This window comes from Kribbella sp. NPDC056345 (assembly GCF_042262745.1).
Taxonomy (GTDB): domain Bacteria; phylum Actinomycetota; class Actinomycetes; order Propionibacteriales; family Kribbellaceae; genus Kribbella.
Genome location: NZ_JBHJQQ010000003.1, coordinates 458784 through 689469, shown reverse-complemented (window position 1 = coordinate 689469; position 230686 = coordinate 458784). Strand labels below are relative to the sequence as shown.

Annotated in this window: 190 protein-coding genes and 1 riboswitch (2 of these 191 only partly in view); of the genes, 92 read left to right on the top strand and 98 right to left on the bottom strand. The window is 68.0% G+C overall.

Annotated features, from left to right (window positions below; all coding sequences use genetic code 11):
* Positions 1–516 carry the beginning of a S8 family serine peptidase gene (locus ACFCV3_RS13945; protein ID WP_376030073.1) on the bottom strand. The gene continues 2349 nt to the left of window position 1, outside the view, so the window shows 516 of its 2865 coding nt (coding positions 1–516); its start codon is at positions 514–516; its stop codon lies off the left edge, out of view.
* Positions 517–903: 387 nt separating this feature from the next.
* Positions 904–2586, bottom strand: coding sequence for a glycoside hydrolase domain-containing protein (locus ACFCV3_RS13940; RefSeq protein WP_376030071.1), 1683 nt, complete (start codon positions 2584–2586; stop codon positions 904–906).
* 107 nt (positions 2587–2693) lie between these two features.
* Here ACFCV3_RS13940 and ACFCV3_RS13935 point away from each other — a divergent pair, with 107 nt between their 5' ends.
* Positions 2694–3488 (top strand): dienelactone hydrolase family protein, encoded by a 795-nt coding sequence (locus ACFCV3_RS13935; RefSeq protein ID WP_376030069.1) that lies wholly within the window; start codon positions 2694–2696, stop codon positions 3486–3488.
* A gap of 307 nt (positions 3489–3795) precedes the next feature.
* Positions 3796–4476, top strand: a complete 681-nt coding sequence (locus tag ACFCV3_RS13930) for a hypothetical protein (protein ID WP_376030067.1) — start codon at positions 3796–3798, stop codon at positions 4474–4476.
* Here ACFCV3_RS13930 and ACFCV3_RS13925 read toward each other — a convergent pair.
* A complete protein-coding gene (locus tag ACFCV3_RS13925; RefSeq protein ID WP_376030066.1) occupies positions 4473–5978 on the bottom strand; it encodes a glycoside hydrolase family 71/99-like protein in 1506 nt (501 codons plus the stop codon). The two genes, ACFCV3_RS13930 and ACFCV3_RS13925, sit on opposite strands and share 4 nt — an antisense overlap.
* 164 nt (positions 5979–6142) lie before the next feature.
* Here ACFCV3_RS13925 and ACFCV3_RS13920 point away from each other — a divergent pair, with 164 nt between their 5' ends.
* The 8 genes from ACFCV3_RS13920 (at position 6143) to ACFCV3_RS13885 (ending at position 20136) form a co-directional block, all read left to right on the top strand.
* On the top strand, positions 6143–7414 hold the full coding sequence (locus ACFCV3_RS13920) for an ROK family protein (RefSeq protein WP_376030065.1): 1272 nt from the start codon (positions 6143–6145) through the stop codon (positions 7412–7414).
* Positions 7411–8970, top strand: a complete 1560-nt coding sequence (locus tag ACFCV3_RS13915; protein WP_376030063.1) for a sugar ABC transporter ATP-binding protein — start codon at positions 7411–7413, stop codon at positions 8968–8970. The genes ACFCV3_RS13920 and ACFCV3_RS13915 overlap by 4 nt, the downstream gene beginning before the upstream one ends.
* Positions 8967–10001, top strand: a complete 1035-nt coding sequence (locus tag ACFCV3_RS13910; RefSeq protein ID WP_376030062.1) for an ABC transporter permease — start codon at positions 8967–8969, stop codon at positions 9999–10001. Before ACFCV3_RS13915 ends, ACFCV3_RS13910 begins: the two co-directional genes overlap by 4 nt.
* 14 nt (positions 10002–10015) lie before the next feature.
* Complete coding sequence (locus ACFCV3_RS13905; RefSeq protein WP_376030060.1) at positions 10016–11053, top strand: substrate-binding domain-containing protein; 1038 nt, start codon at positions 10016–10018, stop codon at positions 11051–11053.
* Between the two features lie 31 nt (positions 11054–11084).
* Positions 11085–12248 (top strand): Gfo/Idh/MocA family protein, encoded by a 1164-nt coding sequence (locus ACFCV3_RS13900; protein ID WP_376030058.1) that lies wholly within the window; start codon positions 11085–11087, stop codon positions 12246–12248.
* A complete protein-coding gene (xylA, locus tag ACFCV3_RS13895; RefSeq protein ID WP_376030056.1) occupies positions 12245–13405 on the top strand; it encodes a xylose isomerase in 1161 nt (386 codons plus the stop codon). Before ACFCV3_RS13900 ends, xylA begins: the two co-directional genes overlap by 4 nt.
* Before the next feature lie 94 nt (positions 13406–13499).
* Positions 13500–18881, top strand: a complete 5382-nt coding sequence (locus ACFCV3_RS13890; RefSeq protein WP_376030055.1) for a ThuA domain-containing protein — start codon at positions 13500–13502, stop codon at positions 18879–18881.
* A 253-nt stretch (positions 18882–19134) separates the two neighbouring features.
* On the top strand, positions 19135–20136 hold the full coding sequence (locus ACFCV3_RS13885) for a sugar phosphate isomerase/epimerase family protein (protein ID WP_376030053.1): 1002 nt from the start codon (positions 19135–19137) through the stop codon (positions 20134–20136).
* A gap of 60 nt (positions 20137–20196) precedes the next feature.
* On the opposite strand, the gene ACFCV3_RS13880 is transcribed toward ACFCV3_RS13885, so the two are convergent.
* The 3 genes from ACFCV3_RS13880 to ACFCV3_RS13870 form a co-directional block, all read right to left on the bottom strand.
* Entirely contained in the window at positions 20197–21414 is a 1218-nt protein-coding gene (locus ACFCV3_RS13880; protein WP_376030052.1) for an N-acetylmuramoyl-L-alanine amidase, read from the bottom strand.
* Positions 21414–21596: a hypothetical protein gene (locus ACFCV3_RS13875; protein WP_376030050.1), complete on the bottom strand. Its 183-nt coding sequence runs from the start codon at positions 21594–21596 to the stop codon at positions 21414–21416. The genes ACFCV3_RS13880 and ACFCV3_RS13875 overlap by 1 nt, the downstream gene beginning before the upstream one ends.
* Before the next feature lie 92 nt (positions 21597–21688).
* Complete coding sequence (locus tag ACFCV3_RS13870; protein WP_376030048.1) at positions 21689–22759, bottom strand: epoxide hydrolase family protein; 1071 nt, start codon at positions 22757–22759, stop codon at positions 21689–21691.
* A gap of 61 nt (positions 22760–22820) precedes the next feature.
* Between ACFCV3_RS13870 and ACFCV3_RS13865 the strand changes: the two genes are divergently transcribed.
* A complete protein-coding gene (locus ACFCV3_RS13865) occupies positions 22821–23573 on the top strand; it encodes a YqjF family protein (RefSeq protein WP_376030045.1) in 753 nt (250 codons plus the stop codon).
* Here ACFCV3_RS13865 and ACFCV3_RS13860 read toward each other — a convergent pair.
* A complete protein-coding gene (locus ACFCV3_RS13860) occupies positions 23539–24309 on the bottom strand; it encodes a hypothetical protein (RefSeq protein WP_376030042.1) in 771 nt (256 codons plus the stop codon). The genes ACFCV3_RS13865 and ACFCV3_RS13860 overlap by 35 nt on opposite strands.
* Positions 24310–24405: 96 nt before the next feature.
* Here ACFCV3_RS13860 and ACFCV3_RS13855 point away from each other — a divergent pair, with 96 nt between their 5' ends.
* Both ACFCV3_RS13855 and ACFCV3_RS13850 read left to right on the top strand, forming a co-directional pair.
* The gene (locus tag ACFCV3_RS13855) at positions 24406–24903 is read left to right on the top strand and encodes a MarR family winged helix-turn-helix transcriptional regulator (RefSeq protein ID WP_376030040.1); all 498 of its coding nucleotides are present in this window, start codon (positions 24406–24408) and stop codon (positions 24901–24903) included.
* 89 nt (positions 24904–24992) lie between these two features.
* Entirely contained in the window at positions 24993–26957 is a 1965-nt protein-coding gene (locus tag ACFCV3_RS13850; protein WP_376030038.1) for a prolyl oligopeptidase family serine peptidase, read from the top strand.
* 2 nt (positions 26958–26959) lie between these two features.
* Here the strand turns inward: ACFCV3_RS13850 and ACFCV3_RS13845 are convergent, their stop codons facing one another.
* Positions 26960–27433: a GNAT family N-acetyltransferase gene (locus tag ACFCV3_RS13845; protein WP_376030035.1), complete on the bottom strand. Its 474-nt coding sequence runs from the start codon at positions 27431–27433 to the stop codon at positions 26960–26962.
* 55 nt (positions 27434–27488) lie between these two features.
* Positions 27489–28286, bottom strand: a complete 798-nt coding sequence (locus ACFCV3_RS13840; RefSeq protein ID WP_376030033.1) for an SGNH/GDSL hydrolase family protein — start codon at positions 28284–28286, stop codon at positions 27489–27491.
* 155 nt (positions 28287–28441) lie between these two features.
* On the opposite strand from ACFCV3_RS13840, the gene ACFCV3_RS13835 reads away from it, so the two are divergent.
* Both ACFCV3_RS13835 and ACFCV3_RS13830 read left to right on the top strand, forming a co-directional pair.
* Complete coding sequence (locus tag ACFCV3_RS13835; protein ID WP_376030030.1) at positions 28442–28882, top strand: cupin domain-containing protein; 441 nt, start codon at positions 28442–28444, stop codon at positions 28880–28882.
* 85 nt (positions 28883–28967) lie between these two features.
* Entirely contained in the window at positions 28968–31946 is a 2979-nt protein-coding gene (locus tag ACFCV3_RS13830; RefSeq protein WP_376030027.1) for a sacsin N-terminal ATP-binding-like domain-containing protein, read from the top strand.
* A gap of 825 nt (positions 31947–32771) precedes the next feature.
* On the opposite strand, the gene ACFCV3_RS13825 is transcribed toward ACFCV3_RS13830, so the two are convergent.
* A complete protein-coding gene (locus tag ACFCV3_RS13825) occupies positions 32772–34535 on the bottom strand; it encodes a DUF222 domain-containing protein (RefSeq protein WP_376030024.1) in 1764 nt (587 codons plus the stop codon).
* A 506-nt stretch (positions 34536–35041) separates the two neighbouring features.
* Between ACFCV3_RS13825 and ACFCV3_RS13820 the strand changes: the two genes are divergently transcribed.
* Genes ACFCV3_RS13820 through ACFCV3_RS13800 form a run of 5 tightly spaced genes read left to right on the top strand, consistent with a single transcriptional unit; the run spans position 35042 to position 40622 of the window.
* Entirely contained in the window at positions 35042–36910 is a 1869-nt protein-coding gene (locus ACFCV3_RS13820; protein ID WP_376030022.1) for an ABC transporter substrate-binding protein, read from the top strand.
* On the top strand, positions 36907–38004 hold the full coding sequence (locus ACFCV3_RS13815; RefSeq protein ID WP_376030019.1) for an ABC transporter permease: 1098 nt from the start codon (positions 36907–36909) through the stop codon (positions 38002–38004). The genes ACFCV3_RS13820 and ACFCV3_RS13815 overlap by 4 nt, the downstream gene beginning before the upstream one ends.
* 5 nt (positions 38005–38009) lie before the next feature.
* The gene (locus ACFCV3_RS13810; RefSeq protein WP_376030016.1) at positions 38010–38885 is read left to right on the top strand and encodes an ABC transporter permease; all 876 of its coding nucleotides are present in this window, start codon (positions 38010–38012) and stop codon (positions 38883–38885) included.
* Positions 38878–39738, top strand: a complete 861-nt coding sequence (locus ACFCV3_RS13805) for an ABC transporter ATP-binding protein (RefSeq protein WP_376030014.1) — start codon at positions 38878–38880, stop codon at positions 39736–39738. The genes ACFCV3_RS13810 and ACFCV3_RS13805 overlap by 8 nt, the downstream gene beginning before the upstream one ends.
* Positions 39735–40622 (top strand): ABC transporter ATP-binding protein, encoded by an 888-nt coding sequence (locus tag ACFCV3_RS13800; RefSeq protein WP_376030011.1) that lies wholly within the window; start codon positions 39735–39737, stop codon positions 40620–40622. Before ACFCV3_RS13805 ends, ACFCV3_RS13800 begins: the two co-directional genes overlap by 4 nt.
* 10 nt (positions 40623–40632) lie before the next feature.
* On the opposite strand, the gene ACFCV3_RS13795 is transcribed toward ACFCV3_RS13800, so the two are convergent.
* Positions 40633–42669 carry a phosphocholine-specific phospholipase C gene (locus ACFCV3_RS13795; protein WP_376030009.1) on the bottom strand — a complete coding sequence of 679 codons (2037 nt, stop codon included), beginning with the start codon at positions 42667–42669 and terminating at the stop codon, positions 40633–40635.
* A gap of 137 nt (positions 42670–42806) precedes the next feature.
* Positions 42807–44903 (bottom strand): M6 family metalloprotease domain-containing protein, encoded by a 2097-nt coding sequence (locus ACFCV3_RS13790; protein WP_376030007.1) that lies wholly within the window; start codon positions 44901–44903, stop codon positions 42807–42809.
* Between the two features lie 153 nt (positions 44904–45056).
* Here ACFCV3_RS13790 and ACFCV3_RS13785 point away from each other — a divergent pair, with 153 nt between their 5' ends.
* The 3 genes from ACFCV3_RS13785 to ACFCV3_RS13775 all read left to right on the top strand — a co-directional run bounded on the left by ACFCV3_RS13785 (position 45057) and on the right by ACFCV3_RS13775 (position 48817).
* Complete coding sequence (locus ACFCV3_RS13785; RefSeq protein ID WP_376030005.1) at positions 45057–46415, top strand: NAD-dependent succinate-semialdehyde dehydrogenase; 1359 nt, start codon at positions 45057–45059, stop codon at positions 46413–46415.
* 56 nt (positions 46416–46471) lie between these two features.
* On the top strand, positions 46472–47830 hold the full coding sequence (locus tag ACFCV3_RS13780) for a hypothetical protein (protein WP_376030003.1): 1359 nt from the start codon (positions 46472–46474) through the stop codon (positions 47828–47830).
* 183 nt (positions 47831–48013) lie between these two features.
* Positions 48014–48817 carry a trypsin-like serine peptidase gene (locus ACFCV3_RS13775; RefSeq protein WP_376030000.1) on the top strand — a complete coding sequence of 268 codons (804 nt, stop codon included), beginning with the start codon at positions 48014–48016 and terminating at the stop codon, positions 48815–48817.
* Here the strand turns inward: ACFCV3_RS13775 and ACFCV3_RS13770 are convergent.
* The gene (locus ACFCV3_RS13770; RefSeq protein WP_376029998.1) at positions 48805–49284 is read right to left on the bottom strand and encodes a winged helix-turn-helix transcriptional regulator; all 480 of its coding nucleotides are present in this window, start codon (positions 49282–49284) and stop codon (positions 48805–48807) included. The genes ACFCV3_RS13775 and ACFCV3_RS13770 overlap by 13 nt on opposite strands.
* Before the next feature lie 65 nt (positions 49285–49349).
* Here ACFCV3_RS13770 and ACFCV3_RS13765 point away from each other — a divergent pair, with 65 nt between their 5' ends.
* A complete protein-coding gene (locus tag ACFCV3_RS13765) occupies positions 49350–49859 on the top strand; it encodes a PaaI family thioesterase (protein WP_376029996.1) in 510 nt (169 codons plus the stop codon).
* On the opposite strand, the gene ACFCV3_RS13760 is transcribed toward ACFCV3_RS13765, so the two are convergent.
* On the bottom strand, positions 49848–51101 hold the full coding sequence (locus ACFCV3_RS13760; protein ID WP_376029993.1) for an aminotransferase class I/II-fold pyridoxal phosphate-dependent enzyme: 1254 nt from the start codon (positions 51099–51101) through the stop codon (positions 49848–49850). The genes ACFCV3_RS13765 and ACFCV3_RS13760 overlap by 12 nt on opposite strands.
* 83 nt (positions 51102–51184) lie before the next feature.
* Entirely contained in the window at positions 51185–53596 is a 2412-nt protein-coding gene (locus ACFCV3_RS13755; protein WP_376029991.1) for a penicillin-binding protein, read from the bottom strand.
* Positions 53597–53792: 196 nt separating this feature from the next.
* On the opposite strand from ACFCV3_RS13755, the gene ACFCV3_RS13750 reads away from it, so the two are divergent.
* Positions 53793–54413 (top strand): hypothetical protein, encoded by a 621-nt coding sequence (locus ACFCV3_RS13750; protein WP_376029989.1) that lies wholly within the window; start codon positions 53793–53795, stop codon positions 54411–54413.
* 4 nt (positions 54414–54417) lie between these two features.
* Here the strand turns inward: ACFCV3_RS13750 and ACFCV3_RS13745 are convergent, their stop codons facing one another.
* Both ACFCV3_RS13745 and ACFCV3_RS13740 read right to left on the bottom strand, forming a co-directional pair.
* Positions 54418–56679, bottom strand: a complete 2262-nt coding sequence (locus tag ACFCV3_RS13745) for a HelD family protein (protein ID WP_376029987.1) — start codon at positions 56677–56679, stop codon at positions 54418–54420.
* 513 nt (positions 56680–57192) lie between these two features.
* On the bottom strand, positions 57193–58221 hold the full coding sequence (locus tag ACFCV3_RS13740; RefSeq protein WP_376029985.1) for a LacI family DNA-binding transcriptional regulator: 1029 nt from the start codon (positions 58219–58221) through the stop codon (positions 57193–57195).
* A gap of 219 nt (positions 58222–58440) precedes the next feature.
* Between ACFCV3_RS13740 and ACFCV3_RS13735 the strand changes: the two genes are divergently transcribed.
* The 3 genes from ACFCV3_RS13735 to ACFCV3_RS13725 are packed head-to-tail and all read left to right on the top strand — an operon-like array spanning position 58441 to position 61506.
* Entirely contained in the window at positions 58441–59781 is a 1341-nt protein-coding gene (locus ACFCV3_RS13735) for an extracellular solute-binding protein (RefSeq protein WP_376029983.1), read from the top strand.
* Positions 59778–60671 (top strand): carbohydrate ABC transporter permease, encoded by an 894-nt coding sequence (locus ACFCV3_RS13730; protein WP_376029982.1) that lies wholly within the window; start codon positions 59778–59780, stop codon positions 60669–60671. The genes ACFCV3_RS13735 and ACFCV3_RS13730 overlap by 4 nt, the downstream gene beginning before the upstream one ends.
* A 1-nt stretch (position 60672) precedes the next feature.
* Positions 60673–61506, top strand: coding sequence for a carbohydrate ABC transporter permease (locus ACFCV3_RS13725; protein WP_376029980.1), 834 nt, complete (start codon positions 60673–60675; stop codon positions 61504–61506).
* A 1-nt stretch (position 61507) separates the two neighbouring features.
* On the opposite strand, the gene ACFCV3_RS13720 is transcribed toward ACFCV3_RS13725, so the two are convergent.
* The 4 genes from ACFCV3_RS13720 to ACFCV3_RS13705 all read right to left on the bottom strand — a co-directional run bounded on the left by ACFCV3_RS13720 (position 61508) and on the right by ACFCV3_RS13705 (position 65102).
* Complete coding sequence (locus ACFCV3_RS13720) at positions 61508–62167, bottom strand: hypothetical protein (protein WP_376029979.1); 660 nt, start codon at positions 62165–62167, stop codon at positions 61508–61510.
* Positions 62164–63048 (bottom strand): ABC transporter ATP-binding protein, encoded by an 885-nt coding sequence (locus ACFCV3_RS13715; RefSeq protein WP_376029976.1) that lies wholly within the window; start codon positions 63046–63048, stop codon positions 62164–62166. Before ACFCV3_RS13715 ends, ACFCV3_RS13720 begins: the two co-directional genes overlap by 4 nt.
* Before the next feature lie 32 nt (positions 63049–63080).
* Positions 63081–63818 (bottom strand): MerR family transcriptional regulator, encoded by a 738-nt coding sequence (locus ACFCV3_RS13710; protein ID WP_376029973.1) that lies wholly within the window; start codon positions 63816–63818, stop codon positions 63081–63083.
* Between the two features lie 72 nt (positions 63819–63890).
* A complete protein-coding gene (locus ACFCV3_RS13705) occupies positions 63891–65102 on the bottom strand; it encodes a hypothetical protein (RefSeq protein ID WP_376029970.1) in 1212 nt (403 codons plus the stop codon).
* Between the two features lie 60 nt (positions 65103–65162).
* Here ACFCV3_RS13705 and ACFCV3_RS13700 point away from each other — a divergent pair, with 60 nt between their 5' ends.
* From ACFCV3_RS13700 to ACFCV3_RS13680, 5 genes are all read left to right on the top strand, one after another.
* Complete coding sequence (locus tag ACFCV3_RS13700; RefSeq protein WP_376029967.1) at positions 65163–66134, top strand: helix-turn-helix domain-containing protein; 972 nt, start codon at positions 65163–65165, stop codon at positions 66132–66134.
* A gap of 44 nt (positions 66135–66178) precedes the next feature.
* The gene (locus ACFCV3_RS13695) at positions 66179–67123 is read left to right on the top strand and encodes a GNAT family N-acetyltransferase (RefSeq protein ID WP_376029964.1); all 945 of its coding nucleotides are present in this window, start codon (positions 66179–66181) and stop codon (positions 67121–67123) included.
* A gap of 61 nt (positions 67124–67184) precedes the next feature.
* Positions 67185–68027: a CPBP family intramembrane glutamic endopeptidase gene (locus ACFCV3_RS13690; RefSeq protein WP_376029962.1), complete on the top strand. Its 843-nt coding sequence runs from the start codon at positions 67185–67187 to the stop codon at positions 68025–68027.
* Between the two features lie 31 nt (positions 68028–68058).
* The gene (locus ACFCV3_RS13685; protein WP_376029959.1) at positions 68059–68352 is read left to right on the top strand and encodes a hypothetical protein; all 294 of its coding nucleotides are present in this window, start codon (positions 68059–68061) and stop codon (positions 68350–68352) included.
* Between the two features lie 14 nt (positions 68353–68366).
* Positions 68367–68900: a GNAT family N-acetyltransferase gene (locus tag ACFCV3_RS13680; protein ID WP_376029956.1), complete on the top strand. Its 534-nt coding sequence runs from the start codon at positions 68367–68369 to the stop codon at positions 68898–68900.
* Positions 68901–69285: 385 nt separating this feature from the next.
* Here the strand turns inward: ACFCV3_RS13680 and ACFCV3_RS13675 are convergent, their stop codons facing one another.
* The 4 genes from ACFCV3_RS13675 to ACFCV3_RS13660 are packed head-to-tail and all read right to left on the bottom strand — an operon-like array spanning position 69286 to position 73207.
* A complete protein-coding gene (locus tag ACFCV3_RS13675) occupies positions 69286–70011 on the bottom strand; it encodes an amidohydrolase family protein (RefSeq protein WP_376029954.1) in 726 nt (241 codons plus the stop codon).
* A complete protein-coding gene (locus ACFCV3_RS13670) occupies positions 70011–70727 on the bottom strand; it encodes a hypothetical protein (protein WP_376029952.1) in 717 nt (238 codons plus the stop codon). The genes ACFCV3_RS13675 and ACFCV3_RS13670 overlap by 1 nt, the downstream gene beginning before the upstream one ends.
* Positions 70727–71935 (bottom strand): DegT/DnrJ/EryC1/StrS family aminotransferase, encoded by a 1209-nt coding sequence (locus ACFCV3_RS13665; RefSeq protein WP_376029949.1) that lies wholly within the window; start codon positions 71933–71935, stop codon positions 70727–70729. Before ACFCV3_RS13665 ends, ACFCV3_RS13670 begins: the two co-directional genes overlap by 1 nt.
* A gap of 57 nt (positions 71936–71992) precedes the next feature.
* Positions 71993–73207, bottom strand: a complete 1215-nt coding sequence (locus ACFCV3_RS13660) for a helix-turn-helix domain-containing protein (RefSeq protein ID WP_376029947.1) — start codon at positions 73205–73207, stop codon at positions 71993–71995.
* A gap of 77 nt (positions 73208–73284) precedes the next feature.
* Here ACFCV3_RS13660 and ACFCV3_RS13655 point away from each other — a divergent pair, with 77 nt between their 5' ends.
* On the top strand, positions 73285–73875 hold the full coding sequence (locus ACFCV3_RS13655; RefSeq protein WP_376029944.1) for a TetR/AcrR family transcriptional regulator: 591 nt from the start codon (positions 73285–73287) through the stop codon (positions 73873–73875).
* On the opposite strand, the gene ACFCV3_RS13650 is transcribed toward ACFCV3_RS13655, so the two are convergent.
* Positions 73862–74944 (bottom strand): aldo/keto reductase, encoded by a 1083-nt coding sequence (locus tag ACFCV3_RS13650; RefSeq protein ID WP_376029942.1) that lies wholly within the window; start codon positions 74942–74944, stop codon positions 73862–73864. The genes ACFCV3_RS13655 and ACFCV3_RS13650 overlap by 14 nt on opposite strands.
* A gap of 58 nt (positions 74945–75002) precedes the next feature.
* On the opposite strand from ACFCV3_RS13650, the gene ACFCV3_RS13645 reads away from it, so the two are divergent.
* On the top strand, positions 75003–77096 hold the full coding sequence (locus tag ACFCV3_RS13645; protein WP_376029940.1) for a GMC oxidoreductase: 2094 nt from the start codon (positions 75003–75005) through the stop codon (positions 77094–77096).
* A gap of 15 nt (positions 77097–77111) precedes the next feature.
* Here the strand turns inward: ACFCV3_RS13645 and ACFCV3_RS13640 are convergent, their stop codons facing one another.
* From ACFCV3_RS13640 to ACFCV3_RS13610, 7 genes are all read right to left on the bottom strand, one after another.
* On the bottom strand, positions 77112–77765 hold the full coding sequence (locus ACFCV3_RS13640; protein WP_376029937.1) for a hypothetical protein: 654 nt from the start codon (positions 77763–77765) through the stop codon (positions 77112–77114).
* An 11-nt stretch (positions 77766–77776) separates the two neighbouring features.
* A complete protein-coding gene (locus tag ACFCV3_RS13635; RefSeq protein WP_376029935.1) occupies positions 77777–79816 on the bottom strand; it encodes a hypothetical protein in 2040 nt (679 codons plus the stop codon).
* Positions 79806–80045, bottom strand: a complete 240-nt coding sequence (locus ACFCV3_RS13630) for a hypothetical protein (RefSeq protein ID WP_376029933.1) — start codon at positions 80043–80045, stop codon at positions 79806–79808. Before ACFCV3_RS13630 ends, ACFCV3_RS13635 begins: the two co-directional genes overlap by 11 nt.
* A gap of 88 nt (positions 80046–80133) precedes the next feature.
* Positions 80134–81057 (bottom strand): hypothetical protein, encoded by a 924-nt coding sequence (locus ACFCV3_RS13625; RefSeq protein ID WP_376029930.1) that lies wholly within the window; start codon positions 81055–81057, stop codon positions 80134–80136.
* Positions 81054–81614, bottom strand: a complete 561-nt coding sequence (locus ACFCV3_RS13620) for a hypothetical protein (RefSeq protein WP_376029927.1) — start codon at positions 81612–81614, stop codon at positions 81054–81056. Before ACFCV3_RS13620 ends, ACFCV3_RS13625 begins: the two co-directional genes overlap by 4 nt.
* 94 nt (positions 81615–81708) lie before the next feature.
* Positions 81709–82215, bottom strand: coding sequence for a VOC family protein (locus ACFCV3_RS13615; RefSeq protein WP_376029926.1), 507 nt, complete (start codon positions 82213–82215; stop codon positions 81709–81711).
* A 57-nt stretch (positions 82216–82272) separates the two neighbouring features.
* Positions 82273–82989, bottom strand: coding sequence for a LysR substrate-binding domain-containing protein (locus tag ACFCV3_RS13610; protein ID WP_376029923.1), 717 nt, complete (start codon positions 82987–82989; stop codon positions 82273–82275).
* Positions 82990–83020: 31 nt separating this feature from the next.
* Here ACFCV3_RS13610 and ACFCV3_RS13605 point away from each other — a divergent pair, with 31 nt between their 5' ends.
* Entirely contained in the window at positions 83021–83398 is a 378-nt protein-coding gene (locus tag ACFCV3_RS13605; RefSeq protein ID WP_376029922.1) for a DUF5997 family protein, read from the top strand.
* 13 nt (positions 83399–83411) lie between these two features.
* Here ACFCV3_RS13605 and ACFCV3_RS13600 read toward each other — a convergent pair whose 3' ends face one another.
* Positions 83412–84776 (bottom strand): FAD-binding oxidoreductase, encoded by a 1365-nt coding sequence (locus tag ACFCV3_RS13600; RefSeq protein WP_376029919.1) that lies wholly within the window; start codon positions 84774–84776, stop codon positions 83412–83414.
* A gap of 122 nt (positions 84777–84898) precedes the next feature.
* On the opposite strand from ACFCV3_RS13600, the gene ACFCV3_RS13595 reads away from it, so the two are divergent.
* The 4 genes from ACFCV3_RS13595 to ACFCV3_RS13580 all read left to right on the top strand — a co-directional run bounded on the left by ACFCV3_RS13595 (position 84899) and on the right by ACFCV3_RS13580 (position 103033).
* Positions 84899–91120 carry an RHS repeat-associated core domain-containing protein gene (locus ACFCV3_RS13595; protein WP_376029917.1) on the top strand — a complete coding sequence of 2074 codons (6222 nt, stop codon included), beginning with the start codon at positions 84899–84901 and terminating at the stop codon, positions 91118–91120.
* The gene (locus tag ACFCV3_RS13590; protein ID WP_376029915.1) at positions 91098–95075 is read left to right on the top strand and encodes an RICIN domain-containing protein; all 3978 of its coding nucleotides are present in this window, start codon (positions 91098–91100) and stop codon (positions 95073–95075) included. The genes ACFCV3_RS13595 and ACFCV3_RS13590 overlap by 23 nt, the downstream gene beginning before the upstream one ends.
* Before the next feature lie 148 nt (positions 95076–95223).
* Positions 95224–100743, top strand: coding sequence for a carboxyl transferase domain-containing protein (locus ACFCV3_RS13585; protein ID WP_376029914.1), 5520 nt, complete (start codon positions 95224–95226; stop codon positions 100741–100743).
* 10 nt (positions 100744–100753) lie between these two features.
* Complete coding sequence (locus tag ACFCV3_RS13580; protein WP_376029911.1) at positions 100754–103033, top strand: penicillin-binding protein; 2280 nt, start codon at positions 100754–100756, stop codon at positions 103031–103033.
* A 346-nt stretch (positions 103034–103379) separates the two neighbouring features.
* Here ACFCV3_RS13580 and ACFCV3_RS13575 read toward each other — a convergent pair whose 3' ends face one another.
* From ACFCV3_RS13575 to ACFCV3_RS13550, 6 genes are all read right to left on the bottom strand, one after another.
* Positions 103380–104042 carry a trypsin-like serine protease gene (locus ACFCV3_RS13575; RefSeq protein ID WP_376029909.1) on the bottom strand — a complete coding sequence of 221 codons (663 nt, stop codon included), beginning with the start codon at positions 104040–104042 and terminating at the stop codon, positions 103380–103382.
* A 143-nt stretch (positions 104043–104185) separates the two neighbouring features.
* The gene (locus ACFCV3_RS13570; RefSeq protein ID WP_376029907.1) at positions 104186–104641 is read right to left on the bottom strand and encodes a hypothetical protein; all 456 of its coding nucleotides are present in this window, start codon (positions 104639–104641) and stop codon (positions 104186–104188) included.
* 115 nt (positions 104642–104756) lie between these two features.
* Entirely contained in the window at positions 104757–106022 is a 1266-nt protein-coding gene (locus tag ACFCV3_RS13565; protein ID WP_376029905.1) for a hypothetical protein, read from the bottom strand.
* 252 nt (positions 106023–106274) lie between these two features.
* Complete coding sequence (locus ACFCV3_RS13560) at positions 106275–106631, bottom strand: hypothetical protein (RefSeq protein WP_376029902.1); 357 nt, start codon at positions 106629–106631, stop codon at positions 106275–106277.
* A 73-nt stretch (positions 106632–106704) separates the two neighbouring features.
* Positions 106705–106929 (bottom strand): translation initiation factor IF-1, encoded by a 225-nt coding sequence (gene infA / locus ACFCV3_RS13555; protein ID WP_376029901.1) that lies wholly within the window; start codon positions 106927–106929, stop codon positions 106705–106707.
* A 2-nt stretch (positions 106930–106931) separates the two neighbouring features.
* Positions 106932–107672 (bottom strand): GNAT family N-acetyltransferase, encoded by a 741-nt coding sequence (locus ACFCV3_RS13550; protein WP_376029898.1) that lies wholly within the window; start codon positions 107670–107672, stop codon positions 106932–106934.
* Between the two features lie 310 nt (positions 107673–107982).
* Between ACFCV3_RS13550 and ACFCV3_RS13545 the strand changes: the two genes are divergently transcribed.
* The gene (locus ACFCV3_RS13545; protein ID WP_376029896.1) at positions 107983–108453 is read left to right on the top strand and encodes a hemerythrin domain-containing protein; all 471 of its coding nucleotides are present in this window, start codon (positions 107983–107985) and stop codon (positions 108451–108453) included.
* On the opposite strand, the gene ACFCV3_RS13540 is transcribed toward ACFCV3_RS13545, so the two are convergent.
* The 3 genes from ACFCV3_RS13540 to ACFCV3_RS13530 are packed head-to-tail and all read right to left on the bottom strand — an operon-like array spanning position 108450 to position 110644.
* Complete coding sequence (locus ACFCV3_RS13540; RefSeq protein WP_376029893.1) at positions 108450–109652, bottom strand: cytochrome P450; 1203 nt, start codon at positions 109650–109652, stop codon at positions 108450–108452. The genes ACFCV3_RS13545 and ACFCV3_RS13540 overlap by 4 nt on opposite strands.
* A complete protein-coding gene (locus tag ACFCV3_RS13535) occupies positions 109649–110215 on the bottom strand; it encodes a TetR/AcrR family transcriptional regulator (RefSeq protein ID WP_376029891.1) in 567 nt (188 codons plus the stop codon). The genes ACFCV3_RS13540 and ACFCV3_RS13535 overlap by 4 nt, the downstream gene beginning before the upstream one ends.
* A gap of 39 nt (positions 110216–110254) precedes the next feature.
* Positions 110255–110644 (bottom strand): nuclear transport factor 2 family protein, encoded by a 390-nt coding sequence (locus tag ACFCV3_RS13530; protein WP_376029889.1) that lies wholly within the window; start codon positions 110642–110644, stop codon positions 110255–110257.
* 36 nt (positions 110645–110680) lie between these two features.
* On the opposite strand from ACFCV3_RS13530, the gene ACFCV3_RS13525 reads away from it, so the two are divergent.
* The gene (locus ACFCV3_RS13525; RefSeq protein WP_376029886.1) at positions 110681–111244 is read left to right on the top strand and encodes a TetR/AcrR family transcriptional regulator; all 564 of its coding nucleotides are present in this window, start codon (positions 110681–110683) and stop codon (positions 111242–111244) included.
* Positions 111245–111296: 52 nt separating this feature from the next.
* A complete protein-coding gene (locus ACFCV3_RS13520; RefSeq protein ID WP_376029884.1) occupies positions 111297–114725 on the top strand; it encodes an error-prone DNA polymerase in 3429 nt (1142 codons plus the stop codon).
* Here ACFCV3_RS13520 and ACFCV3_RS13515 read toward each other — a convergent pair whose 3' ends face one another.
* Together ACFCV3_RS13515 and ACFCV3_RS13510 are read right to left on the bottom strand one after the other, a co-directional pair.
* Positions 114726–115592 (bottom strand): hypothetical protein, encoded by an 867-nt coding sequence (locus tag ACFCV3_RS13515; RefSeq protein ID WP_376029882.1) that lies wholly within the window; start codon positions 115590–115592, stop codon positions 114726–114728.
* A 116-nt stretch (positions 115593–115708) separates the two neighbouring features.
* On the bottom strand, positions 115709–116404 hold the full coding sequence (locus tag ACFCV3_RS13510; protein WP_376029879.1) for an Imm52 family immunity protein: 696 nt from the start codon (positions 116402–116404) through the stop codon (positions 115709–115711).
* 107 nt (positions 116405–116511) lie between these two features.
* Here ACFCV3_RS13510 and ACFCV3_RS13505 point away from each other — a divergent pair, with 107 nt between their 5' ends.
* On the top strand, positions 116512–117108 hold the full coding sequence (locus ACFCV3_RS13505) for an acyltransferase (RefSeq protein WP_376029876.1): 597 nt from the start codon (positions 116512–116514) through the stop codon (positions 117106–117108).
* Here ACFCV3_RS13505 and ACFCV3_RS13500 read toward each other — a convergent pair whose 3' ends face one another.
* Positions 117109–117687, bottom strand: coding sequence for a hypothetical protein (locus ACFCV3_RS13500; RefSeq protein ID WP_376029873.1), 579 nt, complete (start codon positions 117685–117687; stop codon positions 117109–117111).
* A 243-nt stretch (positions 117688–117930) separates the two neighbouring features.
* On the opposite strand from ACFCV3_RS13500, the gene ACFCV3_RS13495 reads away from it, so the two are divergent.
* A complete protein-coding gene (locus tag ACFCV3_RS13495; RefSeq protein ID WP_376029872.1) occupies positions 117931–118260 on the top strand; it encodes a hypothetical protein in 330 nt (109 codons plus the stop codon).
* 287 nt (positions 118261–118547) lie between these two features.
* On the opposite strand, the gene ACFCV3_RS13490 is transcribed toward ACFCV3_RS13495, so the two are convergent.
* Positions 118548–119792: a S8 family serine peptidase gene (locus ACFCV3_RS13490; protein ID WP_376029870.1), complete on the bottom strand. Its 1245-nt coding sequence runs from the start codon at positions 119790–119792 to the stop codon at positions 118548–118550.
* Positions 119793–119877: 85 nt separating this feature from the next.
* On the opposite strand from ACFCV3_RS13490, the gene ACFCV3_RS13485 reads away from it, so the two are divergent.
* The 3 genes from ACFCV3_RS13485 to ACFCV3_RS13475 all read left to right on the top strand — a co-directional run bounded on the left by ACFCV3_RS13485 (position 119878) and on the right by ACFCV3_RS13475 (position 123579).
* Positions 119878–122466: a CHAT domain-containing protein gene (locus ACFCV3_RS13485; RefSeq protein ID WP_376029868.1), complete on the top strand. Its 2589-nt coding sequence runs from the start codon at positions 119878–119880 to the stop codon at positions 122464–122466.
* A 67-nt stretch (positions 122467–122533) separates the two neighbouring features.
* Positions 122534–123109, top strand: coding sequence for an RNA polymerase sigma factor (locus ACFCV3_RS13480; protein ID WP_376029865.1), 576 nt, complete (start codon positions 122534–122536; stop codon positions 123107–123109).
* A 5-nt stretch (positions 123110–123114) separates the two neighbouring features.
* Entirely contained in the window at positions 123115–123579 is a 465-nt protein-coding gene (locus ACFCV3_RS13475; protein WP_376029863.1) for a hypothetical protein, read from the top strand.
* 24 nt (positions 123580–123603) lie between these two features.
* Here ACFCV3_RS13475 and ACFCV3_RS13470 read toward each other — a convergent pair whose 3' ends face one another.
* Positions 123604–125049 (bottom strand): alkaline phosphatase PhoX, encoded by a 1446-nt coding sequence (locus tag ACFCV3_RS13470; protein WP_376029862.1) that lies wholly within the window; start codon positions 125047–125049, stop codon positions 123604–123606.
* 232 nt (positions 125050–125281) lie between these two features.
* On the opposite strand from ACFCV3_RS13470, the gene ACFCV3_RS13465 reads away from it, so the two are divergent.
* A complete protein-coding gene (locus tag ACFCV3_RS13465; protein WP_376029859.1) occupies positions 125282–128047 on the top strand; it encodes a BTAD domain-containing putative transcriptional regulator in 2766 nt (921 codons plus the stop codon).
* Here ACFCV3_RS13465 and ACFCV3_RS13460 read toward each other — a convergent pair.
* The 3 genes from ACFCV3_RS13460 to ACFCV3_RS13450 all read right to left on the bottom strand — a co-directional run bounded on the left by ACFCV3_RS13460 (position 128034) and on the right by ACFCV3_RS13450 (position 132463).
* Complete coding sequence (locus tag ACFCV3_RS13460) at positions 128034–129473, bottom strand: DUF4832 domain-containing protein (protein ID WP_376029857.1); 1440 nt, start codon at positions 129471–129473, stop codon at positions 128034–128036. The two genes, ACFCV3_RS13465 and ACFCV3_RS13460, sit on opposite strands and share 14 nt — an antisense overlap.
* A 12-nt stretch (positions 129474–129485) precedes the next feature.
* Positions 129486–131222, bottom strand: a complete 1737-nt coding sequence (locus tag ACFCV3_RS13455) for a DUF4832 domain-containing protein (RefSeq protein ID WP_376029855.1) — start codon at positions 131220–131222, stop codon at positions 129486–129488.
* 98 nt (positions 131223–131320) lie between these two features.
* Positions 131321–132463, bottom strand: a complete 1143-nt coding sequence (locus ACFCV3_RS13450; protein WP_376029853.1) for an ROK family protein — start codon at positions 132461–132463, stop codon at positions 131321–131323.
* A 164-nt stretch (positions 132464–132627) separates the two neighbouring features.
* On the opposite strand from ACFCV3_RS13450, the gene ACFCV3_RS13445 reads away from it, so the two are divergent.
* The 3 genes from ACFCV3_RS13445 to ACFCV3_RS13435 all read left to right on the top strand — a co-directional run bounded on the left by ACFCV3_RS13445 (position 132628) and on the right by ACFCV3_RS13435 (position 135873).
* On the top strand, positions 132628–133605 hold the full coding sequence (locus ACFCV3_RS13445; RefSeq protein ID WP_376029851.1) for a Gfo/Idh/MocA family protein: 978 nt from the start codon (positions 132628–132630) through the stop codon (positions 133603–133605).
* Positions 133606–133616: 11 nt separating this feature from the next.
* Positions 133617–134612, top strand: coding sequence for a Gfo/Idh/MocA family protein (locus ACFCV3_RS13440; RefSeq protein WP_376029849.1), 996 nt, complete (start codon positions 133617–133619; stop codon positions 134610–134612).
* A gap of 115 nt (positions 134613–134727) precedes the next feature.
* Positions 134728–135873, top strand: a complete 1146-nt coding sequence (locus tag ACFCV3_RS13435) for an acyltransferase family protein (RefSeq protein ID WP_376029848.1) — start codon at positions 134728–134730, stop codon at positions 135871–135873.
* Here the strand turns inward: ACFCV3_RS13435 and ACFCV3_RS13430 are convergent.
* Genes ACFCV3_RS13430 through ACFCV3_RS13420 form a run of 3 tightly spaced genes read right to left on the bottom strand, consistent with a single transcriptional unit; the run spans position 135864 to position 137355 of the window.
* Positions 135864–136235 carry a hypothetical protein gene (locus ACFCV3_RS13430; RefSeq protein WP_376029845.1) on the bottom strand — a complete coding sequence of 124 codons (372 nt, stop codon included), beginning with the start codon at positions 136233–136235 and terminating at the stop codon, positions 135864–135866. The genes ACFCV3_RS13435 and ACFCV3_RS13430 overlap by 10 nt on opposite strands.
* Positions 136232–136810 carry an Asp23/Gls24 family envelope stress response protein gene (locus ACFCV3_RS13425; protein ID WP_376029843.1) on the bottom strand — a complete coding sequence of 193 codons (579 nt, stop codon included), beginning with the start codon at positions 136808–136810 and terminating at the stop codon, positions 136232–136234. Before ACFCV3_RS13425 ends, ACFCV3_RS13430 begins: the two co-directional genes overlap by 4 nt.
* A complete protein-coding gene (locus ACFCV3_RS13420) occupies positions 136801–137355 on the bottom strand; it encodes an RNA polymerase sigma factor (RefSeq protein WP_376029842.1) in 555 nt (184 codons plus the stop codon). Before ACFCV3_RS13420 ends, ACFCV3_RS13425 begins: the two co-directional genes overlap by 10 nt.
* 191 nt (positions 137356–137546) lie before the next feature.
* Between ACFCV3_RS13420 and ACFCV3_RS13415 the strand changes: the two genes are divergently transcribed.
* Genes ACFCV3_RS13415 through ACFCV3_RS13400 form a run of 4 tightly spaced genes read left to right on the top strand, consistent with a single transcriptional unit; the run spans position 137547 to position 139795 of the window.
* Positions 137547–138029 carry an Asp23/Gls24 family envelope stress response protein gene (locus ACFCV3_RS13415; RefSeq protein WP_376029839.1) on the top strand — a complete coding sequence of 161 codons (483 nt, stop codon included), beginning with the start codon at positions 137547–137549 and terminating at the stop codon, positions 138027–138029.
* 27 nt (positions 138030–138056) lie between these two features.
* Positions 138057–138242: a hypothetical protein gene (locus ACFCV3_RS13410; protein ID WP_376029837.1), complete on the top strand. Its 186-nt coding sequence runs from the start codon at positions 138057–138059 to the stop codon at positions 138240–138242.
* Positions 138235–139230 carry a DUF6286 domain-containing Asp23/Gls24 family envelope stress response protein gene (locus ACFCV3_RS13405; protein ID WP_376029835.1) on the top strand — a complete coding sequence of 332 codons (996 nt, stop codon included), beginning with the start codon at positions 138235–138237 and terminating at the stop codon, positions 139228–139230. Before ACFCV3_RS13410 ends, ACFCV3_RS13405 begins: the two co-directional genes overlap by 8 nt.
* Before the next feature lies 1 nt (position 139231).
* Positions 139232–139795 (top strand): hypothetical protein, encoded by a 564-nt coding sequence (locus ACFCV3_RS13400; RefSeq protein ID WP_376029832.1) that lies wholly within the window; start codon positions 139232–139234, stop codon positions 139793–139795.
* On the opposite strand, the gene ACFCV3_RS13395 is transcribed toward ACFCV3_RS13400, so the two are convergent.
* A complete protein-coding gene (locus tag ACFCV3_RS13395) occupies positions 139796–141529 on the bottom strand; it encodes an L-aspartate oxidase (RefSeq protein WP_376029830.1) in 1734 nt (577 codons plus the stop codon).
* Positions 141530–141694: 165 nt separating this feature from the next.
* Here ACFCV3_RS13395 and ACFCV3_RS13390 point away from each other — a divergent pair, with 165 nt between their 5' ends.
* The gene (locus ACFCV3_RS13390; RefSeq protein ID WP_376029827.1) at positions 141695–142999 is read left to right on the top strand and encodes an NAD(P)/FAD-dependent oxidoreductase; all 1305 of its coding nucleotides are present in this window, start codon (positions 141695–141697) and stop codon (positions 142997–142999) included.
* Between the two features lies 1 nt (position 143000).
* Here ACFCV3_RS13390 and ACFCV3_RS13385 read toward each other — a convergent pair whose 3' ends face one another.
* Positions 143001–144212, bottom strand: a complete 1212-nt coding sequence (locus ACFCV3_RS13385; RefSeq protein ID WP_376029824.1) for an ROK family protein — start codon at positions 144210–144212, stop codon at positions 143001–143003.
* A gap of 436 nt (positions 144213–144648) precedes the next feature.
* Here ACFCV3_RS13385 and ACFCV3_RS13380 point away from each other — a divergent pair, with 436 nt between their 5' ends.
* From ACFCV3_RS13380 to ACFCV3_RS13360, 5 genes are all read left to right on the top strand, one after another.
* Positions 144649–145071 carry a hypothetical protein gene (locus tag ACFCV3_RS13380; RefSeq protein WP_376029821.1) on the top strand — a complete coding sequence of 141 codons (423 nt, stop codon included), beginning with the start codon at positions 144649–144651 and terminating at the stop codon, positions 145069–145071.
* Positions 145072–145104: 33 nt separating this feature from the next.
* A complete protein-coding gene (locus ACFCV3_RS13375; protein WP_376029819.1) occupies positions 145105–146898 on the top strand; it encodes an ABC transporter ATP-binding protein in 1794 nt (597 codons plus the stop codon).
* A complete protein-coding gene (locus tag ACFCV3_RS13370; protein WP_376029817.1) occupies positions 146891–148672 on the top strand; it encodes an ABC transporter ATP-binding protein in 1782 nt (593 codons plus the stop codon). The genes ACFCV3_RS13375 and ACFCV3_RS13370 overlap by 8 nt, the downstream gene beginning before the upstream one ends.
* A gap of 37 nt (positions 148673–148709) precedes the next feature.
* Complete coding sequence (locus ACFCV3_RS13365; RefSeq protein ID WP_376029814.1) at positions 148710–151496, top strand: AAA family ATPase; 2787 nt, start codon at positions 148710–148712, stop codon at positions 151494–151496.
* A gap of 182 nt (positions 151497–151678) precedes the next feature.
* The gene (locus tag ACFCV3_RS13360; protein WP_376029811.1) at positions 151679–153718 is read left to right on the top strand and encodes a HelD family protein; all 2040 of its coding nucleotides are present in this window, start codon (positions 151679–151681) and stop codon (positions 153716–153718) included.
* Here the strand turns inward: ACFCV3_RS13360 and ACFCV3_RS13355 are convergent.
* A complete protein-coding gene (locus tag ACFCV3_RS13355) occupies positions 153695–154573 on the bottom strand; it encodes a DUF2797 domain-containing protein (protein ID WP_376029808.1) in 879 nt (292 codons plus the stop codon). The genes ACFCV3_RS13360 and ACFCV3_RS13355 overlap by 24 nt on opposite strands.
* A 31-nt stretch (positions 154574–154604) precedes the next feature.
* Positions 154605–154775 (bottom strand): hypothetical protein, encoded by a 171-nt coding sequence (locus ACFCV3_RS13350; RefSeq protein WP_376029807.1) that lies wholly within the window; start codon positions 154773–154775, stop codon positions 154605–154607.
* A gap of 156 nt (positions 154776–154931) precedes the next feature.
* Here ACFCV3_RS13350 and ACFCV3_RS13345 point away from each other — a divergent pair, with 156 nt between their 5' ends.
* A complete protein-coding gene (locus ACFCV3_RS13345) occupies positions 154932–155255 on the top strand; it encodes a plasmid stabilization protein (RefSeq protein WP_376029805.1) in 324 nt (107 codons plus the stop codon).
* A gap of 22 nt (positions 155256–155277) precedes the next feature.
* Here the strand turns inward: ACFCV3_RS13345 and ACFCV3_RS13340 are convergent, their stop codons facing one another.
* From ACFCV3_RS13340 to gcvT, 4 genes are all read right to left on the bottom strand, one after another.
* Positions 155278–157206, bottom strand: a complete 1929-nt coding sequence (locus ACFCV3_RS13340) for a heparinase II/III family protein (RefSeq protein ID WP_376029803.1) — start codon at positions 157204–157206, stop codon at positions 155278–155280.
* 137 nt (positions 157207–157343) lie between these two features.
* The gene (gene glyA, locus ACFCV3_RS13335; protein WP_376029801.1) at positions 157344–158606 is read right to left on the bottom strand and encodes a serine hydroxymethyltransferase; all 1263 of its coding nucleotides are present in this window, start codon (positions 158604–158606) and stop codon (positions 157344–157346) included.
* A 1-nt stretch (position 158607) separates the two neighbouring features.
* Complete coding sequence (gene gcvH, locus ACFCV3_RS13330; RefSeq protein WP_376029798.1) at positions 158608–158973, bottom strand: glycine cleavage system protein GcvH; 366 nt, start codon at positions 158971–158973, stop codon at positions 158608–158610.
* Positions 158973–160082 (bottom strand): glycine cleavage system aminomethyltransferase GcvT, encoded by a 1110-nt coding sequence (gene gcvT / locus ACFCV3_RS13325; RefSeq protein WP_376029795.1) that lies wholly within the window; start codon positions 160080–160082, stop codon positions 158973–158975. Before gcvT ends, gcvH begins: the two co-directional genes overlap by 1 nt.
* Positions 160083–160248: 166 nt before the next feature.
* A riboswitch (glycine riboswitch) is annotated at positions 160249–160343 on the bottom strand.
* A gap of 74 nt (positions 160344–160417) precedes the next feature.
* On the opposite strand from gcvT, the gene ACFCV3_RS13320 reads away from it, so the two are divergent.
* Both ACFCV3_RS13320 and ACFCV3_RS13315 read left to right on the top strand, forming a co-directional pair.
* Positions 160418–161137 carry a hypothetical protein gene (locus ACFCV3_RS13320; protein WP_376029792.1) on the top strand — a complete coding sequence of 240 codons (720 nt, stop codon included), beginning with the start codon at positions 160418–160420 and terminating at the stop codon, positions 161135–161137.
* Between the two features lie 5 nt (positions 161138–161142).
* Positions 161143–162387, top strand: coding sequence for a hypothetical protein (locus ACFCV3_RS13315; protein WP_376029790.1), 1245 nt, complete (start codon positions 161143–161145; stop codon positions 162385–162387).
* Here ACFCV3_RS13315 and ACFCV3_RS13310 read toward each other — a convergent pair.
* The 3 genes from ACFCV3_RS13310 to ACFCV3_RS13300 all read right to left on the bottom strand — a co-directional run bounded on the left by ACFCV3_RS13310 (position 162384) and on the right by ACFCV3_RS13300 (position 164862).
* Positions 162384–162587 (bottom strand): MbtH family protein, encoded by a 204-nt coding sequence (locus ACFCV3_RS13310; RefSeq protein WP_376029788.1) that lies wholly within the window; start codon positions 162585–162587, stop codon positions 162384–162386. The genes ACFCV3_RS13315 and ACFCV3_RS13310 overlap by 4 nt on opposite strands.
* Positions 162588–162598: 11 nt before the next feature.
* The gene (locus ACFCV3_RS13305) at positions 162599–163912 is read right to left on the bottom strand and encodes a lysine N(6)-hydroxylase/L-ornithine N(5)-oxygenase family protein (protein WP_376029786.1); all 1314 of its coding nucleotides are present in this window, start codon (positions 163910–163912) and stop codon (positions 162599–162601) included.
* 92 nt (positions 163913–164004) lie between these two features.
* Positions 164005–164862: a MurR/RpiR family transcriptional regulator gene (locus tag ACFCV3_RS13300; RefSeq protein ID WP_376029783.1), complete on the bottom strand. Its 858-nt coding sequence runs from the start codon at positions 164860–164862 to the stop codon at positions 164005–164007.
* Positions 164863–164947: 85 nt separating this feature from the next.
* On the opposite strand from ACFCV3_RS13300, the gene ACFCV3_RS13295 reads away from it, so the two are divergent.
* Genes ACFCV3_RS13295 through ACFCV3_RS13285 form a run of 3 tightly spaced genes read left to right on the top strand, consistent with a single transcriptional unit; the run spans position 164948 to position 168349 of the window.
* Positions 164948–167008, top strand: coding sequence for a glycoside hydrolase domain-containing protein (locus tag ACFCV3_RS13295; RefSeq protein WP_376029781.1), 2061 nt, complete (start codon positions 164948–164950; stop codon positions 167006–167008).
* A gap of 34 nt (positions 167009–167042) precedes the next feature.
* A complete protein-coding gene (locus ACFCV3_RS13290; protein ID WP_376029779.1) occupies positions 167043–167588 on the top strand; it encodes an RNA polymerase sigma factor in 546 nt (181 codons plus the stop codon).
* A complete protein-coding gene (locus ACFCV3_RS13285; RefSeq protein WP_376029776.1) occupies positions 167585–168349 on the top strand; it encodes a hypothetical protein in 765 nt (254 codons plus the stop codon). Before ACFCV3_RS13290 ends, ACFCV3_RS13285 begins: the two co-directional genes overlap by 4 nt.
* On the opposite strand, the gene ACFCV3_RS13280 is transcribed toward ACFCV3_RS13285, so the two are convergent.
* The 3 genes from ACFCV3_RS13280 to ACFCV3_RS13270 are packed head-to-tail and all read right to left on the bottom strand — an operon-like array spanning position 168336 to position 172953.
* Positions 168336–168821 carry a nitroreductase/quinone reductase family protein gene (locus ACFCV3_RS13280; RefSeq protein ID WP_376029773.1) on the bottom strand — a complete coding sequence of 162 codons (486 nt, stop codon included), beginning with the start codon at positions 168819–168821 and terminating at the stop codon, positions 168336–168338. The genes ACFCV3_RS13285 and ACFCV3_RS13280 overlap by 14 nt on opposite strands.
* Positions 168822–168831: 10 nt before the next feature.
* Entirely contained in the window at positions 168832–170046 is a 1215-nt protein-coding gene (locus tag ACFCV3_RS13275) for a flavin monoamine oxidase family protein (protein WP_376029770.1), read from the bottom strand.
* 33 nt (positions 170047–170079) lie between these two features.
* Entirely contained in the window at positions 170080–172953 is a 2874-nt protein-coding gene (locus tag ACFCV3_RS13270; protein ID WP_376029768.1) for a helix-turn-helix transcriptional regulator, read from the bottom strand.
* 105 nt (positions 172954–173058) lie between these two features.
* On the opposite strand from ACFCV3_RS13270, the gene ACFCV3_RS13265 reads away from it, so the two are divergent.
* From ACFCV3_RS13265 to ACFCV3_RS13255, 3 genes are all read left to right on the top strand, one after another.
* A complete protein-coding gene (locus ACFCV3_RS13265) occupies positions 173059–174249 on the top strand; it encodes an epoxide hydrolase family protein (RefSeq protein WP_376029765.1) in 1191 nt (396 codons plus the stop codon).
* A gap of 126 nt (positions 174250–174375) precedes the next feature.
* Positions 174376–175023 (top strand): MBL fold metallo-hydrolase, encoded by a 648-nt coding sequence (locus tag ACFCV3_RS13260; protein ID WP_376029764.1) that lies wholly within the window; start codon positions 174376–174378, stop codon positions 175021–175023.
* A 5-nt stretch (positions 175024–175028) separates the two neighbouring features.
* Positions 175029–177833 (top strand): AAA family ATPase, encoded by a 2805-nt coding sequence (locus ACFCV3_RS13255; RefSeq protein WP_376029761.1) that lies wholly within the window; start codon positions 175029–175031, stop codon positions 177831–177833.
* A 54-nt stretch (positions 177834–177887) separates the two neighbouring features.
* On the opposite strand, the gene ACFCV3_RS13250 is transcribed toward ACFCV3_RS13255, so the two are convergent.
* A complete protein-coding gene (locus ACFCV3_RS13250) occupies positions 177888–178811 on the bottom strand; it encodes a hypothetical protein (RefSeq protein ID WP_376029758.1) in 924 nt (307 codons plus the stop codon).
* Positions 178812–178933: 122 nt separating this feature from the next.
* Positions 178934–180001, bottom strand: coding sequence for a fatty acid desaturase family protein (locus ACFCV3_RS13245; RefSeq protein ID WP_376029756.1), 1068 nt, complete (start codon positions 179999–180001; stop codon positions 178934–178936).
* 587 nt (positions 180002–180588) lie between these two features.
* Between ACFCV3_RS13245 and ACFCV3_RS13240 the strand changes: the two genes are divergently transcribed.
* The gene (locus tag ACFCV3_RS13240; protein WP_376029753.1) at positions 180589–181254 is read left to right on the top strand and encodes a TetR/AcrR family transcriptional regulator; all 666 of its coding nucleotides are present in this window, start codon (positions 180589–180591) and stop codon (positions 181252–181254) included.
* Here the strand turns inward: ACFCV3_RS13240 and ACFCV3_RS13235 are convergent.
* The 3 genes from ACFCV3_RS13235 to ACFCV3_RS13225 all read right to left on the bottom strand — a co-directional run bounded on the left by ACFCV3_RS13235 (position 181251) and on the right by ACFCV3_RS13225 (position 183646).
* A complete protein-coding gene (locus ACFCV3_RS13235; protein ID WP_376029750.1) occupies positions 181251–181745 on the bottom strand; it encodes a flavin reductase family protein in 495 nt (164 codons plus the stop codon). The genes ACFCV3_RS13240 and ACFCV3_RS13235 overlap by 4 nt on opposite strands.
* A gap of 1 nt (position 181746) precedes the next feature.
* Positions 181747–182523: a BTAD domain-containing putative transcriptional regulator gene (locus ACFCV3_RS13230; RefSeq protein WP_376029747.1), complete on the bottom strand. Its 777-nt coding sequence runs from the start codon at positions 182521–182523 to the stop codon at positions 181747–181749.
* A 103-nt stretch (positions 182524–182626) separates the two neighbouring features.
* Entirely contained in the window at positions 182627–183646 is a 1020-nt protein-coding gene (locus tag ACFCV3_RS13225) for an LLM class flavin-dependent oxidoreductase (RefSeq protein ID WP_376029745.1), read from the bottom strand.
* Between the two features lie 217 nt (positions 183647–183863).
* Between ACFCV3_RS13225 and ACFCV3_RS13220 the strand changes: the two genes are divergently transcribed.
* The 8 genes from ACFCV3_RS13220 to ACFCV3_RS13185 all read left to right on the top strand — a co-directional run bounded on the left by ACFCV3_RS13220 (position 183864) and on the right by ACFCV3_RS13185 (position 190049).
* Complete coding sequence (locus ACFCV3_RS13220; protein ID WP_376029743.1) at positions 183864–183980, top strand: lasso RiPP family leader peptide-containing protein; 117 nt, start codon at positions 183864–183866, stop codon at positions 183978–183980.
* A gap of 174 nt (positions 183981–184154) precedes the next feature.
* Positions 184155–185996, top strand: coding sequence for an asparagine synthase-related protein (locus tag ACFCV3_RS13215; RefSeq protein ID WP_376029740.1), 1842 nt, complete (start codon positions 184155–184157; stop codon positions 185994–185996).
* Positions 185993–186250, top strand: a complete 258-nt coding sequence (locus tag ACFCV3_RS13210; RefSeq protein ID WP_376029737.1) for a lasso peptide biosynthesis PqqD family chaperone — start codon at positions 185993–185995, stop codon at positions 186248–186250. Before ACFCV3_RS13215 ends, ACFCV3_RS13210 begins: the two co-directional genes overlap by 4 nt.
* Positions 186247–186675, top strand: coding sequence for a lasso peptide biosynthesis B2 protein (locus ACFCV3_RS13205; protein ID WP_376029735.1), 429 nt, complete (start codon positions 186247–186249; stop codon positions 186673–186675). The genes ACFCV3_RS13210 and ACFCV3_RS13205 overlap by 4 nt, the downstream gene beginning before the upstream one ends.
* Positions 186668–187207 (top strand): MauE/DoxX family redox-associated membrane protein, encoded by a 540-nt coding sequence (locus tag ACFCV3_RS13200; protein ID WP_376029732.1) that lies wholly within the window; start codon positions 186668–186670, stop codon positions 187205–187207. The genes ACFCV3_RS13205 and ACFCV3_RS13200 overlap by 8 nt, the downstream gene beginning before the upstream one ends.
* A 6-nt stretch (positions 187208–187213) precedes the next feature.
* Positions 187214–188134 carry an ATP-binding cassette domain-containing protein gene (locus tag ACFCV3_RS13195; protein WP_376029729.1) on the top strand — a complete coding sequence of 307 codons (921 nt, stop codon included), beginning with the start codon at positions 187214–187216 and terminating at the stop codon, positions 188132–188134.
* The gene (locus ACFCV3_RS13190) at positions 188131–188964 is read left to right on the top strand and encodes an ABC transporter permease (protein ID WP_376029727.1); all 834 of its coding nucleotides are present in this window, start codon (positions 188131–188133) and stop codon (positions 188962–188964) included. The genes ACFCV3_RS13195 and ACFCV3_RS13190 overlap by 4 nt, the downstream gene beginning before the upstream one ends.
* Positions 188965–189023: 59 nt before the next feature.
* Positions 189024–190049 carry an enoyl-CoA hydratase/isomerase family protein gene (locus tag ACFCV3_RS13185; protein ID WP_376029724.1) on the top strand — a complete coding sequence of 342 codons (1026 nt, stop codon included), beginning with the start codon at positions 189024–189026 and terminating at the stop codon, positions 190047–190049.
* Here ACFCV3_RS13185 and ACFCV3_RS13180 read toward each other — a convergent pair.
* Complete coding sequence (locus tag ACFCV3_RS13180) at positions 190046–190954, bottom strand: LysR family transcriptional regulator (protein WP_376029721.1); 909 nt, start codon at positions 190952–190954, stop codon at positions 190046–190048. The genes ACFCV3_RS13185 and ACFCV3_RS13180 overlap by 4 nt on opposite strands.
* A 70-nt stretch (positions 190955–191024) precedes the next feature.
* On the opposite strand from ACFCV3_RS13180, the gene ACFCV3_RS13175 reads away from it, so the two are divergent.
* The 3 genes from ACFCV3_RS13175 (at position 191025) to ACFCV3_RS13165 (ending at position 193577) form a co-directional block, all read left to right on the top strand.
* Positions 191025–191954 (top strand): SDR family NAD(P)-dependent oxidoreductase, encoded by a 930-nt coding sequence (locus ACFCV3_RS13175; protein WP_376029718.1) that lies wholly within the window; start codon positions 191025–191027, stop codon positions 191952–191954.
* The gene (locus ACFCV3_RS13170; RefSeq protein ID WP_376029715.1) at positions 191951–192775 is read left to right on the top strand and encodes an SDR family NAD(P)-dependent oxidoreductase; all 825 of its coding nucleotides are present in this window, start codon (positions 191951–191953) and stop codon (positions 192773–192775) included. The genes ACFCV3_RS13175 and ACFCV3_RS13170 overlap by 4 nt, the downstream gene beginning before the upstream one ends.
* A 364-nt stretch (positions 192776–193139) precedes the next feature.
* Entirely contained in the window at positions 193140–193577 is a 438-nt protein-coding gene (locus tag ACFCV3_RS13165; protein WP_376029713.1) for a hypothetical protein, read from the top strand.
* A 2-nt stretch (positions 193578–193579) separates the two neighbouring features.
* Here the strand turns inward: ACFCV3_RS13165 and ACFCV3_RS13160 are convergent, their stop codons facing one another.
* The 7 genes from ACFCV3_RS13160 to ACFCV3_RS13130 form a co-directional block, all read right to left on the bottom strand.
* Positions 193580–194836, bottom strand: coding sequence for a hypothetical protein (locus ACFCV3_RS13160; RefSeq protein WP_376029710.1), 1257 nt, complete (start codon positions 194834–194836; stop codon positions 193580–193582).
* Between the two features lie 568 nt (positions 194837–195404).
* On the bottom strand, positions 195405–196235 hold the full coding sequence (locus tag ACFCV3_RS13155) for a carbohydrate ABC transporter permease (RefSeq protein ID WP_376029707.1): 831 nt from the start codon (positions 196233–196235) through the stop codon (positions 195405–195407).
* Positions 196236–196237: 2 nt separating this feature from the next.
* A complete protein-coding gene (locus tag ACFCV3_RS13150) occupies positions 196238–197149 on the bottom strand; it encodes a carbohydrate ABC transporter permease (RefSeq protein ID WP_376029705.1) in 912 nt (303 codons plus the stop codon).
* Positions 197146–198639, bottom strand: a complete 1494-nt coding sequence (locus tag ACFCV3_RS13145; protein ID WP_376029702.1) for an ABC transporter substrate-binding protein — start codon at positions 198637–198639, stop codon at positions 197146–197148. The genes ACFCV3_RS13150 and ACFCV3_RS13145 overlap by 4 nt, the downstream gene beginning before the upstream one ends.
* Positions 198639–199655, bottom strand: coding sequence for a Gfo/Idh/MocA family protein (locus ACFCV3_RS13140; RefSeq protein ID WP_376029699.1), 1017 nt, complete (start codon positions 199653–199655; stop codon positions 198639–198641). Before ACFCV3_RS13140 ends, ACFCV3_RS13145 begins: the two co-directional genes overlap by 1 nt.
* A 53-nt stretch (positions 199656–199708) precedes the next feature.
* Positions 199709–200140, bottom strand: a complete 432-nt coding sequence (locus ACFCV3_RS13135; RefSeq protein ID WP_376029697.1) for an RpiB/LacA/LacB family sugar-phosphate isomerase — start codon at positions 200138–200140, stop codon at positions 199709–199711.
* A 9-nt stretch (positions 200141–200149) separates the two neighbouring features.
* Positions 200150–200764 carry a GNAT family N-acetyltransferase gene (locus tag ACFCV3_RS13130; RefSeq protein ID WP_376029694.1) on the bottom strand — a complete coding sequence of 205 codons (615 nt, stop codon included), beginning with the start codon at positions 200762–200764 and terminating at the stop codon, positions 200150–200152.
* A 116-nt stretch (positions 200765–200880) separates the two neighbouring features.
* On the opposite strand from ACFCV3_RS13130, the gene ACFCV3_RS13125 reads away from it, so the two are divergent.
* A complete protein-coding gene (locus tag ACFCV3_RS13125) occupies positions 200881–203103 on the top strand; it encodes an RICIN domain-containing protein (protein ID WP_376029692.1) in 2223 nt (740 codons plus the stop codon).
* A 43-nt stretch (positions 203104–203146) separates the two neighbouring features.
* Here the strand turns inward: ACFCV3_RS13125 and ACFCV3_RS13120 are convergent, their stop codons facing one another.
* Entirely contained in the window at positions 203147–204070 is a 924-nt protein-coding gene (locus ACFCV3_RS13120) for a S8 family serine peptidase (protein ID WP_376029690.1), read from the bottom strand.
* Between the two features lie 181 nt (positions 204071–204251).
* Here ACFCV3_RS13120 and ACFCV3_RS13115 point away from each other — a divergent pair, with 181 nt between their 5' ends.
* Genes ACFCV3_RS13115 through ACFCV3_RS13105 form a run of 3 tightly spaced genes read left to right on the top strand, consistent with a single transcriptional unit; the run spans position 204252 to position 206370 of the window.
* Positions 204252–204908: a HEAT repeat domain-containing protein gene (locus ACFCV3_RS13115; protein ID WP_376029688.1), complete on the top strand. Its 657-nt coding sequence runs from the start codon at positions 204252–204254 to the stop codon at positions 204906–204908.
* Positions 204902–205873 (top strand): HEAT repeat domain-containing protein, encoded by a 972-nt coding sequence (locus tag ACFCV3_RS13110; protein ID WP_376029685.1) that lies wholly within the window; start codon positions 204902–204904, stop codon positions 205871–205873. The genes ACFCV3_RS13115 and ACFCV3_RS13110 overlap by 7 nt, the downstream gene beginning before the upstream one ends.
* 2 nt (positions 205874–205875) lie before the next feature.
* Positions 205876–206370 carry an AAA family ATPase gene (locus ACFCV3_RS13105; protein ID WP_376029682.1) on the top strand — a complete coding sequence of 165 codons (495 nt, stop codon included), beginning with the start codon at positions 205876–205878 and terminating at the stop codon, positions 206368–206370.
* On the opposite strand, the gene ACFCV3_RS13100 is transcribed toward ACFCV3_RS13105, so the two are convergent.
* From ACFCV3_RS13100 to ACFCV3_RS13065, 8 genes are all read right to left on the bottom strand, one after another.
* Positions 206333–207562 carry a diguanylate cyclase gene (locus tag ACFCV3_RS13100; protein ID WP_376029680.1) on the bottom strand — a complete coding sequence of 410 codons (1230 nt, stop codon included), beginning with the start codon at positions 207560–207562 and terminating at the stop codon, positions 206333–206335. The genes ACFCV3_RS13105 and ACFCV3_RS13100 overlap by 38 nt on opposite strands.
* Positions 207563–207812: 250 nt before the next feature.
* Complete coding sequence (locus tag ACFCV3_RS13095) at positions 207813–209030, bottom strand: MFS transporter (RefSeq protein ID WP_376029677.1); 1218 nt, start codon at positions 209028–209030, stop codon at positions 207813–207815.
* Between the two features lie 77 nt (positions 209031–209107).
* Positions 209108–210610: a nucleotidyl transferase AbiEii/AbiGii toxin family protein gene (locus ACFCV3_RS13090; protein WP_376029674.1), complete on the bottom strand. Its 1503-nt coding sequence runs from the start codon at positions 210608–210610 to the stop codon at positions 209108–209110.
* A gap of 48 nt (positions 210611–210658) precedes the next feature.
* Entirely contained in the window at positions 210659–211810 is a 1152-nt protein-coding gene (locus ACFCV3_RS13085) for a Gfo/Idh/MocA family protein (RefSeq protein WP_376029671.1), read from the bottom strand.
* Positions 211807–212856, bottom strand: a complete 1050-nt coding sequence (locus ACFCV3_RS13080; protein WP_376029669.1) for a Gfo/Idh/MocA family protein — start codon at positions 212854–212856, stop codon at positions 211807–211809. The genes ACFCV3_RS13085 and ACFCV3_RS13080 overlap by 4 nt, the downstream gene beginning before the upstream one ends.
* A gap of 21 nt (positions 212857–212877) precedes the next feature.
* Complete coding sequence (locus ACFCV3_RS13075; protein WP_376029667.1) at positions 212878–214488, bottom strand: extracellular solute-binding protein; 1611 nt, start codon at positions 214486–214488, stop codon at positions 212878–212880.
* A 2-nt stretch (positions 214489–214490) separates the two neighbouring features.
* Positions 214491–215390, bottom strand: a complete 900-nt coding sequence (locus ACFCV3_RS13070) for a carbohydrate ABC transporter permease (RefSeq protein WP_376029664.1) — start codon at positions 215388–215390, stop codon at positions 214491–214493.
* Entirely contained in the window at positions 215387–216190 is an 804-nt protein-coding gene (locus ACFCV3_RS13065) for an ABC transporter permease (RefSeq protein ID WP_376029661.1), read from the bottom strand. Before ACFCV3_RS13065 ends, ACFCV3_RS13070 begins: the two co-directional genes overlap by 4 nt.
* Positions 216191–216410: 220 nt before the next feature.
* Here ACFCV3_RS13065 and ACFCV3_RS13060 point away from each other — a divergent pair, with 220 nt between their 5' ends.
* The 4 genes from ACFCV3_RS13060 to ACFCV3_RS13045 all read left to right on the top strand — a co-directional run bounded on the left by ACFCV3_RS13060 (position 216411) and on the right by ACFCV3_RS13045 (position 220551).
* Positions 216411–217442 carry a LacI family DNA-binding transcriptional regulator gene (locus ACFCV3_RS13060; protein ID WP_376029658.1) on the top strand — a complete coding sequence of 344 codons (1032 nt, stop codon included), beginning with the start codon at positions 216411–216413 and terminating at the stop codon, positions 217440–217442.
* Positions 217439–218029 (top strand): HAD family hydrolase, encoded by a 591-nt coding sequence (locus tag ACFCV3_RS13055; protein WP_376029656.1) that lies wholly within the window; start codon positions 217439–217441, stop codon positions 218027–218029. The genes ACFCV3_RS13060 and ACFCV3_RS13055 overlap by 4 nt, the downstream gene beginning before the upstream one ends.
* Before the next feature lie 103 nt (positions 218030–218132).
* Positions 218133–219752, top strand: a complete 1620-nt coding sequence (locus ACFCV3_RS13050; RefSeq protein WP_376029654.1) for an RICIN domain-containing protein — start codon at positions 218133–218135, stop codon at positions 219750–219752.
* A gap of 19 nt (positions 219753–219771) precedes the next feature.
* Complete coding sequence (locus ACFCV3_RS13045; RefSeq protein ID WP_376029651.1) at positions 219772–220551, top strand: aldo/keto reductase; 780 nt, start codon at positions 219772–219774, stop codon at positions 220549–220551.
* A 1-nt stretch (position 220552) separates the two neighbouring features.
* Here ACFCV3_RS13045 and ACFCV3_RS13040 read toward each other — a convergent pair whose 3' ends face one another.
* The 7 genes from ACFCV3_RS13040 to ACFCV3_RS13010 form a co-directional block, all read right to left on the bottom strand.
* Positions 220553–221338 carry a hypothetical protein gene (locus tag ACFCV3_RS13040; protein WP_376029648.1) on the bottom strand — a complete coding sequence of 262 codons (786 nt, stop codon included), beginning with the start codon at positions 221336–221338 and terminating at the stop codon, positions 220553–220555.
* A 54-nt stretch (positions 221339–221392) separates the two neighbouring features.
* Positions 221393–222670 (bottom strand): epoxide hydrolase family protein, encoded by a 1278-nt coding sequence (locus tag ACFCV3_RS13035; RefSeq protein ID WP_376029645.1) that lies wholly within the window; start codon positions 222668–222670, stop codon positions 221393–221395.
* Positions 222671–222770: 100 nt separating this feature from the next.
* Positions 222771–225416 (bottom strand): AAA family ATPase, encoded by a 2646-nt coding sequence (locus ACFCV3_RS13030; RefSeq protein ID WP_376029643.1) that lies wholly within the window; start codon positions 225414–225416, stop codon positions 222771–222773.
* 31 nt (positions 225417–225447) lie between these two features.
* Complete coding sequence (locus ACFCV3_RS13025) at positions 225448–226095, bottom strand: response regulator (protein ID WP_376029642.1); 648 nt, start codon at positions 226093–226095, stop codon at positions 225448–225450.
* A complete protein-coding gene (locus ACFCV3_RS13020) occupies positions 226092–227219 on the bottom strand; it encodes a sensor histidine kinase (protein ID WP_376029641.1) in 1128 nt (375 codons plus the stop codon). The genes ACFCV3_RS13025 and ACFCV3_RS13020 overlap by 4 nt, the downstream gene beginning before the upstream one ends.
* The gene (locus tag ACFCV3_RS13015) at positions 227216–228706 is read right to left on the bottom strand and encodes an alpha/beta hydrolase (RefSeq protein ID WP_376029638.1); all 1491 of its coding nucleotides are present in this window, start codon (positions 228704–228706) and stop codon (positions 227216–227218) included. Before ACFCV3_RS13015 ends, ACFCV3_RS13020 begins: the two co-directional genes overlap by 4 nt.
* 106 nt (positions 228707–228812) lie before the next feature.
* Positions 228813–229385, bottom strand: coding sequence for a TetR/AcrR family transcriptional regulator (locus tag ACFCV3_RS13010; RefSeq protein WP_376029637.1), 573 nt, complete (start codon positions 229383–229385; stop codon positions 228813–228815).
* 50 nt (positions 229386–229435) lie between these two features.
* Between ACFCV3_RS13010 and ACFCV3_RS13005 the strand changes: the two genes are divergently transcribed.
* Positions 229436–230281 carry an SDR family NAD(P)-dependent oxidoreductase gene (locus ACFCV3_RS13005; protein WP_376029634.1) on the top strand — a complete coding sequence of 282 codons (846 nt, stop codon included), beginning with the start codon at positions 229436–229438 and terminating at the stop codon, positions 230279–230281.
* Here the strand turns inward: ACFCV3_RS13005 and ACFCV3_RS13000 are convergent.
* Positions 230259–230686: the 3' portion of a class I SAM-dependent methyltransferase gene (locus tag ACFCV3_RS13000; RefSeq protein WP_376029632.1), read on the bottom strand. Its footprint extends 259 nt past the window's final position; 428 of the gene's 687 nt are visible here — the last part of the coding sequence; its start codon lies beyond the right edge, outside the window; it ends in the stop codon at positions 230259–230261. The two genes, ACFCV3_RS13005 and ACFCV3_RS13000, sit on opposite strands and share 23 nt — an antisense overlap.

Below are 230686 nucleotides of genomic sequence, written 5' to 3'. Positions count from 1 at the left end.
CGGGTGACCGGCGTCGACGCCGGTGTCCAGCACCGCGACGACCTGGTTGCCGGTCGACTTCGACAGGTCCCAGGCCTGAGGCATCCGGATCGTGTTGAGGTAGACCCTCTGGTCCTCGTTGTAGTACGAGTCGTTCGGGATGGCGTCGATGCGTCGGATGTAGTTCAGCGAGGCCAGTTCGACGGTGGGGTCGGCCTTGACCTTCTTGAGCAACTCGGGTGCCGAGGCGGAGCCGGTCACCTTCACGATGTTCGGCGTCAGCGACGCCTCACCGGTCGCCCGGAACCGCGACAGCGCGGCCGTCCGCGCCTTGCTCGTGGCACCCGACTTGAACTTGACGATGACCTCGTTCGGCTGGAACTCGGTCTTGGCAGTCTGCTGGCGGGCCGGGAACGGCGGCCGGTACGGGCCGGGCTCGGCCGCTTGACCGGACGAACCCGTCAGCACGACCACCGAGCCGGCAACCAGCGCTGCAGGGACAGCCAGGCGCAGCAAATGGGCAGGGCGGGACTTCAAGGGGACCCCCCCAAGGGTCTCAGAGTGACAGTGACCGGAGTATCGCAGGATTTCGGTCCACTCCGCTTTATGATTCCCATGACAAAACGTGCAATTTGACCGCCGGGCAGGTGTGAGACCCACCAGACCGGGGAAACGTCGTTCCCCGCCCTGCAACTTCCTGCAGAATCCGTAACGTCTGCACTGCCCTGCGCGATGTACGCACCGAGAACGACGCGGCCCGCAAGCCCTCGGCCATGTGGCTCGAGATCACGCTGATCATCGCTGTGCTGGCTGTACTGAGGTTCACAGTCCGAGCTGTCGATGGCGCTTTGTGCGAAGGACAAGAGCGCACGGTGAGGTGAGTGCCGTGATCCCGGGGGATGCCCGGGATCGCAGCAGAGGTGGTTAGACGGCGGTGAAGTACCAGCGTTGGCAGGAGCCGCCGTGGAAGGGCCAGATGATGACGTCGGCGCCTCGGGCGGCGGAGCAGCCGGCTACGTCGAGGGACTTGCCGGAGCCGGTGCCGATGATCTGGTAGGCGCCGCCGATGATGGGTTCGATGGTCCAGGTCTGGCAGTCGGCGCCGATGTCGTCGGAGAGGTCGACGGGGGCGGTGTCGGCGGTGGAGCAGCCGGCTACCTGGAGGGGTTTGCCGGTGTTGCCGTCGAGGATCTTGAAGGTGTTGCCGGTGGTGCGGACGATGTGCCATTGCTGGCAGGGGCTGGTCAGGATGCGGTCCCACATCCGGATGTTGGCGCCGTTGTGGGACTGGCAGTCCTGGACGTCTAGGTCGAAGCCGCCGACCTCGGCCTTGATCCGGTAGACGCCGTCGGTCATGGGCGGCGGGGGATTGCCGGCGACATCGAGGAAGTTGCTGTCGATGTTGATGGTGACGCCACCCCAGGTCTCGTTGTGGTCGCCGCGGTACTGGTGCAGACGCTGGTGGTTGGACCACAGGCCGTCCGGGATGTACTGACCGCCTTTGGTGTCGGCGGCGCCGTTCCACCAGGCGAACCAGAGGTGGTCGGGCATCAGCCAGCGGCTGTCACCGGCGGAGTTGGCCAGGTCGCGGCCGCCGGAACCGGCGCTGCTGTAGACGCCGCTGAGGTAGCCGCGGGCGTGCAGGGTCTCGGTCCAGCCGGAGATGTAGGACATGATCGCGTCGCGGCAGGCGATGGTGCTGTCGTACGCCTCGATGTCGGAGTAGAGAGCGCTCCCCGGGCCGATGCCGAGCGCGGCGGCCGCGTTGGCCGAGACGTTCGCCGAGCTCGAGCCCTGCGAGCGCGCGGTGGCCAGGTTGAAGGACATCTTCGGGTTCCGGCTGCCACACGGCGCCTGGTAGCCGACGTCGATCGGGATGAACGACCAGCCGTTGGCGGCGTTCGACGCGACCCAGGACGCGGTCAGGTTGGCCTGGGTGCAGGACCGGGACGAGCCGCTGATGTAGATGCCGACGGCCTTGAACGGCGAGGCTTTCCAGGCGTTCATGGCACCCAGCGACGGTGCCGTGCACTGGTCGAACGCCTGCTGGTTGATCATGGTGCCTGGGGCAACAATCGACGCGGCAGGTGCCATCGGCGCCGCCTTCGGGCGGACCAGTTGCGCCGCGTCGGCCTTGGAGGTGACGCGGCCCCGGCCGAGGATCTGCCGGACGGATGCTTCCTCCGCAGCGGAGGCGCCGTGGATCGCGGTCACCAGTACGCCGGCATCCTCGACCCCGACCTGGATCTGGTGGTCGGCCGACGGTGCCGCAGCGGCCGTCGTACCGGCTGAGGCTGCGACTGCGGCGGCGCGGGGAGCGGCACCGGCGAGTGGTTCCAGGATCAGGCCCGCGGTACGGCCGGCCAGGTGGGCGGGGCAGTTCTGCTGGTCGGCGGGACGGCCGAGATAGACCGACGGGCGGTCGAAGCGCACACAGGCCGACGGGTCCTTGGACAGGTCGACGACCTGCCACGACTTCGGTACGGCGACCTGGTACCCGTGGTAACTGATGGACCGTTCGTCTGGGGCGGCCTGTGCCGGTCCGACGACCGTGGCTGCGGTGAGTACCAGCGCGACGCCGGTCAGTAAGGTGAGCGGACGGTACATGAGCACTTCCTCGGGGGCGGAGGGCTGAGTAGTCCCAGTGGACTGCCTCACCGGCACCGAGCTCAAGCCTTTCGACCCAGGTGTTACATCGATGCAGAGGAGCGGGTATGGCGACAAGTCCGGAAGCGGCCGGCTGGCGGCGGGCGCCGTTCACGGGAGCCGGGCAGACCTACGACTGCTTCGAGAAGGGCGAGGGCCCGGGGATCGTCGTCATTCCCGAGATTCCCGGTCTCACCCCGGAGGTCCTCGGGTACGCCGAACATCTCGTGAGCGAAGGTTTCACGGTCGTCATCGCCTCACCGTTCGGTACGCCGGGACGCTCAGAGAGCGCTCTCTACGTGCTCGGCACGCTTTCTCGGCTGTGTGTCTCGAAGGAGTTCCGGGCGTTCGCGAGCAACGCGGAACGCCCGATCACGCAGTTCCTGAGAGCGGTTGCGGCTGATCTCGCGGCCCGGACGCCTGGCCGGGGAGTCGGTGTGGTCGGGATGTGCTTCACCGGCGGATTCGGGCTCGCGACCGCGGTCGACGACGTCGTACTGGCCCCGGTGCTGAGCCAGCCCTCGGTTCCCCTGCCGCTGACGGCCAAGCTGCGCCGCGACCCCGGGCTGTCGCGCCAGGAGCTCGACGTGGTCAAGGAGCGCACCCGGACGGACGGGTTGTGTGTGCTCGGCCTGCGCTTCAGCAAGGACCCGATGGCACCGGCCGATCGATTCACCACCCTGCGGGCCGAGCTGGGAGACGCCTTCGAGGTCATCGAGCTGGACTCCGGTCCCGGCAACTCCGACGGCTACGGCAGGTCCGCGCACTCCGTCCTCACCCGTGAGATCAAGGAGAACCCGCCGAACTCGGCCTTCCGCGCCCGCGCCCGGACGGTCGAGTTCTTCCGCGAACGCCTGAGCTGACACGCGCCGTCACCGAACTGACAGGTCTCCATAACGCTGCGTTCGGAAATGTTAAAGCAGCGTTGAGGAATCCCTTGGCTGTGATTGCGCACGCCGTCGAGGGGGAACAAAAAGTGGCCTGGGGCCACCGTATTTCGTTGCGGTGTGCAAAGGCGGGAGAGCGGTGGGTGACGCCCACCGATTTCCTCTGGTTGAAGCGACGATGACGTGGGACGATCGGCCCCGGTGCCCATCACGGGTCACTGCGGTGAGGGCAATACCAGGGGGCGGGCATGGCGCGAGCCAGGCACTTGATGAGTGAGGCTGCATGAACGGGCGGGTAGCACAGGAAAGTCGCGTTCCGGCGGACGAAACCGACGGCAGGACGGACCAGGCCACCGGTAAGAACGGCAAGGACACCAACGGTCACGCGGCGAACGGCAAAGCGGGCGCGGCGAAGGCCGACGTACCGGTTGCCGAGGCGCACTGGTCGGAGCGGCCGATCGGGCGGGTGGATGTTCCGCCGCTGGGGGAGTTCACCACGCCGGTCCGGGTCGACGAGATCGCGGTCGCCGCGATGGCGCTGTCCGAGAACCTCGACGCCGCCACCCGTGGAATGCCGGAATCCGTTGCCCTGCGTGAGTTTCGCCGCGAGCTCGATCAGGCGGCCAGCACGTTCCGCACCCTGGCCGGCCGGCTCGAAGCGACCGCCGGAAGCCTCGTCAGACTCGCCGCGAACGACGGTGAGTCGTGCGGTGTCGGCTGGGGAGTCTGCCCCGATCACGGCCTCACCCTGATGAATGTCGGCGAGACCGTCAGCTGCCACATTCTCGGCTGCAACCAGCCGAACGAGGGCGCGGTCGAGCGCTGTGAGCATCCGGTCGCCTACCGTGTGGTCGACGCCGCGGGCCCGGCGCTGCTCACCTGCGCCGGGCACGCGATCGCCTGCCGCCTCTACCTGGAGAATCCGGTCATCACCGCGGCCGGCGACAGTCTCGAACTGTTCTAAGTGATCCGGACCGACGTCAACTGGTCGTTGGCGTTCGGGGACAGGGTCGTGAAGTTCGGCGTATCGGCGGTCCGGACCCAGGTCTGGCCGCCGAAGTTGTCCTCGGCATAGATCGTGACCGTCCAGCCCGCAGGGACGCGAACCGACGACGCCCAGTTGTCCTGCACCCCGGCGGCCACCAGTTGCGCCCGGGTGTAGTTGCCCTTAGCAAGGACTGCGCCGGCCGTGCCGAGATAGTCCACGTGTTCGTAGAAGATCACGCCGCTGCCGCCCTGGGCCGGCCACGGTACTGTCGGCCGGGTCGGCGTCAACGGTGCCTGACCTTTGAACATCCGCCCGCCGTCTCCTGTCAACCGCAGGTAGTAGTCCGACGTGCACGCCGTACCGTCCTCGTCGAGTGCCCGGATCCCGGACCCGGCCGGAACCCAGGCCGCGCTCTCCGCGGTCTTCGCGATCTGGTTGCCCTCGTTGTACTCGTCGAACATCGAGATGTAGAGACCCTGGACGCCGACCCGCTTGAGGTTGTAGAACTGCCGCCACATCAGATCGCCGTGCCGCCGGTGACCCGACGAGAGATCGCCCGGGATCACACACGGCTGATAGTCGATCCCGTGCGCGTTGCAGTCGGCCTGATCCTGCTGATTCACGTTGTTGTAGTAGTGATCCGCGCCCGCGACGTCCTGGATCCGGCCGACCATCCACGGCGACAGCATGTTGAACGCGTGGTACACGTCGAGGTACCCGGCCCGCGAGTCCTCGACCCCGCGCCGCCAGTGCGTCGGTACGCCGCCGATCACGTAGCAGCCCTGGCCCTTGAACCAGTTCACGACATCGAGGCAGACCGAGGCCGGCCAGGCCTTGTTGGCCTCGTTGAACCCGAAGCCCCAGATGCACACGACCGGCTTGCCGTTCTGGAAGGCGTAGGCCGGCGACGCCGTGTAGGCACGCATCTTGTTGATCCAGTCGGTCTTCATCTCCGACTGCATGTTCGCCCAGTCGGTCGCGTCGTACATGATGTAGAACTTGCGCCCGTACTGTTCCGCGGCCTGACGGACCTTCACCGCCATCGCGTCCCGGGTCGGTCCTTCACCACCGGTCGGGTTGAACCGCTGCAGCGCGGCCGTGTCGCAGCCGTTCTGCTGCATCCACAGGAAGTGCGTGTTCACGGTCTGCTGGTCGTACGACGAGAACAGCCGCGCGGGCTGTCCGTTGCCGAGATTCGAGTACGCCGTCTGGTACGTCGCGCTGTAGTCGCGCATGTCCGGCCAGCTCACGATGGCGGTGTTGCTGGGGGAGGGCGGCTGGCCCCAGTTCCGGCTCCAGTGCCACCAGCCGTTGATCGGTGCACCGTCACCGGGACAGGCGAACCAGCCCTGGTAGCCGACGGTCACCTTCCCGACGACATCACCGGGTGGACTGGCCGCATAACTCAGCTGTGGAAGGGTTCCGGCCGCAGTGGCTGCGGCGGCGGAAGTGAGCAGGGTACGACGAGAAAGCTTCATGGGCGGTCTCCTGGGAGGAGGAGCGTGCAAATTGTGAACAGGGTGTTGTAAGAAATCGATCGTGACAACCCCTTGACGCGAAACTGTCCGAAACTTAGTTTGTTGGCTCAACAGACAAAGTCTGTGATCGGGCTCACAGGGTAGAGGGTTGGGGGTGGGGCGGCATGACATTGACCGATGGGCGCCGTCCCGGTGATCGCGCGGTTGCCGCCGATCACGTCTCGCTGCGCCGCAACAACCTCTCGGTCGTCCTGCGTCACGTCCGTGAATCAGGCCCGAAGTCCCGAGCCCGGATCGCCGCCGACACCGGCCTGAACAAGGCGACCGTGAGCAGCCTGGTCGCCGAGCTCGTCGAGCGCGGCCTGCTCCGCGAAGGCTCTGCCGACTCCACCCGCGCTCTCGGTCGCCCCGGCCAGCTGGTCGAGCTCGACGGCAGTGGCGTCTGCGGCGTCGGCGCCGAGATCAATGTCGACTATCTCGCGATCACTGCTCTCGATCTCTCCGGAGAAACCGTTCTCGAGCGTCGCGTTCCCGTGGACGCCGCTCACCTGGACCCCGGTACGACGCTCGACCGGCTGGCCGAGCTGATCCAGGATGCCCTGGTCGCGGTGGAAGCACGCTCCGGCCAGCTCGCCGGTGTCACGCTGGCCGTCCCCGGTCTGGTCCGCAGCGACACTGGCGCTCTCAGCCTCGCTCCGAACCTGGGGTGGGGTGAGCTGGAGGTGGCCGCCGAAATGCGTGAGCGCCTCGGCGGCCGGTCGTATCCGCTGCTGATCGACAACGAGGCGAATCTCGCAGCCCTCGCGGCGTACTCGGAGTTGCGCAAGGATGGACCGGTGCGGGATCTCGTGCTCCTGACCGGTGCGGTCGGCGTCGGTGGCGGAGTCGTGTCCAACGGGCACCTCCTGCGCGGTGGCCGCGGCTACAGCGGTGAGGTCGGGCACATGCCGGTCGCCCCGCCGGGCCGGCTCTGCGGCTGCGGCCGGACCGGCTGCTGGGAGACCGTGGTCGGCCTCAGCGCTTTGTTGCACAAGGCAACAGATCCCGACGATCCGGTCCGGAACCCGACACTCGATGTCGAGCAGCGGCTGGCCGGAATCACTCAGCGCGCCGAGGACGGCGACCCGCGCACGCTGGCGGCGCTGAAGGACGTCGGCGACTGGCTGGGTATCGGGGGAGCGGTCCTGGTGAACATCCTGAACCCGGACGTCCTCGTGCTCGGCGGATACTTCGCGGCCCTCGGCCCCTGGCTGAAGGAACCGCTCGAACAAGCTCTCCGCGATCGGGTGATCGCGCCGGACGGCGGCGGTTGCCGCGTGGTCCGCTCCGAGCTCGGTTTCGCCGCCGCCGTCCGCGGTGGCGCGCAGATCGCACTCGACCAGGTCTTCGTCGACCCCACCACGATCGGCCGCACAGAACAGGGAGTCGCCACATGAGCTCGTCCACTCCACCGACCCCGGCCGGTGCGGAGCGCGGAGGTGTGCGCACCGAGAGCGCTCTCCTCACCATGACGGGGATCGTCAAGGAGTTCCCGGGCGTCCGGGCCCTGGACGGGGTTGATCTGGATGTCCGCGCGGGAGAGGTGCACTGCCTGCTCGGCCAGAACGGCGCGGGCAAGTCGACGCTGATCCGGGTGCTGACCGGGGCGCACCAGCCCGATGCCGGCACGATCCGGATCAACGGCGACGAGGTTCAGCTGAACACCCCGACGGACGCGATCCAGCGCGGGATCGCCGCGATCTACCAGGAGCTCGATCTCGTGCCCGGTCTCTCCGTGGCCGAGAACATCTTTCTCGGCCACGAGCCGGCCCGCTTCGGGTTCAGCCGCCGGCACGAGGCAGCGGCCCGCGCTCGCGAGATCCTGCAGGGTCTCGGGCACGGCGAGATCCCGGTACGGCGTGAGGTCGGCGCTCTCCCGGCCGCGGGTCAGCAGGTCGTGAGCATGGCGAGAGCGCTCTCTCGGGACGCCCGCCTGATCGTGATGGACGAGCCCTCCGCCGTACTGGATCCCGAAGAGGTCGCGAACCTGTTCCGCGTGATCCGCGGTCTCACGGCCCAGGGCGTGGCCGTCGTCTACATCTCGCACCGGCTCGAGGAGATCCGTGAGATCGGTGATCGGGTCACCGTTCTCAAGGACGGCGCGACCGTCGCCACCGGCCTGGACGCGCGCGAGACACCGACCAAGGAGCTGATCCGGCTGATGACCGGACGCTCCATCGAATACGTATTCCCGCCCCGGGCCGAGATCCTGAGCACCGCGCCGGTCGTTCTCGAGGTCACCGATCTCTCCCGCCCGGGAGAGTTCGCCGGGATCAGCTTCAGCGTCCGCGCCGGTGAGATCCTCGGTTTCGCGGGCCTCGTCGGCTCCGGCCGTTCCGAAGTCCTCGAGACCGTGTACGGCGCGCGCCGGCCCGCGACCGGATCGGTCCGCGTCGACGGCACGGCCTTGCGCCCCGGCTGGGTGCAGTCCGCAGTGAAGGCTGGTGTCGGACTGGCACCGGAGGAGCGCAAGAGTCAGGCGCTGCTCCTCGACGAGGCCGTCTACAAGAACATCACCGTCTCGACCATGCAGCGCTTCGCCAGCGGCGGGTTCCTGAACAACCACGCCGAGCGAGCCGCCGCCACCCAGCTCGCCGAGTCGCTCGACGTCCGTCCGCCGGGCGTCGACCAGCCGGTGCGCAACCTGTCCGGCGGCAACCAGCAGAAGGTTGTGCTGGCTCGTTGGCTGCTGCGGGAGTGCCGGGTGCTGCTGCTCGACGAACCCACCCGCGGCGTCGATGTCGGCGCCCGGTCCGAGATCTACGCCCTGGTCCGCAAGCTGGCCGCCAGTGGCGTCGCGATCGTGCTGGTCTCCAGCGAGGTCGAAGAAGTGCTCGGTCTGGCCGACCGGGTCGTCGTACTGCGGGAGGGGCAGGCCGTCCACACGGGGCCCGCGCAAGAGATTGACGAACACCAGGTCCTCGATTTGGTGATGGAGGGAAGTTCAGTGTGAGTGAGGCACCTTCGGACACAACAGCTTCGACTCAGGCGACGGTCGCCCCGCCGACAGCGCAAAGAGCCAGCGGTCTCCTGAGCACCGGAATCGGCCGGAACCTCGGCCTGGTGGTAGCGCTGGTCGTGCTCTGCATCGTCGGCGTGGCGACCTCCGGTGACACCTTCGCGACCGGGCCCAACGTGCTGACGATCCTGCGGCTCGCCGCCGTGATCGGGGTGGTCAGCATCGGCATGACGTTCGTCATCACCGGTGGCGGTATCGACTTGTCGGTCGGTGCCTTGGTGGCTTTGTCGTCGGTGTGGGCGACCACGCTGGCAACCCAGCAGCTGGCGACGGACTACCACTGGATCTTCATGGTCTCCACGGCACTCCTGGTAGGTGCCGCCTGTGGACTCGTGAACGGTCTACTGGTTGCCTACGGCAAGATCGTGCCGTTCATCGCGACGCTGGCGATGCTGGCGGCGGCGCGTGGTCTGGCCGAGATCATCTCCGACCGGCGGACGCAGATCATCTCCGACAACTCGTTCGTGAACTTCTTCGGTGGTTCGCTGATCGGCGTACCGGTCCTGGTCTGGATCTTCCTGCTGGTCGCCGCGGCGGGGTGGGTGGTGCTCAACCGCACCACGTTCGGCCGCCGTACCTTCGCCGTCGGTGGCAACGCCGAGGCGGCCAGGCTGGCCGGTATCAAGGTCCAGCGGCACACCGTGGCGCTCTACGTGCTGGCCGGTCTGTGCTGCGGGATCGCCGCGGTGATGCTGATGGCCCGCACGAACACGGGGAGCTCGACCCACGGTCAGTTGTACGAACTCGACGCGATCGCGGCGGTGGTGATCGGCGGCACGCTGCTGTCCGGCGGCCGCGGCACGATCGTCGGCACGGTGTTCGGCGTACTGATCTTCACCACCCTCAACAACGTCTTCACCCTCAACAACCTGAGCACCTCCGCGCAGTCGGTGGCGAAGGGCGTGATCATCGTGATCGCGGTTCTTCTCCAGCAGCGCCTCGCCAGACGTACCACCAGTTCATAGCCAAGGAGACAAAGATGTCCCGTTCCGCCCGAACGATCGCCATTGCCGGACTCGGCGTCCTCGCCTTGGCGGCGTGTACCAGCAACACCCCGCAGGCCGAGAACAACAACAACGCGGCGCCGCAGGGCGTCTCGGCCGGTAAGAACGACGAGCCCGGCAAGAAGGTCAAGATCGGTTTCTCCGCGCCCGCGTCCGACCACGGCTGGATGGGTGCGATCACCAAGGCCACCCAGGCCGAGGCGAAGAAGTACTCCGACGTCGAGCTGCTCGTTGCCGAGGGCACCAACGACCCGAACCAGCAGATCAGCCAGGTCGAGACCTTCATCAACCAGAAGGTCGACGCGATCGTGCTGCTGCCCTTCGACGGGGCGGCGCTGACCGCGGTCGCGACCAAGGCCATGGAGGCCGGGATCACGGTCGTGAACGTCGACCGCGAGTTCAACAACCCGGCCGCGGCCCGGACCACGATTCTCGGCGACAACTACGGCATGGGGGTGTCGGCCGGCGCCTACGTCTGCTCCCAGCTGAAGGACAAGAAGGACTCGATCGTCGCCGAGATCGCCGGGATCGACTCGCTGCCGCTGACCCAGGACCGGAGCAAGGGCTTCAAGGAGGCGCTCGCCGACTGCGGCCTGAAGGTGAGCAACCGGGTCGCGGCCGAGTTCACCGTCGAGTCGGGTGAGAAGGCGGCGGCCAACCTGCTGCAGGCGGCCCCGAAGATCGACGCGATCTGGAACCACGACGACGACCAGGGCGTCGGCGTGATGGCCGCGATCAAGAACTCCAACCGCAAGGACTTCTTCCTGGTCGGCGGTGCCGGTTCGGCGAACGTGATGCGCGACATCAAGTCCGGTACGTCGCTGGTGAAGGCCACCGTCATCTACCCGTCGACGCAGGGCGCCGACGGTATCCGGCTGGCCCGGCTGCTGGTCCAGAAGAAGGCCCTCGGCGACCTGGTGGAGGTCGAGGTCCCGCGCGAGATCCAGCTGTACGCGCCGGTCGTCACCAAGGACAACGTCGACCAGTACCTGCCGACCGCCTTCGAAAGCTGAACGACACAGCGAAAGCTGACAAGGAGTACGTATGACCAACCTCGGCATCGGCCTGATCGGCTACGCGTTCATGGGCGCGGCCCACTCGCAGGCCTGGCGGAGCGCACCGCGCTTCTTCGACCTGCCGCTGGACCCGGCGATGACGGTGCTGTGCGGCCGCAACGCCGACGCGGTCCAGGCCGCCGCGGCCAAACTCGGCTGGCAGGAGACCGAGACCGACTGGCGCAAGCTGCTCACCCGCGACGACGTACAGGTCATCGACGTCTGTACGCCGGGTGACAGCCACGCCGAGATCGCGATCGCGGCCCTGGAGGCCGGGAAGCATGTGTTGTGCGAGAAGCCGCTGGCCAACACGGTCGCCGAGGCCGAGGCGATGACCGCCGCGGCCGAGGCGGCCCGGGCCAAGGGCGTCCGGTCGATGGTCGGGTTCACCTATCGCCGGGTCCCGGCGATCGCGCTGGCCCGGCAGCTGGTTGCCGAGGGCAAGCTCGGTACCGTCCGGCACGTCCGCGCGCAGTACCTGCAGGACTGGATCGCCGACCCCGAGGCGCCGCTGTCGTGGCGCCTCGACAAGGAGAAGGCCGGCTCCGGTGCGCTCGGTGACATCGGCGCGCACATCATCGACCTGACGCAGTTCATCACCGGCGACAACATCGCCGAGGTGAGCGGTCAGCTCGAGACGTTCGTCAAAGAGCGCCCGATCGCGTCCGACCATGCCGGACTGTCCGGTACGGCGGGGACGGAGCGCGGGCCGGTCACGGTCGACGACGCGGCCGTGTTCCTGGCCAAGTTCGCTTCGGGGGCCCTCGGTGTCTTCGAGGCGACCCGGTTCGCGACCGGCCGCAAGAACGCGATCCGGATCGAGATCAACGGCAGTGCGGGCAGTCTCGCCTTCGACTTCGAGGACATGAACGTCCTGCACTACTACGACGCGGCCGAAGACTCCCGGACGGCCGGCTTCCGCCGCATCCTCGCGACCGAGCCCACACACCCGTACGTCGAGGCGTGGTGGCCGCCCGGCCACCTGCTCGGCTACGAGCACGGATTCACACATCAAGTCGTCGATCTGGTCACTGCGATTGCCGAGGGCACCGATCCGGCGCCGTCGTTCGCGGACGGGCTGCGGGTCCAGCGGGTGCTGGCCGCGGTCGAGGCCAGCTCGACGTCCCGACAATGGCAGGAGATTCCCGCATGACCTCATATACACCTAGTAGGGACGACAAGTTCTCGTTCGGTCTCTGGACGGTGGGCTGGGAAGGCGTCGACGTCTTCGGTACGGCGGTCCGTCCCGCGATGGACCCGGTCCACGCGGTGGAGAAACTCGCCGAGCTCGGCGCCGCCGCCATCTCGTTCCACGACGACGACCTGGTGCCGGACGACAGCACCCGGACGCAGACCCTGGAACGCTTCACCAAGGCGCTGGCCGAGACCGGCATCGTCGTGGAGATGGCGACCACGAACCTGTTCAGCCACCCGGTCTTCAAGGACGGCGGCCTGACCGCCAACGACCGGCAGGTCCGGCGGTACGCGCTGGCCAAGGTGCTGCGCAACGTCGACCTGGCCGCCGAGCTGGGCGCGTCGACGTACGTGCTGTGGGGCGGTCGCGAAGGTGCGGAGTCCGGCGGTTCGAAGGACGTCCGGGCCGCGCTCGACCGGTACAAGGAGTCGATGGACATCCTGTGTGCGTACGTGCGCGAGCAGGGCTACAACATCCGCTTCGCCCTCGAGCCGAAGCCGAACGAGCCGCGCGGTGACATCCTGCTGCCGTCGATCGGCCATGCGATTGCCTTCATCAACGATCTCGCGGACCCGGAGCTGGTCGGGATCAACCCCGAGGTCGGGCACGAGCAGATGGCCGGCCTGAACTACGCGCACGGGATCGCCCAGGCGCTGTGGCACGGGAAGCTCTACCACATCGACCTCAACGGGCAGCACGGTCCGCGGTTCGACCAGGACCTGCGGTTCGGGGCCGGGAACCTCCGCGAGGCGTTCTGGACGGTCGACGTACTGAATGGTTCGGAAGGCCGGCCCGGCTACGACGGGTACGTGCACTTCGACTACAAGCCGCCGCGTACCGAGGACGAGGAAGGCGTCTGGGAAACCGCGCGGGGCTGTATGCGCAACTACCTGATTCTGCGGGAGAAGGTGGCGGCGTTCCGGGCCGACCCCGAAGTGACCGAAGCGCTGGCCGCGGCCCGCGTCGCGGAGTTGTCCGAACCCACCCTGGCCGAGGGTGAGAGTCTGGCCGACCTCCGTGCCCAGTCCTACGACCCGAACGCGCTGGCCGAGCGCGGACTCGGGTTCGAGAAGCTGGACCAGCTGGCGATGGAGCACCTGCTCGGCGTTCGCTGATCCCTCTTGCTGTAACGAAACACCACGTCCCGCGCAGGGCAGAGCACGGGAATAGATGGAGCGCGCACCTTATCCGACCCATGAGGAGCTCCGCATGATCCAGCTACGCAGGCACGGCACAGCCATGTGCGCTCTCGTGCTCGCCCTGATCGCGGCCTTACTGGCCCCGCTACCCGCCCGGGCCCATCCGGGCCACGGCGACGAAACCTTCAACGCCCTGATCTTCAGCAAGACCGCCGGGTTCCGGCACGACTCGATCCCGGCCGGGATCCAGGCGATCAAGGACCTTGCTGCAGGCAACAACTTCACGGTCACCGCGACCGAGGACGCCTCGATGTTCAACGACACCGAGCTGGCCAAGTACGAGGTGGTCATCTGGCTGTCCACGACCGGTGACGTACTGAACGCCGATCAGCAGGCGTCGTTCGAGCGCTACATCAAGGGCGGTGGCGGGTACGCCGGTATTCATGCGGCGTCGGACACGGAGTACGACTGGCCGTGGTACGGCAAGCTGGTCGGGAGCTACTTCGACAGCCACCCGCCCGGTACGCCGACCGCGACGGTGAAGACCGAGGATCACGCGCACCCGTCGACCGCCGAGGCGCCGACCAGCTGGCAGCGTACGGACGAGTGGTACAACTACAAGACCAACCCGCGCGGAACCGTGCACGTGCTGGAGTTGCTGGACGAATCGACGTACACCGGCGGGAACATGGGCGTCGAGCACCCGATCACGTGGTGCCAGGACTACGACGGCGGCCGCGCCTGGTACACCGGCATGGGTCACACGATCGCCTCGTTCGCCGAGCCGGAGTTCCGGAACGTCATCCTGGGCGGTATCAAGACCGCGGCGGGCGTGCTGCCGGCCGACTGTGGTGCCTCGCTGAGCGAGAGCTACCAGAAGGTGACGCTCGACGACAACACGTCGAACCCGATGGAACTCACGATCGCGAAGGACGGCCGCGTCTTCTACATCGACCGCAACGGTGCGGTGAAGATCGTGAAGACCGACGGCACCGTGGTGACCGCAGGGACCCTGAACGTCTACACGGGTCAGGAGTTCGGTCTGCTCGGGATCGCGCTCGACCCGGCCTTCGACACCAATGGCTTCCTCTACCTGTACTACTCGCCGGCCGGAGCCGATCCACACGACCGCGTCTCCCGGTTCAAGGTGACTGGTGACACCTTGGAACTGGCCAGCGAGAAGCAGGTGCTGCGGGTCGACACCCAGCGCGACCAGTGCTGTCACGCGGGTGGAGCGCTGGAGTTCGATGGCGACGGCAACCTTTTCGTTGCCACCGGCGACAACCGGAACCCGTTCGACTCCGACGGCTACTCGCCGATCGACGAGCGCGCGGGCCGCTCTGCTTGGGACTCCCAGGGCAGCTCCGCGAACAGCAACGTGCTGAACGGCAAGATCCTGCGGATCCATCCCGAGGCGGACGGGACGTACACGATCCCGGACGGCAACATGTTCGCGCCGGGTACGGCGAAGACGCGGCCGGAGATCTACGCGATGGGCTTCCGGAACCCGTTCCGGATCGGCATCGACCCGACCACCAACCACCTGTTCGTCGCCGACTACGGTCCCGATGCCGGCCAGGTGTCCCCGACCCGCGGCCCGGACGGGCGGGTCGAATGGGACGTCATCGACAAGCCTGGGTTCTACGGCTGGCCGTACTGCGTCGGCGCGAACACGCCGTACAACGATCATGACTTCGCGACCGGTACGTCGGGAGCAACCTTCAACTGCAACGCCCCGGTCAACAACTCGCCGAACAACACCGGTATCAACCAGTTGCCGGCGGCAATCCCTGCCTCGCTGTGGATGGGCAAGTCGACCACGGGTGTTCCGGAGATCGGTGGCAGCGGTGCGCCGATGACGAGCGGCGCGTACAAGTTCGACGCCGCCAGTACGTCGGATCGCAAGTGGCCGGCGTACTTCGACGGTAAGGCCGTGTTCGCCGACTGGAACGACAGCCGGCTGTTCTCGGTCCAGCTGAACGACGCCCGCACCGGTGTCAACGACGTGTCGCGGATGCTGCAGAAGCTGAACTTCATCCGTCCGCACGCGTTGCAGTTCGGGCAGGACGGCGCTCTCTACGTGATCGAGTGGGGGAGTGGTTTCGGCGGCAACAACGCCGACTCCGGCATCTACCGGATCGATTACGTCCAAGGGAATCGGGCGCCGATCGCTCAGTTCTCGACCGACAAGACGTCCGGGCCGACTCCGCTGATCGTCGCCTTCGACTCGACCGGGTCGCGGGATCCGGACGGGCAGCCGATCACGCTCGCCTGGGACTTCGACGGTAACGGGACGACGGACAGTACCGAGGCCAAACCGTCGTACACCTACACGACGCCAGGTGTGTTCACGGCGCGGTTGACCGTGACGGATGCGGACGGCCGGACTGCGGTCTCGAACCAGACGATCACGGCCGGCAACACTGCGCCGACGATCACCGTCGAGGCTCCGCCGGACGGCGGGTTCTTCGACTTCGGGGACACCGTTCGTTACAAGGTGACCGTCACCGATCCTGAGGACGGGACGGTCGACTGCAACGACGTCGTCACCAAGCCGGCGCTCGGGCATGACGAGCACGCGCACGACTACGAGGAATACCGCGGTTGCGGGGCAGTCATTCCGGTGAACGGCGACCAGGGTCACGTCGGGGCGAACATCTTCGGCCTGATCAAGGTGAAGTATACCGACAAGGGTGCACCGGGGACCGGGCGGATCACCACCGAGAAGATCGTTCAGCTGCAACCGAAGCTGCGTGAGGCGGAGTACTTCAGCGAGACCGGCGGTCCGGGTGCAACGCCCGGCGTACAGACCGAGAACACCGGTGACACTGCCGGCGGTGGCAAGAACATCGGCTGGATCGAGGACGGCGACTGGTGGGGCTGGAAGCCCACCAACCTGACCAACATCGGACAGCTTCAACTGCGGGCGGCCTCTCCGGAGCTCGGGGCGACTGTGCAGGTCCGGCAGGGCTCACCGACCGATGGGCCGGTGATCGCGACCATTCAGGTGACGCCGACCGGTGGCTGGCAGACGTACGGGAACTTCACCGCGCCGGTGAATGGTGCGTCGCTGGCGAGCGGTCCGTTGTATTTCGTGAAGACGACGGGGCAGCTCAACGTCAACTGGGTGAAGTTCATCGGCAAGGGTGTCACGGAGAACGAGCGCCCGGCCGTGACGGTCGAGGCTTCGACCACGCAGGGCAAGGCGCCGCTGAAGGTCGACTTCACGGCGGCTGCGACCGACCCGGAAGGCGACCTGCCGCTCACGTACGCGTGGAGTTTCGGTGATGGTGGGACGGCGACCGGAGCGTCGGTCAGTCACACGTACACCACGGCCGGGACGCACACCGCGGTCGTGACCGTGACGGACGCCCGAGGTGCAGCCGGTACGGCGAAGGTCGTGGTGACGGTGGATTCGCCGTCGCTGCCGACCTGTCTGACCGGACGCTCCGACGGGTTCGACGGGACTGCTCTGAACACGGGTCGCTGGTCATCGGTTGTCCGAGGCAACCAGGAGATGTCGGTTGCTGATGGCAAGTTGTCGCTGCCGCTGACCGCGACGGACATCTACGGCACGGGAAACACGGGTACGCCGAACCTCGTGCTGCAGCCGCTGCCTGCCGGTGCCTGGCAGGCGACCACGAAGCTGACGATGCCGGCCCGGCTGGCGTATCAGCAGGCCGGGTTGCTCCTGTACGGCGATGACGACAACTACGCGAAGATGGTGATCCAGGGCCGGTCGACCGGTGCGCCGTCGGCGAACGACCGGATCTTCCAGTTCATCCGCGAGGAGAACGGCGTACCGAACGAGGTCACCGGATCGAACACGGCCAACCTGGGTGCGGCGTACCCGGACACCGTGTGGGTGCGGTTCACCTCCGATGGTGCGAACCTCAAGGCGGCCTACTCCGCCGACGGTGCGACCTTCACCGAGATGCCGGAGACCAAGCAGCTGGCCGGGATCTCGAACCCGCGGATCGGAATGTTCGGACTCGCGAACCGGACCGAGGCACTCCCGATCACGGCGGCGTTCGACTACTTCCAGCTGACGCCGGACGACACCGCCGAGCAGCCGGCACCGGATGACGAGTTCACCGGTACGACGCTCGACGCGTGCCGCTGGTCGGAGATTGTCCGGCCGGATCCCGCGGCGTACCGGGTCACCGGTGACGGCCTCGAGATCGACACCAGCAAGGGCGACATCTACCAGGGGACGGCGACGAACCCGCGGAACCTGATGTTGCAGCCGGCACCTGACGGCGACTGGACGATCGAGACGAAGGTGGACGGTTCCTCGTTCGACGAGGCGTTCCAGCAGGCCGGGCTGATGGTCTACAAGGACGACGCGAACTACGTGAAGCTGGACTACCTGACCACGAACCCGTCCGGGTCTCCGGTTGCTCGGGGCTTGGAGTTGCGGAGCGAGGTCGGCGACGTACTGCAGCAGCCGCAGCCTGGCGCTGGGGCGACGCAGGGCGTCTGGTGGTTCCGGCTGGCCAAGAAGGGGCCGAACTTCACTGGTTCCTACAGCTCGGACGGGTTGACCTGGACGGCTCTCCCGTCGGTGCCGAACACTGCGCTGGCGACTGGGGCGAAGTTCGGGGTCTATGCGTTTGGTGTGGACCAGGTGGCTTCGAAGACGGCTCGGTTCGAGTACTTCAAGCTGGTCCGGGACACGACGGCGCCGACGGTGTCGCTCTCGCTGAACCCAGCCACGCCAAGCGGTGCGGCCGGTTGGTGGATCGACGAGGTCACGGCAACTGCTCTCGGGACGGACGACCAAGGCGGTCAGACGTATCTCGAGCAGAAGGTTGGCGACGGCAACTGGTCCGAGTACACGGCTCCGGTGAAGTTCACGGCCGACGGCACCCACACCTTGCAGGTGCGGGCGTCCGATACCGCGGGCAACGTGTCGGAGCCGTCGACGGTGACGGTGAAGATCGACCGTACGGCACCGACCGCGACCGTGAGTGGTCTCGCGGCCGGTGCGTCGCTCGGGGTTGCTTCGACGGCGACGGTCACTGCCAAGGGTGCGGACGCGGGATCGGGGCCGGCCGGGGTGACCCTGGCGGTCGACGGGAAGCCGGTGCCGGCCGGCGGGAAGCTTGACGGTGCCGTGCTCGGGCTCGGTGCTCACCAGCTGACCGCTACCGCGCTCGATGTCGCAGGCAACAAGTCGGTGACGACGGTGCCGTTCACCGTCGTCACGTCGTACCCGGAGGCGGTGAAGCTCGTCGAGCGCTTCCGTGCCGCCGGGAAGATCCCAACCGGAACAGCCACGGCGATGAAGGTGCAGCTCGGGCTGGCGGAACGTGCCGTCGCCCGTCAGCAGCCGCTGGTCGCCCGTGTCGCCATCGACTTGTTCCTCCACCAGGCCAGGGCGGTCAAGGACGTGCCCACGCGCACGTTGCTGATCGCGGTCGGCCAGGACCTGAGGAGCAAGATCCGCTAGCGATCCCGTGAACGCGGGATCTCCAGAACGCTGCCGCTGGAGAACGCTCCGGCCCCGGGTGGTTCGGCCCCACCCGGGAACGGAAGAGAGCGCTCTCCGACGGTCGGCGGGGGACCATCCGGTCCTCGTCCCCGGCGCCACCTCGCGCTCCGGTGTCGCCGGGGACACCCTGCATCTCCAGAAACGCTGCATCTCCAGAAACGCTGCATCCCGTGAACGCTGCATCCCCTGAAACGAGAAATGAGGAGAGGGCATGGCACGACCGATCACCCTGTTCACCGGCCAGTGGGCCGACCTGCCGTTCGAGGAGGTGGCCCGGCTGGCGGCCTCCTGGGGGTACGACGGCCTGGAGATCGCCTGCTGGGGCGACCACCTCGACGTACGGCGTGCCGCCGAGGACCCGGCGTACGCGCGAGACCGGCTGGACATCCTGGAGAAGCACAACCTCAAGGTCTGGACGATCTCGAACCACCTCCTCGGCCAGGCGATCTGCGACGACCCGATCGACCAGCGGCACCAGGCGATCCTGCCGGCCCACATCTGGGGCGACGGCGATCCCGAAGGCGTTCGGCAGCGCGCTGCCGAGGAGATGGCGACGACCGCCCGCGCCGCCCGGGCCCTGGGGGTCGACGTCGTCGTCGGCTTCACCGGCTCGTCGATCTGGAAGACCGTCGCGATGTTCCCACCGGTCCCGCCGGCCATGATCGAGGCCGGCTACCGCGACTTCGCGGACCGCTGGAACCCGATCCTGGACGTCTTCGACGAGGTCGGCGTCCGGTTCGCTCACGAGGTGCACCCGTCCGAGATCGCCTACGACTACTGGTCCACCACCGCCACCCTGGAAGCGATCGGCCACCGCGAGGCCTTCGGCCTGAACTGGGACCCGTCGCACTTCGTCTGGCAGGACCTCGACCCGGTCGGCTTCCTCTGGGACTTCAAGGACCGCATCTACCACGTCGACTGCAAGGACGCGAAGCGCCAGGTAGGCAACGGCCGCAACGGCCGCATGGGCTCACACCTCGCCTGGGGCGACCCCCGCCGCGGCTGGGACTTCGTCTCCACCGGCCACGGCGACGTCCCCTGGGAAGCCTGCTTCCGGATGCTCAACACGATCGGCTACACCGGCCCGATCTCGGTCGAATGGGAAGACGCCGGCATGGACCGCCTGGTCGGCGCCGCCGAAGCCCTCACCTTCGTCCGCACCCTCGCCTTCGACCCACCCACCGCCTCCTTCGACGCAGCCTTCTCCTCTTAATACGAACGAGTACGGACAGGCTGGGCCGGGGCTTGCGAGCTCCCCGGCCCAGCTGCTGCTCTAGCCGACGCCCCAGGCGATGTGCCGGACCGAGCCGTCCGGCATCCGCAGATGGAACCGGCTCTCGCGGCGGCGGTAGATGCCGACGTCGTCGATACCGTCGCCGCTCCAGTCACCGATCACCGGAACATCACCGACATCGCCCCACGGAATATGCCGGACCTGACCGTCCGGCATCCGCAGATGGAACCGGCTCTCCCGGGGCCGGTAGATGCCGACGTCATCGACCCCGTCGCCGCTCCAGTCACCGGCCACCGGGATGTCGCCGGTGTCGCCCCAGGGGACGTGCCGGACCGAGCCGTTGGGCAGGCGGAGGTGGAACCTGCTCTCGCGGGGCCGGTAGATCCCGACATCGTCGATGCCGTCGCCATCCCAATCGCCGGTGACTGGGACGTCGCCGGTGTCGCCCCAGGGGACGTGCCGGACCGAGCCGTTGGGTAGCCGGAGATGGAACCGGCTCTCGCGAGGCCGGAATATTCCAACGTCGTCGGGCCCGGCCCCGTCCCAGTTGCCGATCACCGGTACGTCGCCGGTATCGCCCCACGGAACATGACGGGTCGAGCCGTCCGGGAGCCGGAGGTGATAGCGGCTCTCGCTGGGCCGGAATATTCCGACATCGTCAGGCCCGGCACCATCCCAGTTGCCGATCACTGGGGTGTCGCCGCCCCGCATCCGGTTGGCCACGTCCGCGCGCATCTGGTCGAGATTCACGAACGCCGGGTCGATCTTGTTCTCAGTACTCGTCTCGATATGCCCGCGGGCATGGTTCGCGTCGCGGCCGAGCTGTTTCAGCACAGCCGCGGTTGCCGCCACCGAAGCGTTGTACTGCGCCGCGGTCATCTGCTGACTCACGCCGTTGTAGTCGATCTCCCAACCGACCAGCATCGTGTTGCCGTCGCCCACCGGAATCGGGCCGCTGCCTCTACTCGCTCCAGCGTGGTTCGCGCGATTCGCGGAGATCAGGTGGAAGACGCCGTGGTAGTCCACCAACGCATGGCAGAGCGGACCCTGAAGAGGCCTGTCGCCCCCGCGGCCGTTGATGCAGACGTTCAGCGAAGGAGCCGGATTCGTGGCGGTCGACGTCACGCCAGCCGTGTGATGCCACAGCACGCCGATCGGGTTGAACGAACCGCTCACTCCGCGCGCCTGCCAGTTCCCTTCTTCCACGACCTGCACGCCTGCGCCGCGCAGCACGTCGATGAGCCACGGAATCGGCATCAGAACACCCCGAGATCGGCCAGGCACTCCGGGCGGGGCGCTTCGGCCTGAGCCAGTGCGGGCGGCGCTACGATCAGCGGCGCCGCTCCGGCGACGGCGGCTGCGGTGAGGAGCAGTCGCCGCGATGGCCGAAAGGCCGACGACTCGGTTGAGGCGGCCGTCGATGGGCTGGATTCGTTCATTGTTTCTCCCTGGGCGGTGGGGAACATGTCCGCCCAGGATGTGGGAACCGAAGGCAGAGAGCGCTCTCTGACCTGAACCTGCCAGAGCTGTTCTAGCTCTGGAAGAACGCCCGGAGATCCGCGGCCACGAGGTCGGGGACCTCGAGGGCGCCGAAGTGGCCGCCGCGGTCGAACTCCTGGTAGTGCACGACGTTGAACTCGCGTTCGGCGAGCCGGCGGACAGTGGGGTCGCCGGGGAACACGGCGAGACCGGTCGGCACCGGGCAGAACGGGACGTCGGCGGCCCAGGTGTTGGCGGCTTCGCGATAGATGCGGCCGGACGATCCCGCCGTACCGGTGAACCAGGTCAGGGTGACCGCGTCCAGGATCAGGTCGTTGCTGATGGCACCTACTCGGTGGCCGTAGTCGTCGTACCACTCGAGGAACCAGGCGAGCTGGCCGACGGGGGAGTCGTCGAGGGCGTAGCTGAGGGTTTGTGGCCGGGTGCCCTGGATCGCGGCGTAGCCGGAGCGCTCGGCCTGCCAGCGGTCGAGTCCGTCGAGACGCCCGCGCTCGGCCTCGGTCAGTTCCTCGTCCTCCTGCGGGAAGGTGAGCTGGCTGTCGAGGTGCAGGCCGAGCAAGCGGTCCGGCGCGGATCGGGCGATGACGGGAGCGATCTGCGCACCCCAGTCGTAGCCGTGGACGCCGTACCGGTCGTAGCCGAGGTTCTCCATCAACGTGATGCAGGCCTGGGCGATCCGCTCGGCGCCCCAGCCGGTGGTTGCCGTCGGCCCTGATAGCCCGAAGCCTGGCAGGGTCGGGACCACGAAGGCGAAGTCGGCCGCCAATTGCTCGATGACGCTCAGGTAGTCGGCGCCGGAGCCCGGCCAGCCGTGCAGCAGGAGCAGGACCGGTTTGCCCGGGTTGGGCAGGTGCAGGAAGTGCAGGCGCTGGCCGTCGATCTCGGTCGTGTACTGCGGGATCGCGTTGAGCCGGTCCTCGAACCGCCGCCAGTCGTACGACGTTCGCCAGTACTCGGTCAATTCCCGCAGCCGGCCGAGCTCGACGCCGTACGACCACTCGACGTCGGCCAGCTGATTCGGCCAGCGAGCCGTCTCCAGTCTCCGTCGCAATTCATCCAGTTCACTTTGTGGGATCTCGACCCGGAATGCGTTCGCTGTCATGTGCACGACCCTAGGGACAGTAGCGGCCACTTGTTGTCCGCTACCGGATACGCTCGGCGCCATGAGTGATCGTGTCGGCTGGCCGGTTGCGCCGGAGCTGCGGCGCCCGCGGATCCTGCGGCAGCAGTGGCTCGACCTCACGTTTCTGCACTGGGCTGTGGATCCCGCTGACGTTGCGCGCTTCTTCCCGCCCGGCACTCGTCCTGATGTCTTCGAGGGACGCACCTATATCGGACTGGTCCCGTTCCGGATGGTCGGTACCGGTCTCCCGCACGGGCCGGCTGTCCCGTACTTCGGCACCTTCCTCGAAACGAACATCCGGCTCTACTCGATCGACGACGCGGGCCGCCGTGGTGTCGTCTTTCTCAGCCTCGATGCGAACCGTCTCGCGGTGGTGTCGATCGCCCGCGCCGTCTTCGCCCTCCCGTATCGCTGGGCCGAGATGACCCACAGCAGTTCGGGGAGTAGGCAGACCTACATGTCGAGATTGCGCCGGCCCGGTGTGTCCGTGGCCGCCCTGATCACGGTCGACACCGGGCCGGTAGTCCGCGCTGATCCGTTATCCGATTTCCTCACGGCCCGCTGGGGCTTGCATGCCCGTCGGGCCGGCTGCACCTGGTACCTGCCGAACCAGCACCCGGCGTGGGAGCTTCACTCCGCCACGGTCACCAAGCTGCACATGCCGGGTCTGTTCCCGTCAGTCGGTCTGCCCGAACCAGCGGGGCTTCCCGACCACGTGCTGTACAGCCCGGGCGTACCGGCGGAGTTCGGACTGCCAGTCAAACCATCATTTCGGCGGTCTGCTGCTCGATGAACGGGATGCCGGCCTGGCCGGCCCATCGGTGCACCTCTGTTGCCAGCGCCCGTGATCCCGCCTCGTCGCCCTCGGCCTTGAGCAACACGCACAGCAGGACCTGCTGAGCGAGCGTTCCCAAGAGATGCCCGATCTTCTGACGCAGCTCGGTCGAGCGTTCCCACTGCGCCCGGGCCAGCTGCAGATCACCGGCCGTGTGCGCGTGATCCCCGAGATGCCGCAGCGCCAGTGAGATCACGAGATCATCCTGAGCGTTCTCGCCCAGCTTCAGCGCCTCGGTGTAGTGCAGGAATGCGGTGTCCGAGTCGCTCAGCAGGTTGTCCGCGATCGCCCCGGCGTAGAACGCGGCCATTCCGGCCCGCCGGTCGTCCGGCGCGATGTCCCGCAGCACCACGGCTTGGGCCACCAGAGACTCACCGCGTTCGGTCGCGCCGCTGAACAACGCCTGGGAATATCCCGACCGCAGCTCCAGCAACGCGGCATCCCAGCGAACCGTTGCGTCCGGCAACAGCTCGAGAGCACGCCCGAGCGCTGCCAGAGAGCGCTCTCCGGTCTGCGTCCGCCGCGCGAAGTCCTCATCCACCGACACCTCGGCGAGCGCCAGTGCAACCGTCCGAACCTCCTCCGGCTCGGTTGCGCGCGTCGCTTCCAGCAGCGCGCGAGCAACTCCCCATTGCCCTGCCAGTGTCAGCTGTCCCGCCGCGGCCACCACTGCCGACATCTCGACCTGCACCATCTGACGTCTCCTCACCGATCCCGAACTGGTGCAACGAAAGTACTTCGACGTCGAAATGTTTGACAACTAAGCTTCAGTCGGTGAAAAATCGGGCCGGTGAAGGAAGACTTCGTGAACTGGCACGTCGACCAGTGGGAACGCGAGATCCCCGGCTTCGACCGCCGCGTCGAGGGGATCGCGGTGCGTCTGCAATCACTCGGCCAGTACCTCGACCGCAGTCGCGACGCCGTTCTGGCGAAGTACGAGATGCAGTGGTGGGAGTTCAAGACCCTGCACCTGCTGCGCCGCAACGGTTCGCCGTACCAGGCAACCCCCGGCGAGCTCGCCAAACACCTCTCCATGTCGCCCGCCGCGCTCACCAACCGCCTCGACGCTCTGGAACGCCGCGGCTTCGTCGAGCGTCATCACGACCGCGACGACCGCCGCAAGGTCCTCGCCCGCCTCACCCCGGCCGGCCTCGATATCTGGCAGCGCGGCATCGGCGACATCCAGGACGTCGAGCAGTCCCTCGTACGCACGCTCCCCGAAGCCGACCAGGACCACCTCGAAGCGCTGCTCCGGACCCTCCTCCAAGCCACCGAAGAGCGGGGATGATTGCGGCCCTCGGGAATGGGCGAATCAGGTGGGACGGCGAGCGGCAAGTCGTGAAAGAGTCGTCCTGTGACTGACGATCAGAGGACCGGATGACGCGGCCGCAGGAGGACCTGCCTCGCCAGTACGCGCGGACGCGACGTTTCACGGCCGGATCCGTTACAGGACTCGCGATCGACAGCACCGGGCGGTACGCGATGTTCAACCGCGACCACTCGCTCTGGGCCGTTGACGCGGGACGCGGTCGCGCGCAGCGCATCGGCCCGGCCGACGGCTACAGTACGGCGCTCGCACGCGTGTGCCTGCAGACCGCGGAAGGTGTTTCGGTCACCAACCTGGAGACCGGTGAACGGATCGACCTCCCGATCGGTGCGGTCGACGCCGCCCGGATCGATCCGACCGCGACGCTGATCGCCTTCGCGCAGCGCGGAGCGCTCGAAATAGTCGGCATCGACGGCAGCGAGCGCCGTACCGTCGCAAAACCCGACGGCGAGGCAGTGAGCTGGGGTGTTCCCGAGTTGGCGGCGTCGCTGTCGATGGGGCGAGAGAGCGCGATCTGGTGGTCGCCGGGTGGAGACCAGCTCCTGGTTGCCCGTGTCGACGAGAGCCGGGTCGAGCTGCGCTACCTTGCCGATCCGGCACATCCGGATGCCGCACCGAAGGGAATCCGCTATCCCCGGGCCGGCACCGCCAACGCGCAGGTGACCCTCAGTCTGATCGCTCTGGACGGCCGCCACCTGGAGGTCGAGTGGGACAACGCCGAGTTCGAGTACCTGGTGCAGGCCACCTGGACGACGGATAAGCCACTGTTCGCGGTGCAGAGTCGCGACCAGCGCCGCGTCCAGCTCCTCGAGGCGGATCCGGCGACGGGGGAGACAACCGTCGTCCGCGAGATCACCGACGAGCAGTGGGTCGACATCCGGCCTGGTACGCCGACGCGCACCCCTGACGGGCGGCTGGTGTGGATCGAGCGGGACCTCAGCTGCGACACCAACCGGCTCGTCGTCGGCACAGACTTCGTTACGCCTCCGGGCCTGCAGGTTGCCGAGGTCCGGTCCGTCTCGCCGGCCGGGATCGCTCTCCTCACGCAGACCGAACCGACCGAGACGCAGCTCTACCTCTACGACGACGAACTGCGTCCGCTCACCACGGAACCGGGCGTCAACGACGGATTCGTTGCCGAAGGCACCTTGCTGCTCGACCGCCGCGCCATGACCGGACGCCGGATCACGATCAACGGACACGGCATCGAATCCCGTCCGGAGCGACCACATCTTGAGCTCGACGTCGAGCTGATCAAGGCCGGCCCCGACGAACTGCGCACCGCTGTCTTCCGGCCGTCCTGGCATCGCCCCGGCATGCCGGACCTGCCGGTTCTCCTGAACCCGTACGCCGGTCCCGGTTTCCAGCTCGTGATGGCGTATCCGGCGCCGTACTATGCGGTCTCGCGGTGGTTCGCCGAGCAAGGGTTCGTCGTGATCAGCGCCGACGGGCGAGGTACGCCGGGCCGCGGACCGGCGTACGAGCGTGCTGTCCACGGCGACGTGAAGAATCCCGCGCTCGACGACCAGATCGCTGCCCTGCATCATGTTGCCGAGCGGTACGGCGATCTGGATCTGGAGCGCGTCGCCCTGCGGGGGTGGAGCTACAGCGGTTTCTTGGCGGCCGCCGCGGTGATCCATCGCCCGGACGTCTTCCGGGCTGGGATCGCCGGCGCGCCGGTCACCGACCAGCGCCAGTACGACAGCTACTGGAAAGAACGCTTCCTTGGACACCCCGACAAGGATCCCGAGGCCTATCGCCGTGGATCATTGTTGTCCTACGCAACCGAACTCACCAGGCCGCTGCTGATCGTTCAAGGTCTCGCGGACACCAACGTCTGGAGTTCGCACACGCTCCGCCTCAGTGGAGCCCTGTCCGCGGCGGGTAAGCACCACGAACTGATCGTCCTCCCTGGCGAAGGGCACAGCATCTCCGACGAGGACACGATCGCCAACCTGTTGTACCGCGAGCTCGACTTCCTGCAGCGATCTCTCGGAGTACCGGCTCCCGACTAGCGTCAGCCGAGACGGAGGATGGTCTCTTCGATCTCGGCCTGACGTGCGTTGGCGTAGCCGACGTCGGTGCCGATGGCGGCGAACCCGGCTCTCTCCAGCACCCTGAGCGAACCCGCGTTGTCACTCGCCGCGCGTGCGTGGAGCGGCCGGACGGTGATGCGCTCGAGCAGGAGTGCGAGAGCCTGCCCGGCCACACCCTGTCCCCACACGGACCGATCGATCCAGTAGGTGACCTCGGTGTCGCCCTCCATCTCGAAGCTGCCGATGGTCCCGACCAGCTCGCCGTCCCGGGTGATCGCCAGGAAGGTCAGCTCGGGATCCGATCTCAACCGCGCGGTGTGTGCGTCGAAGGCGGCGCGGTCGTCGGGATCCCGGGCGGTGAAGGCCGCCATCCGGACAGACTCCGGATCCCGCATCTGCTCGAACAGCGCGTCGAGATCGCCGTCCTCGACTTCCCGCAGTGCCACCTCAGCCATGATTCGCCCTCTCTGCGATCCTGCAGCGCCAACGTAGCAACGGCCGCCGACAGTTTCAGGCGCGGAGACGATCGACGACGAGATCGGCGACCGCACGCATGCCGGCGGCGTTCGGGTGGTACGGCACGAAGCCACCGAGGAAGCCGGGCGGGCGCAGGGTGAAGCCGGTCGTCCACGGTTCGGGGGAGCCGATGGCGTGATCGCGACTGGCCGCGGAGGCGGCGATCAGATCCGCGCCGGTGGCAGCCGCGGCCTTGGCGAACGCGGTCGCCAGGCCGTCGGCCATCATCGCGACGCTCGGCAGTTGCTCTTCGTTCAGCGGTACGTCGAGACGCGGGCGAGTGCTCGGGCCGACGAGGGTCAGATAGTCGACGAGCAGGATACGAGCGGCCGGAGAGCGCTCTCTGACCTTCTCGACGACGGTCGTCAGTGAGTCGGCGGCAGCTTGGTAGTCGGCGTCGTCCTTGAGGTAGCTGACACGCGCGCGGATCCGGTTCGCGACCCGGCGGCCGAGGAGGGTCGCCGGTTTGGCGAGGGTGTTCAGCGCACTCCCGCGCAGGAAGGTGCCGACGTACTCGAGATCGTTGCCCCCGGCATTGATCGTGACGAGGGCGGTATCGGGGCCGACGGCATCGAGTTGGGGTGGTGCATCGTCCTGGCGGGTGTCGAGCAGGTGGGCGGTGGTCGCGCCGGAGTAGGTGACGTCAGTGAGCTCGAGACCGAGCTCCGCGGCCACGAGCTGCGCGTAGTTGCGGCCCGATCGGCCTGCCGGCTTGTGCACGATCGGGTCGATTCCGGGACCTGCTGCGAACGAACTTCCGAGGGCGACGTACCGGCTGCCGGGTGGGATCACCGCCCAACCATAACCGCGACCTGGCACCATGATTCTCCGGAATGTGCTGACCGGAATGTGGATGGCTGTGTCACAACGCAGACAGCTCTCCGGTCTTCACCTGACGGAAGCACCAATTCTCTGAAGGACCAACACCTCTCTGAAGGGAAGTACTCATGCGCGGAGTCACGCGGGGAGCGCTCACGGCGTTCTCGATCACCGGCCTGGCGGCGGCGACGCTCGTCGGCGTACCGGTCACCGCGAACGCGACACCGCCGTCCGGCGTCACCGGCGAGATCCTGTGGCAGAAGACGGTGGGTGACACGGACGTCGTCTACCGCAAGATCACCATTCAGCCGGGTGGGACGACCGGCTGGCACTTCCACGACGGCAACCTGATCGCCAAGGTGGCCGAAGGCACGCTCGACCACTTCGGCAGCGACTGCAAGTCCGACGGTCACTACACCAAGGGCGCTGTCTTCCACGAGCCCGACCACCAGGTCCACATCGGGCGCAACCTGACCGACAAGCCGATCGTGCTGCTGGTCTACTACTTCAACCCGAAGGGCGCGCCGCTGTCCGAGGACGCGGCGAACCCGGGCTGTTCGTTCCAGTGATCCAGGGCCCGCCGGGGCAGATCACCGCGCCCCGGCGGGCACCCTCGCCGTACCGGTCGGCCCACGCCCCGGCATACTGCACCGCGTGAGCGACGATGTGTTCGGAACGGCCGGGATCCGCGAACGCGTCCTGGCAGGCTGGTCCGCAGCGCCCGTGCGGTTCCGGGAGGATGCGAACGCGGAGGAAGATCTTGCTCTCGGCGGGTACGTCGACCGCCTGGTCGTCGAGCTCGCCCAGAACGCCGCCGATGCAGCACTTCGGGCCGGTGTCCCGGGCCGGGTGCTGTTCGAGTTCCGTGGGAACACGCTCGTGGTCGCCAACACCGGTACGCCGTTGTCGGCGGAAGGTGTCGAGTCCCTGGCAACGCTGCGGGCCTCGGCCAAGCGCGACTCCGACGAGTCTGCCGTTGGACGGTTCGGGGTCGGATTCGCTGCCGTTCTCGCGGTGAGCGATGAGCCGGTGATCTTGTCGCGGACCGGTGGGGTCAGGTTCTCCAAGGCCGATACCGCTGCAGCGATCGCAGCACTCGGTGAGGCCGGGCTCGACACCGAGGTACGGCGGCGTGACGGCAAGGTACCGGTCTTGCGACTGCCGTTCGAGGCCGAGGGCGAACCGCCGACCGGCTACGACACCGCGGTGATCCTGCCCCTGCGCGACGAGGCCGTGGCTGCTCTCGTGAGTCGTCTGCTGGCCGAGGCCGGAGATCCGCTGTTGCTCGCGCTCCCTGGTCTCGAGAGCATCGTTCTCGAGAACGCGGAGGAGACGCGCGTTCTTGAGAACGCGGGATCTCGCTGGTGGATCCACCGGATCGCGGGAACGTTCGACGCCGGAGAACGCGAACAGCTCCTTGCTGATCGGCCCATCGAAGAGCGCTCTCGGCCGTACTATTCCGTGCTCTGGGCGCTCCCGCGCGATCCCGCGACCGTTCTCCCGAACGTCGTCCAGGCGCCGACCCCGACCGAGGAAGCGCTCTCTCTGCCCGCGTTGCTGCTGGCAAGCTTCCCGCTGGACCCGACCCGCCGCCACGTCGCAAAGGGACCGCTGACAGACCGCCTGGTCCGCGAGGCTGCCACGGCCTACGCCGAACTCGTCCGCCAACGCGCTGAGCGCCCCGACCAGAACGTATTGCCGCTGGTACCCACGGGGCTGGCGGCCGGCGTACTGGACCAGGCGTTGCGGGAGGCGATTCTCGCGGTTCTGCCGGGAACGCCGATCTTGCGTGCGGTGGACGACGGGTCTCTGTTGCGACCTCGGGATGCGGTGGTGGTCGAAGGTGCTGATGAGGCGTTCAACCGGGTGCTGGCACCGATCGTCCCGGGGCTCATCGGCGCGGCTCGGCAGGATCGGCTCGCGCTGGATGCACTTGGAGTGCGCCGGCTGGAACTGGCCGAGGTAGTCGATCAGCTCGGGACCGCCGCGGCTGACGAGTCGCCGGAGTGGTGGAGCGCTCTCTACGGCTCGCTCTCCGGCATGGTGACGGACGCACTCCTGCGCGAATCCCTTGGTACGTTGCCGGTTCCACTCGCCGACGGCCGTCTCGTCCGCGGTGCGCGCGCCCTGTTGCTGCCCGGTCCGGAGCTTCCTGTTGATGTCCTCGCTGAGTTCGGCGAGTACGGCGTTCGCGTCGTCCACCCTGCCGCCGTGAACCCGGCGCTCGAGCGACTGGGCGCGATCCCGGCATCACCACGCTCGTTGCTGGAAGACAGCGCCGTCCGGACCGTCGTCGAGCACTCCGCGGAGGCAGACGACCCGGATGCGGTCGCGCACGCCGTACTGAGTCTGGTGGCGACCGACCCGGCGCAGGCCGAGGGCCTTTGGTGGCTGTCCGATCTCGTACTGCGTGATGTCGATGGCGAGCTGGTCCCAGCAAACGCTCTCGTGGTCCCCGGGTCCGACGCCGAGGCGGTGCTTGACGAGGAGGAGGTCGCGCCGATCGATCCCGCGGTCGTCGAGAGGTACGGACTGCCCGCGCTGGCGGCGGTCGGCGTACTCGCGACTCTCGGGACCATCACGTCCTCAGACGTCGCTCTGGACCGGTTGCCGGAGGCTCTCAAGGATCTGGATGCGATCGAGGACTGGGCGTACGACGTGGCGCCGGACGGTTCGCGGTACGGCGCAACCGTCGGCGAACTCACCGCGATCCGCGATCTCGACTGGGTCAAGGACGACGCCTGGCCGCGCGTTCTCGCGATCTTGGGAACCGTTCCCGAGCTACGCCGTGCTCTCGTGACTCAGGTCCGCGTGGTCGGCCCGGACGACCGGCCGCTCGGCGTACCGTCGTATTCCGCGTGGTGGATCAGAGAACGCGTTCTCCTGAACGACGGTGAACCGCTGGCCGGCCGGGCTGATCCCGAGGCGGATCATGTTCTCGCGGCGTTTCTGGACGAGGCGCCCGAGTGGACCCGTGATCTCGATCCTGAGATCCGTTCAGCGGTAGGCCTGGTGCGTGAGGTGGGCGATCTCGACGCCGACGGGATCAGCCTGGTGCTGGAGCGTCTGGCCGATCCGGATCAGGAGATCTCAGAGAGCGCTCTCTTGCGTTTCTGGCGGCAGCTGGGGACGTTGCCTTTGTTTCCCGGTGAAGCTCCAGAGCATGTTCGCGTGCTGGGCGAGGACGGCTGGACCGAGGTGGTCGAGGCTGATGCAGCAGTCGTCGCGGACAGCCCGATGTGGCTGCAGCGCGCTGATCTCGGTGGATTCGTGGTTGCTTCCGGAGCCGCGGCCGACGGCTTGAGCGATCTGCTCGACGTACCGCTCGCCCAAGAAGTTGCCGAAGGCAAGATCGACAGCACCGGCACACCGGCCGACGTACCGGAGCTCGTCCGCGAACTCGTCCCCGAGGTCCCCGACCTGTGGTGGGAGCACGAGGAACTCACCGTCGACGGCGTCGAGGTCTCCTGGTGGGTCGACGCCGACGGCGCCCCACACGCCGCCACCTTCGACGGCCTGGCCAAAGCCCTGGCCTGGGCCAGCACTCGCTGGGACCGCCGCCACGTCATCCGCGCCGTCCTCAACGAACCCGACCGAGCCTCCGAACTCCTCACCGACGCCTCCTACGACTAGCCCCAACCACTGCGGACCAAACACATCCATCACCCGCCTAACCAACCTGCGTGGACAGCAAACCGACAACGTCCACACTGGTCGACCGCCGCTACGGCCGCCCAAGACAGCGTGGCTGGGTAATGCGATGGCTGACAGGCATGGTTGCTGCAGGCGACCGCCCCCCTCGTCGCCTGGGGCCGACGGGCTGCGGTTGGCGCCCGGGCTCACACGGCTTGCGGCTGATCCGTTGCTGCGGTTGCCGCGCTTGGGTTCAGGCGGCCTTGCCGATGGGCCCGTTGGTGCTGTTGCTGCTGCTGGGCTCAGGCCGGGGGTGTCGACTCGGCTGGTGGCGTCCATGGTGGTTGGTCGCTGCCGCGGCCGGCCAGAGGGCGGAGGGCTGGGCGATGCGATGGTTGAGGGGCGTGGTTGCTGCGGGCGACCGGTCTCCGGTCGCTTGGGGCTGACGGGCTGTGGTTGCTGCGCCGGGATCATGCGGCCTATGGATGACTCGTTGCTCTGGTTGACGCCTTGGGATGTTCGGGGTGCGGCTGGCTCGTCGCTGGGGTTGCGGCTGATCTGTTGGTGTCTGCTGGTGGTCTGAGGCTGCTGCGTCCCGTGGTGGCTGGGACTTCTCCAAGCTGGCGGGGGAGCCATGTCGTCGGGTTCGGGTGATGCGGATCATTGGGAAGGGCTCGCCGGGCAGGTTGGGGTGTGGGTTATGGGTGTGGGGGTCATGGTTTTGATAGTCCGGGTTGTGGTGGCGGTGGTTGGGCATGGGTAGGTCCGCGGGCCGGCCTGGGGCCGGCTGCCGCGGTGGTGTTGGTGGACGGTGGGTGGTGGGGTTTATGGTCCGGCGGTTGGGGTGGTGTTGGTGGACCAGAGGTCGGTGTAGTTGGGGGCTAGGGAGGTTAGGTGGGTTCGGAGGGCTTCGCGGGTGGCGGCTAGTGCGGGGTTGGGGAGGGTGCTGGCGGCGGGGAGGCGGTCCGGCTGCTCGTGAGTCGGGTTGCTGCTGACACCGGACCAAATGGCATCGACATCATTGAGGCTGGCCCGACTCGCACCCGAGCTGATGGCATCTGCCCGGATCGCACCGGCCTTGGTCGCGACGGGGCTGCTGGCGTTGGCCGTGCGTGTATCCCAGCAGTCGGCGCTCGCGCTGCTCGCATTAGAGATGGTGGGGGTGGCATCGGTGTTGGCACCGACGCTGCTGGGGCTGTCGCCGCTTGGGCTGGGATTGGCGTTTCCGTTGCCGCTGGCACCGGCACTTGTGCCGGTGTCACTGGGAGCATCGGTGGGGGCAGGGGTCACCCAGTCGATGAGGGCGGCGAGGATGGCGGGGTCGGGGTCGGGTGGCGGGTCGGCCCAGGACGGGCGGGTGACCTGAACGCCGGTCGCGGTGATCGAGATCGCCCACTGGCCGTTGTGGACCGCGCGGTGGTGAGCCGCACACAGCAACGCGAGATTTTGCAGGCTGGTCGGACCGCCCTCGGCCCAGTGGATGACGTGGTGGGCGTGACACATCCACGGCGGTGCCTGACACACCACACAGCCCTTGTCCCGCTTGTTCAACGCCCGGCGGATGTAGCGGTTGACGAAGCGTTGTTCGGTGCCGACATCCAAAGGCTGGGAATCGCCGCCCAAGACGATGGGCAGGACGGCGGCGTCGCAGGCGAGGAGCCGGACGGCGCCGGCGGACAGGTTGTCACCGAACACCAGCTCACCCACCGCACCCGACCGGCCAACCCCGCCCTCCGGACCCTCCGAACCCGCAGCCGGGTCTGCGAGGTCTGTCGGGTTGCCGCCGAAGGCGGCCGGGGCAGCGGCGAGGGATGCTTTGAGGTCGTTGAAGTCGATCGTGACGGTCAGGTGGGGGACGCCGGGGTAGTCGGGGTTGCCGGCGGCGGCGTCCATGGTGACCTTCAGCGCGTCGGCTTGCCGCTGTTCGAGGGATCGTGGGTCTCGTTCGCCGTCGATGGTTTTGTGGGGTTTGGACAGTTGGTGGATCTGGGTCTGGAATTGTTCGCCGCTGGCACCGGCCAGGAACCCGGAGAACTTGACGCCGCCTTCGGTCTGCCGTAGCCGTAGTGATTCTTTCGCGGCGGCTTGGTCTTCGGCGGGTTCGGGGCCGTCGGTGTCGAGTCTGGTGAGGACTGTGTGGGCGAATGCGGTGAGTTGGCGGGGGTTGGAGATGCGGGCGGCGTTGATCAGTTGTTCTTCGGCGACCGCGAGAGTCTCGACCGGAACATTCGAGGGCGCCTTCTCCAAGGTGGTCACGATGATCTTGGCCAGCTCGAGAGACACGACCGCCGGGCGAGATGGATCAGTCGGGTCGGGCAGCGCGGCGGCCACGAGCGGGTACTTGCGTAAGCGGTCGGCGAACGCGAGGTCTTTGCGGACTTCGGCGCGGTCGAGGCGGTAGCGCTCCGAGACCAGCTCGACCGTGTCACGCGCACCCAGCTCGGCCGCGGTGCCCATCTCGTCCAGCCGGCCCAGCACCTGCAACTCGTAAGTCTTCAACAGAGCTTTGGCGGCCTGCAGGGTGTCCAGAGCGGTCAGCAGTTCGCTGCCGCTCTGGGTGTACACCGGGGGCATCGCCAAGATCTCCATGCCTCAAAGCCTAGACATGGCCACCGACAGTTTCCGAGCTCAGAACCCCTTATATACAAGGGATGTGTGGGCTGTTTGTGGGCTGGTTGCTCACTCAACTTGCCCACATGCATCTTCCTAGCGGCGAGGGTGCTGAGTGGCTCGTTGCGTCGGGCGATTCCACGATTCGCCGGCGCATGATCGCGCTGGCTGACTGCGAGAACGGCGCGCGCGAACGAGGAGGACTGCGACCTGGCGGAGTGACGTGGCGTAGTCGGGGCAGGCCTTGAGCTCTTCGGATTGGCCGGTTTCGGTCACCGTCACGCGGGATCCCTCTGTCGCCATCGTCACGGACAGCGAAACATCGTTGTCAGAGGTTGGTATATCGACTGATCTGCGGGTTTGGCGTCAATTTTGCAACGTGGCAATGAACTCTTGCCAACGTTGTCAACGCTACTTATAGTCCGTGGCACCTCTCGGTCGGTGATGCCGTGGTCAACGCAACGGAAACTGAGGTGACTTTCGTCATGAACACAGTCCCTGACAGGAACACCGCGCCCACCAGCAACGAAGGGCCGCGCCCGCAGTTCGAAGACGTCGCCGAGGTCGTCCGCTACCAGCTCAGCCGCCGCAGTCTGGTCGGCGGAGGTGCCGCGGCGGCTGTGACCGGTCTGCTGGCCGCGTGTTCCGGTGGTGGTTCGTACTCGGACAAGCCTGCCAACGACAAGCCTGTCGCGACCAAGTCGGTCCAGATCGGCAAGGCCAACATCCCGACGCCGCGGGACCAGACGCTGATCGTCGGGCAGGTCGAGTTCACCGTCTTCGACAGCTTCAACAACCTGATCCCGAACGGCGCGCCGGGTAGCGGTGGCTACGAGATGTGCCGCGAAGCGATGTTCTACCTGAGTTTCGCGACCGGTGAGCTGACGCCCTGGCTGGCCACCGGGTACAAGTACAACGCCGGCAACACCGAGCTGACGATCACCTTCGATCCGGCGGCGAAGTGGAGTGACGGGAAGCCGCTCACCGCGAACGATTTCAAGTTCACCGTGATGCTGCTGCGGGACCGGCCGGAGCTGTTCGGTGGCGGTGGTGAGCTGAAGGAGTTCGTCAAGGACGTCGAGGTTCCGGACGCGCAGACCGCGGTGATCAAGCTGACCAAGGCGACGCCCCGGTTCCACTACAACTTCATCTCCGCGATCTATGCCGGGTTCGACATCATGCCCGAGCACATCTGGAAGTCGCAGGACCCGACGAAGTTCAAGAACAACCCGCCGGTCAAGAGTGGTCCGTACAAGCTGAAGCAGGCGATCCGGAACCAGAAGATGTTCGTCTGGGAGAAGGATCCGAACTACTGGAACAAGGCCAAACTCGACGTCGGCCCCCAGTACGTCGTCTACCAGAGCACGTCGAAACAGGCCGACCAGGCCGCGCTCGCCTTCGAGCGGGCCGAGTTCGACGTCGGCTCGATCGACGAGCAGCATGCCAAGCAGCTGCGCAACACCGGTTACCCGAACCTGGTCACCACGCAGTTCAACGACCCGAACCCGCGGGTGCTGTGGCTGAACTGCGACCCGTCGCGCGGTGTCATCTCGGAGCCGAAGATGCGGTGGGCGATCAACTACTGCCTGGATCGGGAGAAGATCGGCAAGTCGATCTGGCCGGTCGAGGTGCCGCCGGCGATCTACCCCTGGGCGGACTACCCGACCAACGAGAAGTGGAAGAACGACGAGATCGCGAACAAGTACAAGTTCGAGTTCAACCCGCAGAAGGCGACCGAGCTGCTCGACGAGATCTGCCCGAAGAACGCTGCCGGGAAGCGGGCGTACAAGGGCAAGGAGGTCAATCTCGAGATCATCACCGCCTCCCCGGTCGACGGTGGTGAGTACGCGATCGCCAACGTGCTCAAGACCGAGCTGGCGAAGGTCGGCGTACCGGCGACGCTGCGCAGTCTGTCCGGCAGTGTGCACGGGGAGAAGTTCGAGCGCGGTGAGTACGACATCGACGCCAACTGGGCCGGGATCTCCTTCGACCCTGCGCAGCTGTACGCCGACTGGGAGAGTACTCGGGCGCAGCCGATCGGCAAGAACGCCGCGGGCAAGAACAAGATGCGCTACCGGAACCCGAAGTTCGACGAGCTGTCGCGCAAGCTCGCGGCGATGGACCCGACCGCGCCGGACGCGAAGCCGCTGCTCGAGCAGGCCCTGGAGATCTACTTCCAGGATCTCCCGCTGCTGCCGGTGATCCAGACTGGCTACCCGTCGTACTTCAACACCGCCTTCTGGACCGGCTGGCCGACCGACGAGGACCTGTACGAGGTGCCGCTGAACTGGTGGCAGCACTTCATGTTCATCATGGCCAAGGTCAAGCCCACCGGGCAGAAGGGGCCGGCGTGACGGCGGAGGCCCCGCCGGCGGTTGCTACAGGCAACAGCCAGGAATCCGCATCCCCGGCGTCGGGGGTGCGGGCCTGGATGTCGCGGCACCCGTTGGCGGCGTACGCCGTTCGCCGGTTCGGGCTGTACCTCGTGGAGCTGTGGGGCGCGCTCACCATCGCGTTCTTCTTCTTCCGCCTGATGCCCGGTGACCCGATCCAGACGCTGATCCAGAGCCTGCAGCAGAACTACATCTACAACCAGCAGGCGTCGGCCGAGATCATCTCCCGGTACCGGGCCGAGTTCGGCCTGGACGGGAACCTGCTCTCGCAGTACCTGGTGTACATGAAGAAACTGATCCTGCATGGTGATCTCGGGCCGTCGCTGATCAGCTACCCGACCCCGGCCCAGGACGTGATCCTGCGATCGTTGCCCTGGACAATCGGTCTGCTCGGGATCGCCGCCGTACTGTCCTGGATCTTCGGGCTGGCGCTCGGCGCGGTCGCGGGCTGGCGGCGCGGCAAGCTCGGGTCGCGGATCATGACGAACCTGTCGATCGCGCTCTCGCACGTCCCGTTCTTCTTCGTGGCGCTGATCCTGGTCTACATCTTCGCGTACTCACTGGGCTGGCTACCGGCCCGCTCGGCGTACGACTCCAACATCAATCCTGGCTTCAGCTTCGCCTTCATCGGCAGCCTGCTCAAGTACGGGTTGCTACCAGGGTTGTCGATCGTGCTGATCGGGACCTTCGGCTGGATCCTGTCGACGCGGATGCTGATGGTGCCCGTTCTCGGCGAGGACTATCTCGTGTACGCCGAAGCCAAGGGGCTCAAGCCGTGGCGGATCCTGACCCGGTATGCGTTGCGCAACTGCTACCTGCCGCAGGTCACCGCGTTCGGCATCTCGCTCGGCTTCATCTTCAACGGCAACGTCCTGGTCGAGCAGCTGTTCAACTATCCGGGTCTCGGGACGACGCTGGTGACCGCGATCCAGCAACTCGATTTCAACACCATCCTCGGCGTCACGGATATCGCGATCTTCTCCGTCCTGACCGCCGTCCTCCTGCTCGATCTCCTCCTCCCGTTGCTTGACCCGCGCGTCAAGTACTGGAAGTGATGCTCATGAGAATCCTGACAGCTGTACTGCGGACGATCCGGAACAGCCCGCGGCTGGCGATCGGGCTGGCGATCCTGCTGGTGATGGTGCTGATCGCGGTGTTCAGTCCGCTGATCGTGAAGGGGATCGGCGGATCGACGGATCCGCTGGAACTGGCGGCGTACGAGCGGTGGCTGGTTCCCGGGCCCGATCATCTGCTCGGGACCGACCAGTTCGGGCGTGACGTGCTGGCGATGGTGGTGAGCGCGCTCTCGGTGTCGCTGCAGATCGGGGCGATCGCCGGGGTGATCTCGACCGTGGTCGGCGTGATCGTGGCGTTCGTGGCCGGCTACAAGGGCGGCTGGATCGACGGGATCCTGTCCACGTTCACCGGGATCTTGCTGGTGATCCCGACGTTCCCGCTGCTGATCGCGCTCTCTGCGTACGCCAAGAACGTGAGTCTCTTCCAGGTCGGCGTGATGATCTCGATCTTCTCCTGGCCGTTCGCGGCCAAGACGATCCGCGCGCAGGTGCTGAGTCTGCGCTCTCGCCCGTACGTCGATCTGGCCCGGGTCAGCAAGGCCCGTGATCTCGAGATCATCACGACCGAGTTGCTCCCGAACCTGCTCCCGTTCATCGGCGTCGGGTTCGCGTCGTCGGCGCTGGGCGCGATCTTCGGGCTGGTCGGGCTCGAGGTGATCGGGCTCGGTCCCGGGGGCGTGATCGATCTCGGGCAGATCATCTTCAACGCGATCAACACCGGGGCGCTGACGCTGGGCGCCTGGCCGATGTTCGTGGTCCCGATCGTGCTGCTGACCTTGCTGTTCGCTGCGCTGAACATGGTGAACATCGGGCTCGAAGAGGTCTACAACCCACGGCTGAGGGGAGTGGCCGGTGAGTGAATCGGTGAAGGAGTCCGCCAAGCACAAGGGGACCGCGAGCGACTCCGGTTCGGTGCTGGAGATCAAGGGTCTCGACGTCACCTACTCGACCAGCCGTGGCGATGTCCAGGCTGTGCGTGGGCTGGATCTCGCCGTCCGCCGGGGCGAGATCCTGGGGATCGCGGGGGAGTCGGGCAGCGGGAAGAGCACGCTCGCCGTGGCGCTGCTGCGGCTGCTGAAACCGCCGGGGAAGGTGACGGGCGGGTCGGTGATGTTCCACCCGGCCGGGCGATCGCCGGTGGATCTGCTCAAGGTGAACGGCGAGGAGCTCCGGGTACTGCGGTGGAGCGCTCTCTCGTATCTTCCGCAGGGATCGATGAGTTCGCTGAATCCCGTGATGCGCGTTCAGGACCAGTTCAAGGATGTGATCCTGGAACACGCTCCGGCGCGCAAGGACTCACTCGGTGAGCTGATCCCGCGTCTCCTGAGTCAGGTGGGTCTCGAGCCGCGCGTTGCTCGGATGTACCCGCATGAGCTTTCCGGTGGGATGAAGCAACGGGTGCTGATGGCGATCGCTGTAGCTCTGGAACCTGATCTCGTGATCGCGGACGAGCCGACCACCGCTCTGGACGTGACGATCCAGCGGGTGATCCTGCAGTCGCTGGCCGATCTGCGCACCGACTTCGGGGTGACGCTGATGGTGATCTCGCACGACATGGGCGTGCACGCGCAGCTGGCCGACCGGGTCGCGGTCATGTACGAAGGCCGGTTGGTCGAGGTCGGCGACGTACGGCAGGTGTTCAAGGATCCACAGGACCCCTACACCCGGCAGCTGATCGAGTCGATTCCGCAGGTCGGAAGGAGAACATCGTGAAGTCGGAACTCGAGCTTCGCAATGTCCAGCAACGGTTTCACGCCCGTGGGGTCGCCGCCGGCTACATCACCGCGGTCGACGACGTGAGCTTCACGCTCGCGGCCCAGCCGCCGCAGGTCGTCAGCCTGGTGGGCCAGAGCGGCAGTGGCAAGAGCACGATCGCCCGGAACGTGCTGGGTCTCCAGAAACCGACCTCGGGAACGGTTCTCTACGGCGGCAAGGACATCTTCAAGCTCAGCCGCGCCGAGTACGACGCCTATCGGCGCGACGTACAACCGGTGTTCCAGGATCCCTACGCGATCTTCAACCCGTTCTACCGCGTTGATCGCGTGCTCTGGAAAGCCGTGAACAAGTTCGGCCTGACCAAGAGCCGTTCCAAGGGCCTGGAGCTGATCGAGGAGTCCCTGAGAGCGGTGCGTCTCGAGCCCGAGAACGTTCTCGGGCGTTACCCGCATCAGCTCTCCGGTGGTCAGCGGCAGCGGATCATGCTGGCCCGGGTCCACATGCTGCGGCCGTCGTTCATCATCGCCGACGAACCGGTCTCGATGCTGGATGCCCAGGTCCGCAAGCACTTCCTGGACATCCTGCTCGACTTCCAGCGCGAGCACGGCATGACCACGCTCTTCATCACCCACGACCTGTCCACCGTCTACTACCTCGGTGGCGAGGTCATGGTGATCACCAAGGGCGAGATCGTCGAACGCGGTCCCGTGTCCACGGTGATGCACGAGCCGTCCCACCCGTACACCAAGCTCCTCCTCGACTCGATCCCGCAACCCGACCCCGACCGGCGCTGGACGAACCGCATCACCGTGGACGAACTCGAGGAACAGGAGCGTGCCGACGCCAAGGCCGCCCCGGCGCCGGAGGCTCCAATCATCTGACTCGGACGGTTCAGACCGTGCGGATGGCCGGGTCGCTCAGGCCCGGTACGCCGGTCTCGACGTGGCCGGCGAAGCGGCGTTGGTACGACGTGTCGGTCGGAGTCGTGACCGTGACGTCGTACCAGCGGCGGGTGGTGGTGATCAGGTGAGTGGTCTGACCGGGCTTGAGGTTGAGGGTCTTGGGCGTGCCGCCGTAGGCGTTGGTGATGGTGACCTTGCGGGCGACGTCGGTGCTGAAGGTGAGCTTGACGTCACCGGTGCGGGTGTCGCGGGCGGTGATCTCCAGAGCCGTGGCGGGCTTGCCCTTGAAGGCACGGAGGAAGCCGTTCGCGCTGTGCACGGTCAGGTCGTAGACGCCGCCGTACGCCGTTGCGTTCCAGCTGTCAGAAAGCGTCTTGCCGGCCGAGGTCGTGTAGGTCCACGGGCCGTCGGTGCGGTTGTACGCGGTGACGAGGAACTGCGCACCGGCCCTGGCACCGGACGAGAACGTCAGCGTGTAGCGGCCGCCGGCCGCGGCGCCGTCGACGATGGATGCGTAGGGCAACGGCCTGGTACGGCGGGAGCCGCGTTCCTGCGCCGGGAGTTCGCCGAGCGGGGGCGACGTCGGCACGTAGGTCGGGTGCCGCTCGTTGTCCGGCGGCTCGTAGTCCGAGGTGTCGGGGAGCGGGACCGGCCGGCTGTTCGCCGTACCGAAATCGAAGGCGGAGGTGAGGTCGCCGCAGATCGCCCGGCGCCACGGCGAGATGTTCGGCTCCTCGACGCCGAACCGCTTCTCCATGAAGCGGATGACCGAGGTGTGGTCGAAGACCTCGGAACACGTGTAGCCACCGGTGCTCCACGGCGAGACCACGATCATCGGTACCCGGGGCCCGAGACCGTACGAGCCGGCGCCGTACCGCTTGTCACCGGGGAAGTTGTCGGGGCCGACGTCGACCGTGGACAGACCCTGGTTCGCGTCGGCCGGCGGGAACGGCGGGACCACGTGGTCGAAGAAGCCGTCGTTCTCGTCGTAGGTGATGAAGAGCGCGGTCTTGCTCCACACCTCAGGGTTCGAGGTGAGGGCGTCCAGGACGCGGGAGATGTACCAGGCGCCGTAGTTGGTCGGCCAGTTGGAGTGCTCGCTGAACGCCTCGGGCGCCGCGATCCAGGAGATCTTCGGGAGCCGGTTCGCCTTGACGTCGGCGCGCAGTTGGCCGAAGTAGTCCTCACCGGCCTTGGCGTTCGTCCCCGTGCGGGCCTTCTCGAAGAGCGGGTCCCCGGGCTTGGCGTTGCGATAACTATTGAAGTAAAGCAACGAGTTGTCACCGTAGTTGCCGCGGTAGGCGTCCTCGATCCAGCCCCAACTGCCGGCCGCGTCCAGCCCGTCGCCGATGTCCTGGTACACCTTCCAGGAGACACCGGCCTGCTCAAGCCGCTCCGGGTACGTCGTCCAGCCGTAGCCGAGCTCGTCGTTGCCGAGAACCGGACCGCCGCCGGTGCCGTCGTTACCCGTGTAACCGCTCAACAGGTAGTACCGGTTCGGATCGGTCGCGCCGATGAACGAGCAGTGGTACGCGTCGCAGAGCGTGAACTTGTCCGCGAGCGCGTAGTGGAACGGCATGTCCTCGCGGGTCAGGTACGCCATCGTGGCGACGTGGCCCTTGCCCGGAATCCAGTTGTCGTAGTTGCCGCGATTGATCGCCGCGTGCCCGTCCGGCCAGCTGTGCGGCAGGCCGGTCAGGAACTGCAGCCCGAGGTCGTCCGCGTCCGGGTGGAACGGCGGGACCTCCTTACCGGCCTTGTCGCGCTGGTAGAACACCGGCCGGCCGCTCGGCATCACCACCGGCCGCGGATCACCGAAGCCGCGAACACCCTTCATCGTGCCGAAGTAGTGGTCGAACGACCGGTTCTCCTGCATCAGTACGACGATGTGCTCGACGTCGTTGATATCGCCGTACCGGTGCTGCGCCGGGATCGCGGCGGCCTGCTCGATGCTGTTGGCCATCGCGGCGAAACCGGCCGAGGCGCCGGCCAGTTGCAGGAACCTGCGGCGATTGATGTCTGGCATGCGTGTCTCCTGTCGGACGGGTGGGGCGGATGGAGTGTCAAACACCAGCACTGCATCGCCCGCACCCTAACCTGAACGATTAACCGACGGAAGATGAACTTTACTGTCTCTATATACGCAGTTTCACGCCATTATGATCAGCGCTTGATGGCGACGCAGGTGGCGGTGGCGGTCTTGGACGGATCGCTCTCCGACTTCGCCGTCAGGGTGACCTTGGCGACCGGGGCACTGCCGGCCTTGGTGTGGACGGGGACGGTGACGTGGCGGCCGGCGTCGGCCGTGGTGAGGGCGTTGGGGAGGGAGACTGCCCAGTCCTTGCCGTTCACCTTGGCGGACAGGCGGTAGACATCACCCTTCAGGTACGCCGAGACGTCCTCGGGGTGCTGTGATGCAGCGCCGGCCTTGCCGGTGTTGGTGAGCTTGAAGTTGCAGGTCTGCACACCGGAACGACCCGGTACGGCGACGGTCGGCTGCACGCGGACACCGCGCTTCTGCGCTCCGGAACCGTCGAGTGAGCGGATCGCGACCGTGTACGAGAGCACGCCGGCCCGGTCCCGCCGTACGTTGGTGATGTAGAAGTGCAGGCGGTTGGCGGCGTCGGTGTACTCGTACTCGCTGCCCGAGTTCGTGCCCGCGTGGAAGAGGGCGTCCGACAGCTGGCGGTAGTCGCCGATCGTGATCGGGACCTTGGTGCCGTCCGGCAGCACGTAGTCGGTCATGTTGATGTCCTGCGGGTTGGCGTCGATGACCCACTCGAACGGCGCCGCGTCCTGGTTCTTGGTCTTCGCCAGCAGTACGCCGGAGTCGGGAGTGAACGAGTCCGTGCCCATCCGGTCGACGACCTCGACCGTGTAGTTGTTGTACCCGCGGCCGTCGCAGAACGGATCCTTCGACGTGTCGCAAGCAGGTGCGAGGTCACCGGCACCACCGAGCTGGATGTTGACGCCCGACAGGCCCTTCGCACCCGGGTCGACCGCCCGCGCGGTGACGTCCGCGATCACGACGCCCGAGCCGGCGAGCGCCTCCCGGGACAGCCGCAGGACGTTCTGCTCGTCGACCATCTCGAGCTTGATCTTGTTGCGCAGCATGTGTTGTGCGCCCATCGAGGCGCCACCGGTCGCCGGGATCATCCACCGGCTGTGCGGACCACCGGGCCCGTTGAACGTGCCCCGGCTGAGCATCTCCCACGGGCCGCTGTAGTCACGCCGCGCCGGGATGCCGAACGGGTTGTTGTAGTTGTCGCCGATCCCCAGGATGTGGCTGAACTCGTGCGCGTACACGCCCATCCCGGAACTCTCCGCCTGCGTCGACGAACCACCGCCGGCGTTCGGCCAGATGGTCGAACCAGCGGCCCAGGACGTCCACTCGACGTACCGGGTGTTGGACCAGTTCGGGAGCGCGGGGTCCGGCGGGCCGAACTCGTCGGTGACGTCCTCCTTGGTCGGGAACTTCATCGACCCGAACTCCTGCCAGGTCGACGACTCGTCCTGACCGGCGCTGAGGAAGAACACGAAGTCGAACCCGGCCGGTACCTCCGGGCCCTGGTCCGCGACCCACGCGGCGCGGCCGTCGGTGCGGATGTTCTTGTTGCAGCTGTCCCCGGCCGGGCAGTCGCTCGGCTTCTGCATCTCCATGGCGTACTCGTGCGACTTCCCCGGCATCCGGTACGGCCCGAACCCGGTCAGGTCGACGCCGTACCGGCCGCCGGAGTCTTCCATCCAGTACTCGTGCAGCGTGCGCCCGCGGTTCAGCTCACCGGGCGTGTTGAGGAAGTTCTGGTAGAACTTCGCGACCTGGTCCCGCGGTACGCCGTTCGCCTCCGCGCTCGGGTTGCCGAACACCGTCGAGCCCTTGGGCTTGGTGACGACGAAGTCCTGGTTCGGGTAGTCGAGCAGCACCAGCGCACCCTTGAACGTGCGCTTCGACCCCTTGACGTTCGGGTCGGCCCAGTTCGTCCCCGGAGGCTTCTTGTAGTCGGACCACGTCATGTGGTCCGGGTTCTCCCAGTTCTGCGGATCGATCGGCCCCGGCAACCCCTCCGGCGCCGCATTAGCGACCCGCTGCGCCGGCCCCGACTCCTGCCAGGGCTGTTGCTGCGGCCAATGCGGGTACTGCCAAGCGTTCGCGGGGTCCGGGGGAGCGCTCGGTGACGCAAGCGCCAGGCTCGGCGCCGAAATGGCGGCCAGCAGGGCGATCACACGCAGGGCGATTCGGTATTTCCGTGGTTCAGACACGGGCGGGCATCCGATCGACGAAGAGACATGACAACGTGCGGCCACGAGCATGCCCTGACAACACTCCTGACCACAACAGATGAGATGACTGTATACAGTATGTCGTTCAGTGGTTAGTCTGGCCGGGCATTGGCGGCGTGGGATGGAGGAGCTATGTACACGGTCACCGACCCGGCGACGGGTGTGCTGGTTGAGGAAGTGGCGAACTCGACGGCGGAGGAGGTTCGCGACGCGATCGGGCGGGTGCATGCGGCGTACCCGGACTGGCGGGACCGGCCGGTGGCCGAGCGGGCGGGGATCGTGGGGCGGGCGGCGGACCTCTTCGAACAGCGGGCCGCGGAGCTCGCCGCGATCATGACGCAGGAGATGGGGAAGCGGGTCAACGAAGGGCTGGGCGAGGTCGGCATCGTCGTCGACATCTTCCGGTACTACGCGGAGCACGGGCCGGCGTTGCTCGCGGACGAACCGCTGGAGGTGAAGGGCGGCCGGGCGGTGATCACCAAGGGGCCGATCGGGGCGCTGCTCGGGATCATGCCGTGGAACTTCCCGTGCTACCAGGTCGCGCGGTTCGTGGCACCGAATCTGGTGCTGGGGAACACGATCCTGCTCAAGCACGCGTCGATCTGCCCGCGGTCGGCGCAGGCGATCGAGGACATCCTGCACGAGGCCGGCGTACCACGAGATGTGTATGTGAACACGTACGCGTCGAGCCGGCAGATCCCGGCGATCCTGGCCGACGACCGGATCATGGGCGTCTCGCTGACCGGGAGTGAGCAGGCCGGGATCTCGGTCGCGGCCGAGGCCGGGAAGAACCTGAAGAAGACCGTGCTCGAGCTCGGTGGTTCGGATCCCCTGATCATCCTCGACACCGCGGACATGGACGAGACGGTCAACGCCACCGCGACCGCGCGGATGCGGAACTGCGGTCAGTCGTGCAACGCGCCCAAGCGGATCATCGTGCTCGCCGACCTGTACGACGAGTACGTCGACCGCCTGACCAAGCGCGTCGCCGAGTACTACGTGCCCGGCGACCCGTCCGACCCCGAGACCAAACTGCCGCCGCTCGCCTCGATCGCGGCCGCCGACGAGGTCGCGGGGCAGGTGGCACGAGCGGTCGAGCAAGGCGCAACGCTCCGAGCAGGCGGTCGCCGCATCGGCCCCGGCGCCTACCTGGAGGCGACCGTCCTCACGGATGTCGCACCCGGCACGGACGCTTACTACGAAGAGATCTTCGGCCCGGTCGCGATCGTCTTCAAGGCCGAGGACGACGACGATGCGGTCCGGATCGCCAACGACACGCCGTTCGGCCTCGGCGCCAGCGTCTGGGGTACCGACCCGGACCGGTTGCGTCGCGTCGCGGACCGCATCGACGCCGGAATGGTCTACTTCAACCGCGCCGGCGGTTCCCAGGCCGACCTCCCCTTCGGTGGTATCAAACGCTCCGGCATCGGCCGCGAACTCGGCCCTGCCGGCATCGAGGAGTTCATGAACCACAAGTCGATCCGGCTCTGATGGCAGCTTGACGCCACGGCGCGTCACGACAGCTCACCGGCGGCCAGAATTTCCGTATGAGGGATGATCGGTTGGCCGCTGCCGTCGGGAACGCGTCGCTGCTGGGTATCGGGTACCTGTTGTTGCGGCGTTGGCGATTGGCGATCGCTGCGCAGCTGATGGCGGTTGCCCTGGTGGCGTTGTTGCTGGTGGAGAAGGCGCTGTGGTGCGAGATCGCGCTGGCGGTGTGGTGGGTCGCGGTCGTGGTGCACGGCTGGACTGCGGCAGGGAAGCCCGGGACCCGATCCGTACGCGAGCAGCGGCTGATCGCCTTGGGTGTCACGATCCCGGTCTTGCTGACGGGCGTCTTCTTCCGGGTCGAGGCGGCCGGCATCCAGCGCGAGGTCGCCGAGGCGCGGGCCGCCGGAGACTGCGCGGGCATCACCGCTGCGCAGCAGAAGGTCCGGTACGGCGATCGGATCGCGGATGCCGCGGGTATCGATCGGCTCGACGTCGACGTCGACGCGTGTGCCCAGCTGCAGGAGATCGCGCGCATGCTGCAAGGCACCTTGCCCGGCCACACGAACCTCCTGGCCGAGCAGTTCGAGAAGCTCACCGCGGTGCTCGCGAAACCGGGGCATGACAAGACCGTGGAGAAGGTGCTCGACGAGTACCTCGGCAGCCTGTCCAAGCAGAGCTCGTGTGACACCGTCAAGCTCGCCACCTGGCTGCGGGATCGTCAGAAGACCCAGAACGTGCTGGACAAGGCGGGTCCCGTCGGCGACGGCCTCGTGCCCGGCAGCCAGTTCGCGTGCGCGCAGTCCGAAGCCAAAGCGGCGCAGTGGCGCGCGGCGTCGTACCGGTATCGGGAGCTGATCGCCCGGTACCCCAAGGCTTCCGTCACGTCGAAGGCGAGGGCCGCGCTGGTCGTGGCCACGCTGCAGGTGCAACTGCTCGACATCCGCAACCTGATCGACGCCGGCGAGTACTGCGACAAGCCGGCCGCGTACGGCGGTGCGCCGAGGTACCGCCGTGGGGTGAACCGCGCGCTCTTCCTCGGCGAGACGAACCCTCACATCGCCCGGTTGCCGAGGCAGTGGATGACCGACGTACCGACCAACGCCTCGGTGGTGATCTGTACCGGCGCGCTGGAGGACGGGCCGGCGATCAGGACGTGTCCGTACACCCGTGAGGGCCAGACCTACACGTTCTACCGCACGTTCCGGAAGGTCGTCGTACCGGTGAAGATCTATGCGATGCGCACCGGCCGGCTCGTGAAGAACGCCAAGGTGGCGATCGACGGCGAGGCCTGCCCGCTGGTCTACACCGACACCTCCGGCCTGCTCCCGTTGGTCGGCTCGACCATCTCGACGCCGGTCGAGCCCAGCGACGCGAATGTGCGAGCTGCGTTTCAGCCGTTGCTGGTCCGGCCCTGAAGGCTTATCGTTTCGCGCACCTAATGTGACCGCCCAATCACTGTGAGGTGCACGATGCGATTCCGCCCTGTTTTTCCCGCCCTACTGGCGATTACTTGCCTGACGGCAGGTGCCACGACCGCTACTGCGGCCGGCCCGTCAACGACACATGAAGCAGCGACCACCAAGGCCCAGCAGTCCGCGGTGACGAATTTCTGGACCCCCGAGCGGATGCGATCCGCCGTACCGATCGACCAGCTTCTGACGCCCAAGCAGCGGATCAGTGCTCCGGTTGCTGCAGGTAAGGCATCCACCGTCTCACCGACTGCGTTCCCGAGCGGAGGAGGCGCGTGGACCGGTGGCGGCAAGATTGTTGCCACCGAGGGCCGGGTGTTCTTCACCTACACCGGCCGTACGGCGTCCTGCAGTGGGACCGCGGTGACGAGTGGTAACGAGAGCACGGTTGTCACGGCCGGGCACTGCGTGAAGCTCGACGGTGCCTTCCACACCAACTGGGTGTTCGTCCCGGCGTACAACAACGGCGCGACGCCGTACGGGACGTGGACCGCGAAGAAGACCTATGCCACCCCGCAGTGGGTGGCCAGTGAGGACATCAACTACGACATCGGTGCCGCGGTGGTGAACCCGCTGAACGGCGCCAACCTGACCGATGTGGTCGGCGGGCAGGGCATCGCGTTCAACCAGGCGCGCGGCCAGAACATGTACGCCTTCGGCTACCCAGCAGCGGCGCCGTACGACGGCTCCAAGCTCATCTACTGCAGTGGCAAGGTGTTCAACGCGTTCATCTCGGACGGCCTCGGCATGACGTGTGACATGACCGGCGGCTCGAGTGGAGGCGGCTGGTTCCTCCAGTTCAGCGAGTCGACCGGCGCCGGCATCGTCAACTCGGTGAACAGCTACAAGATCAACTTCATCCCGACCTGGATGTTCGGCCCGTACTTCGGCACCGACGCCCAGAACCTCTACAACACCGCTCAGGCAGGCTGATCCCTGCGGTGCGCACCGGGTCCGGGACGCGCTGCGGCGTCGCGTGGTGAAGCCACGTGATGACCGGCCGCGCACCGGACCTCGGTGTGCACGAGCGCACCGCACTCGCGGTGCGTGACCTCGACCGGTGAACCCTCCTCGCCGACCAGGTACTTGTCACCCCAGTCGCGGATCGCGATCAGGATCGGGTACAGGTCGCGCCCCTTGCCGGTCAGCCGGTACTCGAACCGCTGCCGCGCGCCAGGCTCCTGGTACGGCGTTCGCTGCAGGATCCCGTGGTCGACCAGCGTCGCGAGCCGGTTCGACAGCACCTGCCGCGGCACGCCCGTCCGGGTCCGCATGTCGTCGAAGCGGCGGACGCCGTTGAACACCTCGCGCAGGACGACGACCGTCCACCGCTCGCCGATGATCTCCATCGTCCGGCCGACCGGGCAGTTGTCCGCCGACCAATCCAGCGCGTTGTACATGGGGAGCATCCTAATGAGCCCTAAGTCTCGTTGACAGACCCAGCAAGGACTGTGAGGCTCGGCCCATGACGGAAATCCAGGACGGCACCCGCACCCGCACCTTCAGCTGGCCGGACCCGGCGGAGATCGCGGCCCGGGTCGGCAGCACGTCCGGACTCGAGATGCTGCAGGCGCTGCGCGACGGCGAGATCCCCGCGCCGCCGATCCTGCAGCTGGTCGGGGCGACCGGGATCGAGGTCGAGGAAGGCCAGGTGACGGTCTTCATGCCGGCCCAGGAGTACCACTACAACCCGCTCGGTACGGTGCACGGCGGTGTGATCGCGACGCTGCTCGACACCGCCGCGGGCTGCACGGTCCACTCGACGCTGCCCGCCGGAGTCGGCTACACGTCACTCGACCTGAACACGCGCTTCATCAAGCCGGTCACCGTGAAGTCCGGCGAACTGCGCTGCACCGGTTCGATCATCAGCCGCGGCCGCCGTACTGCGGTCGCCGAAGCGAGGCTGGTGGACGAGCGCGGGACGCTACTTGCCCACGCGACGTCCACCTGCCTGATCTTCGATCTAGCTCAGTAGCTTCTCAACAGCCGACAACCGCACGCAGACCGTCAGACCGGCGACCGCGGTCTCGAGCTCGTCGAGCTCCGGGTACGTCGGCGCGATCCGGATGATGCTGTCCGACGGGTCGTCGCCGTACGGGTGGGTGGCGCCGGCCGGGGTGAGCGCGATCCCGGCCGCCTTCGCCTTCGCGACGACGTCCGCTGCGCAGCCCTCGGGCACCCGCAGCGTGATGAAGTAGCCGCCGGTCGGAGCGTTCCAGGACGCGAACCCGGTGTCGCCGAGCTCAGCGGTGAGGATCTTGTCGACCGCCTCGAACTTCGGCCGGATCAGCCCGGCCAGCTGCCGCATGTGCTCATGCAGCCCGTCGGCGTCGCGAAGGAACTGCACGTGCCGGAGCTGGTTGATCTTGTCCGGGCCGATGCTGCGCTTGACCGTGTGGCTCGCCCACCACTTCAGGTTCGCCGGCGAGGAACCGAAGAACGCGACCCCGGCCCCGGCGAAGGTGATCTTCGAGCTCGACCCGAACACGAAGACGCGATCCGCGTTCCCGTGCTCGGCAGCCAGCGCCAGTACGTCGGCCAGCTCCGCGTGCTCGTCGGTCAGGTGGTGCACGGCGTACGCGTTGTCCCAGAAGATCCGGAAGTCCGGCGCAGCCGTCGGCATCGCGGCGAGCCGCCGTACCGTCTCGGCCGAGTACGTCGTCCCGTCCGGGTTGCTGTACTTCGGCACGCACCAGATGCCCTTGATCGAGGCGTCACCGGCGACCAGCCGCTCGACCTCGTCCATGTCCGGGCCGTCCGGGGTCAGTGCGACCGGGACCATCTTGATCCCGTAGCGCTCGCAGATCCCGAAGTGCCGGTCGTAGCCGGGGACCGGGCACAGGAAGGTGATCTCGTCCTCGTCGGCCCAGCGGCGCTCGGCGCCCGGCACCTGACCGAGCAGCGCGAACACGATCGCGTCGTGCATCAGCTCGAGGCTGGAGTTGCCCGCGGCGAGCAGCTGGTCGGCCGGCACCTGCAGGTCCGCGGCGAAGATCGCCCGCAGCTCGGGCAGCCCGTTCAGCCCGCCGTAGTTGCGCAGGTCGGTCCCGTCGGCAGCCACCGGCCGCTCGACCGCACCGAGGATCGCATCGGCGAGATCGAGCTGTCGCGGCGACGGTTTACCGCGGGTCAGATCGAGCTTCAGCCCCTTCGCGGCCAGCGCGTCGTACTCCGCCTGGGCGCGGTCCCGCTGCGCCGTCAACTCTTCCACCGTCAAGGCCGAACCACCCACGACATTTCCCTTCGCTGCAAATCGTCACGCACAGCTTAGTGCGATCCGACAGCGCGCTATACCACGGGTCAGCGACGCTTGCAGTTGGGGAACTTCGGGTCCCACGGCGGGCAGTCCGGACCACCCGGCGGTTTGGTCGTGGGTGGCGGGACCGGGATCGTCGGCATGCCCGGCGTCACCGGGGGAGTGGTGGGCGGCAACGGCACCTTGCTGCCGTTGGACAGCCACAGCGTGACCATGGCACCCGGCAGGGCGCCGTCCTCGGTCCGCGGGCTGGTGTAGGCGACCGTGCCGGAGACCGCGTCGGAGTCGACGAGGGTGTCGGAGACCGAGACCTTGAAGCCGAGCGCCACGAGCGCGGCGGTGGCCTGCTCCGGCGTCATCCCCTTCACCATCGGCAGGTCCTTGACGTTGCCGCGGATGGTCTTCTCGTCCGGCTGGACGAACTTCGACGACGGCAGCCCGGCCAGGACTCCGCGCATCGCGGTCTCCCAGATCGGGCCCGCCGTACCGGAACCGGAGGCGTCGCGCAGTTTCTTGCCGTTGAAGATCTGGCCGATCAGGTTCTTGGCCGGCGGCGCCGCGTCGGCGACCACGGAGGCGGCCGCGTACTTCGACGAGTAGCCCGCGAACCACACGGCCTTGTTCTCGTTGACCGTTCCGGTCTTGCCGGCCAGGTCGCTGCGGCCGAACTTCAGCTTGCTACCGGTGCCCTTGCCCTCCATCACCTGCTTCAGCACGTAGTTGACGCCGTCCGCGACCTGCGGGGTCATCACCGGCTTGCAGCTGCGGCCCGGCGTCGCGATCGACTTGCCGCGGACGCTGGCCACGGCGGTCACCACCTGCGGGTTGCAGAACACGCCCCGGGCGGCGAACGTCGCGTACGCGCTGGACAGCATCATCGGCGTGATCAGACCGGCCGAGCCCAGTGTCATCGACGGAACCTGCAGCAGCGGCTGCTCGGTCTGTGCGTCGCGCATCCCCATCTTGGCCGACAGGGTGGCGATCGGGCACAGGCCGACCTGCTCGGACAGCTGCAGGAAGTAGGTGTTGGTCGAGGCCTGCGCCGCCTCGATCATCGACGGGTCCGGGACCGTGCGGGTCGAGTTCGTCGGCTTGTAGTTCTCGTCGGAGGCGACACCCTTGCAGGTCTTGAACTCGCGGCCGCTCAGGTCGAGCATCTGCGGGGAGTTGATCCGGTAGTTGAGCGGGACGCCCTTCTGGATCGCGGCGGCGATGGTGAACGCCTTCATCGTCGACCCGTTCTGGAACCCGCCGAACCCACCGGGGTAGGACTTCTCGACGTTGTAGTTGTACGCCGTCTGGTTCTTCTTGAACCCGTACGGCTTGCTCTGCGCCATCGCCTTCACCAGACCGGTGTTCGGCTCGACCACGGTGATCGCGGCCACCGCCTGGTCGGTCGGCTTGGAGTGCTTGTTGATGGAGTTCTGAGCAGCGGCCTGCAGCTTCGGGTCGAGCGAGGTCCGGATCGTCAGACCGGCGGTCTGGATGTAGTTCTCCCGGTCCTCCTTGGTCCGGCCGAAGACCGGGTTCTCCTTCAGCTTGGCCACGACGTAGTCACAGAAGAACGGGTACTTCGAGTTCGCGCAGCCGTTCGGCACGACCTGGACCTTGCGCGGGTCGACGACGGCCGTCTTCATCGCGGCCCGGGCCTGCTTGGCGGTGATGATGCCGAGGTCACGCATCCGCGCCAGCACGGTGTCGCGGCGGTCCTTGGCCCGCTTCGGGTGGTCGGTCGGGTCGTACCCGACCGGGTTCTTCACCAGACCGGCCAGGAGGGCCGCCTGCGGCAGGTTGAGCTTCGACGCGGGCACCCCGAAGTAGTGCCGGGCCGCGGCCTCGACGCCGTACGAGCGGCCGCCGAAGAAGGCGAGGTTCAGGTAGCGGTGCAGGATCTCGTCCTTGGAGACCTTCCGCTCGACCGCGATGGCGTAGCGCAGCTCGGCGAACTTCCGCTCGTAGGTGTCGGCGGTCGCCGCCGCGCGCTCCTCGGGACTCTTCGCCTTCGCGATCAGGCTGAGCTTGACGTACTGCTGGGTGATGCTGGAGCCACCCTGGGACACCCCGCCGGCGGTCTGGTTGCGGAGCAGCGCGCGCAGCGTGCCCTTGGCGTCCAGCGCACCGTGCTCGTAGAAGCGGTCGTCCTCGATCGCCACGATCGCCTTCAGCATGATCGGGTTGATCGCCTTCAGCGGGACGTCGGTCCGGTTCTCCTTGTAGAGGGTCGCGATCAGCGAGCCGTCCGCCGCCTGGATGACCGTCTTCTGCTGGGTCGCCTGGATGTCCAGGTCCTGCGGGAGGAACTGGACGGTGTTGTGTGCCGTCTGTGTGGTCACGCCGGCCAGGCCGGCCAGCGGGAGCGCCAGACCGGCAACGAGAGCGCCGGACAGAGCGCTCACCAGGAGAAAGAGGAGCACCGACCGGAAGACACCGGGGCGGGCCGGCTCACTTCTGTGCATGACCCGGCACAGTACGGCAGGTCCGGGGGCTTCGGCAGGCCATACGTTACGGAATTAACACATTTGACCCGCAATCTCACCCTAAGTGGTCACGCTCTCACTTCCCCGTGACGAAACGGACATGCCACTCCGTGACCAAACCGGCCGAACGTGACCCGCGTCTCACTGCTTAAGAGAGCGAACAAAGGGGAGAAGCATGAAGCGATTGATCACCACATCGCGTCGCTCGTTGATCGGCCTGGCCGCACTGGGGACCGCCGGGCTGATGCTCGCGGGGGTGGTGCCGGCCCAGGCAGCGGCGCCGGCCCGGGTAGTTGCTGCCAGCAACAGTCAGGCCCTGGCCTTCGGCACCAGGACCTTCGGCTGTCACCCGGAGTACGGGTGTCACGCCTCGGCGGTGCTGCCGAAGTCCTGGAGGTACACCAGGCTGGGTAACGGCGAGGGCCGTTTCTCCGATCGCGCCGTACCGCGAATGATCCGGATCGATACCGAGCTGGCCACGCACCCGGGTACCGCGACCGCCGCGCTGCGCAAGCAGCAGGCGCTGAAAGGTACCCGGGGGCTGAAGATCCTCGGCCTGCAGAACGGCACGATGAAGTCGACGACAGGGCAGGGACCGCTGCGGGTGTCCACGCTCGTCTACACCTACCGGAGCGGCTCGACCACCCGCTGGGTCGCGACCCGCTACGTCGGTTTCTCCGGCAACAAGACCGCTGACGCCGAGATCACCGTCGGCGGACGTCTGCAGGACCGGGTCCTGCTCGGCACCGTCCTGACCAAGGCCACCCAGTCCCTGGCCAAGTGGTGCGGGTGCTGATCGGTCAGCGCCGCAACACCTCCGGTACGTCGCCGTCGGCCAGCACACCAAGGCGTTTGGTGGCACGGGTGATGGCGACGTACAGGTCGGAGAGGCCCCGGGGGGACTCGGCGACGATGCCGGCCGGATCGGCAATCAGGACCGAGTCGAACTCGAGGCCCTTGGACTGGGTGACCTCGAGCAGAGCGACCGGCGCGTCGAGTACGGCCGGGTCGTTGCTGTGGGCAACGTCGTCCAGTACGGCGGCCAGTTCGTCGTACCGGGGTCCCGGGACGAGCACCGCGAGCCGGCCGTCGCCGATCGCCTCCCGTTCGGTCTTGATCGCGTCTCGGAGGGCATCGACGAACTCCGCACCGGGCACGGCGCGGATCCACGGCTCGTCATCGCCCTCGCGCACTGACACAGGGGGCCGCAGGGCCGGATCGATCGCGGCGAGAACGTTCGCCGCCACCGTCATGATCTCGGTCGGCGTACGGTAGTTGACGGTCAGCTCGGCGCTACGCCACCGGCGCGGCGCGTACCGCTCGAGCAGCTCGGACCACGACTTCACACCGGCGTCCGTCCCGGTCTGCGCGATGTCACCGACCAGCGTCATCGAACGGCGTGGGCAGCGGCGCATCAGGAGCCGCCAGTCCATGGCCGACAACTCCTGCGCCTCGTCCACGATGACGTGCCCGAAGACCCAGCTGCGGTCGGCGGACGCGCGCTCGGACACCGTTCCAGGGTTCCGGATCAGCTCGGTCCGGCGAGCGACGAGGTTCTCGAACTGCTCGATCTCCCACGGCATCACCACGATGTTGGTCGCCTCCATCTGAACCTGGACGACCTCCTTGGCATACCTCCAGTTCTCCTCGGCCTCCGCAGCTGCCGCGGCCGCCTGGTGTTTCCGGGCGGACACGGTGGAGTCGAGTTCACCGATCAACTCGGCCGCCTCGTCGAGCAGCGGTACGTCGGATGCCGTCCATGGGGCGTCGATCGGCCGGAGGATCGCGGCCTGATCGTCCGCACTCAGCTGAGGCGCCGCCGCGGCGAGGCGCTCGGCCGATGACAGCAGCACGCTGACCAGGAGCTGCGGGGTCAGCTCCGGCCAGAGATGGTCCAGAACGCTGTGCACCCGGTCGTCCTCGGCCAGCTCTTTGCGGATGTCCTCGATGTCGTCCTGACCGACGTACTGCCGGCCGATCTTGTCGACGACCTGATTGGTGAGGACGGTCAGGATGCGGCGCACGAAGATCCGCCGCGCCGGGTTGTGCGGCTCGTCGGACTCGAGCGCCCGCTCCTTCGCCTTCCGCACCGCGTCCGGCCGCAGCACGAGCTCGTGCTGATCGACCTTCAGGTTGAGCGGTGCGTCCGGGACCCGCTGGAAGTTGGCGACCGCCTGGGCGAGGACGTCGACCATCGCCAGGTCGCCCTTCACCCGCGCGGCCGTCGCGCTCTCGGCCGCATTCGCCTCAACTCCCGGATACAGCTCACCGACCGTCGCCAGTACGACGTCGGTCTCGCCCAGCGACGGCAGCACCTGATCGATGTAGCGCAGGAACGTCGTGTTGGGCCCCACGACCAGTACGCCGTTCTGCGAGAGCTGCTCGCGATGCGTGTAGAGCAGGTACGCCGCTCGGTGCAGCGCGACCACGGTCTTGCCGGTACCGGGCCCACCCTGCACGACCAGTACGCCGGGGAGCCCGGAGCGGATGATCTCGTCCTGCTCGGTCTGGATGGTCGCGACGATCTCGTTCATCCGGCCGGTCCGGTTCGCGCCGAGTGACGACAGCAACGCCGCCTCGCCGATCAGCGTGCTGCGGTCGCTGTCCTGCAGCGCGTCGAGATCGAGTACGTCGTCGTCCACGCCGATGACCGTGCGGCCGCTGAGGCGGATGTGCCGGCGCCGGGTGACCCCGAGCGGCGCGGCCGGGGTGGCGCGGTAGAAGGACTGGGCGAGCGGTGTCCGCCAGTCGATCAGCAGCGGGTCGTACTCCTCGTCGAACAAACCGATCCGGCCGATGTGGAACCGTTCGCCGCCGGTCTCGTCGATCCGGCCGAAACACAAACCGCGTTCCACCGACGACAGTTGTGCGAATCGGCCGGAGAACAGAGTGGTGAATGATTCGCGTTCGCTGTACCCCTGCAGATTGTCGACGGTGTTCTCACCCTGAACGCGTTCCAGCTCACCGCGTGCCCTTTCGCGCAACACGTCGAGCCGTTCGTACATGATCGCCACATGCCCTTGTTCTTCTGCCACTTGCTGTGCCAGCAGCTCGTCGGCCACAGTGCCCCCGATCGTTCTTGAAATACCTTTGGTTGTCTGATAATCTGTCCTTAGTTGCCCCTGAGAGGGCAACTTTTTTGTTTCAGACACAAACACCCAACGGTATCTATTTCCGGGGTTACTCGCAAGCAATAGCAGTTCGTAAAGCCATATCAAGTGGCCCGCACGCGCCCGACTGCCTGGGCTCCGGCCACCACTGGCGGTCGGAGACACCGACTAATGGCCGGAGACCGGGTCTTCAGGTCTCCGGCCCCGCCTTCCTCTCTCCGGCCGCTCCGGCACGTCCCCTCGACGCGGTGCCCGGATCCGCCCCAAACCGGTTCGGGGAGGATCCGCGCCGGCGCCGAGCTGCTCCGGGGAGGATCCCGGACCGATTCGGGGGGTGAATCCTCCCCAGATCGCCTTCGCGGCGGTGAGGCGACCAGTTGCCGAGGGCTTGAACAGGAACTGCTGGGCGTGAACAAGTTATGACCTGTTCACGCCCACTACCGAGGGGTCACACCCCAGTTGGTGTCAGGTGGGCGTGATCTGTGCGGCGGAGCCGCGGATGATGAGGGTGGTGGCGAGCTCGACGTGGTGGGAGTCGATGGTTTCGCCGGCGGCCAGGCGCAGGGCGGTGCGCAGGGCGACGGCGCCCATCTCGCGGAGCGGTTGCTTGACCGTGGTGAGTGGCGGTGAGGCGAGTCGCGCGACTTGGGTGTCGTCGAAGCCGACCACGCTGAGGTCCTCCGGAATCCGCAGGCCGCGGGCCCGGGCTGCCTCCATCACGCCGAGCGCGACCTCGTCGCTGCCGGCGAAGATCGCGGTCGGCCGGTCCGGCAGGTCGAGCAGGACAGCGCCGCCGGCCACGCCGTCGTCGTACAGGAAGTCGCGTTGCCAGATGTAGTGCTTCGGCACCGATGCGCCTGCGGCCTCCATCGCGCTGCGGAAGCCGCTCAGCCGTGCCTGGTTGCAGCCCGAGGTGGGCGGGCCGCCGAGGTAAGCGATCCGCCGGTGCCCGAGACCCAGCAGGTGCTGGGTTGCGGCCATGCCGCCGGCGAAGTTGGTCGAGCCGACACTCGTGACGTCCGGCTCCGGAATGTTGGCCGGATCGATGACCACCAAGGGGAGCCGGGCGCGCGACAGTGCCGCGAGATCCGCATCGGTGAGCTCGCTGGTGATACCGATCGCGGCCCGGCGGCCGCCGGTGATCAGCTCGCGGATCCACCGGCTCGCTCGGTCCGTCGTACTGGACTCGTGCCGCGGATGCGCATTCAGTACGACGTCGATACCGGCGGCCTGGCCGGCCACGACCACGCCCTGGATGATCTCGACCGAGTAGTTGTTCACGGCCCCTTGGTAGAAGAGCTCGACCGAGTCCCGGACGACGGTCTCCGGGCGGCGGCCGACGTACCCGTGCTGGGCGAGCAGGTCCTGCACCCGGGCGCGGGTCGCCGAGGAGACGTCGCTGCGGCCGTTCAGCACCTTGGAGACGGTGGCGATCGAGACCCCGGCGTTGGTCGCGACGGTGGCGAGCGTCACCGCACCTTTCGGACGTGGCATCGCTGAGTCCTTCCCGGGGCGATCGATGTGATCTGCCGATTATCGAAACTTTTCGAAGATACTGGCAAATCGGCACGCCGTCAGTGCTGCGCGGAATCCCCTGGTGAGCAAGGGGATACGTGACCTCACTGTGACCCTGGGAAGGTGGTTGTTCAAGTCTTGACAGTCACATCTCCGAAATCTACGTTACGAAACAACTTCCTGGAGACGGAGATCACAGTGGACCCCCTGAAGACATCGCGCCGGACCTTTCTCAGCCTGGCCGCGGTCAGTGCGCTCGCGGCCTGCGGTACCTCCGGCCCGAAGACCACCCCCGGATCGACCGGTGCCGCGGCCGGCAGCGGAGCGACGTACTGGTTCCTCACCGGTCAGCCGGGGCAGACCATCCGGGAAGCGCAGGTCAAGCGGTTCAACGACGCGAACCCGAGCACCCAGCTGAAGACGAACTCGTTCCAGAACGACGCCTTCAAGCAGAAGATCAAGACCGCCATCGGCGCCGGGCAGGGCCCGACCCTGATCTGGGGCTGGGGCGGCGGTGGCCTGAAGAGCTACGTGCAGGCCGGGCAGGTCGAGGACCTCACCGGCTTCTTCGAGCAGAACGCCGCGCTCAAGGAGTCGATCTTCCCGTCCTCGTTCCCGGCCGCCACGGTCGACGGCAAGCTCTACGCGATGCCGGTCGAGACCACGACGCCGATCGTGCTGTTCTACGACAAGCGCGCGTTCGACAAGATCGGTGCGCAGCCGCCGCAGTCCTGGGGCGACATCATGGATCTGGTGCCGAAGTTCAACGGTGCCGGGATCGCGCCGTTCTCGCTCGGCGGTCAGTCGCGCTGGACCAGCATGATGTGGCTGGAGTTCCTGTTCGACCGGATCGGCGGCGCCGAGCTCTTCCAGGGCATCTTCGACGGCAAGGCCAACGGGTGGTCGGATCCGTCCGCGCTGAAGGCGCTGGACGAGATGCAGAAGCTGATCAAGGCAGGAGGTTTCATCAAGGGCTTCTCCTCCATCACCGCGGACTCCAACGCCGACCAGGCGCTGCTGTTCACCGGCAGGGCCGCGATGATGCTGCACGGCGCCTGGACCTACGGGAACATGAAGGCGTCCGGTAAGGACTTCGTCACCGGCGGGCACCTGGGCTACATGAACTTCCCCGGTGTCGACGGCGGCAAGGGCGACCCGAGCGACACCGTCGGCAACCCCGGCGCCTACCTGTCGATCTCGTCGAAGGCCAGCGACGCCGACAAGGAGATCGCGAAGAAGTTCCTGGCCAACAACACCCTGGACGACGCCTCTGTCGACGAGTGGGTGAAGTCGGGCAACATCGCGGTGGCCAAGCGGGCCAAGGACCGGCTGTCCTCGATCACCGACAAGAACGACGCCGAGTGGCTGAAGTTCATCTACGACACCTCGGCCAACGCCAAGGTCTTCGCCCAGTCCTGGGACCAGGCGCTCAGCCCGACCCAGGCCGAGACGCTGCTCGACAACATCGCGAAACTCTTCCAGCTCTCGATCTCGCCGCAGCAGTTCGCGGACAACATGAACGCGGTGATCGGCAAGTGACGTCACCCCGTACCGGTGCGTCGCACGGGACGGGTGCGGTCAAGTGGATGGTGTTGCCGGCGCTGCTGATGTTCGTGATGTTCGGCGTGGTGCCGCTGGTGGGTGTACTGGTGCTGAGCTTCACGCAGTGGGACGGGCTCGGGACGATCCATCCGGCCGGAACGTCGAACTGGCGGTCCGTGCTGTCCGATCCCGGACTGCCGCACGCGATCTGGGTGACGTTCGAGATCATGATCCTGTCCTGGGCGGTGCAGACGCCGCTCAGCCTGCTGATCGGGACGTTCCTGGCCGGCCGGCAGCGGTACCGCGGCTGGCTCGCGGTGCTGTTCTTCGTGCCGCTGCTGCTCAGCTCGGCCGCGATCGCGATCACCTACAAGGCCTTGCTGGACCCGAACTTCGGGCTCGGTCCCGGCCTCAAGATCGGCTTCCTCACCCAGGACTGGCTCGGCCGCAGTGGTCTCGCGCTCGGCGTGGTGATCTTCGTGGTGTCGTGGCAGTTCATCCCGTTCCACTCGCTGATCTACCAGGGCGGCGTCCGGCAGATCCCGACCTCGATGTACGAGGCGGCCGAGATCGACGGCGCCGGCCGGATCCGGCAGTTCTTCAGCATCACGGTGCCGCAGCTCAAGTACACGATCATCACGTCGTCGACGCTGATGGTGGTCGGCTCGCTGACGTTCTTCGACCTGATCTTCGTGCTCACCGCGGGCGGTCCCGGCGACGCCACCCGGGTGCTGGCACTCGACATGTACAAGCGCGGGTTCCAGGCGAACCTGATGGGCCCCGCCAGCGTGATCGCCGTCCTGCTGGTGCTGATCGGTCTCGCGCTGGCCCTGCTGCTCCGCCGGCTCGGCGGCAGTACGACGGCCAGTCAGCAGGAGGGAGCCTGAGATGGGCGCACGCAAACTTACCCGGCTGAACTGGTTCGGTGGGTCGGCCGCGTGGCTGTGGCTGGTGATCGTGATGGTGCCGCTGTACTGGATCGTGGTGACCAGCTTCAAGGACGAGTCGGCGTACTTCAGCCAGAACCCGTTCGCGTTGCCGAGCGCACCGACGCTGGCGAACTACCGGATGGTGATCGAGGCGGACTTCCCGCGGTACTTCGTGAACAGCGTGATCGTCACGGCGGGCACGATCATCCCCGCCGTCGGCATCTCGTTCCTGGCGGCGTACGCGATCGTCCGCGGGGCCGGCAGCCGGTTCCTCGCCGGGGTGAACGGGTTGTTCCTGATGGGGCTGGCGATTCCGCTGCAGGCGACGATCATCCCGGTCTACCTGCTGATCATCAAGATGCGCCTGTACGACAGCCTGCTCGCGATCGTGCTGCCGTCGATCGCGTTCGCGATCCCGCTGTCCGTGCTGGTACTGACGAACTTCATCCGCGACGTCCCGAAGGAACTGTTCGAGTCGATGCGGGTCGACGGCGCGACCGAGTGGGGGATGCTGCGCACCCTTGCGTTTCCCTTGACCCGGCCGGCGCTGGTGACGGTCGCGATCTACAACGGGCTCGGAGTGTGGAACGGGTTCCTGCTGCCGCTGATCCTGACCCAGAGCCCGGAGCAGCGAACGCTGCCGCTCGCGCTCTGGACCTTTCAGGGGCAGTACAGCGTGAACGTCCCGGCGGTGCTGGCGTCCGTCGTTCTCACCACCCTGCCCATCGCGATCCTGTACGCCGTCGGCCGGCGGCAGCTCCTGAGCGGTCTGACCGCAGGCTTCAGCCGCTGACTTATTCCTTACGGTCGGACAGGGCTCGAGTGGTGAAGAGCGCGGCGGTGAGGATCGCCGCGCTCAGCACCGCCAGCAGTGTGAGCGGTACGGCGCTCTCGGCCGGAGAGCGCTCTCTGTCCGAGAGCACGCTCATGAGAGCGCGGATCGGTGAGATCCAGCGGATCAGGAGAACGGCGAGAATCGCGGCGGCCGCGGTCAGCATGGCGACGCCGATCCGGGGGATCACGAGCCGCGAACAGAGCAGCCCGATCGCGATCCCGACCAGGGCCGCGGTGAGGTGCGCGACCACGCCGATCGTGAGGATGCCGGCGGTCACCACGTGTTTGCCGGTGACGAGCGGGTAGCAGATCCCGATCACGATCAGCGGGACACACCAGGTCAGGATCACCGCCACCGTGATCGCGAGCACTTTGGCCGAGCTCCCGATCATCACGAGCGTGATCCGGCGTTGCGTCGGGTCCTCGTGATTCACGATCGAGACGGTCAGCCACGTCGTACACACCAGCATCGCCAAGACGCAGAATGCGTAGGCCGACTGCAGTGGTCCGTTGTCCGACGTCGTGCCGACCGCGAGCGCAGCCAGGAAGATCAGGGTCGGCGGCAGATACCGCTGCGACAGCAGAACGCTGGTCAGCAGAAACCGGTAGAGAGCGCTCACCGCGCGTTCACCTGCCGAACCGAACAGCCGTGCGAGAGCGCGTTCAGCAGAACCGCGTCATGCTGACCAGTCACCACCAGCAACGTGGTTCCACTACTGCTGCGCCGAACCTCAACCACCTCAGGCCGCCCGGACCAGTCGACCTCAGGCCCAGGCGCCAACACAATCTCAGTGAGCGCTCTCTCGTGAAACGCGTTCTCGGGAAACGCGTTCTCGGGAAACGCGTTCTGGGGAGGCGTGTTCTCGAGAGACGTGTTCTTGGGGACGGGTCTCTCGTGGAGCGCTCTCTCGTGGAGTTCGTAGGTTCTGGTGGCGGTGGAGCGGACGGTCTCGGTGGAGTGTTCGGTGAAGGCCACGGCGGCGCCGGCCTGGGCGGTCTCGGTGAGCAGCTCGCGGAGGGTTTCGTGGGCGGTGGCATCGAGCCCGGCCCAGGGTTCGTCGAGCACCAGCAGCTCCGGCGGAGTCAGCAGCGCCTGGGCAAGAGCAACCTTCTGCGCATTGCCCTTCGACAGCTTCCGCATCGGCGTATCCGCGCCCCCGGTCAGCGCCAGCCGCTCGAGCAACACCGAAGAGCGCTCTCTCGCTGCTCGCGCACTGAGTCCCCGGATCCGCCCCAGGTGCCGGAGATACGCCGACGCGGACAACCGGTCGTGCGACGTGAACACGTCCGGAACGTAACTCACCACCCGCGCAGTACGCCGTACCGTCCCTGACGTCGGTCGCGACAATCCGACCATCAGCTTCAGAACCGTCGACTTGCCCGAGCCGTTCGCCCCGACCAGCGCCAGCAGCTCCCCGGCCCCGACCCGCAGATCAACCCCACGGAGAATCTCCCGCCGTCCAAACCGCTTGGAGACCTCCACCAGCCGCACAACCTCCATCCCCTGACCCTATCCGCGCATCAGCCGGATCCTCAGGCCTGGTAGAGCCAGATCCAGTTGTTGCTCGGGTCCTTCACCGCCGAACAGCGCGGCATTCCTTCGGCGTCGCGTGGAGCGACCACCTCGGTCGCGCCGGCCGTCAGGACGCGAGCGTGATCGGCATCGAGATCGTCCATGAGCAGGCCGAACGTGGTCGGCCCAGGCCGATCGGTGTCGTCCGGATCGTCCAGCAGGTGCAGCATGAAGAATCCGTCGTCCCCGTAGGTTCCGAACATGAACGACGAGTAGTCTCCGTCCTGGGTGCGCCGGGTGACGTCGTACTGGAAGCCGAACGCCTTCTCGTAGAAGGCGATCGCCGTGGTCAGGTCGTGCACCGCGATCTTGAGTTGCACTGGACGGGCGCCAGTCCGGGTAGTAGGCATGCTGAGTCCTTTCGTGGTGAAGCGGTCAAGGTCGCCGAGCTGGTTCGTCAGCAGGTCACGCCGTCGTTCGAGGCGAGACCGATGCTGTTCGAGCACGTCGCGGACGCCGTCCTCGTCGGTCGTGGCGAGAACGCTGCGGAGCTCCTCGACCGGCAGGTCCACCCAGCGCAGGGCACGGATCAACCGGGCCAGGCGAACCTGGTCCCGGCGGTAGCGCCGGTACCCCGACACCGGGTCCACGTCGGCGGGTGTCAGCAGGCCGACGTCGTCGTAGTGCCGCAACGCGTGAATCGACAGGCCACTGAGCCGTGCGAAGTGACCGATCGGAACCAGTTCGTCGTTTCTCACACAACTACTGTCCGGTCTCGGGTCACCCGAGAGTCAACTGCCACGCAGGTGTCAGTGCGGCGGCGTCTGCGCTCATCGGCTGGTTGACGGAGCCATGACGCGGGCTAGGGGGCGGGTGAGGACCAGGGAGGCGACGAGGGACAGGGCGGCGAAGGTGGCGATGGCGGGGGCTGGGGCCGTGAGGTCGGCGAGGGTGCCGGCGAGGATTGCGCAGATGCCGAAGGTGGTCATGCGGAGGGCGGACTCGGTGCCTAGGACTTGGCCGCGGAGGTCTGGGGGAGTGAGGTCGACGAGGACCTCTTGCTGGGCGAGGGAGGTGGCGTAGCCGCAGCTGCCCAGGGCTACGACTGCGGCCAGGAGGGGCAGCGGGAGGTCGAAGGCGAAGGCCAGGAACGGGACTGCCAGGACGAAGCGGAGCCAGCGGGCGGCTGCGCGGCGTTGGGGGCGGTTGAGGAAGCGGCCGACGACCAGGTCGCCGGACAGCATGCCGGCTGCTCCGGCGGCGAGTAGCCAGCCGGCGTCCGCACCGGCGTACGGGACGAAGAGGGCTTCGCAGCCGACGACGAGGCCGTTCGGGATGGTGAGGGCCAGTAACAATGGGCGGGTGCGGCGCTCGCCGAGCAGGCGGCGGTTGCCGCGCCAGGTCTCGGCGAGGCTGGTGCGGGCGCCGCGTCGTGGGGCGCGGTTGCGGAGGCCGAAGCGGATGACCGGGATGGTGAGCGCGGAACAGGCGGTGGCCAGCCAGAGCACGGTCTGCGGGCTCATTGCCTGGAGCAACAATCCGGCCAGGCCGAAGCCGGCGATCTGCATGGCGCCGACGGACAGATTCATCGCCGAGCGGCCGAGGACGAACTGGTCGGCGGCGACGACGTCGTTCAGCAGACCCCAGCGGACGCCGGAGCCGATCGACAGGCCGTAGGCGACCAGGAGAGCGAGGACCAGGCGGGCCGCGGCCGGGAGTTCGACGGCGGCCTGGATGCCGACGGCAACGGTCGACAGGGTCGCGAGCAGGATCAGGAGGCGACGCGGCCGGGCGGTGTCGGCGGCCGACATCAGGGTCGAGACGCCGAGGACCTGCGCGAGCGACGGCCCGAACATGACCAGCGCGGCCAGCAGCGCCGAACCGGTCGCCGCGTTCACGAGCAACGCGAGCGTCAGGCTGGTCATGGTCGAAGACGCGTTCCCGAGAGCGCTCCCGATCCACAGCCCGCGGAACTCGGCGTTCGCGAAGATCTGCCGGTAGCTGGGCGGTCCGGCGGTGGGCGGTGCGGTGCTGAGACTCATGTCCCGAAGCTTCGGTGGTGACACAGTGACGGCCTACAGTTTCGGGTGGAGGCGAAACCATTGTCCGAATTCCTCGTCGACGCCGACACCTTGGCGAACGCGCGCTTCGCCACGTCGGAGCTCACCGAGACCGTGTCGGCACTGAAGTTGCTGGTGCGCCCGGTCGAGCCGTGGTTCCGCGCCTGGAAGGACACCCACCGGCCCGCGTTCGAGGCCCGGCTCGCCGCAGAACCGGTCTGGGCCGCGTTGCTGGAGAGCGCCTTCGGCCGGAGCTGGTCGGCGGACTTCCTGACCAGCCTCCCGCTGGACCCGGACGCGAAGATCGCCGATGAGCTCGACTTGATGATGCGCTTGGACGACGACGAGGTCCGCGCAGATCTGCGCGTCGTGCGGGAGCGCCTGCCCGCGATCCTGGAGTCAGAGAGCGCTCTCGCCGCGACCGCTGCGGACCTGCTCCTGTGGGTGTGGACCCACACGGTCGAGCCGGACTGGCCGCGCCGCCGCCGTCTGCTCCAGGCCGACATCGTGTCGCGGACCGCGCGACTCAGCGAGCAGGGGTGGTCCGGCGTACTGCGTGGGCTCGGTCCCGACGTGCAGTGGCTCGGCGACGGGCGGATCCAGGTGAATCGCTGGGACTATCCGGTGACCGACGTCCGCGGGCGTTCGCTCATGTTCATTGCAACGCACACGCAACGCGTCAGCGTCAGTTGGCGGCTCCCGGACCGGTTCGCGCTGACCTACCCCGTGACCGGCATCTTCGCCGGGACCGCCGTCCTGGCCGAGCCACTGGTCGAACTCCTCGGCCGCAACCGTGCACGCATCCTCACCACAGCCATCGACCCGATCAGTACGACGGCGCTCGTCGCCACCACCGGACTGTCGCTGGCCACCGTCTCCGACCACCTCCGCGTGCTGACCGCGGCAGGCCTCCTCGAACGCCGTCGTTCCGGCCGCTCGGTTCTCTACTGGCAGTCTGACACCGGCCACCGCGTTACCCAGGCCCCACCAGAAAATCCGCAGCAACTGACCTAGCAATCCGGAAGCAGGATGTCCGGAAGCGGTTCTAGCATCGGCTCATGGAGCGGGAGTTCGCAGGCGAGGTCATCGAGTGGCGCGGCCCAGCGCCGTACTACTTCGTCCCCGTCCCGGAGCCTGACGGCCTCGCACTGCGAGCGGCCGGCTCGGATGCCGGCTATCGGGAGTGGGGGATGCTCCCGGTTCGGGTCCGGATGGGGAGTACCGAGTGGAAGACGTCGCTGTGGTCGAGGGATGGCGGCTATCTCCTTCCGCTGAAGGACGCCGTACGCAAGCCTGCCGGGCTTGATGCGGGCGATGCGGTGGAGGTTCGGGTCGAGTTCGCTGCGGTACGGCGTGCGCAGCGGAAGCAGAAGCAGCAGCGGGTGAGCGTTCCCCGGCCGCGGGGTTCGCGGGAGCCGGTCCGGGCCGAGCAGCTCACGATCGTCCCGGCGAACCAGGCGGCGTGGGAGGACCTGCGCGCAGTCTTCGGGGCAAGCGGCGACACGAGTCAGTGCTGGTGTCAGCGGTTCCGGATGCTGCCGAAGGAGAGTTGGGCGTCGGAGGGGCCGGAAGAACTCTCCGCCCGGCTGCGTGACCAGACTGCCTGCGACGACCGGAAGGCGCCGGCCACGAGCGGGCTGGTGGCGTACCTCGATGGCGACCCTGTCGGGTGGTGTGCGGTTGCACCGCGCGCGGATCACCCGCGGCTGTTGCGCGACAACCGGGTCCCCTGGGAGGGCCGCACCGAGGACAAGGCGGACGCCGGCGTCTGGGCGGTGACTTGCTTCGTGACGCGCGTTGGTTACCGGCGTCGAGGTATCGCCGGTGCACTCGCTCAGGCCGTCCCGGAGTTCGCCCGCGAACGTGGTGCCCGCGCTGTGGAGGGCTACCCGGACTTCGTGGACGGTGGATCGGTCGGCACGCTCGCGATGTTCACCGATGCAGGGTTCACCGAGGTCAGTCGGCCGGGCCGCCGCCGCGCCGTACTGCGCATCGACTTCTGAGTCCGCACGTCCTGGTCGTGTTGCGGGGTGGGGGTCTGGAGTCGGCGGGGATAGTGGACGCATGACGAGTTCGGTGGGCGAGCCGGGGGCGGCGGAGTCCGGTGTGACGGCCGGTCAAGTGGGAGACGCGGGCGGTACGGCAGGGAGCCTTCCCTCGCGGCGGGTTCTGGGGCGTGAAGTGTGGTTGGTGCTGGCCTTGTCGCTGGGGGCTTCGGGGGTGGCGGCGCTCATCTCGTTCACCGGGATCTTGACGTCGTCGAAGCCGATCAGCGGGCAGACAGCGGTGATTGTGGGATCACGGGCGCCGGGGCGGCCCTGGCTGGATCTGGCGTGGCAGATTTTCGCGGTCGTGACGGCGTTGGTACCGGTAGCGCTGGTCGGGCATTTCCTGCTGCGGGGCGGGGAATCGCTGCGGACGATCGGGTTCGATCTGCGGGAGCGGGCGCGGGACCTCGGGCGGGGGACTGCGGTCGCGGCGGTGATCGGTGGGGCCGGGCTGGGGTTCTATCTGCTGGCTTACGCGTCAGGGGCCAATTTGAGCGTGGACCCGGCGCAATTGCCGGATCACTGGTGGCGGATCCCGATTCTGATCGCGGTGGCCGCGCAGAACGCCGTACTCGAGGAAGTCATCGTCCTCGGGTACCTGAACCGGCGGCTGGATCAGCTGGGGTGGTCGGTCGGGCGGAGTACGGCGGCGAGCGCCCTGCTGCGGGGGTCGTACCACCTGTATCAGGGGGCCGGCGGGTTCGCGGGGAACGTGATCATGGGGGTGATCTTCTGCTACCTGTACCGCCGGTGGGGGCGGGTGATGCCGCTGGTGGTGGCGCATACGGTGATCGACACCGTGGCGCTGGTCGGGGCGACATACCTGATCGGGAAGGTGAGCTGGCTACCCGGTTCGTAACCGATCGATGCTTCGTCAGGTTGTGAAGGGCGTGACAGTCAACGGGGCCCAACTCAATCAACACAGCATTGACGAGACCGCTACCACGGACCCACCCGCGATCGATGCCGGCCTGGCGGCTGCGGCTCTGGCCGTGTTCGCCCATCGGCACGAGGTCGTCCACCTGCTGTACGCAGCCTCCGACGAACCGGATGCGCTGACCCGGATCGCCGATCTGCTGAAGGTGGACGAGTCGACGATCGGGCGGGTGCTCGACCAGCCGCTGCGCTGGATGCTGCCGCAGTTCCGCGCCGAGCTGGAGACGATCTCCACGACACCGGGCTGAGCTAGCGTGTTCCGGTGCAGACCTACCAGGCGGACCTTCTCGAGATCGCGGACGAACTGACCGAGGCGTACGTCGAGGTGTTCACGGCACCGCCGTTCGAGCGCCGGGACCCGGCGGAGACCCGCGCCGCCTTCCGGCAACGGCTGGAAGGTGACGTACGGCGCCCCGGGTTCCAGGCGTGGATCGAGCGGTCGGCCGACGGGCGGATCGCCGGATTCGTCACCGGGTGGACGACGCCTGCGCCGTTCCGGACCGATCGGGCGTACGGGAGTGTGCTGAAGCGGCTCGGGGCCGAGCAGGTCGACGAGTTGCTGGTCGGTGCGTTCGAGATCGACGAGCTGGGTGTGCTGGCGCACGCGCGGGGGACCGGTCTCGGCCGCCGCCTGCTGGAGGCGGCGACCGCGGAGCATCCCCGCGCCTGGCTCCTGGCCTGGAACCAGAACTTCGACACCCTCGCCTTCTACCGCCGCGTCGGCTGGACCGAGCCCCCGGTCCGAGGCCCCGAAACCGACATCATCGTCTTCCTCGCCCCGCCCCCCACCCACTGACCGCCCAGTTGGCCGGCCACAAGGCGGGGGCGTGAACAAGAACCGGTGGCCGGAGACAAGGCATTACCTGTTCAAAGCCCCCACGAGGTGTGCTCGCCCCCGGCAACTGGCGGGAGGCCGCTCGGCGCTCGGCGTTTGGTGGGTGGACCCACGGGGTGGTGGGTTCCTGAGGCGCATGCGGTGGGGGAACCCACAAGCTGATGGGTGGACCCACCAGATGGTCGGGGCGCGGGGGCGAGCTGGTACGGCGCGGACCCCCAGGCCATCACAATTGGCCGGATCGCGGTCCGCCAAGCGTGGGTTCGGCGTAGGCGCGCAGTTGTGATGGCGTGGGTGTCCGGGCCCGAGCAGCTCGTGGCCGGATTCGGGGTGGCTGGCGGGGCGGTCAGAGGGCGAAGAGGGCTGCCGCGTTCTGGTGGTGGATGGCGTCGGCTTCGGTGGGGGTCAGGGCGGCGGCGGTGAGGGCGCCCAGGGCTACTGAGGGGTCGATGAGGGTGGCGTCGGTGCCGAACATCAGGCGGGTGGGGCCGATGCGGTCGAGGATCCAGCGGATGCGGTCGGCGTCGGGGGCGGACCAGCAGGGTTCGAACCACAGGTTGTCCGCGCGGCGGGCGGCTTCGGGGACCTGGCGCCAGGCGCCGGCGCCCATGTGGCCGGCGATCAGGCGGGAGCCGGGGACCCGGGCCGCGAGGTCGGCGAGGTCGAGGACGGTGTCGCCCCAGGTGTGGACGAGGGTGGGGAGGCCGAACTCGGTGGTGAGCTCGATGGCGGCCTGCATGGCGGGGGTGGCGATCGGGGTGCGGCTGTACTCGGTGTGGATCTTGGCGCCGACCCAGCGGTCGTTGCCGGCGACGAGGTCGCGGAGGTCGGCGCGGGCCTCGTCGAGGCGGCGGGGATCGATCACGAGCATGCCGCGGAGGCGGTCGTCGGCGGGGAGCTGCCCGGCGAGCGCGCGGTTGCCGGCCGGGGCGTCGTACACGATGCCTTCGATCGAGGAGACCAGTTGCAGGTCGATGCCGAAGCGGTCCATCAGCTCGAGGTTGACCGAGATCGGGCCGACCTCCATCGAGAAGAACCACGGGCCCCAGTGGGCGTGGACGTCGATCAGCATCACGGCTCCAGCAGCTTGGTCAGGGACTGACTGCCCGCCTGGGCGATCTCGGCCGGGGTCAGCTTCGAGCTGAGCAGGCGGCCGAGCACCGAGTAGGTCTCGTGGAACGGCGTCCGGGTACCGAAGACGAGGCGGCCGGCGCCGACCTCGGCAGCTACGATCTCCAGCGAATCCGGGCCAGTCAGCATCCGGGTCGAGGTGTGGAACCCGGGCTCCGCGCGAGCCAGCAGCACGAAGTCGCCCAGGTAGTAGAAGTGCGTGTCCAGGAACACGACCCGCGCCCCGAGATCCCGCAGCGCCGGACCGACCACCCGTACGTCGCCCTCCACGAACAACGGGAGCCCAGCCGCCACGACGAGTCGCGCCACATGCCCGAACGACGGGTACGACGGCTCGACCGCCTGAGCCGTCGGCGCCAACCGGATCCCGGCCGGCCGCTGCGAGGACAGCAACCGATCCAGCTCACGCTCAGCACCCAGCGGATCCCGCAGGTCGAGCACCGGGCAGCTCGTCCACCCGTTGCCCTCAGCCACTACCTGGGCCTCGTCGTTCCCCGACGGTACGTCGAAGTGGACCGCCCGCAACGAGGACACCAGCCCACCGGAGATCCCGGTCCCGGCGAACACCTCCCGCACCCGTTCGGGCCGGCTCCAGCGCCCGGTCGTCACGTCGTGCCCGACCAGGATGTCGCAGTCGAGCAGCAAGGGTTCGTTCATCAAGACTCCAGGGCGGTGTGGACCTTGCGGATCGCGGTGACGATATCGTCCACGTCGGCGCCGCTGTAGTTCTCGTTCCAGGGCAGCACCACGAGCCGGTCGTTGATCAGGATCTCGGCGTTCGGGCACAACCCGGGCGGGTACTCGACGTCCTGCAGCGGGAAGCCGGAGTCGCCGTACGTGACCTTCGAGCGGATCGCCGGCGCCGCATACAGCGGTTCGGTCAGGTAGCCCGGCGTACACGGGACGCCTTCGGCGGTGAGGGCGGCCGCCCACGGATGGATGTTGCCGTCGAGCAGCAGCGGGTACTGCCAGTACACGTGATCGTCATCGTCTCGCGGCGGCAGCAGACCGACGAGATCGCTGACCCCGGCGGTCAACTTCGCGGCGCTGGTACGCCGGTCGTCGACCACCTGGGACAGTCGGGTCAACTGAACCCGCGTGACGGCCGCGGTCAGCTCGGTCATCCGGTAGTTCAGGGCGAGGAACAGGTACGTGCGTTCGTCGGTGTCCCGCGGCCAGCCCTTGTCGGTGAACAGCCGCATCCGCCGCGCCAGCGCCGCATCATCGGTGATCACGAGCCCACCGTCACCCGCGCTGATGTGTTTCGACTGCTGGAGACTGAAGCACCCGATGTCGCCGATCCGGCCGGCATAGACATTGCCGACCGGCGCCAGATACGCCTGCGCGCAGTCCTCGATCAGCAGCAGACCGTGCTTGTCGCACAGCGCCCGCAGCTCACGGATCGGAGCCGGCTTGCCGAACAGGTGGACCGCCAGTACCGCCTTCGTCCGCGGTGTGATCGCCGCCTCGACGGCGGCCGGATCCAGGTTCCCGGTGGTCAGATCCACATCCGCGAACACCGGTACGGCGTTCTGCATGATGATCGGGAAGACCGTCCCCATGTCGCTGATCGGGGTCGTGATGATCTCGTCGCCCGGCTCCGGGTTCACCGCGGCCACGGCCAGATGGAGCGCCGCCGTACCGGAGCTACAGGCAACCGAATGGCCCGCGCCCAGCAACGACGCGAACTCGCGCTCCAGCGCGCGCACCTCGGTGCCCCAGGTGGCCGACAGCATGCCGCTGCGCAACACCCGCTCGGCCGCCGCGACCTCCTCGTCGCCGAAGCGCCGCCCGGCGGCGTTGAAAACCGACGGCAGGGGAGTGGAACGAACCGGAGTCCCGCCATTTACAGCAAGCTCGGACACAAGGCCTCCGCGGTGGTAATTACGGTCATGGCTGTAATTACCACCGACCCTACTGGATCAGAGGTGGACGCGGTAGACGACCAGTGGCCGTCCGCTCCCGGTACCGATCTGGGTCCCGGTCGCGTCGGCGAGGCCGGCGCGCTCCAGCCGGTTCAGCACGCGCCGCGCGGTCCGCGGCTGGATCCCCAGATGGTCGGCCACCGAACGCGTGGTCACTCCGTCCTCGGGCTCCGAATGCACGAGCTCCTGCAGCCGCTCGAGCGTTGCCTTCGACAACCCGGCCCGCTGCGCGAGCAGCTGCAGCTTCGACCGTTGCTGCGCTCGTGGTGTCGCGCCGCCGACCAGGATCAGATCGATGTCGTTGCGCAGCGACACGACCGCCGCGGTCCGCCCGGCCGTCTTCGCGCGGCCGAGTGCCCGCCGCGCCAGCGCCTCGGTCTCGATCCCGGAACCGCCGATCCCGAACCCGATCCGCACCGGCCCGAACTGCTCCTTCAACCGGGTCAGCATCCCGAGCTCGGTGAACGACGCCGTCGCCTGCTCCAGCGGTCCGCGGGTGGCAACCACGAGATACCGCTTGTCGTCGTACGGGATCACGCTGCCGCCGAGTGAACCGGCCTCGCGCCGGAGAGCGCTCTCTCCGGCGGCGGCGATCTCGACCAGCCCGAGCGCGATCTGGGCGTCGTCACTGCGCAACGCGTCGTGCACGAGCAGCAGACCGTTCAGTGCACTGCGCACCGAGTGGATCGACGGCGCGAGCCGGATGGTCGGCCGCTCGGACCGCAGTTTGTCGTACGCCGACCGCAGGCAGGTGATCGCCACCGTCGCCTTGGCGGACCGGTGGAACTCCAGTACGTCGTCCGAGCTCAGCCCCGGGTGGTACGGCAGGACCTTGACACCGCGGGTCGGCAGGCCGGCCTCGGCCAGCGTCTCGTGCACCTGGGCCTCGTCCAGGACGTCGATGCTCATCGACTTGATGTCCTGGCCGTCACCGAGCAGCTCGACCAGCGCCCGCAACAGCGTGGCGCCGGTGTACTCGACGTGGGTCGCCGGGCGGTCGAGCAGGTCGTTCGCCGCGGCGATCTGGTACGGGACGACACCGGTGAACAGCCATGCGTCCACACTCGGCGGCGCCTCGGCCAGCACCTTCGGAGTATCGGTCTCCCGGCGATATTTCAGAGGCAGAACCTCGATACCGCGCTGGGATCCGATGATCTTGCACGTGGAGGTGACCAGGTCCGAGGGCCCGACCACCCCGATCGTCGTCACCATCGCCGGTCAGCCTTCACCGGCTCAGTCTCACCAGATCACCGTGCCCTCGCAACAACCCGCGCCGTACAGTCGGCTGCGTGTTGACTGCAAAAGGGGCCGCGACCAGGGACCGGATCGTGGCCGCGGCCGCCGTGGAGATCCGTGAACGCGGGATCGCCGCGGTGACGCTGGACGACATCGGGCAGCGGAGCCGGACCGGGAAAAGCCAGCTGTTCCACTACTTTCCCGACGGCAAGGAGCAGCTGCTGCTCGCCGTGGCGGAGCGCGAGGCCGAGCGTGTGATCGAGGATCAGGAGCCGCAGCTCGGCCAGCTGACCAGCTGGGATGCCTGGCAGGACTGGCGTGACGTGCTGGTCGAGAAGTACCGGCGGCAGGGCGTGCACTGCCCGCTCGGCGTACTGATCACCGAGATCGGGCGGCACACGCCCGCGGCGCAGGCGGTCACCGGCAAGCTGCTCACCCAATGGCAGCACCGCCTGCAGGCAGGGATCGAGGAGATGCAGGCCGCCGGTGAGATCCGCTTGGATGTTGACGCCACTCGTGCCGCGGCGGCGTTGATGGCCGCGATCCAGGGCGGGGTCGCGATCCTGATGTCGTCCGGCTCGGCCCAGCATCTCGAGGACGCCCTCGATCTCTGCCTGGACTATCTGCGCGTCAAGACCAGTTGACGACCGGCGGTTGGTAACCAGCAGGCTTGTCGGCAACCTTCGTCCCTGCACTGACCAGCCAGCCTTGGTACTCCGGCGTGAACATCCGGTACACGGACTCGGCCGGTACGGCGCTCGCCGTGTCGAGGTCGGCCCTTAGGGCGGCCGGGATGTCGAAGTCGAGCGCAGCCATCGTCGAGGTGAGCTGCTCCGGCGAGCTCGCTCCGACGATCGCGGACGCGACACCGGGCTGGGTCGCGACCCAGTTCACCGCCACCTGCGCCATCGTCACGCCGAGCTCGTCGGCCACTGTTTCGAGGGTCTTGAGCAGGTCCCAGTGCCGATCGCTCCAGGATCGCGAGGGAGCGCTCTCTCCGGTCAGACGTCCTTCGCCGGCCATCCCTTCGAGTTCGTCGCGGCGGTACTTTCCGGTCAGGAATCCACTGGCCAGCGGGCTCCAAGCAGTGATGCCGAGGCCGAGGGTCTGGGCCATCGCGACGTGTTCGGTCTCGATGGTTCGCTCCGCCAGCGAGTACGGGAGTTGCAGGCTGACCATCGGGACCGTGTCGTTCTGCGCGCGAGCGGCGTACCAGGCCGGTACGTCGGACAGTCCGGCGTACCGGATCTTCCCGGCGCGGGTGAGGTCGTCGAACGTGCGCAGGACCTCGTCGATCGGGGTGACCCGGTCCCAGGTGTGCAGAAGGAACAGGTCGAGGTAGTCGGTCTGCAGCCGGCGCAGCGAGTCCTCGACCGCGCGGATCATGTGCTTGCGGCCGTTGCCGCCGGCGTTCGGGTTGCCGGGGTCGACGCTGTTGGTGAACTTGCTCGTGAGAACGACGCGATCTCGGAGAGCGCTCTCTGAGATCAGGTTTCCCAGGAGTTGCTCGCTCTCACCCGCGGTGTAGAAGTCGGCGGTGTCGATGAAGTTGCCGCCGGCATCGATATAGGTGTGGAAGAGCGCACCGGCCTGGTCGGCGGTGCGGCCGTAGGGGGCGTGGAAACCGCCGGTGCCGAAGTTCATCGTGCCGAGGGCGAGCCGGCTGACGCGGAGGCCCGAGCGGCCGAGCAGGTAATAGTTGTCGAGTGCCATGGCTCCAGCGTTCCTCGGAGAAAATGGACCGGCAAGTACAAACTGTGGAGGGCTGGACGTGCTGACCGAAACACAGCGGCAGGTGCTCGAGCGGCTGGCCGAACTCGCCGTACCGGCTGATGACTACCCATCGGCCGCGGAGGCCGGCGCGGTGGGGTTCATCGAGCGAGTGCTGACGGTGGACCGGCCGGACTGGCGCCCCCGGGTGGATCGCGCGCTGGCGGTTGCTGGGGACGTAGTGATGCAAGAAGCTGAGGCGGCGCTCGAGGCGGTGCTCGCGGACGGGGACGGGGCGTGGCTGGTCCGGCTCATCGCGCAGGGCTACTACGCGGGGGAGACGCGTGGAGAGAGCGGGGGCTCGCGCGCGGGAGAGGGTGGGGCCTACGCGGAGACGACGCGTGGGGAGGTGCGGGGAGGCGGCGGGCCTGGGGCTTGGCGGATGGTGGGCTGGCGGAGCGATGCGGCAGGGCCTTGGGACGCGGTGTCTACTGAGCTGACGCTTACGCCGCGGAGTGCGTTGGCGGATCGGTATGACGTGGTGGTGATCGGGTCGGGGGCCGGCGGTGGTACGGCGGCGCAGGTGCTGGCCGAGTCCGGCCGGACGGTGCTCGTGGTCGAGGCCGGGCGGTATCCGACGACCGAGTCGCTCGCACACGACCACCTGCGGAATCCACGGTCGGTGGCTGGCCTCCCCGCGGTGACCGATCCGGATCCGCAGGGCCGGCCACGGGTTGCAGTCGTCGACGGAGTGACGTCGTACCCGCTGCCGCCGGACGGGGACTGGGGCAACAATGCGTTCACCGTTGGCGGTGGGACCCGGGTGTACGGCGCGCAGGCGTGGCGGTTCGTGCCGCACGACTTCCGGATGGCCAGCACGTACGGTGTACCGGAGGGGAGCGGGCTTGCGGACTGGCCGATCTCGTACGACGACCTGGCGCCGTACTACACGTTGGCCGAGCAGCGGTTCGGGGTCAGCGGTGGCGGCGTCGACCCGTGGCACGAGCCACGCGAGCTCCCGATGCCGCCACTGCCTCGCACCGGGCCGGCCCACCGCCTCGCAGCTGCTGCGGAAACGCTCGGCTGGGGCACTCTCGACGTACCGCTGCTGATCAACTCCGTCGACTACCAAGGCCGCGCGGCCTGCGTCCGCTGCGGTCAGTGCGTCGGATTCGCGTGTCCTGTCGAGGCAAAGTCAGGCACCCACAACACGGCACTCCCGGCCGCCCTCGCGACCGGCAACTGCACGCTGCTCACCGAGACCACGGCCGAGCGGCTGGTCGTCCGCAACGGTCGAGTCGTCGGGGTCGCGCTGGTTGACGGACAGCTCTGGCGACGCACGATCGAGTGCGCCGAAGTCGTCATCGCCGCGGGTGCCTCCGAAACCCCACGCCTCCTGCTCAACAGCGCGCACCCCGCCGAGCCGAACGGCCTCGGAAACAACCACGATCAGGTCGGCCGCTACCTGCAGGCCCATGTGTACGCCGGTGCCGTCGGACTGTTCGACGACGAGCTGACCGATCTGATCGGTCCTGGGGTCTCGATCGCGACCTGCGACTTCCGGCACGGCAACGACGGCATCATCGGCGGCGGCATGCTGGCCAACGAATTCGTGCCGACTCCGGCAGCGACGTACGACTACCTGACCGGAGCCGGCCTGATCCCGCGCGCCGGCCTGGCCGGCAAACAAGCAATGCGCCACGAAGCCCGCCGGATGCTACGAGTCGTCGGCCCCATCCAGGAGGTGACCTCACCCGACTCCCGGATCCGCATCGACCCCCGAACCCGCGACCGCTTCGGCAACCCGGTCGCCAAGATCAGCGGCTCGATCCACCCCGAAGACGTCCGCGCCCAGACATTCATGAGCGCCAAAGCCCGCGAGTGGCTCGTCACCGCGGGCGCCGTCCGAACCGCCACCAGCACCCTCGGCACAACGGCCCGCGCCAGCACCGGCCAGCACCAAGCAGGCACCTGCCGCATGGGCAACGACCCAGCCCACTCCGTCACCGACCCCCACGGCCGTCTCTGGGCCCACCCCAACGTCCGAATCACCGACGCCTCCGTCCACGTAACGAACGGCGGCGTAAACCCAGTCCTCACCGTCCTAGCCAACGCCCTACGAATCACCAACCACCAGGTCCACGAATCCACGTAGGACCGGTTGCCACGCTCAGGGTGTCGCGGTGATGGGGGTGCGCGGTGTCGGCGTCAGGGGTGGTTTCGCTGCGAGGCTGGCGCAGGTTCCGTCGTCGGCGAGCGCGCCTCCGCCTGCGATGAGCCAGCGTGGGGTCTTGGAGGTGCTGCCGTCCTCGGCAGCCTCAGTCGTGTATTCGAGTCGAATATTGCCCTCAAGGATTCCGCCGCGCAACTTGTCGCCCGCGGGACCCTTGATGTCGATCTCTCCATTACGGCCGAGATAGCGAACCGCGCGGTCGTCGGTGCAGGTTTCGACCCGGGCTTTGGTTGCGCCGGTCAACTGAACGGAACGAACCTCGACAAGAACCGACCCGATCCGGCCGATCGTATCGGTAGCCAGAGGTGCGAACGGCGATCCCGGCTTCACGATGCGGGCATACACAGGATCGACAAACCATGGGTGAGAATAAAACCGGTACTCAGCCGCGATGTACTCCTCGTAAACGGCGAGAACTTCTCGCTGCGGAGCAGTCAGCGAACCAGCAGGCGGTTTTACGGTCACATCAGTGTTGGTCGGAACTAGTACTGTCGGCGCTGCGGTCGGTTTGGTCGACATGCTGGGAGACGGCTGTTTGCGACCAGCGGTGGAATCACAACCAGCCGCAGCGACCAGCAGGAGCGCGAACACAGCAAACCTTTTCATCGAGGCGTACTCGTTTCTACGAAGTTCTTGATCGGGCCGGAGCCGTCGTTCACCTTCGAACCTTCCGAGTAGTAGTTCCGGAAACCCTCGCTGTAGGTGCCCAGGTATAGCGTGCCCGCGTTGCGGTCCGCCCAGACTCTGAGCACCGCACGCTGATTCTGGTCCATCTCACTGAGGTCCTTGAGCTGAAGGCGACCGTGCGAGTCGGGTTTGAACATGTTCGGCGGGAACTTCAGTTTGTTCTGGCCGCCGTCGGCTCGGAGGCGCGCGTCGGCCAGGTCGTGAGCGGCCTTCACCTCAGGGACGTGGGCGCCGGTCGCATCCTTGTCGGTCGAGATCTGTCCCGGTTGCACCGGATCTGGCTCGGGGAGCGTCATTCCCTTGTTCAGCAATGCGGAAAGAGCGTCCTTGGCGAAGCCGATCGCGGTGCCACCGGGGACCAAACCTGCTGCGGTGTCGTAGAACTTGCGGAGAATGGAGTCCACGGCCGCGTCGTCGGCAGCCGCGGCAGCAAGGGCTTTGGTCTTGCGGTCGGCGTCGTCGGTCTCACGGTAGTAGATCGCGTTGTGACCACCGGCGGTGATGATTCCGTCGACCGCTGCGATGCGTCGTGCCGCCTCGATCTCCGGGTAGGAGCCGAGGGTCTCGATCGTGTAGGTCCTGGCGGCGATGCGCATGATGGCGCGGCCCTGCGGATCCATCCCGCCGAGCATCGCCAGCCGTTGCCGCTGGTCGGTGGGGATCGCCAGGTCGCCGTTCGTGCTGGTCGCCCTTGTCGATTGCGGATCGTCCTCGCCGAAGTCGGCGATGTTGGCGGCGACGACTCTGCTGAAGGCGCGGGCGATCTCCGGGTTGTTCTTGGCGCCGTTCACCGCGATCTGGAACAGCTTCTGGTCGTCGTCGTTGGTCGTCACTGTGTTGATCAGTCGTGCGGATGCTTCCTTGGCCAGCTTGTGTTCGGGGTCCAGCGGGTTGACGGCGGCTCTGGCGGCCCAGTCGGTCAGACCGGCGACCACCTTTCCGTTGTCGTCCCAGCGCTGGCCGAGGATCTGTCCCATGAATTCGGGTTCGCCCACCAGTTGGGTGGCCGCGTCGTGGTTGCGCGAGACCAGACCGAGCATCTGCTGAGCCTGGCTCAGGTCCAGATATACGTTGTTCTTCATCTGGTCCGGCATTGCGACGTTGCCGTACTCATCCGCGAGCCATTGCTTCAGACGGAATTCGTCGCCCACCGACCGGGCAATCGCCATCGCCAGTTCCTTGCCTGGGCCGAGATTGTTGCCGGCGTCCTGGTTCTGCAGGAACGCGACCAGGTCGTGAAAGCCCTGGCCCGGCGGTGACGTCCGAACCTTGTCTCCGGGGAGGTTCCAGTAGGTCCAAGCGTTGTCACGCGCGTCGTGGCGGATTTCGGCCGGCAGCTTGTCGAACCCGCCGCCGGTCTTGCTGTTCGACAACATGAGGAGCCCTTCGACGAAAGCCGACTTCGCCTTCTTGTCGTCTCCGAGCTGCCCGGGGAGCCGGTACACCTGGCGGCCGAGACTGCCGTACAGGGCCTGCAGGAAGGCGATGTCGTCCGGGCTCAGCTTCCCTTTTCGTCCGGTGAGCTGCTGCAACGTCTTGGCGGCAGCGGTCAGGCCGTCCTTGCCCGGTGGCCTGCCATCGAGTGCGTCGCGCAGTCTTGCCGCGAGCAGCTCACCGGCCCGCTTGGTCGCGCCTGTCGGATCCTCTGTCATGGAGAGCATTGGGGTGCCGGGGACGGAGGGCATGCCTTGGGATGCGAGTAGTACGGCGGCGGCGTGGCGGCGGCGGAGCATGGGGAGCTCGTTGTGAAGCCAGTTCGCGACGTTGGTGAGGTCGGTGAGGGGCTGGGTGGAGACGCCGACCTTGGCGAACTCGGCCTTCAGGCCCTTGAGCTCGGCTCCGATTGCTGACTCCATGGTGGCGAGGTCGTTGATGACGCCGCCCAGGACTACGGGGTCGATCATGCAGAGGCCGTCGGCCTGTGCGCCGTGGCCGCCCTCGTCCTTATACGCCACGAGGACCGCCCAGTTTGGCGCGCCAGCGGGCGGCTTCTTCTTCGGTGCAGGTGGTGGGGGTGCGGCGCAGGAGTTGCTCCAGGTCGTCGTTGAGTGCGCGGACGGCACCGACGTACTTCGCGGCCTGGGGGATGAACTCACCGGCCCACCGGGTGGCGGCTGGACTCACCCAGGCTGTGCCGTCCGAGATCGCCGCAGTTGGCTTCTGCTGCTTGTTCGTCAGCCTCATCTGCGCCACTCCGACGCGCCTCAGTAGTTGCGTCAGATGCGCGTGCAGCGGGTGCGGAACGGCGCCGGCTCCGGTGGGTTCTGGCACGTCAGCGGGTCACCGTTTGGATCTCGGTGACGGTGACTTCCTGCGTGGCGGTGTTCGTCGGGCCGGGGATGGGGTCCTGGCTTTCGCCGGCGAGCCACCAGCGAACGGTCCAGCCGACGTCGGCGGTCAGGGTGTAGCGGCCTGCCTTGTTGTAGGTCACTGTGCAGGCGGATGATTGGTCGGCGTCCTCGGACCACGGCACGCCGGCTCCGTCGCATGTCTGCGGTTCTCCGACGCCTGGTGACAGCGTTACCTGCGGGACGATCTGCCACTTCAACTGGTAGCCCTCGGTCGTCCCGAGCTCCTTGGTCTGTACGGCGTACCGTTTCGGATCGAACCGGCCGTTCTCGCCGGTGAGCCAGACCCAGGTCGGCAGACCGATAACCTGCTTGGCCGGTGTCGGGTTCACCGCGAGGAACGTCTTCGGGAAATCTATCCGGCCGTAGATTTCCAGCATGGCTTGCTCAGGGGTACGGCGAGGCGCCGGCGGCGTGGTCGTGAAGAATCGGACTTCGAGGCCGGCTCGCTGCAGCATGTTCGTCTGCTGGGTGTCCATGGCGTCGAGGCCGGCGATCGCTCGCTGGAAGTCGGCGAGTGTCTGGTAGTCGCCGAAGCTGCAGAACTTCTGGTACCAGTGACCGCCCTTGCCTTCCACTGGCTGCCCGGCCCCGGCCTGGTAGTCAGGCTTCGGCACCCAGACACAGGCGGGCTTCGTAACCTTCCCCGCGGTCTGGGTCTTACCGGGGACCTTGGGGTGGTTCTTCGGTGGTACACCGGGGCAGCGGAGGTTGCTGTTCGCGGAGTCCTGTGAAACCTGCACCGACGCGGTCGGAGTACCGCACGTCGGAGCTGCCGATGCCGGCACGACTGTCATGAGGGCGCCGAGCATGCCGACGGTGGCCGCGGCGACCACGAGCCTGGTCATGCGCAGCCTTCCTGGCTCTTGTCGAGGCCCTTGGTCTCGCTCGCTTTCCAGCGACCATCGACGAGCACCATCTGGTCCTCACGGGAGAGCTTGTCCTGGAGCGAGGTGACTTTGCCACGCTTGCTGGTTGACTTGAGGCCGTCGAAGATGCAGGCCCGCACGGTCGCTGTGGCGGGCTTGGCCTTGAGGTTCAGGGCCGATACCTCGCCCTTCAGGAACCGCGCTGAGCCGCTGTACTTCAGGCCCGCCATCTGAGCGCCGGCCATCACCGACTTGGCCGCCGCCAGTGCATTCCCGGTCATGACCTGCTCGTACGGGAACGTCGGGCTGTTGCTGACGAAGCCACGGGATTGTGTGTCGATGAAGAGCTTGTAATCGGCCAGGACTTTTGCCTTCGCCGCGACGGTGGGGTCGACGGGGGTCGGCTTCGGGGTGGTGGGGGCTACCCGCGGCTGTTCGGCCGGTGGTTGGGTCTTGGTGTCACTGCCGCAGGCAGTTGTGCCCAGTAGTAGACCTAGTGCCAGCGTTGTGCTGCAGACCGTTTGACGGATCTTCATGCCGTCCTTCCCCGTAGCCTCACCTGTCAGTCAGGGTCACCCTATGTTGCTGCGGGGTGACGCTGACGGGCAATGCGGTTGCAGGAAGTGGCAATTAGCGGGAGATGCCGGTGCCGCTGCGGGTGTCGGGGCCGTATTTGGCCAGTTCGGCGTCCAGGTCGAGGCGGGTGACGCCGGCGTGGTCGCGGTCGGCGGGGGTGAGGAGGTCGGCGGGGATGATCCAGACGATCTCGAACTCGAGGCCGTCGGGGTCCTTGCCGTACAGGGACTTCGTGGTGCCGTGGTTGGACGAGCCGACCAGGGCGCCGGCTGCCTGGAGTTTGGCGGAGAGAGCGGTCAGGTCGCCGAGGGTGTCGACCTCCCAGGCCAGGTGGTAGAGGCCGACGGTGGTCTTGCCTGCGCCGGAGGGGCCGGCTTCGGGGCCGATCTGGAAGAGGCCTAGGTCGTGGTCGTTGGTCGAGTCGGGTGCGCGCAGGAAGGCCGCGGCCCCGTGATCGCCGCCCTCGGTGTAGTCGAAGCCGAGGACGTCGCGGTAGAACGCGACGCTGGTGGCCACGTCGCGCACGTACAGGACCGCGTGATTGAGCCGGAAGATCGCCATCGCATACCCCCATCTGGTGACTGACGGGGAAAGTATAGTTGAAGGCTCAACTGAAATCTAGCGGCGCCGATATTTGCGCTTGGGGGTCGGGCCCTTCGGGGCGGCGCTCTTCTTCTGCTGTGGCCGGTTCTGCTGCTTCTTGGGCTCGGCCTTCTTCGGCTCGGGCTCCGGGCGGCTGCCGCGGGTGCTGTTCGCGGTGCGGCCGCGGACGATGCCGACGAACTCCTCCACCAGGCCGGACTCCGCACCTTCCGGCCAGGCCAGCGCGACCTGGGACGACGGCGCTTCGAGGAGCGGGCGGAAGGTGAGGTCCTTGCGATGGTGCAGCCGCGCCAGCGACATCGGCACCACGAGCAAGCCGGTGCCCATGGCAACCAACTCGATCGCCGCCGCGGTGGTGGCCGGGCGTTCGTCGATCACCCGGCCTGGTAACGGCTGCTCCCACTCCAGTACGTCGTCCTGTGCGTGCAGGATCAGTTCGTCGGCGAGGTCGTCGAGCGCGACCTCCTCGACCGCCGTGACCACGTGATCCTTCGGAACCACGACGACCGTCTGTTCGACGTACAGGGGAATCGCGTGCAGGCCGGTCCGGTCGATCGGCAGCCGCACCAGCGCGGCGTCGGCGCCGGCGTCGTGGACCAGTGTGACCGCGTCGGCGGCTGCGACCTGGATCAGCTCGATCGGTGTCCGGGGCAACCGCTCGGCCCAGATCCGCGCCCACTTGGCCGGTGTCACGCCCGGCACGTACCCGAGGCGGAAGGAGGAATCGGTCACCGGGCCAGGTTACTGCGGATACCCTTGACCCATGACCGCACGTAAGACCTCTCAGGACATGAAGCCCGCGACCGCGGCGAAGAAGCTGGACATCTACCTTCCGGCGGCTCCGGCCGAGTTCCAGGACGGATTCATCTCCCGCGAGGAGCTGACGGAGCTGCAGAACAACCCGCCCGAGTGGCTGCAGGAGCTTCGGCAGCACGGGCCGCACCCGCGCTCGGTGGTGGCCGCGCGGCTCGGGGTTTCGATCAGCGGGCTGGCCCGCGCCGGGGTCACCGACGCGCTGACCACCGAAGACATCGACGCGATCCGGGAGGAGAACCCGGACTGGCTCGAGCTCGAGCGGGGCATTCAGGCGGACGTCCGGGCCGAGGCCGCCCGCCTGAAGGACGAGAAACTCCGCCCCTGAGTTTGGCCCGGGACTAGCTCGGCCCGTAGGGGAAGCGCCGCTGCGGGTCGTACGTCGCGCGGACCTCGTCCAGCCGGGCCCGGGTCTCGGCCGGCCAGCAGGCGTCGTACGAACCGGGGATGGCGAAGCCGTCGGCGAGGTTGATGGCGTTCTCGGCCGAGGTCCACTTCTGCACGCTGCCGAGGATCTGCCCTGCCACCGCCGGCAGGACGGTCTCGAACAGGCTCGGATCCGGCGCCCCGACCATGAAGAACGAGTAGGCGCCGTTCCGCCCGCTGACCGCGCTGCCCTCCGGTACGTCGCGACTCACCGCGCCACCGAGATGCCGGAGCTCGACCGCGACCAGCGGCACCTGCTGGTCCGGGCCGACCGCACCGAGGAAGGTGTCCGCGAACCCGGCGTCCAGCTCGTTGAGCAGGATCCCGCGGTCCCAGGCCTGCGTCGGATCGGTCGGGTCGTTGTGGATCTGCGCGATGTTCGCGGCCGGCATCTCGCCGAGCAGGTCGATCAGGACCGCGCCCGCCGCGCGGATCGGGGCGAACAGCTTCTCGCCTTCCGCGGCATCGCCGACGTACGCGAACCGGACACTGACGACCGTCTTGCCGCGCAGGGGTTCGGGAATGAACGGCAGCGGCGGCAGTCGCAGGATGACCGCCGACGTGGTCGCTGCCTCGGGCAACGTCTTGGTCCAGTCGATCCAGGTACGGATGACGCTGTCGATCTCGGGCGCGTCGAAGAAGACCGAGCCGCCGTACAGGGTGCTCAGCTCGACCAGCTCGACATCGACCGACGTGACGACGCCGAAGCCGCCCTTGCCGCCGCGCAAGGCCCAGAACAGATCCGGGTGCTCGGTCGCGTTCGCGGTCACCACGTCGCCGGCGCCGGTGACGAGCTCGAAGCCACGCACCCAGTCGGAGGCGACGCCGTACGTGCGGGCCAGCGGGCCGAACCCGCCGCCGAGCAGCATCCCGACACAGCCGACCGTCGCGGAGGCGCCGGTGATCGGGGCGAGCCCGTGCTCGGCCGCTGCCGCGACGACCTCGCCCCAGCGGCAGCCCGCCTCGATGTGGGCGGTCTTCGCGGCCGGGTCGATGCTGATGCCCTTGAGCCGTGAAGTCGTGATCACGACACCCTCGGTCACTTGGAGTGGCCCGTGACCCGTGGCCAGGACGTGGATCGGCGTACCGGCCACAGCAGCCGCGGCGACCACGGCCGCCGCATCGCTCGTCGAGGTGATCCCGACGACCACCTCCGGACTGTGGGCGGCATTGAGCCGGAAGCCGGCGAGCTCGGCGGCGAAGCCGTCATCGTCCGGCGTCAGTACCGGCCCAGTGACGTTCTGCCGGAGCTGTTCGATCAGTGCGGTTCCGTTCGACATGCCGTTTTCCCCTCTTGTCGTCACCGTCGGTGACGAGACTTTTCCAGGTCAATCAAAACCGTCGCACGCCGACGGTCCAGCCTGCACGCTTGCCTCACGCCCGTGAGCGAGGAGAAGCCGCAATGCAGGATCAGCCCGCCCCACGCATCGGACGTCGAGTCCGCCCACTGATTCGTACCTTACTGACCGGAGTTCTCGGCCTGTCCTTGGTCGTCGGCAGTCAGCAGCAAGGGATGACCGCGGCCGCCGCCGCGCCTGAGCCGGACAAGCCCGTTGCCCTCCGGCAGGACAAGCCGGTCAAGGGGGTGACCGCAAAGCCCGTCCCACGCCCGGCGGATCCGGCGATGGTTGATGCCACCCGCAAGAAGGAGCTCCGGACGAGCTGGCCGGCCGCGGGTTCGGCCGAAGCCGCGGTCCCCACGCCGGGCGGCAGTACGGCGCTGGGCCGGTGGAACGCCGTACTGTCGGGGCAGCCGGCGGTACCCCAGCAACGGGCCGGAAGTCTTCCCGTCTGGGTGAGTGCGGGTGCTGCGGCCACCAAGGCCTGGATGGCCAACGGTGTCGCCAGTGGCCCGGCGAAGGTGCAGGTCGCGATCAGTGGCCGGCGCGGCGACCGGATGCAGGTCGACGTGCGCCGCGCTGATGGCAGCAAGGCCGCTGGGACTGTCCGGCTGACCGTGAACTACGCAGAGTTCGCTGACACCTACGGTGGTGGCTGGTCGAACCGCCTCCGCTTGTACGACGCCAAGACCGGCAAGTCCTACGCCAGTAGCAACAAGGGCGACGGGACGGTGCAGGCCGACGTACCGGCATCGTCGACATTGATGCTGGCAGCAGCTGAGTCCGGTGGTGGCGGTGACTACGCCCGCGGCGACCTGAGCGGTGGCGCTGCGAAGTGGAGTATCGGCGGACCGTCCGGCGCGTTCGAGTGGTCGATGCCGATGGAGGCGCCGCCGGGGATCGGTGGCCCGCAGCCGTCGGTCGCGCTGCAGTACTCGTCCGCCTCGCTGGACGGGCTCACTTCGGCCACGAACAACCAGGTGTCCGCGGCTGGGCAGGGTTTCGACATCAGTGGCGGTGGTGCGATCGAGCGCCGATTCAAGTCGTGTTCGAAGGACGCGGGCAACAACGGGACCCGGTCGACCGGTGACATGTGCTTCGCGACCGAGAACGCCAGCATCGCCATGACCGGCAAGTCCGGCGACATGCTGTTGGTGTCGAAGACCGACACGTCGGAGACCTGGCGGCTGATGGGCGACGACGGCACGGTGATCGAGAAGTTCTGGGGCGCGGCCAACGGTGACGAAGGGCTGGTCACGCACGAGAAGGGCGAGTACTGGCGGGTCACCACCAAGGACGGCTCAAGGTTCTACTTCGGTCTGAACCGCCTGCCGGGCTGGACCTCCGGACAGCCCGAGACCCGGTCCGCCCTGACCATGCCGGTGTTCGGCAACCACGCCGGTGAGCAGTGCAACCGGACCGCCTTCGCGGACTCGTGGTGTCAGCAGGCGTACCGCTGGCAGCTGGACTACGTGGTGGACCGGCACGGCAACACGATGAGCCTGTTCTACGACACCGAGACCAACAACTACGCCCGCAACATGACGGCGTCGGCGGTCAGCCCGTATGCGCGCAACAGCATCCTGAGGTCCATCGAGTACGGCCAGCGGGACGGGCAGGTCTACAGCCAGAAGGCGCTCGGCCGGGTGCTGTTCACTCCGGCGGAGCGCTGCGAAGGCACGAACTGCGGTCCGGGCCAGCCGGCGACGTACCCGGACACTCCCTGGGACCTGAACTGCGCCAGCACCACCAACTGCGACAACCACTTCACACCGTCGTTCTGGACGCAGAAGCGGCTCAGCCGGGTCACTACGCAGGTGTGGCGCGGCAATGCGTTCACCGACGTACAGACCTGGGACCTGCGGCACGAGTACACGACTGGCGCGGGTAGCGGCCGGGCGCTGTGGCTCGAAGGTGTCACCCAGACGGGCCGCGTCGGTGGCGACGTGCAGATGCCGGAGACGAACTTCGACGGCGTTGGCATGGACAACCGGGTGAACCCGGCCGACCCGAACCTGCCCAGTCTGATCTGGTACCGGATCGACAAGGTCCACTACGGCACCGGTGGCGACCTCGCGGTCGGCTATTCGCCGAAGGACTGTACGCCGACCTCCCTCCCGGACCCGGCCAGCAACGGCCGGCTGTGCCGTCCGCAGAAGTGGACGCCGCCGAACCAGGGTGAGCGGCAGGACTGGTTCCACAAGTACGTCGTGACCGAGACGAACGAGGTCGACCGCAGCGCGGCCACCACGGTGCCGGCAGCCCCGATTCCCGTCACGACGAAGGTCCAGTACGTCGGTGCGCCCGCCTGGCACTTCGATGAGCAGGACGGACTGTCCGAAACCACCACGAAGACGTGGAACGAGTGGCGGGGCTACGAGAAGGTCAAGGTGATCAAGGGCGCCGTGGGCGAGACCCAGTCCACGGAAGAGACGCAGTACTTCCGAGGGATGAACGGCGACAAGGATGCCAACGGTGGAGTCCGGACGGTGAAGATCACCGACTCCACCGGCACCTCGGTAGAGGACACCCCGGAGTTCGCGGGCCAGGTGCGGGAGCAGATCACCTATTCCGGTGCGACTGTGGTCAACAAGTCGATCAACGACTACTGGCGTTCGCCGGAACCGACCGCCACCGAGACGAAGCCGTGGGGCACGCGCCACGCGTATGTGACGGCTCAGAAGGGTTCTACGCAGTACCAGGCAGTCGACGGCGGCACACTGAACGTTGCCAACCGCCACGAGTACGACGCCAAGGGCCGCCTGCTCGCGAAACACCTGGCCAACGACGCGACCACCCCGAACGACGACACCTGCACGCGGTACGAGTACCTGGACAACCCGGCCAGCGGCCTCCAGGAACTGCTCAGTCGCGAGCAGACGGTCTCGGTCGGCTGTGACAAGCCGTGGAACTCCACTCACGTGCTCAGCGACGAGCGGGTGTTCTACGACGACCACACCGCGCTGGCGGCCACCCCGACCCGTGGTGTACCCACCAGGGGCGAGCGGCTGTCCGGGCATGACAGCAACGGCAACCCGACGTACGAGACCGTGTTCACTGCGACGTACGACGAGTTCGGCCGCCGGACGAGTGTCACCGACGCGTTGAGCCAGACGACGCGGACGGCGTTCGAGCCGGCGTACGGGCCGACGACGAAGGTCGTTCAGACCGCCCCGAACGGGATGAAGGCGACGGAGGAGTACGAGCCGGCGTGGGGCGAGCAGATCGCCGAGGTGTCGCCGGACGGGCGGCGGGCGGAGATCGCTCTGGACCCGGTCGGCCGGACGTCGAAGATCTGGCACCCGGGTCATCCCAAGGCCACGACACCGGCGGACGTCGAGAAGGAGTACCTGCTGCGTGGTGAGGGTTCGTCCGCGGTGATTACGCGGTCGCGGCTCGCTGACAACCGCTACGACACGACGTACGAGCTGTTCGACGGGCTGCAGCGCATCCGGCAGACGCAGGAAGGCACACCGGCCGGCGAGCGCCTGGTGACCGACTACCGCTACGACAGCCGCGGCAAGCGCACCATCGTGTCCGGCGCCTACCTCGCGTCCGGCGGTCCGGGCACGGACATCCTGTACGTCGGCGACACCGTCATACCGAAACTGGACGTGACCCAGTACGACGGTGCGAATCGGCCGGTGGCGCAGATCTTCCTGTCCGAGGGCCAGGAGAAGTACCGCACCAAACACGAGACGACGGCGACCCGGCAGAGTATCGACCCGCCCCAGGGACAGGCGCCGACCACACGCCTCACCGATGCTCGGGGCCGGTTGGTCGAGCAGCGTCAGTACACCGGCGACACCTGGACCGGCGCGTACGACAGCACGAAGTACACCTACACCGCACTCGGCCAGCTGAAGTCGATCACCGACCCTGCGGGCAACCTGTGGAGCTACGAGTACGACATCCGCGGCCGGCGGATCTCCGAGACCGACCCCGACCGCGGTACGACGACCTTCACCTTCAACGCGGGTGACCAGATCACGTCCAGTACAGATGCTCGCGGTGTCGTCACTGCGTTCACGTACGACGAGCTGGGGCGCAAGACCACCCAGCGCAGCGGATCGGTGACCGGGCCGATCCAGATCGAGTGGAAGTACGACTCACTCTCGCTGGGCAAGCCGACCTCGACCACCCGCTACGTCGACGGCAAGGCCTACACGTCCGCTGTCACCGGCTACGACGGCGCCGGCCGGCCGACAGGGCAGTCAGTGACGCTGCCGGCCTCGGAAGGCGCACTGGCCGGGACGTACAACATCAACCAGACCTACACGACCGATGGGAAGCTCGAGAGTCGCTCGCTGCCCGCTGTGGGTGACTTGGCGGCGGAGAAGCTGTCGCTGACGTACAACGACCAGAGTCTGCCGACAGCAATGAGCAGTGAGCTGGGCACCTATGTGCGGAACAGCAGCTACACCGCTCTGGAGGAGACCCAGACACTGACACTCGGTGCGGCCAACGGTCGCTGGGTGCAGCAGAAGTTCGAGTACGAGTACGGCACCCGGCGGGTGACCCGCGTCATCACCGACCGAGAGACCTCGCCCAGGCGGATCTCTGACACGCAGTACGCCTACGACCCGGCCGGGAACATCACGAAGGCAGTCGACGGCTCGGCGTCCGCGACGGCTGAGGCCACCGACACGCAGTGCTTCACGTACGACCACCAGCGGCGACTGACCGAGGCCTGGACACCGGAGTCGGGCGACTGCACGGCTGCCCCGACTGCGGCCGGCCTGGGTGGCCCAGCGGCGTACTGGCAGAGCTGGACCTTCGACAAGGTCGGCAACCGGCTGAGCGAGAAGAGCATCACGCCGACCGGTGCGACCACCAACAGTTCCTACACGTACGGCGGTACGGGGCTGTCCCCGAATGCCCTCAAGAGCGTCACGACAACTGGGCCCAGCGGGACGGCATCCACCGACTACGGCTACGACAAGACCGGCAACATGACCACTCGCAGCAAGGGTGGCAGCACCGAGACACTGAAGTGGACCGACGAGGGCAAGCTGGAAAGCTCCAGCAAGGGCTCGTCGTTCGTGTACGACGGTGAAGGCAACCGGATGCTGCGCCGGGACGCCAGCGGTACCACGCTGTACCTCGGTGAGACCGAGATCCTGCTGGGTACCGACGGCAAACTGCACGGCACCCGGTACTACACCTTCGGCGATGATGTGGTCGCTGTCCGGACCAACGGCAAGCTGAGCTGGCTGCTGACGGACCTGCACGGGACACCGAACATCGCGGTCGACGCCGGCAATCAGTCCGTGCAGCGGCGCCGGACCACGCCGTACGGGCAGACGCGGGGGACCGCGCCGGCCGAGTGGCCGGGACAGCGTGGCTTCCACAAGGGCACGGAGGATCCGGGCACCGGACTCGTCCATCTCGGCGCCCGGGAGTACGACCCGACGATCGGGCGGTTCATCTCCGTCGACCCGGAGATCGATCCGGAGGAGCCGGGCCAGATGAACGCCTACTCCTACGCCAACAACAACCCGGTCGTCTTCGACGACTCCGACGGCCGGGCCGCGGTGCTGGCGATCGCGGTGATCATCCCGGTGCTGGAGATGGCGGTCATCATCGTCTTCGCCCTGATCCTGGTCGTGCTGGTCGTGATGATCCTGGTCAAGGTGATCGAGCTGGTCGTCGAATGGATCCGGAACTTCTTCAGCTGGCTGTGGGAGAAGATCACCAAACGGGTGGAGCGCTGGGTCGAGCGGGCCCGCACGGTGTACAAGTTCATCGAGCAACGGATCCAGACGTTCGTGGTCCGGATCGTGAACAAGATCAAGTGGATCTACAAGAAGATCGCGGACAAGATCAAGAAGCCGGTGCGCAAACCGGACGTGGTCAAACCCAAACCGGACAAGCCCAAACCGCAGCCCAAACCCGAGACGGGCAAACCGCCGAACAAGCCGAACACCCCGAACCGGCCGGGCAACAAACCGGAGAAGCCGACCCGCGGCAACGCCAGCGAGCGGATCAAGCAGGAACGCGAGCGCAAGTCGCAGGAGAAGGCCGAGCAGAAACGCCGGATGGACGAGATCCAGCAGCGGCTGAACGAGCAGCTCGGCAACCCGAACCGGAAGGACTGGATCGCCGAGACGGCCAAGGAAGTCGATCCCGATCCGATCCGCTACCCCGACGGGTCCCCGAAGTGGCAGAAGCCGTACGACAGCAAGGACTTCGGATCGATGTCAGGGACCGGCAAGGGCTGGAAGGGAGTGTTGGTCGGTGACGTACTCCGGAGGATCGTGGATGCGATCAAGTGGTTCGGCTAAGCGGGCAGGCCTGGCGGCGGCAGTCGCACTGCTGCTCGCCGTCCCTGCAGTCGCAGCACCGCAGGTCGAGGCCGGGGCACCCGCCCCGGCCCCGGCCGCTGCGCCACTGCGACAGCGCGCCGAGCTGACGCACCTGCGCACCGAGAACACCGAGACGTACGTCGAACCGGACGGAAAGCACACGTTGGTCGCGCACCCCGCGCCGGTGCGGACCCGGCGCGGTGACGACTGGACACCGATCAACACCAACCTGCGGCGTACCAAGGACGGCACCGTCCGTCCTGGCGCGACCGTGACCGACCTGGTGCTGTCCGGTGGTGGTGACCGGGCGATGGTCGGTGTCGGTGTCGGTAAGAACCGGCTTCGGCTCACCTGGCCGACGGTGCTGCCGAAGCCCGTGCTCGACGGTGACACAGCGACGTACCCGGAGGTGTATCCGGGCGTCGACCTGAAGTTGCGGGCCGAGGTCGACGGGGTCGCACAGGTCCTGGTCGTCAAGAACCGGGCCGCTGCCGAACGGCTGCGCACGATCGACGTCGGTCTGACTGCTACCGGACTGACGGTCCGGGTTCGGCCCGACGGTTCGACTGTTGCCGTTGACAACAAGAATCGCACGGTCCTGTCCGGTGACCGGGCAGTCATGTGGGACAGCAACGGAGCGCCGGCTGCGGTCCGGAGCAGTGGGGCCCAGGAGTCCCGGCGGGCCGTCATGTCCACGGTCCGGACCGAGTCCGGCCTGCGCGTCGTACCGGACCGGAAGCTGCTGACCGCGGCGACCACGAAGTACCCGGTCTACATCGACCCGCCGTGGTCGACGGGCCACCAGTTCTGGTCGCACGTCAACCAGATGGCCGACGACCAGTCCTACTGGAACTACGACCGTGCTGAAGGTGCCAAAGTCGGCTACTCGTGGGACTACGCCGTCCGCTACCGCTCGTTCTTCCAGTTCGACACCACGAAACTTGCCGGGTCGAGGATCGTGGCCGCCGGTGTCCGGATCGTGCTGGACCACTCGCCGTCCGGCACCGCGACACCGGCCGACCTGTGGGCGACCCGTGCGATCGACCCGAGTGTGCCGCTGAAGTGGAACAACTCCGAAGGACACTGGCTGCACACGGTCGCCCAGGCCAGCGGCAACGCCTGGACCGGCCATCAACCTGATCAGGAGATGGTCTTCACCAGCCCACAGGTGAAGTCGATGGTGCAGAACATCGCCACCGGCCGAGGGGCAACGGCGACCTTCGGGCTGCGGGCGCCGGACGAGGGCAACCGCTACCAGTGGAAGAAGTTCCACCCTGGCACCGCCGAGCTGCGCGTCACCTACAACAACGCGCCGCGGCCACCGGTCAAGCTGAACTTCACGCGACCGCGTCCGTGCGGAACGGTGCAGACTCCGACCGTGGTGACCGGTCTGGTGCCGCCGACGTTCAGTGCGGTCGCCAGCGACCCGGACAACGACAACGTCACCACCAAGCTGTCCATCCGCCGGGCCGACAACGACTCCACGGTCTACGAATCGACATCGAGTCTGACGACCTCCGGTGCAGCGTTCGCGTGGCCGCAGCTGCCGAACACCGCGCTGGCTGCCTCGGTGCCGTACTACTACGTTGCCAGTAGCAACGATGGCATCCCGGACGACGACATCGAGTTCGGTGCCGAGACCACGCGCTGCTACTTCGTCCTGGACTCCACGGCCCCGAAGACCGCGCAGTTGTCGTCCAGCGACTTCCCCAACAACGGAGAGGACGGGATCCCGGCCAAGACCACCGGTATCGTGACACTGCGTCCTGGCTCGGGTGACACCGACGTTGCCGAGTTTGTCTACGGCTTCCAGCAGGACGCGATCCTCTCCCGGATCAAGATCGGCACCGACGGTACGGCGAGACTTCCGGTGACCGTCTGGCCGAACCCGGACACGGGGATCCCGGAGTCGACGCTGTTCGTCCGGGCGGTCGACCGGGCCGGCAACCTCAGCCCGGTCGGGCTCGGCTACGACCTGCTTGCCGCGAGCAACTCGAACCCGATCCCGCGGGTGCGCGGTGACATCAACGGTGACGGCCGCGCCGACGTCAGTGCGGTGCTCGACCACGGCTGGGGCCGGACAGGGGTCTGGAACGTACTGTCCAAGCCAGGTGGGCTGCAGACCGGCACGTTTGCCTGGGACAGCGGCGAGAACGGCGGCTACGCGCTCTACAAGACCCGTCCGGTCCAAGGCGACTTCGACAAGGACGGCAGGGCCGACATCGTGCTGTTCCGGGAGGAGGCAGGCCGAAGGATCGGTGCGTACCTGCTGAAGTCCGACGGCAACCGGTACGTCTCCCAGTCGAGCCCGGTCTGGCACTCCGGTTCTGCGGGCTGGCCGCTCAGCACGGCCCGGATCATCTCCGGCGACGTCAACGGGGACAACGCCGACGACATCGCCGTCCAACTCGACAACGGCAACGGCACTTGGCGAGTGCTGCTGTTCCTGGGTGGCACCACCATCAGTGCGCCGGTGCAGTGGGTCACGGGGTCCGGTGACTGGTCCCGCAGTGCACCTCTGCTCGCGGACATCGACGGTGACAACAAGGACGACCTGGTCGACATGTCCAACCTCGGCAACTGCCGCACCCAGGTGACAGTTCGCAAGTCCTCCGGTACGGCGTTCGCCGCGACCCCGGTCACCTTGTACGACGGATCGGCGTACTGCTGGGAGAAGAGCAAACCGGTCGTTGCCGACGTCAACGGTGACGGGGCGGACGACATCGTGGCGATGTACGAGCACGGTCAGAACGACCTGGCCCTGCGCGTGTTCGTCTCGAGCCGCACCGCACTGACGGAGTCGCAGTGGTACCGGGGAGCGCTCGACCCGGCCAAGGCAGCCCTGAGCGCCGGTGACTACACCGGTGACGGCAAGGACGACGCTGCGCTGACCTATGCGCTCGACGATGGCGGCCGTGAGGTCTCCACGCTGACGTCAACCGGTACGGCGTTCGGCGCGCCGGTCAGCGGGTGGAAGGAAACCACCGTCGCGGCGACGACCGGACCGAAGTTCGACATCGATCTGCGGGCCTACGAACTGGTGGCGCGGCACAGCAGCAAGTGTCTCGACATCCCAGGGGCCCGGCAGGACGACGCTGCGCCGGTCCATCAGTACCAGTGCAACGGCAACATCCAGCAGCGGTTCCGGGTGATCCCGATTGCCGGCACCGACCAGTTCGAGGTCCACACCGTGCACAACAACGGTTTGGTGAACGACGGCAAGCCACGCTGTTTCGACGTCAACGACATGGGTCAGCAGGACGGTGCGACGCTGCTGCAGTGGCCGTGCGCCGGGACGGCCAACCAGCAGATGACAGTGGAGTATCTGGAGGGCAGTAGCTACGACACTGTCGTCCGGCTGCGGTTCGCACACAGTGGGAAGTGCGCTGCGGTGCCAGGAGGTTCGCTGGAGAACGCGGTGACAGTGGTGCAAGAGACCTGTACGGCGGTAGCCAGCCAGCAGTGGATCCTGCGGCCGGTCTTCACCGGACAGTCGCTGAGCGGCCGTTACCAGATGGCGGCGGTGAAGGGCGGCAAGGTCCTGGACATCCAGGACTGCGGCACCAACCCGGCCAGCACCGAGATCCGGATGTGGAACTGGGTTCCCAACAGCCCGTGCCAGCGCTGGCAGATCGTGCCGAAGGGTGACGACATCTACCAGATCTACGATCCGAACTCGCGCAAGAACGTCGACGTCCAAGGGTGTCCGGGCGGGAACGCGTCACCCGTCGTACCGATCACACCCAGTGACAGTGCCGAATGTCAGGGCTGGCGGATCGAACCGGCGATCGACGGGTCGTGGAGCATCCTGCAGAACAAGTCCGGCCGGTCCCTGGATGTGGCCGGCTGCAGCGACCTGGCCGGCGCGGATGTGATCACCTGGCCCTACTGGAACGGGCCGTGTCAACGCTGGAACCTGACCTCGATGAACTAGGGCCTGAAGGCGGCGACGCACCGAAAACGCACCCCGACTCGACGGTAATAGGCCTTCCCTGAAAGTCTGTGCGAGCGGCCCGGCCAAATCTTGTGTTTCACAAGGGCCGGGCCGTTAACACGTGCGTGGTGCGACAGGGAGGCGGTCGATGTTCAAGCGTATCGCAGTAGTGAACCGGGGCGAGGCCGCGATGCGGCTCATCAACGCGGTCCGGGAGGTCAACGCCGAGGGTGGCGAGCCGATCGAGACCGTGGCCTTGTTCACCGACGGCGAGCGTACGGCGACCTTCGTGCGCGAGGCGGATCTGACGTACCCGCTGGGCCCGGCGTCGGCGCGTCCGTACCTGGACCTGGCCGTGCTGGAGCGCGCACTGCGCGAGAGCGGTGCGGATGCCGCCTGGGTCGGCTGGGGATTCGTCGCCGAGGACCCGGCGTTCGCCGAGCTGTGCGAGCGGATCGGGGTCACCTTCATCGGCCCGTCGCCCGAGGCGATGCGCAAGCTCGGCGACAAGATCGGCTCCAAGCTGATCGCCGAGGAGGTCGGCGTACCGGTCGCTCCGTGGAGCCGGGGTCCGGTCGAGTCGCTCGAGGCGGCGCTCGCCGCGGCCGAGACGATCGGCTACCCGTTGATGCTCAAGGCAACGGCCGGTGGTGGTGGGCGCGGGATCCGCGTGGTCCGGTCCGCCGACGAGCTCTCGGACGCGTACGCCCGGACCAGTGAGGAGGCGGCCCGCGCCTTCGGCAGCGGCATCGTCTTCCTGGAGCGCCTTGTCACCGGGGCCCGGCATGTCGAGGTGCAGGTCATCGCCGACGGCCAGGGCACCGCGTGGGCGCTCGGCGTCCGCGACTGCTCGGTCCAGCGCCGCAACCAGAAGGTGATCGAGGAGTCGGCGTCACCGCTGCTCTCGGCCGGTCAGGTCGAGGACCTCAAGGCCTCGGCCGAGCGGCTCGCCCTTGCGGTCGGTTACCGCGGCGCGGCCACGGTCGAGTTCCTGTACCACCCGGGGGAGAAGAGCTTCGCGTTCCTCGAGGTGAACACCCGCCTCCAGGTCGAGCACCCGATCACCGAGCTGACCACCGGGTTCGACCTGGTCAAGGCCCAGTTGCACGTCGCGAACGGCGGCCTCCTGGAGGGCCTCAAGCCGGCCGAGCTCGGGCACGCGGTCGAGGCCCGGCTGAACGCCGAGGACCCGGACCGCGACTTCGCTCCGTCACCGGGCCGCATCGCCGTACTGGATCTGCCGGCCGGTCCTGGTATCCGCGTCGACACCGGCGTGAGCGCCGGTGACAGCATCCCGGCCGACTTCGACTCGATGATCGCCAAGATCATCGGCTACGGCCGGACGCGCGAGGAGGCGCTGGCCCGCCTGCGCCGCGCGGTCACCGCGACCACCGTGCTGATCGAGGGCGGCGCCACCAACAAGAGTTTCATCCTGGAGTTGCTCGACCAGCCCGAGGTGATCGACGGCAGCGCGGACACCGGCTGGATCGACCGCGTCCGTGGTGAGGGCCGGCTGATTTCGCACCGGCACTCCGGGATCGCGCTGGTCGCCGCGGGGATCGAGGGCTACCGGGATGCCGAGAAGGTCGAACGGACCCGGTTGCTGGAGACCGCGCACGGCGGCCGTCCGCAGGTGCAGCACGAGGTCGGTCGCGCGATCGACCTGAAGCTGCGCGGGGCGACGTACCGGGTGACGGTCGCGCGGATCGGCTCGACCCGGTACCGGGTCGGCGTCGGCTCCGGGACTGCTGCCTTCAAGGTGGTGGACGCCGATCTCGAGCGCCTGGACGGGCACAGCGGCCGGTTGACGGTTGGTGGGCAGCGGTTCCGGCTCGTCACCGCGACCCACGGCCCGGTGCACCTGATCGAGGTCGACGGTGTGACGCACCGCGTCAGCCGGGACGAAGGCGGCGTACTGCGTTCTCCTGCGCCCGCGCTCGTGGTTGCGACGCCGGTGCAGACCGGTGCCGAGGTCGAGGCCGGTGCGCCGGTTCTGGTGCTGGAGAGCATGAAGATGGAGACGGTGCTCTACGCGCCGTTCAAGGCCACCGTGAAGGAGCTGCAGGTCTCGACCGGCAGCCAGGTGGAGACCGGCGCGCCGCTGCTCCGGTTGGAGCCGGTCGCGGATGGGTCCGCTGGTGAAGCGGCTGCCCCGGTGCAGAACGGCGTACGGCTCGAATTGCCGAACGGCGCTCGTGAGCTGACGCCCGCGGAGCGGGTCGAGCGCGGGCGGGACGATCTGCGCAGCATGCTGCTCGGATTCGACATCGACCCGCGCGACGAAGGCGGCATGCTGGCCGGCTACCTGCTGGCGCGGACGCAGTTGCCGCAGCCGCCGGTCGCCGACGAGATCGACCTGATGCAGGTGTTCGCGGACTTCGCCGAGCTGAGCCGCAACCGGCCGGCCGGCGAGGAGATCAGCACCGAGAACCGGGTGCACAGCCCGCGCGAGCACTTCCACACCTACCTGCAGAGCCTCGACCCCGAGCGCGGTGGGCTGCCGGCCGAGTTCCAGACGCGGCTCGCCCGGGTGCTGGCTCACTACGGTGTGAAGGACCTGGAGCGCAGTACTGAGATCGAGGAGGCCGTGTTCCGGATCTTCCTCGCCCAGCAGCGGTCCACGCCGGACATCCTGCTGGTCACGTCGGTGCTGGAGCGCTGGATCGACGAGCCGCGGCCCGAGGCCCCGCTGGACGAGGCCGTGCACGACCTGCTGGACCGGCTGGTGCTGGCCACGCAGCTGCGCTTCCCGATCATCGGCGACCTGGCCCGCAGCGTCCGGTTCCGCTGGTTCGACCAGCCGCTGGTGGACGCGGAACGTGCCTCGGTGATCGCGGGCGTCGGTGACGAGGTCGCCGAGCTGGCCGCCAACCCGAACGCTACCGACCGCAAGGAGCGGATCGACGCGCTGGCCGCGATCCCGGAGCCGATCGTCCGGTTCCTGGCCCAACGGCTGGAGGGTGGCTGGGGTGATCGGGAGCCGATGCTCGAGGTGCTCATCCGCCGCCACTACCGCGAGTACGAGCTGCACGACGTCAACGAGGTCACGGTCGACGGGCGGCCGTTCGCGACCGCCGACTACACGATCGACGACCGGCCGACGCACCTGGTCACCACGGTCGGGACGACGGCTGAGCTGGCCGACCCTGCCAGCGGGCTCTCCCAAGCGCTGACCGCGCGGCTGGATGCGCGTCCGGCCGGTCACGAGGCCGTTGTCGAGCTCTACCTGTTCGGCTCCGACCTGCCCGCCGTGCAGCAGGATGCCGCTGACCTGTACCGGCGGATGGTTGGCGATCTGCCGATCGCGCAGCGTGCGCGCCGGATCTCGGTCTCGGTGGCCTCTGGTGACGGTCAGCCGGTTTCGTACTTCACGTACCGCCCGGCTGGCGGTTCGGTGGTCGAGGACGACAACGTTCGCGGCGTGCACCCGATGGTCGGCCGCCGACTGAACCTGTGGCGCCTACGCGACTTCCGGATCACTCGGCTTGAGGCGCCGGACGACGTACTGCTCTACTACTGCGTCGCTCGGGACAACGCCGCCGACCAGCGGCTCGTCGCCCTGGCTCAGGTCCGTCAGTTCGCCGTGGTTCGCGACGAGGACGGGAACGTCACCTCGCTGCCGCATGCGGAGCGTGCGATCGCGAACTGCCTCGAGGCGATCCGCCGGGCCCGGACGGCGCGCGGTGCGGCCGGGGCCAAGCTGGACATGAACCACGTCTGGATCCACATCTGGCCGCAGGTCGACGCACAGGTCGACGAGGTCACCACGCTGAAGAGCAAGATCGCCCCGATGACGGCCGGTGCCGGCATCGAGGAGGTCCTGATCCAGGGCCGCGTCGTGGCCCCGGACGGAACGGTGAACCCGGTCGCGGCACGGTTCTACGCCCAGCCGGGAGCCGGCGTGGTCACGTCCATCGAGCAGCCGCCGACGACTCGGTTGATGCCGCTCGACGACTACGCGCAGAAGGTCCAGCGCTCGCGGCGCCGCAACACCATCTACCCGTACGAGGTCAGTGGGATCGTGACTGGTCCGGGCGGCTCGTTCGTCGAGCACGACCTGGACGACACCGGTGCGCTGGTCCCGGTCGAGCGGCCCAAGGGCCTCAACAAGGCCGGCATCATCCTCGGCGTGGTCAGTACGCCGACCGCCCGGTACCCCGAGGGCATCACCCGGGTCGCGATGAGTGGCGACCCGACCATGGCACTCGGCGCGGTGGCCGAGCCGGAATGTGCGCGGATCATCGCGGCCATCGACCTGGCCGAGCGGCTGCAGATCCCGATCGAGTGGTACTCGCTGTCCGCCGGGGCCCGGATCTCGATGGACTCCGGGACCGAGAACATGGACTGGGTCGCGAAGGCACTGAAGCGGATCGTCGAGTTCACCCAGGCCGGTGGCGAGATCAACATCGTCGTGGCCGGGATCAACGTCGGTGCGCAGCCGTACTGGAACGCCGAAGCGACGATGCTGATGCACACCAAGGGCATCCTGGTGATGACGCCGGACAGCGCGATGGTGCTGACCGGTAAGCAGACGCTGGACTTCTCCGGCAGTGTCTCGGCCGAGGACAACTTCGGGATCGGCGGCTACGACCGCGTGATGGGCCCGAACGGCCAGGCGCAGTACTGGGCACCGGACCTGAAGGCGGCCCGCGACGTACTGATGTCGCACTACGACCACACGTACGTCGCCCCGGGGGAGACCGGTCCGCGGCGCGCGGAGACGACCGACCCGATCGATCGGGACGTGACGCCGTACCCGCACAGCGCCGAGGGCAGCGACTTCAAGACCGTCGGCGAGATCTTCTCCGCCGAGACCAACCCGGACCGCAAGAAGGCGTTCGACATCCGCACGCTGATGCGGGCCGTCAGCGACCAGGACCACCCGGTGCTGGAGCGCTGGGCCGGGATGGCCGACGCGGACACCTCGGTGGTCCAGGACGCCCGGCTGGGTGGCTACCCGGTCTGCCTGGTCGGGATCGAGTCCAGGTCGGTGCCGCGGCGCGGCTTCCCGCCGGCCGACGGACCCGACACGTACACGGCCGGCACGCTGTTCCCGAAGTCGTCGAAGAAGACGGCCCGGGCGATCAACACGGCCAGCGGCAACCGGCCCCTCGTCGTACTGGCCAACCTGTCCGGGTTCGACGGGTCGCCGGATTCGATGCGCAACCTGCAGCTCGAGTACGGCGCGGAGATCGGCCGCGCGATCGTGAACTTCCGCGGACCGATCGTGTTCTGCGTGGTCTCGCGGTATCACGGTGGTGCGTTCGTGGTGTTCTCCAAGCAACTCAACCCGTCGATGACCGTGCTCGCGGTCGAAGGCTCGTTCGCCTCCGTGCTGGGTGGTGCACCGGCCGCGGCCGTGGTGTTCTCGGCCGAGGTGGATGCGCGGACGGCAGCCGACCCGCGGGTCGCGGCACTGGCCGAGAAGGTCGCTGCGGCGAGCGCGGGGGAGCGGGCCGAGCTGGCGACCGAGCTGGCCGAGGTGCGGACCGCCGTACGGGCCGAGAAGCTCACCGAGGTGGCGACCGGGTTCGACAAGGTGCACAGCATCCAGCGGGCTCGCGACGTCGGTTCGGTGGACGCGGTGATCAGTGCGGCCGAGCTGCGGCCACGGTTGATCGAGGCAATCAGTCACGGGCTGTCGTCGGGTGGTACCAACCAGGTCTAAGCTGTGCGCCATGCGCAGCGGGGAAAGCGCTCCAAACAAGGCACGTGCGTTGATTACGTTCGTCGGGGTCAGCGTGCTGTCCGGCGCGCTCGCGGCGGGGCTGGCGATTCCGCTGGCCGGCTTCGCCGGGATCAGCAGCGAGCAGGTCGTGAAGACCGTTCAGGACCTGCCGCGGGAGCTCGAGGTCGAGCCGGTCGCCGTCCGCAGCCGGATGCTGGCCGCGGACGGTTCGGTGATCGCGACCCTGTTCGAGCAGAACCGGGTGCCGATCCGGCTGAACCAGATCGCCCCGATCATGAAGACCGCGATCATCGCGATCGAGGACTCCCGGTTCTACGAGCACGGCGCGCTGGACCCGAAGGGCACCCTGCGCGCGATGATCCGCAACCACGGCAGCGGCGAGGTCCAGCAGGGCGGGTCGAGTATCACCCAGCAGTACGTGAAGCTCAGCCTGATCGAGAAGGCGCGGACCGTCGCCGAGCGGCAGAAGGCGACCGAGGTCTCGTACGAGCGCAAGCTGACCGAGCTGCGCTACGCGATCGCCCTCGAGAGCCGCCTGACCAAGAACGAGATCCTCGAGCGGTACCTGAACCTGGTCAACTTCGGTGACGGGACGTACGGCGTACAGGTCGCTGCCCAGCACTACTTCCGGACCACCGCGGACCAGCTCACGCTGCCGCAGGCCGCGCTGCTGGCCGGCCTGGTGAAGAACCCGACCGGCTACGACCCGACCAACAACCTGGCCCGGGCCAAGGCGCGCCGCGACCTGGTGCTGCGGCGGATGCTCGAGCTCAAGGTGATCTCGGTGCACCAGGCGAACCTCGCCCTGCGGTCCCCGGTCATCGACCCCGCCAAGGTGCGCCCGGTGCCGAACGGGTGCGCCAACTCGCGCTACCCCTTCTTCTGCGAGTACGCCGTCGCCCAGCTGCTCGCGAATCCCGCGCTCGGTAAGACCGTCAAGGGCCGCGAGCACACCCTGAAGACCGCCGGCCTGACGATCCGGACGTCGCTGGACCCGCGCACCCAGGCGGCCGCACAGGCCTCCATCGACGCGCGGACCAAGCCCACCGACAGCGCGGTCGCGGCGATCACCATCGTCCAGCCGGGGACCGGGCTGGTGAAGGCGATGGTGCAGAGCAAGCCGTACGGCAACGGCCGCAACCACACGAACTACAACTACAACGTCGAGAAGTCCTACGCCGGTGGGTACGGCGGCTTCCAGAACGGCTCGACGATGAAGGCGTTCACGGTCGCGGCCGCGATCCAGGCCGGCGTACCGCTGGACTACCGGATCAACTCGCCGCAGCGGATCGACCTGAGCAACAAGAAGTTCCGCACCTGCAGCGGCTTCACCCGGGACCCCGACTACACCCCGGGGAACTCGACCCGCGGCGGCAATCTGACCATGGTCGACGCCACGCGCTACTCGACCAACACCTACTTCCTGCAGCTCTCGCAGCGAGTCGGCCTCTGCCAGATCGGCCGGGTCGCGTCCCGGCTCGGCATGTACAACGCGCAGACCCTGCAGCCGCTCGACCAGGTCATCTCGATGACGCTGGGCGTCGGCTACGTGACGCCGCTGCAGATGGCGAACGCGTACGCGACCTTCGCGGCCCGCGGCAAATACTGCCGCCCACTGATCGTCCTCTCGGTCCGCAACAAGGCCAACCGGCCGCTGGAGACACCGAAGTCCCAGTGCAACCAAGCGCTCAGCGCAGGTGTCGCCGACGGCGTGAACAAGGTGCTCAGCGCAGTGATGGAGCCCGGCGGCACCGGCGGCCGGCTGAAGTTCGGTCGCTGGGACCTGGCCGGCAAGACCGGCACCATCCAGGAGAACAAGGCCGTCTGGTTCGCCGGCTACGCCCCGAACCTCGCCGCCGCGGCCGTCGTCGCCGACGCCAACCTGCCCTACACGAACCTCATGTACGGCCACACCCTCGACGGCCGCGACATCTCCGACCCCACCGGCTCCGGCACCGCCGGCCCACTCTGGCAAACCGCCATGCAAGGCGCCCTCAAGGGCCTCCCGCTACGCCACTTCGTCGAACCCTCGAAGAAGATCGTCAACGGCGACCGCACAGGCCTCCCCGACGTCACCGGCCTGGACCGCACCGCCGCCACCCAGCTCCTCCGCAAAGCCGGCTTCGACGTCACCATCGCCAACAAACTGGTCACCTCCCCAGTCCCCACCGGCAAGGTCGCCTACACCGACCCCCGCAGCACCTCCGGCGCCACCCGAGGCTCCCTGATCACCATCTACCTCTCCAAGGGCCCATCAGGGCGACCGTAACTCCGCTATCGGTTGGTGGTTTTGGCTGGGCGGACGTCGTTGCCCAGGACGAGGCTGACCAGGCCGGTGGGGTCGCGGAACTTGGCGTACCAGGCACCCGTGCCGGTGTCTCGCACCCAGGCTTCGATCTGGCCTTCGGACCAGGTCGCGCGGCGGACCGGTTGCGGGGCTGCGAGGTTGCCTCAGTGCGCTGCCGGGGCGGGGGCCGTGGGCGTCGTGCTGGATCTCCAGCTCGACGGCCTGCTCGGCGGCGGTGAGCCCGTCTTGGATATACCGGCGCAGGTTGAGGTATTCCATTCGTGTCGTATTCCTCGCGTCGCCATGCAGCTGACCGCACTGTGCAAGGCTAGCTCTGGGCGGCGATCAGCTTCCCGGTCGTCGTTAGCCAGGGCTGGAGGTCGTGCAGACGGGTGTAGAAGCCGGTGTCGCTCACATCGCATCCCGTGCCCCAGCTGACCATGGCGAACAACGTGAGGGCGTTGCCGTCGAGGTGGAAGACCGGACCGCCTGAGTCTCCCGAGCAGGTGTTTCGATCGGCGCCTGTTACTGGAACACCGCAGAACTGGGTTGTCGAGGCCCATCGTGGTGCGGCCTTGCGGCCGGATTCGCAGGCATCGTGGGCACCGGCGGTGAGCTCGACTGTCTGTCGATGGCATGAGGTCGGCGAGCGTCCGGTACTGCCCCACCCGACCGCGACGTATCGTCCGGTTTCCTTCTCAGGGGTCGTGGGGGCCGCGAGTGGTGGTGTCTTGGCCGGTTGACTGAGCACGAGGACGGCTGCGTCCAGGGTGGCGGGCTCGGCGGTCCTGACCGCCGAGACCCGAATGCGTTCGCCGCGGACTTCGGCGGTTCGGCAGATATTCTCCGCTCCGATGACGACGTCGAGCCTCGCCGGATCGAGGTCGTCGATGCAGTGCCGGGCAGTGAGCACCATGCTCGGCCCGACCAGAGTGCCTCCGCACTTGGCCGAGCCGAGCAGATCGTTCCGCGGGGCACTTGCGTTGACCACCACGGCGACCTGTGGGCTCGAGACCGCCCTCTGCGCGATGTCCGGAGAGACGCTTGGATGGCGATCCGATTTCGCCTCTGAGCATCCTGTCGCAAGGCACACGATCACGACGACGGACATCGCGAGCGCCCTCGATCGCGTTCCTACTGACACCCGGACTGACACCCAAGCTCCAGCCGCATCGCCGATTTCTTGAAATAGCGTCGACCCTTGACCTCGTAGTCGACCCGCACGGACTCGTACTTGGCCTGTTTCGTCAGATCAGGCCGCCGCAAGTGGAGAACTACGTTCCAAATATCGACTCCGGCGTTCGGCGCGAGGATCGCACCTGTAGCCGGCTTCAGGTCCTTCATCGCGACCCCGGCCCAGGCCAGGTGCTCCTTCGGCGGCGGCCATTCGGGACCGTATCCTAAGCTGTTCTTGGTTTTGATCAGTACGACGTACGAGTCGACGATTTCGAGCCCTTCGGCGCCGACGAGAGACACGGCCGTGATCTTCAAATCATCCGGACCGGGATTCCCGAGCCCTTCGGCCATTGTGTTCTCGTGAACTGGACTGTTGTTACCCCACCTGCCCTTTTCGTCGCTACCGAACTCCATTGGCCCACCCTCGCGGGCAGCGGATGCGCAACTGCCGAGCGCGGCAGTGAACAGGAGACCTGTCACTACCACGCTCAGCAACGATCGGACCCGAATCACTGACAGTATCCCCTCACTACTTGGCGACAAGGAGGCCCGGTTTTTGACCTGGGACGGCATACAGACCGCACATTTGGCGGTTGTACTTTGTTGCTTCGTAGTAAAGCTTGGAGGAGTTGTTGTAGCCGGTCGTGCTGGAGAAACCCATACCCATTCCGGTGAGTTCGACACCGTTCGACCAGGTGACCGCTCGGGTCTCATCCTTCTCAATAAAGGTGTTCGCCGCGAGGGGGGAGCAGTGGGTGGCATTCGGGGCGAAGTTCAGTTTACGAATTCGCGTGCTTCCGATGAATCCGTTGTTCCTGATCGTGTAGAACGACCATTGGTATCCGGATCCGGAGTCGTAGCACTTGTGGAAGTACTTGCCGAACGCGAATTGTGTGTCGAAGTAGCGTTTTGTGGTACCACCGTGCTCGCCATATCCCAGCGTCGTCGTGCTCGAGCGAGATGATGAACCGTGCGTGCTGAAAGTTCCCGCTTTGCCGCTCGTCGAAATACCAACCCCGAGAGAACTCGACGACCCCTGAATGTAGGTGAACCGCGCCTTCATCCAGGTCGCCACGTTGAAGGTTTGCCCGACAAGCACCCAGATCGGGCCAAGCCCCTGCACGTAACTCACATCGCAGACGGTGTCTCCGTCCTTCTGCAACGGTGCCGGGTTTGTCTCAATCACCTCCGCTGACTCATCCATGGGGAGTTGGGGTTCAGGGTTGACCTCCTGCACCGTGCCGTCGGACTTCAACTGCACTTCGGTCGCCGGGGCCGGTGTGGCTTCGCCTTCTGGCGTGTTCACATCGGCCAGCACCGGCCCGGCGGCAGTGTCGACCAGCCTGCGCGAGAAGCTGAACGAGCTGCCCGATTGACCGCTCGCCGGATCAGCCGGCGAGGCCACGATGTCGAAGTTGACGATTCCGTACGAGTCGGCCATCGGCCTGATTCTTTCGTTGGAATCGAGTCGGAGCTGGAACGAGCCGTCACTGGCCGTTACTGCCGTGGCTACCGGCTGTAGGGTGAGTTTGTCATTGATGGCCATTTTCTCGACAACCTCGTTGCTCGGCCAGGCCAGCAGCACAACGTTGGCCCCGGCCGATGGTGCTTCATTCGGGATACGCACTGTGCCGTCCACGACCACCGGTGTACTCAGCGATGCGGAATCACGAAGACCGGAGGCGCTTACCTTGGCGTCAGCCGATCCCTCAGATGGCTCCGCGGAGGCCGAATACTGGCCACTGCCGAGCAGAGCAAGGACGGCTATCGCCGCCACAGGACGTGCAAATTTCATCAGATTCCCCCTGTTTCCTCACACAGCCTGTCGAGCGGGCTCCCGTTCAACAGCCTCGCGTGATTCACTCACCGCTGTCAATCAAACACAGAATGTATGTCACAAGCTGCAGTCCTGGGCGTAGATCTTGACGGACCGGCCCACCTGTGCGTTGCGCCGAGTCCCTCAAGGCGGCCATGATCTTAGGCTGGCCGAGGGGATGGTGGCCGGTCGTTGCGGTGGGCAACGGGTTGCTTTGCGGACTGTTGCTCGCTATCGCTTCTTGTCGTTGATTGGCCGGACGTCGTTGCCCAGGATGAGGCTGACGAGGCCTGTGGGGTCGCGGAACTTGGCGTACCAGGCGCCGGTGCCGGTGTCTCGGACCCAGGCTTCGATCTGGCCTTCGGACCACGTGGCGCGGCGTACTGGTTGGGGGGACGGGAGGACTCGTACGGCGTCGGCGGGGCGGGGGCCGTGGGCGTCGTACTGGATCTCCAGCTCGACCGCTTGTTCGGCTGCGGTGAGTTCGTCTGGGATACCGCTCGCACGCCAACCGTTGACTGCGCCGTCCCAGACGCCGAACCCTTCGGATCCGTCGTCTGCGGGGCGCACCGTGAACCGACCAAGCATATTTTCAGATTAGCCGATCATCGAACGGATGTTCTAGTGTTGATCGAGTGACGAGAGTGTCACACCGGCTGGGTCAGTTGCGGTAGCGGAAGATGATTCGGCCTCGGGTGAGGTCGTAGGGGCTGAGCTCTACCAGGACGCGGTCCTCGGGGATGATCTTGATGTAGTTCTTGCGGATCTTGCCGCTGATGTGGGCGAGCACCTGGTGGCCGTTGGTGAGTTCGACGCGGAAGGTGGCGTTGCGGAGAGACTCGACGACTACACCGTCGAGCTCGATGGCGCCTGCTTTTCTGGGCATGGTCAGGCCTTCCCGTGAACGAGTTCGAGGTTGGTGTTGGTGTGGCGAGCTTGGAAGCGTTGGAACAGTGCGATCGCTGCTGCGTTGGTTTCGTTGACTTCGGCTGCGACTGTTCGGGTCCCGGCGTGGTGGAGGTCGCCCAGCACCTGGTCGAGTAGTGCGTGACCGATGCCCTGGTGCCGGTGGCTGGGCAGGACTGCGATCAGGCCGATCCGGGGTTGCCGGGTGTACGTCGCCAGTCGGAGGAGGCCGACGTACTGGCCGTGGAGTTTGGCGACGGTGTACGTCGACGGGTCGAGCGGGACGCTTCCGCCTTGCCAGGGCAGGACTTCGGCAGGCATGGTCGGCCAGTCGATCTCGGCGCGCAGTGCGCGATCCAGCTCGCGCAGTGGGTCCTCCTCGGCCGCCGTGATGACGACGCCGGGCGGGATCGGTGTCGACGCCGGGCCGGTTGGTACGACGTACTCGCGCTCACGGCGCCAGGTGGTGAAACCGGCGCGTTCCCAGCCGGCGGTCAGTGCACGATCGCTCTCGTCGACCACCGTGTACACCGGCTCGGGCTGGTCGGTGAGCATCGCGACGGCGAGCCGGTCGAAGACGGCGTCGTCCCACGTGTCGATGCTGAGGAAGGTCCGGCCGGCGAGTCGGCGGGACGCATGACCGCGGCCGACGACCAGATCGTTCTCCACCGCGTGCCACTGGTTCTCGGCGACACGGGAGATCGAGACAAGCAAAGAGTTCATAGGTGTTTCCTTTCGGGAGTGCCGAATTTCTCGGGGCGCTCCCGGCGACACCTATGTCAATCGCCCGCCCGTGACCACGAGAAGGAGAGCACCCACTGCGAAACAGCGTTCATGGGTTCCCACCTCCAAGCGTGACGTCACGGACCCCGGCACGGTACCAACCCTCCCGCCGTACCAGCCAGCTAATTAATTGCTGCCCGCGGTCAACTATGATGGGGGCAGCGTCGCGTGCTGGTGGCAGGCCCTGTCAGGCATGGAGGCGCCGGACCGAAGGAGTCGACGATGTTCTCGTCCCTCTCTTCGTTCTCGCGTGACTGAGCGCGAGACGACCAGGCTGGTTGCCTGGAGCAATGAATTGCGCCGGGTGCATGTCCGCATCCGCGAAGCCCTGCAGGTCACCCGTGAAGCCGTGCGGGACGGGACATCGAGTGAGCAGGCGAGTCGTGACCTGTTGCTGTACTGCCACGGATTTTGCGCTGCCCTCGACGGTCACCATCAGGGTGAGGACCATGCTCTGTTTCCGGCCATCGAGGCCGCGCATCCGCAGCTCGCGCCGGTTCTGCGCGCGCTCACCCAAGACCACTCGATGATCTCGCACCTGCTGCAGGGGTTGCGCGAAGCGGTTGAGCGGGCGGCGCCTCCGGCTGAGCTGGATCGGCATCTCGAAGGGGTGGCGGCGATTATGGAGAACCACTTCCGGTACGAGGAGAAGCAGTTGCTTGCTGTGCTGGAGGGCCTGGAGCTGGATGCCGCCGTACGGGATGTGCTGGGGCCGCTCTAGCTGGTTAGGAGTGGCAGGGTGGAGTAGCCGCGGATTACTCGGGATTCTCGCCAGGTCGGTAGGTCTGGTGAGCGGTGCAGTTTGGGGAGTCTGGTGGCTAGTTCGGCGAAGGCGATCTGGGCTTCTAATCTGGCTAGTGGGGCGCCTAGGCAGTAGTGGATGCCGCTGGAGAAGGCCAGGTGCTCGGCCTGGCGGGGGCGGGTGATGTCGAAGGTGAGGGGATCGTCGAAGACCTCGGGGTCGCGGTTGGCGGCGGCCAGGACCAGCATGACCCAGCTGTCCGGTGGTACGTCGACGCCGCCGATCGATACCGGCTCGTGCGCGAAGCGGCTCGTGTTCTGGACCGGCGGCGCATAGCGCAGGACCTCTTCGACGGCGGCGGCCGCGTGCTCTGGTTCGGTGCGGAGCAGCTCCCATTGGTCCGGGTGGTCGAGCAGGGTGGCAACTCCGTTGCCGATCAGGTTGACCGTTGTTTCGAACCCGGCGATCAGTAGCAGCCTTGCGGTCGTGTGCAGCTCGTACGGCGTGATCCCGTCCGGCGCTGCGGCGACCAGATAGCTGATCACGTCATCGCCGGGGTGCGCCTTCTTCAGTGGGATGAGCTCGCTGAACAGCTCGTACAGTTCGGCGTTCGCCGCGGCCAGTGCGGCCGCTTCGGCTGGAGAGCCGACGCCGGACAAGGCAGAACCGACCACGGTGCCGTGCTGAGACAGTCGATCGACGTCCGCGTCCGGGATGCCCATCAATGTGGTGATGACGCCGATCGGCAGCGGCGCGGCGAAGTCGGCGATCAGGTCGAAGGGGCGGTACGGCTCGGCCGCGGCCCGGCGTTCGATACCGGTGATCAGGTCGCGGGTGAAGTCGGTGATCCGCTCGGCGTAACCGGCCATCATCTTCGGCCGGAACGCCGGTGCCGCGAGCCGCCGCAGCCGGGTGTGGTCCGGTGGTTCGCGCTCGAGGAAACCGAGATCGAGAGTATTGCCCGAGGTGTCCTCCGACGTCGGACCTGGATCGCCGGCCGGGCGGACGCCGAACCGTCGATCGCGGAGGATCGCGTTGCAGACGGCGTAGCCGGTGCTCACCCACTCCTGGCCGGCGCCGATGATCGGTCCGCCGGCGCGGAGCTGCTCGTAGATCTGGTACGGATCGTCCCGCCCGGATCGGGACCAGAACGCATCGAGCACGGCAGGGTCGGTCATCGCGTCAGCACTCCTCCGGTGAACGTCGACAGGACCAGGTCAGGCGCGTCACGAGGTGCGAGCCAGCCGGCTTGGAGCAGATCCCAGGCGGTGAACAGCAGCGCATGCAGGGACCGGACGAGCCACCAGTCGGGCACACCGGGGCGGATGGTCCCGGCACTTGCCACGATCGCTGCGATCGGCGCTGTCAGTGCATCGGTCCGGGAGGTGATGGCGTCGTCGCTGAAGATCTCGGGTTGTGCCGTCAGCAACGTCAGGCAGGCGCCGAACGGCAGCAGATCGACCACCATTCGGCGGAGTGGATCCGGGTCGTCCGGCGCGGCGGCGACTACCGACTCGCTGATGTCGAGCGCCCGTGACGCGACGGCCACCAGCAGGTCGTGCCGGGTCGGGAACTGCTTGTGCAACGTGGTCCGGCCGATCCGCGCGGCCAAGGCGATCTGCCCCAGCGAGGCGGCCGGGTCCTTGGCGAGCACCGCCGCCGCCGTGTCGAGAACCTGCTCCGGCGTCGCGGCCCCCGCCGTACCGGGCAGCGACTGCGCAGGAACTACGCGAACACTCATGTTCGCGACAGTACATCGCTGTTCGCGACGACAAAAGGGTCAGGCTGGCACGACCACGCGAGCGCTGATGCGCCATCCGTTCGCTGTCCGCACCACCTCGTCCTCGTACACCACTGTCCCCGCCCGGCCGTCGGCCATCACAGAGAGCCCCTTCGAGCGAACCCGGGCCCGGTCGTCGAGGTCGGGGTCGGGCGTGACGATCACGTTGGTGACGTGATGCCCGGCGGGCTGGTCGCCCGGGGCCGAACTGAAGAGTTCGATGAGCGCGGGCAGCCCCCGGACGACCCCCAGTCCGTAGGCAGTCACGTCGTACGACGCGTCCGGTGTCAGCAACAGCCCGAGTTCGCCGGTACGCCGGTCGTCGGCGAGATGCCCGTGCAGCGAGACCAGTTCGTGAATGGCCAGCCGGTCTTCGGTGGTCAGTGGCATCGGCGCTCCTGGGCAGTCGTGGGGGAAGATGAGGCGATGACTGATCCTAAACGGGGCGAGCGCCCCGCTTCAACCGGGCCCCGCCGGGCCGACGCCGTCGCCAATCGGGCGAAGGTGGTGGCCGCGGCTCGTGAGGCGTTCGTGGCGGAGGGGCTCAGTGTGTCCCTCGACGAGATCGCCCGGCGGGCCGGCGTCGGTGCGGGCACGGTTCACCGGCACTTCAGGACCAAGGCCGAGCTGGTCGACGCAGTCCTCGCCGCAGCGGTCGAGGACCTTGTGGTCGCGGCGAACTCGTACGCCGGGTCCGACGACCCGGGCAGGGCGTTGCGGGACTTTCTGGTGCAACTGGTCACCGAGGGCGCGGCGGCCCACGAGCTCGCCGCGCGACTGCAGGCTGATGCAGGCAACGTCGAAGGGCCGGTTGCCGAGCTCGACCGTGCGATGGGTCTGCTGCTGTCCCGCGCCCGCGATGCGGGGGCCGTCGGCGCCGACCTCGACGAGCGTGACCTGGCTGCGATCGTTGCCGCCGCCCATGCGGCGTACGTCCATCCCGCGGGTGGCGGGCACGCCATGAAACTGGTGTTGCGAGCGCTCGACTAGGATTCGCGGGGAATCGAACTTATGTTCTAGTATGGCGGGCAGGAGGTCCGCCATGGGATACAACAATCCGCCGATCAAGTGGTCGGAGCTGGAGCGGCGGTTGTCGGACCGGTCGCGGCCGGGGAGCCATGGCGGGCGACCGGTGACGGCAGACGGTGGGGACAGTCCGGCATGGTCGCAGCACCGGGGGCCTTATGTGCCGTCGAAGGTGGAGCGCGGCGAGTCTTCGGTGGCTTATGCGGAGCTGCACGTGCACTCGAACTACTCGTTCCTGGACGGGGCTTCGCAGCCGGAGATGCTGGTCGAGACCGCGGTTCGGCAGGGGTTGTATGCGCTGGCGCTGACCGATCACGACGGGTTCTACGGGGCGGCCCGGTTCGCCGAGGCCGCGGCGGCGTATTCGTTGCCGACGGTGTTCGGGGCTGAGCTGTCGCTCGGGCTGACCGGCCCGCAGAACGGGGTGGCAGACCCGGAGGGTAGTCATCTGCTGCTGCTCGCCGAGGGGCAGGAGGGGTATCACCAGCTGGCGGGGGCGATCACCGAGGGGCAGCTGGCCGGTGGGGAGAAAGGGCGGCCGATCTACCACCTGGAGGAGCTGGCGAACGACAAGCGTCGTGGGCACTTCGTGGTGCTGACCGGGTGCCGCAAGGGTCTGGTCAGACAGGCATTGGAGCGCGGTGGGCAGGCCAACGGGCCGGAGGCGGCCGGGCGCGAGCTGGATCGGCTGGCCCACCTGTTCGGCAAGGACCGGGTGGTGGTCGAGCTGACCGATCACCACCTGCCGGAGGACAGCACGCGGAACCGGATCCTCGCCGATCTGGCCGCCGATCGTGGTCTCCCGGTCGTTGCCACCAACAACGTTCACTACGCGGTCCCGGCACAGCACAAGCTGGCCGCCGCGCTGGCCGCGGTCCGGGCCCGCCGCGACCTCGACGCGATGGACGGCTGGCTGCCACCCAGCGGGATGGCGTTCCTGCGCACCGGCGAGGAGATGGCCTACCGCTTCCGCCGGTACGACGGCGCTGTCGCGCGGTCGGTCACCCTGGCCGACCAGCTCGCCTTCGACCTGGGCCGGGCCAAACCGAAGCTGCCGTTGCGTGACGTCCCGGCCGGGCACACCCCGGACAGCTGGCTGGAGCACGTCACTCTCGAGGGCGCCGCCCGGCGGTACGGGACCCGCGAACAGCGCCCGGATGCGTACGAGCGGCTGAAGCGGGAGCTGGCCGTGATCAAGGCGAAGGGCTTCCCGGGCTACTTCCTGATCGTCCACGACATCGTCAGCTTCGCCCACAGCAACGGGATCCTCTGCCAGGGCCGGGGCTCGGCGGCGAACTCGGCGGTCTGCTACGCGCTCGGGATCACCGCGGTGGACAGCATCCTCTACGACCTGCCGTTCGAGCGGTTCCTCGCCTCGACCCGGGCCGAGGAGCCCGATATCGACGTCGACTTCGATTCCGATCGACGCGAGGAGGTGATCCAGTACGTCTACGGCAAGTACGGCCGCCAGAACGCCGCCCAGGTGGCGAACGTGATCTCCTATCGGCCGAAGTCCGCCGTACGGGATGTTGCCAAGGCACTGGGGTATTCGGTCGGTCAGCAGGACGCGTGGTCGAAGCAGGTGGACGGCTGGAGTCCGGAGATCACGTCGACCGAGCACGACATTCCGCCGCAGGTGGTGACGATGGCGACGGCGTTGCTGAAGTTCCCCCGGCATCTGGGCATCCACTCCGGTGGCATGGTGCTGACCGAGCGGCCGGTCGGGGAGGTGGTGCCGATCGAGCATGCCCGCAAGGAGAAACGCACGGTTCTGCAGTGGGACAAGGACGACTGCGCGTGGATGGGGCTGGTGAAGTTCGACCTGCTCGGCCTCGGCATGCTGGCAGCACTGCAGTACTGCCTGGACATGGTGCGCGAGCAGCTGGGGGAGTCCTGGCTGCTGCACACGATCCCGAAGGAAGAGGCCGGGGTCTACGACCAGTTGTGCCGGGCCGACTCGGTGGGCGTGTTCCAGGTCGAGTCGCGGGCACAGATGGCGACGTTGCCCCGGTTGAAGCCACGCAGGTTCTACGACCTGGTCACCGAGATCGCGCTGATCCGGCCCGGCCCGATCCAGGGCGGTGCCGTCCATCCGTACATCCGCCGCCGGACCGGTGAAGAGCCGATCAGCTACCTGCATCCGAAGCTGCAGCCGGTGCTCGCCCGGACCCTGGGCGTCCCGCTGTTCCAGGAGCAGTTGATGCAGATGGCGATGGCGGTCGGCGAGATCGACGGTGACGAGGCCGACCTGCTGCGCCGCGCGATGGGTTCCAAACGTGGTGTCGAGAAGATCTCGTCACTGAAGGCCAAGCTGTACGCCGGGATGGAGCGCAACGGGATCACCGGTGACCTGGCCGACGAGATCTACGCCAAGATCGAAGCCTTCGCGAACTTCGGTTTCGCCGAGTCGCACTCGATCAGTTTCGCCTTGCTGGTCTATTCGAGCACCTGGCTGCGGCTGCACTACCCGGCCGCGTTCCTGGCCGCGCTGTTACGGGCTCAGCCGATGGGGTTCTACTCACCGCAGTCCCTGGTCGCCGACGCCCGCCGGCACGGCGTCGAGGTGCGGCGTCCTGACCTGCTCCGCTCGGGGATCAACGCCGAGCTGGAGGTGCTGGTCGACGGTCAGGAGCTGACCGGCCCGACCGGTTCGCCGAGTTGCCTGAAGGATCCGCAACCGCTGGTCGGGCCGTTCGACGGATCGAAGCCGTTCGACTCGACACTGCACCGGCGTGACGGTGCCTTCGCCGTCCGGCTCGGGCTGTCGGAGGTCCGGACGGTGGGGGAGAAGGGCGCGAAGCTGATCGTCGAGGAGCGGGAGCGCGGTGGCGACTACCGCGACATGGCCGACCTGGTACGCCGTACTGGGATCACCGCCGCCCAGGTCGAGGCGCTCGCCACGGCCGGGGTGTTCGACTGCTTCGGTCTGGATCGACGGCAGGCGTTGTGGGAGGCAGGCCGGGCCGCCGAGGAGCGCCCGGACCGGCTGGCCGGTGTCTCCACCGCCGGCCCACCACCGACCCTGCCCGGGATGAGCGATATCGAGACCGATATGGCCGACCTGTGGTCCACCTCGATCACCGCCACCAGCCACCCGATGCAACGCGTCCGCGACCAGCTCCGCGCCGACGGCATCCTCTCGGCCGCTCAACTCCGCGAGGTCCCCAACGGCACCCGGGTCCGCGTCGCCGGTGTCGTCACCCATCGCCAGCGCCCCGCCACCGCCTCCGGCGTCACCTTCATGAACCTGGAGGACGAGACCGGTATGGCCAACATCGTCATCACCAAAGGCTGCTGGCACCGTCACGCCGCCGTCGCCCGCAACGCCAGTGCGATGATCATCCGCGGCCGCGTCGAACGCGCCGGCGAAGTCACCAACCTCTCCGCCGAACACCTCGAACGCCTACCCCTGGCGACCCGCACCCCGTCCCGCGACTTCCGCTAGTCAGCCGAGTGCGGTCTCTGCACGGTCCCTGGTCAGGTCAGCGAACGCTCGAACCACACCGAGCAGAGCTGCGACGACCAGCATCCCGACTTTGCTCGCCGTACTGGACGAGGTCGCGAGGTGTCCCTCGTAGAGCAAGGCCAGCACAGCCCAGGAGGCAGCCGATCCACCGAGGAACCCGGCGCTGATCGCCACCACGGTACGGCGCCTGCCGGTCAGCGTCCGGACCTGAGGGGCGGCGCTCTTCGCCCAGCGTTTCCTGTTCTCCCGCCAGACCCGCCACTCCACCCAGGCCACCAGGCCGAAGGCGACGGCACTCAGCGCGGCCACGGCGGCCGACAGCAGGATTCCGTCCGGAGTCGCCAGCACGTGCAGCCCCACGCCGACCGGGAACGGGAGGATGAGCCACCCCATCCAGAGCTGTCGCGCCAGCGGTGGGAGACGACCATCCTGATCCCTTTGGAAGCGCGTGGGGTCCCGGTATCCGAGGGGGTACCTCTCACGGAGGTAGAGCACGGCCAGCAGCGTTAACCCGAAGCCTCCCGCGCACAGCGCCAGGCCGGCCGCATCGAGAGCGATGAACAAGCCGTCCACCACGGCGTCGCGGGCCGGCTGCGACCAGAAGAACAGGTCGTTCGGCACCTGGCTGGCAGGGTTCTCCAGCTTGCGCGCGACGGCGGCAGTCGTTTCAGCGAGGACACCGGCGAGGAGGAACGCCAGGAAGAGGACTCCGTAGCACCACCGGATCCGGCGCATGATCTGTTGCCGGGTGATCGCGACCTGCCGGGCACCGACCGCGCAGATCGCCGCCCACTCCACCAGACCGATGGCGACAGGTGCGAAGACGACCCACAGAACCAACGCCATGGGTTGCATCGTAGGTGCGTTGCGGGGCGGCTCGCCTGCGCTGGCCGGATGTTGTCACGACGTAGCCTGAGCCGGGTGGAGGATCTGGCTGGGCGCGTCGCGCGCCCTGCTTTCGCTCAGAACTTGCTGCGAGACGTCGGGATCGCCGCGAACGCCGCGCTGGACTTGAGATCCCTCGCGAACGCGCCGACCTCGTCCTCGGAGAGGAAGCCATCGTCCTCGCCGGAGCCGATGACGACACCACCGTTCTCGAGCTCGCGTAGGTGTTTGCCCAAACCACCTGGCAAGACCTGTGCGCGCCCCTCGGAGAGGTAGGTCAGGTACCCGACTTTCGGCCCTGGCGTTCCACGAGGCTGCACCTCGGCCATCGCGTTCATGAGAGACCTCGACGTCACAGCGGCCCAGTCCGGATCCCAAGCAGCGACAAGGCGGCGCAGGACCGGGCCGGCGAGCGCCCCCAGTTCGGCTCCAGACCACCGCACCAAGAACGTGTTGTGCAGTTTCGGGGAATCAGAATATCCCCCGACACTCATCGAGATCCGGAGCTCTCCGACTCTTGCGCCGCGCGCTTCGTACACCTGATTGATCCCGAGTTGCGGGGCGTCGGTGTTGTCGCGGAAAGCGTCAGAAATCACTTGCAGAGCGTTCACCGGCTCAGCAAGCAACTTGCCCGGAAGATGGTGAGACGACCACGGAAGCGACTCCCCGACCACCTTGTCCAGGTCTGCCAGGAGCGCCACCAGTTTGTCGGCGATCACCTCCGGCGACTCCTGCCGCGGCCCCCAGAATCCCCGTGCAATCAGGTCGTTCACGTTCGCTCCCTTGTCATCCCGCCCAAGTCTGCCATCGGTGAGTGGCGTGTCTCTGGGCGGGCACACGGTGCCTCGGTACGGCGGTGCTCGCGGGTAGCCTGAGGCGGGTGGAGGATCTTGCGGGGCAGGCCAAGCTCTGGGTGCAGAAGTGGCGTTGGTACGAGCGCAACTCGCTGCCGTGGAACCGGGCGCGGATCCACTGGGAGCTGATGCGGCGCGGGGCGTTCGCGCGCTGGCCGTTGCAGGGGAATGTGCTGGAGGCGCTGCGGGACGGGCGGCTCGAGGTCGGGGAGCACGCGGTGTTCGAGCCGAACGTGTGGATCACGGTCGGCGACCAGGCCAGGGTGCGGATCGGTGAAGGCACGTTCCTGAACATCGCGGTGATGGTCGCGGCGCTCGAGCTGGTCGAGATCGGTGCCCACTGCATGCTCGCCAACGGCTGTTTCGTGACGGACTCCAACCACCGCTTCGACGATCCGGATCGGCCGGTGCCCTGGCAGGGCTTCGACTCCAAGGGGCCGACCCGGATCGGCGACAACGTCTGGCTCGGGGCGAACGTCGTCGTCACCAGCGGTGTGACGATCGGCGAGCGATGCGTGATCGGCGCCAACAGCGTCGTCACCCACGACATCCCGCCGTACTCGATCGCCGCCGGCGCCCCGGCCAAGGTCCTGCGCGCCGTCACCTACCCCGACGCCGGCTGACTACATGCAGCTCGAGCTGAAGTCCATCCAGGCGGGGGTGTCGCCGACCTTGACGGTGCGGTAGTAGCCGATCGCCCCGGCGCCGTCGACCGTGCGGGCGAACGACCCGCTGCCGGTGATGCGCAGCTGGTACTTGTGCCCCCTGGTCAGGGTGACGTTCGCGGAGCCGGATCCGTAGTTCTGCTTGCTGCCGTTCGGGTACTGCAAGCTCTGGGTCACGGGGTACTTGCGGGTGCTGCAGTCCAGGAGCTGGTAGTACATGATCCCCTCGTACAGCTTCCCCGGGGTGCTCCACTTCAGCGTGATCCGGCCGGTGGTGGCCCCGGTCCGGCCGTAGCAGCCGACGCCGCGGATCTCGTTCACCTTCCGCGCCGCCCCGGTCCCGGCCGGGCCGCCACCGGGCTTACCCGGGCCGCTGGCACCACCGGCGTACGACGAATTGGCGTACGCGACCTGGAAGCGGCTGGGGCAGTCGTCCGCCGACGGCGGATCCGGCTGCGCGGCCGCGTGGCCGCCCATCGACAGCGTCGCTCCGGTCAGCGCCAGCACCAGCATTCCCCGCGCACTTGCCTTGCCCATCACACGTTTCCCCGTTCAGTAGTTGTTCACGGCAACTGTTATTGACGCTAAGTGACGATGAGGTCGCGGCGGTAGGGGTCTCGGAAGATTTGCCACTTCCTGCAACGAACGGGATTCCGGGAGCGTCTAGGGTGGGAGGTGGTGATCGTGATGCGACGGTTCGGTGTGGTGGTGGCGGGTGCTGCCGTGGTGCTGGTTTTGGTTGCTTGTGGCAATGAATCTGGAGTGGGAGGAACCCCGACTGTGAATCCGTCCGAGAGTGGTTCGAGTCAGCCGGCCCCGACGCCGGGTGGTGCGGCGCCGACGGGGACGCCGGGCGGTACGGCGGTGGAGCAGGCGACGGCTGATCTGGCGAAGCGGCTCGGTGTGCAGGCGGCCGGGGTGAAGGTGGTCTCGGCCGAGGAGGTGACCTGGTCGGACGGGAGTCTGGGCTGCCCGGAGCCGGGGATGCGCTACACGCAGGCGCTCGTGAACGGGATGCGGATCATCCTGGAGGCCGATGGCAAGCGGTACGAGTACCACTCCGGTGGGCCGCGCGCGCCGTTCCTGTGTGAGGACCCGCAGGCCCGCTGACATGTGAGGTCCCTCGCTCGGGCAGGCCTTCCTGGACAGCCGGAAAAAGTTTTGAAAATTGCCTGTATCACCGGTACGGCGCCCTGACTCCGCACTATGGAACGCCGTTGAACTGCTTCCGGGGGGAAGGCAGTTCAAGGGTCTCCGTGGGGGGAGGGGCTGACGCGGTGCGTGAGGAGTTTCGGTGGTCAGGCCGAAGTTTCTCCGCACCGCGTCAGTGCGTGCTGCCGCCCTCCGCCAACTCACCTGACTGAGCTGGCGGAGGGCGGCTTCTGACGGTGTCGCAGCTACGGGGTGCTGTTGTGGGCGTCGCCGGGCTTGAGGACCGGGCCGACGCCCGGGACCGCCTGGCCGAGGGCGAAGGCGAGTAGGCCGTCGGCGGCCTGCAGCGCGTTCTCGCCGGTGCGCGACATCCGGCCGGCGATCAGGCCGGCCACGAGCGGCGTCGAGAACGACGTACCGCTCCAGCGCGCCATCTCGTAGAACTTTCGCACCTCGCCGGTGTGCGGCGGCTCGGTGCAGTGGTATTCGCCGGTCAGGAACGCGTTGATCAGGTTCTCACCGGGCGCGTAGACGTCGACCCAGCCGCCGAAGTTGCTGAACCAGGCCCGATCGGTGCCGCTCTCCGCGAGGGCGCCGACGCCGACGGTCTCCGGGAAGGCGGCCGGCCAGAAGTAGTCGCGGCTCGACTCGTTCCCCGCGGCTGCGACCAGGACGAGACCGTTGACCCGGTTCAGCCGGGACTCGACGAACACGTCGAGGCCGAGCGGCGGCAGGTCGAACCTGGTCCGCGTTCCCGCCGAGAGGCTGATGATGTCCGGTGCCAGGTCGAGCACCTCGTCGAGGGCCGCGGCGAGGTCGAACTCCCAGATCGCGCCGGCGATGGTGAAGTAGCTCTGGACGACGACCTCGGTCTCGCGGGCCATCGAGCGCAGGACACCGGCGATGAAGGTGCCGTGCCCGGCGTACGGCTTGATCAGCCCGGCCGGGTCGAACGCGTCCTCCGGCTCACCGGTGACGCCGTTCAGCCAATCCGCGGCGGGAGCGTCGGACCAGCCGACATCGAGTACGACGACCTTGACGCCCTTGCCGGTGGTCGTCTTGTCGTCGATGAACGGGCTCGGTGGAGTCGTGGCGGCGACCTCTTCGGGCTCGGTCGCCGGGCACGGGCTGACGCTCGGGGTCACGTAGAACAGGTGCTCCGGGGTGACGACGCCGCGCCCGAGCCGCAGGTCGGCGTACTTCAGGAACCGCTGGGTGGGTGAGCGGTCCTCCGGCGCTCCCGGCGGTACCGTCGGAGGCAGCTTCAGCCGGGTGACACCACCGATGCCGCCCTCGCCCGTCGTACCGCCCTCGAAGAGCCGGATCACGCGCTCGACGTCCTCGTCGCGGACCAGGACGTACCCCGCGTGGTAGAGGTAGTCGGCCCCGAGCTCCTGCCACTTGGCGGGGAAGACCTCGACCTCCTTGCCGAAACCCTTGAGGATCAGGTTGATCTGGGCGATGTACTTCTGCTCGCGTTCTCCGGTCATGGAATGGCGTCCCCCTCGAATCACTGAAATGGTCGAGTCCGAATCGATATCATTCCACCCTGCCGGCGTACTGGGGGAGACTCGCATGACGGTCGCACCCGAAGACCTGCTGCCGCTGGCGCTGTCACGTCCTCACGACGCGATCGCGGCGGCACGGTTGCTGCTGGCCGGGGAGCCGCCCGCGGAGACGGCGTCGATCGCTCACCAGGCCAGCGGGATCGGGTTGCGGCAGCTCGGCGAGGTCGATACCGCGATCCGGGAGCTGCGGACGGCGCTGCGGTTGGCCGAGGAGTCCGGCCTGCCGGAGCGGGAGGCCGACGTACTGGCCACGCTCGGTGCGACGCTCGGGCGCGCCGGCCGGAGCCGCGAGGGGCTGGCGAAGCTGGATCGGGCGGTCGAATTAAGTCGGGGTGCGCTGGCTGGGCGGGTGCTGCTGCGGCGGGCCGACGTGCTGCTGGTGCTCGGTCGGCATCGTGAGGCGCTGGAGGACTTGCGGCTGGCGATCACCAGGCTGCGGCGGTCCGGCGACCAGGTCTGGGAAGCACGCTCGCTGAACTATCGCGGTTTCATTCAGCTCACTCTCGGCGGGACACGCCAGGCGGATGCGGACTTCGATCAGGCCGGCCGCCTGTACGCCGCGGTCGGGCAAGAGTTCGAGTACGCCGAGACTCGGCAGAACCGTGGCATGGCGGCGTTCGCGCGTGGTGATCTGCCGGCGGCGCTGCAGTTCCTGGGGGAGGCCGCGGAGGGGTTCGAGGGGGTCGGCGTCGTCTGGCCGGACCTGGCGATCGATCGGTGTGCGGTGTTGCTGGCCGCAGGGCTGACGGCCGAGGCGCTGGCCGAGGCGGACGAGGTGATCGGCCGGATGGAGACCGGCGGGGTGCCGGCGACCAAGCGGGCCGAGGTGCTGTTTGCTGCGGCCGCCGCTGCACTGGCGGTTGGCGATCCGGCGACGGCGCAGGATCGGGCAGAGCGGGCGCGGCGGTTGTTCTCCGCGCAACGGCGTTCGTGGTGGTCGGTCCGGGCGTCGATGCTGCAGCTGGAGGCGCGGTACGAGTCGGGTGAGCGTGGGCCGCGGTTGCTGCGGCAGGTGGTTCGGACGGCTCGCCGGCTCGACGAGTTCGGTGCGTCCGAGGCGTCGGCGGCGCATCTGCTGGCTGGTCGGCTGGCGCTGGCCGAGGACAGCATCCGGACGGCGGATCGGCAGCTGGAGCTGGCTGGGCGGCTGTCGAAGGATGTCCCGCCGACCGTGCGGAGTGCTGCCTGGCTCGGTCGAGCGTTGCGCGCCGAGGCGCGAGGTGAGGTACGGCGGATGCTCACGGCCTGCGAGCGTGGTCTCGACGCACTGGACGAGTACCGGTTGATGATGGGCGCGACCGAACTGCGTGCTCGCGCGACCGGTCACGGGGCCGAGCTCGCAGAGCTGGCCCTCCGGCACGCGCTCCGGCACGACGACCCCCGCGGCCTCCTCATCTGGGGCGAGCGCTGGCGCGCAACCGCCCTCGCCGTCCCGCCCGTCCGCCCGCCGGGCGACGAGCAGCTGATCCGCGACCTCGCCCAGCTCCGCGACGTCGTACGGCGTCTCGAGTCCACCCCCGAGCCGATCCGCCCACCGTCCCTGGAACGCGACCGCCGCCGCCTCGAAACCGCCGTCCGCGACAGAGCATTAAGGGCCCAAGGCAACGATTCCGATCGGTCCGAGGGCGGGCTCGACCTTGCCGAGCTGCACGAAGCGCTGGGGGATACGGCCTTGGTGGAGCTGATTGCTGTTGGCGAGACGTTGCATGCGGTCGTGGCTGCTGATGGGGAGCTCGCGCGGTACGAGGTGGGGTCGTTGGCGGCGGCTGCGGTGGAGGTCGAGCGGTCGCGGTTCCGGCTGCGGTGGCTGGCGCATGGGCGGTCGAAGTCCGGGCCTTCGCTGGAGGTGCTGGGCCAGCGGTTGGGGGATGCGATTCTTGGGCCGGTGCAGGACGTGCTGGGGGAGCGGGCGGTGGTGATGGTTCCGCCGGCGAGTCTGCAGGCGGTGCCGTGGGCGCTGGTCCCGGCGTTGGCTGATCGGCCGGTGAACGTCGTACCGTCGGCGGCGATGTGGTTGCGCGCGCGCCAACTCAGGCCCCCGTCGGACCGGCGGGTCGTGCTGGTGCTCGGGCCGGGGCTGACCGCGGGGCGGGCCGAGATCAACCGATTGACCGAGCTGTACCCGAAGGCCGTCGTTCTCCGCGACGGCGATGCGACGGCGGAGCGCGTGCTGCACGAACTGGACGGCGCGTGGATCGCGCATATCGCGGCGCACGGCACGTTCCGGGCGGACAGTCCGCTGTTCTCGTCACTACGGCTCGACGACGGGCCGCTGACCGTGTACGACTTCGAGCGGCTGCGGCGAGCGCCGTACCGGCTGGTGCTGTCGAGTTGCGACTCCGGGCTGGCCAAACCGGTCGGTGCCGACGAGCTGCTCGGGCTCAGCAGCAGCCTGGTGCCACTCGGCGCGGCGGGCATCCTGGCGAGCGTCGTACCGGTCAATGATCCCGCAACGGTTCCCTTGATGACCGCAGTGCACGATCATCTGCAGGCGGGTCGTTCACTCGCCGAGGCTTTCGCACTCGCCCGCGGTACGGCGGGTGCGGATCCCGCGGCGGATGCGGCCGGCCGGTCGTTCGTCGCGCTCGGCGCGTGAGCGGGTTGTTGTATCAATCAGCGGCCCCGGCCGCTCCGTATCGATATCGGGGGGAAGGAGACAAGGCATGCGGGACGATCCTGTCGTCGTCGCTCTGGTGAACCGGGCGGTTGACGGCGACAAAGGCGCGTGGGACGAACTGGTTGAGAGGTATGCACCGTTGATCTGGGGAATCGGACGCCGGTACCGGCTGACGCCCGCGGATATCGACGATGTCGGCCAGGGCGTCTGGTTGCGCCTGATCGAGCACCTGCCGAGTCTCCGGGAGCCTGCCGCGCTGCCCGGCTGGATCGCTACCACCACGCAGCGGGAGTGTTTCCGCCTGCTGCGGGCGTCCAGCCGGGTCGACCCGGTCGACCCGGCCGAACAGCACGACGCGGTCGAGCCGGCCGTGGCCGAGGAGGAGGTGCTCCGGCACGAGCGGCGGACGATCGTGCGGAGTGCGTTCGGGCAGCTGTCCCAGCGCTGTCAGTTGCTCTTGGCAATGATCATGAAGGACCCGCCGCTGCCGTACGACGAGATCAGCCGGCAGCTGGCGATGCCGGTCGGAAGTATCGGGCCGAACCGGGCCCGCTGCCTGGAGCGGCTGCGCCGGACACCGGCGCTGGCCGGGCTGGCAGACGATCATGGAATGAGGAGGTGAGTACGGTGACGGAGACCGATTGGAACGACGATGGCCAGCTGCTCGAGGCCCTGCGCGATGCGCTGGTGACCGAGCAGGAGGTGCCGGCTGCGTTCGTCGAGGCAGGTAAGGCGGCCTTCGCGTGGCGCACCATCGATGCCGAGCTGGCCGCGCTCACCTACGACTCGGCGTGGGCCGGTCTGGAGGAGGCCTCGGTCCGCTCGGCGGAGAGCGCGACGCTGCGGGCCCTGACGTTCGCCTCGGACGGCTGGACGATCGAGATCGAGCTCACTCCGGAGGGCCTGCTCGGCCAGCTGGATCCACCCGCGGCCGGTGAGATCACGGCCGGCACCGATTCCGGCGTACTGGCCACGGGGCGGATCGACGAGCTCGGGTTCTTCGTGCTCAAGCCGCTGCCGAAGGCGCCGTACCGGTTGACCTGCGTCCTCGACGACGGCCCGACGATCCTGACCGGCTGGGTCACGCCCTGAGACGCAACCCAGCCGGTGTAGGGATCAGCCCAGGTAGTCGCGCCACGGGCCGGTGATGGCCAGCGTGAGCCCGGGGTCCTGCATGTTGACGAACAGCACCTTGCCGTCGGCCGTGAAGGCCGGCCCGCAGAACTCGGAGTCGTTCAGCATGTTGCGGGCGATCGCGTAGGTCGGCCCACCCGGTACGGCGCTCAGCACGTGGCTGCTGGCGTTGCCGTCCTCGGCCAGGATCAGCGAGCCCCACGGCGTCACGGTGACGTTGTCCGGCCCGTCGAAGTTGAAGTCCTGGAACCTCGCACCGGCGCCCTGGTCGGCCGCGGCGCTCTCCGGGAAGTACGTGACCAGCTGGATGGTCTTGTTCGCGTAGTTGTAGAACCAGACCATGCCGTCGTGCGGGACCGCGTCGGTCGGCAGGTCCGTCGTCCCGGACTTGGCGTAGGAGTTGACGACGTACACGCCGTCCTTGGTGCCGTAGACACCCTCGAACTTCTTGCCGCGGGTGATCTGGCCGTCGGTGAACTGCTTGCGCACCGAGGTCGTGGTGGCGTCGCGGTCCGGGACCTTGACCCACGCGACCCGGAACGGGCGCAGCAGCTGGGCCGAGGTCAGGTAGGCGACATCCGGGATCGGCTTGCCGTCGTCACCCAGGATGGCCAGCGCCTCGAGGGTGCCGAAGTCCTTGTCCTGCAGGTCCTTCCAGCTCCGCGGGCTCAGCTGGTACCCGCGCGGGCCGGACCAGCGGTAGAACGTCCCGTTCGGGCCGGAGGCGTCCTCGGACAGGTAGATGTGCTCGCGCTTCTCGTCGATCGCCAGCGCCTCGTGGGCGTAGCGGCCGAGGGCCTTCAGCGGGACCGGGTGCGCGGTCTCGCCGTCGCCCCAGACCTCGAACACGTAGCCGTGGTCCTTCAGCCGGGTGGTGCCGTTGGCCTTGCTCTCGGTCTCCTCGCACGTCATCCAGGTGCCCCACGGCGTGTGGCCGCCGGCGCAGTTGGTGAGGGTGCCGGAGATGGCGACCCACTCGCCGAGGTTCTTGCCGTTGCGATCGATCGAGATCGCCGTGCAGCCACCGGCCGCGCCGACTCCGGTGTCGTAGACGGTGCCCGGGACCTGCGGTACGCCGAGGGGGCTGTCGCCGCTGATCTCGTGGTTCTGGATCAGCAGGTAGTTGCCATGCCGGCCGGGGAACACGGCGTTGCCGTCGTGCGAGTCCGGGGTCGGCTGCCCGGACTTGAGCTTGGTCTCACCGGCCTTGGTGACGATCCGGTACTTGAATCCCGGCGGGAGTGCGAGCACTCCGTCCGGGTCGTCCAGCAGGGGCGGGAACGGCTTGTGCTGCGGGAACGGCGAGTGCTGGCCCCGCGAGACCGGCGTGGCCTCGGCCAGGGTCGGCAGGGAGCCAACGGTGGCGATACCGACACCGGCGGCGCCGGCAGCGGCGCCACGCAGAACAGAACGACGATCGACGGACATGGTGCTCCTTGGACGCTGTAGGTGGAACGCCCTGATCCTCCCCCGCACACGGCCGCCAGCCGGCAAACGCGAGCTGAACAACGAGCATCCTGGAGCTGGGAGAAGTGCGTGCCGCCACCCCGTCGCGGCGGCCCGTGGTCGGCTCGTCGCGGGCCGCCACAAAGTGAGGGAAGCCTATACTCAGTTGGGTCGAATTGCGGTGCGCGCCGGGGCTCTGGGGGAGGGGATGCGCATGGGGTCAGTTGTGGACAGCACACTCGAAGTGCTGATCCTCGGCCCGACCCTGCTGAGAGCGGGCGAGACCCAGTACGGCGTCGACCGGCCGCTCGAGCGAGCCCTGCTGGTCCGGCTCGCACTGGCCCGAGGTCACGGCGTACCGGACGGAGTGCTGGCCGCGGACGTGTGGGGCGACGGGAAGGTCGAGAAGCCGCGGGACCGGCTGCGGGTGCTGGTGCATCGGCTCCGACGCACGCTCGGGGACCAGGCGGGGCTTGTCCACCGAACGGAGAACGGCTACGCCCTCAGCACCAGCGGACCGGCTGATCTGATCAAGGTCGAGCAGTTGCTGCCAGTGGTGGAGGCTGCTCGCCGGGAGCAGGATTACGCGAAGGTGAGCGCCGCTGCGGCCGATGCGCTCGCGCAGTGGCGTGGGCCGGCGCTGGCCGATCTGCGCGACACTCCCTTCGGTGCCGCCGAAGCGGCCCGGCTGGACCGGCTGTTCATCGATCTGCAGACAGACCGGATCGAAGCCGGGCTGGCCACTGGCACCGTCGTGGTCGCCGAGGCCGACGAACTCGCGCGGCGGAACCCGCTGAACGAGCGCCTGCTCGGCCTGGCCGTGATCGCGCTGTACCGAGCCGGTCGGCAAGCCGAAGCGCTGGCGCGGATCGCGACGCTGCGGACGACCCTCGCCGACCAGCTCGGCATCGACCCAGCGCCCGAGACCATCGACCTCGAGCTGAAGGTGCTGCGCCAGGACCCCGCGCTGCTACCGGCCGCTGGCCTGAAGTCGCGCCCAGCCCCAACACCGACGGCCGCGACGTCGATGGTCGGCCGTGACGGCGACCTTGCAGCTTTGCTGGATCGGCTGGCCGGACCTGCCGTCGTCACCCTGACCGGTGGTCCCGGAGTGGGGAAGACACGACTGGCCAAAGAGGTCTCCGCGGCCGTCAACCGGTCCGGCCGAGCGGTGTACTGGCTGGACCTCACTGCAATCACCACGCCAGACGCAGTACTGCCCGGCCTCGCCGCGGCGGCAGCGGTCGAAGCCGGCCCGGATGGGCTGTTGTCGCGTTGTGTCGAGAAGCTCGCCGGCGGCCTGCTGATCCTCGACAACGCCGAGCACCTGGTCGAGCCCGTCGGCGCGCTGTTGTCTGGAATCACCGACCAGGTCTCCATTCTGGTGACGTCACAGCAGCCGGTTCGGGTGGTCGGTGAGCACGTGCACCCCATCGGCCCTCTCGGTCGTGACGACGCAGCTCGCCTGTTCCGGGAGCGCAGCCGGGTGGCACCGGACGACCGGACCCACCTGATCGACGAGATCTGCGCTGCCGTCGACCGGCTTCCGCTGGCCATCGAGCTCGCGGCCGGCCTGACCCGGACCCTGACCATCGAGCAGCTGGCGGCGCGGATCGACGATCGATTGCGGCTGCTCGTCGGCGGTATGCGCTCGGCCGGCCGACGGCACACCAGTCTCCGGACGGCGATCGACTGGAGCTGCTCGCTCCTCGATCCGATCGGCCGCGAAGTCCTGTACCGGATCGCCGTGTTCGTCGGCGGCTGCACCCTCGACGCGGCCGAACAAGTCGTGTGCGGCGACGACCTGCCGCCCGCGGAGCTGAAGGCGGTCCTGGCCGACCTGTGTGAGCGGAGTCTGATCACGATCGAGTCCAGCGAGTTCGGCGACCGCTTCGTGCTGCTGCAGAGCATCCGGGACTACGCGCTGGAGCAGTTGCATGCCAGCAGCAACGAATCTGCGGTCCGCGGCCGGCACGCGACGTGGTGCGCCGAGCTCGCCGCCCGGACCTTCCGCGACGGCGGCCCCGATCACGAGGCGGTGGTCCACGAGCTGAACAGCGAAGCAGGCAATCTGCGCGCGGCCGTCGAATGGGCCCTGCGGACCCCGGGCGAGGCCGGCCGGGTCCTGGAGATCGCAGCGCCCACCGGCTGGTACTGGATGGGCCACGGCCTGATCGCCGAAAGCCGCGACTGGCTGCGCCAGGCGCTCGATGCCGAGGACGGAGCGCCGACCGAGACGAGGGCCGCGGCGCTTCGGGCCGCGGCCTCGCTCACCCGCAACAACGGTGACCCGGCCGGTGCGCGACTGCTCGGCGACGAGGCGCTCCGCCTCTACCGCCTCCTCGATGACTCCTTAGGCTGCATCTCCGCGCTGATCGGACTCTGCTTCACCAACTGCACCCTGGGCGACCTGGACATTGCAGCGCAACAAGGGCAGGAAGCCGTCACCCTCGCTGAGCCGACCGGAAACACCAGGCTGCTTGCCACCGCCCACAACGTCACTGCCCTAGCGCTCCAGCGGCTTGGCCGGATCGCCGAGGCGGAGCAGGCGTACGTCGACGCCTGCGAGCTGTGGCGCAGCTCTGACGATCACCGCGGCCTGGCCGGGACTCTCAGCAACCTCGGACAGCTGTACCTGCAGGCGGGAGACCTGGCCGGCTCGCGAGAGCGATCCCTGGAGGCCCTGCGGATCTATCGCGAGCTCGACCTGGTCGACGCCATGGTGGACTGCATCGACAACCTCGCCGCCAGTGAGCTCTCACTAGGCCATCACCAGCAGGCCTTGCGACTGGTGACAGTTGCCGAAGCCCAACGAACCAGAGCCGGTACTCCGCTCTTGATCCCCGACGAGATCGAGGCCAGAGACTCCGTCGAACAGGCCGCCCGCACCGCCCTGGGCTCCGCCGCCGAAGCAGTGGCCGCCGCAGCCCGGGGTGACGTGATCACGGTCCTGGTCGACGAGCTGCTCAATCACTCGTGACAGTTACCTCCTGGCCGAGGTCGTTGTAGCCGGTGGCCGGCTGCCAGGTGCCGGTGTTGGCCAGCTGGACGGCGTAGATCGGGTTGTAGGTGGACGACTGCAGCCGGGGTGCGGGGTCGGCGAGGTTGAGCAGGAGGCGATAGCGGCCTGGCGCGAGCGGCGCGTGGACGGTTGCCTTGAGGGTGGTCGTCGTACCGGCGGCCCATAGGCGTGGGTCGGCGGGCAGGTTCACGCGGTAGCTGTGCTTGTCGCCCTGGAAGACCAGCTGGACCTGACGGCGATGGTACGGCGCCGCCCAGCCGTCGTTCCGGAGCTCCAGACCGATCTTGACCGCACCGCCCGGCCGGGTGGTCGAGGTGTAGGTGCCGCGCACCAGCGACAACCGGTAGCCGAGTTTCTGCTTGGCTGTAGTGATGTTCGAGCCCCAGCTACCCAGCACGTCCGGGTGGTAGTCGGTGTTCAGATACGAGAAGTGCAGCCGAGCCATCTCCGCCGCGGCCGAGTCCCAGTCGGACCTCGGTGAGTTCAGCGCGCAGGTCTCGCCACCTTCGGGGACGTAATTGGTGTCCTGGGCAACGAAATCCTTGTCGAGTTCGATCGGGTCACTGAGGTAGGTGCCGAAGTCGTCCGGGCTCGCCAGGAAGCAGTCGTTGTGATGCCCGATCCGGGCCGCCGGCGAACCGTCGTACGCCTGATCCGCAGTGAGCGCTCCCTCGGTTCCCGTCGGCAGTCCGAGCATGCGCTGCTTCATGTACGGCGTTCGCACCTGGACCATGAGATCGCGCGGGAGTGCCTTCAGCAGCGCCATGACCACGGCCCGGCGATCGGCCCAGTTCTGGTCGGAGACCTTGCTCGGGTCGGCGGGGTCGGAGAAGTGGTCGGTGTAGTAGCCCTCACCCCACAGGCCGACGAAGCCGGATTGCACGACGGCGATGACATCGGCGTTCTCACGCAGGATCGGTGCCAGTTGGTTGATGTGCTTCACGACTCGCTGCACCGGCGCATCGCCGTACGGAATGGTGGGCGGCCAGCCGACGGGCTGCGCGTACGCGAAGCGGACGAGTACCTTCACGCCGGCTGCTCGGGCGGTGCGGAAGTCCGCGCGGATCAGGGCGAGGTAGGCCGGGTCGAGTTTGTCGATGCTCGCGAACTTCTCCAGATAGAAGACGCGGAGAATCTGGGTGATGCTCTCTTGGGTTCGGAAACCGCGCAGCGTCTCCAGGTTGAGTGGGACGTAGTCGGAGCCGTCGGCCCGGTAGTGGGTCTCGGTGTGGTGGTAGAAGCCGCGTTCCTGATTGGCGATCACGGCATCGCTCGCCAGGTAGTCGCGGGTGACCGTCGGACCGTCGCGGTGTGCGTCGGCCAGCTGGGCCGGGCCGAGCAGGCCGAGCGCCAGCGTGGCGCCAACCAGGCGGAGAAGCTTCATCAGGGGAATCTCCTAGCTGATCGTGATGGTGTGCAGGAGCGAGTTCATCCCGGTCGACGGCTCCCAGGTGTTCTGGTTCGCCAGCCGGATCGAGTACTCAGGCCGCGTGGAGAGCAGCGGGTCGGGCAGGTTGAGCAGCAGCTGGTAGGAACCGGTCGGCAGGCCCGACGGCACGGTGAGCGTCTGCGAGACGGTGGTCGCCGTACCGGACGTCCAGCGCCGTGGGTCCGAGCTCATCGCCAGCTTGTAGTTGGTGCCGGTCGTCGTGTTCCGCAGTACGAGCTCAAGACCTCGTGCGTTGTACGGCGTCGCGTAGCCGTCGTTGCGGACCGACAGTGACACCGGCAGACTCCCGCCGCGCACGGCCGAGGTTGGGAACGTCCCGGTCTCCAGGCGCAGGCGGTAGCCGAGCTTCTTGGTCACATCGGCCAGGCATCCGCCGGAGCTCCACGAGTTCAACACGTTCGGCTCGTAGTCGGTGTTCAGATAGGACCAGTGGAACTGCGCGAGCTCGGTCGTGGCTGTCGGGCAGGTGGACCGCGGTGCGTTCACGGCACAGGTCTCGCCACCCATTGCGACGTACTTCGTCTCGTCCTGGAGGTAGGGGTACTCGACCGAAGTGTTCTCGTAGGTGCCGAAATCGTCCGGGCTCGCCAGGAAGCAGTCGTTGTGGTGACCGATCCGTGAGGTCGCTGAACCGTTGTAGGCATTCGCAGACTGCACCGGGGTCGTGGTGTACATGGTCCGCTTGAACTTCGGCGTCCGCAGCTGGACCATCCGGCTCGACGGTACGACGCTCAGCAGTTTGTCGACGACCGCCTTCCGATTCGCCCAGTCCGTCGTACTGACGGTGCCGGCGTTCCCGAAGTTCTGCGTGTAGTACCACTCACCCCAGGCACCGATCAGACCGGCCTGGACGACGGCGATGACGTCCTTCCCCGAGTTCAGGTACGGCGCCAGTTGGTCGAGGTGAGCCAGCACGCGATCCTTGGTTGCGTCGTCGCCGGTGGTCGAGGTCGTGTACGCGAACCGCAGCACCATCTTCAGCCCGGCGGCCCGGACGGTGTCGAGCTGCTGCTGCAGCTGGTCGAGTGCGGTCTGGGCGATCGGACCGTTCTTGTACTCGGCCAGATAGAAGACGCACATCACCAGCGAGATGCCCTGGTTGGTCCGGTAGCTCTGCAAGGTACTTAGCGAGAAGTCGGCCTTATCGCAGTCGCCGGTGTGGTGGTAGAGACCGCGCTCCGGGTTCGCGAAGTTGTCCGTGCTCGCCGTGTAGGTGACCGAGCCGCCGGTACCGCCGCCGCTGTAGACGTGGGTGTACTTGCTCGACGTTTCCATCGGCGCCTCGACCTGGAAGATCAGGTCAGCGTCGTTGGGCGAGGCGCCCTCGCCCAGGTCTGCCCGGTCGACAGTCCAGCGCGCGACGCCGCCGGTGGCGGAGAATGTGACGGCCTTGACCAGCGCCCAGCTCCAGCCGGTGCCGGTGCTCCGGTAGAGGCTGCCGTTCTCCAGCAGATAGTCGGCGCCCACCGTGCCTTGGGCGTAGCCGGTGCCCGCGTTCCGGTCGGTGTCCACATAGACCCGCTGGAACGCCGGGGCTCCGGTGAACGAGTACTGGTACGTGACGGTGGTCGCGGTGTTGCTCGCGGAACCGCCGCTGATGGTCGCACCGGCGGGGGAGACCACCGCGAACGCAGTCAGCAGTCCGCCGAGGGTGATGCCGGTCAACAACCGGAGAGCTCGCATGGGTGACTTCCTCTCGCTGGGCGGGGCGATGGAATAATCATGGACTCCACGGAAACTGTGTCAAGAGTTCACAACGCGGTAGTTTCGAGCAGCTTTGCTCAAAACATCAGCAGGGCGGCGGTCGCGGGAGCAGCGCCGTACAGGGTGGACTCGACCTGTTCGACGGCCAGCCGGACCGCGCCCAGGGCGACTCCTTCATCCCCGAAGGCGGAGACGCGGATCTCCGGGGTGCGCAGGCACCAGCGGTCGAGCTCGCGGCGCAGAGGCTCGACCAGTACGTCGGCCGATCGGGAGAAGCCGCCGCCGATCACGACCAGTTCCGGGTCCAGGGTGAGCACCAGGGCCGACGTACCGATGGCGATGTCACGCACGTACCCGCGGACGGCCCGCAGGGCCGCGCGGTCGCCGTCGCGGGCGGCCAGGAAGACGCGCTCGACCGGTTCGCCCGGGCCGAGCCAGGCATGGAGATGCTCTGGAGCGCGGCCCCAGCCGACCGCGGGCAGCGCGCCGATCTCGCCGGAGGAGTTGGCGAACCCGCGGTGCAGTTTGCCGTCGATGATCAGCCCGGCACCCGTGCGCAGGCCGGCCAGCAGGAACACAACGTCCTTGGCATAACGCGCGACCCCGCGCCAATTCTCAGCCAGGGCAGCAAGTTTGCAGTCGTTCTCGACCCGAATCGGTCCGCGGACAACCCGGCGCAGGTGGGCGACCAGGTCGACGCCGGTCCACTCCGGGAGCGAGTCGGAGAGCATCACCTTGCCGGTGCCGTCGACGAGCCCGGTCGTCGCGACGCCGGTCGCCCAGATCTGCTCGGCGGCGGTGTCGGCGCCCGTGAGCGCGGCGGCGATGCAGTCGTCGACAGCCTGGAGGCGCTCTCGACGACCCGCGTCCGGCGCGACCGGGATCCGGGCCTGCTGCAGCACGTCCCCTGCGAGATCGGTGACCACCGCCAGCACCTTGTGACCGCCGATGTCGACGCCGAGCAGGCGGCCCGCGTCGGAGCGGAACCGATAGCGGCGAGCCGGCCGGCCGACGGTACCGGCCGTGGGGGACACCTCGCCGATCCAGCCGCGGCCCAGCAGATCCCGTACGACGTCCTCGGTCGACGCGCGGGACAGCCCGGTCCGCTTCGCCAGCTCGGTGACGGTCAGCGGCGCCTCGGCCCGCAGCACCCGCAGGGCGGCCACGAGGTTGAGTTGCCGCAACCTCTGCAGATCCCCGCCGGACAGTGCCTCACTCATCAAGCCTCGATTACCTAGGAGTCCTGGATAACTATAGATGGGTCAGCCTGGTCCAGCGGATGAAACGGCGCGCTCCAGCCCTTCCCAACACCCCATGACAACGTTGTACGTTGGTCCGCGGCCGGTGCTGGTGAAGCCGGACGACCTCGGGCAGGAGGAAGCAGATGCCGAACCCCCTCAAGATCGCGACCCTGGGCTTCTGGCACGTCCATGCGGGCGACTATTCGCGGCAGGCGCAGGAGCATCCAGGCACCGAACTGGTGGCGGTCTGGGACCCGGACGAGGAGCGCGGCAAGGCCGGGGCCGAAGCCTTCGGCGTCGCCTACACAAGCGATCTGGACGCCTTGCTGGCGAGCGATATCGACGGTGTCGTGATCACTACCGCGACCGACGAGCACCGCGACCTGATGGTCAAGGTCGCTCAGGCCGGTAAGCACATCTTCACCGAGAAGGTCCTCGCGCCGACTGTCGCCGAGGCCGAGGAGATCATCGCCGCGACCGACGACAACGGTGTCAAACTCGTGGTTTCGCTGCCGCGCCTGGCCCACGGGTACACGAACGCCATTCGCGAGGTGCTCGCCAGCGGTCGGCTCGGTCAGGTGACGTATGCGCGGGTCCGGCTCTCGCACGACGGCGCGATTGCGCGCGACGGCAAGGACGGCTGGCTGCCGCAGCGGTTCTTCGAGCCGAAGGCCGCGATCGGGGGCGCGCTCACCGACCTCGGCTGCCACCCCGTGTACCTGACTCAGCTCTTCCTCGGGACCGACGCCGAGACCGTCGGTGCGACGTACCGGTCGATCGCGGGCCGCGGCCTGGAGGACAACGCGGTCGTCGTGGTCGGCTACCCGAATCAGACCATCGGCGTCATCGAGGCCGGTTTCGCCAGCCCGAACCCGTTCACGATCGAGATCTTCGGGACCGAGAGCACGCTGACCTACACCGAGGCCGGCAACGTGCTGAAGGTGGGCGATGAGGAACGGACGGTGCCCGAGCACAGTCTCGATCCGTTCGGCCAGTGGGTCGAGCACATCGCCGCAGGCACTCGCGCGGACGACAACATCGCGCGCGCCCTGGAGCTCACCCGGCTCGTCGTCGCGGCGAACGAAGCCGCCACCACCAACACTGTCGTCGCCTACAGCTGAGGAGATCACCCATGCCCCAGATCAAGGTCGGCCTGATCGGCGCCGGCGGGATCGCCTCTGCGCACATCAAGGGCTATGCGGCGCACGCGGACAAGATCGGCATCACGGCGGTGGCCGACGCGGTCGAGGCGAGGGCCAAGGCGCGTGCGGCCGAGCTCGGTGCGACGGCGTACACGGACTATCGCGAGATGCTCGCCAATGAGGACCTGGACGCGGTCGACATCTGCCTGCCGCACCACCTGCACCGGGACGCGATCGTCGCGGCTGCCGGGGCCGGGAAGCACATCCTGTGCGAGAAGCCGCTGTGCCTGAGCGCCGAGGAAGCAGCCGACGTACGGCGTGCCGTCGAGGCCAGTGGAGTGACGCTGATGTCGGCGCACAACCAGCTGTTCATGCCGGCCGTCGCGAAGGCGAAGGAACTGCTCGAGGCCGGCACGATCGGCACGGTCTACGAGGTGCGGACGACCGACAGCTTCTACAACGACTTCGACCCGAGCTCGATGGGCTGGCGGGCCAGCAGCAAGACGAGTGGCGGTGGCGAGCTCATCGACACCGGTTACCACCCGACGTACCTGATGCTGCACCTGGCCGGTGGGATGCCGGTCGAGGCGACGGCGATGCTGTCGACCCACCGCCTGAAGTTCATGGAGGGCGAGGACTCCGCCCAGGTGCTGATCCGCTTCGACAACGGAGTCGTCGGTCAGCTGGTCACCAGCTGGGCCTACCAGCCGGCCGGCTCGACCGAACGGTTCTCGGCAGTCGGCGAGCTGGGCTCACTGCACAGTGACGGTACGTCGCTCACCTACCAACTGCGGTCGGGCGAATCGGAGACGTTCGAGCTCGCACCGGTCGACACCTTCGTCGCCGAGATCGAGCACTTCGCGGACGCCTTGATCGGCAAGACCCGGCCGCTGCACACCGAGGTCGAGGGCATCGCCGTACTGGGTATCCTGCTCGCCGCCTACGAAGGCGCCCGCTCCAAGACGATCGCCCCCGTCATCAACTGACCCGATGTCACTCTCAGGAGTGACATCCGATCGAGGCGATTCATTCGTTGCAGTGACCACGGTCGGCACTTGACGGCGATGTGCCGGCCGGGGTCCGCCAGCGATCGTCGAAAGCATGACGATCAGTCCATCGAGCAAGGTCGACGCCGGCGTCTCGCGGCAGCCGCTGAGCCACTCCGACTACCTGGCGCTGAAGCGGTTCCCCGCGCTGGACGGGCTGCGCGCGATCGCTGCCCTGATGGTGGTGGTCTTCCACAACCAAGGTCCGGATTGGCTGCAGGGCTGGATCGGTGTCCAGATCTTCTTCGTGATCTCCGGCTTCCTGATCACCACGCTGATGCTGCGCGAAGAGGACCGCTCCGGGCAGATCTCGTTCAAGAAGTTCTACGCCCGGCGGATCTTCCGCATCCTGCCGGTGTACTTCCTCCTGCTCGGCGTGACCCTGATCGCCCAGTTCTTCCGCGGGGACCTGACCACGAAGCCGCCGGGATCCGAGCTGCCGCTCTACCTGTTCTTCTTCAACGAGTTCGGCCACGGCGGCGAGTACGGGCAGTCCTGGTCACTGGGCATCGAGCAGAAGTTCTACCTGCTCTGGCCACTACTGGCCTTCTCCGCCATCCTCGTGCAGCGCAAGGCGAAATTCGGCAGCCGGATCGGTCTGACCCTGGTGCTGATGACGATCCTGCTCGTGATGGTGCCGCTGTCGATGGGCGGCGACCCGCGCGGCTGGACCGTCCACTACTTCTCGATCCTGGTCGGCTGTCTGGTCGCGATCCTGATGCACAACCCCAAGACCTACGCTCTCTTCAAGCCACTGACCCGGCCGTGGGTAGCCGGTACGGCGGCCGCGGCCTTCCTGGTGATCCACGCGACCGTGCAGTTCTGGGCCGCGTTCATCGAGCGGCATCACCTGGCCGGTGATGTGCCCGGCTTCGTCGTGGTTCCGCCGCCGTACGTCGTACTGGTCGGCTTCCTGCTGTTGCCTGCGCTGCTCGCCAACGCCTTCCCGCAGCGCCTGCTGTCCACGCGGCCGTTCGTCTTTCTCGGCGAACGCTCGTACTCGATCTACCTCGTGCAGCTGCTCGCCCACGGCGCCGTGGCGGGGATCTATCTGCTGTTCGGCGCCAACCTGACCAAGACCCCGGTGCCATGGCTCCCCGTGACGCTGACGTCGATCCTGATGGCACATCTGTGCTACCGCTGGGTGGAGAAGCCGATGATCGACGTCGGCAAACGCTTCATCGCGACGCGTCAGCTGTAGCGCGGTTCCAGATCGAACTCGACAATGCGGATCTGCACGACTGCCGGGCGTCCGGTCGCCGCTTCCAGCGCGGCGACCACTGCCTCGTGCACCTTCCGGCCGACCTCGGTCGCGAGGTGGTCGACGCCGACGACGATGCGGATCTCGGCGCGCACGTCGTCAGCCGTGAGGTCGACCTCGACGCCGGCCACATCCGGTACGTCGCGCCCGGTCGCGCGCTGCCAGGCCTGTGCCCCGAACTGACGCAGGAGACCCTTGATCCCGGGCTGCAGCCGGATGACGCCACTGACCGCGCGGGCCGCCTGGGCAGCCGCATCGGCCGCGCCCAGCTGAGCGACCGCGCCGGCCGGATCCGCCGTCACGACTGCGCTCCCGGACTCCGTGGGTCGGTCCAGACGTCGACGACCTCGAAGTCCAGCGAAGCGAGCTCCAGCCCGATCTGACCGCGCAAGGCGAGCGCGACGCGTTGCCGCGCTTCGTCGAGCGCTCCGACCTGACCGGCCCCGAACTCGAGTGCGACCGACATCCACACCTTGATCGACCCCGGCTCCGACAGCTCGATCCGGCACTGCCGAGCCCGTACGCCGGTGGTGCCGTCGACCGCATAGCGCAGTACGGCGGCGAGTGCGTGCACCGATACCTCGACCTCGGCCGGTTCGGTGGGCAGCGGGATCGTGCGGCCGAGATTCAGGTCGGCACGGACGGCCGTCATGATCCGGTCCAGCAGTCCACCGGGGACCTCGACCGGATCGTCGATCAGGAACTGGGTCGCCTCGGTCAACTGCTCCAGACCGGCCTGGGCGGTCCGGCAATGCGGGCAGTCGGCTCGGTGTGCACTGAGCTCACCGGACTCCAGCTCGTCCCACACGTCTTCGACGGTTCGCCCGCAGGGCAGGGGGTGCAGAGCGGTGACGGTGTCTTCGGGATTCATCTCCATGGCTTCATCACCTCCGCAAGTTCGGCGCGGGCCCGGGCAATCCGGCCGCGGACCGCCGTGGGCGTCGTACCGACGAGATCGGCGATCTCCTGGTACGAGCGGCCGTGGACCTCGCGCAGTAGCCAGCAGGCACGTTGTGGCGGTGGTAGCCGCCGCAGGGCGACGGACAGTGCTTGCATGGCGGCCGTGTTCCCGGCCGCGCGGGCCGGGTCGTGCGCCAGGTCTTGGGGAGCGCTGTCTTCGTTGAGCTCCGAGGTCGGTTTGCGGCGGTTCAGGAGTGTCAGGCACTTGTTGGTGGCCGTGCGGTAGAGCCAGGAACCGAAGGCCGCCTCGTGCTGGATCTCGGGCAGCCGGCGCCAGGCGGTCACGAACGTCTCCTGTGCGACATCCTCGGCATCACCGGACGCGCCGTTCAGCATCCGCAGGCAGAGCGTGTAGATCCGCCGCTGGTAGCGGCGGACCAGCAGCTCGAACGCCGCCGGGTCGCGATCACGGGCCCGGGCGACCAGAGTCGCCTCGTCGAGCTCGGTCAGCCCTGTGGTCACTCCACCTCCCGTTTGTGCGCGTGTACGTGAAGACGACACCGCGTGCCCTGATGTCACGGTAGCCTCCCGTATCCGTCGAGTGAGTCATGTCACGCTGTGGACGGTGTGGAGGAACCGTGACGATTCGGCGCGCACGGTTGTCCTTCCGGCGAACGGCTCCGAACAACCGCTGACGAGAAAGGCACCTCCCGATGACTGAAACCGCGACCCCCAAGCCGGCCAAGCGCCCGGTCGCCTCCGTCCCCGCCGCCGAGGTAGTTGCCGACGGCACCGGTAGCGGCGGGCGCACCGCGATCGCGGATGTGGTGGTCTCCAAGATCGCCGAGATCGCGACCCGCGAGATCCCCGGCGTGCACGCCCTCGGCGGCGGCGCCGCACGGGCCGTCGGCATGCTGCGGGACCGGATCCCGGGCTCCAAGACCAACCTGTCCCAGGGCGTCTCGGTCGAGGTCGGCGAGACCCAGGCCGCCGTCGACATCGAGCTCGTCGCCGAGTACGGCGTGAGTATCGCCGAACTCGCGGCGGCGATCCGCGCGAACGTGATCTCGGCGGTCGAGCGGATGACCGGCCTCCAGGTCACCGAGGTCAACATCTCCGTCACCGACGTCCACCTGGACGGCGACGACGACGATGACGAGGATGCTGCCGAGACCACCGAACCCCGCGTCCGCTGACGCACCCTTTCCTTTGAGGAGATCCGAGTGAGCACCTCGACCATCGGCCTGTTCGCCGGCCTGCTGATCGCCATCGCCGCCGCGGCCGGTGGCTTCCCCGGCTTCCTGCTCGCCCTCGTCCTGGGCGCGGCCGGCTTCGCCGTCGGCCACTTCCTCTCCGGCGGCGGCTCCAAGGCCCTCGACGACCTCCTCACCCGCCGAAACCGTGGCTGACCACGAGGTGTTCGTGGATCAGACCGGCGAATCTGTTGCTGCGGCGGGATCCAGGACGGACGCGCGTGCGTCGGATGGACTCGAGCCGGTGGACGGACCGGCTCCGAGGGTCTCAGAGCCGTCCGCGACCGCATTCGGGGGCGATCGCGGCCGGCTCGAGATCACCTCCCGCGCGGTCGAGCGGATCGTGGAGATCACCGCCCGCCGGCACGCCGCGGTCGCCCGCCAGTCCGCCGTACTGGGCCGCGGTCTCCCGAAAGCACGCGCGGTCGTCGCCGGTCAACGAGTCCGCCTGCACCTGGAAACAGCCATCACCTGGCCCCACCCCTTGGCCGCCACCGCCGCCGACCTCCGCGCAACCATCACCACAGCCGTAGAGGACCTCACCGGCCTAGGCGTAGACCGAGCCGACGTAACCATCACCACCGTCGATGCCTCTCAGGTGGAGAAGCCGACAAGTACGGCGCCAGGTGAGGCGGTCGCGGCGCAGCAGCCGGTGGGTGGGGCTGCTGTGGTGTGGGTGGGGATGGTGGGGGCGTTCGGCTTGGTGCTGGCTGGGTGTGTTGCCATTCGTGAGATGGCGGTTGCTGCCGGGCTCGCTGACGGGGCCTCGTGGCTCGGCCGGGGCTTCGAGTTGGAGCCTGGTGGGTGGGCGGGGCCGGCTGGGATTGCGGCTGCTGTGGTTGGGCTTGGGCTGTTGGTGCTCACGTTCAAGCGGCGGCGGCGGACTCATCATGCGGTTGACGGGGCGGACGGGCTGGTCTGGTTGCGTAGTGCGGATGTTGCGCGGCTCGCCGCCGACAGCGCTCGGCAGGTGGATTCGGTGACTGCGGTCGCGGGCCGGTTGAAGCGGAAGCGAGTCGACCTGACGGTGACCACGTTCGGCGAACCCGGCCGCGTCAGTGCGGACGTCACGGCCGTCGTCGAGGACCGGTTGCGGACGATTACCCCGGTGCCGCGGACGCGGATCGCCGTACGGGAGGAGTGACATGCGTCGCGGAGTGATTGCTCTGGATCGGGCAGTGGGCACGGTGATCGCGCTCGGACTGCTCCTCGTGGGCGGCGCGATGGTGGCCTGGCGGTACGGCGGACTCCCGTCCGTCCCGGACCGGATCACGGCCGGCCCGACCACCGCGGAATGGTGGCCGTGGGCAACTGGTGCCGGGGGAGTGGTGGCGATCCTGCTCGGCCTGTGGTGGCTCGCTCGACATCTGCCCCGTCGGGTCGGCGGGCGGTTCGCACTGCCCGGTGGCGATCGGAGTGGACGGCTGACTGCGGATGCGCACTCGGCCGTGGACGCCGCCGCTCAAGCGCTCGCCCGTACGCCGGGCATCCGCGACGGCTCCGGCCACGTGGTCGCCGACCGCGGTCAGCTCGTCGCCGAACTCACCTGCACGATCGAACCCACCGCCGACCTTGCCACGGTCCACTCGGCCGCAGCCCGCACCGCGGCCGAGCTCGCCACCGTCGTGGCCCTACCTGGCATTCACACCCGCGTCCGCCTCCGCGTCGCCCGCACAGACAAGACCGCACCGGTTGCCCGCGTCACCTGATCACTCGACTAGCTTGCCTTCGGTGGAGATGTCGTCGCGCATCAGGGCACGGATCTCGGCCGGGATCGCGGGGATGGGTTCCCTGGTGACCTGGCCGGGGCCCGACCAGACGAGGTTGACCTGCAGGGACTCGTCGAGTTCGGGGTAGTCGGAGCGGTTGTGGCAGCCGCGCGACTCGCGCCGTTCCAGTGCGGCGTCGAGAGTGGCCCGGGCGGACAGCGCCGACGACTTGAGGTCGAAGGCGTGCGCGAGGTCCTGGAAGCCCGCGATATCGGGGTGGACGCCGATCTGCGCCGTACGGTCCTCGATCTCGGCGAGCTCCTCGATACCGGCCAGCAGACCGGCCTCGTCCCGGACGACGCCGGCCCGGGCGGTGAGGGTGTCGCGGAGTGCTCTCTGCAGCGCCCGCACGTTCTCCGGCCCGTCGGCCGCGAGCAGCCCGTCCACCTCGGCGCGAGCCTCACCGACAACCTCGGCAGACCGTTGCTGCGACTCACGATTGACGGAGTACTTCGCAGCCTCCTCGCCGACGATCCGGCCGAACACGAGGAGCTCGATCAGCGAGTTCCCGCCCAGCCGGTTCGCTCCGTGCAGACCGCTCGCCGCCTCGCCGAGCGCGTACAGACCGTCGACCCCGGTCGAGTGGTCCTCGGCCCGGACCCACACGCCGCCCATCGAGTAGTGCGCGGTCGGTGCGATCTCGATCGGTTGCTGGGTGATGTCGAGCATCTGCAACTCGAGCAGGGTCTGGTAGACCCGCGGCAGCCGCTGCATGATCGTCTCCCGCGGCAGGTGCGAGACATCGAGCCAGACCCCACCCTTCGGCGTACCGCGTCCTTCCTTGATCTCCGTGTACGCCGCCAGCGCCACCCGGTCGCGGGTCGACAGCTCCATCCGCTCGGCGTCGTACCGGGCCATGAAGCGCTCGCCGAGCGCGTTCCGGAGCTGACCGCCCTCGCCGCGCGCGGCCTCGGACACCAGCGTCCCGGCCGCGTTCTCCGGCTCGAGCAACCCGGACGGGTGGAACTGGACGAGCTCAGGGTCCCGGATCCGGCCGCCGGCCGTGACCGCGAGGCGGAACGAGTCGCCCGTGTTCTCATCGCGGCGTGACGACGTCCGCCGCCAGATCCGGGTGTGGCCGCCGGCCGCGAGGATCACGGCGTCGGCGTGAATGACGTACCGCTTACCGGTGTCGAGGTCGAATCCGTAGGCACCGAAGACGGTGTTGTCCCGGACCAGGATCCGCGTCACGTAGACGTTGTCGAGAATCGGTACGCCGAGCTGCACCGCGCGATTCACCAGTGTGCGCTGGATCTCCAGGCCGGTGTAGTCGCCCGCGAACGCCGTTCGGCGGTAGGTGTGCGCGCCGAAGAACCGCTGCGAGATCCGCCCGTCGGCCTCGCGCGCGAACGGCATCCCGTAACGCTCGAGATCGGCGATCCCCTGCGCCGCACCCTCGGCCACGATCCGGACCGTGTCCGGGTTGGCGAGCAGGTAGCTCTCCTGCAGGGTGTCGGCGGCGTGCTGCTGCCAGGTGTCCTCGGGGTCCATCGTGGCCAGCGCGGCGTTGATCCCGCCGGCGGCCAGCGAGGTGTGCGCGTCATTGCGTGGACGCTTGCCCAGGGCAAGGACCTCGACTCCGCGTTCGGCCAGCTCGATCGCGGCCCGCAGGCCGCCACCGCCGGTTCCGATCACCAGGACGGAGGTTGCGATCTGCTGCTCGGCCATCGTCATTGATGGTTCTCTCCTTAGGCTCATCGGCGCTCTACTTCTACAAGACCACGCAATTTCCGGATCTGTGACTTCCCGGCCGGGTAACCGCTGTCACACCGGGGGTGGGCGTAGTCACAACGAGGACCTCTACGCTGTCGTAGCTAGTGAGAGAACGGGAGACTGACGGTGCGCAGAATCGTGGTTGTCGGAGGCGGTTACGCCGGCTTCTACACGGCCTGGAAGCTCGAGAAGAAGCTGCGGCGTGGCGAGGCCGAGGTGATCCTGATCGATCCGCGGCCGTACATGACGTACCAGCCGTTCCTGCCCGAGGTGCTGTCCGGTTCGGTCGAGGCCCGGCACGCGGCGATCTCGTTGCGCCGCAACCTGCGCCGTACCCGCATCATCGCCGGCTCGGTGACCACGGTCGAGCACGCCCGCCGTACCGTCACCATCCACCCGGTGAACGGCGAGGACTTCGAGCTCCCGTACGACGTGATCGCGGTCACCGCCGGCGCGATCACCCGCACCTTCGACCTGCCCGGGATCACGGAGAACGCGATCGGGATGAAGCACGTCGAGGAGGCGGTGGCCGTTCGCGACCGGCTGCTCACCGCCTTCGACGAGGCCTCCGTCCTACCGCCAGGTCCCGTACGCCGCCGCCTGCTGACCGTGGTCGTCGTCGGCGCGGGCTTCAACGGTGTGGAGAGTTTCGGCGAACTGCTCTCATTGGCCAACAGCCTGCTCAAGTCGTACCCCGGACTGAGCCGCGACGACCTGTCCTTCCACCTGGTCGAGGCGACCCAGAAGATCCTGCCGGAGGTGACCGACGGTCCACGCGCCTGGGTTCGACGGCTGCTCGAGGGCCGGGGTGGCCACGTGCATCTGGAGACCACAGTGGAGTCCGCTGTCGACGGTCACGTGGTGCTCTCGGACGGGTCGGAGTTCGATGCGGAGCTGATCGTCTGGACGGCCGGCAACGCGGCGACGCGGTTGGTGCGCGGTCACACCGACCTCCCGGTCACGGCACGCGGCCTGATCCAGACCCGCCCCGACCTGCGCGTCGGGACCGAGGACGAGATCGTGCCGGACGCCTGGGCCGCCGGTGACGACGCCGCGATCCCGGACCTCGCCGTACCGGGTTCACTTACCGTGCCGAACGCACAGAACGCCGTACGGCAGGGGAAGCTTCTCGCGAAGAACCTGCTCGCGACCCTGCGCGGACGAGAGCCGAAGCAGTACCTGCACCACACACTGGGCGCGGTGGCGACGCTCGGTCTCGGGACCGGTGTCTTCCAGTTCCGCCGCATCGTGGTGAAGGGCCCGCTCGCCTGGCTGATGCACCGCGGCTACCACGTGCTCGCCGTACCGACTTGGGACCGGAAGGTCCGCGTGCTGGCGGTCTGGCTGGCCGCCGCGGTCTACGGCCGCGACATCGTCTCGCTGGCCTCAGTACAGCAACCCCGCGCCGCCTTCACCACCGACGCCGAATGAGTTAAGCGCCCGGTACGGCGAGGAGGTCGGCGAGGACCGTGTCGAGTGCCATCCGGGCTGCGCCGAGCGCTACGGAGTCGGCGCCCATGGTGGAGGTGATGACGTCGATCGGGACGAGGGCCAGGCGGGCCAGTTCGCGGCGGAAGGGTTCGGCGATGATCGCGCCGCCGCGGGACATGCCGCCGCCGAGGACGACGACCTCAGGGTCGACGGCGAGAGCCAGTACGGCGGCGCCGCGGGCGAGCACCTCGGTGAACTCGATCAGCACGCGCAGACTCTCGGGGTCCTGCCGGGCCGCCGACGCGATCACCAGCTCACCCTCGCGGCCGGACGGCAGGCCTGCGGCGATGGCGAGCTGGGCGCCGCGGGCATGCAACTGGTCGACCGCGGCTTCCCAGCCGAGCATCGGCCAGGTGCCGATCTCGCCGGCGGCGCCGTGATGGCCCTGATGGACCTGTCCGTTGATGAGGACGCCGGCACCGGCGCGGTGGCCGGCGAACATGTACACAATGTCGCGGTGGCCTTGGGCCGCGCCCTTCCAGTGCTCGGCGAGCGCGGCGAGCTTCACATCATTGGCAACGGCAACCGGTACGCCGAGCCCTGCCGACAGCTCGGCGGCCACATCGACGTCGGGGAACCCGGGCAGTGAGTAGACCGCCAGCCCCGCACCGATCGGCCCCTTGCGCACGTCGTTCACGCCCTCGCCGGCCCGCAGCGCGCCGGTGACTCCGCAGGCGGCACCGGTGATCTCGTCCGGATCGAGCCGGGCCTCTTGCCAGGTCGCACGGGTGACGTCGACGGCGATCTGGATCCGGGTGGTTGCATCGAGCGCCGGGTCCAGCTCGACGCGCCGGGTCGCAAGAGTGTTGCCGCGCAGGTCGGTGACAACGGCCATCGCCTTGTGCGCGCCGATGTCGATCCCCGTCACGTAACCGGACTCGGCCCGGAAGCGGAAGTGCCGAGCCGGGCGCCCGGCGCCGCGGGTGGTGGAGGCCGGCTGCCGCGGTGGCGTGGTCTCCTCGACCCGGCCGTCGGCGATCAGAGTCGCCAGCAGATCCTCGGCGGTCGGTCGCGAGACGCCGACGACGGCCCGCAACTCCCGCGGAGTCAAGGACTCCGCCTGGAGGAAGGCATCCAGTGCTGCCGCGAGGTTCAGCTTGCGCAGCAACGACGAGTCGCCCATCCGGCCGCCATCGCCTCTGTCCCGACTCACCCTCCGAGGATACGGGCCCCGATCACCCAGCCGGCCAGGAGCCGTTGCACGACCGAGTACGGCGATGCCCGCGGACCGCCAGCCCATCACAATCGCCCGAATCGTCCCCGGTCAGGCGTGCGTTCCGCGGGCACCCGCACTTGTGATGGCGTGGCCGTCCGGGTCGCGCCGCCTTGGATGCGTCCGGTGACGTAGCTGGTGGCTGGGCGCCGTTGCGGCCGATAACTGCGAGATGTGGTTGGGCGCCGCGGGGGCTGAGGTGCTGGCGAGGTCGGCGACCGGGTGATCGTTGCCTGGGGCTGACGGGCTTGGGTTGCGGTAGGCGAGGTGCGGTCGTCTGTCGGGTGTCCCATTGCGGGGGCTGGGGAGTCCTACCCGGCGTTTTTGGCAGGTTGCACGCCCCAGTGGGGGAAGGCGCGGGCGGTAGGTTGAGGGTGTGGAGGATCAGGGGAGTTGGCGGGAGCGGCGGCGGGAGGCGTCTGTTGAGCAGGCGGCTGCGTTGGAGCGGCGGAAGGCTGCGGAGTCGGCGCAGGCGCGTGAGCTGCTGGTCGAATTTGTGCGCGAACTGCGGGAGCGTGGGGTGGCGCCGGAGCTCTTGCGGGCGCAGGTGATTGGGTCGGGGACGAGTTACCGCACTGGGATCAGTGGGTGGTATCTGCGGAAGAATCGGTCGGTGGGTGTTGATACCGAGGCCAACTTCTACATTCTCGGGACGACTGCGAGTCTTGCTGCGCGGGTGACCGGCGTGCGGGTGCTTGCTTCGGATCCGCCGCTCGTGGTGGGTCAAGGTGGGCGCGATGGTGAGTCGATCAAGCTCGCGGATCTGCTGGAGATGCGTCGGGCTGAGTTATTCAAGTGATTTCTGTCGGCTAGGCCGGTTACGGTCTGCAGGATGCTGACTCTGCTGAGATACGGGATGCGCGTCGCGCCGGGGAGTACGGCGCTGACGGTGGGGCTGGCCGTGTTGGGGGCAGTGCTCGGGATGGCGGTCACGCTGCTCACCGGGCAGGTGGTCGGAGCAGTGCCGGGAGTGATCGCGGGGTCGGCCGGGGCGATGTCGCTCTGGGCCTTCGGGTGGCTGCTGGCGGCCATGCTGTTCGTGTTCGTGCTCGAGAGTCTGGCGCCGGCGTTGCACCGGGTCACGGCGACGTTGCTGGAGGCGGCGGTCGTCCGCGAGATCGGGATCGGCATCACTGAGCCGCTGCTGCGGCCGCAGCGGATCGAGCATCTCGAGGACGGTGAGGTCCTCGACGTCCAGGAGCGGGCGAAGGGCAAGGGTGGATTCCACCTCGCGCAAGGCATGTCGCAGCTGCCGTGGTTGCTTGCCGCGCGGATCACCATGATCGGGTCGGCCGTGATCGTCGGGCTGATGTTCTCCTGGTTGGTCGCCGCGATGCTGGTCGCGGTGACGTTGGTCCTGGAGTGGCATCAGGGCCGGATGATCGAGGGCGAGATCGACATGTGGTGGGGCAACACCGAGGAGCAGCGCCGCGCCAACTACGTCTTCGACCTCGGCATGAAGGACGCCCCGAAGGAGCTGCGGGTCTTCGGCCTGCATCAGTGGGTGGTGAACCGCTACGTCCAGGAGTGGACGGCAGGATTCCGGGCGGTCTGGGCCAAGCGCGGCAAGAACGTGGTCTGGTCGATCGCGATGGGTCTGGTCCGGCTGCTCGCCGACGGGTTCGCGATCCTGCTCGTCGGCCGCGCCGCGCTCGCCGGTGACTTGCCACTGACGCAGGTCGCGACCGCAGTGCCGGCGATCCTCGCGATCGGTGTCTCCGGCAGCGGGTACGGCGTCGTCCAGCTGCGGCGCGGACTCTCGGCGTACCGGGCGATGGTGGCGCTGCCGGACACGATCGCCACCCGGCACCCGGAGCCGGTGGCCACCGGGCAGCACCGGGTCGAGACGATGCCTGCGCGGGAGATCCGGTTCGAGAAGGTGAGCTTCCACTATCCGGGCTCGGACAACTATGTGCTCCGGGATCTCGACCTGACGATCCACGCGCGGGAGGCGCTGGCGCTGGTCGGGATCAACGGCGCCGGGAAGTCGACGCTGGTGAAGCTGCTCGGCGGCGCGTACCGGCCGACCAGTGGGCGGATCCTCATCGACGGGGTCGATCTCGCGGAGCTCGACCTCGGCCAATGGCAGCGGCGGATCGCAGCCATCGTGCAGGACTTCCTGCGCTTCCCGCTGCCGGTGACGGACAACGTGGAGTTCGGGGCGATCGAGCGGGCCGGTGACCAGGCCGCTCTCGCCCAGGCAGCACGGGAGGCCGGCATCGAGGATCTGGTGCGCGGGCTGCCGAAGGACTGGGAAACCGTGCTGGACAAGGCTTTTGAGGGCGGTGTCGATCTGTCCGGTGGCGAGTGGCAGCGGGTTGCGCTGGCTCGGGCGTTGTTCGCCGTCCATGCCGGCGCCGGAGTGCTCGTGCTCGACGAGCCGGCCGCTGCGCTGGATGTGCGAGCAGAGATCGAGCTGGTGGAGCGATATCTCGAGCTGACCTCCGGAGTGGCGTCACTGATTATCTCGCACCGGTTCTCGGTGGTGCGGAACGCGGACCGGATCTGTGTGCTCGCCGACGGACACATCATCGAAGACGGAACCCACGAGCAACTGCTCGCAGCGGAAGGGACCTACGCCAAGATGTTCCGGTTGCAGGCCGAGCGGTACATGACCGATGCGTAGCCTGCGGATCGGCCGGCTGTGGCTGGCCACGTCGTTCCGGGCGGCGCCGGTGCTGATGGCGATCTCGACCGTGCTGGTCGCGGCGCGGGCGGTGACGGCGCCGGCCCAGACCTATGGCATCAGCCTGCTGGTCGAGGGCCTCAGCGGAGACGGGTCGGACACGATCGCGGTCGGTGTGGCGATCATCATCGGTGGGCTGGCGGTTTCGTTCCTGGCCGATGTGGTCGGCTGGCCGGTGCAGCAGACGGCCGAGGAGCGGATGGCCGGTCGGGTGCACGCGGACCTGCTCGACGTGACGACCGGGATTCCGGGCCTGACCCACCACGAGCGGCCTGATGTGGCCGACCGCCTGGAGCTCGTGCGGGAGCGGGCCTGGCGGATGGGCGTCGGCTCCGAGGTGCTGCTGTGGCTGTTCGGCACGGTGACGAACACGGTCACGGTGCTCACCCTGCTGGGCTCGGTGCACCCGCTGCTGCTGCTTCTGCCGCTCCTCGGGACGTCGCGGATCTGGTCGGCGTACAAGGGGAGCATCCGGGAGCAGAAGGCCTACGAGGACTCGCTGCCGCACGAGCGCCTGGCGGACCGGCTGATCGAGGTGGCGAAGGATCCGCGGACGGCGCTCGAGCTGCGGGTGTTCGGGCTGGGCAAGGTCATGATCGAGCGGATCTCGGCGTTGCAGGCCGAGCGGTTCAAGTTGCAGGTCGCGGCGGCGAAGTGGAGTGGGAAGGTCGACGGCGCGGTACGTCTCGGGTTCGCGCTGGTCTACGCGGCGGCGATCGTCTGGGTGATCGCGCGGGCTCGCAACGGCCAGGCCTCGGCGGGCGACGTCGTCCTGGTGCTGCTCCTGGCACCGCAGGTCGATCAGATGACCGGCGGGATCGCGCAGAACATCTACTGGGTCGGGGAAGTGGTTCGGAGCTTCAGCCGCTACGACTGGCTGCGGCAGTACGCGAAGGACAACTCCTGGCAAGCGAGTACGACGCCCGCCCCGGCCAAGCTCACCTCGGGGATCGAGCTGCAGAACGTGGGATTCGCCTATCCGGGGAGCGAGTCGCCGGTCCTGAGCGACGTGACGCTGAAGATTCCGGCGGGATCGGCCGTGGCGCTGGTGGGGGAGAACGGTGCCGGCAAGACCACGCTGGTGAAGTTGCTGGCCCGGATGTACGACCCGACCACCGGGCAGATCCTGATCGACGGAGTCGCGCTGCCCGAGATCGGTCCCGAGGACTGGCGGTCCCGGATGTCGGCCGGGTTCCAGGACTTCGTGAAGTTCGAGTTCCTGGCCCGCGAGGTGGTCGGGATCGGCGATCTCGGGCGGATGGACGACGAGGACGCGATCCGGGCGGCCGTCGTACGGGGTGATGCCGGGTCGGTGATCGCCGGCCTGCCGAACGGGCTGGACAACCAGCTGGGGAAGAAGTTCGAGGGTGGGGCCGAGCTGTCCGGCGGCCAGTGGCAACGACTCGCGCTGGCGCGGGCGTTCATGCGGGAGCGGCCGCTGCTGTTGCTGCTCGACGAGCCGACGGCGGCGCTCGATCCGGAGGCCGAGCACCGGCTGTTCGAGCAGTACGCCGAAGCGGCTCGGATCGCGGGCAGCGAGACCGGCGGGATCACCGTGCTGGTGTCGCACCGGTTCTCGACCGTGCGGATGGCCGACCTGATCGTGGTCCTGCACGAAGGACGGATCGAGGAGGTCGGCAGCCACGAGGAGCTGCTCGCGGCGGGTGGCCGCTATGCGGAGCTGTTCGAGCTGCAGGCCCGCGCCTACCGCTGAACTCAGCCGCGCTCCCCGGTGATGCGAATATGGCCGCATGCCGTCGCCAGTCATCAGCCCCGTCCTCGTTGGCCGGACGTCCGAGTTGGCGGCGATCGAGGCGGCGTACGGACAGGTTCGGACGGGTGAGTCGACCACGGTGCTGGTCACTGGCGAGGCGGGGATCGGCAAGTCCCGTCTGGTGGCGACGGCGATCGAGCGGCTGGCGGGCGATCCGCTGATCTTGCGCGGCGGTTGTCTCGAGCTGGGGGCCAGCGGGACGCCGTGGTTGCCGTTCGTCGCGGTGATGCGCGACCTGTTGCGGGCCTGGGGTGCGGATCGGTTGCGGAGCGCACTGCCGGCCGACGGTACGGCGCTGGCCGATTGGTGGCCGGAGCTCGGGCTGACGCGGGCCGACGGCGGTCAGGTCCGGTTGTTCGAGGAAATGCTGAGCCTGCTCGGTCGAGCGGCACGTGACCGGCCGGTCGTTGTGGTGATCGAGGATCTGCAGTGGTCGGACACCTCGAGCCGAGAGCTGTTCGCCTACCTCGCGCGGAACCTCGGCGAACGCCAGGTGCTGCTGATCAGTACCGTCCGCTCCGGTGAGCTCGCCCCCGGCCACCCGACGCGGCAGTTGCTGGGGGAGTTGGGTCGCCGGGCCGGCGTCGTACGGGTCGACCTGGCTGCGTTGGCGCGGCGCGAGGTCGCGGCACTGCTGGCTGCGCTCGCTGGGCGATCTGTCGATCCGGTGGTGGCGAGCGAGATCCACCGGCGCAGTGCCGGGAACCCACTGTTCGTCGAGGCGTTGAAGTCGAGCGGGTCTGCGGCCGGAGGTGGGCTGAGCGACCTGTTACTGGATCGGGTTGCGGACCTCTCGCCGGATGCCCGGCGCCTGCTGGCGGCGATCGCGGTGGCCGGGGCCGAGGTGCCTGATGTGATCCTCGCCGAGGTTCTGGAACGGCCCAGTGACGAGGCGCTGCGTGAACTGGTCGAGCGGCATCAGGTCGTCGTGCGCGACACCGTGTACGCCGTACGGCACGACCTGATCCGCGAGGCCGTGTACGGCGCGTTGCTGCCGGGCGAACGGAGGCGTCTGCACCGACGCTACGCGACCGCGATCGACACCCGCGACGCTGTGGGTGACTACCAGTCCGCCGCGCTGGCCGAGCACTGGCAGGCCGCCGGCGAGCACGGGCGGGCGTTGACCGCTGCCTGGCGGGCAGCCGCGGTGGCGGGGCGGCAGTTCGCGTACGACGATCAGCTGAACCTGCTCGACAAGGTCCTGACCTTGTGGTCCGAGGTTGACGGGCCGGAGCAGCTGACCGGCGTGAGCCGGGCGGACGTCCTGACCGCCGGTGTCGAGGTCGCCAATGCGGCGGGCCGGGCCGAGTGGGGCGTTCAGCGGTCGATCGAGGCGCTGGCCGAACTGGACGTCGAGCGGGAGCCGATGCGGGTGGCGAGGGTCCTCGGTCTGCAAGGCTTGTTGCGGAACCGGCTGGGTGAAACCGGGATCGACAGCGTGCAGCGAGCGGTCGCGCTGGTGGCGCCAGGTGCCGACGACCTGTTGAGGTGCCGGTTGCTGGCCTGGCTGGGCTTCCTCTTCTGCGTCGAGGACAACATCGAACCTGGCCGCCTGGTCGTTGCCGAGGCCTACGCCTTGGCCGACCGGCTTGACCACGACGGACTCCGGGCCGCCGCCTTGCTGTCGGCTGCCTACCTCGATGACGCGGACGGAGAGGCCGAGGCGGCGATCGCGAAGTACGTCCGGTGCGGGGAGTTGGCGTTGCGGGCCGGCGACCATGCGCTGTACCTGACCGCCCAGCAGTGGAAGTGCATCGTCCTTGTGGTCGATGGCCGGTTCGAGGAGTCGGTCGAGGTCAGCGCTACGGCCCAGCGACTGGCCGAGGAGTGGGGCCTGGCTCGGGCCCGCGGCAGCATGCTGGCGCAGAATCGGGCGTACACATTGTATCGGCTCGGGCGCTGGGACGAGGCACTCGACGTCATCGATGACGCGCTGGCCGACGCGCCGCCACCTCGCTATCTGGTCTCCCTGCACTACGTGGCCGCCCTGATCGCTGTTCGGCAGGGGCGATTCGAGCATGCGCAGCGACTGCTCGACGACACCGCGTACGGCGACACCGAACCGTTCGCCGGGATGATGCTGACTGTCCGGCTCACGATGGCGATCCTGCAGGGCGATCATGAGGCCGCACGGCAGCTCGTCGAGCAGGGCATCAAGCGCCAGGATTGGCACAACCACGACGCTGCCTGGTTTCTGCTCGCCCTGGCCGAGACGGGCGACCTCGACGCCTTGCGCGCCGCGCGAAAGCTGGTCCCGGCGGTGGCGTATCAACGAGTCACTCCCGCCGCGATGCTCGGCACGGCCGAGGCCGTCGAACAAGGGACGCCGAAGGCCTGGCGGCAGGCGGTCGAGGCATGGCGGCGGATCAGCGACCGATACGAGCTCGCGGCCGCGCTGACCGGTCTGGCGGGAGCAGAACTTGCCGGACGCAACGACCGGGGTGCCCGCGAGGCGTTGACAGAGGCGCGGGCGATTGCCGACGAGCTGCGGGCCGAGCCTCTGCTCGCGCGGATCGGCGTACTGGCGAATCGGGTCGGGCTCGGGGCGGAGGCGCCACCGGCGCGGGCGTTCGGGCTGACGGCTCGGGAGCTCGAGGTGCTGCAGGTGCTGGCGCAAGGGCTGTCGAACGCCGAGATCGCCCGGAAGCTCTTCGTCTCCGGCAACACCGTTGCGACCCACGTGGCCCGCGTCCTGCGGAAGCTGGGAGCCGCATCCCGGACGGAGGCGTCGGCGATCGCGCACCGCGAAGGCCTCTTGAACTAATTCGGTGGTGGCCCGGGAGAGTGGCTGGTAATGTCGCCCGCCTGCCTTCTCGGGCGACTTGCAGCACTGTGTGAAGGATCGAATCGAACCGGAGAGCTCCGGGGCGGGACCTTGGTGGTCGCCCGTCGATCTGTCCGTTCTCCTTCACCGCTGTACTTCTTCCTCAAGGGAGGCACCTCTCGATGCTTGAGCTCGACTCCGAGCGTGCAGTTCTGACCGAGGCCAAGGCCGCGCTGGCGCGGATGTACGCCGACGTCCTGGTGCGCGACATCCCTGTCATCGGGGGTGAGGACAACGACGAGCGGTTCACCAACGAGGCCAACCAGCGCGCGCACGAGCAGCGGACCCTGGCGCTGGTGGACCTGCCCGATGTCCCGCTCTTCTTCGGCCGGCTCGACTACGAGCACGGGACGATCGACGGGATCGACCGGATCTACATCGGCCGCCGGCACGTCCACGACGGCAGCGGTGAGCCGATGGTCATCGACTGGCGGGCGCCGGTCTCGGTGCCGTTCTACCGGGCCACGCACAGCGATCGGCAGCAGGTGCTGCTGCGCCGGCGGTACGGGTTCTCCGACAGTGCGGAGCTGACCGGCTTCGAGGACGAGCCGATGACCGGGCCGGAGGTCCACGATCAGGGCGACGCCTTCCTGCGGGCCGAGATCGAGCGCCCGCGGACCGGGCCGATGCGCGACATCGTCGCCACCATCCAGCCCGAGCAGGACGACCTGGTCCGCGCCCCGCTGAACCCGTCGATCTGTGTCCAGGGTGCGCCCGGGACCGGGAAGACCGCGGTCGGGCTGCACCGCGTCGCCTACCTGCTCTACACCGAACGCGAGCGGCTCCGGCGTGGTGGCGTCGTGATCGTCGGGCCGAACCGCTCGTTCCTGTCCTACATCCGCAAGGTCCTCCCCGCGCTGGGCGAGGTCGACGTCCGGCAGATCACCATCGAGGAGCTGATCACGCACCCGACCGAGGCGGTCGACGGGCCGGAGACTGCGCGGATCAAGGGCAACGAGCGGATGTCCGCCGTACTGGTCCGGGCGTTGTGGTCGTTCATCGGTACGCCGACCGAGGGGATCCTGTACAGCAAGGGGGCGCAGCGGTTCCGGGTACACGACTACCAGGCACAGGAGATCGTCGCGGCATTGCGCGGATCGACCGGGTACGCCGCCGGTCGCAATGCGCTCGCGCAGCGGCTGGCGCACGCCGTACTGGTGCTGATGGAGCAGCGCGGGGATTCGCCGGACGACCGCGTGCAGAACGCGGTGGCGCGGTCGAAGCCGGTGCAGGCGCTGGTGAACTCGGTCTGGCCGAAGCTGGTTCCGGAGCAGGTGCTGCACAAGCTGCTGTCCGATGCCGACTTCCTGGCCGAGGTGGCGGGCGACGATCTGACGGCCGACGAGCAGGCTGCGTTGCTGTGGGCGAAGCCGGCGCGGTCATGGAAGTCGGCAAAGTGGTCGCCGGCCGATGCCGTGTTGCTGGATGAGCTTGATGACCTGGTCGAGCGGCGGGCCGGTTCGCTCGGGCACCTGGTGCTGGACGAGGCACAGGACCTGTCGGCGATGCAGCTGCGCGCGCTCGGGCGGCGCTGCCGGACTGGTTCGGCGACCGTGCTCGGGGATGTCGCGCAGGCGACCACGCCGTGGGCCGCGGGAGCGTGGGACCGGGTGCTCGGGCACCTGGACAAGTCGGACGGTCTGGTGGTGGAGCTGGATCGGGGGTTCCGGGTGCCGGAGCAGATCATCAAGTTCGCGGCTCGGCTGTTGCCGGTCATCGCTCCGACTCTCGGAGTACCGACGGGAGTCCGGACGGTGGCGGACGCACTGGCCGTCGTACGGACCGCAGAGGAGTCGCTGGCCGACGCGGTGGTCGAGTCGTGCCGGACAGCGCTGGCCGGTGAGGGATCGGTGGCGTTGATCGCGGCGGACGATCAGATCGGGGCGCTGCAGGCCGAGTTGGTCGGGGCCGGCCTGGAGGCCGGGCTGCTGGGGGAGTCGGAGGACTCGATGGAGGCGACGCGGCTGGTCTGCGTCCCGGCGACGCTGGCGAAGGGCCTGGAGTTCGACACCGTGGTGGTGGCCGAGCCGGCCCGGATCGTCGCCGCCGAACCGCGTGGACTGCAGCGCCTGTACGTCGTACTGACGCGAGCCGTGAGTCGGCTGCAGCTCGTGCACTCCGAGCCGCTCCCGGAGGCCTTAGAACAGGGCGTCCTGCGGTAGCACGGGCGCGGCGATCGGCTCGGTGGCCGCGGTGAAGGCTGTGTCCGGATCGACCGGGCTGAGTGGCCAGCCGGACAGCAGCTGAGTGTCGGCGAGGACGAGGCCGTCCGGGGTGTCGAGGTAGAGATCGCGGGCGATCTGGCAGGTGATGCGGCCGGAGATCACCGCGTACGGCGCGAGTGCGGTCAGTGTGTGACCGGGTTGGATGCCGCCGGCGGGAAGCCCGTACGTCGGGGTGTGGTCGATGACGTCGAGCGTGCGAAGGGTCTGCCCGTCGGGCCAGTCGAGGGTGCTGACGTTCTTGGCGAGACCCTGCAGGTCGTCGGCACGCTCGGCGGCACTGGGCGGGCTCAGGCGGGCGGTGCGCTTGGTGGGGGAGGCGACCCGGTCGGTGACGCCGAAGGCGGAGGTGAAGAGGCGCTCGACCCGGCGGGCCGCGGCGAGGGTGCCGCTGGACAGGAAGGCGGAGCTGAGCGCGCCCTGCTCGAGGAGGCGGGCCTGCCCGCGGTCGGCGGCGGTGATGCCGATCTTGACGCGGCTGCCGTGATGGGCGAGATAGACGGCGAACTCGCGCGGGTCGTCGAGGCGGGTATCTGCGGCGATCGAGTACGAACGGTCCATCGTCTGGCACTCCGGGCAGAGCGGCCCGTGGACGGTGGCGGCGAGCGGGGTCCTGGTCGGGCAGCCGAGGCGCTTGCCGTTGCGCCAGATGCCGATGCACTGGCGGTCGGGGCCGGTGGCGAACGCGATCTCGTCGCCCAGCCGCAGCGGGGTTCGTGGGGTGGCGGCGGACCACTCCAGTTGCGGGAGGCCGTCGTTCCACACCAGTCCGGCCACGCGAGAGGGTTCGCTCATGGGCGCTGACTCTAGACGGCGCCGCCGACAGTCAGTGCACCTTCTCCGCCTCCGCATGCTGCTCGAGCCCGCAGTACGCGCATTTGTGCGGTAACGCGTGACCACCGCCTTGGCGGCAGACGTGCGACTTCCCGCCGACGTGCCACGCGAACCGGCAGACATCACCCGCCCGCTGCACCGATCCACCAGCGTCGTGGCTCATCCGAAACACCCCATCCGCTCGCTCGACCGCCTTCCTTCGGTGATGAGACGTTCCCCGTACGCCTTCATGACGCGAGATCGGGACGGGAAGTTGACGGCGCGAAGTTGTCTTGACGAACTTTTTGGGTACCGGGCGGCGGCCGAAAGGAGTCGGAGCATGCCTGCTGGCGCGAGTAAGAAGCGGGAACGGCAGTACCAGCACATCAAGGCCGGGCTGAAGAAGAGCGGCCGCAGCGAGGACGTTGCCGAGGAGATCGCGGCGCGCACGGTGAACAAGGAGCGCGCGCGGTCCGGCGAGGCGAAGGAGTCGAGCCGGAGCTCCACGCACGACATCTCGTCGGCGCGGCGCGGTGGACTGCGGTCGCACCAGGGGCCCGGCGGGCGGACCAAGGCGCAGCTCTACAACGAAGCCAAGGACAAAGGCATCAAGGGCCGCTCGAAGATGAACAAGGCTCAGTTGGAGCGCGCCGTCGGCCGGTGACCGCGCGCTCCGCACCGGTCAGTTAGTTCATGCGGGTGAGACGGCCGTCGGGGGCGACCTTGACGGTGACTTTCCGGGTGCCGACGGTCAGGTCGACGAAGAAGTTGGTGCCGGCGGAGCGGGTGCTGTAGGAGACCTGCTCGCCGCTGGCAGCGGGGGCGATCACGGACAGGATGCGAGCGTTCTGACCGGTCTGGGTGAACTTGACGACCGGTGCCGGCTTGGCGTTGAAGATGTCGGCGAGGTACCAGCCCTGCGCCGGATTCGACTTGCCCTGCTCGACAGTCGTTGTACCGGTCGTGGCACCGAACGGGATCTGGAAGAGGTGCGTCCGCATCTTCGCGCCGGTCGCCACCGCGGTCGTCGGCGACTGCACGGTCACCGTCTGGCCAGGCGGCAGGTGCCACAGCGTTTCGTACCGCTGGTTGCTCCCCGACTCGCCACGGTCGAGCGCGATCACCACGTCCGGGTCCTTCAGGACCAGAATGTCCCGGCTGCGGCTGACGCCCTCAGCAGGCTCGTCCGCCAGCTCGTAGTAGTCCGAGTTCGGCGTACTGACCGAGCCCACCAGCCGCGTCGGCACCAGCTTGCCCTGGGCGGTCGGGATCGTCATCACGTTGTGCGCGGCCTGGCTCGGCGCCCAGTTCTGCAGGTCGCCCTGCTTGTAGCCATAGTACCCGGGATCGATCAGCACGTCCTGGCCGTGCCAGTTGTAGTTGATCGACATGTGGTCGTCGTGGCCGTGGTACTTCTTCGAGGGACCGAAGCGGATGCTGTACGCCGATTCCTCGTCGAACGGCCGCTTCTCACCCCACCCGGTGCGGCCGAAGATGAAACCGCCCTTGAAGATCCCGGTCCGGTGCTCCGGCCGCGGACCTGACTTGCCCTTCGTCGCGACGAACTCCCACGGCGTACCGGGAACGCTGGCGACCTTCTCCCGGGTGCTGTTGCCGATCTGGAACAGCTCGCCGTTCGGCTTGGTGGCGAGCGCCATCCACTCCGCCAGCAGCTTCCGCCGGGCGTCGATCGCCGGGCCTGGATCGATCCCACAACCCCGGACCACGGCGGCCGCTCTGCCCCACAGCCGGTAGTTGAAGCCGGCGTAGCCGACGGACTGCTCGTTGGTCGTGCCCTGGGAGTCGATGGACTGGACGACGCCCTCGTTGAGCCGGCCGACGGCCTTCTTCATCAGGTCCTCGCGGCCGAAGGTGCAGCCGACACCGAACAGCGCGATGCTCTCGTCGGTGCCGTGGTTCCGGCTGCCGCTCCAATGGTCGATCATGTACTGCGCATGCGTGAGCAGCGCCTCGTCGAGCCACTTGTACTGCGCCGGCAGCTTCTTCGCGTGCAACCCGGTGAGCAGCGCCTGCCGGGCACAGATCAGCACGTTGGTCCGGTGCATCGTCGACTCCGACGCACTTGCGTCATTCTTCCAAGGGAACGGGTTGTCCTTGATCCAGTCCCGGATAATAGCGAGCGTGTGCGTGCGCGCCGCGGCGTTCCCGGCCTTGGTGTGGTCGATCCCGTTGCCCAGCCAGCGCAGCGAGTGCAGCCACAGATGCCAGCTCGGATCCTGGTAGGGGTTCGACTCCCACTTGATGTCACCGGCTCCGTTACCAGCTTTGTACGGCGGGTTGTTGCCCCAGGCAAAAGTGTCCTCGAGGACCATCTTCAGCGGGACCTTCTTCTGCAGCCCGCTGTACCCCTGGCACGGGTAACCCTTGGCGGCCGGCTTGGTCCCAGGCGGCTTGACGGGCAGTGGTGCGGCGACCGGCTGCGTGACGCGTCGATCCGGCGTCGCGGCGCCCACCGGGGCGACCTGCTCCTGCTCACCGGGCATCAGGAAGACGATCGCCCCCGCGAACGCGATACCGCAGATCAGGACGCAGACCGCGACCAGCGCGACCGTGTTTCCCACTCTTCGGCGCAGCTCACCCTTGTGTTCAGCCACCCCAAGCCACCCCAGCCCCCGGCCCACACTCCGGTACTTCCGGTCAGGACCCTATGTAGGCAATAACGCCTGAGCCCGGGGGAACCGTTGCACAAAGCACCGAAGCGGAGCCGAGTTTTCTCTTAGGGGCAGTGGAGTCAGAGCTCCGGATAGAGCGGGAACTTCGTGGTGAGCAGTTCGACCCGATCGCGCAGACCATCGAGCACGGAATCGTCGACGAGCGCGGTCGCGATGATGTCCGCGACCTCCGCGAACTCGGCCGGACCGAAACCGCGAGCCGCCAGGGCCGGCGTACCGATCCGCAGCCCGGACGACACCATCGGCGGCCGGGGGTCGAACGGTACGGCGTTGCGGTTCACGGTCAGGCCGACCGAATGCAACCGGTCTTCGGCCTGCTGCCCGTCGAGCTCGGAGTGCCGCAGATCGACCAGCACCAGGTGCACCTGGGTGCCGCCGGTGAGGACCGAGATCCCGGCCGCCCGGACGTCGTCGGCCGACAACCGGGCAGCGATCGCCTGCGCGCCGTCGAGCGTACGGCGTTGCCGGTCGCGGAACTCCTCGGAGGCCGCCAGTTTGAATCCGACCGCCTTGGCCGCGATCACGTGTTCCAGCGGACCACCCTGCTGGCCGGGGAAGACCGCCGAGTTGAACTTCTTCGCCAGGTCGGCGCGGTTGGTGAGGATGACACCGCCGCGCGGACCGCCGAGGGTCTTGTGGGTCGTCGTCGTGACGACGTCGGCGTGGGGGACCGGGTTAGGGTGCAGCTCGGCTGCCACGAGGCCGGCGAAGTGCGCCATGTCGACCATCAGATACGCCCCGACCAGATCGGCGATCCGCCGGAATTCGGCGAAGTCGAGATGCAGCGGGTACGCCGACCAGCCGGCCACGATCAGCCTCGGCCGGTGCTCGAGGGCGAGTCGCTCGACCTCGGCCATGTCGACCACGAAGTCGGTGTCGCGGACGTGGTACGCGACGACGTCGTACAGCTTGCCGCTGTAGTTGAGGCGCATGCCGTGGGTGAGGTGACCGCCGTGGGCGAGGTCGAGGCCGAGGATCGTGTCGCCCGGATCGAGCAGCGCGAACATTGTCGCCGCGTTCGCCTGCGCACCGGAGTGTGGCTGGACGTTGGCGAAGCCGGCACCGAACAGCGCCTTCACCCGGTCGATGGCCAGCTGCTCGACCACGTCCACGTGCTCACAGCCGCCGTAGTACCGGCGGCCGGGGTAGCCCTCGGCGTACTTGTTGGTGAGGACGGAACCTTGTGCCTCCATCACCGCGAGCGGGGCGAAGTTCTCGCTGGCGATGAGTTCGAGGGTGTCGCGCTGACGTCCGAGCTCGGCCGTCACGGCCGCGTGGATCTCGGGGTCGAACTCGGCCAGGCTCTGATCGAGGGTGCTCATCTCACTCGCCTCCGATCAGTGCCTCGTAGGCGGCGGCGTCCAGCAGCTTGGTGGGACCGGTGACCTTGATCCGCAGCAACCAGCCGGCTTGGTACGGATCGGTGTTCAGCAGTCCGGGATCGGCGACGACGGCCTCGTTGAGTTCGACGACCTCGCCGTCGACCGGCGCGAACAGGTCGCTGACCGACTTGGTCGACTCGATCTCACCGCAGGCGTCGCCGGTCGCGACGGTGCTGCCGACAGCCGGGAGATCGACGTATACGACATCGCCCAGGGCCTCACCGGCGAAGGCGGTGATACCAACGGTCGCGAGCTCGCCGTCAATGGCGACCCACTCGTGGTCTTCGGTGTACTGGAGCTCGGTCATCAGGACTCCTGGCGGCGGTAGAAGGGGAGAGGGACGACGACCACGTCGTCGTGGGTGCCGCGGATGTCGACGTGCAGCCGGGTGCCCGGCTCTTGGTAGATCCCCTCGACGTAGGCCATTGCGATCGGGTGGCCGAGTGTGGGCGATGGCGCGCCACTCGTCACGGTGCCGATCTCGCGGCCGGTCGCCGGGTCCAGGACGACGTACCCGCTGCGTGGTGAGCGGCGACCGGAGGAGGTGAGACCGACAAGCACCTGCTGGGCGCCTTCGTCGCGGCGACGCGCGAGTGCCTCGCGGCCGACGAAGTCCTCTTCCTTGCCGAACGCAACGACCCGGCCGAGCCCGGCCTCGAAGGGGGTGAGCTCGCGGCTGAGTTCGTTGCCGTAGAGCGGCATCCCGGCCTCGAGCCGCAGCGTGTCCCGGCAGGCCAGACCACACGGCTTGAGCTCGTACGGCGCTCCGGCGCGCTGCAGCTCGGCCCAGATCTGCGCGGCGTCGGCGGGCCGGCAGTAGATCTCGAACCCGTCCTCGCCGGTGTACCCGGTGCGCGCCAGCAGGACGTTGCTGTTGGCAAGCTTCGTCTCGGTGATCGCGTAGTACTTGAGCCCGGCCAGGTCGGCGTCGGTCAGCTCGGCCACGATCTGGGCGGAGACCGGGCCCTGCACGGCGATCAGCGCCCAGTCGTCGGTGGTGTCGCGCAGCTCGGTCTCGAAACCCGCGATCCGCTGCTTGAGCTCCTCCCGTACGACGGCGGTGTTGCTCGCGTTCGCGACGATCAGGAAGTGGTCGTCGGCGAGCCGGTAGACGACCAGGTCGTCGATGATGCCACCGTCCTCGGCGCACAGCATCGAGTACCGCGCGCGCCCGATTCCGATCTTCGACGGCGTCCCGACCAGACTGTGGTCGAGTGCTCGCGCGGCACACGCGCCGACCACCTCGAGCTGGCCCATGTGGGACAGGTCGAACAGACCGGCCGTGGTCCGGACAGCATTGTGCTCCGCGATATCGGAGGTGTAGCGAACCGGCATGGTCCAACCGGCGAAATCGGTGAACGACGCACCGAGCTGCTGATGCTCCGCAGCAAGCGGAGTCGCGCGTGACGATGTCATGAGTCGGGAGGCTCCCTCGGTCAGGCACCGCGCATGCGGTGCCACTGCTGGGTGACCTCCCCGCTCTGTCATCTGTACCTGAGAGCTTCGCCGCCGGGTGAGGCGGTTTGCACCGTGGGTGCGGACTCCCCACAGCTACGCGGGGGTCCGGCTTTCCAGAGTTCGCCTCATCGGAACGGTCAGTGGGCCTGAGAGATTCTGGGGAGATTTGCTCCTTCGGCGCCGGGTCATGGTGAGCCCGGACTCTCCCGCCCCGATTCGAACGGCGCGATATGCAGTTGAGCCGCCGACTCTAGCAGCCACTCCGGACCCGTCCATATGGTTGGGTCGTCTCCGTGAGTGCCTTCGACATCGCGTCCCGTCACCGCCGCGCCCAGCTGGTGGTCTGCTTCGTGTACGTCGTGGTCCCTGTGTTCCAGCTGGTCGTTCTGCTCCTCCTCCGAGCGTGGACCGGGGTGGCGATCGCGGTCTTCGCGCTGCTGCTCTTCGGGGTCTTCTGGCGGGGTAACCGCTATGACACGCAGTACTGGCCGGCTGTCGGCGGCACCACCTGCGGGATGACCGGCCTGTTCGTGGGCCTCTTCGGCACCGACAGCCTGGGCTACGCAGTGCTCGCTGCCCTGCCCGGTGCGTTCGTCGGCTACTGGCTCGGCCGGCTCGCCGTACGCCTGGTCCTGCACCCCCTGGATGCCCGGCTCGCGGACAGTCCGTACCAGCTCGTCTTCCGGCTGCGCGACAACCGCGGGACCCGGCTCGCGATCGAGGACACGTCGTTGCGGCTGCTGGTGAAGGTCAAGAAGGTGGAGGGCGACAGGACGACCCACACCGAGGAGGCCGTCGAGGTCGCGTTCCAGAACCTGAAGGGTGCCTACGTACGGCAGCTGTCGGGGAGCGAGCCCATCGTGTATCCGATCGGGCCGGAGCAGGCCGGTAGCCGGGGTACGGCGCTGGTTGTTGAGAGTTTCAGCGGGGAATGGATCCTTCCGCACGACGATGCCGTCGTACTGGGGCAGATCATCGACCGGCGGATCGCGGGACTGAGAGGGACACAGTGAACGGAATGTCGGCCCTGACCCTGGTGCTGCTGGTGATGGCGGTGGCCGGGACGTTGCTTGCGGTGTTCCTGTTCGTGCGGCGGCAGCGGTACATCAAGTCGCTGCGGGATCGGGGCTGGACGTTTGTGGGGAGCCCGGTTTTCGAGTCGGTGGCGCGGTTGTCGAATCCGCCGTTCGGGATGGGGTTCACGCGGAACCCGGATGACCAGATCACCGGGTTGACGCGTTCCGGCCGGCCGTTTCAGGTGATCGAGTACGGGAGCGAGTACTGGAAGGGCTGGGTCGGGATGGTGACGCTGTCTCGGCGGCTGCCTGAGCTGTGGATCACCGGTGGGCAGACGCAGCCACGGGCCGGTGTGGCCGCGACGATGGTGCCGGTGCCGCCGCAGCTCGGCGCGGGGTGGACGGTCGGCGTCCAAGACCCGGCGTTCGCGACCGAGGTGCTCAGTGGGCAGCTGTGTACTGCCCTGCTCACGCTGGCGAGTGGACAGCCGGGGGTGAACCTGAGCATCGACGGCGACCAGCTCGTCATTCAAGATCCGCCGCGCAAGGATCCCGACGTGCTGGCACCGTGGCTGGACCAGATCGCCGCCATCGCGGACGCCATCGACGCGCTGCCGTTGGATCGCTGGATGCAGCCGCCGCGGGAGCCGCGGCTGAGCTTCTACCAGCATCCGGACTGGTGGTGGATCGGCCAGGACGACAGCCTGCTGCACAGTACGCCGGTGACGCAGAGCGGACACGATCACAGCACGAGCGACGTGATCCGCGGCCGGGACGGCGATGGCCCGCCGTTCGTCGCCTTCACGCACCACTGGAAGACCACCCGTACCGAGAGCTCCACCGACTCCGAGGGCCGCACGACCACGCGCACGGTGACCGAGAACCACAGCGAGGCGATCCTGGGCTTCGAGCTGCCGGTGGGGATGCCCTGGATCCAGGTCAGCCGGCGCGGTTTCGGGGCCGGGATCAGTTTCGAGAGTGAAGCCTTCAACGAGCAGTTCGCCATCCACGCCCGGGACCACAAGTTCGCGTACGACGTCATCCACCCGCGCCAGATGGAGTTCCTGATGGCGGTGCAGCCGGTCTCGTTCCAGGTGGTCGGCAACTGGGCCTGGTTCGAGCCCGGCCGGCACGACCACCAGACGATCGCGCGCAGCTCCTACTTCCTCCGGGACTTCCTGGCCAGGATCCCGCGCTTCGTCTGGAAGAACCTGGGCCTGCAGGACTCGCCGTACCCGCAGGCTTAGGTCTCAGCTACCAAAGAAGCGGGCCGGAGGTCGGTCCAGTTGGTCTCGATGTAGTCGAGGCAGGCCTGCCGGCCGGTGGGGCCGAAGACGTTCCGCCAGCCGGCGGGGACTGGGGCGAACTCCGGCCACAGGCTGTGCTGGTTCTCGTCGTTCACGAGAACCAGGAAGCTACCCTCGGCATCGTCGAACGGGTTACTCATCTCACGCTCCTCTAGACGCCGACGGCCTGTGCGACCGCGTGCTCCGCCTCACGGACCTGCGGGACCGGCTGCTGCCGGATCGAGTCGAGAATCTCGCCGGCCCTGACGGAGATGTTCGAGAGCAGCGACGACGCCAGACCGTGGCTGTGCTCGGTGCCACCACCCTGCAGGTAGATACCGGCCCGTACGGCGGGAGTCGTGACGACGCGGTAGTCGCGGCCGATCCGGACCCGCCCGGCCTGGTCCCGGCGGCACTCGCTGCCCAGATCACCGAGCAGGTCGGTCGGGTCGCCCGGGGTGTAGCCGGTGCAGAACACGACCAGATCCGCGTCGAGCGGCGTCTTCTGGCCGGTGCTCAGCGACTCGATCGTGAGCGAGACACCGCTGGGGGAGTCGTGCAGGTCGATCACCCGGGCGACGTTGAAGAACCGCAACCGCTCCTTGCCCACGATGCGCTCGCGGTAGCTGCGGCGGTACAGGTCCTGGATGACCTCGGTGTCGACGACCGAGTAGTTCGTGTTCGCGTGATAGCCGAGGAGCTGCTGCTTCACGTCCTCAGGCGCCGAGTAGAACTCGTCGACCGCGGCCGGGTCGAACACCCGGTTCGCGAACGGGCTGTCGTCGGCCGGGCTGTAGCCGAACCGCGAGAACACCGAGCACACCTCGGCCGACGGGAACCGCTCGTGCAGGAAGCCGGTGACTTCGGCCGCGCTCTGACCGGCGCCGACTACGACCACGCGGCGCGGCTGTGCGTCACCCAGCTGCTCAACGCGGTCGAGCAGCTCACGGTTGTGCCAGACCCGGTCCGACGCCGTCACACCCTCGGGCAGCCGCGGTGACAGGCCGGTCCCGAGGATGAGGTTGCGGGTCCGGTACGTCTCGCGGATGCTGCCGTCGGCCGATACCGAGGTGACCTCGAACTCGTCCACGACCCCGTCGTTCGTGATCGGCCGAACGGCCTCCACGGCCCGGTCGTAGCGCACGACGTCGTCGACCTGGGCCGCGGCCCACTCGAGGTAGTCGTGGAACTCGACCCGCAGCGGGAAGAGCGTCTTGTTGTTGATGAAGTCGATCAGCCGGCCGCTGGAGTGCAGGAAGTTCAGGAAGCTGAACGAGCTGGCCGGGTTGCGCAGGGTGACCAGATCCTTGAGGAACGAGACCTGCATGGTCGCGTCCTCGATCAGCATCCCGCGGTGCCAGCCGAACCGCGGCTGCCGCTCCAGGAACAGCTGCCGCGGGGTCGCCGCGCCGAGTTCGGAGGCAGCGATCGCCACGGCAAGGTTGGATGGGCCGAAACCGACCCCGATCAGTTCGAAGCCTTCCACAGGGTGGATCCTCCTCATTGGCGGTTAGGCGAGGCTAACCTAATCCAATCGTTGAAGAACAGTCGGGGTCCACGGAATGCAGCAAAGATCACTCAGCGAGTGAAGGCTTCGGCGGTCGCCGCCAGCGTCCGGGCGGTGCGTGCGGGGTCGACCTGGGCGACCAGCAGGTAGAGCAGGTCGGCGGTCAGGAGCTGAGCGTGCCGGGCGGCGACCTCGTCGGGCTGTACGTCGGAGTGCGGGGAAGCGGCGGTGATGTGCTGATCGGCGATCGCCGCCATGGCGGTTTCCGGCGAGCTGGTGATCGCGACCGTCCAGGCCCGGTGTCTCGTTGCCTCGGACAACATTCCGAGCGTGTCCTCGGTGTCGCCGTGGTTCGAGATCCCCAGTGCCACACAGTTTTCATCGAGCAGCGCGGCGCTCGGGAGTCCGCTGTGCCGGTCGATATGCGCGTGCGCGTTGACACCCAACCGGGCCAGCCGGGCGGCGAGTTCGCGGCCGACCAGCCCGCTGCCGGCGACGGCGTACACGTCGAGTTTCTGGCAGTTGCGGATCCGTGCGGCGAGGTCGGTGAGCGCGGTCAAGTCGTACTGCTGGGCGGTGGTTCGGATGGCGACGAGCTGGGCGTTCAGCAGGGTCGAGAGCACCGTCGACGGTGAGTCGCCGGGAGCGAAGGAGTCGCCGAAGTCGGTGAGCCAGGCGCGGTCACGATCACCGCGGCCGACGTCCTGGGCGGCCGCTACCCGTAGCGCCGGATAGCCGGAGAAGCCGAGCAGGCGGCAGAGCCGGGTGACGGTCGCCGCGGAGGTCCCGGCGCGCTCGGCCAGGCCGGTGATCGACAGCTCGAGCGGCGCGGCCGGGTCGGCCTCCAGTACGGCGGCCACCCGGGCCATGGTGGCCGGCATCTGGGCACGGAACGTCAGCACCAGGTCCAGAACGCCCGAGGTCTGCATGCTGGTGATAATCCTTGTCAAGCCGGAGGGAATGCCTGAGAGTGATTTTCACCCACGCTGCAGCTCACGGCAAGGACATCTGCTCATGAGACTTCACCGCCTGCTCATCCCGCTCGTCGTGCTCGCCCTGCTGATGACCGGCGCGACTCCCGCGGTCGCCGCGGTCGCGCGGGTCTGGACAGCCGACTCCTGGAAGCGGGTGTTCCAGACCGACCAGCGTCCGGCCGGCGCGAGTACGTCGATCAACTGGGACGCCGCACGCAACGAGGCCGAGTCGTACCAGATCCTGTTGCGGCACACCGTGTCGTTCTCGATCACCGGCGTCACCTTCAGTGCACTGACCGGATCGGCGGGAAGCATCCCGGCGGGAAACCTGGAGTACAAGTTCCAGAACCACCACGCACCGGAGGGTGGTCAGCTGTTCCCGGATCCGCTGGGGAACGAGCGCACGAAGACCGTGGCTGCGAACAAGACCCAAGGCATCTGGGTGACGGTGAACGTGCCGGCCGGGCAGGCCGCCGGGACCTACACAGGCTCGGTCGACGTCGCGACGAGCACCGGGGCGATCGCCGTACCGGTGCGGCTGACGGTGTATCCGATCGACGTGCCGAACGCGGTGGACAGCAAGTACATCTACAGCACCTGGAACGTCTTCTTCAACGAGTACGCCGACAGTAACGGTGACGTGGTTGCCGACGAGATCGTCGACCGGTACCACTTCCCGCGGTACTCGGCGCAGTGGTGGAAGCTGATGGAGGACTTCGCCAAGGAGCAGAAGGCGACCCGGCAGAACCAGGTGCACATCTCGATCGATCCACTGCTGGACGGGCCGACCACGTTGGTGGGGGACACGTACCACTTCGACTGGTCGAAGTTCGATCAGTTCGTCGAGCTCTTCCTCCGGCACGGTTCGGTCGCGCGGCTGCGTGGCAACCCGTTGCTGAACGCACTCCACACCGACCAGGTATGGATCATCGACAACGCCGACGGCGAGACCAAGGTGACGCTCGCGCCGGTGGGGAGTGCCAAGGCGGACCGCTGGCTCGACCAGTACCTTCCGGCGCTGAAGGCGCATCTGGACGCGAAGGGCTGGACCGATATCTGGTACCAGACGATCTCCGATGAGCCGAAGGCGGACAAGCTCGACAACTACAACTGGGCGGTCGGCAAGTACCGGGAGTACTTCGGGGCGAACGCGAAGACCCAGGACGCGGTGATCGATGTCTTCCCCGAGCTGGCCGGCAATCTGTCGGTGTGGATCCCGCTGATCGACCGGCTGCAGGAGAACGAGCAGTTCTACCGGGACCGGCAGGCGGCCGGTGACGAGGTGTGGACGTACGTCTGCCTGCAGCCGGATGCCCGGGAAGGCTGGCTGAACCGGTGGTCGAACTACCCGGCGTACACGGCCCGGCAGCTTGCCTGGGGCAACTTCAAGTACGGCGCGACCGGCTTCTTCCACTGGGGTTACAACGCGTGGACCGCTGGTGCCTACGGACAGGTCGAGCCGTATCCGGGCGACGGGTACATCGTCTACCCCGACCTTCCGAACGGGACCGTCCGGACGAGTGTGCGGTCGCTGGCGACGCGGGACGGGAACGAGGAGTACGAGCTGCTGTCGATCCTGAAGCAGCGCGATCCGGCGGCGGCCCAGCGGCTCGCGGATGCGTTGATGCGCGGCTACGACAACTTCACCGATGACACGGACCTGATGGCCAGGACCCGCAAGGAGTTGCTGCTGCGCGCAGCTGGTACGGCGTTGCCGCCGCGCGTCGAGGCCGAGGACGGCCGGCTCACCGGGACCGGCCGGGTCGACACCGTCGGTAGCGGCTACACCGGCAGCGGGTACGTCGGTTGGCTCGATCAGGCGAGTGGCAGTGCGGTGACCGTCGACGTGACCGCGGCACGGCCGGGTCCGCAGGTCGTCGAGATCCGCTACAGCAACGGCACCGAGACCACGAACACCCTCACGCTGCTGGTGAACGGCGCCGCACCGCGGAAGGTCGAGTTCCTGCCGACCGGTGACTGGAACACCACCTGGTCCTCCGCCTATGCCACGGTCGACCTGGCGGCCGGTGCCAACACGATCACTCTGCGGCACGACGCCGACGACGGATCCGTCGACCCGGATTCGCTCACCCTCTGGTGAGATACATCTGGGGGCGTGGTGGACAGGTAGGGGCATGAGCAAGCAACCGGATGAGCGCGCGGAACGGTTCGCGGCCCTGTACGAGGCGACGTACGCCGATCTCGTGCGGTTCGCGCAGCGACGGGTGCCCGAGGTCCAGGCCGAGGACACCGTGGCGGAGGCGTTCCTGGCCGCCTGGCGACGACTGGACGACGTACCGGCGCAGTTGCCGCAGGCGCGGGCGTGGCTGTTCGGGATCGTCCGCAACACGATCCTGAACAGCCACCGAGGCGCGCGCCGGCAACAGGCAGTGGCGGTCCGGCTGGCCGAGGTGGCGACCACGTCGCTACCGGACGACGCCGAACTCGTGGCACGGCAGATCGATCTCGCGCGTGCGTGGGAGCGATTGTCCGCCGTCCATCAGGAGGCACTTGCTCTGGCGGTGATCGACGACCTCCCGGGTCGCGAGGCGGCCGCGGTACTCGGTATCACGAGCGTCGCGTACCGCCTGCGGCTGTCCCGGGCGCGCAATGCCCTGCGCGGTCAGCTCGACCACCGCCCCACCCCGGCAGTGCGCGTCACCGAGAGGCAACCCTCATGAACGAGTTCCACGACTTGAAGACCCTGGACCCGGCAACGTCCGGGCACGACCCGCACAGCCCGCGCGCCCGCGCCACGCTCGAACGCATCATCGCCACCGATCCGGTGCCCGACCGCCCGCACCGGCTCCGGCGGCCGATGGTCCGCGCCGTCGTCGCCACCGCGGCCGTCGCGATCGGGGCCGCCGCGGTCCTGCTGCCACGCGAAGGCGGCCCATTCCCGAACGGCGACGCCTACGCGGGCTGGACCGCACAGCCGGCCGGGATGTCGGCCAAGCAGCAGTCCAAGGCCGTCGCCGAGTGCCGCGAGTCCCTGAAGGACATGGATGAGCAGGTCGACCGGACCGACGTCGCGATCGCCGAGCGGAGGGGCGCCTGGGCCATGGTGATCCTGACCGGACCTGACCAGTTCGAGGCGAACTGTCTGACGCACGTCGGGCCGGGCCGCAACCGCAGCGGCTTCGGCCACGTCGGTGGTCCCGGCCGGGCCATGGCCGGCCCGCGCGACATCGCGGTGTCCGGGATGGGCGCCGCAGGTGGCGGTTCGATGGGTTATGTGACGGTCGCGGACGGCCGGATCGGCTCCGACATCGTCGGCATGACGTACACCAGCCCGACCCGCGGGGTCGTGAAGGCGACGGTCGCGAACGGCTACTTCGCCTTCTGGCTGCCCGGCCGGGAGTTCGAGGGCGACAAGCCGGTTCCGGTCCGGGTGACGTATCGCAACGGCACCAGCGCCGCGACCACGATCAGCCTCGGCTGACGTCGACCGGCTCGAGGCGGAAGACGCGGATCTCGCGGTTCGGGGCGCGGGTCGCGTAGGTGTTGTAGGCCGGCCAGTAGGCGGCGACGGCGTCCCACATCTGCTGGCGTTCGTCGCCGGTGAGGAGCCGGGCGTGGACGGGGACGGTCCGGCCGCGGACGGTGGCATTGGCTTCGGGCTGGGCGATCAGGTTGGCCGACCAGGCGGGATGGTTCTCGCCACCCCAGTTCGAGCCGATGACCACGAACGCTCCGTCGCGCTCGACGTACAGGAGCGGGACCTGGCGGAGCTGACCGCTGCGGCGACCGGTTGTCGTGAGCAACAACGTGCGCAGGCCGATCGACGTACCGACGCCGAAGCGGCCGTTGGTACTGCGGAGCAGCCGCTCGTCGACGCGGACCAGCGCCCGGCCGATCCCCGCGAAGGCCTTGGTGGTGCCGAGCTTGCCGATCAGCCGCTGCAGTCCGTTCATCGGCCGGAGTCTATGCCCGCAGTATTTCCTCGGCCGCCCGGGTACCCGATCGCAGCGCCCCGCTGACCGTCCCCGGCGAGGTCGTGTCGGTCGCCTCACCGGCGAAATGGATCGGTCCATGGGGAGCAGCCAGTACGCCGCGCAGCCGGCTGCCACCTGGCGCCGCGGACGAGTAGCCGCCGCGCGACCAGGGATCGGTACCCCAGTCGACCACCTGCGAGTCGACAAGCTCCGCACCTTTCAGATGCGGCCGCAGCACGTCGAGGACCCGAGCGACCGGCCCCGGCGGCAGTCGCAAGGCGTCGGACCGTGGGCCGGTCACGAAGGCAGTCAGCACCGGCTCGGTCGGTCGCGGCGGCCACAGCACTGGTACGTCGTTGTCCGCGAGCAGGTACGACATCGACTTCGGCCACCACACCCGATCGAAATGCAGGATCACCTTCGTCGCGGAGTACATCCGCAACTGCTCGATCGCGTCCTGCTTGGCCGCGGGCAGCCCGGGCGAGAACTCGGTGCCGCCGGCCTTCAGCACCCCGAGCGGAATCGTCACGACAACAGCCCGCGCGGTGTAAGTGCGATCCGCCTCGACGGTCACCCCGCCGGCCGAGTGCCGGATGGCCTTGACCGGATTGTTCAGCTCGACAGCACACCCTTGGGCCAGATGGTCGATCACCTGGTCGAACCCATCGCGCAGCCTTTGCTGCCCGCCGGACTCCTCGGCTCCGCCCATCACGGCAGCCATTTCGTGCACGCTGAAGTCCGACGGCGTCGTACAAGCATCGTTCGCGATCGCATCGGCCATCCGCAGCGTCCGCGCCCCCGGGTTCCGCCGGGCCACGACATCGGCCAGCGACTCGTCCGGCTTCCCCGTCGAGCGCCGTACGGCGAGCATCACCGCCGCCAACTTAGGTGCCGAAGGCAACGTCCACGGCAGTAGCCCGCGCAGCCGCCCACCATCCAGCACGCGCCCGCGCCGCATCGTCATCCCCGGCGTCTGCCGAGCCCCGATCTCCTTGGCCAGTTGACCAAGCGGGCTCCCCGCACCTTGCAACAACTCCGCCCCACGCTCCACCGGAAACCGCGTGAACTCCCGATCGGTATGCACCCTGCCACCGATCCGCCACCGCGCCTCCAGCACCAGCACCCCAAGCCCCGCCGCCCCCAACCGCCGCGCCGCAGCCAGCCCCGCCGCCCCGGCGCCCACCACAATCACATCGGCATCCACAACAATCTCCTCCCCGCCGACTACCAGTGTGCGTCAATCGGGCGTGAGCAGGCCTCGGGAGTGTGCGACCGCGGTGGCTTCGGTGCGGGTGGTGGCGTTCAGCTTGGTGAGGATGCGGCCGACGTGGACGCCGACGGTCGCGGGGGAGATGTACAGCTCCGCGGCGATCTGACGGTTCGGTAGGCCGCGGGCGAGGAGCCGCAGTACGTCGTACTCGCGTGGAGTCAGTCCGGTGTTGTCCTCGGGGGTGGTGGTTGGGGGTTCGAGGCGGGCTCGTTGGCCGAGGACGGCGATGCGGTCGAGGGCGACTGTGCCGCCGTACACGGTGGCCAGGTCGCGGGCCTCTTCCAGGCGGCGGCGGGCGCCGGCACGGTTGCTGGTGGCAAGGGCTGTTTCGGCGGCGCTGATCAGGCATTCGGCCGTCCAGGGCAGGTGGCCGAGCTGACGCCAGCGGTCCGCGGCCTTGTCCCAGTCGGCGATCTGGGCCGGGCCGAGGGCGGCCTCGGTGGTCTGCCGGGTCGCCTCGGACAGCCTGGAGCTGTGCGGATTCAGGCGCAGGAGCCCGGCGACGGTCGCGCGGATCGAGGCCACGTCCGCGGCGATCTCGCGGTTGCGGGGTGCGGCGGCGAGCCGGGCCCGCTGCAGGCGCGCGATCGTCATCAGGCCGCCGTCGTCGGGCTGCAGTCCGGCGAAGTGATCGCGGCAGTGCTGCAGGTACAGGCCGACCTCCCGGTTGGCCGCCTCCGGCTCCTGCCGGGCCATCGCCAGCTCGCACCACAGCGAGGTGACGTAGCCGAGGATGTAGTTGCGGTACGTCGCCGCCCCGGCGAACACCTCGTCCGCGGTGATCAGGACCTCAGCGGCCTGCTCGAAGTTGCCACGGTGGATGCTGATCTCGGCCAGCTCCGCCCGGAGGAACATCCGGTACAGCGGCTCCGGTTCGCCGGCCAGGGCCTGCTCGATCGTCTCGACGGCCTCGTCCCACCGGCCCAGTGCGAAGTACGCCATGACCAGATTGGCTCGCAGCAGCGGACCGCGCCAGTGGTGCATGCCGACGAGCTCGGCCTGTCGCAGTGCCGACGGCACCCGGCGTGCGAGCTCCTCGTAGCGTGCGCCGACCCCGAGCGCGGCACATTCCCACAGGACGCTGGCCACCAGCACGTAGTCGTCGCCGATCGTGGTCGCGAGCTCCTGCGCCTGCAGCTGAGCGAGCACGGCGGCGTCGGGGTCACCGCTCATGCACAAGGCGTCCCCCAGCGCCGCGAAGGCCCGGCAGCGCAGCCGGTCGTCGTCCAGGGTCTCCGCGAGCTCGGCGACGACGGCGGCATGGCGGTGGGCCGACGGTCCGCGCCGGGCGGTGGCCTCGTCGATCGAGAGCAGGTAGTGCACCACCCCGAGGGCGTAGCTCGGCCGGTCCGTCGGCAGGAGCTCCAGTGCGTGGTCGAGGTCGGCCCGGCCGGTGAGGTCACGGCGGCTCTTGAACTGCGCCCGGATCAGCAGGATCTCGGCAGCCCGGCCGGGTTCGCGCTCGGGGTCGACCAGCTCCCAGGCGGCCATGGTGTGCTGCAGGCCCTGGTTGGCGGCTCCGGCCGGGATGGCGGCGGTCATGGCCCGCTCGAGCAACGTCAATCGGTCCGGGTCGTCGGCGGGACGAAGGCTGAGAGCGCGTTCCAGGTGCCGCAACTCTTCGGTGTAGGCGAAGCTCGCGCGGGCCTCGTCGGCGGCGATCAGTGAGGCCTGGTACGCCTCCTCGGTGTGGCCGGCGAGATACCAGTGCTCGGCCAGCTCGGCGGCCGGGAGACCTTGGGCAGCCAGCGCGGGAAACTCGGAGAGCGCCTTGGCCGCGCGACCGTGCAGGCGACGGCGTTCGGCCGGGAGGAGTCCGGTGTAGACGGCCTCGCGGATGAGCGCGTGGCGGAACTGGTAGCCGGTCGCGGTGGTCTGCAGCTGGTCTCGTTCGACCAGTTCGCGCAGGGCGAGATCGAGTTCGTCGTCCGTCCGGCCGACCAGCAAGGTGAGTAGCTCGTGGCCCACGGTCGCTCCGGCGATCGAGGCGACCGCGAGCACGGGACGAGCACTCTCCGACAGCCGGGCGACGCGTTCTTGCAGGAGCGTCCGCAACTGCGCTGTCCCGCTCCGCGCGCTCCCAGGTGCGTCGTGGGCCAAGGCCTCGACGAACAACGGGTTCCCACCGGAACGGCGATGGATGGCCGCCGCGCGAGCCGGGTCGTACCGGCCGTCGAGGGCGGTCAGTTGCTCACCGACATCGCGCTGCCGCAATGGGCCGAGCTCCAGTGTCGTCACGTCCGCCCGGCGGCCGAGCTCGGCGACGAGCTGCCGGATCGGATGCCCAGCCGGCAGCTCGCCCGTACGGACAGTGCCGACAAGGAGGACGGGGAGCCGGCCGAGGTTCCTGGCGAGGTAGCCGAAGAGTTCACGGCTGGCACCGTCGGCCCAGTGCAGATCCTCGACGACGAGTAGCAGCGGGCGTTTGGTGGCCGCACGCTCCACCAGTGCGAGCAACTCCTGCAGGAGAGTCAGTCGGCTGTTCTGTGCATCCTGCTGGGAGAGCAGCGTGCGTAGCGGCGAGCCTGATGCGGAACCGCCTTCGGCCTGGACGAGCTGCTGGACGACGGGCAGGAAACCGATGTACGGGAGGTGTTCGGCACCGAGCTCCGGGCAGGCACCGGTGACGGTCAGCCAGTCCGCGCCGAGGGTGGCGGCGAACTCGGTGACGAGGCGCGACTTGCCGATCCCGGCCTCACCGGCGATCAGGATCCGGGCCGAACCGCCTGCCTCGACCAGGTCGGCAGCGGTACGCAACTCCGCGAGCTCGGTCCGGCGACCGACGTACAAGGGGCTGACCACCGGTTGTCGTGCGGGGGCGAACAGATCGTCACCGGACATGGAAATACCGCGTTCCACGGATTCGCCGGAACCGGTCTGCCAGCACGCTGTGATCGTAGACCGGCAGGGGGCGAGAGAGGACCGGTTGAGACGACCTCTGAGGAGATGACAGTGAACACTCCGAACAGCACGCCGCGGGATACTGCGGACGACGCGATCCGGCCGTTGCGGATCGAAGTTCCCCAGTCACAGCTGGATGATCTGGCCGATCGGCTGCAGCGGGTTCGCTGGGCCAACGAGCTTCCGCGCGACCAGGTCACCGACGGCATCCAGCGCGGTCCGGTCGTGCCGGGCTGGGAGTACGGCGTACCGCTGGAGTACGTGAAGCGGCTCGTCGAGACGTGGCGGGACAGCTACGACTGGCGGAAGTGGGAGGCGCGGCTGAACGAGTACCCGAACTACACCACCGAGATCGACGGGCAGAACATCCACTTCCTGCACGTCACCTCGCCCGAACCCGATGCCACACCGCTGATTCTCACGCACGGCTGGCCGAACAGCGTGGTCGAGTTCCTCGACGTGATCGGGCCGCTGACCGACCCGCGGGCCCACGGTGGGGACCCCGCCGACGCATTCCACGTCGTGGTGCCGTCGCTGCCGGGCTTCGGCTTCTCGGGACCGACGTACGAGAAGGGGTGGAACCGGCACCGGACGGCGCGCGCCTGGGCGGAGCTGATGCGGCGGCTGGGCTACGAGAAGTTCGGTGCCCATGGCAACGATGTTGGCTCGTTCGTGTCACCGGAGCTGGGCCGGATCGCGCCGGATCAGGTGATCGGCGTACACGTCACCCAGCTGTTCTCGTTCCCGTCCGGTGACCCGGCCGAGTTCGAGGGGCTGAGCGAGAAGGACATCGAGTACCTCGGGTTCCTGCAGAAGTTCAACGAGGAGATGTCGGCGTACGCGAAGCTGCAGGAGACCGCGCCGCAGAACCTCGCGCACGCTCTGGCCGACTCGCCGAGTGGTCAGCTGGCCTGGATCGCGCAGCTGCTCGCTGCCTGCGACGACGAGCACGTGCTGACGAACGCCACGATCTACTGGCTGACCAACACGGCCGCGTCCTCGGCGCGGTTCTACTACGAGGACCACCACGCCGAGCACCCGACCGAGGCGACCAAGGCACCGACCGGGCTGGCCAGCTTCGCCAACGACTTCACCCCGCTGCGCCGGTTCGCCGACCGCGACCACGCGAACATCGTGGCGTGGAACGAGTACGACCGCGGCGGCCACTGGGCCACCCAGGATGCCCCCGACCTGCTCGTCGAGGACATCCGGAAGTTCTTCCGGACCTTCCAGTAGGGGACGGAACCCAGGACTCGCCGAGTCCGTCAGATCGTGCGCTGGACGGTCTTTTGCAGAAGGCCGTCCAGCGTTACACCACGCCGGTGGTCGGCGGTAGGGCCGCGGGATGACTAAGATCCGTCTGTGCGGCAGCTTGCAGTGGGGGTCGGTCAGTTGTTGGGCCGGCCGCCGCATTTCATGAATGCGTACCTCGTCGACGACGTGCTGGTCGATGCCGGGACCCCGGCCGCGGCCGGGCGGATCCTGCGGCAGCTCCGCGGGCGCGACGTGGCCGCGCATGTGGTGACCCATGCGCACCCGGATCATTTCGGGTCCAGTCATGCCGTCTGCGAGGAGCTCGGTATCCCGCTGTGGGCGGGGGCCGATGACGCCGAGGCGATCGAGACGGCCACGCCGGTGCCGGCTGCCGGTTGGTTGCCCGGGTTGCTGGCTCGCGGCAAGATGCCGCCGCCGCATCCGGTCAGTCGGCGGCTGGTCGAGGGCGACCAGGTGGGCAGCTTCACCGTGCTGGACGTGCCGGGCCACTCGCCCGGCCACATCGCGTTGTGGCGGGAGTCGGATCGGACGCTGCTGTGTGGTGACGTGTTCTTCCGGCTGCCCAAGGTCTCCGCGCCGTGGAACTTCCTGACCTTCGATGTGCGACGCAACCATCAGGCGATGCGCCGGCTCGCGGCGCTGCGGCCCGAGCTGGTGCTGTTCGGTCACGGCAAGCCGCTGAGGGACCCGGATCTGCTGAGCCGGGTGGCCGACGCGCTGCCGGGTTCTGAGTGAGCGGCGTGCTCGAGCGCCCGGACGAGCTCGGCCGGATCGCTGCTGCGCTGGATGCGGCCGGCCGGGGCGAGGGCAAGGTCGTCGTGATCGAAGGCGAGGCCGGGATCGGCAAGTCGCGGCTGGTCGCCGAGGCGCGGGCGATGGCCAAGGCGCGCGGCTTCGTCCGGATGCAGGCCACCGGCGACGAGGTCGAGAGCGCGATGGCCTGGGGTGTCGTCCGGCAGCTGATCGAGCGGTCGATCGCCCGGTACGCCGGGGAGACGCGGGCCGCGATCATCGCCGGACCGACCGGTCGTGCGATCGAGGCCCTCGACAAGGCGACCCCGGACGCCGGGGACGCCGAGGTGGCGCGGACGCTGCACGCACTCTGGTGGGTGGCGGTCGACCTGGCCTCGCCGCGGCCGTTGCTGATCAGCATCGACGACGCCCAATGGTCCGATCCGCCGTCGCTGCGCTTCCTGTCCTATCTGTCCAAGCGCGTCGGTGACCTGCCGATCGCGCTGGTCGTCGCGACCCGCCCGCCGCCGGATCGGCTGGGCCCGCTGGCCGAGCTGACCGTCGCTCGGCACGTCGAGCGGTTGCTGCCGCGACCGCTGAGTCGCGACGGCATCGCCGTACTGATTGCGGATCGCTGCCGCAATGAAGCGGCCGACCAGGTCGTGGATGCGGTCCTGGCAGCGAGTGGCGGGAACCCGTTCCTGGCCGAGTCGCTGCTGGACGAGCTGGCGGTGCTGGACCGGTCGACGAAGGATGCGGCGACTGCGGAGACGGTTCGCGGGCTGGGTGCGAGTGCAGTCAGCCGGACGTTGTTGTCGAGGTTGTCGCCGGCGGCGCTCACGCTGGCCAAGACGGTGGCCGTGCTCGGTGCCCGCACGGATATCTGGGCAGCTGGTTCAGTCGCTCAGCTACCCGAGTCCGCGCTCGCGGCAACGGTGGACGAGTTGGTCGCGGCCCACGTGATCAGCGTGGACGAGGCGCAGCTGAGTTTCGTGCATCCGGTGATCCGCGAGTCGGTGGCGTCGACGTTGGGCCCGGTCGACCAGGCCACTCTGCACGGACGAGCCGCCGAGACGCTCTGGGCCGCTCGGTCGTCGGCGGATCGGATCGCTGCGCACTTGGTGCAGGCACCGGCCGGCACCCTCGATTCCGCGGTCGCGATCTTCACCGAGGCCGCCACGCTGTGCGCGACCGCGGGTGATGTCGAGAAGGCGATCGACTACCTGAACCGTGCGATCGAGGTCGAGCCGGAGAGCGCGAAACTCCAGTCCCTGCTGGGGAAACTCCTGCTTCGCAACGGCGATCCGCGGACGGCCCGGCGCTATCTTCTGGCGGCCGCCGAGGCGAGCAGCGGCCGGGAGCGCGCCGAGCTGCTCGGTACGGCGGCCACCGCGACCTCGGCGGTTGACGGGCCGGTGGCGGCGGCGACCGAGCTGATGCACGCACTCGACGACTGGACCGAGGACAAGGCCGCGCGGTTGGCGCTGGACGCGCGGCTCGGGATCGTCCGGTCGTACCTGCCGTCGGAGCGCAAGCGTGCCTCGCAGCACCTGCGCGGGTTCGCCGATCTGCCCGGTGACACGCCTGATGAGCGGATCCTGCTTGCCCTGCTCGCCCAATGCGGTCGCTACGAGGTGGCTCCGTCGGCCGACGTACGGCGTACTGCGGAGCGCGCGTTGCGTCGTGGCGCGCTGCTCAAGGACTCGGTCGGCCAGGCGGACCCGCTGGTCGGATGGTTGCTCGCGATGATGTCGCTGATCGCGGCCGACGGGGTCGGACCGGCGCGGGACGAGATCGCCGGTGCGCAGGACTGGGTACGGCGGCACGGTTCGCCGATCGAGTTCGCGATGGTCGCGAACGTCGCGGACTTCCTGGCCTGGCGATGCGGTGACCTGCCGGCGGTCGAGGCCGACGCGGACGGCGTACTGGCTGCGATCGAGTCGGAGGACCTGACTCCGCAGGTGGTGGCGATCCGGGCGACCGCGGTGACCTTCGGGTTGTACGCGGCGCTGGAGCGCGGTGATCTGGCCGGAGCGCAGGCAATGCTGGCTGAGTGGGACGAGTCCACCCGGAACGCCCCGCGAGTGATCGCGGCGATGTGGCTGGAGGGGACCCGGGCCAGGATCGCGTTGGAGCTGGACGATCCATTGGCTGCGCTGGAGCATGCTCACCGGTTGCGGGACGAGATGGTGGCCGCGGATCTGGATCCGCCGGCGGTCCCGTGGCGAACTCCCGCGGCACTGGCGCAGCTGCGGTTGGGTGACGAGGCTGCGGCACGTGAATTGGCGAGCGACCAGCTGGACTTGAGTCGCCGCTGGGGTGCGGCCTCCGACCTGGGAGCAGCGCTCCGGCTGACGGCCAAGGTCGATGTAGGGCAGGGGGCTCGCCGGGTCGAGACGCTGACCGAGGCGGTCGCCGTACTGGAGCGTTCGCCGGCTCGGCTGGAGCTCGCGCGGGCGTTGGTCGATCTCGGTGAGGCGTACCGCGTTGTCGGACGCCGGACCGATGCTCGGGAGACGCTGAACCGAGGTGGCGAGCTGGCGGCCACGTGCGGCGCGGCCGTCCTGCGGAACCGGGTCGCGGAAGTCCTGCAGGCACTGGGGGATCGGCCGCGGTCGCTGGTCGCGCCGGGCCAGGACTCGCTGACCGCGAGCGAACGCCGAGTAGCCGGGCTCGCTGTCACCGGCCGCAGCAACCGCGACATCGCCCAGGAACTCTTCGTCTCACCCAAAACCGTCGAGAACCACCTCGGCCGCATCTACGTGAAACTAGGCATCACCGGCCGCCGCGAACTCGGCCGCGCCCTGGCATGACAGAACGAGCGGCCCCCTCCCTCCAGGGGCCGCTCGGTTCTGCTGTTGTCAGGTTCAGCCGACGGGCGGGGCGGTCTCGAACCAGTTGAAGGCCTCGACGTACTGCAGGGTCGTGCCGGTGTAGTTCTCGCCGAACAGCCGCCAGTAGGTGCGCTGCTTGATCGTCTCGACGCCGGTCTCCTCGTCCACCGACTTGGTCCGGATCGCGACCCGGTACAGGGTGACCTTCTCGTCGCGGATCTGCGACTGGGTGTCCTTGTAGCCGGGGGTCTTGTGGTCGTCGGAGCGGGCCGGGTCGTGCAGGGTCAGCTCGACCTTGCCGGAGCCCACGTCACCCTTGGCCGCGACCACGGTGACCGCGTGACCGCCGGTCCGGGTGTGGGTGTTGTCCTCGTTCAGGACGTACCGGCCGTACCACATCTGCAGCGGTGCCTGCCGCAGCCGCTTCGCCATCTCCAGCCCGAACTCGGGCAGGCCGTCGGAGCCGGTGCCGCCCCGGTTGACCGTCCAGCCGCTCGCCTTGGCACCGGCGGTCGCGGCGTCGAAGGCGGCCCGGTTGCCGGCCGCACTGGAACCACTCGGGTCCGAGCCCATACCGGCCTTGTAGCCGAGCCACCCGATCCAGGTGGTCGCCTCGTCGTAGTCGGCCGGGTCGTGCGGGTCGTACTCGGTCATCAGCTGACCGTTCGGCACCACCCGCATCGGCAGGCCCTTGTGCTCACCGAGGTAGTACATCGCGTTGTAGAGCGAGGTCGGTCCGCAGTGGACGCTGCCCTCTTTGGTGAGGTGGGTGCGGAACTGGTCCGCGTCGGTCACGTCGCACAGGTTGACGGCGAACTGCGTTCCCGTGACGTCCTTCTGCTCGGTGCACGGTACCTGCAGCGGCAGCCCCTCCGCTGCGGCCGTCCCGGCCGGCAGAACCGTCCCGGCGAACACTGCGGCGACCCCGGCCAGTACGGCGATCCCTTGACGCTTCATCTCGTTTTACCCCCAGGTTGCGTGGTTTTCGGTGGTTGACCTTCTGCCACCAATCTCCCGCCTGAGGCACCCCCCAGGCATGAGGGTCGATCCCTCATCTCTGCCCCTGGGGGGTGTGGGGGTTACGAGGCTGTAGCGGGGGAGCGCAACTGCCGGCCGACCTCGTGCATGTGGCGGAGGCCCTGGGCGTAGGACTCGATGATGCTGGTCGACATGTACGGGACGCCGACGCGCTCGCAGTAGGCGCGGACGGCGGCCTGGGCGCGGCGGAGGTTGGCGCGCGGCATGTTCGGGAAAAGGTGGTGCTCGATCTGGTAGTTCAGGCCGCCCATCAGCCAGTCCGTGATCACGTGGCCGTTGACGTTGCGCGAGGTCCGGACCTGCTTCTCCAGGTGTCCCCACTTGGAATCGCAGTCGGGCATCTCCATGCCCTTGTGGTTCGGGGCGAAGACGCTGCCGAGGTGCAGACCGAACAGCACGTGGTGCAGGACGGCGAAGACGAGCGCCTTCTGCGGCGACATGATCAGCAGCAGACCACCGAAGTACACGGTCAGGTGCGCGACGATCAGGCCGAGCTCGACGACCGACTCGCGGCGCGGGCGGTGCGTGAGCAGGTAGGTGATCCCGGAGACCTTCAGGCTGAAGCCTTCGAGGCTGAGCAGCGGGAAGAAGATGCGCGCCTGGTTGCGGCTCAGCCAGCCGTACAGGCCCTGGCGGCCCTCGGCCTGCGCTAGCGTCCAGACCAGGACGCCGGCGGCGACGTCGGGGTCCTTGTCGGTGTGGTTCGGGTTGGCGTGGTGCTTGTTGTGCTTGTCGTTCCACCAGCCGTAGCTCATGCCGAGCAGGAAGTTCGCGTGCAGCTGACCGATCGCGTCGTGCAGCCGGCGGGAGCTGCCGATCTGCTGGTGGCCGGCGTCGTGGCCGAAGAACGCGGCGCGGGTGCTGAAGATCCCGGCCGGAATGGTCAGCAGCAGCACGAGCCAGGAGTTCCCCAGCAGGATCAGCCCGGCGACCACCGCGCCGAGGCAGAGCAGGTTGACCACGATGCCGAGCACGTACTCACCGGTGCGCCGCTCGAGCAGCCCGGCGGCCTTGATCTCCCGCAGCAGCGGAGCGAAGTCGCTGCCCTTCGAAGGGGCGCAGTCCTGCTGATTTTGGGTAGGCGTGAGCGTCGTGCCGGCGGAAGGCATGGATTCCTCGAATCATGATGGCTGCGGAGCCAAGTGGGCAGAAATCTGCTCAGTCCGCGCAGACACATCCGCCGCGATCTTCTGCTGCGGCCGGTCACGACAACGAGAACCTTGAAGAGGTCGTTCTGGTACCCACCCTACGGCACCCGCGAAACCGCCACGCCGGACTCAGAGGCCGAGTAGCTAGGCAGCGTTGTGGTCTAGCACGTTGTTGCCGTCGGCGCCGAGTGCCTCGGGGACATAGGCAACGGCCCGGCGGAACAGATCGCCAGTCTCATAAGGGAAATCGGTACCGAGGACAAGTCGATCGGAACCGAAGCTCTCGGCCGCGGCACGGACGGCCGGACGGTGGCTGTGGCCGACCGTGTCGTAGGCAGCGCACCGCCGAGATGCGACGTGATGTAGAGCACCGCGCCCCGTCGATCGAGCTCCTCCCACAACGGCCTCAGAGATGCGTCGGCCAGCGGAGTGCCGCGAAGGCCGCGAACCGATCCGGATACCGGCGTACGACGGTCCAGGTCATAGCATCAAACTATACCGTTCAGTAAGATCTTACGACACGGTTTAGTTTGATGTAGGGTGAGCGGATGGAAACGGACGAGTTCGGCATACCGCTCCTGGCTGCTGTCACCGGTGCCTCGGAGCGCAAGCGGGTGGCGATCACGCAGGCGGCGATCAAGGAGTTCGTGCGGCACGGGTACTCCGGTGCTTCGGTCGAGTCGATCGCTGCGACCTCAGGCGTATCGAAGCCCACGGTCTACAGCCACTTCGGCAACAAGGAGCAGCTCTTCCTGGCCGTGATCGGCAGCTACCTGCGGGACAGCTACACCGACTTCGACGAGCTGGCCGACCGGATCGTCGAGGCCACCGACCTCCGCGCCGCGCTGATCGACTTCGCCGGATCGCTGGGCGAGATCCTGCTGCGGGACGACCTGGTCACGTTGCGCCGACTGGTGATCGGTGAGGTCGATCGGTTCCCGCAGCTCGGTGAGCTGTGGGCGCAGATCAGCCAGGCGAAGAACGACGAGCCGCTGATGCGCGCGCTCACAACACTGCGCGAGCAGGGCAGGCTCGACGTACCGAATCCGCTGCGAGCTGTCCGCCAGCTGATTGCGCTGACGGTCGGCTCCGCCCAGCTGATCCGCACCCTGCGCCCGAGCTACGAGTTTGCCGAGGGGGAGCTGGAAGACCTCGTCACTTCAGGTGTCGAGGCCTTCCTCAAGTACTACAGCCTCGCCGCCTACGCGGACTAGAGGTACTGGCCGGCGTAGAAGATCAGCGGATCGTCGTCGGCTGCGTCGGGTGTCACGGCTGCTTCGAGGACTGCGCCGAACAGGACGAGGTGATCGCCGCGGACCAGGGTCTCGTCGACCCGGCAGTCGACGTGCCCGAGGCTGCCTTCGATGACCGGCGCACCCGTGCGGCCGGGACGTGTGGTCAGTCCGGCGAAGCGGTCCTGCCCGGGGCGTGCGAACGTCTCGCTCAACCGGCGCTGGTCGCGGCGCAGGAAGTTGACCACGAAGGACTCGGCCCGGGTGATGGCCTGCCCGCTGCGTGAGCAGGCGTCCAGGCAGACAAGGACGATGGCGGGTTCGAGCGAGACGCTGGTGAAGGAGTTCGCGGTCAGCCCCACCGGGCCGCTGTCGCCGGCCGCCGTCACGATCGTGACGCCGGTGGCGAAGCGGCCGAGTACCAACCGCAGCGGATGTTTCCGCACGGGTTTCGGCATCGTCGACCAGGACACGTCAGGCCACCTGCACTGCCGTGTTCCGCAGGATGCGGGCATGCAGTGTCCGCAGCTCCTCGCACGGATCGACTCCGACTTCCTGACGCAACCGCCGGTCGATCTCGCAGTACGCCTCGAGTGCCTCGGTCTGCCGGTCCGATCGGTACAGACACGTCATCAGCTGCAGCCAGAACCGTTCGCGAAACGTGTGCCGCCCGACCAGTCCGCGAAGCTCGGACACCAGTTCGCGATGCCGGCCGAGGGAGATCTCCAGCTCGCAGCGGCGCTCGCGGGCCAGCAGCAGTTCTTCCTCGAGGCCGGGAATGATGTCGGACTCGAGCGCCGGGCCGCGGACGTCGCACAGGATCTGTCCGTGCACCAGATCGAGCGCCTGGCGGAGGCGCTCGGATTCCTCGAGTGGGCACCCGGTCGGCTGCTGCTGGGCGAGCCGGCGGAAACGGACCAGGTCGACCTGTGCCGGGTCGATGGCGAGCTCGTACCCGCCGGACTCACTGCGGATGACTTGACCGAGCCCTGGCCGGCCACGGTCGAGTGCGTACCGAACGCGGGTGATGCGAGTTTGCAGGGCGGACTTCGGCCGCTGTGGCAGGTCGTCGCCCCAGAGCCGGTCGATCACCTCCTCGGTGGAGACGAGCTCGCCGACCCGGACGACCAGGATGGCCAGCAGGACACCGTTCTTGCCGGCGGGCACCTTCAGCTTCTGCTGTCCCACCCTGAGCTGTAGCGGACCGAGGACCCGACAGTCCAGGTCTTTGGCTATCTGCGCACGTGACACCAATTCACTCTCCCCAGAGTTCAGGCGGCCGCAGCCGCCAGAGTGCTTCCCTCAGCAAATGGCTACGGCTGGCCAGGCGACCTCCTGGCAGAGCTGCGACGAGTCACGCCTTTACCGGTGCGGAGACCGCCTCGTCGAGCAACCGGTACGACGCTGTCCGGGCTGCGTGGTCCTGAATCAGCGTGAGCGCGAGGATCTCCTGGCACCCAGTGGTGGCGATGAGTTCGGCGACCTGGTCGCGGACCGTGGCGAGGTCACCGATCAGATGGGTCCGCAGATGCTGGGTGACGGCCAGCTTCTCGCGTGGATCGAACCGGTACGACGCGGCTTCGGCAGGCGGCAGATTCGGGCCGTTCCGGCGGCCACGCAGCAACTCCGCGACCACCACCCGCGTCGGCCCGGCGAGATGCTCGGCCTCGGCCTGGGTGTCGGCGACGATCGCGGATGCGGACAACGCGGCCCACGGTTCTGCCGACCAGGCAGTCGGGCGGAACGACTCCCGGTAGGCCGCGATCGACTCCACCACGCCGACCGGCCGGACGTGGTAGGCGTACGCGAACGGTACGCCGAGCCGTCCCGCCAGCTCGCCACTCGCGGGGCTCGCGCCCAGCACCCAGAGACTCGGCCGGGAACCTGACGCCGGCACCGCCTGGATCGTCGCGCCGCTGATGTCGCCCATCACCTCGCCGCCCGCACCGCGCAACAGCAGGTCGGACAGCTCCTCGACGAGTGGCTCGAACTCCGCGCCCGGCCGGCGATGCAGCGCGGCCGCGGTGGTGGGGTCGGTGCCGGGTGCTCGGCCGACCCCGAGATCGATGCGGCCGGGATGCAGCGACTCCAGGGTGCCGAACTGTTCGGCGACGACGAGTGGTGCATGGTTCGGCAGCATCACGCCGCCGGAGCCGACCCGGATCCGCGAGGTCCGGGCGGCGATGGCCGCGATCAGGACCGGTGGTGCACAGCTCGCGATGAACGGCGCGTTGTGGTGCTCGGCCACCCAGTACCGATGCAGGCCGAGCGAGTCGGCCTCGACCGCCAGCCGCACCGAGTCGTGCAGTGCGTCGGCGGGGCGCTGGCCCTGCCAGATGGGAGCCGTATCCAGCACTGACAACTGCACCGACATCGGTTTCTCCTCACTCTCGATGACTCGCGATCACCGTCCCACTACAACACGCGAACGGGCCGGACAAAAGCGCAGTGCGGGTCGGTGAAAGCGATGTGAAAGCGGGCCGGGGGATTTGTGAACGGATTCCGAAGCAACCGGTCGCTAAGTTGGTTTTCGAAGTCGCTGATTGGCAATTCTGTCAATTGGTCTAATCGCGAACCGCGTACTGGAGGCAATGATGCTTGCTTACGAGCCGCCCATGCTGACCGAGGTCGGCAGCTTCGCCGAGGTGACCCTGGGCCGTCCGACCTGGGGCTTCGAATCCGACTGGACCTGCGTCATGCTGTGCTGATTTCACCCAGCTCCGCAGGTCGCGGAACCTAGGCACAGCAGGGGTGCCGGTGCCGATTTCTTTCGGGGCCGGCACCCCTGTCCGGCAATTTGTCACCGGGGTCGCCCGGCATTTGCTGACGGCACAGCATTTGCTTCGCGATTGGTCCGGTTAGACCTCTTTCGGGGAGCGGCGATGACTTTCCTGATCTTTCCCGACCATGCGACCGGGTCGCGGCTGGCCGAGTCTGTAGGCCATTCGCCCGGCGCCCAGGTTCTGTCCCATCCGGTGAGCGGACGCCCGTGGCTGATCGGGCAGCTTCCTGCCAAGGCACTCACCGTCCACCGCGGCCGCGATCGGTGCCTGGTCACCGTCGGCGTCACCGCGGCACCCGCCGACGCCCAGGCCGAACTGGACCGGCTGTCCGCACCGGCCGCGGCCGACGCCCTCGCGCGCCGCTTCCCCGGTGATCGGCACGTCCTGCTCTCGATGGACGGGCTGGTGCGAGCGCAGGGCACACTCTCGTCGACCCGCCAGTTGTTCGTCGTCCGGTACGACGGCGTCGACATCGCGGCCGACGACCCCGAACCGCTGATCCAGCTGACCGGTGCGAGCCTGGACGAGGATGCGATCCCGACCCGGTTGCTCGCGCCGTGGACCCCGTGGCCGTTCACCGACCAGGTGATGTGGCGCGGTATCGAGACCGTACCGATGGGCGAGCGCCTGGACTGGGATCGCTCCGGCCGATCGCGCCGTACCCGCTGGTGGTCGCCGCCCGAACCCGAGCTTCCGCTCGAGCAGGCTGCGACGGCAACCCGGGCAGCGCTCGCCGAGGCGATCCAGGTGCGCGCCGCGCACACGGACCTCAGCGCGGACCTGTCCGGTGGACTCGACTCCACGTCACTGAGTTTCCTCGCCGGCCGGCATCAGCGCGGCATGATCCTGACGAGCTGGGAAGCCGCCAACCCGGCGGACGAGGATCAGTTCTGGGCCGCACGGGCTGCCCAGCAGCTGTCCGGTATGCATCAGGTGATGAGCCTGCAGGACGCGCCGGCCTGGTTCTCCGATCTCGACGGTCACGGGGAGCTGGAAGGCCCGTTCGCCTGGATCCGCACCCGCGGCAAGTTGCGCTACCAGGCCGAGCTCCTCGCGTCCCGCGGATCCAAGCTGCACCTGACCGGTCATGGCGGCGACGAGCTCTACACCGCGACGCAGCTTTTCCTTCCTGCGTTGATGGACCGGCCGCTGCGCGCGCTGCCGTACGTCAAGGCCTATCGAGCCGTGCACCGCTGGCCGTGGCGCGAGACCGTCACCGAGCTGAACCGGTCCGAGTCGTTCGCCAACGGGCTGCGCCGTACCGCGACTCTCCTCGACAAGCCGATCGAGCAGTACCTGCGCAAGCCGGAGTTCGGGTGGGGGATCGGCTACCGGATGCCGATCTGGTCCACCGCGGACGGACTCGAGGCCGCGCGCCGCCAGCTGCACCGGACGGCCGACGAAGATCCGCAGCCGATGTCGCCGCATCGTTGGGTGCACGCTCTCCTGCAGGACGTGCGGCTGTGTGGCGACACGATCCGGCGAGTGTCGCGGTGGACCGAGCGCAGTGGGGTGGCGTGGCACGCGCCGATGATCGACGACGCTGTCGTCGAGGCCGCCTGTTCGGTCACTGCGTGGGACGTCGCGATGCCGGACCGGTACAAACCGTTGCTGGCCGAGGCGATGCGCGGCGCGGTCCCTGACGAGTTCCGCCTCCGCCGGACGAAGTCGGAGTACAGCGCCGATGTGTACGCCGGAGTCCGCCGGATGCGCCCGCAGTTGCTGGAACTGTGCGAGGACCTGGAACTGGCCCGGCGTGGACTGGTCGACGCGGACCGATTGCGCGATCTCGTGATCCGGCCGCCGCAGTCGTCGTTCGCGTTCATCCCGTTGATCAGCACGCTCGCCGTCGAGTCCTGGCTGCGAACCGTCGACAGCGGCTCGGCCCCGAAGTCGGCGCCGAATCAAGAACAACTGACCCGCCAAGGAGGTCTGGGATGAGGTACACGCTGGCACCCGGGATGAGTTGGACCGACACCGACGACGGGATGGTGCTGCTGAACGAGAGGTCCGGCAGCTACCTGACGCTGAATCGCACCGGCGCGACGGTCCTGCACGGGATTCTCGACGGCAAGAGCCCCGACGAACTGATCGCCACCCTGCAGGCGTCGTACCCGGACGCCTCCGAGCGGATCGCCGCCGACGTCGGCCAGTTGATGACGTCGTTCGAGCAGGCGGGGGTGTTGCGGCCATGACGATGCCGGTGACGTTGGAGCACGGTCTCCCGGTCGGTCGCTGCGACCGGCTGCTCGGCCGGATCTGTGTCGTGGCGGCGTTCGGACTCATCAAGCTTCGGCCGGCCACGCTGCGCCGGGTGATGTCGACGGTCCGGATCGGCGCGCGACCCGCAACGGAGACCGATGCGTACGCCGCTCGTTCGGCCGTGGTCGCGGTGAGCGTGACCTGTGCTGGTCAGGGCTGCCTGCCGCGATCGGTCGCGACTGCGTTGCGCTGCCGGATGTCCGGCACCTGGCCGCACTGGTGCACCGGCGCGCTGACCGAGCCGTTCCGCGCCCATGCGTGGGTCGAGGTCGACGGGCAGCCGGTCGGTGAGCTCGCCGACGTGCAGCACTTCCGCAAGCTGATCGAGGTACCCCCGCGGGGAGGGCATCATGACTGAGTTCGTTGCGGTCGCAGCCCGTGCCTTTCTGGCACTGGTCTTCATCACTGCCTTCGTCGGGAAAACCCTTACGCACAACGGGTTCCGTGGCTTTGCTCAGTCGGTGCAAGGGTTGGCTCGGCTGGAGTCCGCGCGGTCTGCCGCGATCCTCGCCGGGATCGTCGTCGGCGGTGAAGGGCTGGCGGCCGCGCTGCTGGTCTCGCCGATCGCACCCCGGCTCGGGTTCGTGATCGGTGGGCTGATGCTGTTGCTCTTCACGGGGGTGGTGACCCGCTCGGTCCGGGCCGGCATCTTCGCCGAGTGCCGGTGCTTCGGTGGCCGGGGCGCGATCATGAGTACGGCGATGGTCGGCCGCAACCTGGTCTTCCTCGCGATCGCGGTGGCCGGCGCCGTCGTACCGGTCGCCCCTGTCGTTGGCAACCTGCCGCTGGCACTGCCCGCGGTCGCTGCCGGACTGCTGCTGGCGTTCCTCATCATCCGCTACTACGACGACTTCGTCCGGCTGCTGCTGCGCCGGCACGCGACGGCGTGAGCGGCCGTGATCGAGGTTGAGCAACTGAGCAAACGGTACGGCGACACGCTCGCGCTCTCGTCGGTCGATCTGTCGGTCGCGGCGGGTCAGGTGCTCGGGCTCATCGGTCACAACGGCGCCGGTAAGACGACGCTGGTCGAGATCCTCTCGACGTTGGTCCGGCCCTCGGCGGGTACGGCGCGGGTCGCGGGCGCCGACGTGGTCGGGTCGCCCAGTCGCGTCCGGCGTTCGATCGGGTTGACCGGGCAGTTCGCCACCGTCGACGACACCCTGTCCGGAACGGGGAACCTGGTCCTGCTCGCCCGGCTCAGCGGGACCGGGCGGCGGGCGGCCCGGGTGCGGGCCGCTGAGCTCCTTGAGCAGTTCGGCCTCACACAGGCAGCGGATCGGCGGGTCCGCACGTACTCCGGTGGTATGCGGCGTCGGCTCGACCTCGCGGCGAGCCTCGTCACCGCCCCCGCCGTGCTGTTCCTCGACGAGCCGACCACCGGACTCGACCCGACCAGCCGCCGTGCCGTCTGGGATCAGGTCGCCAAACTCGCGGAGCAGGGGACCACGATCCTGCTCACCACGCAGTACCTGGAGGAGGCCGACCAGCTCTCCGACCGGATCGTCGTACTGGCTGGTGGACGAGTGGTCGCGGGCGGTACGCCGGCGGATCTGAAACAGCAAGTAGGCCGGCGCGCGATCGTGGTCCGGCTGCCACCTGACGCTCCGGTCGTGCGGGTCATCGAGCATCTCGCCGGCCGTGGGCTGGATGTTGCCCAGCGCAACGAATCTGCCGAGCTGACCGTGGTCGACGCGTCCTCGGCGACGATCGTCCAGGTCGTCCGAGCGCTCGATGATCTGGGGATCGAAGCAGAGCGTCTCGAAGTCGCCGAGCCGAGTCTCGACGACGTCTTCGCAACGCTGGGGGAGGCCCGATGACCGTCATCACCGCACCTCGCGCGCAGCCGGTCGCCCGGACGCCGGTGCGCACGGCGCCGGCCAGTATCGCGACGCAGATCATCGCCTTGTCCGGCCGGTCCCTGCGCGGCGTGGTCTTCGAGCCGCGCACGCTGATCGTGACGCTGCTCGGCCCGATCCTTCTCGTCAGTGTGCTCAGTCAGTTGCTCGGCAGCCTGTCCACGGCGATCAGCTTCCCGGCCGGCACCCGGTACGTCGACTTCGTCGTACCGGCGATCATGATCACCACCGCACTGCAGTCGGCGCTGGGCCTGATCATCAGCCTGCTCCAGGACATGCGCAACGGCCTGATCAACCGGCTCCGGACGATGGCGATCTGGCCGGGTTCGGTGCTCGTCGCGCACAGCGTGGCCGGCTTGGTTCGAATGGTCCTGCAGCTGACCGTGCTGTCCGTGTTCGCCGCTGTGGTGCTCGGCTTCGATCCGCCGGGCGGCATCCTCGGTACGGCGGCCGCCGTCGTCGTCTCGACCGCGGTCAGCACCGGCCTCGGCTGGATCTTCATCGCCCTGGCCTGCCAGCTCCGCCATACCGAGCTCGTGCAGGCCATCTCCGGCACGGTCACCTTCCCGCTCATCGTCGCCTCGAACGCCTTCGTCCCCGAGGCCGGCCTCCCTACCTGGCTGCGCCACGTCGCAGCCTTCAACCCGGTGTCGCACAGCATCACGGCCGCCCGTGAACTGGTCCTCGGGCACGCACCCGTCGGCCAGCTCCTCGCCGCCCTCGCCGGTGCCGCCGTCATCACGATCATCGGCGCCACCGTGGCGACCCGGGGCCTCAGCCGGCCCGGTTGAGACGGGCGTCTGTGATCCACGCCCTAGGGGTTTAGTAGGACGTCCAGCTAATTTGCCGTATGCCCGAAGACTCCCCAGTCCTTGCTCATGTGGACGGTCAGGCCGGACATCTGGTGCTGAACCGGCCGCGGGCCATCAACGCGCTCACGCACGAGATGGTGACGATCATCCGGCGGATGCTTGAGGAGTGGGCCGCGGATCCCGCCGTACAGACCGTAGTGCTGACCGGGAGTGGTGACCGCGGTCTGTGTGCGGGGGGCGACATCGTCTCGATCTACCACGACGGGATCGCCGGTGGTACGGCGTCGGCGGCATTCTGGGCGGACGAATACCGGCTCGATGCGGAGATCGCGGAGTACCCGAAGCCGTTCGTCGCGGTGATGGACGGGATCGTGCTCGGCGGCGGGATCGGGCTGTCGGCGCACGCGAGTTTCCGGGTCGTCACCGAACGGTCGAAGGTCGGCATGCCGGAGACCGGGATCGGCTTCTTCCCCGATGTCGGCGGGACCTACCTGCTGTCGAGGGCGCCGGGGGAGTTGGGCACCCACCTGGCTCTGACGGCAGGGTTAGTGGGCGCTGGCGATGCGATCGCGGTCGGTCTGGCGGACTGGTATGTGCCGAGTGATCGGCTGCCGGATCTCCTTACTGCACTGGCCTCCCAGGACGCGGCGGCAGCGGTGGCCTCGGTTGCCGATCCGGTGCCGGAGTCCGCGCTGGTCGGTGACCGGGAGTGGATCGACCTGGCCTACGAGGGCGACGACCTGGTGAAGATCTACAGCCGGCTGGCGGATTCCGACGTACCGGCTGCTCGGGAGGCCGCGGCGGTGTTGCTGACGAAGTCGCCGACTTCCTTGAAGGTGACGCTGCGCGCGCTGCGGGCCGCGGCCGATCTGCCGTCGCTGCCGGCTGCCCTGGAGCAGGAGTACCGGTTGTCGGTGCGGTTCCACGGGTCGCACGACTTCATCGAAGGGGTGCGGGCGCAGGTGATCGACAAGGACCGCACTCCGCGGTGGTCGCCTGCGACGTTCGACGGTGTCTCCGATGAAGCCGTCACCGCCTACTTCGCCGGTCTCGGCGACGACTAGCCATGTGCGCCGGCGGCGGCGCGGATGGCGGCGGAGAGTCGGGCGACCGGTTCGGGGAGCGGCCGTGGGAGACGCGCCAGCAGGATGCGGCGTCGTTCTTCCGGGCCGCCTTGGACGGCGATGATCCGTACGCCGGGCGGTAGCGCGAAGGTCAATGCGGTCGGGGCGGTGGTGATTCCGAGGCCGGCGGCGACCAGGTGGAGTTTGGCCAGCCAGTCGCGAGCGGTGTGCACGATCTGCGGGCGCTCGTCGAGCCCCGGCCAGACACCCATGTACTGCTCCCCGCCCGGACCTGCGATCCAGCGCTGACCACGGAGATCCTCGATGTCGACGGCGTCGGCGTGGGCGAGCGGATGGGTGCTGGGGACTGCGATCCGGAGGCTGCGTTCGGAGAGGGTGTGCACCTCCAGCGCCGGCGACTCGGCGTCGGGTGCGCGGAACGGGGGTGTCGAGGCCAGGAGGGCGAGGTCGATGGTTCCCGCGCGTAGTGCGCGGACGAGGGCCGGAGTGCTGCCTTCACGGGTGATGACCGTGATGCCTGGATGCGTCTCGCGGAGTGCCGCCAGCGCGCGGGGTACCAGCCAGATGCCCGCCGTCGCGAACCAGCCGAGCCGGACCGTACCGAGTTCTTCGGGGATCCCGGCCAGCTCGCGCGCCGCCGCATCGACCTGATCGATCGCGGCGGCAGCACGCCGTACGACGATCCGCCCGGCCGGCGTGAGGCGGACGCCGTCGTGGCGGCGCTCCAGCAGCGCCGTGCCTGCTGCGCGTTCCAGGGAAGCGATCTGGCGGGAGACGGCCGACTGGGTGTAGCCGAGCGCGGTGGCCGCGGCGGTGAGCGTGCCGCGCTCGGCCACCTCGCGGAACACCCGCAGGGCGGTCAGGGAAGCGTCGGTGAAGGTCATGACGTTTACGCATACCACACTTGCAAGACTTTCGCTGGTGGCATGGGCTGGAGCTGCCTAGCGTGAAGGTATGGAACTTATCAAGACGCCTTTCGGCTTCAGCAGTACGGCGGCGGAAGTTGCCGCCGGCATCGATCTCTCCGGGCGTCGTGCCGTGGTGACCGGCGCAGCGTCCGGCCTCGGGGTGGAGACGGCCCGAGCACTCGCGGGCACCGGCGCCGAGGTCACCCTCGCGGTCCGCGACGTCGAGGCGGGGGAGCGGGTGGCCAAGGACATCACCGCGACGACCGGCAGTACGGCGTTGCGCGTCGTACCGCTCGATCTCACCGACCCGGCTTCGGTGGCCGCGTTCACCACGGCCTGGGACGGGCCGCTGCACATCCTCGTCAACAACGCCGGGGTGATGGCTTCGCCCGAGACTTTTACGCCGCAGGGGTGGGAGTTGCAGTTCGCGACCAACCACCTCGGCCATTTCGCCTTGTCCACCGGCCTGTACGACGCGCTGGCCGCTGACGGGGCAGCCCGGATCGTCAGCGTCAGTTCGAGCGGTCACCAGCTCTCGCCGATGATCTTCGACGACGTCAACTTCGCGTTCCGTGCGTACGATCCGTGGCTGGCCTACGGACAGTCCAAGACCGCGAACGTGTTGTTTGCCGTTGAGGCCACCCGGCGCTGGGCCGCCGACGGCATCACCGCGAACGCCCTGATGCCGGGCGCGATCTTCACCAACCTGCAGCGCTACACCGAAGGCCGCGGTAGCGGCAGCACCCCACCCGAGCTGATGAAGACACCGGAGCAGGGCGCTGCGACGTCGGTTCTGCTGGCCACCTCGCCGCAGCTCGAGGGAATCGGCGGTCGCTACTTCGTCGACTGCAACGAGACCCCGACCATCGACCGTCGCGGCGAGGCCCCTCGGTTGCACGGTGTCGCCCGCTATGCACTCGACCCGGCAAACGCCGTCCGGCTGTGGGATCTGTCCGAAAGGTTGCTCGCATCATGACCGTCGCCTTGATCACCGGCGCCACCCAGGGCCTCGGCCTCGCGCTCGCCGAGGGACTCGCGACCCGCCTCGGACCTGATGACACCGTCTATCTGACCGGTCGCGACCTCGACCGGGTCACCACCGCCGTCGCGTCGCTCCCGGCCGGGGGAGCGCGGGTCCGTGCCGAGCTGCTGGACGTGGGCACTCCGGACGCGGCCTCGAAGCTCGCCGAGCAGTTGGAGGAACGGCACGGCGGCGTCGACATCGTGTTCGGGAACGCCGTCATGCGGGTCGGCCCCGACGACGATCCGCGCGCGATCGTCGACACCTACACCGAGGTGAACAACTTCGGCACCACCCGGCTCCTGCGCGCCTTCGCCCCGCTCCTTCGCGACAACGGCCGGCTGCTGATCGTGGCCAGTTCGCTCGGCACCCTGCACTACCTGGCGCCCGTGCTGCATCGCCACTTCGCCAACCTCACCGACCTCGACGACGTGGATCGGGCGGTAGCTGCCTGGCGCGACCTGGTCAAGGACGGCACCATCCGGGCGACCGCCTGGCCAGGCTTCGTGAACATCCCGTCCAAGATCGCCCAGGTCGCCGCCGTCCGCACCCTGGCCGCACAGCGCCGTACCGAAGACGTTGCCCGCGGCATCCTCCTGGCCGCCGTCTGCCCCGGCATGATCAACACCCCAACCTCCGCCTTGTGGTGGGACGTCAGCACGGCGCCAACCCCGGCCGAGGCCGCCGTACCCCTCCTCGACCTGGCCCTCCAGCCGGCCGACCCCGCCCACTACGGCCAGCTCCTCCGCCACGGAAAGGTCCTACCTTGGGCCTGATCCTTGCCGGATGGGACGATGGGGCGCATGGGCTGGCCTGCGATGGTGTGGATCGGTGGTGCGCCGGGCGCTGGGAAGTCGACGATTGCGCGGGACCTTGCGCGGCGGATGGATCTGCCGCTGCATCCGATCGACCTGTGGACGTATGCGCACCTCGGTCGGATGCCACCTGGTGAGCCGGTGGCGGATGAGTTGGCGAAGGGGGCGGCGTACGCGGCTGACGTGTTCGTGCGGATTGCTCGGCTGCGGGTGGAGTTAGTGGTCGAGGACGTGCGCGGACGGTCGCTGGGGGAGGTGCCTGCGTTGGTGGAGGGGCCGCAGCTCTTGCCGTCGATGGCGGGTGCGGTGCCGGCGGCTGTGGCTGGTGCCGGATGGCGAGCAGACCCGGCGCGCTCGGCAGCAGCGGTTGGAGCGGACGCCCGATCCCGCGGGGCGTGCTCGGCTGGAGGGGTTGCTGGCGCGGGACGCCGTACTGGCCGAGCGGGTTCGGCAGGAGGCGGTGGAGTACGGCCGGACGCTCGTCGAGGTACCGGCCGATCCCGTCTGGCCGGAGGTTGTCCGGGCGGTTGAGGATGCGCTCGGCTCGCAGCCTGGCTTGGAGGCGGGTGCTGAGCTGCGACGGCAGCGGCAGTACGAGAACCAGGCCGCCTGCACGCAGGGGCGGCTGTGGCAGGCGGACATTGGGTTGGCCGAGCTGCCGCCCTTTCCTTTCGCCTGTGAGTGCGGCACTTCGGGGTGCACGGCCGTCTGGGAAGGGACTCCCGACGAGTACGACCAGCGCACCCCGTTGCTGGCTCACTGAGCTCAGGAGTCCCAGATCGGGCCCAGGGCTGGGATTCCGAGCCGCTCCATCCCGTGCACGACCGACCAGGTGACCTTGCGGTTCGACACGCAGATGACGGCCTCGGCGTTCGAGGACTCGTACGCCGAGTAGGCCAGCTTCACCATGTCGGGTTTGCCGTGGGCGTCGGTGTCCCAGATGATCGCGTCGGGCTGGGCCGCCATGATCTCGTCGACCAGTGCTTGTCCGTACGTCCTGACCGGATTCCGGGTGACCCAGACCAGCTGCATCGGCACCCGGTTGGCCAGGATATGGGCGAGGACCGGGCCGATCCCGCTGCCGGTGACGACGTACACGACTCGGTTGAAAACGCTGCCGTAGTTGGCCATTCCGGCGGTCGAGATACCGCGCACCCAGATGTGGGACGGCGGGTTGTCGATGAAGTCGCTGGTCCAGTCACCGGCCCGCGAGATCGCCATCCGGAACCCCGGTGCGCCGGGTGTCGGGATCACCGCGAAGCTGTGCCACTGCTGCAGCGGGTGCCGTGCGATCGCCCGGGTCGAACCCGCCATCGGCCGGAACCGATTGCTGCTCACCAGCGCCACGTGCGACGACGGCCGGATCACATCGATCGGAATCCGCCGCAGCATCGTCCACGGAAGCAGCGAACTGATCGTGGTGATGGTCAGCACGATGATCGTCGAGGCGCTGCCCAGCTGCAGCGCGCTGATCCAGAACAGCACGGACAGCGTCCAGCCGCCGAAGCGGTGCATCCGCTCGAAGAGGTCGTGGTGCTCGGCGCGGAACTTCGGGCGCGAGGTCATCACGATCCCCAGCAACAGCAACGATTGCAGGCAGTACGTCAGCTGCAGTGCAGCATCGACCTGGCCGATCGCCACCACAGTCAGCGCCCAGAACCACAAGGTCCCGCAGATCGCGCCACCGACGTGCAATCCGCCGAGATGGTAGCCCTTGGCAAGCGTCCACCGCAGCCTCAGCGGCCACGACTTCGGCACCCGCATCACCAGCCTGCACAACGCATTCACGAAGAACTGCTGGCGAATGAGAACACCCAAGGCGAAGTTGACCTGGGCAATCAATGCCACATTGACGACCGAACCCCACCAATGGTGCCCGATGCCGACACCGAGGATCACCACATTGGCGAGAACCACGAGCAGAGTCAGGCGATGACTCTGCATCAGCCGTGGATGCTTCAGAACCCGCCGTACCGGTGGCAGTTCCGCCGGCAACTGGACATGCGTCAGTACCCCACTCATCGAAATTCCCCCAGAATTTCCGAGACACCCCGAGAATCACCGAGCCCTCATCACCCGGTAACGCACGCTAAGACGCAGCTCCACCCCGAGAGGTTCGCCGCCATCCAGGCAAACCTTCCGCCGCAACAGAACCGACACATTCCCCAGCCGGTACGACGTTGAGCACGGTTCAACCATGTGCGCGCCCGGCAAGTGGTTGATGCGTGCCCAAGGTGAGCCGGCCGGCCTTGAGTACGGTTCAACCGTTCCGATGGGGCTCGCATGGATGGGTGCCCAAGGTGGTGACGGGCTATGGCTGAGGAAGGTGAGGTCCCGTCGCGCGACAGTGACGGTTGCGGGAGGCTGGATGTTCGCCCCGCCGGCCCATCCTCCCCAAACCGGTTTGGGGAAGGGGAATCGGCAGGGGCGGTTCCTGTGACTTCCCCTAACGTCCGAACAACCGGAGACCACGCACTCGGATCCTTCGGACGTTAGCTGGGAGGGGTGGTTAACGTCCGAACAACCGGAGACCACGCACTCGGATCCTTCGGACGTTAACCGGGGGTTCGGGCGGGAGCTGGGCGGTCGGTCAGTCCTTCACCGCTCCGGATAGGCCTTCGATGAAGTAGCGCTGGAAGAAGAGGAAGACGGCGACGATCGGGACCATCGAGAGGGTGACGGCGGCGGCGAAGCCGGACAGGTCGACGCTGTACTGCTGGGTGAAGGCGCGGAGGCCGACCGAGACGGTGCGCAGGTCGGGGTCGCCGAGGGTGAAGATCAGCGGGACGAAGTACTCCTGCCAGCTGGAAGTGAAGCCGAGGATCGCAGTTGTGGCGATGATGGGCTTGGCGAGCGGGAAGATCAGCCGGAAGGTGCGGAAGAAGCCGGCGCCGTCGATGGCGGCGGCGTCGAAGAGCTCCTGGGGGATCGCGCCGAAGTAGCCGCGGAAGAGCAGGGTGCTGAAGCCGACGCCGCCGGTCAGGGCGAGCAGGACACCCCAGACGGTGTTGAGCAGGCCGATCGTCTGGATCAGCTCGAACACCGGCAGCACACTCGTTGCCGTCGGCATGAACAGGAAGGCGAGGATCAACATCCCGATCAGGCGGCTGCCGGGGAACTTGTAGCGGGCGAGCGTGTAGCCCGCGAGGGCAGCAGAGATCACGGTGATGGCGGTGCTCGCCGTACTGTAGAAGACCGAGTTGAACAGGTAGCGGCTGAAGTTCGCCGTGGTCCAGGCGCGGCCGTAGTTCTCGGTCGTCCAGTGCTCGGGCCAGAGTTTGAAGCCTGCCGTGTACATCTCGTTGGAGGATTTGAACGACGAGAACACCGGCCACAGGAACGGGTAGAGGTAGATGAAGGAGACGGCCAGCAGTACGACGACCAGCAGGACCGAGCGTGGAGTCCATCGTTGGGTGCGCATGACTAGACCCCGTATTCCTTCCGCTTGAGCTGCGCCCGGCCGACCAGTTTGCCGACGAGCGCGTACACGATCAGCACGGTGATCCCGAAGACGAAGGCCGCGGCACTCGACGTACCGAACTGTGGCCGGGCCTGGGCGAAGGCCATCTCGTAGACGTAGTAGTTGATGACGTAGGTGTCGGTGCCCGGTCCGCCCGAGGTCAGGATCTGGATCCAGTCGAAGATGCCGAGCGACCAGATCAGGCCGAGGGAAGCGATCACGATGCCCATCGGCCGGACCAGCGGCAGCGTGATGTGCCACAGCCGCTGGCGTGCGCCGGCGCCGTCGACCTCAGCCGCCTCCAGGAGGTTCTGCGGGACCAGCTGGAGGGCCGCCATCCAGAAGATCACGTACTGCCCCATGATCTGCCAGGTCGAGATGACCGCGATCGTGCTGAACGCGATCGGGCCGGACCGGAGGAAGTCGACCGGCTGGTCCACCAGGTGCAGGGTGGTGAGCAGGTGGTTGATCGCTCCGTCGGAGGGACTGAGCAGGTAGTAGAAGACCATGGCCACGATCGACGCCGGCATCAGCCAGGGCAGGAAGAACACGGTCCGGAAGAACGCCGGCCACCGCAGCCACGGGCGGGTCAGCAGCAGCGCGATCAGAAAGGACAACGGCAGCTTGATCAGCGTCTGCCCGATCGTGAACGCCCAGGTGTTGGCGTACGCCTTGCCGAACAGCGGGTCGGTGAGGACGGCCTTGTAGTTGTCGAGCCCGACCCCCGGTGAGTCGCCGAGGGCACCGATCCCGTCGAAGTCGTGCAGGCTGAACTGCACGGTCCGGACCAGCGGCCAGACCGTGAAGGCCAGGAACAGCACGATGAACGGGATCATCACGAGGTAGATCCAGCCGACGTCGCTCCGCCGAGTCATTTGCTGAACTTGAAGGGTGTCAGGCCGTCCCAATCCGGTTCGGCATAGCAGTCGGTCGAGACCTTCAGCCCGGACGCGGCTTCCTTGCTGAGCTGGGCTTCGAAGACCTTGTTCTGTTTGTCCTCGATCCCCTTGGCCAGCGCCGGCCAGTCACCGCCGCTCTGCAGGTACTTGTTCACCGTGCTGTGGACGAGGTTCTCCTGGATCCGGTCGACCTTGCTCATCGCCTCGGACTTGGCCAGGTCCGGGCACTTGAGCGCCGGAACCGGAGCGAGCACATGCACCTTCGGGTCGAGCGGCAGCAGCTCGCGGGCCAGGTTGTCCTTCGGCAGCCACTTGGCGGCGTCGGCCGGGTCGATCCACGGGAGCAGGTCGAAGCCCTTGGCGGTGAAGTGTTCCGAGAACCAGCCCTTGGGCCGGGTCATCCACTCCAGGAACTGAGTCGCTTCCTTCGGGTGCTTGCTCTGCGAGCTGATGAACAGTTCGGGCAACGGCGGTCCCTGGGCGATCCGGCCGGCGTACCCGCCCGGTGCCGCGGTGGTCTTCGCCGGCGGCAGCGCGACCCCGAAGTTCTTGAACTTGAACGTCTGCGGGAAGACCGATGACATCCAGCCGCCGTCGAAGTAGAACGCGGCCTTGCCACCGACGACTGCCTGGCGGGCGGCGATCTTGTCGTACTGGCCGGGGAAGACGTACTGCTGCTCGTACAACGACCGGATGTACTGCAGCGCCTCGACGAACTGCGGATCGGACGTCTCGGTGAACTTGCCGGTCTGCAGGGAGACCTTGCTCGGCGTGTAGCCCTTCTTGTTCACACCGACGAACGTCGTGAGCAGCCGCTCGATCTCGTCCGGACCCTGGGTCGACTGGGCCAGACAGCTCGCCCCGGCCTTCTCCTTGACCGCCTGGCAGGCGGCAGTGAACTCGGCCCAGGTCGCCGGCAGTTTGCCGGTCAGACCGGCCTTCGCGATCACGTCCTTGTTGAAGTACATGTAGCCGAAACCGATCGTGCCGGTCGCGGGCGGCCGGGGCGTGGTGTAGATCTTGCCGCCCTGGCTGTAGATCGGCTCCATCAGGTTGGAGGTGTCGCGGAAGCGGGAGCGGAAGTCGGCCGGGAGGACGGAGTCGTCCAGCGGCGCGGCCCACTTGTTGCCGATGACATCGGCCAGCTCGAAGTACTCACCGGCGGCCGGCCAGGTGAAGGTGAAGATGTCGGGGGAGTTCTTGCTCCGGAAGCTCAGCGGCAGCGCCTGCTTGTAGTCGGCCTCGGCCAGCTCCTCCGGGACGACGTTGATGTTCGGGAACTCCTTGCGGAACTCGGCCGCCGCCTCCCGGTAGAACTCCAGCCGCTCCTGGCTGTAGCCCTGCCACTTGATGGTGACCACTCCGTTGTCGTTCTCCGACTTGGCACCGTTGCTGTTGCAGGCCGCGAGGGTGGCCAGTGCGAGCCCGGCGGCCAGCGCCGCCCGCGTGATCCGGTTGAGGTTCATCAGTACTCCGTTCGCTGCAGGGATCGATCGGCGGCTGAGTCATACGTCGCTTGGACAGCGGCAACGACTGAGAGGCCGTAATTGCCGGAGACGCTCGGGGGCTCGTTCCCCGTGAAATCGACGAGCTGATCGCGGAAGGCAGTCACGATCTCGTCGTGGCCGGTCCGGTCCCGGAGGCGGACGGACTCGCCGTCGCGGAACATCCACAGCCCATCGGCGTGGGACAGGCGCAGAGCGCCGTACTCGCAGACCACTTCGGTCTCGTCCTGTGGAGGCAGGCCGGTGCTGGTGATCGAGAACGTCAGCTGGATGTCGCCGGACAGTTCCATCACGCCGGAGGCTTCGGTCTCGACGGCGATTCCGGGCCGCCGCCAGATCCGCGCGTTCACCGCGACGACCTGTTCGCCGGTCAGCACCTGCGCCTTGTCGATGCTGTGGCCGCCGATGTTCATCATGATTCCGCCCCCGGCGAGCTCGGGGTCGAAGAACCAGGCCGGGCGGGATTCGGGGTCGTACCGAACGGCGCGCCGCTCAGTGATCAGCAAGGGCCGGCCGAGCTCTCCGGAGCGGAGAATGTCCCTCGCCTGCCGAACCGCCGGAACAAAGCGCTGCAAATTACCGATGGCCAGCCGAACACCGGCGTCGGCGCAGACTTTGATCATTTTCCGGCAGTCGGCCACGGTGGTGGCCATCGGCTTTTCCATCAGCACGTGCAGGCCGGCGGCGGCCGCGTCCTCGGCCATCGGGATGTGCAGGGAATGCGGGGACGTGATCACGACGGCATCGAGGTTGCCAGCGGCAAACATCGCCCGGTGATCGCTGTACACACTGGCCTTCAGCGGTACGGCGAGCGCTCGCGCGGCCTCCCGCCGTACGTCGCAGATCGCCGTGATCGCGATCCCGGGCAGACCCGCCGCGGCCTCCACGTACACCGCGGCGACGCTCCCGGCGCCGACCAGTCCGACGCGAATTTCATTCCTTTTACGGAATGAATTCAGTCCATTCTCTGCCGTCATGCCTGGGAGTTTGCGGACGGTCGGCAGAACGTGTCAATGGAATGAATGGTGCATTAATGGCTGACGCGCTCGACATTCATCCGATCGGTCTCGTCGGTGCTCGGAGTCCCGGCGAACCAGGCATCCAGGATCTCCTCGAGCAGCGGCTCGGAGGTGAGCCGGAGGCTCAGTGCGAGCACGTTGGCGTCGTTCCACTGCCGTGCGCCATCGGCGGTGTAGGCGTCGGTGCACAGCGCGGCCCGCACGCCCGGAACCTTGTTTGCGGCGATCGACGCGCCGGTACCGGTCCAGCAGCAGACGATCGCCTGATCCGCCGTACCATCGGCGAGCTCCCGCGCCGCCGCCTCCGAACAAACCGCCCACTGCGGATCGCTCCCGGGCTGGAGCGCTCCATGCGCGCTCACCTCATGCCCACGCTTGGTCAGTTCGGCGACGAGAGCACGCGCGACGGGCAGGTCCATATCCGAGGAAACCGAGATCCGCATCTTCCGAGCCTAGGGCGTGCGGCCGAGGTAGGTGAGCGGGCCGGGGTCGGGGTGCGGGATCTCGTGGAAGCCGAGGCGGTCGTAGAACGGTCGGGCCCGGTGGTTCGCGGTGACCATGCCGATGTGCAGGGGAACGTCGCCAAGTGCCTGGAGGAAGGCGGCGATCAGTTCGCGGCCGTGGCCGGACCGTTGGTAGTCCGGGAGCAGGTCGATGTGCAGGTGGGCCGGATACGCCGCCAGGGCCGGCTGCACCATCCGCTCCGGCGTGTGGAGCAGGTGCGCCATCACCTCGTCCGGAGTGTTCGGCGTACCGGGTGGTGCGGGGTACTGATCGCCGACCAGGGGGAGCCATTCGGTGCGGAATCGCTGGGCGAACCGAGCTGTGTCGGAGGCTCCGAGGACGTAGCCGACGGCCCGGCCGTTGTCGTCGGCAACGAAGGCGAGGTCCGGGTCCAGATAGGTGTAGGGGTGCGCGAAGAGATTGGGAAGCACATTCGGGTCGTCGTAGGAGGCCGTGGCGTCCTCACCCGCATCGGCGGTCCGGATGCAGATGTCGTGGACTGCGGCGCGGTCCGACGGCCGGTACTGCCTGATCCGCACGCTGGGAGCGCTCTCATCGATCATGGGTCAAGACTCTCATCCGGCGGACCGTTTGGTTCCGGAACTTCGGTCAGGTCTTGAATTAAGTGTGGGAATCCGCTTTCCTAGGCGAACCTCTGCCGCCCACCCGAGGAGTTCCCATGCCCGGAGCCGCCCCACTCCGCCCACCGCCGCGCGCTTGGCGACGGCGTACCGTCGTGATCGCCGCGGCGCTGGCCGGTCTCGTCGCCGGTGGTCTGACGCTGGTCGACCCGCCGGCCGCGACCGCTGCCATCTCACCGACCGGCTGGAACACCGTGGCCGCCAAACACAGCGGCAAGTGCCTCGACACGCGGGCCGCCGGTACGGCGAACGGCACCGTCGTCCAGCAGTACGCCTGCAACACCAGCGCCGCCCAGCAGTGGCAGTTCCAGCCGACCAGCGGCGGGTATGTCCGGGTCAACGTGCGCACCGCCCCGGCCCAGGTGGTCGACGTCTCCAACGTTTCGACGGCGGACAACGCCCTGGTCCACCTGTGGGCGTACGGCGGTGGCAACAACCAGCAGTGGCTGCCGGTCGAGGAGGCGGACGGCGCCTACCACCTGGTGAACCGGCACAGCGGCAAGTGTCTCGACGTACCATCTGCCTCCACCGCGGACAGCGTCCAGCTGGTGCAGTTCACCTGCAACGGAAGCGCCGCCCAATCGTTCAGGATCACCTCCGTGGGCACTCCGCCAGACCCCGGTACGCCGGACCTCGGCCCGAACGTCTCCGTCTTCGACCCGTCGATGCCGGCCAGCCAGATCCAGTCGCGGCTCGACCAGGTCTTCAACCAGCAGGAGGAGAACCAGTACGGCGAGCAGCGGTACGCCCTGCTGTTCAAGCCGGGCACCTACAACGTCAGCGCGAATGTCGGGTTCTTCACCCAGGTCGCCGGTCTCGGCCTCACGCCGGGCAGTGTGAACATCAACGGCGCCGTCCATGTCGAGGCCGACTGGTTCCCGCCGCAGAACGCGACGCACAACTTCTGGCGCGGCGCCGAGGGCCTCACGGTCACCCCGCCGGGCGGGCTGGACCGCTGGGCGGTCAGCCAGGCGTCGGCGTACCGGCGGATGCACCTCAAGGGCAACCTCGCGCTGGACGACGGCGGCTGGTCGAGCGGCGGCTTCATGGCCGACACGATCGTCGACGGCCAGGTGCGATCCGGCAGCCAGCAGCAGTGGCTGTCGCGCAACACGCGCTGGGGCAGCTGGACCGGTCAGAACTGGAACATGGTCTTCGTCGGCGCCGAGAACGCTCCCGCGGGCAGCTTCCCGGACCCGCCGTACACGAAGGTCGCGCAGACGCCGATCATCCGCGAGAAGCCCTACCTGTACATCGACAGCGCCGGTGCCTACCAGGTGTTCGTCCCCGCGCTGAAGTCGAACTCGGCCGGCCCGGGTTGGGCGAACGGTACGCCGGCCGGTCAGTCGCTGCCGATCAGTCAGTTCTACATCGCGAAGCCCGGTGTCACCGCGGCCACGCTGAACGCCGAACTGGCGGCCGGTAAGGATCTCCTGTTCACGCCCGGTGTCTACCGGCTCAGCGACACCCTGCGGGTCAACCGCGCGAACACGGTCGTCCTCGGTCTCGGCCTGGCGACGATCATGCCGACCAACGGTACGTCGGCCATGTCGGTCGCCGATGTGGACGGGGTGAAGATCGCCGGCCTGCTGATCGACGCGGCCCCGACCAACTCGCCCCTGCTGATGGAGCTCGGCGCGTCGAACTCGTCGGCCGACCACAGCGCGAACCCGACCTCGCTGCACGACATCTACTTCCGGATCGGCGGCTCCGCGGTCGGCAAGGCCACCGAATCACTCCGGATCAACAGTGACGACGTGATCCTCGACCACGCCTGGCTCTGGCGCGGTGACCACTCGATCGGTGTCGGCTGGGGAACCAACACCGCCGACACCGGACTCGTGGTGAACGGTGACGACGTCACGGCGTACGGGCTGTTCGTCGAGCACTACCAGAAGTACCAGACGATCTGGAACGGCGAACGCGGCCGCACGTACTTCTACCAGAACGAGCTGCCCTACGACCCGCCGAACCAGGCTGCCTGGATGAACGGCTCCACCCGCGGGTACGCGGCGTACAAGGTCGCCGACTCTGTGAACACCCACGAGGCCTGGGGGCTCGGCAGCTACTGCGTCTTCACCTCCGACGCATCCATAGTCGCCGAACGCGCCTTCGAGGTACCGACCAAACCGAACGTGAAGTTCCACAACATGGTCACTGTGTCACTCGGCGGCAGGGGCACCATCGCTCACGTCATCAACAACGCCGGTGGCCCCTCCAACTCCCAGACCAACAAGGCTCAATGGGTCAACTACCCCTGATCGCCGCCTGACTGCTTCCCCGCGCTGGGGCGGGGAAGCAGCATCAGGAGCAGTTGGTGAACAGGATGCGGTTCGGTGTGCCCAAGCTGTCGGTGCCGAGGCGGCCGGTGGTGGCGTTGTCGTTGAGTTGTTGCTGGATGGTGGCCGGGGAGGCGGTCGGGTTCTGTTCGAGAAGCTTGGCCGCGGCACCGGCGGTGAGGCCGACATGGCCGCCGTGGATGCCCCACGGGTTCTCGTCGCTGCCGCCGCCCACCGCGGTCGTGCCGCTCGGCGCGGCGAGGTCGACGCACTTGCCGCGATTCTGGCCGGCGCCGAGCTGCTCCTTCGGGTTGCCGGTGTTGGTGAGGTCCAGTTGGGTCGCGGTGATGGCGCCGGGGACCCGGGCGGGGGAGTAGTTGCAGGCATCGGCGCCGAAGTCGGTGCCGTTGTTGCCTGCGCTGACAACCCAGGTGACGCCGCTCTGGATCGATTGGGCGACCGCTGCGTCGAGCGCCGGGTCAGCAGCGACGGCGAAAGGCAGTACGGCGACCGCGGGTTTCACCGCGTTCTGGGTGACCCAGTTGATCCCGGCGATTGCCCGGTCCGCGGTGGGCTGTGCGTTGCACCGGAAGGTCCGGACCGAGACGATCTGCGCTTGTTTCGCGGCGCCGTACTTGTTGCCGGCCACCAGCCCGGCAACTCCGGTTCCGATCACCGTGCACGGGGTCCCGCCGACCAGGTCGGCCCCCTGCGTCGCCCGGCCACCGAAGTCGGTGTGCGTGGTGCTCACGCCGTCGCTGACTACGTAGACGCGGACGTTCGCTCCGGACGAGTTCCAGCTGTAGCTCTTGTCCAGCGGCCGGTCCCGCTGATCGATCCGATCCAGTGCCCCACTCGGATTCAGCTGGCTACCCGCGGCATAAGCCGGCGCCTGACCGGCCAGCGCCACCACCGCAACCATCACACCGACAGCCTTCAGTCGTGCCATGTCATTGCCTCCTGAGCTTCGAACGGAAGCCCAGAGCGTGGCGCGCGGAAAAGACTCTCGCAAACGATTGAATCCCGCTCAAATGCCGTGAACCAGACGTGCCCGTGGTGCGTATTCCGTGCCACACTGCTTGACCTTGACACTGTGACAAGGTCTTCACTGGGGGCCGGAGGTGATCACCGTGAGTGCGGTGGAGAGGTTGGTCGGAGTGCTGGGTGCCGGGGATTCGTCGGCGCGGTTGCGGACGGCTATGACGGTCGGGGCGGAGCCTGGGCTGGTGGAGGCGTTGCTGGTGCGGTGCGCGGTGGAGCCGGACTTCTTCGTGCGGGACATGCTGACCTGGACGTTGACGCGGCAGCCGGTGGAGTTGACGGTGCCGAAGGTTCTGGCGGAGCTGCAGGCGGAGGGGGCGCAGGCGCGTAGTCAGGCGCTGCACACGCTGTCGAAGCTGGGCGTGCCGAGCACGTGGAGCGCGATCACGCCGGAGCTGCTGCGTGATCCGGACGACGAGGTGGCGCGGACCGCGTGGCGGGCGGCCGTCGTACTGGCGCCGTTCGAGGAGCGGGAGGCGCTGGCCGCGGAGCTGGTCACGCAGCTCGGGCGTGGGGACCGGATGGTTCAGCTGAGCCTGAGCCGGGCGCTGGTTGCCCTCGACGACCTCATCGAGCCGTACCTGCAGCCGGCACTGACTCACGCCGACCCTGCTGTTCGTCAGCACGCCCGGGCGACGATGCTGTTGCTGCGCGATCCGGACGCTGCGTTCGCGGCGGACGTCGACGCGGCGAAGCGGATCGATGCCCTCGGTCCGGAGAAGGCGGGGGCACAGACCGCGTGCTGATCGGTGAGGTGGCGCGGCGCTCGGGGGTGAGTAGCCGGATGCTCCGGCACTACGACTCCCTCGGGCTGGTGCGTCCCACCGGGCGGACCGTCGGCAACTATCGCGAGTACTCCGCCGACGACATCCGCCGGATCTTCCACGTCGAGAGCCTGCGCTCACTCGGCCTGTCCCTGCGCGAGATCGGCCAGGCGCTGGAAGACCCGACCTTCGCCCCGGCCGCCCTGGTCAGCGACCTGATCCAGCGCACCGAGGACCGCCTGCACCGCGAGCAGGAGCTCCTCGAACGCCTCCGCACAGTCGACGCCTCGGCACCGTCCGGCTGGGAGGACGTACTGCGCATCATCGAGCTCCTGCATTCCCTCGACTCACCCAACGCAGCCCGTCGCCAGCAGGCCGTGCTGGCCCCGCGCGACGACGCACCGGTCCCGACCGAGGTCCTCGCCAAGGCCATCCTGACCGAGTCGAACCCGAACGTCGCCGGTGCCCTCCGCTGGGCCCTCGCCCGCGCGGAGGGTGGCGTGGCGAGCCTCGCCTCCGGCCTGCAGTCGAAGGACGTCGAGGTACGGCGTCGCGCAGTGCAGGCGCTGGTCGAACTCCCCGGCGCGGACGCAACCGCCGTACTCGAGAGCGCGCTCGCCGACGACGACCCGATCGTCCGCAAACACGTAGCCCTTGCCTTAGGCAACCGAGGTGTCGTGGCGGCGATCCCGGCCCTGGTCGGCCTGATCGTCGAAGGCATCAACGACGTGGAGGCCGCCGAGATCCTCGGCACACTCGCCCAGGACCCCAGCGTGCTGACCTCCCTGACCGACGCGCTGGCGGGGTCGGACTCGGCCGCCCGGATCCGCCTCACCCAAGCGCTGGCCGAACTGCCCGCGCCGCTCGCCGACGACGTCCTTCGTCAACTGACCAACGACTCCGACCGCGTTGTCGCCATGCTCGCCAACGCCCTCCTGAAAGGCTGACCATGGGGGCCCGGCTCGTCCTGCTCTGCGGTACGGCGTTCTCCGGCAAGAGCACGGTCGCCCGGACCGTCGCACCCAAGCTCGCCGCCACCATCGTCAGCCTCGACGAGATCAACGCCCGCCGCGGCCTCTGGGGCGGCGACGGCATCCCGGTCGAGGAATGGATCCGCACCAACACCGAAGCCCACACCGAAACCCGCGCCCTACTCACCGCCGGCACGTCGGTAGTCGTCGACGACACCAGCTCCCCACGCTTCCTCCGCGACGCCTGGCGCAAACTGGCGGCCGACCTGGACGCCCAGTTCACCCTGCTCTACCTGGACATCGACCACGCCACGATCCTGACGCGCCGAGCCGCCAACCAGACGAGCGGCAATCGCCAGGACGTCACCGACGAAGTCCTCACCCAACACCTGGCCGACTTCGACCCACCGCACTCCGACGAGAACCCCGTCCTCCTCAGCTCAATTGACCTGGAGTCCGACTGGGAGCTGTGACCACCTGGTTGCGCCCGGCCTCTTTCGCCGCGTAGGTAGCGGTATCAGCTGCCATCAGCAGCACGTCGAGGCTGTGACCGGCCGCCGGGTACGTCGCAGCACCGATCGAGCAGGTGAGCCCGTCGACAACGGTGGTTCCATCCGGTGCAGTGACGCTGATGACGAGGCGGGCAATGCGACGCCGAATGCGCTCGGCGGTGTGCAACGTGTCGGCTGGGCTGGTGTTGGGAAGCAAGACGGCGAACTCTTCGCCGCCGAGCCTGCCGACCAGGTCCTCGGTGCGGACTTCGTGCTTGAGCTCGGCCGCAATCGCCTTCAGTACCTGGTCGCCGGCCAAGTGGCCATGTGTGTCGTTGACCGCCTTGAAGTGATCGAGGTCCAGGTAGAGGATGCCGAGCGGGACGTTGGTGTTCTGGGCACGTTCGAGTTCTTTTGCCGCGATCTCGTGCCAGAACATGGTGTTCGCCAGGCCGGTGTTCGGGTCGGTGCGCGCTGCGAACTGAAACTGCCCGACGAGCAGGGCCCGGTGCAGGCCGAGGACCGTGATCAGCAACGCAGCGGTCAGCCACGGCTGGTAAACCAGGAGAGCTGCTGTGGATGTCCCGAGGCCGAGCGCGCCGGCGACGATGAACTGGTCCGACAATTGGCCCAAGGCCTTCCGGGCGCTCGCATTCGGATTGGACAGCAGGACGACGCCTACGACCAAGGCGAGGTTGATGAGCCAGTAGGCCAGTGCTGCAGCAGCCACAGCTATCAGGCCGACGAGGCCGCCGGCGAAGCCGGGCTGGTTGTCAGGGTTGATCGTCCGCAGACACATGATGGCCACGGCGGACCCGAGGATGACGGTTGAGGCGGAGAAGAAGCCTCGATGAGGTGGGCTGCGTGGCAGCCGGATCCAGGCGTGTGCATAGCTCACCGCGATCACGCCGGCCGCTAATGGGGGCGGAAGGATCAGGACGCCCGCAAACATCCACATCGACTTGAGGTTCACATAGGTCGAGCCTTCGGAGACAACCTGCCGGAGTCGCTCGATCTCCCGGCCGGCCTCGACATGGATCGACGACCCGAGCGCCAGTACACCGAACCGCATCCAGTCACCGGCACCGACGTCCAGGTTGATGAACGAAGCACCGACCACGGTGAGAGCCAAGGCGTCGACCGCCAGTACGTAGCCCAGTACAGCCGAAGGCACGGACCAGAGCGCCCATCGTGTCGGCGACCAGGATGACGCGGCGGTGTCAGTCTCACGGCGGTGCCTGCGCCGCAGGCTCCAATGACGGATACTCAGCATTAACGTTCCCCCCGCCCCACTTCGTCCTCGATGCCAGAGTAAACGCAGTATCACCCAAAGTCACTGCGTCATCAGGTAACGAGGGCAGTCAGGTCCCGGAAGGAGGTGCGTCGCGATGCGCTCCAACGACTGGTCGTGAACCGCCTCGCCCTCATCTGTCGGCTCGCCGGTACCCTCCGGCGGCACCGGCGGCGTAGATGACGCCTAGCACCCCCGCGCCGGCCACGACCATGGCCGGGTCCCAATGATCCGCTGCCGCCCCGGCGACCAGGATCCCCATCCCCTGAGCAACCACCAGCGCAGTGCGGGCCAGGCCGATCACCTGTCCGCGCTGCGCATCAGGAATCTCCTGTACGAAGGTCGCTTGCGCCAGCGGCATGAAGCAGGCACACATTCCCGAGACCATCCATAGCGCGACTGTCATCCACAACCCCGGTTGGAACACGCATCCGATCAGTACCGCGCAGGTGCCGATCGCGAGCGGGCCCATCATGGCCATTCGGCGGGCCGGGGCGATGCGTGATGCCGCAAGGATGCCGATGACCTGGCCGGCCGGGTTCGCGGCGAACAGGATGCCGGCGGCGATCGGGCCGCCACCGACAGCGGCGGCGTACGGCGTGGCCAGTCCTTCGACGGTGATGTAGAAGCCGGGCACGCAGATGAGGGCCAGCAGGTAGCGCAGTCTGCGGTTGTTCCAGACCAGGCGGGCGCCCGCGACCAGGGAGCCCCACCAGCTCGGTCGGGTGGTCGGGTCGTCGCCCATCGGGACGGGACGTTCTTGGATGCCGAAGCGCAGCAATACGGCCGAGACCGCAAAGGACAGCGCGTTGAGGGCCAGCGCCTGGCTCGAGCCCAGCAGCGCCACGATGGTGCCACCGGCCACGAAGCCGGCCAGCTGAGCGGCTTGAACGGTGACCGTGGAGAGACCGACGGCCGCCCGGTACGTGTCGCCGGTCATCAGTGTCGCGAGGAACGCCGTACGGGCGGACTGGAAGGGGGCGGCGAGCAGTTGCACCGCGACGAGCAGCACGCACAGGATCCACAGCGGTGTGCCGGGGATCGCCATCAAGGCCACCAGCACCGCGCGGGCGGCATCGCAGCTCACCATGATCTGGCGGCGGGGGAAGCGGTCGGCCAGACCGCCGAGCAGTGGCCCGCTGACGACGTCCGGCAACATCGTCAGTGCATAGGTCAACGCGGACAGGCCGGCCGAGCCGGTGCGGTCGAACACCAGCACCGCGAGCGCGACCCGGGCCAGCTGGTCCCCGATGACGGAACCGACCAGCGCCAGCCACGACCACCTGAACTCGGCAACCGCGAAAACCTCCGCGTACGTCGCAGAGCGTTCGGGCTGGCCGGGGCGGGACATGAACCTCAACGTACTGACTGCCGCCCCGGGCCTGCTCGCCGTACCGGTGCGCCGTTACCGGTTCGAAGCCGGGCTCGTCACCAGGGCCGGCTGTATGAGCGGCGCAGCGCGGCGGCGAGGCGTTCCTTCCAGGACTCGGCGTCGCCTTCGACGGCCGGGTACTCGTCGAGGAAGTTCTGCCAGTCGACATCCCACTCCTGGATCATCGACGGAGTGAATCCCTGGACGTGCCGAGCGTCCTCGTGGTTGTCCAGCAATTGCTGGATCAGGAGCGGCGAGACGTCGGTGCGTTCGGCCAGCAGCACGGCGTCGTACAGGTCTTTGCCCTGGGGGTAGGCATCGGTGGCCAGCCAGAGGATCTTCCAGGCCAGGGAGAGCTCCGGGCTGACGGTCAGCAGGGAGACGTTGCCGATCGGCAGCCGTTCGGGCTCGATCGGCAGGTCCTCGTTGTAGACGAAGTCGAGCTGGAGGGTGCCGCTCAGGCCGTCGTGCTCGTACGGGAAGACGAGCCGACGGCCGGGCAGACGATCGTCGTAGGTCCACAGCTCGTCGCGAGCCACCTCGGCAGCCTTGAAACCAGGCCCCGGGTTGGCCGCGACCGTCGCGATGACGGTCTCGAGCAGACCACGGCCTTCCGGGCTGTCGACACCGATGCCGGCTGGGATGACGACGAAGTCGAGATCACCGGGCTCGCGCGCCTGGTCGCCGTACCAGTGCTGCAAGGTGATGCTGCCCCGTAGGACCAGGTGTTCGGCGAGCTCGGACGTCGCGATCAGCGTCAACAGATGATGGATGGCACTGCGCCGCAGCACCTGCCACTCGGTGCCGCGCTCTGGCTGTGCGAATGTAGGCTGCCCCGGTCGGAAGGCGTTGTCGTACTGCTTCAGCGCCGGATCGAAGGTACGGCGCTGCTCGATACCTGGGGATGGGGCGATCGGCAAGTACGTCGCCGGATAGCCGGCAGGGATGGGTTCGGTCCGGATCGCAGCCTCGAGCCAGCCGGTGTCCAGGTCCTCGTGGGTGTCGAGGACGACGTACTCCTCCTCGATCTCCAGGATGTCGTAGCCGGCCTCGCGCAAGGTCGTCACCAATGCCTCGAGCTGGGGCTTCGAGGTGTTGCGGCCGACCTGGTGGCAGCGCTGGGTCACGAAGCGCTCGTGCTTGCCGTCGGTGCGCCGGCGCCGCGCGTTGCGGGACAGATGCGCATGGTGCGGCGCGAGCAAGGCGGCCAGCAGGTCCAAGGAATCGTTGGGTAGGAGCAGCTTCACGTGGTGCTCGAAGTATCGTCCGCGTACGGCCTCAGTGTCCTCGACCGGTACGCCGGCGTTCCAGGGTGCGGCCTCGATCTTGACCCGGACCGGCCGTCGGTAGAACCTGTCGGCCCACTCGCGGCTCAGCTGCTCGACCTGAGCGAATGTGCCCTGCGCGGCCACGGTGACCATTGGCTGCACCGGGACGCGCCCGCGCTCGAGCACGATCTCGCTGTACTTCAGGCCGTGCTGTACGGCGACGTCCGCGTTCGCCGGGTCCGACGCCTGGAAGGTCAGGTGGATCTCGAAGTCACCGCTGATGTCAGGCACCGAGTCATGATGCCAGGCAGCCAGGCCGCTTTGGGTAGGTTTGTCGGGTCAGAGTGTGAAGGATTGGTCGATGGCGGTCTGGGGTACGTCGCCGTGGAGGGCTCGGTAGAAGGGGTGGCCGGGGGTTAGGTCGGTGCGTTGGACTGTTGTACGGGTGAGTGCTGAGGCATATAAAGCGGTCACGAACTCCATGGTCGGGCGGGTGCTGGCCAAGGTGGTGTCGTGGGTTCGTCCGGCCAGGAGGTCGTCGACCAGGCGCCTGAGCTGGGCCGCGTGGTTGCTCGGTACGTCGTCGCCGGCCGACGCCGCCCACGGATCGGTGCCGGAGGCAACTAGGTCGCCGGTACGGCGGACGCCCGGGTCGAGCCCGAGGGTCGCGGCGCGCGCCGCGTCGGGGACAGGGGTGAACGTCCAGTCCGTGTCGGAGTATCCGTACAGGTGGTTGACCTCGAGCGAACCGACGGTCGTGTCGATGCGGATGCGGCTCAGTTCGTGTGGCGACAGCAGGCTGTTGATCACGGTCGCTACTGCACCGTTTTCGAAGGTTACCGAGGCCATCGACACATCCTCGAACTCCACCGGCCGATCCAGCCGGACGGCGGTCGCGGTCATCGACTTCCAAGGACCGAGGAGGTGTAGCAGCAGGTCGATCTGGTGGATGCCGTGGCCGAGGGTCGGGCCGCCGCCCTCGCCGACCCAGGTTCCGCGCCACTCCGGATCGAAGTAGCTGACGGGGCGGAACCACAAGGTCTCGCAGACGGCGACCTGCGGCTTCCCCAGTGCACCGTCGGCCAGCAGTGACGCGGCCCGCAGACCTCCCGACCCGTGCCGATGCTGGAAGACGACGTACACCGAGCCGGCGCTCTCACGCTCGGCCGCGGCCACCGCGTCCATCTCGGCCAGGCTGAGGACCGGCGGCTTCTCCAGCAGTACGGACTTGCCGGCGGCAAGGACCTCGATCGCGATCTCGGCATGGCTGCCCGGGGGAGTGGTAACCGAGACCAGGTCCGGATCAGTTGCCGCCAGCAACTCCTTCACGCTCGCGAACGCGGTCCCGCCGAACTGACCGGCCAGCTCGGCTGCGTTCTCCGGCACGATGTCGGCCATCCCGACGAACTCGGCCGGGGCCGCGGCGTACGACCGGGCATGGCTGCGGCTGATGTTGCCGCAGCCAACGATCGCGACCTTCAGGACGCTCATTCGGCGGCTCCGCGGACGACCGCCTGCTGCTGTGCGGTCAGCGCCAGCCGCATGGTCTCGAACGTGTGCCCCTGTGGTGCCGCCGTGCTCGTCCGGTTCCGTACGTCGTTCAGCAGGTCGGGGAAGTACGTCAGCTCCACGTCCGAGCAGTCGATGTACTCCATGCCCTCGTGGTTGACCAGGAAGACGTGGTCGGTGCCCGGCCGCCCGGCGATGTCGACGTACTTGCGCAGCTCGATGTAGCCCTCGGTGCCGAGGATCATCAGCCGGCCGTCACCCCAGGTCGGCAGCCCGTCCGGCGTGTACCAGTCGACGCGGATGTAGCCCTGCGCGTTGGCACTGCGGATCAGCAGGTCACCGAAGTCCTGCAGACCGGGCTTGCCCGGGTTGGCGAAGTTGCCGACCGAGCTGGCCACGACCTCGGCGGTCCGCGAGCCCGTGTAGAAGAGGAACTGGTCGATCTGGTGGGACGCGATGTCGACCAGGATCCCGCCGTACCGGTTCTTGTCGTAGAACCAGTCCGGCCGGCCGGCGCCACCGCCGAGGTGACCGCGGTCGCCGATCCGGTGCGGCCCGAGCCCGATGGTCTGCACCACCGTGCCGATCCGGCCCTCGCGGACGAGCTCGCCGGCCTTGACCGCCGACCGCACCTCGAACCGCTCGGAGAACGTCACCGACCAGAACCGCCCACTCTCGGCGACCGCCTTCTCGATCTCCTCCAGCTGCGCGAAGCTGACACAGCCGGGCTTGTCGGCGACCACGTCCTTGCCGGCGCGCAGGGCGGCGACCGCGATCGGCCCGCGCCGGTCCGGTACGGCGGCCGTCACGATCAGGTCGATCCCGTCCCGGCCGATCAGCTCGGCCGGGTCGCCGGCGACCGGTACGTCGGGATACCGCTCCCGGACCTGTACGGCGATCGCTGCCGCCGGATCGTCGGTCGCCATCGCGACGAACTCGGCGCCGGCGGCGATCAGACCGGCGATCTGACCGTGGATGTGGGCGTGATCAAGACCGACGGCCGCGAACCTGACGGTGTTGCTGCTCAAGACAGTTCCTTTCGAACGTGATCAGCGTGAGGACTGCAGTGCCTGGGCGAACTCTTCGGCGATCTTGTCACCGCCTCCACTCTTCCATTTCTTGACTGCGGCCGCCCAGGCGGAGACCGGCTTGCGGCCCTGGATGATGTCGTTGGTGATCTGGGTGATGTCGGTGGTGAGTTGCGGGCCCTTGCGGACGTTGGTCTCGGAGTACATCCCGGCGACGGGGTCGGCCAGGGCGGTCGGGCAGAGCCGCTTCATCGCCTCGAACTCGGCTTCGGTGTTGCCCGGCTTCTCCGGCAGGAAGATCGTCCACGGGGCGTCCGCCGTGTACATCAGGCCGAGCTGAACCTCGCTGAAACCCTTCTCGGTCAGTACCGGATTGCCGTCGACGACCTTGTGGTGCAGGCCGGGCAGGCCGTACTTGCGGAACAGGTACTCCTGGGTGCCGAACGGCGCCGCGAGGTAGTTCATGTACGCCAGCAGCGTCTCGACCCGGGCCTCGGCCTTCTTGCTGATCGCGGTGAAGCCGAGCGCGGGCGCGCCCAGCCAGACCGGCGCCGCTCCCGAGCCGTCGTGTTTCGGCGGCCCGATGATCGCGATCTCGGCCTCCTTGTCGACCGCGGTCTGCAGGTAACTCGGCCAGGCGCTGAAGGTGTCCGTGACGAGGGCACTGGAGCCGTTCCCGAATCGCACCTTGAGGTCCTGGTTCTGCCCGGAGAACCCGTCAGGGTGGATGTAGCCGGAGCTCCACAACTTCCGGAGTGCGTCGAGGGCTTCTTCCTGCCCCACGTGCTCGAGGGCGCTGACCAGCGACTTGCCGTTCTCGCTCCAGTTGTTCGGTACGCCGTACATGTTCCGGACGAACTGCGTGGGCGCGGACGCCAGCGCGAAACGGTTCTGCCTTTTGTCGGTCAGCGCCTTGCACAACTCGAAGAATTCGTCCAGGTTCTTGACGTCACCCTGCAATCCGTGTTTTTTCAGGATGTCCGCCCGGCTGTACATCGCGACCGACCAGATCGCGCCCCGTGACATCGGGACGCCCAAGATCTTGCCGCCGAAAATGCACGCGTTCCAGGCCGTCTCCGGAATATTCGCCAGGAACGGATATTTCTTGATGTTGTCGCCGGAAAGGTGCGGCGTCAGATCGACGCCCTTGGCCTCCAGCAGCTGGGGCACCTGCGGGACCCCGCCCACCATGAAGATTTCGCCGAGCTGGTTGCCGGCCACCGCGGTGGCGAACTTCTGGTTGTAGTCGACCGACGCCGTCAGGTTCACCGTCACCGGCGATCCGACCCGGCTGTTCAGCTCCTGCCAGAAGCGGTTCTGCTCGAGCTTCGGCGGAATCGGCGTGTTCGTGTAGGTCATGACGTTGATCGGCTTGCCGTCGCCCGGCGGTGTCGTGATCGCCTGCACGGGATTGGCCGGGTACCGCGTGAACGCGTTCGGGATGTTGAACTCCGTGCCCGGCAGATCAGGCTTGACGCCGGTGTACGGCTGGTACGCCGGGCGGACGCCGGCCGGGTTGCCGCCGGCGCCGGTCTGTCCGCCGCGGCCGTCGTTGGAACAACCGGCGAGGCCGATGGCCGCGGCGCCGGCGAGCAGGGTACGGCGGCTGAGCCGCGCATCGTGGTTGGTCATAATCAGCCCTTCACTGCTCCGGTCAGCACGCCCTTGGCGAAGTGCCGCTGGATGAACGGATAGACACACAGGATCGGGACGACCGAGATCATCAGGATCGCCATCTGGATGGAGGTCTGCGGCGGCAGCGCTTCGGTCGCACCGAGGTCCTGGGCGCCGATCTCGACGCCGTTGACCACGTAGGTCCGCAGGACCAGTTGCAGCGGCCACTTGCTGGGGTCGTTCAGGTAGAGCATGGCGCCGAAGAAGCTGTTCCAGTAGCCGACCCCGTAGAACAGGCCGACCACCGCGACGACCGCCTTGGACAGTGGCAGGCCGATGTGCCAGAACATCTTCCATTCCGAGGCGCCGTCGATCCGCGCCGAGTCGAGGACGGCGGCCGGCAGCCCGACGAAGTACGCCCGGACGACGATCACGTTGAAGGCGCTCACCGAGGTCGGCAGGATGACCGCCCACAGGCTGTCGAGCAGGCCGAACTGCTGGATCACCAGGTAGCTCGGGATGAGTCCGGGGTTGAACAGCAGACTGATCAGCACGAGCAGCAGCAGCGGTTTGTTGCCGACACTGCCGCGCCGGCTCAGCGCCCAGCCCAGGGTGCAGGTCAGCAACAGGGCGATCGCCGTACCGACGCTCGTGATGAAGGCGCTCACCAGGAGCGCCTGCGTGACGGTTCCGCCGGACAGGATCGAGCGGTACGCCGACAGGTCGATGCCGTGGGTGGGGAACAGCACGAAGCCGCCGGCCCGGATCACTTCCTCGGGCGAGGCCAGGCTGGTGGACACGACCCCGATGAACGGGACCACGACCACCGCGCAGATCGCGGTCAGGAAGATCGCCTTGACCACCCGCTCGGCCCGGCCCGGCATCGGCATTCCGCCGATGAGTACCTGCTGGCGTTTCATCCGCGGTACACCCCTTCCTCACCGAAGCGATGGGCCAGCTTGTTGGCGCCCAGGACGAGGACCAGCGCGACCACGCTCTTCACCAGACCGACCGCGGCCGACGTTCCCCAGTCGCCGCCGAGGATGCCGTTGTTGTAGACGTAGGTGTCGAGCACCTCACTGACATCGGTGCCGACGGCTTGCTGCTGCAGGATGATCTGCTCGAAACCGACGGTCAGCGAGTCGCCGAGCTTGAGGATCAGCAGCAGGATGATGATCGGTTTCAGGCCCGGCAGCGTGATGTGCCAGGTCTGCTTCCAGCGGCTCGCGCCGTCGACCGCGGACGCCTCGTAGAGCGCCCGGTCGATCTGCGACAGCACGGCCAGGAACAGGATCGTGGCCCAGCCGGTGTCCTTCCACATCACCTGGGACGTGAGCAGCGCGCGGAACGCGTCGGCGTTCCCGATGATGTTGATCGGGTCGTACCCGTGCGAGCGCAGCCAGTTGTTGATCATCCCGGTGCCGCCGAGCATCTGCTGGAAGACCGCGACCACGATCACCCAGGACATGAAGTGCGGCAGGTAGATGACGGTCTGGACGAACTGGCGGATCCGGTTCGACAGCAGGCTGTGCAGGACCAGCGCCACCACGATCGGCGCCGGGAAGACGATGACGGTCTGGATGGCGGTCAGGACCAGCGTGTTCTTGACCGCGTTCACGAATTCCGGGTCGCCGTCGACGACGGTGCGGAAATTCTCCAGACCGGACCACAGGCTCTGCCCGACGCCCAGATACGGCTGGTAATCCTGGAAGGCGATCACATTTCCCCAGAGCGGGAAATAATGGAATGCACAGATGATCAGCATTCCGGGGACCGCCAGTAAAAGGATGGGATAGTCGCGGCGTAATCGCGTGAAAAGAGACACCATCCTCCTTATGGAGGTTGAGGGGAATAAAAAGTGATCGATCCACTTCTGAGCCGGTAGCTAACCGCAGCCCGTGGAGGGTGTCAAGGGTTCGTCGTTCGGCTAGTGTTCTCCGGTGAGCGAAGTGGAGCGGAAACGGCCGTCGACCATTCACGAGGTGGCCCGGCTGGCAGGCGTCTCGCACACCACCGTGTCGCGGTACCTGCAGGACAAGGACAACCTGAAGCCGAAGACCAGGCTCAAGGTCGAGTACGCGGTGAAGGCACTCGACTACCGGCCGAACCTGGCCGCGCGATCGATGCGCACCCGCCGGACCAACCGGCTCGCCATCGTGCTCGCGACCGGCCCGCATTTCCCGGGGCGCGCGCTCGCCGCGGCGGCCGAGACCGCGCACCAGGCCGGCTACCAGATCGAGATCGTCAGCGTCGAGGGCGGTCCCCGGGCCCGGGCGGCCCGCATCGACGAGTTGGCCCGGTCCGGTCAGGTCGACGGAATCCTGGCCATGTCGTCGATCGATCTCAAGAGCGCCAAGTCGTTGAGCGTGCCGCTGGTTCGCAGCGAGAGCCACGACGAGAAGCTGCGGGTGCTGGGAGAGCTGGCCGGAGCAACCGAGGTGCGCGAGATCATCGAGTACCTGGCCGGGCTGGGGCACCGGACTTTTCTGCACGTGGCCGGCGACCAGGAGTATTCCTCGGCCCGCAACCGCAAGAGCGTCTACCTGGAGACGATCGAGCGGCTCGGGCTGCGCTCAGTCGGGGTGGTCGACGGTGACTGGTCCGCCCAGTCCGGGTACGACGCGATCACCGCGCTGCCGGCCGACTGTGGAGTGACGGCGGTGGTGGCCGCCAACGACGTGGTCGCGATGGGCGTGATCCGCGGCGCGCGGTCCCGCGGCTGGGAAGTGCCCCGCGACCTTAGTGTGTTCGGATGGGACGACGAGGCGATGGGTCAGTTCGCGACCCCGTCGTTGTCGACGGTGTCGGTCGATCGCGAGGCCCAGGCCCGTGATGCGATCCACCGGCTGCTCGCGGAGATCCAGGGGAAGCCCGCTCCGGAGCCGTCCGCCCGGACCCTCAACCACGTCATCCACCGAGAATCGACCGCGCCACCACCGCCCCGGGCGGACGGGCGCTCGGAGGCACAATGAAACTCTTCGCCCGATTGGCCACGGCAGGCGCCGCGGCCGGTCTCCTGTTCGCCCTGCCCACCACGGCAACGGCAGCACCGCCGGCCGCCCAGCAACTGACGCAGCACTCCACGCGCTGCTCGGTCGTCTGGTTCGACCTCGGCAACACGCTGGTCGACACCAAGGCAGCCGGGCAGATGACCTGGATGGCGGGGGCGCAGCGCCATCTCCGGCAGCTCCGCAGCGTCGGCGTACCGGTCGGTCTGATCACGAATGTGCCGCCGGAGTGGGGCGCGACCGACGCCGAGCGTGCGGCCGCGACCAAGGCGTACGTCGACGGTCAGTGGGCCGAGGCGGATCCGTTCCCGTGGGCGCTGTTCGGTGACCGCATCCTGACCCCGCGGACCAAGGCCGAGTCGAAGCCGGCCCTGGCCCTGTTCGAGCGGGGGAAGTCGGTCGCGTCCCCGTGCAGATCGTTCTACGAAGGTGAGACCCCGGCCGAGATCACCGCGGCCGAGCAGGCCGGGCTGACCGGCTACCTCACCGGGCAGCCCGACCAGCCCGCCTTCATCCCGTTGTGGCGCGTGCTGTTCCCGGTGAAGGTCTGACGCGGGGATTGTGCGCCTGACAGATCGATGACAGGGTGCGTGATGCATCATGGCTACATCGTTGTAACCACCGTCTCCGCCCCGACGCGTTGGAGTTGATCCGATGAAGCGCCTCTTGCTGTTGCTGATCACCGGCCTGTTAGTGGCCACCGGCCTGGTCGCCGGCCAAGTCCCCGCCGCGGCCCATTTCACCGCTCCGGCCGCTGCTCCGGCCGCGACCGGCACGTTGCTGCAGCCGGCCGGTGCCAGTCTCTACCCGCGTGCCATCCGGCTTCAGCACAACGGGGCTGCGAACGGACGGATCCTGGCGAGCGTCGTCTCGTTCCGCGGAGCCGCGAGCGGCGTCGGCGTGATCCACGAGAGCACGAACAGCGGTGCCAGCTTCGCCGAGGTCGGCGTGGTCGCCGATCCGGAGGCTGCCAACAACCAAGGTCTGTGCTGCGCGACGTTGTTCGAGCTGCCCCGGCAGATCGGCTCGATGCCGGCCGGCACGCTGCTGTGGGCAGGTTCGGTCGGTGCGAACGACCGCCCGATGGCCCTCCGGATCTGGCGGAGCAACGACCTCGGCCGGTCCTGGAGCTACCTGTCGAACTGCGCCACCGCACCGAACGACCGAGGTCTGTGGGAGCCCGAGTTCTCCGTGGCGGCCGACGGCCGGCTGGTCTGTCACTACGCGGACGAGACCGACGGCGTCCACAGTCAGAAGCTGATGGAGGTCCGCAGCGCCGACGGCGTGAACTGGACCGACCGGGTCCCGACCGTGCAGAGCACGAACGGCGGTCACCGGCCGGGCATGCCGGTGGTACGGCAGCTGAACCCGAGCTTCTACGTGATGGTCTACGAGATCTGCGGACTCGGTGGTCAGTACGACTGTGTCGTCCACAAGCGCACCTCGAACGACGGCTGGAGCTGGGGTCCGCCGAGTGATCTCGGGACCAGGCCGCAGACCATCGACGGCAAGTACTTCACGCACACGCCGACCGTCGCGGTCGTCGGCAACAAGCTGTTGCTGATCGGTCAGATCCTGCTCAACGGCAACGGATCGGTTGCCGCTGACAACGGCCGTACGATCCTCGCCAACACCGAAGGCTCCTTCGGCTTCTGGTACGAGCTCGAGGCACCGGTCCAGGTCCCGAACCCGGTCAACCACTACTGCCCGAACTACAGCTCGCCGCTGGTCGGCTCGGCCGACGGAACCCGGGTCCTGCAACTCGCGAGCGACTTCAGTAACGGCGATTGCCAGACCTTCTTCGCGACCGGTTCCGCGACCGGGACCGGGACGGACACCGGCGTGATCGGCGGAGCGACGTACCGGCTGCTCAGCGCCCAGAGCACCTACTGCATGGATGTCGCGGCCGACTCACGAGAGTACGGCGGCCGGATCCAGCAGTGGTACTGCAACGGCCTCGGTCCGCAGAACTTCCAGTTCACTGCCGAGGGCAACGGGTACTACCGGCTGAAGGGCCAGAACAGTCAGCTCTGCGTCGAGGTCACCAAGAACTCGTTCGAACCCGGCGCGAAGATCCAGCAGTTCGCCTGTCAGGACGGCGGCTGGCAGCGCTGGAAGTTCGTCAACGTCGGCCGCAACTACTACCAGATCGTCGGCCAGAACTCCGGCCACTGCCTGGACGTCGCCGGCGGCTCGACCGCGGCCGGCGCCGACCTGCAGATCTGGCACTGCAACAACCTCCAGCCCCAGATCTGGAAGCTCGAGCGCCGCTAGTACGACGTACTGTGGGCGCATGACTTTGCAGATTCCCTCGTTGGGCCTGGGCGTGTGGCAAACCAGAGACGGTGCCGAGTGCGAGCGCGCGGTCGCGACCGCACTCGAAACCGGCTACCGGTTGATCGACACCGCCCAGGACTACGGGAACGAGGTGAGTGTCGGGAAGGCGATCCGCGCCAGCGGGATTCCGCGCGAGGAGATCTTCCTGACCACGAAGTTCCGCCCGCTCCAGAAGGACCCGTACGCCGCGGCCGAGCAGAGCCTGGAGCGGCTCGGACTCGACTACGTCGACCTGTACCTCGTGCACTGGCCGCAGGGTGGCCCCACCTGGGCCTGGCCTGGCATGGAGAAGGCGGCCCAGGCAGGGTTGACCAAGGCTATTGGCGTCTCGAACTTCAGCGCCACCGAGTTGGCCGAGCTGGCCGAGGTCGCCGAGCTCCAGCCCACTCTCAACCAGGTCTACTTCAGCCCGTTCGCCTATCGCCGCGCCCTGCTGGACGCCGGTACGGCGGCCGGCCTGGTCACCCAGGCCTACAGCCCGCTCGGTACCGGCGACCACCTGACCGACCCCACCGTGGGCCGGATCGCGGCCAAGGTCGGCAGGACCCCGGCGCAGGTGCTGATCCGCTGGGGTCTGCAGAAGGGTCTGTCCGTGATCCCGAAGTCGGCCAACCCGGAGCGCATCCGCGAGAACTTCGCCGTCGACTTCGAGCTCGACGACGCGGCGGTAGCCACCCTGGACGCCCTCGACACCACGGGCGGCACCGCCGAGTCCAACGAGAACAAGTGGTGGTGAGTTAGCCGGCCTCGACGCAGGTCGCCGTACCGAAGCCGATCGTCCGGCCGGTGTACGGCGACCTGACCGTCACCCAGACCGTGCGCTCCAGGGTGACGCCCGGCTCGAGCTCCGGCACGTTGTCGGTCCAGCCGACATCGCTGAAGCTGCCGTTGACCGCGGACACGTTGTGGGTCGTCCGCAGGTAGCGCGCGGTGCCGAACACCGGGGTGCCGTTGCTGCTCTTGGCGACGGCGCCGTACTCGTACTTGAGCTCCGTCCCCGACGGCTGCGGCTCGTTGTACTGCGTACCGGCGACCGCGGCCGTGACGGTGTTGGCGTCCTGGTCGCAGGTCAGCGTGACGGTCGTCCGGGTGTCGTAGGCGCAGGACGCGGACCGCTCGGCGAGGAAGTCGCCGTTCAGGTTCTTGACCGTCGCGACGACCTTCTCGGTGTAGAAGAGGTTGCTGCTGATCGGGAAGCTGCGCTGGTAGCCCGCGAGGGTCAGGTTGCCGTTCGCATCCGACTTGCCGGCCACAGTGGTCGTCGTACCGAAGGCCGGGATCCTGGCCGAGGCCGTCGCCGTGGCCGAGTAGCCGGACTCGACCTTGAAGTCGACCTTGACCGGCCAGTTCGCCGCCACCCCACCGACGCCGGTGACGCCGGTGCGGATGGTGTTCGTGGCCGGGTCACAGGTGATCCAGGCACGGAATGCGTTGGTTGCGGCCGAGGCCGGAACGACGGTCAGAAGTGATAGGAGTAGGCCGGCCGCGGCAGCCAGGACTGACGCCAGGCGGAAGTTCTTCATGGTCCCTCCCAGGGATCGAATCGTGCAGATTCGACCACGCGGAAGGGGCCATCATCACCGCAGCGTGCGGAAAGCGGAGCGGAGCTCTCGGCTGAGAAGCTCGGGCTGCTCCCAGGCCGCGAAGTGGCCGCCGCGGTCGACCTCGTTCCAGTGGATGAGGTTGCCGAAGGTCTGCTCGCCCCAGCTGCGCGGAGCGCGGTAGATCTCGCCGGGGAAGACGGTGACCGCGACCGGGACCCGCGGGATCGGTACGGCGTTGAACGGGCCGCCGCCGGCCTGGGCGCCTTCCCAGTACGAGCGGGAGGACGACGTACCGGTGTTGGTCAGCCAGTAGAGCGAGATCGCGTCCAGGATCTCGTCGTAGCTGAGGACCTTCTCGGGGACGCCGCCGCTGTCGGTCCACTCGGCGATCTTGTCGTAGTAGTACGCGGCCATCGCGACCGGTGAGTCGGCGAGTGCGTAGCCGATCGTCTGCGGGCTCTGGTTCATCATCGCGGCATAGCCGAAGCCGTCGCGGTAGAAGTGCAGGAGCCGGTCGTAGGCGACCTTCTCCCGGGGCGAGAGCCCGGCCGGGGCCGCGTCGAAGTTGCGCAGGTGCCGCAGTACGCCGGCCGGTACCGTGCCCGGCATGTTGATGTGGATCCCGAGCAGTCCCTCGGGCTCCTGGGTGGCCAGGACCTCGGAGATGATCGCGCCCCAGTCGCCGCCCTGCGAGACGTACTCCGGGTAGCCGAGCCGCTGCATCAGCTGGTGGAACGCGGTCGCCATCTGGCCAGGGTTCCAGCCGGGCTTCGTCGGCTTGCCGGAGAACCCGTAGCCCGGCAGGGTCGGCAGCACGAGGTGGAACGCGTCCTCGGCCTTGCCGCCGTGCGCGGTCGGGTTGGTCAGCGGGTCGATGATCTTGAGCAGCTCGATGATCGAGCCCGGCCAGCCGTGGGTCATCAGCATCGGCAGCGCGGTGGCGTGCTTGGAGCGGATGTGCGCGAACTGGATGTCGAGTCCGTCGATCGAGGTGATGTACTGCGGCAGCGCGTTGAGCTTGTTCTCCACCTTGCGCCAGTCGTAGTGCGATCCCCAGTACTCGACGAGCGGCCGGAGCTTGGCCAGTTGCGCACCCTGGGAACGGTCCGCGACGGTCTCCTGGTCGGGCCAGCGGGTGGCCTTGATCCGGCGCCGGAGATCGGTGATCGCGGCCTGCGGCACCTTGATCTTGTACGGACGGATCCGCGGGTCACCGGATGCCGGGGTGGCGTGCGCCAGATTCGGCAGGCCGAACTGGACGGCGGCCGCACTCGAGGCGGCGAGGCCGAGGAACTGACGGCGGTCGGTCATGAGGGAGGCTCCTTCTACGCTGGTGGACTGGCTCCTGCCTGTCCACCATCGCCAGCCCGCCACGCGGTCGCCCCAGTGATCACCCTGGGGGACTCCCTGGTCAGCGGGGGAGGGCGTCCCGCAACTGCCGGCGCGAGCTGATCCCGAGCTTCGCGAAGGTCTTCCGCAGGTGCCACTCGACGGTACGCGGGCTGAGGAACAGTTGCGCCGCGATCTCGGGGTTGGTCAGGCCGTCGCGGGCCAGCCCGGCGATCTGCGCCTCCTGCGTGGTCAGGTCGTTCGCCGTCTCGACCGAGCGTTTCCGGACCGTCTCGCCGGTCGCGAGCAGTTCGTGCCGTGCCCGCTCCGCGAAGGCCCCGAGCCCCAACGCGGTCAGCGCGTCGTACGCCGTCCGCAGCTCGCCGCGTGCGTCGGCGCGACGGCCTTCGCGACGCAACCATTCGCCGTACAGCAGCCGGCTGCGCGCAGCCTCGCCCTGCAGGATTGTGCGGTCGAGGCACTCGATCGAACGCCGGTACTGCGCTTCGTCCGCATCCCGCAGAGCCCGCACCCGCGCCTCGATCCCACGACTCCAGTCAGTCGGTACGGCGGTCGCCCGCTCGCTCAGCCAGGTGAGGGTGGACTCGACCAGCTTGCTGTCGCCGGTCCGGGATGCGGCTTCGCCGAGCTCGCCCGCGATCAGAGCGCCGTACCCGATGATGTCCTGCTCGAAGACCCACTGGGCCGCGTCCCGGGCGAGGTCGTAGCGGCCGAGCCCGTTGTTCAGCACAGCCTCGGCGTACCGGCTGAGGACACCTCCGGTGCCGGTCACCTCGGTGCCGCGGAAGGCGGTGACCAGCAGGCCGCCGTACTCGACCGACCGGTTGCCGGTGGCCGTTGCGATCCGGCGTTGCTCGTCGACCATCCGCGCAGCCTCGGCGAGCTCACCCGACAGGCAATGCAGAGCCGCGCCGAAGTCCAGCGCGAACTGCAGGCGCAGCAAGGCGCCGGTCTGCCGGGCGAGCCGTTCCTGGCGGGCGACCAGCCTGCGGGCGCTCTCGAGGTCCCACAGGTCGATCGCGATGATGCCGCTGGCCAGGTGCCCGGTCGGCTGGTCTGTGTGATCGCGCAGTTCGGTCGCGATCGCCTTGGTCAGTCCGGGCACTGCCGCGACGTAGCCACGGGTGAACCGCGCAGCGAGCGCCTGGAGGAGCGACTCCGCGGCGCCGGTCGATGCCGGATCCGACGCGGCCGGGCCGATCGGCGGCGGTACGGCGGCCGCCGCCTCCGCGACAGTGCCGGTCGACTCGCGGCCCGCCGCCCAGATGGCTGCGGTCAGCGCGGCGAGCTGGGTGCTCTGGGCGAGGTCGGGTTTGAGCGGTTCGAGCTGCCGTGCAGCCTCAAGCAGCGTGGCGGCCGCCTCGTGGCTGCGGCCTTGATCGAACTGGATCTGGCCGCGTAACCGCTGCGCCAGCGCAGATCGGAGCTCGTCCGGCGGCCCGTTCTCCAGCTGGTCGAGGAGACCGAGCGCCGTGTCGAGCGCGCCGCCGGCACACCGTGCGGTCGCGGCGGCGAGCAGGCGTTCGGCTCGCAGATCGGGATCGAGGGTCAGCTCGACCGCCCGCTCGAGGAAAGCACCGGCGGCGAAATGCCCGCCGCGTTCCCGGACACCGGCCGCGGACCGTTCGAGTTCGGCGGCGACGTCCTCGTCGGGAAGCGGGGCGGCCTGGGCGCGGTGCCAGGCGCGACGGGCCGGGTCGCGATCCGGATCGGTCACCTCGGCCAGCGCCCGATGAGCGGCCTGCAGCTCCGACGCGGCCGCAGTCCGGTACGCCGTCGAGCGGACCAGCGGATGCCGGAATCGGATGTGGGTGCCGAAGGTGATCAGCCCGGACTCGAGTGCCGCGGTGGCTGCGTCCGCGCCGAGCCCCAGGCGCTCAGCAGCGCGCCAGAGCAGGGTCGGATCACCGAGCGGTTCGGCGGCCGCCAGTGTCAGAAGTTGCCGGGCGCCGGTCGGCAGCGCATCCAGGCGTTGTTCGAAACTCTGCTCGACCAGCGACGTGCGGCCGTCGGTCTGTCCGACCCCGGTGTGCGGGAGCTCGAGCAGCGCGAGTGGATTGCCCTGCGCCTCGGCGATGATCCGGTCCTTGACCCGCGGATCGATCAGCCCGGGGACGGTCGACTCCAGCAGGGTCTGGGCGTCGGCGCGGTCCAGGCCGCCGACCTCCAGTTCGCGCAGTCCGGTGAACCCGTGGTCGAAACCGTTGCGGACGGCAACGACCATCACCACCGACTCGGCGTTCAGCCGGCGGGCCACGAAGGCGAGGATCAGCTCGGACATCTTGTCGAGCCACTGCGCGTCGTCGATCACACAGATGAGCGGCTGGTCGGCGGCCGCGTCGGCGAAGAGGTTCAGGACCGCCAGCCCGACCAGGAACGCATCCGGCGTCGGTCCGCCGGCCAGGCCGAACGCCGTACCGAGGGCTTCGGCCAGTGGGGCCGGCAGCCGGTCGAGGCGGTCCAGGAACGGCCGGCAGAGCGGATACAGACCGGCGTACGCGAGCTCCATCTCGGCCTCGACCCCGGCCGTCCGGGTGAACACGCAACCGCTGGTCCGCGCCTCCATTGCCGCCAGCAACGCCGTCTTCCCGACGCCGGGCTCACCCCGCAGCACCAGGACCGCGCTGCGGCCGCCGCGGGCCGCGTCGACCAGGCGGTCCAGCTCAGCGCTCTCCGGACCGCGCCCCACGAGCTCTGCTCCGACCACGAAGGCATCGTACTGACCAACTGTGAAGATGTTATTTGACCAGCCCGGATTCCCAGGCCCAGACGGCGACCTCGGTCCGGTTGCGGGCGGTGATCTTGCGCTGGATCGCGGTCAGGTGCGACTTCACCGTCGACAGCGAGATCAGCAGCTCCTTGCTGATCTCGGCGTTGGTCCGGCCGCGGGCGACCGCCATCGTGACGTCGAGTTCGCGTTGGGTGAGCGCCGGTACGGCGGGGCGCGCCTTCCCGCTCGGACCGCTGAACTGGGCCAGCAGCCGGGTCGTGATCGACGGGGACACCAGGGACTCGCCGTTCGCCGCCGCATGGACAGCCTCGACCAGGAGCCGAGGCCCGGCGTCCTTCAGCAGGAATCCACAGGCACCGGCACGAAGGGCCTCGTGCACGAGTTCGTCCAGATCGAACGTCGTCACGACCAGCACCCGCAACGGGTTCGCGACCTCCGGACCGGCCAGGATCCGGGTCGCGGCCAGGCCGTCGACGAGCGGCATCCGGATGTCCATCAGCGTCACGTCCGGCCGCAGTTCCTGGGCGAGGGCAACGGCCTGTCTGCCGTCCGCCGCCTCACCGACCACCTCGACCCCGGGCTCACGCTCCAGAATCAGCCGGAACCCGGTCCGGACCAGAGCCTGGTCATCGGCCAGCAGCACGCGCAACGTCACGAAACCTCCTTCGGCAGGGGGAGCTCGGCGAGCACCCGCCAACCACGCTCGCCGTACGGCCCGGCGGTCAGTCGCCCGCCGAGTGCCTCGATCCGCTCGCGCATCCCGATCAGTCCGTAACCGCCCTCGGTACGCCGGGCGCGCGCGAGCCCGTCATTGTCGATCGTGACCCGCAAGTGGCGGCCCTCGACAACGACCGCGACCGTCACGTGCCGAGCCTCGGGTGCATGTTTGGCGACATTGGTCAGCGCCTCCAGGACGACGCGATGCACGGTCGAGACGGTTGCCGGAGCCACGGCCAGCTCGTCGAGGCCGGGAGCCAGCTCGAGCAGGACCCGATCGTTGCCATCGACAACAGACTCGATCGCCTCGACCAGGCCACCGGTCGTGACCGGCGGGGCGTCCTCGGGACTACGCAGTACGCCGACCAGCCGTCGTACCGCGGTCAGCGCTTCTGATCCGGCCTGCTCGATCTCGCCGAGCATCTCGTGTTCGGTGCTGTCGGCAAGCACCACCTGGGCCGCCTGGGCCCGGACGACCACGCCGGTGATGTGGTGCGCCACGAGGTCGTGCAGTTCTCGGGCCAGGGCGAGCCGCTCACGGTTCCGCGCCTCGGCCAGGGCGGCCTCGCGGCGGGTGACGCTGTCGCGCAGCATCAACCCGACCGCCACCGCGATACCCCACAGGATCGCCCAGAAGATGGCGACAGTGAGTCTCAGCTGGTCGTCGCCGTACCGCAGCAGGGGTGCGACGACCATCGCCGACCCACCGAGTACGGCGAGGGCGCCCGCCTGGACGGAGACGAGCCGGTGGCAGCAGGCTCCGATCAGGAGCGCCAGCCCCGTGATCTCGCAGTCACCGCCCAGCGGGGCGGACGGCGTGGTGAGCCCGCCGATCCCGCTGCACGCCAATGAGATGGCGATCGCGACGGTCGCGAGCTGCGCGGTCCGGCCGGGGTAGCGACGGCGCAGCAGCGCGAGCGCGCTGACGACCAGGCCCGCCGAGTAGTAGAGAATCTCGCCGGGCTGGGTTCCGTCCAGGATGATCCGCCGGACCGCTTCGTCGAGGTTCAGTCCGACGACGAGCGCGATCTCGGCGATCATCAGGGCTCGGGAGCGTGTCACCGAGGCGCCGCCGCAGCCGAGCAGGTGTAGTCGTGCGCCGGGCGGATGCCAGTGGTCAGGAACGTCGTCACCGGATAGTTCGCGCACCGGTTCCGGCCGAACAGGTAGACACCGTGACCGCCTTCATCGGCCGTGACCATCGTGGCCCGCTGCCCCAGGGCCCGCCGCATCTGCCTGGCAGCGGCCAGGGGAGTGGCGGGATCGCGGAGGTTCTGCACCATCAGCACGTTAGCCGGACCGTTGTCGCTGACGCGGACGGGTGCCTCGATCGCGTCCGGCCAGTAGGCGCACGGCTGGATGTTGGCCCCGGCCGCACCGAACAGCGGATAGCGAAGGCGATCGACGGCGACAGCGCGCTGGTAGGTCTTCACCGAGGTCGGCCAGCGCGAGTCGTTGCAGATCATCGCGTACCGGCCTGAGATGAGCTGGTCCGCACCTTCAGCGACACTCTGGGAGTTGCCGGGCGGCGGAGGTGGCGGCTGGTTCGCGGCCAGCGACTTCCACACCTCGGCGAGCATCGGCATCTGGGCGGCGCCGTACAGATAGCCGAAGGTGATCAGCCGGAGCACGGCTCCGTCCCACACCGTGTCGGGTGCCACCACCGGCTTCTTGTCCAGCCGCGCCGCAAGCTCGTGGTACTTCGCGGTGACCTGAGCCGGCGTCCGGCCCAGCCCGTACTCACGGAAGTTGGCCGCGACGTACGCCGCGAAGTCCGGCAGCCGGTCCTCGACACCCTGCCCCCACAGTCGCTCACTGGGATAGTCCCAGCCGCCCGGCGGGAGATTGCTGTCGAGCACGATCCGGTCGCTGCGCTCAGGGAACAGCGTCGTGTAGACCGCCCCGAGGTGCGTCCCCCACGAAGCACCGAGGTACGACGCCTTCGCCTCGCCCAGCGCGCTGCGGATCTGATCCAGGTCGCGTGCGGTGTTGGCGGTCGAGATGTGCGGGAGCAGCGCGGACGTCTTCGAACTCCAGCACTGCTTGGCGATCTGCTGCACCTTCGCCGCCCGCTCGGCGACGTCGGCCGCGGACTTCGCGTACGGCGGGATGTTGCCGTAGAGCTGCTGTTCCGCGGTCAGGTCGCAGGTCACCGGCGTACTGTGCCCGATCCCGCGAGGGTCGAACCCGATCACGTCATAGCTGTCGAGCACGCTCTGCGGCAGTTTGGCCGCCACGAGAGTGGCCGGATAGCCGAGTCCGGCAGAGGGTCCGCCGGGGTTGACCAGCAGCACCCCGCGCCGCTGGTCCGGCTGCTTGCTGGCCAGCCGGGAGACCGCGATGTCGATCTTCCGGCCGGACGGATTGCGGTAGTCGAGGGGCACTTTCAGGGTCGTGCACTGCATTCCCGGTGGAACGGGTATGCCCGGCGACATATCCGCCGGGCACGTGCCCCACTTCAGATCTGATGACTCTGCCTGCGACGTACCGGGGACCAGCGCCGTCACCACGGTGGCGGCGGCAAAGGCCGCGCCCAAGGTCTTCCGCATCTCGAATTCCTCCCGAGCGTTGTGGACGACCCCAACCCTTCCGGCCGGCTCGCCGTTCCACATCGCACGCCCGGCCACTTCGGACCCGGCCAAAAGTACGAGACGCCTATCGGAGGGCCCGGACGGCGAGGTCGGTCAGAGTGTCGGCGTAGGCCTGGTCGAAGGGGTGTGTGCGCAGGATCCAGCGGTGGTAGATCGGGCCGAAAATGATCTCGACGGCGACGTCCAGGTCGATGCCTTCGGCAACCTGACCCGCTTGCTGTGCTGACTCCAGCCGCCGCTTGGTCGCGGCCAGTTGGGGTCCGAGCACTCGGGTGATCACCTGGCGGCTGAGCTCCTCGTCCTGCTGCATGTCGATCATCAGCGCGCGCAGGGTGGCGGAGTTGGCCTGGTCGGCGAACTCGTCGACCGTGGCGCGCAGGACCAGGCGGAGGTCGGCGGTCAGGTCACCGGTGTCCGGCCACTCGACCTCCGGCTGGTCCGCGACCAGCGCTTCGAGAACGACCGCGCCCTTGGAGGACCACCAGCGGTAGATCGTCTGCTTGCCGACGCCGGCCCGCGACGCGATGCCTTCGATCGAGGTCTTGGCGTACCCGAGCTCCGCGACGGCCTCGGTGGCGGCAGTGAGGATCGCCGTCCGGGCTCGATCGGAACGTCGACGCTGGTCTGGACTTTGCATGAACGAGACGATACGGTTCGTCTCGTTGAGATTCAAGTGGAGGCAATCAGATGGCACTGTGGTTAGTCACCGGGGCTGGGCGTGGGCTGGGTCGGGCGTTTGCGGAGGCGGCGCTGGAGCGTGGTGATCGGGTAGTCGCGACGATCCGCCAGGACGGCGTACTGGACGACCTCGTCAAGCAGTACGGCGATCAAGTCGTCCCGCGTCAGCTCGATGTCGCGTCGGCTGCTGAGGTGAGCCGGGTGGTGGCGGAGATCGTCGAGACCGTCGGTACGCCGGATGTGGTGGTGAACAACGCGGGCTACGGGCTGGTCGGTGCGATCGAGGAGTTGTCCGAGGAGGAGATCCGGGCGCAGTTCGACGTCAATCTCTTCGGTGCCATCTGGGTTACGCAGGCCGTGCTTCCGCATCTGCGAGCGCGTGGATCCGGCCGGGTCGTGCAGGTTTCGAGTGTTGGTGCGGTCGGGCATCTGCCGTTGTTCGGTGCGTACAACGCGACCAAGTGGGCGCTCGAGGGATTGAGTTCGGCGCTGGCCGCGGAGGTCGCGCCGTTCGGGATCGGTGTCCACCTGTTGCAGCTCGGCGGGTTCGCCACCGACTGGGCCGGCTCGAGTATGCGCTTCACCATGGCGAACCCGGCGTACGACGGCACTCGCGAGGGGATCCTCGGCATGCCGGGCTACCCGACGCCGGACCTGGTGGCGGCCGCGGAGCCGTCGACCGACGAGTCACCCGCGGTCGCCGCGCAGGCTCTGCTGGCGTTCCTCGACGAGCCGGAGCCTCCGCTCCGCAAGATCATCGGGAACGGCGCGCACGACATGGTGCGGATGGCGCTGGAGTTCCGGCGTGACGACTACCTTCGCGATCCGGCGTTCAGCTGGCCCGCAGGATCATGAACGGCGGCTTGTCGGCCAGTTCGATCGGCACCTCCCGCCCACCCGGCACAATCCGCCGTACGGTGTCGTAGCCGGCGGCGTGCAGGCCCTCGATCAGTACGTCGGTCGCCCAGCTGCCGGACTGGAAGCTGAAGCTGCCGCCGTCGTAGAAGATCGTGGCCTCGTACGGCTGGCGGCCGTCCACCGCAGGCCCGTTCGGGTGCTGCTGCACGCCGTACTGCGGGTCCTGCGTGCTGAGCACGTCCCAGTCGGCGTCCGCGTTGGCAGTTACGAGCAAGAGGTCGTCACCGGCGACCGCGAACCCCTTGAGCATGGCGTCCAGGTCGGCTCGTGTCTCCGCATGGTTCACCAGCCACATCGCGGTGACGAGGTCGAAGCGGCCGTCCTGCGCGCCGCGCGTCGCAT

What these genes read in the sequence shown, in the direction of transcription:
- ACFCV3_RS13940 (WP_376030071.1), bottom strand. Translation starts at nt 2,586, where the DNA reads ATGTACCGTCCGCTCACCTTACTGACCGGCGTCGCGCTGGTACTCACC.
- ACFCV3_RS13935 (WP_376030069.1), top strand. Translation starts at nt 2,694, where the DNA reads ATGGCGACAAGTCCGGAAGCGGCCGGCTGGCGGCGGGCGCCGTTCACG.
- ACFCV3_RS13930 (WP_376030067.1), top strand. Translation starts at nt 3,796, where the DNA reads ATGAACGGGCGGGTAGCACAGGAAAGTCGCGTTCCGGCGGACGAAACC.
- ACFCV3_RS13925 (WP_376030066.1), bottom strand. Translation starts at nt 5,978, where the DNA reads ATGAAGCTTTCTCGTCGTACCCTGCTCACTTCCGCCGCCGCAGCCACT.
- ACFCV3_RS13920 (WP_376030065.1), top strand. Translation starts at nt 6,143, where the DNA reads ATGACATTGACCGATGGGCGCCGTCCCGGTGATCGCGCGGTTGCCGCC.
- ACFCV3_RS13915 (WP_376030063.1), top strand. Translation starts at nt 7,411, where the DNA reads ATGAGCTCGTCCACTCCACCGACCCCGGCCGGTGCGGAGCGCGGAGGT.
- ACFCV3_RS13905 (WP_376030060.1), top strand. Translation starts at nt 10,016, where the DNA reads ATGTCCCGTTCCGCCCGAACGATCGCCATTGCCGGACTCGGCGTCCTC.
- ACFCV3_RS13900 (WP_376030058.1), top strand. Translation starts at nt 11,085, where the DNA reads ATGACCAACCTCGGCATCGGCCTGATCGGCTACGCGTTCATGGGCGCG.
- xylA (WP_376030056.1), top strand. Translation starts at nt 12,245, where the DNA reads ATGACCTCATATACACCTAGTAGGGACGACAAGTTCTCGTTCGGTCTC.
- ACFCV3_RS13890 (WP_376030055.1), top strand. Translation starts at nt 13,500, where the DNA reads ATGATCCAGCTACGCAGGCACGGCACAGCCATGTGCGCTCTCGTGCTC.
- ACFCV3_RS13885 (WP_376030053.1), top strand. Translation starts at nt 19,135, where the DNA reads ATGGCACGACCGATCACCCTGTTCACCGGCCAGTGGGCCGACCTGCCG.
- ACFCV3_RS13880 (WP_376030052.1), bottom strand. Translation starts at nt 21,414, where the DNA reads ATGCCGATTCCGTGGCTCATCGACGTGCTGCGCGGCGCAGGCGTGCAG.
- ACFCV3_RS13875 (WP_376030050.1), bottom strand. Translation starts at nt 21,596, where the DNA reads ATGAACGAATCCAGCCCATCGACGGCCGCCTCAACCGAGTCGTCGGCC.
- ACFCV3_RS13870 (WP_376030048.1), bottom strand. Translation starts at nt 22,759, where the DNA reads ATGACAGCGAACGCATTCCGGGTCGAGATCCCACAAAGTGAACTGGAT.
- ACFCV3_RS13865 (WP_376030045.1), top strand. Translation starts at nt 22,821, where the DNA reads ATGAGTGATCGTGTCGGCTGGCCGGTTGCGCCGGAGCTGCGGCGCCCG.
- ACFCV3_RS13860 (WP_376030042.1), bottom strand. Translation starts at nt 24,309, where the DNA reads ATGGTGCAGGTCGAGATGTCGGCAGTGGTGGCCGCGGCGGGACAGCTG.
- ACFCV3_RS13850 (WP_376030038.1), top strand. Translation starts at nt 24,993, where the DNA reads ATGACGCGGCCGCAGGAGGACCTGCCTCGCCAGTACGCGCGGACGCGA.
- ACFCV3_RS13845 (WP_376030035.1), bottom strand. Translation starts at nt 27,433, where the DNA reads ATGGCTGAGGTGGCACTGCGGGAAGTCGAGGACGGCGATCTCGACGCG.
- ACFCV3_RS13835 (WP_376030030.1), top strand. Translation starts at nt 28,442, where the DNA reads ATGCGCGGAGTCACGCGGGGAGCGCTCACGGCGTTCTCGATCACCGGC.
- ACFCV3_RS13825 (WP_376030024.1), bottom strand. Translation starts at nt 34,535, where the DNA reads ATGGAGATCTTGGCGATGCCCCCGGTGTACACCCAGAGCGGCAGCGAA.
- ACFCV3_RS13820 (WP_376030022.1), top strand. Translation starts at nt 35,042, where the DNA reads ATGAACACAGTCCCTGACAGGAACACCGCGCCCACCAGCAACGAAGGG.
- ACFCV3_RS13810 (WP_376030016.1), top strand. Translation starts at nt 38,010, where the DNA reads ATGAGAATCCTGACAGCTGTACTGCGGACGATCCGGAACAGCCCGCGG.
- ACFCV3_RS13795 (WP_376030009.1), bottom strand. Translation starts at nt 42,669, where the DNA reads ATGCCAGACATCAATCGCCGCAGGTTCCTGCAACTGGCCGGCGCCTCG.
- ACFCV3_RS13785 (WP_376030005.1), top strand. Translation starts at nt 45,057, where the DNA reads ATGTACACGGTCACCGACCCGGCGACGGGTGTGCTGGTTGAGGAAGTG.
- ACFCV3_RS13780 (WP_376030003.1), top strand. Translation starts at nt 46,472, where the DNA reads ATGAGGGATGATCGGTTGGCCGCTGCCGTCGGGAACGCGTCGCTGCTG.
- ACFCV3_RS13770 (WP_376029998.1), bottom strand. Translation starts at nt 49,284, where the DNA reads ATGTACAACGCGCTGGATTGGTCGGCGGACAACTGCCCGGTCGGCCGG.
- ACFCV3_RS13765 (WP_376029996.1), top strand. Translation starts at nt 49,350, where the DNA reads ATGACGGAAATCCAGGACGGCACCCGCACCCGCACCTTCAGCTGGCCG.
- ACFCV3_RS13755 (WP_376029991.1), bottom strand. Translation starts at nt 53,596, where the DNA reads ATGCACAGAAGTGAGCCGGCCCGCCCCGGTGTCTTCCGGTCGGTGCTC.
- ACFCV3_RS13750 (WP_376029989.1), top strand. Translation starts at nt 53,793, where the DNA reads ATGAAGCGATTGATCACCACATCGCGTCGCTCGTTGATCGGCCTGGCC.
- ACFCV3_RS13740 (WP_376029985.1), bottom strand. Translation starts at nt 58,221, where the DNA reads ATGCCACGTCCGAAAGGTGCGGTGACGCTCGCCACCGTCGCGACCAAC.
- ACFCV3_RS13725 (WP_376029980.1), top strand. Translation starts at nt 60,673, where the DNA reads ATGGGCGCACGCAAACTTACCCGGCTGAACTGGTTCGGTGGGTCGGCC.
- ACFCV3_RS13715 (WP_376029976.1), bottom strand. Translation starts at nt 63,048, where the DNA reads ATGGAGGTTGTGCGGCTGGTGGAGGTCTCCAAGCGGTTTGGACGGCGG.
- ACFCV3_RS13705 (WP_376029970.1), bottom strand. Translation starts at nt 65,102, where the DNA reads ATGAGTCTCAGCACCGCACCGCCCACCGCCGGACCGCCCAGCTACCGG.
- ACFCV3_RS13695 (WP_376029964.1), top strand. Translation starts at nt 66,179, where the DNA reads ATGGAGCGGGAGTTCGCAGGCGAGGTCATCGAGTGGCGCGGCCCAGCG.
- ACFCV3_RS13690 (WP_376029962.1), top strand. Translation starts at nt 67,185, where the DNA reads ATGACGAGTTCGGTGGGCGAGCCGGGGGCGGCGGAGTCCGGTGTGACG.
- ACFCV3_RS13675 (WP_376029954.1), bottom strand. Translation starts at nt 70,011, where the DNA reads ATGCTGATCGACGTCCACGCCCACTGGGGCCCGTGGTTCTTCTCGATG.
- ACFCV3_RS13670 (WP_376029952.1), bottom strand. Translation starts at nt 70,727, where the DNA reads ATGAACGAACCCTTGCTGCTCGACTGCGACATCCTGGTCGGGCACGAC.
- ACFCV3_RS13660 (WP_376029947.1), bottom strand. Translation starts at nt 73,207, where the DNA reads ATGGTGACGACGATCGGGGTGGTCGGGCCCTCGGACCTGGTCACCTCC.
- ACFCV3_RS13650 (WP_376029942.1), bottom strand. Translation starts at nt 74,944, where the DNA reads ATGGCACTCGACAACTATTACCTGCTCGGCCGCTCGGGCCTCCGCGTC.
- ACFCV3_RS13630 (WP_376029933.1), bottom strand. Translation starts at nt 80,045, where the DNA reads ATGAGGCTGACGAACAAGCAGCAGAAGCCAACTGCGGCGATCTCGGAC.
- ACFCV3_RS13625 (WP_376029930.1), bottom strand. Translation starts at nt 81,057, where the DNA reads ATGACCAGGCTCGTGGTCGCCGCGGCCACCGTCGGCATGCTCGGCGCC.
- ACFCV3_RS13620 (WP_376029927.1), bottom strand. Translation starts at nt 81,614, where the DNA reads ATGAAGATCCGTCAAACGGTCTGCAGCACAACGCTGGCACTAGGTCTA.
- ACFCV3_RS13615 (WP_376029926.1), bottom strand. Translation starts at nt 82,215, where the DNA reads ATGGCGATCTTCCGGCTCAATCACGCGGTCCTGTACGTGCGCGACGTG.
- ACFCV3_RS13605 (WP_376029922.1), top strand. Translation starts at nt 83,021, where the DNA reads ATGACCGCACGTAAGACCTCTCAGGACATGAAGCCCGCGACCGCGGCG.
- ACFCV3_RS13600 (WP_376029919.1), bottom strand. Translation starts at nt 84,776, where the DNA reads ATGTCGAACGGAACCGCACTGATCGAACAGCTCCGGCAGAACGTCACT.
- ACFCV3_RS13595 (WP_376029917.1), top strand. Translation starts at nt 84,899, where the DNA reads ATGCAGGATCAGCCCGCCCCACGCATCGGACGTCGAGTCCGCCCACTG.
- ACFCV3_RS13590 (WP_376029915.1), top strand. Translation starts at nt 91,098, where the DNA reads ATGCGATCAAGTGGTTCGGCTAAGCGGGCAGGCCTGGCGGCGGCAGTC.
- ACFCV3_RS13585 (WP_376029914.1), top strand. Translation starts at nt 95,224, where the DNA reads ATGTTCAAGCGTATCGCAGTAGTGAACCGGGGCGAGGCCGCGATGCGG.
- ACFCV3_RS13580 (WP_376029911.1), top strand. Translation starts at nt 100,754, where the DNA reads ATGCGCAGCGGGGAAAGCGCTCCAAACAAGGCACGTGCGTTGATTACG.
- ACFCV3_RS13570 (WP_376029907.1), bottom strand. Translation starts at nt 104,641, where the DNA reads ATGGAGTTCGGTAGCGACGAAAAGGGCAGGTGGGGTAACAACAGTCCA.
- ACFCV3_RS13565 (WP_376029905.1), bottom strand. Translation starts at nt 106,022, where the DNA reads ATGAAATTTGCACGTCCTGTGGCGGCGATAGCCGTCCTTGCTCTGCTC.
- ACFCV3_RS13560 (WP_376029902.1), bottom strand. Translation starts at nt 106,631, where the DNA reads ATGCTTGGTCGGTTCACGGTGCGCCCCGCAGACGACGGATCCGAAGGG.
- infA (WP_376029901.1), bottom strand. Translation starts at nt 106,929, where the DNA reads ATGCCCAGAAAAGCAGGCGCCATCGAGCTCGACGGTGTAGTCGTCGAG.
- ACFCV3_RS13550 (WP_376029898.1), bottom strand. Translation starts at nt 107,672, where the DNA reads ATGAACTCTTTGCTTGTCTCGATCTCCCGTGTCGCCGAGAACCAGTGG.
- ACFCV3_RS13540 (WP_376029893.1), bottom strand. Translation starts at nt 109,652, where the DNA reads ATGACCGACCCTGCCGTGCTCGATGCGTTCTGGTCCCGATCCGGGCGG.
- ACFCV3_RS13535 (WP_376029891.1), bottom strand. Translation starts at nt 110,215, where the DNA reads ATGAGTGTTCGCGTAGTTCCTGCGCAGTCGCTGCCCGGTACGGCGGGG.
- ACFCV3_RS13530 (WP_376029889.1), bottom strand. Translation starts at nt 110,644, where the DNA reads ATGCCACTGACCACCGAAGACCGGCTGGCCATTCACGAACTGGTCTCG.
- ACFCV3_RS13525 (WP_376029886.1), top strand. Translation starts at nt 110,681, where the DNA reads ATGACTGATCCTAAACGGGGCGAGCGCCCCGCTTCAACCGGGCCCCGC.
- ACFCV3_RS13520 (WP_376029884.1), top strand. Translation starts at nt 111,297, where the DNA reads ATGGGATACAACAATCCGCCGATCAAGTGGTCGGAGCTGGAGCGGCGG.
- ACFCV3_RS13515 (WP_376029882.1), bottom strand. Translation starts at nt 115,592, where the DNA reads ATGGCGTTGGTTCTGTGGGTCGTCTTCGCACCTGTCGCCATCGGTCTG.
- ACFCV3_RS13500 (WP_376029873.1), bottom strand. Translation starts at nt 117,687, where the DNA reads ATGGGCAAGGCAAGTGCGCGGGGAATGCTGGTGCTGGCGCTGACCGGA.
- ACFCV3_RS13490 (WP_376029870.1), bottom strand. Translation starts at nt 119,792, where the DNA reads ATGACCGGAGAACGCGAGCAGAAGTACATCGCCCAGATCAACCTGATC.
- ACFCV3_RS13485 (WP_376029868.1), top strand. Translation starts at nt 119,878, where the DNA reads ATGACGGTCGCACCCGAAGACCTGCTGCCGCTGGCGCTGTCACGTCCT.
- ACFCV3_RS13480 (WP_376029865.1), top strand. Translation starts at nt 122,534, where the DNA reads ATGCGGGACGATCCTGTCGTCGTCGCTCTGGTGAACCGGGCGGTTGAC.
- ACFCV3_RS13470 (WP_376029862.1), bottom strand. Translation starts at nt 125,049, where the DNA reads ATGTCCGTCGATCGTCGTTCTGTTCTGCGTGGCGCCGCTGCCGGCGCC.
- ACFCV3_RS13465 (WP_376029859.1), top strand. Translation starts at nt 125,282, where the DNA reads ATGGGGTCAGTTGTGGACAGCACACTCGAAGTGCTGATCCTCGGCCCG.
- ACFCV3_RS13460 (WP_376029857.1), bottom strand. Translation starts at nt 129,473, where the DNA reads ATGAAGCTTCTCCGCCTGGTTGGCGCCACGCTGGCGCTCGGCCTGCTC.
- ACFCV3_RS13455 (WP_376029855.1), bottom strand. Translation starts at nt 131,222, where the DNA reads ATGCGAGCTCTCCGGTTGTTGACCGGCATCACCCTCGGCGGACTGCTG.
- ACFCV3_RS13450 (WP_376029853.1), bottom strand. Translation starts at nt 132,463, where the DNA reads ATGAGTGAGGCACTGTCCGGCGGGGATCTGCAGAGGTTGCGGCAACTC.
- ACFCV3_RS13445 (WP_376029851.1), top strand. Translation starts at nt 132,628, where the DNA reads ATGCCGAACCCCCTCAAGATCGCGACCCTGGGCTTCTGGCACGTCCAT.
- ACFCV3_RS13440 (WP_376029849.1), top strand. Translation starts at nt 133,617, where the DNA reads ATGCCCCAGATCAAGGTCGGCCTGATCGGCGCCGGCGGGATCGCCTCT.
- ACFCV3_RS13435 (WP_376029848.1), top strand. Translation starts at nt 134,728, where the DNA reads ATGACGATCAGTCCATCGAGCAAGGTCGACGCCGGCGTCTCGCGGCAG.
- ACFCV3_RS13425 (WP_376029843.1), bottom strand. Translation starts at nt 136,810, where the DNA reads ATGGAGATGAATCCCGAAGACACCGTCACCGCTCTGCACCCCCTGCCC.
- ACFCV3_RS13415 (WP_376029839.1), top strand. Translation starts at nt 137,547, where the DNA reads ATGACTGAAACCGCGACCCCCAAGCCGGCCAAGCGCCCGGTCGCCTCC.
- ACFCV3_RS13400 (WP_376029832.1), top strand. Translation starts at nt 139,232, where the DNA reads ATGCGTCGCGGAGTGATTGCTCTGGATCGGGCAGTGGGCACGGTGATC.
- ACFCV3_RS13395 (WP_376029830.1), bottom strand. Translation starts at nt 141,529, where the DNA reads ATGACGATGGCCGAGCAGCAGATCGCAACCTCCGTCCTGGTGATCGGA.
- ACFCV3_RS13375 (WP_376029819.1), top strand. Translation starts at nt 145,105, where the DNA reads ATGCTGACTCTGCTGAGATACGGGATGCGCGTCGCGCCGGGGAGTACG.
- ACFCV3_RS13370 (WP_376029817.1), top strand. Translation starts at nt 146,891, where the DNA reads ATGCGTAGCCTGCGGATCGGCCGGCTGTGGCTGGCCACGTCGTTCCGG.
- ACFCV3_RS13365 (WP_376029814.1), top strand. Translation starts at nt 148,710, where the DNA reads ATGCCGTCGCCAGTCATCAGCCCCGTCCTCGTTGGCCGGACGTCCGAG.
- ACFCV3_RS13360 (WP_376029811.1), top strand. Translation starts at nt 151,679, where the DNA reads ATGCTTGAGCTCGACTCCGAGCGTGCAGTTCTGACCGAGGCCAAGGCC.
- ACFCV3_RS13355 (WP_376029808.1), bottom strand. Translation starts at nt 154,573, where the DNA reads ATGAGCGAACCCTCTCGCGTGGCCGGACTGGTGTGGAACGACGGCCTC.
- ACFCV3_RS13350 (WP_376029807.1), bottom strand. Translation starts at nt 154,775, where the DNA reads ATGAGCCACGACGCTGGTGGATCGGTGCAGCGGGCGGGTGATGTCTGC.
- ACFCV3_RS13345 (WP_376029805.1), top strand. Translation starts at nt 154,932, where the DNA reads ATGCCTGCTGGCGCGAGTAAGAAGCGGGAACGGCAGTACCAGCACATC.
- glyA (WP_376029801.1), bottom strand. Translation starts at nt 158,606, where the DNA reads ATGAGCACCCTCGATCAGAGCCTGGCCGAGTTCGACCCCGAGATCCAC.
- gcvH (WP_376029798.1), bottom strand. Translation starts at nt 158,973, where the DNA reads ATGACCGAGCTCCAGTACACCGAAGACCACGAGTGGGTCGCCATTGAC.
- gcvT (WP_376029795.1), bottom strand. Translation starts at nt 160,082, where the DNA reads ATGACATCGTCACGCGCGACTCCGCTTGCTGCGGAGCATCAGCAGCTC.
- ACFCV3_RS13315 (WP_376029790.1), top strand. Translation starts at nt 161,143, where the DNA reads ATGTCGGCCCTGACCCTGGTGCTGCTGGTGATGGCGGTGGCCGGGACG.
- ACFCV3_RS13310 (WP_376029788.1), bottom strand. Translation starts at nt 162,587, where the DNA reads ATGAGTAACCCGTTCGACGATGCCGAGGGTAGCTTCCTGGTTCTCGTG.
- ACFCV3_RS13300 (WP_376029783.1), bottom strand. Translation starts at nt 164,862, where the DNA reads ATGCAGACCTCGGGCGTTCTGGACCTGGTGCTGACGTTCCGTGCCCAG.
- ACFCV3_RS13295 (WP_376029781.1), top strand. Translation starts at nt 164,948, where the DNA reads ATGAGACTTCACCGCCTGCTCATCCCGCTCGTCGTGCTCGCCCTGCTG.
- ACFCV3_RS13290 (WP_376029779.1), top strand. Translation starts at nt 167,043, where the DNA reads ATGAGCAAGCAACCGGATGAGCGCGCGGAACGGTTCGCGGCCCTGTAC.
- ACFCV3_RS13285 (WP_376029776.1), top strand. Translation starts at nt 167,585, where the DNA reads ATGAACGAGTTCCACGACTTGAAGACCCTGGACCCGGCAACGTCCGGG.
- ACFCV3_RS13280 (WP_376029773.1), bottom strand. Translation starts at nt 168,821, where the DNA reads ATGAACGGACTGCAGCGGCTGATCGGCAAGCTCGGCACCACCAAGGCC.
- ACFCV3_RS13270 (WP_376029768.1), bottom strand. Translation starts at nt 172,953, where the DNA reads ATGTCCGGTGACGATCTGTTCGCCCCCGCACGACAACCGGTGGTCAGC.
- ACFCV3_RS13265 (WP_376029765.1), top strand. Translation starts at nt 173,059, where the DNA reads ATGACAGTGAACACTCCGAACAGCACGCCGCGGGATACTGCGGACGAC.
- ACFCV3_RS13250 (WP_376029758.1), bottom strand. Translation starts at nt 178,811, where the DNA reads ATGAAGCGTCAAGGGATCGCCGTACTGGCCGGGGTCGCCGCAGTGTTC.
- ACFCV3_RS13245 (WP_376029756.1), bottom strand. Translation starts at nt 180,001, where the DNA reads ATGCCTTCCGCCGGCACGACGCTCACGCCTACCCAAAATCAGCAGGAC.
- ACFCV3_RS13240 (WP_376029753.1), top strand. Translation starts at nt 180,589, where the DNA reads ATGGAAACGGACGAGTTCGGCATACCGCTCCTGGCTGCTGTCACCGGT.
- ACFCV3_RS13225 (WP_376029745.1), bottom strand. Translation starts at nt 183,646, where the DNA reads ATGTCGGTGCAGTTGTCAGTGCTGGATACGGCTCCCATCTGGCAGGGC.
- ACFCV3_RS13220 (WP_376029743.1), top strand. Translation starts at nt 183,864, where the DNA reads ATGATGCTTGCTTACGAGCCGCCCATGCTGACCGAGGTCGGCAGCTTC.
- ACFCV3_RS13215 (WP_376029740.1), top strand. Translation starts at nt 184,155, where the DNA reads ATGACTTTCCTGATCTTTCCCGACCATGCGACCGGGTCGCGGCTGGCC.
- ACFCV3_RS13210 (WP_376029737.1), top strand. Translation starts at nt 185,993, where the DNA reads ATGAGGTACACGCTGGCACCCGGGATGAGTTGGACCGACACCGACGAC.
- ACFCV3_RS13205 (WP_376029735.1), top strand. Translation starts at nt 186,247, where the DNA reads ATGACGATGCCGGTGACGTTGGAGCACGGTCTCCCGGTCGGTCGCTGC.
- ACFCV3_RS13200 (WP_376029732.1), top strand. Translation starts at nt 186,668, where the DNA reads ATGACTGAGTTCGTTGCGGTCGCAGCCCGTGCCTTTCTGGCACTGGTC.
- ACFCV3_RS13190 (WP_376029727.1), top strand. Translation starts at nt 188,131, where the DNA reads ATGACCGTCATCACCGCACCTCGCGCGCAGCCGGTCGCCCGGACGCCG.
- ACFCV3_RS13185 (WP_376029724.1), top strand. Translation starts at nt 189,024, where the DNA reads ATGCCCGAAGACTCCCCAGTCCTTGCTCATGTGGACGGTCAGGCCGGA.
- ACFCV3_RS13180 (WP_376029721.1), bottom strand. Translation starts at nt 190,954, where the DNA reads ATGACCTTCACCGACGCTTCCCTGACCGCCCTGCGGGTGTTCCGCGAG.
- ACFCV3_RS13175 (WP_376029718.1), top strand. Translation starts at nt 191,025, where the DNA reads ATGGAACTTATCAAGACGCCTTTCGGCTTCAGCAGTACGGCGGCGGAA.
- ACFCV3_RS13170 (WP_376029715.1), top strand. Translation starts at nt 191,951, where the DNA reads ATGACCGTCGCCTTGATCACCGGCGCCACCCAGGGCCTCGGCCTCGCG.
- ACFCV3_RS13160 (WP_376029710.1), bottom strand. Translation starts at nt 194,836, where the DNA reads ATGAGTGGGGTACTGACGCATGTCCAGTTGCCGGCGGAACTGCCACCG.
- ACFCV3_RS13155 (WP_376029707.1), bottom strand. Translation starts at nt 196,235, where the DNA reads ATGCGCACCCAACGATGGACTCCACGCTCGGTCCTGCTGGTCGTCGTA.
- ACFCV3_RS13150 (WP_376029705.1), bottom strand. Translation starts at nt 197,149, where the DNA reads ATGACTCGGCGGAGCGACGTCGGCTGGATCTACCTCGTGATGATCCCG.
- ACFCV3_RS13145 (WP_376029702.1), bottom strand. Translation starts at nt 198,639, where the DNA reads ATGAACCTCAACCGGATCACGCGGGCGGCGCTGGCCGCCGGGCTCGCA.
- ACFCV3_RS13140 (WP_376029699.1), bottom strand. Translation starts at nt 199,655, where the DNA reads ATGACGGCAGAGAATGGACTGAATTCATTCCGTAAAAGGAATGAAATT.
- ACFCV3_RS13135 (WP_376029697.1), bottom strand. Translation starts at nt 200,140, where the DNA reads ATGCGGATCTCGGTTTCCTCGGATATGGACCTGCCCGTCGCGCGTGCT.
- ACFCV3_RS13130 (WP_376029694.1), bottom strand. Translation starts at nt 200,764, where the DNA reads ATGATCGATGAGAGCGCTCCCAGCGTGCGGATCAGGCAGTACCGGCCG.
- ACFCV3_RS13125 (WP_376029692.1), top strand. Translation starts at nt 200,881, where the DNA reads ATGCCCGGAGCCGCCCCACTCCGCCCACCGCCGCGCGCTTGGCGACGG.
- ACFCV3_RS13120 (WP_376029690.1), bottom strand. Translation starts at nt 204,070, where the DNA reads ATGGCACGACTGAAGGCTGTCGGTGTGATGGTTGCGGTGGTGGCGCTG.
- ACFCV3_RS13105 (WP_376029682.1), top strand. Translation starts at nt 205,876, where the DNA reads ATGGGGGCCCGGCTCGTCCTGCTCTGCGGTACGGCGTTCTCCGGCAAG.
- ACFCV3_RS13095 (WP_376029677.1), bottom strand. Translation starts at nt 209,030, where the DNA reads ATGTCCCGCCCCGGCCAGCCCGAACGCTCTGCGACGTACGCGGAGGTT.
- ACFCV3_RS13085 (WP_376029671.1), bottom strand. Translation starts at nt 211,810, where the DNA reads ATGAGCGTCCTGAAGGTCGCGATCGTTGGCTGCGGCAACATCAGCCGC.
- ACFCV3_RS13075 (WP_376029667.1), bottom strand. Translation starts at nt 214,488, where the DNA reads ATGACCAACCACGATGCGCGGCTCAGCCGCCGTACCCTGCTCGCCGGC.
- ACFCV3_RS13070 (WP_376029664.1), bottom strand. Translation starts at nt 215,390, where the DNA reads ATGAAACGCCAGCAGGTACTCATCGGCGGAATGCCGATGCCGGGCCGG.
- ACFCV3_RS13055 (WP_376029656.1), top strand. Translation starts at nt 217,439, where the DNA reads ATGAAACTCTTCGCCCGATTGGCCACGGCAGGCGCCGCGGCCGGTCTC.
- ACFCV3_RS13050 (WP_376029654.1), top strand. Translation starts at nt 218,133, where the DNA reads ATGAAGCGCCTCTTGCTGTTGCTGATCACCGGCCTGTTAGTGGCCACC.
- ACFCV3_RS13045 (WP_376029651.1), top strand. Translation starts at nt 219,772, where the DNA reads ATGACTTTGCAGATTCCCTCGTTGGGCCTGGGCGTGTGGCAAACCAGA.
- ACFCV3_RS13040 (WP_376029648.1), bottom strand. Translation starts at nt 221,338, where the DNA reads ATGAAGAACTTCCGCCTGGCGTCAGTCCTGGCTGCCGCGGCCGGCCTA.
- ACFCV3_RS13035 (WP_376029645.1), bottom strand. Translation starts at nt 222,670, where the DNA reads ATGACCGACCGCCGTCAGTTCCTCGGCCTCGCCGCCTCGAGTGCGGCC.
- ACFCV3_RS13015 (WP_376029638.1), bottom strand. Translation starts at nt 228,706, where the DNA reads ATGCGGAAGACCTTGGGCGCGGCCTTTGCCGCCGCCACCGTGGTGACG.
- ACFCV3_RS13010 (WP_376029637.1), bottom strand. Translation starts at nt 229,385, where the DNA reads ATGCAAAGTCCAGACCAGCGTCGACGTTCCGATCGAGCCCGGACGGCG.
- ACFCV3_RS13005 (WP_376029634.1), top strand. Translation starts at nt 229,436, where the DNA reads ATGGCACTGTGGTTAGTCACCGGGGCTGGGCGTGGGCTGGGTCGGGCG.